We start from the raw sequence: 227,630 nt of genomic DNA, 5'->3' as shown, positions 1-227,630 counted from the left end.
GACGCGATGTTGAAGGGGACGCCGAGGAACATGTCGGCGCTGCGCTGGTAGAGCTGGCACGAGAGCTTGCCGTCGTTGACGTAGAACTGGAAGAACGCGTGGCACGGTGCGAGCGCCATGTCCGGGATCTCGGCGACGTTCCACGCCGAGACGATGAGCCGGCGGCTGTCCGGGTTCGTGCGGATCTGGTCGATGACCTGGGCGATCTGGTCGACGTGCTCGCCGGACGGGGTCGGCCACGAGCGCCACTGCACGCCGTAGACGGGGCCGAGGTCGCCGTCCTCGTCCGCCCACTCGTTCCAGATCCGGACACCGTGCTCCTGCAGCCAGGTGGCGTTGCCGTCGCCGCGTAGGAACCAGAGCAGCTCGTACGCGATCGACTTGAAGTGCACGCGCTTCGTGGACACGAGCGGGAAGCCCTTCGACAGGTCGTAGCGGAGCTGCGCGCCGAACAGGCTGCGGGTCCCGGTGCCTGTTCGGTCACCCTTCGGCGTGCCCTCGGTCAGGACCCGGCGGAGCAGGTCCTCGTACGGGGTCGGCACGGTGGGGTCGGGCTGCACGGTCTCGCTGTCGCTCACACACAGAAGCCTACGTCGGCGTGAGTAGCGTTGCCGGCATGGCAGACACGGCGGCAGAGCCCCTCTCGATCCTGATCGCCGGCGCGTCCGGCTTCATCGGCACCCCGCTCGTCCGCGCGCTGCGCGAGGCGGGCCACCACGTGACCACGCTCGTCCGGCGCGAGCCGCACACGGCCTCCGAGTTCCGCTGGGCTCCGGGTCGCCGGCCGCTCGACCCGGCCATCGTCGACGGTGCCGACGTGGTGATCAACCTGGCGGGGGCGAACATCGGCAAGCTGCCCTGGACCGCGAAGTACCGCGAGGAGATCCGGCGCTCCCGCGTCGACGCGACCGACACCCTGGTCGAGGCCATGCGACACGCCAGCACTCCCCCGGCGCTGTTCCTGTCCGGATCGGCGTCCGGCGTGTACGGCGACCGCCCGGCGGACGTCCTGCAGGACGACGCGGCCCCCGGCACCGGGTTCCTCGCCGAGGTCTGCACCGCGTGGGAATCCGCGGCGAACGCTGCCCCGGACGGCGTCCGCGTGGTGACCCTGCGCACGGGCATCGTGATCGGCGAGGGCGGCGGCGCGCTCGCACCCCTCATCCCGCTCACCCGGGCAGGGCTCGGCGGTCGCCTCGGCACCGGCGGGCAGCACTGGCCGTGGATCGCACTCGAGGACGAGGTCGGGGCGATCGTGCACCTGGCGACGAGCCCGTCGGCGTCCGGTGTCAGCGGACCGGTCAACCTCTCCGGGCCGGAAGCCGTCGTCGCCGACCGCATCACGAAGCGCGTCGCCGAGGACCTGCACCGGCCGTACCTGTTCCGGATCCCGGAGTTCGCGCTGCGCCTGGCGCTGCAGGACGCCGCCGACGAGATGCTGCTGTCGAGTCAGCGGATGGTGCCGACGAAGCTGCTCGAGTCCGGCTACGTGTTCCGGTACACGCGTGCGGTGGACGCCGTCGACGCGGTCCTCTGACCGGGTCTCAGGCGCTCGATCGCGACAGGGCCGTGCGCATCGCGGCTCGAGCGCGCTTGCGGTCGCCCGCGGCGTCGTAGACGACCCCGAGCCGGTACCAGGCGCGCCAGTCCGCCGGGTTCTGCTCGACGGCGGCCTTGTACTGCGGGAAGAGCTCGTCGGCGGCCTCGCGCGTCGGACGCCCGGACGGACGCACGGGCACGACGTCCTCCGGTGCGCCGCCCTCGGCTTCGAGCCGGGATCCGAGCCGGGTGATCCGGATGCCGAAGCGGAACTCGAGCACGAGCAGCAGCGCCCCGATCGCGGCGACGACGAACAGGGCGACGCCGATGCCGATCCCGATCGGGATGCCCGTGGCGATGAACGCCACGGCCCGCTGCCCGACGAGCACGATGTAGAGCGCCAACAGCAGGGTCATCAGCGCTGCGCCCCAGAACGGCGACCGGATCGCGCGGCCGGCCCGCGCTGCACGTCCCACCGGGTCAGCCGATGCCGAGGACGCTGCCGAGGCCCACGGTGAGCCCGCGGGCGGATCCGAGGGCGGACAACGCCGCCCGGATCCCGGCGACGTAGGCGACGTCGTCGTTGGTGTCGTGCCGGATCGTCAGGGTCTCGCCGGGACCGCTGAGCAGGACGTCCTGCACGGCCTTCACCCCGGGCAGCCGGAGCGAGTGGATCGGCACGCTCGCCACCTGCTGGCCGCGGGCGCGCTGGTCGACGTGCGGAGCCTCGACCGGGCCGACGTCGCGACGGGCCTCGGCGATGAGCTCGGCGGTGCGCACCGCGGTGCCGGACGGCGAGTCGATCTTGCCGGCGTGGTGCGTCTCGACGATCTCGACGGAGGGGAACCACGGCGCCGCGATGGTGGCGAGGTGAGTGCCGAGCACCGACCCGATCGAGAAGTTCGGCACCACGAGGACGCCCTGGTCGGGACGCTCCTGCAGGGCGGTACGGAGCTTCGCGAGACGGTCGGCGGACCACCCGGACGTGCCGACGAGGACGTTCGCCCCGCTCGACAGCGCGTTCTCGACGATCGCGGGGCTGAGCGCCGGCACCGTCACGTCCACGACGAGCGCGGCACCGCCGAACACCGACGGCGGTGCTTCGTGGGCACCGTCCTTCGACGACAGGCGGGCGACGAGCTCGAACTCCGGGAGTTCCTCGACGACGGAGGCCACGAGGCCCCCGAGACGACCGGTGGCGCCGACGACGGCGACGGGAGTGACCATGCGGTCCATCCTAGGATCGACGCATGTCAGTCGAGGTCAGGACCGTGCCGGCCGATCTGCCCGAGGTCGACGTCCTGCTCGACGCGTACCTCGACGAGCGCGAGGCGACGTTCCCCAGTGCGCAGGGCGCGTACTCGCGGAAGCGCACCCCGGCGGCGGAGTTCACGCCGCCGAACGGGGTCTTCGCGGTGGCGTACGACGGTGGGGTCGCGGTCGGCTGCGGCGGCCTGCGGCGGATCGCGGACGAGCCCGACGCGACCACCACGGACGTCCGGTTCGAGGTCAAGCACGTCTTCGTCACCCCGGCGGGACGGGGCAAGGGCGTGGCCACGGTGCTGATGGACGCACTCGAACGGGAAGGCGCCGCGCTGGGGGCGACGAGCATCGTGCTGGACACGAACGACTCCCTCGTCGCCGCGGGCGCGATGTACCGCAGCCGGGGTTACGAGCGCGTCGCGCCGTTCAACGACAACCCGAACGCGACCGCCTGGTTCCGCAAGCCGGCCTCCCGCTAGACGGGCTGGTCGACCGGCAGCCCGGTGCGGAGCTCCACCGGCAGGTGGGCCAGGTCGTTCAGGGCGACCACCTCGGCCGGCTTCGCGGAACGGATCCGGATGATCGTGAGCGCGGTGTGCGCGACGTTCGTGCCCATCCAGCGCCACTCGGGTGCCTGGAACGCCTCGCGCACGAACCAGCCGATCACGGCGTTGTGGGTGATGAGCAGGTCGTGCCGGTCCTCGCGCGCCGGGGTGAACCACTCGGAGACGGCGTCGCCCATCTGCGCCTGGCCGGCGATGATCTCCTCTTCCGTGACGCCGCCGTACCAGCCCTGGTAGGCGTGCGGCATGTCCGGGGTCGGGCCGGAGGGGACGCAGTCGAACAGCAGCGTCGAGGGTTCGGGCTGGATCGACGGCAGTCGCTGCGCCAGGAACGCGGCGGTCTCGCTGGGGGCCTCCAACGGGGAGTGGTACACGCCGTCGAACGGCAGCCCGCCGAGACGGTCGGCGACGAGCATGGCCTGGCGCTTGCCGCGTTCCGACAGCTTGCCGTCGCGGAGGCCGTGCTCGGCGTCCTGGTGTTCGCCGTGCCGGACGAGGTACAGGTAGTGCGACATGTCCGTGCTCAGCTGCCCATCCCGATCGCTGCGGCGAGCTCGTCCTGCTGCACCGCCCCGACCACCGACGTGATCGTCGGGCGGGTCAGGAGGTCGCGGGCGAGTTCGAGCACGCCGTCGGTGGTGACCCGGTCGACACGCTCCAGTGCGGTCGACAGGTCGGTGTACTCCCCGGTGCCGAGCTCGGACCGGCCGAGGCGGGTCATCCGGGCGTCGGAGTCCTCGAGCGAGAGCGTCAGGGCGCCCTCGATCTGGCCCTTGGCGCGGCGGAGCTCGTCGTCGGTGATGCCGTCGTCCACCATGCGGCGGAACTCGGCGTCGATGATCTCGATGACCCCGGGGACGTTGTCGGGCGCACAGCCCGCGTAGACGCCGAAGGCGCCGTTGTCGAGGTAGGCGGGCGCGAAGGACGACACCGCGTAGGCGAGGCCGCGTCGCTCGCGGACCTCTTGGAAGAGCCGGGAGCTCATGCCCCCGCCGAGCACGGCGTTCAGGACGCTGAGGGACGGCCGGCGGTCGTCGCGCAGGTCGAGTCCCTGCGAGCCGCGCAGCATGCTGACCTGCTCCGTCGGACGGTGGACCACCGACAGCTTGGGCTCGATGGGGTCGGCGACGGTCTGCGGCGTCCGGCGTGCGAGCGGCTCGGCGGGCGGCGCGTCTTGGAACACCGCGGCGACCGCGTCGCAGAACCGGTCGTGGTCGACGGCACCGGCGGCGGTCACGACGATGCCGTTCGGTGCGTAGTGCTCGCGGTAGTGGGCCAGGACCTCGTCCCGCTGGACCGCGCGGATGCTGTCCGGGGTCCCGCCGATCGGACGACCGAGCGCGTGTCCGCCGAAGGCCGCGGCGAAGAACGCTTCACCCGCGACGTCGGCCGGGTCGTCGGCGGCCATCGCGAGTTCTTCGAGGATGACGCCGCGCTCGACGGCGAACGCCTCGGGGTCGAGCACGGAGCCGGTCACCATGTCACCGATGACCTGCACGGCCATCGGGACGTCGGCGTCCCGCACCCGCGCGTAGTAGCAGGTGTACTCCTTGGCCGTCGCGGCGTTGTGCTCGCCGCCGACCGAGTCGAACGCGATCGCGATGTCGAGCGCCGACCGGGTCTCGGTGCCCTTGAACAGCAGGTGCTCGAGGAAGTGGGTCGATCCGAACTGGCCGTCGCGTTCGTCGCGGGAACCGACGCCGACCCAGAACCCGATGCTCGTCGAAGCGGCACCGGGCACGGCTTCGGTCAGCACGCGGACACCCGACGGCAGCACGGTGCGGCGGACGAAGGCCCCTCCGGACGTCAGGAAGGACGTGTCCGGGGCCCCGAGCGGCAATGGCACTGGCTGGTTCATCGCAGACGAGCCTACTGATGCTCCGGAGCCCACCGCCCAGTTTCCACAGGCCCACGGACTGTCACTCGAAGAGGGGTACAGAAATTGCGGACAGACCGACTCGTCTGTCTGTCCTCCTTGTGGTACAGTCGTTCACGCCGGATCGAAAGCCCCCCTAAGTTCCGATCCGGCGGCTCGGGACATCAGTCCTCGCGGCCACGAGTCCCCCCACTCGGTCGCGGAGCCGATGAACCAAGGAGCCACGCTGTGACGGTCGATTCCCCCCAACCGGCCGTCCAGCGTCTCCCTGGTCCGAGCACGAACCTCGCGTCGCCGGACGGGTCGAGCGTCCCCCCGACTCCCCGCTCCGGCGGCGCGAAGGTCCGCATCCTCGAGACGGCCACGCGACTCTTCTACGAAGAGGGCATCCACAGCGTCGGCGTCGACCGTCTCATCTCCGAGGCGAGCGTCACGAAGGCGACGTTCTACAAGCACTACGGGTCGAAGGACAACCTGATCCTCGCCTACATCCGCACGCAGCACGAGCGGGTGCAGGAACGCCTGGAACAGCTCGTCACCGACGCCGGCTCCTCCGCCGCAGCGGTCCGCGCGTGGGTCGCGGCCCTGGCGGACGAGGTCAACGACCCCGACTTCCGCGGGTGCGCGTTCCTCAACGCCGCCGCCGAGTACCACGACCCCCGCGACCCCGTGCGCGAGGTGGTCGCCACCCACCGCGACTGGTACACCGACCGGCTCGCCACCCTGCTGCAGGAGTCCGGCCACCAGCTGCCGGGCGACGGCGCCGACGAGCTCATGCTCGCGCGCGACGGTGCGATGGCCGGCGCCTACGCCGGTGACGCCATCGCGGCGACGGCAGCGCTCGGTCGCGTCGTCGACCGCGTCCTCGCCGCCTGACGCCCGGCTGCCGTCGGGGCCCCGCTCGGCTGCGGCCCATCTGCCGCCCGCCTGCCGCGAAAGCGACAGTCTGCCGCGAACCGTTCGCGGCACACTGTCGCCCTCGCGGCACGGACCCGCCGACGTGACATCCGTCGCTTTCGCGACCACGAGCGGACGGGAGGCACGGTGCCAGCTGGCACCGTGCCTCCCGTCCGCTCTGTGGTCGCGCTCACCGCGACCAGTTGCGTCGCTCGGATCAGGCCGGTCCGGTGGCGCTCCCGGGGTTGCCGCTCGAGACGATGGAGCCGTTGACGCCATCCGGGAAGAACCCGCCCTTGTCGATCTGGTTCGGGTTCAGGAACACCACGTTCAGGACACGCTCCGCGGTGCGGCCGTAGGCGAGCGAGTTCGAGTCCGTCGGCACGAGGTTCACCGCTCCCGACCGGGTCGTCACCCCCTGGTCGTCGTCGGTCGGACCGTCGAGCGAGTCACGGGCGTCGGAGATCTTGTTCGCCGGCACCTGCAGCCCCTTGTCCGAGAGCTTCGACCGGATGATCCCGGCGTGGTAGGCCTCGACGGCGAGGATGCCCGCCGCGGCACTGAGGTACGTCTTGCTGGTGATGAGCGGCGCGGCTCCCTTGTAGGCGGTGACCCCGACGTCCTCGAAGATGTACGCCCCGAGCAGGAAGTTCTCCTCGCTGGCGAACGGGTCGAAGGTGCCGGTCGGGCCGACCACACCCGCAGCGCGCGCCGCCGCGGTGAAGCTCGACACGAGGTCGATCTTCGGACGTGAGACCGTCGCACCGCCGAGGGCGGATCGGAGGAACGCCACGTGCGCGCGCTCGTCGTTCGCGATCTCGGTGGCGATGCCGCGGATGGCCGCGGTCTTGAACGGTACCTTCTTGCCACCGATCACCGGCCCCTGCGGGTCGATGCCGGTGATCATGCTGTCGGCGAGGCCCGCGCCGAACACGGCACGCAGGTAGAACTCGGCCTCGAGGTACTCGAGGTTCAGGGCGAAGTTGAGGATGGCGGCGTCGGAGACGGCACCGTCCTCTTCCGGGGTGGCGGCGGCGCGGTCGGTGGTGAGCACCGACGAGCCGAGCGCGGCGATGCCGGCTGAGGCGCCGGCGACGCCGGCGGCTGCGAAGAACCGTCGTCGGTCGAGCGCGTTCTCGGCGCTGCGATCGATGGCGTGGTGGATGAAACGCTTGTCGAACATCGTTGTCCTCATGTCGTGCTGGCAGCACGGGACCCCACCGACGCTGCAGGGAAACGGGTCGGTCGAGCCGCGATCGGCGGGATGGTCGATCGTGCGGCGAAGATACCCCCGAACAGGGGGCGCTTCCAGCGTTCCCGGTCATTCGGCGGAGTTCGGACAGGGCGACCGAACGGGCGGCCGCACCGGGCGGCCGCGTCGGGCGGCCGCGTCGGGCGGCCGCCGAGGCTGCGGGTGTTGGCTGGGCACATGGCCAACGACCCCAACTGGAACCTCCCCGAGGTCCCCTCGTTCACCCTGACCAGCCCCGACTTCACCGACGGCGGCGAGCTGCCGACCTCGGCGCGCGGCACCGACGCGGGAGGCGAGGACCGCTCTCCCGCACTCGAGTGGTCCGGCGCTCCCGAGGGCACGAAGAGCTTCGTGCTCACCGTGTACGACCCCGACGCCCCGACCGGTTCGGGCTTCTGGCACTGGAGCCTGACCGACGTCCCGGGCTCGGCGACCTCGCTGCCCGCCGGCGCCGGCACCGACGACGCCCTGCTGCCGGCCGAGGCACTCCGCCGCCGCAACGAGTTCGGCACCGACACCTTCCTCGGCGCCGCTCCGCCCGCGGGCCACGGCGTGCACCGCTACTTCTTCACGCTGAGCGCCCTCGACGTGCCGCTGCTCGAGGCGCCGGCCGACGCGACCCCCGCGGTCGTCGGGTTCGTGCTGCGCGAGCACCTGCTCGGTCGCGCGCAGCTCGTCGGCACGCAGGAGACCCCCGCCGCGTAGGACGACCCCGCAACGACGAACGGCCGCCGCCCCGGAAGGGACGACGGCCGTTCGGGCGCCAGGGGTAGATCAGACGGTGGCGTCCGTCGACTCCTCGCGGGCACCGCTGGAGTCGGTGTCCGACTCCTCGGCGACGACCGGCGCGAGCGACAGCTTGCCGCGGTCGTCCACCTTGGTGACCTCGACCAGGACCTTCTGGCCGACGCCCAGAACGTCCTCGACGTTCTCCACACGCTTGCCACCGGCGAGCTTGCGCACCTCGGAGACGTGGAGCAGGCCGTCACGGCCCGGGAGCAGCGACACGAAGGCGCCGAACGTGGCGATCTTCACGACGGTGCCGAGGAACTGGTCCCCGATCTCCGGGTTGGTCGGGTTCGCGATCGCGTTGACCGACGCACGAGCGGCCTCGGCCGACGGTCCGTCGACGGCACCGATGTAGACGGTGCCGTTGTCCTCGATCGAGATGTCGGCACCGGTCTCGTCCTGGATGCCGTTGATCGTCTTGCCCTTCGGGCCGATCAGCTCGCCGATCTTGTCGACGGGGATCTGCACCGAGATGACGCGAGGAGCGGTGTCCGCCATCTCGTCGGGGGCGTCGATCGCCTCGTTCAGCACACCGAGGATGGCCGAGCGGGCCTCCTTGGCCTGCTTCAGCGCTGCGTCGAGCACCGTCGACGGGATGCCGTCGAGCTTGGTGTCGAGCTGGATCGCGGTGACGAACTCCGAGGTACCGGCGACCTTGAAGTCCATGTCGCCGAGGGCGTCCTCCGCACCGAGGATGTCGGTCAGCGCCGCGTAGCGGGTCTGACCGTCGACGGTGTCGGAAACCAGGCCCATCGCGATGCCGGCGACCGGGGCCTTGAGGGGCACACCGGCGTTGAGCAGCGAGAGGGTCGAGGCGCAGACGGAACCCATCGAGGTCGAGCCGTTGGAGCTGAGCGCCTCGGAGACCTGACGGATGGCGTACGGGAACTCTTCACGCGTCGGCAGCACCGGCACGAGGGCGCGCTCGGCGAGGAAGCCGTGCCCGATCTCGCGACGCTTCGGCGAACCCACACGGCCGGTCTCACCGGTCGAGTAGGGCGGGAAGTTGTAGTGGTGCAGGTAGCGCTTCTTCGTGACGGGCGACAGCGAGTCGATCTGCTGCTCCATCTTGAGCATGTTCAGCGTGGTGACGCCGAGGATCTGCGTCTCGCCGCGCTGGAAGATCGCCGAACCGTGGACGCGCGGGATCACGGCGACCTCGGCGTCGAGCGGACGGATGTCGGCCAGGCCTCGGCCGTCCATGCGGACCTGCTCGGTCAGGATGCGGCCGCGGACGACCTTCTTCGTGACCGACTTGTACGCGGCGCTGACCTGCGAGTTGGCGACGTCGGGCAGTTCGCCCGCCGACACCTTCGACGCGATGGCCTCCTTGACGCGCGACTTGAGTGCGTCGTCGGCGTCCTGGCGCTCGGTCTTGGCGGCGATCTTGTAGACGTCACCGAGCTCGGAGAGCGCGATGGCCTCGACGGCCGAGTAGACCTCGGGCGCGTACGGCGGGAAGACCGGGTAGTCCTGGATCTCCTTGGCGGACTGCGCGGCGAGCTTCGCCTGGGCGTCGACGAGGGACTTGAGGAACGGCTTGGCCGCCTCGAGACCCTGCGCGACGACGGCCTCGTCGGGCTTGGTGGCGCCGCCCTGGATGAGGTCCCAGGCGTGCTCGGTCGCCTCAGCCTCGACCATCATGATGGCGACGTCCTCGTTGCCCGCCTCGTCGGTGACGACACGGCCGGCGACGGTGAGGTCGAACACGGCCTCGGCGAGCTGCGATGCCTTCGGGAACGCGACCCACTGTTCGCCGATCAGCGCGAGGCGCACACCGGCGATCGGGCCGGAGAACGGCAGACCGGAGATCTGCGTCGACGCGGACGCGGCGTTGATGGCCAGCGCGTCGTAGAACTCGTCCGGAGCGATGCTCAGGACGGTGATGACGATCTGGACCTCGTTGCGCAGGCCGTCGACGAACGACGGGCGCAGCGGCCGGTCGATGAGTCGGCAGACCAGGATGGCCTCGGTCGACGGGCGGCCTTCGCGGCGGAAGAACGAACCGGGGATCTTGCCGGCGGCGTAGGAGCGCTCCTCGACGTCGACGGTCAGCGGGAAGAAGTCGAATCCTTCACGCGGGTGCTTGCCGGCGCTGGTGGCCGAGAGGAGCATCGTTTCCTCGTCGAGGTACGCGGCGACCGCGCCCTGCGCCTGCTGTGCGAGCCGACCGGTCTCGAACCGGACGGTGCGCTTGCCGTACTTGCCGTTGTCGATGACGGCTTCGGCGAACTTGATCTCGGGACCCTCCAAAAGGGTGCCTCCTTGATGTGTGTTCGGCAGGCCGTGGCGACGGCACTCGATGGTGCGTGCGCGCCGATCGTTCCGGACGCATGTCTGGCCAGCAGTAGAAGCACTCGGGAAACCGTTCCGGCCCGCGAGCCACCACCGATGACCAGCTCCGTGCCCGGCCTGCGCAGTGTTGTGTCGAACATCCGGGGAAACGGTCCTCGGACACGATGGACTTTACCAGTCCACAGGGAATCGGCGGCGCGGCTCGCTGACGGCCGGGCGAGCCTCGGTAACCTGCTGCCATGCGTCTCACCCCCTCGCGGGGCGTGCTCGTCGCGGCCGCCGTGGTCGTCGGCGCGCTCGTCGCCCCGGTCCTCACCGCTGTCCCGGCGTCCGCGACGGAGTACCCGACCTGGCAGGACGTGCAGCAGGCCAAGGGGAACGAGACCGCCAAGCGCGCCGAGGTCACCAAGGTGCAGGCCGCGCTGCAGTCGGCGCAGGACGAGGCGGCGGCGAAGTCGCAGGCCGCGCTGACGGCCTCGTCGAAGGCGGACGCGGCCGAGGCGGAGCTGGCGGAGGCCACCCAGGCCGCCACGAGCCTCCAGGCCCAGGCGCAGCACGCGACGGAGACGGCGGACCGGGCCCAGCAGCGTGCCGGCCAACTGGCGGCGAACCTGTACCGCGACGGCAGCACGAACCAGATGACCACCCGGATCGCGACCGCGGGGAACCCCGACCAGTTGCTCTACCAACTGGGCGCCCTCGACCAGCTGTCGTCCACGTGGTCCGGCGTGATGGACGAGGCGTCCGTCGCGGCCGGCACGGCATCGTCACTGCACGAACAGGCCGAACGCGCCGAGACCGAACGCGCGACGCGTGCGCAGGCGGCCGAGGAACGGTCCGCGGCGGCGAAGTCCGCCGAGGCCGTGGCGAACGCCGCGGTCGAGTCGACCGAGCAGCACAGCGACGAGCTGTACGCGCAGCTCGCGTCGCTCCGGGACACCACCGCCAAGCAGGCCGCCGGGTACGAGCTCGGGCAGAAGGTCGCGGCGCAGAAGGCCGAACAGCAGCGCAAGCGTGCGGCGGCCGCCGCGGCACAGGCGGCGGCAGCAGCCTCGGCGAGCGCCGACACCGGTAGCGGCGGGAGCACCAGCGCCGGTGGCGGCGGGGGCACGAGCTACCCGAGCACCGGCGGTGTCGTGGTGGACCCCGCGGCCGCACAGGCGTACGCGCGGAGCGCCCTGAGCTCGTACGGATGGGGCGACGACCAGTTCTCCTGCCTGGTGTCGCTGTGGACGCAGGAGTCCGGCTGGCGGGCGAACGCGCTGAACGCCTCGAGCGGCGCCTACGGCATCCCGCAGTCCCTGCCCGCTGACAAGATGTCGGCGGCCGGGGCGGACTGGCGGACGAACGCGAACACGCAGATCAACTGGGGACTCGCCTACATCAAGAGCGCGTACGGGTCGCCGTGCGGTGCGTGGGGCCACGAGATGAGCGTCAACCCGCACTGGTACTGAGCACGACCGCTCACTGTTCCACCAGCCGCAACGCCTGCAGCGGGCACATCGCCACCGCGTCCGCAGCGGCGGCGCGTTCGTCCGGCCGCACCGGCACGTCGCGGGTGCCGCCGCCGTCCCGCGCGATCGGGTAGCCCCACTCGTCGCGCGCCAGCCGCTCGGCGAAGAGTTCGGTGCACAGGCCGCGTCCCCGGCAGCGGGTCCAGTCGATGTGCAGGGCGACGGGGCCTGCGGCGGCGGTCATCGGAGTCCACCGACCGAGCCGGACCCCGCCGAGCCGGACCCGGCCGCACCGGGCCCGACCAGGCACGCGCCCCGCAGGTGCGCCTGGACGTCGTCGTGGAACACGTCGAGGGCGCTCCGCACCATCCGCGCGACGCCGTCCGGGTGGTGGCAGGCCCCGCGTCCGTCGACCAGGGCAGCGATCCGCCGGACCTCGCCGGCCAGGTCGCCCGCCCGACGCCCGGAGGCCAGGTCGGCGACCACGTCGGCGATCCGCGGCAACCCGTTCACGCACGGCCCGCAGCGGCCGGCGGACGCCCCGGCGAGCGCAGCGGCGAGGCCTGCGGTGACCCCGACCGGACAGGTCCGGTCGTCGAGCACGGCCAGCACGCCCGACCCGGGCGCCGCACCCCACGGTGCGAGCCCGTCGACGTCGAGGGGCGCGTCGAGCGCTGCGGCCGGCACCCAGGTGCCGCCCCACCCGCCGACCAGGACGGCTCGCGTCCGTCGCGGGTCGGCCGCCGGCAGTCGGGAGGCCCCCAGCAGCTGCCCGAGCGGCGCACCCCCGGCGGTCTCCAGCACCACGGCACCACCCGGGTCGGTCACGTCGCTGACCGTCACGAGACGGGTGCCGGGAGCACTCGCGCTGCCGACGCTCCGCGCCCACGCCGCCCCGTACCGTGCGACGAGTGCCGCCTGGGCCAGGGTCTCGACGTTCGACACGAGGGTCGGGCGACCGGTCGGTCCCCGGTCGGCGAGCCGCACGACGCGGTCCTCCGGAAGGCCGCGTCCTCCGGCGACGGCCGAGGAGAGTGCCGTGGCCTGCCCGGCGACGAAGCTGGTGTGGGGCAGGGCCCGGACCTCGATGGCGACCGGGTCGGTGCCGGTGCCGCGCCGGCCGTCGGTGCGTTCGGCGAGTGCCTGCCGGACCCGGTCGGCGAGCCGCGCGCTCGTGGCGACCACGGCCTCGGTCGCACCGATCGCGAGCGCCGCGACGACGATGCCGTCGAGCACCAGGTGCGGCGCGCGTTCGAGCAGGACGGCGTCCTTGCGGCTGGCGGGCTCCCCCTCGGCGCCGTTGGCGATGACGATCGGGGCACCGCGGCTCCCGCGCCGGGTCCGGCCCGCCACGGCGTCGAGCTTGCGGGCGAGCGGGAACCCGGCTCCGCCGCGGCCGTCGACCCCGGCGAGACCGATCTCGTCGATGATCCCGGGTCCCACGTGCGGCAGCGGCCCGTGCGTGCGGTGGTGGGCGTCGAGTCCAGGGCCGGGGGCGGCGAGGAGTCGCTGCGTGCCGGTCGGTCGTGGCACGGTGAGCGGGTGGGTCAGGGTCATCGGAGGGCCTCCTTCGGGGTCGGACGGAACGCGGTGACGCCGGCCGTGCAGCGCCAGACCACGGCGCCGAGGACGGCGGCGGCGCAGACCCCGGCGACCACCAGGAACCAGGCGGACGTGCCGTCGGTCCCGGTGCCGATCGCGTGCGCCATCGCGATCGGCCACATGGCGTAGGCGGCCCAGTGCACGGCGCGGAACACCCGCGGACCGATCACCCGGCGGAGCATCCCCGTGACGACGAGCACCACGAGCAGGTCGACCGCCAGGGTGCCGAGCCCGAGCCAGAACCAGCGGTACGCGCCGACGAACGGCACGACGGCGTCCAACAGGCGCAGTTCGGCCTCGGTGTCGAGCAGCAGCGTCACCACGTGCACGGCCACGAACACGGTGGACGCGAGGGCGACGTCCCGGTGCACGAGCTGCACGCCGAACCGCGGCAGGCCGGGGAGCGGTCGGCCGCCGCGGCTCACGATGCCGAGCAGGACCGTCAGGGTCAGGAGCACGACGGCGGCGACGCCCGTGCCGCGGCCGACCACCCAGAGCGCAGTGTCCATCAGGCGGCGTCCGCCCCGTCCAAGGTGTCAGTGACGGCACCGTCGGCAGCCTGGTCCTCCGGCCAGCCGCCGAGCCGCAGCACCGAGCCGTCGGCCGCGACGAGCCGGGCCGCACGGCCGCTCTGCCGGAGCCACTCCACGGCGCCGTGCCCCCGGACGACGGCGGCGGTGGTCATCGTGTTGGCGGTGGTGCACGAGGGGGCGACGACCGTCACCGACCGCCAGACCGGGTCGGCGGGCAGGCCCCACCGGGGATCGAGGATGTGGTGCCGCGCGGTCCCGTCCTGCTCCCAGCGGCGCTTCTGCGTGCTCGAGGTCGCGACGGACCACCCGGAGGCGATGCGGACGTGGTCGACGGGGTCGTCCGCCACGTCCTGCACGCGCACCTGCCAGCCGCCGGAGGGGTCCGGGCCGGCCGTGGCGACGTCCCCGCCGAGCGAGACGAGGGCACCGACGCCGAGCCGCGCGGTGATGCTCGCGGCCGCCATGTCCGCGGCGGCGGCCTTCGCCGTGGCACCGAGGTCGAGCGTGACGCCCTCGGGGACCCGCAGGAACGTGCCGGACAGCAGGATCCGCTGCCACGCCGGGCGGTCGTCGAGCGATCGGGCCACGGCGTCGGGTGACGGGACCGGTGGCGCGTCGGCGAACGCGGCGTCGTACCCGAGGGACACCATCCGTCGGCCGAGCGTCGGGTCGACGTCCCCGTCCGACAGCCGTGCGGCGTCGACGGCCTGGTGCACGAGCGTCGCCAGCAACGGCGAGACCTCGGTGCCGCGCACCAGGTCGTCGGCGCGGGACAGGAGCTCGGAATCGTCGCGGAACCGGCTGCACGCGGCGTCGACGGCGGCCGTGACCTCGCGGACGCAGGACTCGGCGGCAGCGAGGTGGCGGCGGTCGCGGTGGTCGAGGACGACCCGGGCGGTGGTGGTCCAGAGGTCCCACTCGGCGGCGGCGCGCACGGTCACGATCCCGTCGTCGTCGTGTCGGACGACCCACCGGTGGTGCCCTGCGAGACGCCGGTGTCGCTGCTGCTCGTGCCGCTGTCGGTCGACGTGTCGTTCGACGAGTCGTTCGACGTGTCGTTCGACGACGAGGAGGACGAGGACCCGGAGTCGGTGGTGGCGTCGCTCGACGTCCCGGTACCCGAACCGGAGTCCGTCGTGGTGCTCGTGCTCGTGGACGTGTCGGTCGTCGGCGTGCTGGCCTGCTCGTGCCCGAACCACAGCCCCGCACCCGTGACCGTCGCGACCGCGAGTCCGCCCAGGCTCGCGAGCGCACTCGTGATCCGTGCGGATCGCTTGCCGTTGCCTCTGGTGTCCATCGGTCCTCCTCGTCGTCATGACGAGGTTCCCGAGCGCACCGATGAGCGAGCCGCCAGCCGGCCGCACTCCGACCCCACGAACCCTGTGGTCCGCCTAAGAGCGGGCCGCGGGGTCAGCGGTCCGGGTCAGTGCCCGAGGCCACCGAGCAGGCTCGCGAAGTCCGCGGTCGCGGGGAGCGCGTCGGCTTCCTGCGGGGCCCGCCGGGAGGCCCGGATCGCCCAGGCCAGGTCCGCTCCGGCCCGGCGGATGCGTCCGTCCAGGGCCGCGGCGTCGCCGTCGCTCCCCCAGTCGTCGGTCGCGGCGAACACGCCGGTCGGCACCACCGCTGCACGGAGGTACGCGAAGACCGGACGCAGGGCGTGGTCGATGGCGAGCGAGTGCCGCGAGGTCCCGCCCGTGGCGCCGAGCAGGACGGGCAGGTCGGCGAGCGCGTCCTTGTCGAGGACGTCGAGGAACGACTTCGCGAGGCCGCTGACGCCGGCCGTGAAGATCGGCGTGACGAACACGACGGCGTCGGCCTCGACCACTGCAGCCATGGCGGCGGACAGCGCGGGCGCCGCGAAGCCGGTGAGCATCGCGTCGGTGATCTCGTGCGCGAGCGGACGGAGCTCGACGTGCAGGACGTGCGCGGGCGTGCCCTCGGCGACGAGCGCGGCGACGGCGGCCTCGCCCAGGCGGTCGGCGAGCAGGCGGGTGGAGCTGGGCTCGGAGAGTCCGGCGGAGACGACGGCGATGGTGGTCATGGTGGTTCCCGACTTTCGATGCGTTTGCATGAACATCGTACCGAACCGTGCGCCGCGCGCAACCATTCCCGGGAACGGAGAACGCCCCGGTCCTCGCGAGGAGGACCGGGGCGTTCAGTCAAGCCGTGAGGCGTCGACTAGCGGCGCAGGCCGAGGCGCTCGATGAGCGCACGGTAGCGGGCGATGTCGACGTCGGAGAGGTAACCGAGGAGACGGCGACGCTGACCGACCATGAGCAGCAGACCACGACGCGAGTGGTGGTCGTGCTTGTGCTCCTTGAGGTGCTCGTTCAGGTCGTTGATACGACGCGTCAGAACGGCGACCTGGACCTCGGGGGAACCGGTGTCGCCCGGGTGGGTCGCGTACTCTTCGATGATCTCCTGCTTGACCTTCGCGTCAAGTGCCATGCGTAGATCCCCTTTCAGTCCGTTGCGCGGTGCCCGTGCCTGATGCACGAGCGCTCTTTGTCCGCGGCCGTTCGACGGCAACCGCGCAAGACTACCAGAGTCCTAGGCGGTCCTGGCGCGCAGGCGACGACGACGGGGCGCCGGCAGCAGACTGCGGACGAGTCCGACGAGCGTCGCGCCGAGCAGTCCACCGAGGCCGTTCGACAGCACGTCGCGGGGGTCGGCGACGCGGTAGGGCAGGTAGGTGGCCTGCGCGAACTCGATGCCGGTCGACAGGGCGACCGCGACCAGGGCCCCGAGGATCCACCAGCGCCGCGGCAGCCAGAGTGCGGCGAGCATGCCGACCGGCACGAACATCGCGATGTTGGCCAGGAACTCGGTGCGCTCGTACGTGAACCAGGTGCCGTGCGGCAGCTGCTGCACCCAGGCGATCGCGTGCAGCACGAACGAGTTCTGCGCCGAGGTGAAGACCTGCGGGGTCAGCGTCATCCGCCAGATCACCCAGGCGTACGCCGCGGTCACGGCGAGGAGGAGGAGTCGACGGAACATCCCGGTATTCTGCAACACCGTCCTGCGGGGTCGCTGGAGCGCTCCTGGCAGAAGCCGTCGGCCGACCTGAACGAACACCCCGGTGTCCTGGTCAGGACTCCCCCGCACCTGTCAGCATGGGTGCGAACAGGGAGGACCGCCGGATGCCGGAGCACCAGGGGAAGCGTGCGTCCGCGCGACGTCAGTGGCTGTGGATCGCGGCCGCGGTCGTCGGTGTCGCGGCGGTCGTGACGACGCTCGTGGTCGTCGTGCCGCACGGCGGCGGCCCGGATGCCGACCCGCCGAGGAGCGGACGGGACGTCGTGACGCGGAAGACCGTGGAGCAGACGTTCCCCGGCGGCCTCGCGCACCAGCCGTCGGACGTGAACCAGCCGGGCATCCGCGAGCGCCAGGCCCGCGCCGCCGGACACGACGACACCGCGGCGCAGATCGCCCGCATCGCCGACCAGCCGATCGCGACCTGGCTCACGAACACCTCGCGGTCCGAGACGCGCACGACGATCCGCACCGTCGTCCGGAACGCCGAGCAGCAGCAGGCCACCCCGGTGTTCGTGCTGTACACCGTGCCGGACCGCGACTGCGGCAGCTACTCGAAGGGCGGCACCACCGACGACGCGTACCTGCCGTGGGTCCGGTCCGCCGTCCGCGCGATGGCCGGTTCGAAGGCCGTCGTGCTCGTCGAACCGGACGCGATCGCACAGATCCAGAACTGCGAGCGCCTCCGCGACTCCCGACTCCCCCTGCTCCGCAAGGCCGTGGACGCGCTGACCGGGCACGGACTGACGGTGTACCTCGACGGCGGCAACGAGAACCGCGTGCCGACCGCGACGATGGCCGACTGGCTGCGTCAGGCGGGTGTGGACGAGGTGCAGGGCTTCTTCACGAACGTCTCGAACTTCTACCGCGTCGACCAGGAACGCGCCTACGCCGACGAACTCGCCGACGCGATCGGTGGTGATCCGCACTTCGTCATCGACGTCTCCCGGAACGGTCAGGGCTGGCGGGGGACGTGGTGCAACCCCGAGGGTGCGGGTCTCGGCCAGGCACCGCACGTCACCGGCGGATCGAGCCGGCTAGACGCCCTGCTCTGGGTCAAGACCCCTGGGCTCAGCGACGGCACGTGCAACGGTGGACCGGCCGCCGGGCAGTGGTGGGAGTCCTACGCGCTCGGCCTGGTCGAGAACCGCAAGCGCGACTGAGCCGGTGCCGGGGTGTCGGTGCCCGGTGGTTGCATGAGCGCATGACCCCGACCGACAGCCGGCGCTCCGTCGTCCCGCCCTACCTGCTCCACGCCGTGGCCCAGGCGGCCGAGTTCCCCCGGGCGGCGTCTGCCGCGCGCACCGCACTGGCGTCGCTCGAGCTCGTGCAGAGCCCGAAGCACCAGCACCTGGTCGCCCCGCGCCGTGTCAGCGGCACGGTCGACCGGTCGCCCCAGCGCACGATCGCCGACGCCCGCGGCACGACGACCCTGCCCGGCACGGTGGTCCGGAGCGAGGGCGCCCCCGACACCGGCGACGCGGCCGTCGACGAGGCGTACGCGGGCCTCGGTGCGACCCACGCCTTCTGGCTCGACGTCTTCGGCCGGGTGTCGATCGACGGTGCCGGACTCCCCCTCGACGCCACGGTCCACTTCGGGCAGGACTACGACAACGCCTACTGGGACGGCAGCCGGATGGTGTTCGGCGACGGCGACGACGAGGTCTTCCGGCGCTTCACCATCGCGCTCGACGTCATCGGGCACGAACTGGCGCACGGCGTCACGCAGTACACCGCCGACCTGACCTACCAGGGGCAGTCCGGGGCGCTCAACGAGTCGATCAGCGACGTGTTCGGCTCCCTCGTCGCCCAGTACGCGGCCGGGCAGACCGCCGAGCAGGCGAGCTGGCTCATCGGCCAGGGGCTCTTCACCGATGCCGTGCACGGCGATGCCCTGCGCTCGATGCGGGCCCCGGGTACCGCCTACGACGACCCGGTGCTCGGCAAGGACCCGCAGCCCGCGACGATGGCCGACTTCGTCGTGACGACCGACGACGCCGGTGGGGTGCACACGAACTCCGGCATCCCGAACCACGCGTTCTTCCTGGCGGCGACCGCGATCGGCGGGTACGCTTGGCAGGGCGCCGGTGCCGTGTGGTGGGACGCCCTGACCTCGGACGCCGTCACCGCCTCGATCGACTTCGCCGGGTTCGCCGCCGTGACGATCGACGCAGCTGGGTCCCGGTTCGGCGCCGGTTCCGCGGAGCACACCGCGGTGCAGGATGCCTGGCGGACGGTCGGCGTCCTCGACTGAGACGATCGAGCGCCACGCACCGGCGTAGGGTCGGGAGCATGCGCATCGAGGTCCGTCGTTCCGGGGGCTTCGCCGGTACCACGCGGCACTGGCGGGTCGACACCGACACGAGCGCCGACCCCGCGGCGTGGTCCGATGTCGTCGACGCGCTCCCCCGGACCCCCGCGACGGCGACGGCCGGGCCGCCGGTCCCCGACGACTTCACGTGGACGATCACCGTCGAGCGCACGACCGTGACGATCCCGGGCCGCCGTCTCGACGGCGCGTGGGCCGACCTCGTCGCGCGCGTCCGCTCTGCAGGCGACCCGTCCTGAGACGGCAGGCCCGTGCCGGAGCCGCCACGGGCCTCCCGTCCGCCCCGCGCCGGCCGGACCGCCGCGGATCGTGAGCAGGAATGGTCGCCTCCGCGCGGCGAACTCGACCATTTCTGCTCACGAAGTGGCCGCGCGCGATGCGCGGAGCGTCCCCTCAGTCGACGTCGATGACCGTCAGGCGCCGCGTCGGACGCGTCATCGCGACGTAGACCGCGGCCGCCGGGCGCGCAGCGTCGCCACCGACACGGTCGGGGTCGACGAGCAGCACGCCGTCGAACTCGAGGCCCTTGGCGTCCGCCCCGGTCAACACCGTGAGCGACCCGGCGTGCGGCGAGGCGAGCCCGCGCACGTCGGCCTCGGTGCGCGTGAGCCGCTGGCGGACGGCGTCGACCTCGGACTCCGGGACGATCACGCCGATGGTGCCGGCACCGATCCGCGACCGTTCGGCGTCGGCGACCGACACGACCGTGTCGAGCAGGTCGGCGCGGGCGACGCGGACGCGCTCGACGGGGTCGCCGTCGCGCACGGCCTCGTTGCGGGTGACGGTCAGGCCGGCACCGTCGGCGAAGACGCCGGCGGCCTCGACGATCGACCGCGGGGTGCGGTAGTTCACGGTGAGCTGCTCGATGCGGTGGTCGAGCGGCACGAGCGGTGCCCGGCCACGGCGTCGGCGGGCGAGCGCGCCGAGCACGTCGTCCCAGGTGCGCGCGGCCCCGGGCGAGGAGCCCTGCGCCATGTCGCCGACGATCGTGAAGGAGCGCAGCGGGTTGCGGCGTGCGAGCACGCGCCACTGCATCGGCGAGAGCTCCTGCGCCTCGTCGACCACGATGTGCCCGTAGGTCCACTCGCGGTCGTCGGCGGCGCGCTCCGCGGTCGAGCGGGGGTCGCCGCCCTCGGCGAACGAGCCGGCGACCTGTTCGGCGGTGACGATGCCCTCGACGCCCATGTTCTCGATCGCCTGCCGCGCGTTCTCGATGTCACGGTTCCGGCTGGCCTTCGCCGCGCGCTTGGCGGCGCCGCCGGTCGGGTCGAACGGGCCGAGCAGTTCGGCGGCCTCGTCGAGCAGGGGGACGTCCTCGACCGTCCAAGCAGCACCGCGTGCGCGCTGCAGCAGGGCACGGCGTTCCGGGGTCCAGTCCGGGGTCAGCGAGGCGAGCCACTTCGGACGGGCGTACAGGTCCTCGAGGAACTTCTCCGGGGGCAGCGGCAGCCACGCGGTGTTGAGCAGCACCCGGGCGTCGTAGGAGCTCCGGATGTCCTCGCGCAGGACCTTCTCGTCGGCCTCGTCCACCGTCGTGCCGCGCTCGCGCAGCTGTTCGGCGAGCAGCCGGGTCATCGCGTCGAGCGCGAGCTTGTTGAACGTCACGCGCGCGGCGTTGTGGGGCTTGCCGCGGTCCTGGGCGCGCTTCATCGCGTCGGCCACGAGCTGCGGCGTCACGACGAGCCGCTCGCCCTCGACGTCGAGCGTCACCGACTCGGTCGGCACCACCTGGCGGGACCGCACGGCGCGGCGCAGGAGTGCGGCCGTCTGCGCGGAGCCCTTCACGGCGGCGACGTCGCGGGCGTCGTGCGTCGTCGCGTGCACCCCCGGGTAGAGGGAACCGAGCGAGGCCATCACGACACCGGTCTCACCGAGCGACGGCAGGACCTGTTCGATGTACGTCAGGAACGCCGGCGACGGGCCGACCATCAGGACGCCGGAGCCCCGCAGCCGCTCGCGGTACGAGTACAGCAGGTACGCGGCACGGTGCAGCGCCACGGCGGTCTTGCCGGTGCCGGGGCCGCCCTGCACGATGAGCACGCCCTCGAGCGGGGAGCGGATGATGCGGTCCTGCTCGCCCTGGATGGTGGCGACGATGTCGGTCATCCGGCCGGTGCGTTCGGCGGTCACCGCGGCCAGCAGCGCCCCCTCGCCCTGCAGGTGGGTGCGCTCGTCGTCGTAGAGAGAGGCGTCGAACACCTCGTCCTCGACACCGACGACCCGGCGGCCCTCGAGCGACAGGTGGCGACGCGAGCGCATGCCCATCGGGTGCGCCGCGGTGGCCTGGTAGAAGGCGCTGGCACCGGGCACACGCCAGTCGAGCAGCAGTGGGCGGTGGTCGGCGTCACGCAGGCCCACGCGGCCGATGTAGCGGAAGGCGTCCTCGGAGCTGTCGGGCTCGGAGACCTCGAGCCGGCCGAAGACCAGACGGTCCCCCACGCGCTCCAGGGTCGCCACGGTGTCTTCGTAGAGTCGCGCGTACGCATCGCGCTCGCTGCGGCTCTGGTGGTTCCCGCCGACCGCCTGACGACGGGTCTCGGCGAGACGCTGCTCGGCCTCGGCGGTCAGCTCGTCGAGACGGCGGAAGAGGCCGTCCACGTAGCCGCGCTCGCGGTCGATCTCGGTCGGTTCGGACACACGCAACCCTTCGGGAAGAGGGGAATCCAGTGTACTGCCCGCTGGAGGCCCGCAGTTCCCGAAGGGTCGTGCCGATCAGGACCGGCTGGTCACATCTCTTCGTGCGTGTCCGGGTCCGCGTCCCACAGCCGGCCGCGCTCGAGGCCGGAGATGGCCTGCACCTCGGCGTCGGTCAGCTCGAAGCCGAACACGTCGAGGTTCTCGCGCTGCCGGGTGGCGTCGGCCGACTTCGGCACCGGCACGGCACCGAGCTGGACGTGCCACCGCAGCACGACCTGGCCGGGGGTCACGCCGTGGGCCGCTGCGGCGTCGGTGATCGGCTGCTCGGTGAGGAGCTCCGACCGCACGGCGAGCGGGCTCCAACTCTCGGTCACGATGCCGAGCTCCTGGTGCACCTTCCGCAGTTCTGCCTGCGGGAAGTACGGGTGCAGCTCGACCTGGTTCACGGCCGGGGCGACACCGGTCGCGTCGATGATGCGGCGCAGGTGCTCCGGAGTGAAGTTCGAGACACCGATCGAGCGGACCTTGCCGCTGTCGCGCAGGTCGACGAACGCCTTCCAGGTGTCGACGAACTTGTCCACCGACGGGTTCGGCCAGTGGATCAGGTACAGGTCGACGTGGTCGAGCCCGAGGTTGCCCAGGGTCTCGTCGATCGAGCGGTGCGCCTCGTCGTAGCCGTGGTGGCGGCCGGGGAGCTTCGACGTGACGACGAGGTCCTCGCGTGCCACCTCGGACTCGCGGACGGCACGGCCGACGGCGTCCTCGTTGCCGTAGTTCAGTGCGGTGTCGAGCAGCCGGTAGCCGCTGGCGATCGCGGTGCCGACCGCGGCCGCACCCTCGTCGCCGTTCAGGCCGTAGGTGCCGAGGCCGAGCTCCGGGAACCGGTGGCCGTCGTTCAGCTCGATGGTCGGGGCACCGACCTGCATCAGCGCACCCCGAGCAGGTCGATCACGAAGATCAGGGTCTTGCCGGACAGGAAGTGGCCGCCACCGGCGGGACCGTAGGCGAGCTCCGGCGGGACGACGAGCTTGCGGCGACCGCCGACCTTCATGCCGGGGATGCCCTCCTGCCAGCCGCGCACGAGCGCTGCGAGCGGGAAGTCGATGGGCTCACCGCGGTTCCACGAGCTGTCGAACTCCTCGCCGGTCTCGTACTCGACGCCGGCGTAGTGCACCTTGACGGTCGAGCCGGCGGACGCTTCCTCGCCGGAGCCCTCGACGATGTCGGTGATGACGAGATCGGTGGGGGCCGGGCCCTCGGGCGCGTCGAACTCGGGCTTGCTGTTGAGGTCAGTCATGCGATCCAGTCAACCAGAGCGCGGCAACGGCAGACGCAACGGCCACCCAGGCCGCAGAATGGTTCCACCGTGACACGACCCACTCCCGCACCGCCGCGCCGCCGCCTGCTCGCCGACCTCACCCCGCTCCGCCGATCCCCCGCCTTCGCCCGGCTCTGGGCGGGCACCGCGATCGCCGGCATCGGCACGCAGATGACCACGGTGGCGGTCGGGCTCGAGGTGTACGAGATCACGCACTCCACCTTCGCCGTGGCGCTCGTGGGGGTCATCGCCCTGCTGCCGATGGTGGTCGCCGGCCTGTACGGCGGCATGCTCGCCGACGCCTTCGACCGGCGCACCGTCGCACTCGTGTCGTCGATCATCGCCTGGGTCGCGGTCGCCCTCATCGCCACCCACTCGTGGCTCGGGCTGCACAGCGTCCCACTGCTCTACGTCCTGGCGACCGTGAACGCCGTCGCCGCGACCGTGAGCAATGCCTCGCGTTCGGCGATCGTCCCGCGACTCGTCGGCACCGACCTGCTGCCCGCGGCGAGCGCCCTGGGCGGGATCGCCTCGGGGTTCCAGGTCACCGTCGGACCGGCCGTCGCCGGCGTCCTGATCGCGAGCGTCGGGTTCGCGCCGACCTACACGATCGACGTCGTCCTGTTCACCTTCGCGTTCCTCGGAGTGTTCACGCTGCCGCGGATGGCGGCCGACCACGGTGCCCTCCGCCCGGGCCTGAGCTCCCTGGTCGAGGGCGCGCGGTTCCTGCGGAGGTCGCGCAACATCACCATGACGTTCGTGCTCGACATCGTCGCGATGACGTTCGGCCAGCCCCGCGTCCTGTTCCCCGCGATCGGGGCGCTCGTGATCGGCGGCGGATCGATCACCGTCGGCACCCTCACGGCCGCCTACGCGATCGGCGCACTGCTGTCGAGCGTCTTCTCCGGGCCGCTCGGGCACGTGCGCCGCCAGGGCGAGGCGGTCGGCTGGGCCATCACCGCGTACGGCGGCGCGATCGCGGCGTTCGGCGTCGTCATCGCGCTCGCGCACGTGCTCGGCGGACGCTCGGGCGAGTCGTTCTCCGTCGGGATCCTGCCCGCGCTCGGGTTGGCGGCGCTGTTCCTGGCGGCGGCCGGCGGTGCGGACAACGTCAGCTCGGTGTTCCGGAACACGATCCTGCAGGCGGCGTCGCCGGACGGCATGCGCGGCCGGCTGCAGGGCATCTTCATCGTCGTGGTCACCGGCGGTCCGCGGCTCGGTGACCTGTACGCCGGCCTGGTCGTCGCGGCCGGCATCGCGTACCCGCCGATCATCGGCGGCGTGCTCATCGTGGCGCTCGTCGCGCTGCTCCTCCGCCTCGTCCCTTCCTTCCGCCGCTACGACGCCCTGCACCCCCACGCCAACTGACGGGCGAGCGGCCGCAGGCCCTCCCGCGAAAGCGACAGATCTCCGCGAACCTTCCGCGGGCGTCTGTCGCTCTCGCGAGACGGACGGCAGACCGTGGCGGGATCGTGTCGCTCTGACGGGGTCGACGCGACCACGGGCGGACGGGAGGCGCGGGGCGGGCCCGCCACGGGCCTCCCGTCCGCACCGCGGCGCGACCACGGCACGGCGTGACGTCACGTGTCGGGTACCGTACAACGCATGCCGGACAGCGCATCGCGCGATCTCCAGCGGACGGGAGTCCGCGCCGTCGTCCGGCGCACCTACCACTCGGTCATCCGGCACCGCGTCGTCGACGCGGCAGCGTCGCTGACGTTCTTCGCGCTGCTGACCGTGTTCCCCACCGCGCTGACCGTGGTCTCCGCACTGTCGATCGTCGACCGCAAGGGCGACAGCCTGGCCGACATCATCGGTGTGCTCGGGTTCATCCTGCGCCCGGAGACGGCGCAGCACCTCGAGACCCCGCTGCGCCAGCTGCTGACCCTCGACAACCCGTGGCTCGGCTTCGCGACCGGCGTCGTGCTGACGCTGTGGTCGCTGTCCGGGTACGCGACGGCGTTCGGGCGGGCGATGAACACCTCGTACGAGGTCGAGGAGGGTCGGCGGATCTGGAAGTTCCGCAGCATGATGCTCCTCGTGACCCTGCTCGTGATGGCGGGCGGGGCGATCGCGATCGTGATCCTGCTCGGCACCCCGACGATCTCGGCGGCGATCGTCGCGTCGTTCGGCTGGGCGCCGTGGATCGACGACGTGTGGAACGTCGTGAAGTGGCCCGTGCTCGCAGCCGACCTGGTCGTGATGGTCGCGGTCCTGTACTACGCGACCCCGAACGTGAAGACGCCGCAGCTGCGCTGGGTGTCCGCCGGTGCCGCGTTCGCCATCGTCACCTGGGCGCTCGCGACCCTCGGCTTCGCCGTCTACGTCGAGACGATCGGCGGCGGCAACCGTGCGTACGGGTGGCTCGGCGGCGGGATCCTGCTGCTCGTCTACCTGTACATCTCGAACTTCGTGCTCGTGGTCGGCGGTGAGCTCGACTCCGAGGTGATCCGGATGCGGCAGCTCCTGGCCGGCATCGAGGCCGACGAGTCGATCCGGTTGCCGCTGCGCGACGTCACGCGCAACTTCACCCTCGCCCGCTGGCGCGACGCCGACATCGCCGCGGCGCGGAACGTCCGGACCACCGCGGCCCAGGTCGCCGCCGACGAGGACGCCGAGCCGACCCCGGCGCAGGAACACCTGCGCGACGTGGCCCAGCAGGTACGCGTCGGCGAGGCGCCGATGCCCTGAGGTGGTCGCGCTGGTCGCGCTGGTTGCGCTGGTTGCGCTGGTTGCGCGTCAGCGCTCGCGCGCCGCTTGGTCCAGCATCTCCTCGGTGACCACCGGGATCGCACCGGTCGCGAGCTCGATGCCGGACAGCCGCGCCGGGCTCAGCACGCGCTGCACCTGGTCCTCGTCCATCAGGCCGGCGGCCACGACGAGCGTCGAGATCGGCGTCGAGGTCGTCAGCGCCGTGTGCGCGATCGACGCCGCAGCCGCGTAACCGATGTACGGCGTCAGGGCCGTGACCACCCCGACGTTCGTGTCGACCTGCGCCGCGAGCTTCGCCTCGTTCGCCTCGATGCCCGTCACGCAGTGCTCGCGCAACGTCGCACAGCCCCGTGACATCCACTGCAGCGACTGCAGGATCGAGTGCGCGATGATCGGCTCGAACGCGTTGAGCTGGAGCTGACCGCCCTCGGCCGCCATCGTCACGGTGGTGTCAGCGCCGACCACGGCGAACGCGATCTGGTTCACGACCTCGGGGATCACCGGGTTCACCTTGCCCGGCATGATCGACGAGCCTGCCTGGCGCGCCGGCAGGGTGATCTCGCCGAGTCCCGCCTGCGGCCCCGACGCGAGCAGCCGCAGGTCGTTGCAGATCTTCGAGAGCTTCGCGGCACTGCGCTTCACCGTGCCGGACAGCGTCATGAAGGCGCCGGCGTCACTCGTCGCCTCGATCAGGTCCGGTGCCGTCACGACGTCGATGCCGCTGGCGTCCTGCAGCTGCCGGCGGACCTCGTCGCGGTAGAGCGGGTCCGCGGTGATCCCGGTGCCGATCGCCGTCGCACCGAGGTTCATCTCGGCCAGCAGCGGCAGGACCTTGCGGAGCAGGTCGGCGTCCTCCTGGATCGTGTGCGAGAAGCCGGTGAACTCCTGCCCGAGGGTCATCGGCACGGCGTCCTGCAGCTGCGTGCGGCCGACCTTGAGCACGTCGGCGAAGGCGTTCCCCCGCTCGGCGAACGCCGCGGAGAGCTGCTCGAGCTGCTCGATGAGCCGCCGGGCGGAGAAGATCATCGCGATCTTGATGCTCGTCGGGTACGTGTCGTTCGTCGACTGGCTGCGGTTCACGTGGTCGATCGGGTGCAGGTACCCGTAGTCGCCCCGCTCGTGGCCGAGGAGCTCGAGGGCCCGGTTCGCCAGGACCTCGTTCGTGTTCATGTTCGTGCTCGTACCGGCACCGCCCTGCACGATGTCGACGACGAACTGCTCACGCAGGGCGCCGTCCCGCACCTCCTGCGCAGCACGGTCGATGGCGTCGGCACGCTCGTCGTCGAGGACACCGATCGCCCGGTTCGCCCGCGCTGCCGCCTGCTTGACGGTGGCGAGCGCCTCGATGAGGTCCGGGTACACCGAGATCGGCACCGACGTGATCGGGAAGTTCTCCAGGGCCCGCAGGGTGTTGATGCCCCAGTACGCGTCGATCGGGACCTCGCGCGACCCCAGCGAGTCGCTCTCGGTACGGGTCTGCGCCCCGGTGGGGGCCTGTGCTGCTTCGTTGCCGGTCACACGTCGAGGCTAGCCCAGTCCGTCCGGCCGGTCCGGGAGCGAGCTCGGGGTGTGCCGGGCGGGGGCGCGCACATGGTGAGCAGGAATGGTCGGGTCGCCGGAACGCACCCGACCATTTCTGCTCACGAAGCGCGCGTCGCGTCAGCGCCGCCCACACCCAGCCGGACGGGAGGCGCGGTGCGAGGCCGCCACGGGCCTCCCGTCCGGTGGACGCGAGCGATCCCGTGCCCGTGGATCGTGAGCAGGAATGGTCGGGTCGCCGGAACACACTCGACCATTCCTGCTCACGAAACGCGCGTCGCGCGCGCCCCGCGTCAGTGGAACTGGGGGACGATGAGGTAGATGCCGTACAGCACGACGGCGCCGCAGACCGCGTAGCAGAGGATCGCGAGCGCACGGAAGGCACGCACCGCGGTCGTCGCTCCGGCGGGGTTCGGGAACCCGGCGGTCGCCGGGCCGATCGTGCCGTCGTCCTTCACGGTGAACTTGCCCGCGCGGGTGTCCGCGGCGCTCCAGAACCGGAGACCGACGGAGTACACGGCGACGACGAAGCACGACGAGACCACGGCGACCAGCGCCACGGTGACGAACGCGAACCAGTCGATACCCATCAGCGATCTCCCACCGTGAGGAATGCGAAACGGCGTCCGTCAAGCGCGATACCCATCAGCGACGGCCTCCCTTGCGTGCGGCCATGCGGCGGAGTGTGCGCTCGCGGCTCAGCGCTGCGCGGCGGTCGGCAACGGCGTCCGCGCGCTTCTTGCGCTGCAGGTCGCGCAGTTCCTTGCGGGTGTACACGGCGTTCGCGGCGACGTCGACCTCGATGGCCGAGGCACCCTCGTGCGGCTTCCGGAGCGACCACAGGTACAGGCCGAGGATCACGGCGGCGCCGACGATGGCGTCGATCACGAGGCCGATGACGCCCAGACGTGCGATGCCCGAAGCCACCGCGCCCACGGCTGCGGCGGCGGGCAGCGTGATGAACCAGGCGATGACGATCTTGCCGGCGGTGGACCACTGGATCTTCGAGCCGCGGCGGCCGAGCCCGGCGCCGATGATCGAGCCGGAGGACACCTGCGTGGTCGAGAGCGCGAAGCCGAGGTGGCTGGACGCCAGGATCGTCGCGGCGGTCGAGGCCTCGGCGGCGAAGCCCTGGGTGGCCCGGATCTCGGTGATACCGGACCCGAGCGTGCGGATGATGCGCCACCCGCCCGTGTAGGTGCCGAGCGCGATCGCCAGGGCACAGGCGACGACGACCCAGAACTGCACGCCCTGGTTCGACGACTGCGCCCCCGAGGCGATCAGCGTCAGCGTGATGACACCCATCGTCTTCTGGGCGTCGTTCGTGCCGTGGGCGAGCGACACCATCGACGAGGTGAAGATCTGCCCGACACGGAAGCCGCCGCGCTCGTTCGGGAAGACCGGGCGCTTCGTGATCCGGTACGCGATGCGCGTCGACAGGAACGACACGAGCGACGCGATCACCGGGGACGCGAAGGCCGGGATGATGACGACCGTCAGCAGCGCGACGTAGTTGACGGACTGGAACCCGGCGCCGACGATCGCGGCTCCGATCAGTCCGCCGAACAGCGCGTGCGACGACGACGAGGGCAGCCCGCGGAGCCACGTGATCATGTTCCACACGACCGCTCCGATGAGCCCCGCGAAGATCATCTCCGGTGAGATCGCGACGCCGCCCGGGCCCTCGTTGATGAGGCCGTGCGAGATCGAGGTCGCCACCGCGGTGCTGAGGAACGCACCGACGAGGTTGAGCACCGCGGCGACCGTGACCGCGACCTTGGGCTTCATGGCCCCGGTCGCGATCGGAGTCGCCATCGCGTTGGCGGTGTCGTGAAAACCGTTTGTGAAGTCGAAGAAGAGGGCCAACGCGATGACCAGGACGACTATGAGTGTGATGTCCACCGCGGGCCAGTGTTCCCCATCGACGGCCTCCGGAGCAAACCTGATCGGCAACCTGCTGTTCACCGGAGCTTCAGACTCGTTCAGATTCGGAACCATGCCGATGCGAGAATGAGTCCCATGGACACCGTCGAGCTCCTCATCCTGTTGGTCGGATCGCTCGCGGTGACCGGGTTCGCACGGGCGAAGGGACTCCCCGCTCCCCTGCTCGTGACGGCGGTCGCGCTCGCAGCGTCGTTCCTGCCGGGACTCCCCGCGATGGAGATCGACTCCGAGGTGATCCTGACGGTGATCCTGCCGCCGCTGCTCTACTCGGCGGCGCTCGACGTGTCGTGGCAGAGCTTCCGGACGTCGATCAAGCAGATCCGGCGTCTCGGCATCTTCCTGGTCATCGTGACGGCACTCGTGGTCGGCGCGGTGGCGTACTTCCTGATCCCGGACATGACCCTGCCCGCGGCGATCCTGCTCGGTGCGATCGTCGCCCCGCCGGACGCGGTGTCCGCCGCCGCGATCGGTCGCAAGCTCGGGCTCCCCCGCCGGGTGATGACGGTGCTGTCCGGCGAGAGCCTGATCAACGACGCCGCGTCCCTGACCCTGGTGCGCGTGTTCACCCTGATCATCGCGGGGACGTCGCTCACCATCTGGCAGGACCTCGGCATCTTCGGCCTGGCGATCGGCGTCGGCCTGGCCGTCGGCATCGTGCTCGGCGTCGTCGTGCACTGGATCCGGATGCGGCTCAACGACCCCGTGGTCGAGACGATCATGAGCATCCTGCTGCCCTTCGTCGCGTACATCCTGGCCGAGGACCTCTCCGGCTCCGGCGTCATCGCGGTCGTCACGGCCGGCCTGTACATCGGCTACAACTCGCCGAAGGAGGGCTACGCCACCCGCCTGCAGGAGCGCCCGCTGTGGACCAGCATCGACGTCATCCTCGAGGGCTTCGTCTTCGCCCTGATCGGCCTGCAGCTCAACACCGTGGTGCAGGACCTGGTCGAGAGCGAACGGAGTCTCGGCCAGACACTCACCGCCGCGGCCGTGGTGCTCGGCGTCGTGATCCTGGTGCGGCCCCTCTTCATCTTCGAGTCGTACGTGCGCAACCGCTTCAACGGGCGATGGCTCCGTCCGCTGCGCATCAAGCTCTCCCGGGGCCACCCGTCACTGCGGTGGATGCGCGGGACGGCCGAGCCGAAGCTCAACTGGCGCGAGCTCACCGTCATCTCGTGGACCGGCATGCGCGGCGTGGTGACCCTCGCCGCCGCGGTGTCCGTGGTCGCGAGCCCGACGCAGATCCCCGCACAGGACACGATCTTCATCATCGCGTTCTTCGTGACCGTCGGCACCCTGCTGCTGCAGGGCCTGACCCTGCCCTTCGTCATCCGTGCACTCAAGGTGCAGGACCCGGCCGAGGGCGAAGAGGACGTCCGGAGCGAGATGCGGCTGAACCAGCGCACGACCGAGGCCGCCATCGAGCTGCTCGAGAAGCGACGGCCGGACTGGTCGAAGCAGTACGGCGCCGTCGCCGTCGACTCCGTGGTGAACCGGCTGAAGGCACGGCTCGAGCGGCAGGTCGAGACGTTCCGGCAGGACGCCCTGGAAGAAGAGGTCGAGGAGCGCAACGCCCCGATGCGCCTGCGTGGCTCGCAGATCCAGGACATCCGGCGCGAGCTGCTCGACCGACGACGCGAGATCGTGCTCGAGGAGCGCGAGAAGGGCAACCTCGACGAAGAGGTCATGCGCCGCGTGCTCGTGACCCTCGACGCCGAAGAACTCGCGATGGACTCGGCGCAGGCGTCACGCAGCCGCTCCTGAGGGCCTCGGCGTATCCTGGCGCTCCGTCCGAGAACAGGAGCACAGCGCCGAGTGAGCACGCCGCGGAACGACGTCAACAGGAACGACGACACCCCGGACCGTCCCGGAGGGTCCCGGCCGACGTCGGCGCCGAAGCCCCGCAGCACCCGGCCCTCGGCCCGCGGGACCAAGCCCCGTCGCGGCGCGAAGGTCGCCGGTTCCACCCGACCGGCTCCGCGCCGACAGGCACCCGTGCCGGCACCGCAGCAGCACGGTGCGTACCGCCGCTGGTACTCGACGTTGCACCCCTCGCTCCAGCTCATCGGCCTGCAGCTCTGGATGCCGCTGTTCTTCATCGTCGGCTTCTGCCTCTGCTACGTCTTCGCGTTCCACGCACCGCACCCGCACGACGTCCCGATCGCGCTGGTCGGCAGCGACCCGACACTCGTCGCTGCGGTGCAGAAGGCCTTGCCGGGCGAGTTCGTGTTCCACACCTACGACTCCCTGGCCGCGGCGAAGCGTGACGTCATCGCCGGCTCGATGGCGGTCGCGTACGACCCCGCGACGAACGAGTTCTTCAAGGCGAGCGCCCACCAGTTCCAGGTCGCGAGCCTCGTACCGGCGACGCTGACCGCGGTCCTGACCGGGATCGGGGTCGCGACCCCGAAGATCACCGAGCTCGCTCCCCTGCCCGCGTGGGACGAGTACGGCACCGTCCCGATGTACGTCATGCTCGCCTGGTGCATCGGCGGCTACATGGTCGCGATGTTCATCGGGATCATGGGCGGCCCGCTCCGGCATCGCACCCGCATGACCGTCATCGTCGTCGGCGGCCTCGTCATCTCCCTCATCACGAACACCCTCGCCGGTCCGGTCGTCGGCGCCATCCACGGCCACTGGATACAGCTCGTGCTCATCGCGTGGGGGTGGATCGTCGCGATCGGTCTCGCCGTCAACGGGCTGAGCTACTTCGTCGGCCGGTTCATCGCCGCCCCCGCCATGATCTGCTTCGTCTTCCTGTCGATGCCGTCGTCCGGTGGGGCGTACCCGAAGTGGTTCATGCCGGAGCCGTTCGCCTGGCTCAACAACGTCGTCGTCGGGTCGAGCATGGTCGACATGATCAAGCACCAGATCTACGGCGTCGGCCCCGGCCCGGCCCGTGGCCTGATCACGATGGGCTGCTACGCCGCGGTCGGCCTCGTGCTCATGTACTTCGGCAAGAAGTGGTGGGAGCGCCGACGCATCCGCGCCATCGTCACGGGGCGGACGACGATGTTCCAGGACGCCAACACCGCGAACCGTGAGTTCCTCGGCAAGGAACGCGACGCCGAGCTCGAGCGCCACGGCCTCGAGTCCACCGAGACGGGCACCCTCAGCGTCCTGAGCGACGACGACTGGGAGGACGCCCGCGTCGGCGGTGACGTCTTCACCGGCGGACGCGACGGCCTCGAGACCGAGACCACCCCCACCGGCCGCATCCCCGTGCAGCGGCCGGGAGGCGCGGGGACCGGACCGCGCACGCGTCCCGTCCCGCGCACCGAGGGCTCCAGGGCGCCGGCTCGGTCCGACACGTCGGCCCGAGTCGACGCCGGGGACGAGCCCCCGCACGGCCGGCACGCGGACCGGTAGCTCGTTCCTGACGATCGCGCCGCTCGCGCAGACCGACTGCGTGCGCATGTTCCGACGATGCACCAGTCGATCGACGCGTGCTCTGTCGCATGATGCACATGCATCGACTGCGTGCGCATGTTCCGACGATGCACCAGTCGATCGACGCGTGCTCTGTCGCATGATGCACGTGCATCGTCCGTGCCGGCACGCGGACCGGTGAGGCGTCGGCGGCGCGTATCCTGGGAGGCATGAACCCCCGCATCACCTGGCACCGCGTCCTCGTCACCGTCGTCGTCGTGCTCCTCGTGCTGACGGTCGGCTTCTACGTCGCGAGCATCGTGCTCGCACCCGCCGACGGCCGGAACACCGCCGGGCTCTTCGTCGGCTGGGCGATGTTCGCCATGGTCGGCGCGATCGTGTTCGGGATCATCGACTTCTTCGTCCGGCCCCTCGGCGGTCGCAGCGGGGACGCCGAGGTCATCGCCGCCGCCGAGGAAGCACGCACCGGCAGCACCCGCACCCAGCAGACCCGCTGACCCGCTGACCCGCTGACCCGCTCTACGCGGGGGTCTCGACACCCGTCCCGGTGAAGCCCGCGACCGTCGCGTCGTCGTCGGCGAACGTGAAGCGTGCGCGCACCGACCCCCCGCGGAGCACCCCCGGCAGCCAGTACTTCGCGTCGTCCCACATCGCCTCGTAGGGGACGTCGGCGACCGGGATCCACCGCGGCTCGAGCTCGTCGGAGCCCGACGGGCTGCCCTGCCAGCGGCGGCACACGAAGACGTCCGAGACCTGGGACCAGGACGGCCGGTACGGGAACCGGTAGTCCAACGTGCCACGGGCCTCCAGGTCGACCGTCTCGAGACGCAGGCCGACCTCTTCGCGCACCTCGCGCACGGCGGTCTCGACCGCCGTCTCACCGGGCTCCCGCTTGCCGCCCGGGCCGACCAGCCGGCCGGTGCCGAGGCCGCGGCGCTTCTCCCCGAGCAGGACCTCGGGCCCGCTCGCGCCGTCGCGCAGCAGGTAGACGACGACCACTCGGGGGTGTTGGGACTTGCTCTCGTCGCGCGGGGTCACCCGTCCAGTCTGGCCGAAGATGTGTCGTACGCTCTTCCCATGGCAGGCGTGCTGCGGGGGCACCATGGCTGAGCCCCGCAGGACCGGGCGCAGCCTCGAAGTGCTGCGCGCCGAGGCTGCCGAGGAGATCTCGATGCTCGTCGAGCACCGGAGCCGCCAGGGCGAGGACCCGTGGGAGTTCATGCCGACGCTCCCCACGGTGGACGAGCAGGTCGTGCTCATCCTCCGGGCCGACGCGGTCGACCTCGACGCCGCGATCGGCAAGCGGCACGCCCAGTGGTCGATGCACCCCGCGTCCGGTCAGGGCACCGTCCTCGGCGAGGAGTACCACCGGTTGCGCCGGATCGCACTGCAGCACCCCGAGCTCACCCAGGCGGTGTGGAAACTCATGGGCGCCCTGCCCGACGCGAGCTGACGCCCACGCCCGAAGCGCGCCCACGCACAACGTGCGCGGACGCGCGTGCGGTTGGATGGGCGCATGACCGAAACCGTGCTCGCGATCCTCAACCAGCCCTCCCGCGACGCCGCGCCGCACGACCCCGCAGCGGATGCCTTCACCTGGGCGAAGCCGCTCGAGGAGCACCTGCAGGTGCAGGACCTCGGCGTCACCCGGGGCGACGGCGTGTTCGAGACGATCACGGTGGTCGACGGTCGTCCGCAGGCCCTCGAGGCGCACCTCGACCGGTTCGGCCGCTCCGCCGCGATGCTCGACCTGCCCGCGCCGGACCCCGACGCCTGGCGGCAGGCGATCGAAGCCGTCTGTGCCCGGCTCGACCCGGTCCGCGAGGCCTTCGCGAAGACCGTCCTGACCCGTGGCGTCGAGGGCACCGACCGACCCACCGGCTGGGTCTACGCCGCACCGTCCGTCGACTCGACCGCCGCGCGCACCGAGGGCATCTCCGTCGTCGTGCTGGACCGCGGCTACCGACACGACGTGGAGCGCACCTCGCCGTGGCTGCTGCAGGGCGCGAAGACCCTGTCGTACGCGGTCAACATGGCCGCCCTGCGCGAGGCCGCCCGGCGCGGTGCCGACGACGCCCTGTTCGTGTCGAGCGACGGCTACGTGCTCGAGGGCACCCGCGCGAACCTGATCCTGAAGGTCGGCGACCGGCTCGTCACGCCGCGCACCGACATCGGGATCCTGGCCGGCACCACGCAGGCCGACGTCTTCCGCTTCGCCGAGCAGGAGGGCATCGAGACCGCCTACGAACTCGTCACGCTCGCCGACCTGCAGGCCGCCGACGCACTCTGGCTCGTGTCGAGCGTCCGCCAGGCGGCGCCGATCCGCTCCGTGAACGGCGACGCCCGTGCGGTCGACGCGGACCTGACGGACCGCATCAACGAGTTCCTGCTGGCGCGCGAGGTCTGAGCCGGCCGGGTCCGCCGGCCGTCACCACCCAGCACCCCCGGCGCCACGGACGGGAGGCCCGGATCGCGACGTGCGGGCACGTCGCGATCCGGGCCTCCCGGCTCTCCCCCGCTACCAGCGCGGGGTGGTGACGCCCGCGCCGTCCGCCCACTCGAAGACCTGGCGGCCGTCGATCCAGACGCGCGTCGCGCGACTGGTCGCGTCGAGCGGGTCGCCGTCCCAGAGCACGAGGTCGGCGTCGTAGCCCGCGGCCAGCCGACCGACACGGTCACCGAAGCCCAGGAACTCGGCCGGGTTGACGGTGAGCGCCTCGAGCGCGGTCTGCGCGGGCAGGCCCTCCTTCACCGCGGCGGTGGCCTGGTCGACGAGCATGCCGATCGGCACGACGGGGGCGTCGGTGGTGATCGCGACCCGGACGCCGGCGGCGGCGATGGTGGCGAGGTTCGGGATGCCGCGGTCACGGAGCTCCACCTTCGAGCGGCTCGTGAACAGCGGGCCGTAGATGACCGGGATGTCCTTCTCGGCGAGCAGGCTGGCGATCTTGTGCGCCTCGGTGCCGTGGTTCACGACGAGTCGGTAGCCGAACTCCTCGGACAGCCGGATGGCGGTCGCGATGTCGTCGTGGCGGTGGGTGTGCTGGTCCCAGACGAGTTCGCCGTCGAGGACCCGGACGAGTGCCTCCTTCGTCAGGTCACGCGCGAACGGCTCACCCTTAGCGGCGGCGGCGTCACGGGCGGCACGGTAGTTCTGGGCCTCGACGAAGGCGTCACGGATGATCTTCGCGACGCCCAGGCGCGTCGACGGCGTCTGGCCCTTGCCGCCGTACACCCGCTTCGGGTTCTCGCCGAGCGCGCTCTTGATGCTCACCGAGTCCGAGATCAGCTGTTCGTCGACGGTGCGCCCGCCCCAGGTCTTGATGGCGACGGTCTGGCCGCCGATCGGGTTGCCGGACCCCGGCTTCACGACGATGCTCGTGATGCCCCCGCCGAGCGCGTCGCGGAAGCCCTCGTCGTCGATGTCGATCGCGTCGATCGCGCGGACCCCGGCCATGTTCGGGCCGGTCATCTCGTTCGTGTCGTTGCCGGCCTCGCCGTTCGCCTCCTCGTGGATGCCGACGTGGCCGTGCGACTCGACGAACCCGGGGACGAGCCACGCACCGGCGGCATCCACGACGGGGATCCCCGGAGGCGGTGTGACGTCCGGGCCGATCGCGGTGATGCGGCCGTCCTCGACGACGACCGCGCCGCCGTCGAAGGCGGGGGCGGAGACGGGGACGACGTGGGCACCGGTGATCGCGAAGGAGTTGCTCATGGCACCAACGCTACGCGGGCCGGCGAAATACGAATTCCTGGCGTCGGGCGTCCGGGGGTCCCTACGCTCCCGGCATGGTGCATCGGAACGAGACCCCGGACGTCCACGACGGCTCGACCGTGCTCGGGGGCCAGACCGCGCACAGCGGCGTGCTCGTGCACCGCGGATGGCCCGTGCACGGCAGCGCGGAGCGTCCGTGGCGCAGCGCCCGCCGGGGTTCCCGCGCCGACCGGATGACCACGTCCGTCCGGGTGTCGCTGCCGCCGAGGATCGCTCGTGCTCGGTGGGTGCCCGATGCCCGGACCGAGGCACTGCTCGATCGCGCAGCCGCGGCGCTCCGGTCGCTCGACGTCCACCACGGTTCCCGGCTCGCGCCGCTCGGGTCGGTGATCGGTCGGACCGAGGCCGTCGCCTCGTCCCGGATCGAGGACGAGTCCGCGTCGCTCGACGACTGCGCCCGAGCACTCGTGGGCATCCGCGCGAACCCGAGTGCGACCGTCGTCGTCCGCGCCGCCGGAGCGATCGAGGGGTTGGTCGCGGCAGCGGCCACGGGCGTGATCACCGAGGCCGCGCTGCTCGAGGCGCACCGGCTGCTCATGCGCGACGACCCGGTCGACGGGCGGTACGCCGGGCGCTACCGCAGCGTCCAGAACTGGATCGGTGGCGGTGACACCCCGCGGCTGGCGACGTACGTCCCGCCGCCGCCGGAGCTCGTCGCGCCCCTCATGGCCGACCTGTTCGCGTTCCTGCACCGGACGGACCTGCACCCGATCGCCCAGGCTGCGATCGGGCACGCCCAGTTCGAGTCGATCCACCCGTTCACCGACGGCAACGGCCGGATCGGACGTGCGCTGATCAGCGCCGTGCTGCGACGCCGGGGCGTCACGACGACGGTGACCGCGCCGATCGCCACCGCGCTCGCCGCGGATCGGGGCCGGTACTTCCGGCACCTCGAGCGGTACCGCGACGGGATCGTGGACGCCCTCGTGGCAGACGTCGCGATCGCCATCGGCACCGTGTGCGACGAGGCGACCGTGACCGCCCTGCTGCTCGACGAGCACGCGGCCGACCGGATGGCGGGTCCGTGCGCCACGAGAGCCCACGCCGTCGTCGGGCGGGCGCTCTCCGACGACCCGGTCCTGACCGAGGCCCGACTGCAGGACCTCCTCGCCGGTGTCGACGACGGACCGGTCGACGACGACCTGGCCGCCTCCGTGGCCGCAGACCTCGTGCGCGCCGGAGTGCTGCGTCCGGTCACCGAGCGGCGGCGTGACCGTGCCTGGGTCGCACCGGCCGTCGTGGACGAGCTCGAGGCCTTCGAGCAGCGGGTCCGCGCGGGGGTGGCGGGGCGGGCGCGGTCCGACCGGTTCCGGGCGGGGCGGTCGGCGGACGCGGTGCGACCGGTTCCGGACGGGGCGGCCGGCGGACGCGGCGCGACCGGTTCCGGGCGGCGTGACGCCCGGCTCGCCACGGGGCCGTGCGCATAGGGTGGGACGGTGAGCACCGAGCACTCCCAGGCCACCCCGCCCACCGCCGCCAAGCGGCCCGTGACGCGGACCCACCACGGCATCGACTTCGTCGACGACTACGAGTGGCTGCGTGACAAGGAGTCGCCGGACACCCTCGCCTACCTCGAGGCCGAGAACGCCTACACCGACGCCGCCACCGACCACCTCGCCCCGCTGCGCGACCGCGTCTTCGCCGAGGTCAAGAACCGTGTCCAGGAGACCGACCTCTCGGTGCCGGTGCGCATGGGCGGCTGGTGGTACTTCACCCGCACGGCCGAGGGCAGCCAGTACGGCGTGCACTGCCGTGCGCCGATCGCCGGTCCGGACGACTGGACCCCGCCGGCCGTCGTCGAGGGCGAGTCGACCCTCCCCGGCGAGCAGGTCGTCCTCGACGGCAACGCCCTGGCCGACGGCCACGAGTTCTTCTCCCTCGGCACCTACGACATCAGCGACGACGGCACCCGCCTGGTCTACGGCATCGACGTCGAGGGCGACGAGCGGTACACCCTGCACGTGCGCGACCTGGCCTCCGGCACCGACCTCGGCGACGCCATCCCGAACACCGGGGCAGGCGCGACCTTCGACCCGGCCGGCCGCTACGTCTTCTACCCGACGGTCGACGAGTCGTGGCGTCCGGACAAGATCTGGCGGCACGCCGTCGGCACTACAGCGTCCGACGACGTCCTGGTCTTCGAGGAGCCGGACGACCGCTACTGGGTCGGCGTCGGCGTCACCCGGTCGTCGCAGTACATCGTCATCGAGCTCGGGTCGAAGATCACGTCCGAGGCCCTGGTGCTCGACGCCGCCGACCCGACCGGCGAGTTCCAGGTCGTGTGGCCGCGACGCGACGGCGTCGAGTACGAGATCGAGCACGCCATCGTCGGCGGCAGCGACCGGTTCCTGGTGCTGCACAACGACGGTGCCGAGAACTTCGAGCTCGTCGACGTCCCCGCGGACGACCCCACGTCCGAGCGCGACCGCCGGGTCGTCGTGGCGCACCACACCGAGCGCCGCATCGAGTCCGTCGACGCCTTCGCCGGGCACCTCGCGCTCGAGTACCGCTCCGAGGCGCTCCCCCGCATCGCGATCATCCCCATCGAGGGCGACGGGTACGGCGACGCGCACGAGGTCCCCTTCGACGAAGCACTGTTCTCGGCCGGGCTCGGCGGCAACCCCGAGTGGGACCAGCCGACGCTCCGCATCGGGTTCACCTCGTTCGTCACCCCGTCCGAGGTCAGCGACCTGGACCTGGCGACCGGCCAGGTGACGGTCCTGAAGCGCCAGCCGGTGCTCGGCGGCTACGACCCCGCCGACTACGGGCAGGAGCGTGACTGGGCCACCGCGTCGGACGGCACCCGCGTGCCGATCTCGCTCGTCTGGCGCCGCGACGCCGTCGACGCGGACACCCCATCGCCGCTCCACCTGTACGGCTACGGCTCGTACGAGCACTCGATCGACCCGGGCTTCAGCGTCATGCGCCTGTCGATGCTCGACCGCGGCGTCGTCTTCGCGGTCGCTCACGTGCGCGGTGGCGGCGAGATGGGTCGCCACTGGTACGAGAACGGCAAGACCCTGACGAAGAAGAACACGTTCACCGACTTCGTCGCGGTCGCCGACCACCTGATCGAGTCCGGCCGCACCACCGCGGACCGGCTCGTGGCCGAGGGCGGCAGCGCCGGCGGGCTCCTGATGGGTGCGGTGGCGAACATCGCACCGGACCGGTTCGCCGGGATCGTCGCCGCGGTGCCGTTCGTCGACGCGCTCACGAGCATCCTCGACCCCGACCTGCCGCTGACCGTCATCGAGTGGGACGAGTGGGGCGACCCGCTGCACGACGCCGGGGTCTACCGCTACATGAGCGAGTACACCCCGTACGAGAACGTCCGCGACGACGTGCAGTACCCGCGGATCCTCGCCGTGACGTCGATCAACGACACCCGTGTGCTCTACGTCGAGCCAGCGAAGTGGACCGCGAAGCTGCGCGAGGTCGGGGCGCCGGTGCTGCTGAAGACCGAGATGTCCGCGGGCCACGGTGGCGTGAGCGGTCGGTACGCCTCGTGGAAGGAGCGAGCGTTCGAGCTCGCTTGGCTGCTCGACGTGCTCGGGCTGGCCGACGAGGCGCCCGCCGCCTGATGACTTGGTGAGCAGAAATGGTCGGGTTGCCCGCGGGCACCCGACCATTTCTGCTCACGAAGCGAACGCCCGCGGCCCGCGACCCGCGACTCACACGCGGTTGAGCGCGTGCACCGCCTCGTCGTAGGACTCCTCGGCCAGGCGCACCCGGTCCCCCGCGAGCACGCCGTAGCCGAACGTCCCCTCGCCGCCGCGTTCGGCGATCGCCGCGTTGGTCCGCAGCGCGTCGAGGGCGTGCAGCGATCGGACCCGCTCGGTCAGCACGTCGGCCGCGCTGCCGATCCGCTTCCAGAGCGCGTGCGGGAACGCGTCGTCGCCGAGGACGTCCATCGCCATCCGCGCCCGCATCGTGCCCTGCCAGGCGGCTTCGGTGGTCGCACGGTCGGCGGCCTCGCGCTCGGCGGCGGTGTCCGAGGTGTCGTCGGCGACCGCGGCCCGGACGAGCTCGCGGATGTGCGGCTTCACGACGGCGCCGACGTCCTGCGCGACCTTCTTCGGCGATCGGAGCGACCACTCGGTCGGGGTCGGCCGTTCGACGGCGTCGTCAAGCGCGTCGAGCAGCTCGAGGAACGGCTCACCGTGCACGAACGCGACGACGTCCCGCACCGACTGGTCGCGGCGTTCACGGGTCGAGGCCAGGATGCGTTCGCGGGTCATGGAGTCGACCAGGTCGTCCTGCGCCGGGGTCGACGCGCGCGGCAACCGGTCGATGAGGTACTCGTTGAGTGCTGCGCGCGCGGTCACGGCAGCCAGGCCGTCGGCCGCCTCGGCGGCGCGGTCGACGGTGTCGCCGGCGGCGAACGCCGGACGGTAGGCGCCGAGGATCGACGCGATCTCGAGGGCGGTCTCAGCCGTCTGCCGGAGGTCGGCCGCGTCGCCGGAGCGGAGCCGCGATTCCTGGCCGAGCAGCGCAGCGCGCAGCTTCCGCAGTCGCTTCGCGAGGACGCGTGCGGTCGTGCCCTTGTCCGGCTTCTCCTCGGTCTGGAGGCGCGGTGCCGGTGCTCCTGCCAGCCCGCGTGCCAGCTTGGACGCGACGGCGGCGGGGCCGGCGCCGACGGCCGCGAAGCGCGCGTCGAGGACCGCGAAGAGCTCGTGCGCGACCTGCGGGTCGACGTCGGCGACGGCCTCGACCTCGACCTCGCGCCAGGTGCGCGGCGTTTCGGGAGCGTCGTCGTCGAGGCGCTGCGCGGTCACCTGGTCGTCGGCGAGCTCGGCGACCTGGTCGCCGTCCTCGTCGAGCAGGCGGGTCACGGTGCGGGTGGTCGAGATGCGGACCACGGGGCGCAGGCCACGGCCGCGGCGCTCGGTGAAGAGCGCCGCGAGGACCTCGGTCGGCACCGTGTCGGCGTCGTCGGTCAGCGGGAAGTGCTGCTCGTGGCGGACCGTGTCCGACTCGGAGCGCTTGATGTGCCACCCGGCGTCGGGGCCACCGGTCCGCCGGCGGACCGTGACCCGCGCCGCCACCAGGTCGTACCGCTCGGTGTCCCAGTACGTCGCATCGAGCTCGAACGGCTCCTGGTGCTCGGTGCGGAGGATGCCACCGGCACCGACGAGGTCGGGCAGGGCACCGCCCTCTGGCAGGTCGTAGGTGCGCTCGATCTCGAGGTGGGTGTCACTCACACGGTCTTGTCTACCAGGGCTTCACCGTGCGCCTCGACCACCGCGGGCGCATCGGTGGAGAACCGTGACGCCACCACGGCTCCGACGACGGCGACCAGGAACGGGACGAGCTGCCCGATCCACGACACCAGCGCCATCGCGGAGTACGGGATCCCCGAGCCGTTCGCTGCTTCTGCGAGCGGGAACACCAGTACGGCAGCGACGACGGGCAGGACGAGGAGCGAGTACGTCCACACCGGTCGGCGGAGCACCACGAGCCAGACCGCGAGCAGCCCAGCCGCGATGACGCCGACCTGGACCGGGACGTACACGGGGACGTTGAGCGAACCGCTCGTGATCGCCCACCACACTGCGGCGATGGCGAACACGGCAACGGCACCGAGGACCCGGCGGCGGCGTGCGACGTCCGACACCAGCAGGACGCTCGTTGCGAGAGCGGCGCCCGGCACCACCGCGAGCCCGATCCCGACCATGTCGAAGACGAGGCGCGCCTCCGGCAGGCCGTTGTACCGCTGCAGGAGCGCGAGGACGCCCACCGAGACGACGTAGGACAGCACCGCGAGCGCGATGAGGACCGGGATCGTGCGGATGGTGTGCGGTGCAAAACGGACGGGTGTCGGCAGTGCGGTCATGGTGTCCCCCCAGGTGGAACGGTGGCCGGCGCGTCGGTGGAACAGCGCTGTGGTGAACGCGCCGAACGCGAGTGCAGTCGGCGAGAGGTCGAGTTCGTGGGCATCGCGCACGTCGGCGAGCCACTGCTCGCGGCGGGCGGCGCGGTGTGCTGCGGGTGAGACGGCGACGGCGACCCCCACGAGCACCCGGTCGAGCGCGCTCACGAGGTCACCGGCCGGTGGGCCGAGCGAGCCGGACGAGCGGGCGTCGCGGCGGAGGGACGCGCGGCGACGAGGTCGCGTGCGGCGTCGACCCCGTCGGGCGTGAACTCGTAGAGCCGACGACGCGGCCCCGGTCGGTCGGTCTCGTCGTCCCACGACGACGTGATCCACCCCTGCCGCTCGAGTCGCTCGAGGATCGGGTAGACGGTGCCGGCCTGGCGCCCGGTGGCCTTGATGACGAGCAACCCCCATGCCGGGCCGTCGACGGTCAGCAGTGCGTCGAGCACGTCGAGCGTCGGAGCGGTGATGCGTTGGATCGGATCCATGCGGCTTAACCTAGCTATATCGGATAAGCGCGTCAAGGCCGTCCAGAAAGCGGGGTTAGCCTGGCGCCATGAGCGACACGATCACCCGCGAGCAGTTCACCCCCGAAGCCGGCGGCGTCACGATGTTCACGACCACGTGGTGCGGCTACTGCGCCCGGTTGAAGAACCAGATGACGAAGGCCGGCGTGCCCTTCACCGAGGTCGACATCGAGCAGACCCCGGGCACGGCGGAACTCGTCGCCGAGGTCAACGGCGGCAACCAGACCGTTCCGACGCTCGTGTTCCCCGACGGCAGCACGGCGACGAACCCATCGCTGGCCGAGGTGCAGTCCCGCATCTGAGCGGCGACGTACCGCACACACGCATCTGAGCGGCGGAGCCCCGCACAACCGAAGTCCGTCCGAACCGCGTGATCACGTGGTTCGGACGGACTTTGGTCGTGCTGAACTGATGCGCGCCGCGCGACGCGGTCCCTAGCCCCCGAGCGCCTCGGTCAGCAGCGCGGCCATGGCGTCGAGCTGGATGTCGCCGGAGTCGACGAGTTCCTCGTCCGAACCGTCGAGCGCGCGGGCGGCCAGGGACGCCTTCGAGTCGATGAGCTCGGCGATCTTGGTGTCGATCGTCTGCGCGGCGATGATGCGCCACGCGGTGACGGGCTCTTCCTGCCCGATGCGGTGCACGCGGTCGATCGCCTGGGTCTGCTCGGCGCTCGTCCACGACAGCTCGGCGAGCACGACGTTGGACGCCACCTGCAGGTTCAGGCCCACGCCGGCCGCGGTGAGCGAGCAGACGATCACGGCGACGTCGGGGTCGTTCACGAACGAGTCGATCTGCGCCGTGCGCTGCGTGGCCGTCTGATCGCCGCGGATCGTGGCGGTGCGCAGGCCACGTCGAGCGAAGACCTCTTCTGCCTGGTCCATCACGTCGAGGTGCTTCGCGAAGAACACGACCTTGCCGACGTTCGACGCGAGTTGCGCGGCGTAGTCCGCTGCGAGCTGGGCCTTGGCGCGACCGATGCGTCGGACCATCGAGAACACGTTCTCGCCGGTCGACGAGGCGTCCTGGTCCTCGAGCTCCCAGCGGGCGACCTGCCGGACGAGCTTGTGGTCGATGCCGACGACCGGGTCCTGCCCGGTGCGGGCGTCGAGCGCCTGGTGGTACCGGCGGACGAGCTTCGCGGTGAGCTCGCGCTCGGCGTCGCGGATGGAGCGGCCCTCGTCGCCGTCGAGCTCGACGGGGATGTCAGCGATCCGGCGGGCCGGGATGTCCGCGGCGACGTCGACCTTGCGGCGTCGGACGATGCCCTGGTCGATGACGGCACGACGGGCCTCGACGAAGAAGCCCTGGTCGGCGGGGGTCAGACCGATCTCCTCGAGCTCGTTCATGAGCTTCGCGCGGGGCTTCTTGTCGTCGATCCAGCCGAGGTACTCCCAGATGGTGCGGAAGTCCTCGACCGAGTTGATGAGCGGGGTGCCCGTCAGCGCCATGAGCAGCGGTGCTGCGGTGCGCTGCCGGATGCGGTCGGCGATCTGCAGCACGAACCGTGCCCGCTGCGAGTCCTTGTTCTTGATGAAGTGCGCCTCGTCGACGACCATGCCCTTGAAGCCGAAGCCCCCGAGCCAGCCGGCGTGCCGGTCGAGGATCTCGTAGTTCACGATGATGATGTCGGCGAACCCGTCGAGGTCGTTGCCGTCCCCGTGGATGACGGTGGCGCGGTGGTTCGGCACCCAGCGCTCGGCTTCGCGCGCCCAGTTCGTCTTGACGACGTTCGGCACGACGACGAGCAGCGGGAACGCGTTCGCGGCGTCGGCGGCGAGCAGCGACTGCGCCGTCTTGCCGAGGCCCGGCTCGTCGGCGAGCAGGAACGTGCGGTGCCCCTGCGACGCGGCAGCGACCAGTTCGGCCTGGTGCTTCATCAGCGTGGTGCCGGACCGGGAGTGCAGCGAGGTCGGCTCGGGCAGCGGCATCGTCGCCGCTCCCCCGCCTGCGCCGTACTCGAACGACTTGAACAGCGGACCGAAGAGCTCCCAGTTCGCCAGTCGACGCGGGTGCGCGACGGGCTGGTCGGCGAGCGCGAAGTCCGGCGGCAGGAACGGGTTCGCGAGCTGACGCTGCACGACCGCCTGCGGGGTGACCGCGCGCACCGGGGTCTCGGCGACCGGGGTGGGCTCGGCCGCGATGACGAGGTCCTCCGGCTGCAGCTCCATGCCGCCGGCGATCATCATGTCGCGCTTGACGGCGCGGGTCGCCTCGGAGACCTGCACCTCTTCCGCGAGCAGCTGGATGACGCTGGTGTCTCGGGCCGCGGTCTTCGCGAGGATCGTCGCGACGCCGTCGAGCCGCTTGAGCTGCTCGGCGCGCTGCGAGTCGGTGAGGTCGGTGTCGCCCTTCACCCGTGCGCGCTCTTCGCGCATGAGCAGTGCGACGGCTTGGAACTTCGTCCGGTTCGTCGCCTTGAGCGGTCCGCGCTGCGCCGCCGCCTCGACCTCGCGCACCGCGCGGGCGAGGACGGGGATCACGCCGTCGTTGTCCAGCGGCCTCGTCCGACGTGACGCGGTCCGCGTCCCGCCGGCAGCTCGCCGGGTGCCTGATCGAGCCAACGCTCCTCCTGTTCCGCCCACGCATCGGGGCGAGCCGCCCGTGGGGCGGAAGTCCTGCACCGGGGCCTGACACGGCTCCGGTTCGGCTGCGGGCCACCGTGGCCCACCGCATCGCCGGTCCCCGCTTCGGGACGTCCGGTGGAGTCCCGCGGACCGTTCCACCGCGAGCGCCTGCTCGGCGCCGGGTGCGACGGTCCGCGCCGGGATCCGGCGTCGTCACACGCACGTGACGCCCCCGCGGGGCGGTCACGGCCCGGTTCCCGCGTCGATCAAGTGATCGACGGCTGCGTCCGGAATCGACGCGGCACGCGGGAACGCGGTGCGTGCGCGCTCAGTTTACTCCCCGACCCCCGACAGAGGCGACTCCTCGTCGCCCGCGCGCGTCGCGCCTCCTGGAATGCCCCGTGTGCCGGCCGGGAGGCACGGTGCGGGCCCGCCACGCGCCTCCCGTCCGACGCCGGTCGCGTCCACCCCGCCGACGCGACAGATCCCGGGTCCCCACGCCGACCACCCCGCGTAAGCGACAGATCCCGGATCCCCACGCCGACCACCCCGCCGAAGCGACAGATTGCCGCCGACGTTCCGCGCAGATCTGTCGTTTTCGCGACGGGAACTGGGAGCCGTCAGACGCGGGGCGCGGACCGCGGGCGGACCAGGCCGGCCGCCGGCAGGACCGGAGCAGCCTCGGCCAACGCGGCCCGCGTCGCCGCGAGGAGCTGCTCGGCGGTCTGGATGCCGTTCGCGGAGCCGGTGGTCGCCTGGCCGCCGGCGTGGGCGAGCAGCTGGGCACCGATGGCGGGCCCGATGCGGTCGGCCTCGCGCGGGTTGCGGGCGACCCAGTCGCGGGCGATCGCGTCGGCGAGGCGCTCGGCCGCGGCTCCGCGGTCGGCGTCGCCGCGCGATCGGTGCCAGAGGCCGGTGACGACCAGGTGCGCGACGACCGCCCCGATGTCACGGACCGGGAAGCCCCACCCCGCGGTGTCGATGTCCAGCAGGCCGGAGATGCGCCAGGGCTCGTCCTCGTCGACGAAGACCTGCTCGAGGTGCAGGTCGCCGTGCACGACCTGCTTCGTCGCGCTCGTCCAGCCGATCGACCGGCGGCCGATGGCGTCGTACAGGCGGTCGATCTCGTCGGCGTCCTGCGGCAACGCGGCGATGAGCGTGCGGCGGTGCCAGTCGGCGTGGTCCATCGCGTCGGCACGGGCCTGCTGGGTCATCGGGACGGTCGCGACCCGACCGCTCAGGGCGGCCAGCGACGCGACGAACCGCGGGTCGTCGGCGATGTCGAGGATGCGGCTGCCGGCCGGCACGCCGCGGATCCGCTCGAGTACGAGGAGCCCGTCGCCGCGGCTGGACAGCACGCGGGGCACGGGCAGGCCCGCCGCCACGAACTGCTCGTGCGACTTCACGATCGGCGCGACCCGGTGCGGACGGACGATCTTCAGGAACAGGGTGCGCTCGGGGGCGTCCACCCGCACCACCGCACGCTTGCCCGGTCGGTACGCGGCCACCGTGAGCACCGGGTCGGTGACCGGCATGCCGAGCGTCGTCAGGAGCTCGGCGACCGCGTCGCGGTAGGTCACCTGCGGCAGCACCGGCAGACCCGGGTCGTTCGGGTACGCCCACACCGAGACGGGTTCGCCGGTCGCGGGGTCGGTGACGATCGCACTGTTCTGGTCGTGCGCGCCGCCGGTGTCGACGTACGTCAGGACGGTGGCGCGCTGGCCGTTCCGGTCGACGGTGTCGACCTCGTAGCCGTACAGGTAGCCGTTGCCCGAGGGCTCGACGGAGTGCGCCCTTGCGGCCACGACGGAGGTCCCGGAGCCGGCGAAGGCCTGCGGGATGACGCGCTCATGGTTGGGCCACACGACATCAGTCAACCGTGTCCGGACGTTTTCGTCGCGTTCGTGCACGGCTCGGCGTGCGGGCGGTGGCTAGCGTGGTCGAGGTGAACCCGGTCGCGCGTCTCCGCAGCTCCAGTCGCACGCCGTTCCTGCAGGTCGTGAAGACCGCGGTCGCGGTCGTCGCGGCGGTGCTGCTGTGCCGGCTGCTGATCCAGGGACCGTTCCCGACCTTCGCCGCGATCGCCGCGCTGCTCGTCGTGCAGCCGAGCATCAACCAGTCGTTCGTCAAGGGCCTCGAGCGGAGCGCCGGTGTCGTGCTCGGCGTGCTGCTCGCCACCGGGTTCCACCTGCTGCTCGGCGACTCGGTGTGGGTCGTCCTGCTCGTGGTCGTGCTCGCCATCCTCATCGCCTGGGTGCTCCGGCTGACCCCGACCTCGGCCACCCAGGTCAGCATCAGCGGGATGCTCGTGCTCACCGCGGGGGTCGTCACGCCGAACTACTCGGCCGACCGGATCCTCGAGACGGTGATCGGTGCGGTCGTCGCCCTCGTCGTGAACGCCCTGATCATCCCGCCGGTCCTGCTCGAGCCGGCGCACCTCGCCGTCGCCCGACTCGCCCGCGACACCGCCGTGGCCTTCGAACGCGTCGCGATCGGCCTGACCGAGGGGTGGGACCGCGACCGGTGGCAGGACGCCCTGGTGCGGGCCCGCGCGCTCCGGCAGCAGCACGCGAAGACCGAGGCATCACTGAACGCGGCCCGCGAGTCCCTGACGATGAACCCGCGTGGCGGCCGGCACCGCACGATCCTCGACCGCGACGTCGCCATCACCGAGCACCTGCGCGTCCTGGTCACGCGCGTCACCGGCATGACCCGGGCGATCCACGACAACACCGCACCAGACCTGCGCGCCGATCCGGTGGTCGGCGGCATCGCGACCGAGGTGGCCCGGATCGGCTCGGACGTCCGCGCGCTGAGCGCCCGGGTCGAGTCGACACGGCTGGACCCGTCGTTCGCCGCGGGCGCCGGTCGGGACGATGCCGGGGTGGCGACCGCGGAACCCGCGCTGACCGCGCCGATGGAGATCGTGCGACCGAACTCACGGCACTGGGTGCTCATCGGTGCCCTGCTCGAGGACGTCCGACGCGTGCGCGAGGAGCTGCTCGGCGAGGACGACTGACGCCGCTCGGGCGCTGCGTGCCGGTGCCGGTCGGGCGCGGCCTGCCAGTGCTGGTCAGCGCGTGGCGCGTGCGGCTTCGGCCGCCGTCTGCACGACGTCGTCCCAGATCACCGCGGCCGGCACGGCGGGATCGGTGCCGGGCACGCCGACGTCGGCGAACCGGCTGATCTCCGCGACGACGGCCTCGGTGCCGACTTCGCGCGCCGCGCGGCTCGCCACGTCGGGGACGGCCGTCCGCAGTTCGGCGACCACGCGGTCGCGGCGGACGCCCTCCATCTGGCCGAGTGCGCCGATGCCCTTCCACGCGGCGTCGAGCTCCGCGCGGAGACGGACGATGGCCGGGTGGTCGACGGACGGGTGGTCGACGGACGCGTGGTCGATCGGGTCGTTCATGGTGCCCCCTGGTGCAACGGACCGCCCTTCGGGTAAGCGCTGTCCGCCAGGTGATCCTACCAATGAAGCAAGAAGTCCTCATGTCCCTAGAACGCGGGACAGACCGTTCTGCCCGGTGGCCTGGCAGCCACGGTACCCGCTCCTGTGACGAGATTCAGTGAGTTCGGCCCGGGCATCGGCCCTCCGCGCCCGTTCGATGCCACGATGGGTCCGAGGAGGTCCACTATGCGGCTGTTGGTGGTCGAGGACGACGACGAGATGCGTGCCCTGATGGAGCGCGGTCTCGCTGCCGAGGGGTACCGCGTGACGGCGGTGGAGAACGGGGTCGAGGCGCTCATCGCCCTCGGCGAGCAGGCGTTCGACCTGGCCGTCGTGGACGTGATGATGCCCGGCATGTCCGGGTTCGAGCTCGCACGACGCATCCGCGAGCGCGAGGACCCCGTGCGGATCCTGCTCGTCACCGCGCGCGACGCCGTGGACGACCGCGTGTTCGGCCTCGACGCCGGCGCGGACGACTACCTCACCAAGCCGTTCGCGTTCGCCGAGCTCACCGCCCGGCTCCGCGCCCTCGGTCGCCGCGAGTCCGCCGGGGCACCCCGCACGATCGAGGTCGGCGACGTCTCGATCGACTCCGAGGCCCGTCGCATCTCGATCAAGGGCCAGCGCGTCGCCGTCAGCCCGACCGAGTTCGCGCTGCTCCGCCTGCTGGCTCGCTCCGCTGGCAGCGTGGTCGACCGGCCGAAGATCCTCGAAGAGGTCTGGGACGGCTCGCAGCACGTCGACCCGAACGTCGTCGAGCAGTACATCTCGTACCTCCGCAAGAAGCTCGTTGCCCACGAGGCCACCGTCGCGATCGCCACCGTGCGCGGCCGCGGGTACCGCCTGGATCTGCTCGGGGCGTGAGCGGGGCCTCCGCTCGCCCGGGGCCGGACCGCCCACAACGCGGTCTGGTCCGCCCCCTGCGCCTGCTGTCCCTGCGGGCACGGATCACGATCGGCTCGACGGCGATCGCCGCGGTCGTGATCGTGCTGCTCGTGCTGGTGATGCGGTTCCAGGTGGTCAGCGTCGTCGCGAGTGCGACCCGCACCCTGTTGGACGCCGACGCCGACCCGTACGTCGCCACGCTCGAGGTGGACAGCGATCCCGACCTGTCCCCGCCGGGCAACGCGCAGCTCGTCGCCGTGGTCTCACCGTCCGGCGACATCGTGCTCTCGACGATGCCCACCCGGGTGGAGAGCGCTCTCGGCAGCCTGACCTCCACTCCGGCCGGCACCTCGATCATCCGGGTGTCCGGGTCCGAGTACCGCGTGGTCGTCGAACACCCCGTGAACCAGGCCGGCCGGTGGACGGTCGTCGCCGCCCGGAACTCGCAGGCCGAGGCGATCGTGGTCGACGACCTCACCTCGACCCTGTCGCTCACCGGCGTCGCGATCCTGCTCGCCTTCGGCGTCGCTTCGTGGATCCTGGCGACCGCGGCACTCCGTCCCGTCAACCGCATGCGCCGAGAGGCCGAGCGGCTGTCCGTCGCGCCCGAACGGGCCGAGCTGCCCGTCGGCCCCGCGCAGGACGAACTCGCGTCCCTGGCCACGACCCTCAACGCCTTCCTCGCCCGCACGCGCCAGGCCACCGAGCGGGAACGGCAGATGGTGTCCGACGCCAGCCACGAGCTCCGCACACCGCTCGCCATCCTGACCACCCAGCTCGACCTGGCGTCGCTCGACGGTGACGACGCCGCCGCCCTGGCTGCCCACATCGAGCGCGCCAAGCACAGCGTCGCCCGGCTCTCCCGGTTGGCGAACGACCTGCTCGCGTTGTCGCGGATCGAGGAGTCCGAACGGCGGGAACAGGACGGCGACCAGCGCCCGGAGACCGCCTGGTCCGACCTCGGCGACGAGGTCATGGCGGCCGTCGACCGGGTCCGGCTCATCGCGTCGGCCAAGGACGTCACCGTCGACTTCGACCTCGAGGCCCCGGTGGCCGTCGGTGGCTCCGGGCCCGGCATCGGCGGTGGGACCCACGAGCCCCGCTACCGGCTCGACACCGGCGGCATGGCGCAGCTCGTCACGAACATCGCGGACAACGCGGTGTCGGCGCTCCCCCGCGGTGGCGGCATCTTCGTGTCCTGGCGCAGCACCGGCGGCGAGGGCGTCCTGCAGGTCACCGACGACGGCCCCGGTGTCCCCGAGTCGTTCATCCCGGTGGCGTTCGACCGGTTCACCCGACCGGACGAGGCCCGGAAGTCGCGCCCGAACCCCGACCCGGCCACCGGTGCGATCGCCCTGCCGGGTGGATCCGGGCTGGGGCTCGCGATCGTCCGTGCGGTGGCCGAACGCGCCGGCGGGACGGCGTCGCTGCGGAACGTGCGCTCCGGCGGACTCGAGGTCACGGTGCGACTGCCCGAGGTCGAGTAACCGCGCGCCTCCTCCGCGCCCGCCGCGCGCGGACCGCTGCCCGCGACCACTCACTGGAAGTCCCGCGACCGCGTGCGCACGGACAGCGACAGGTGCTCGATCCGGTCCGCCACCAGGTTGACCACGCCGTCGGGCGACCGCTCGAGGATGCCGCGGACGATCACCGCCGGGGATTCCCGGGCGACCCGGCGGTAGCGTCCCCACACCCCGACGCTGCAGATGACGTTGACCAGCCCGGTCTCGTCCTCGACGTTCATGAACGTGATCCCCGATGCCGTCGCCGGACGCTGCCGGTGCGTGACGATCCCGCCGATCTCGACCCGCCGCCCGGTCTCGGCCGTCGCGGTGTCCTGCACGCTGAGCACCCGGCGGGCGGCGAGCCGGTCGCGCACGTGCCGGACGGGGTGGTCGTCGGTCGTCATGCCCGTCGACCACATGTCGGCGATCAGGACGTCGCCGCTCGTCATCTGCCCGAACAGCGGCGGTTGGACGACGACCTGCGTGTCGGGCAGCTGATCGGCGCGCTCCGCAGCGGCCTGGGCCGCCGACCACATCGCACCGCGGCGGTCGATGTCGAACGGGGCGAAGGCGTCGGCAGCGGCGAGCGCCTCGAGCTGCGCCGTCGTCAGCCCCACCCGGCGGGCCAGGTCGGACATGTCGACGAAGGGGCCGTTCGCGTCACGCTCGGCGACGATCTTCTCGGCGCTCCTCCGGCTGAGCGAGGCGACCTCGGCGAGTCCGAGCCGGACCGCGAACGCGCCGTCGCGGCGGTGCCGTGCGGTGTCGTCGGGCAGTGCCTTGTCGAAGGGCAGCACCGGCGGCTGCTCGGTGTGCAGGCAGGCGTCGTCACCGCACGGGGGCACCACCTGGTCGTCGCCGAGCGGTTCGAGCGTCGCGTCGACACCCGAGCGCAGGATGTCCGGTCGGAGCACCTGGACGCCGTGCCGACGGGCGTCGGCGACCAGGGTCTGCGGTGAGTAGAACCCCATCGGCTGCGCGCGGAGCAGCGCGGCCAGGAACGCCCCCGGGTAGTGCAGGCGCATCCAGGCGCTCGCGTAGACGATCAGGGCGAAGCTGATCGAGTGGCTCTCCGCGAAGCCGAAGTTCGCGAACGCCTGGATCTTCGCGTAGATCGCGTCGGCGTCCTCGCCGTGGATGCCGTTGTCCGACATGCCCGCGTAGAGCTTGTCGCGCAGCCGGTCGATCTTCTCGTGGCCGCGCTTCGACCCCATCGCGCGCCGCAGCAGGTCGGCGTCGTCGCCCGAGCAGTTGCCAACCGCGATCGCCATCTGCATGAGCTGCTCCTGGAACAGCGGCACCCCGAGGGTGCGTTCGAGCACCGGTTCGAGCGACGGGTGGATGTACGTGATCGGTTCCTCGCCGGTCCGACGCCGGATGTAGGGGTGCACGGCACCGCCCTGGATCGGGCCGGGGCGGACGAGGGCGACCTCGATCACCAGGTCGTAGAACCGCCGTGGGAGCAGCCGGGGCAGGGTGCCCATCTGCGCGCGGGACTCCACCTGGAACACCCCGATGGTGTCGGCTCGGCAGAGCTGGTCGTAGACGCCCTGTTCCTCCTTCGGCATGGAGTGCATCTCCCAGCGCTCACCGCAGTGCTCCGCCGCCAGGTCGAACGAGTACTGCAGCGCCGCGAGCATGCCGAGGCCGAGCATGTCGAACTTCACGAGCCCCATGAAGGCGCAGTCGTCCTTGTCCCACTGCAGCACGGTGCGGCCGTCCATCCGCGCGTGCTCGATCGGCACGACCTCGCCCGCCGGCCGGTCGGTGAGCACCATGCCGCCCGAGTGGATGCCGAGGTGGCGCGGGAAGCCCAGGACGTCGCTCGCCAGCCCGACGACCGCCGGCGGGATGTCGTGGTCTTGGCTCTCGGTCACCGAGCCCCACCGTTCGACCTGCTTCGACCAGGCGTCCTGCTGCCCCGGGCTGTGGCCGAGGGCCTTCGCCATGTCGCGGACGGCACCCTTCGGGCGGTACGTGATGACGTTCGCGACCTGGGCGGCGTTGTACCGGCCGTACTTCTCGTAGACGTACTGGATCACCTCTTCGCGGCGGTCCGAGTCGAAGTCGACGTCGATGTCGGGTTCTTCGTCGCGCATCGCCGACAGGAACCGCTCGAACGGCAGGCCGTAGCGGATCGAGTCCACCGCGGTGATCTCGAGCAGGTAGCAGACCGCGGAGTTCGCGGCGGAGCCCCGCCCCTGGCAGAGGATCCCCCGGCCGCGGGCGTACTGCACCATGTCGCGCACGATCAGGAAGTAGCCGGGGAAGTTCTTGTCCTCGATCACGGCGAGCTCGCGTTCGATGCGCTCGCGCTTCTGCGGGTCCACGCCGTCGGCGCTGCCGGGGTAGAGCCGACGTGCACCCGTCCAGGTGAGCTCCCGCAACCAGGACATCGCGGTGTGGCCGTCCGGTACGTCGAGGTCGGGCAGCCCGGGCTTGACCGTGCGCAGGCGGAACCCGAGTTCGTCGGCCAGCGCGACGGTGTTCCCGATCGCCCCCGGGTACCGCCCGAACCGCCGGGTCATCTCGGCGCCGGAGCGCAGGTGCGCGGTGTCGGCGGCCGGCAGCCACCCGTCGATCTCGTCGAGGCTGCGCCGGGCCCGGACCGCGGCCAGCGCCGTCGCCACCGGGAACCGGTCCGGGGTGGCGTAGTGGACGTTGCCGGTCGCGACCAGGGGCAGCGTGTACCGCTCGGCGAGGGTCGCGAGCACGTCGTTCCGCGCACTGTCGAGCGGGTCGCCGTGGTCGAGGAGCTCCACCACGACGTTGCTGCGCCCGAAACGGTCGAGCAGCACGCGCAGCGCGGTCTCCGCCGCGGACTCCCCGCCCTGCTCGAGCGCCTGCCGGACGGTGCCCTTCCGGCACCCGGTGAGCACCCGCCAGTGTCCGTCGGCCCGTCCCGCGAGCTCGTCGAGGTCGTAGCGCGGGCTGCCCTTCTCGGACCCGGCCGCGAGGTGCGCACTCGTCACCGCGCCCGCGAGCCGGTGGTAGCCGTCCTGCCCGTCGGCGAGCAGGAGCAGGTGGGAGCCCTCGGGATCGGGGACGCCGTTCTGCGGTTCGGTCAGGCCCAGCGAGAGCTCGGTGCCGTAGACGGTGCCGACCTGCGGGTACGCCTCGGCGACCTCGGCCATCCGGGCGGCACCGTAGAAGCCGTCGTGGTCGGTGAGGGCGAGGGCGTGCAGGCGCAGCCGTGCGGCTTCCTCGAACAGCTGCTCGGGCTGGCTGGCACCGTCGAGGAAGCTGAAGGCCGAGTGCGCGTGCAGCTCGGCGTACGGCACGACCGGAGGGCCGTCGTCCGCAGCCGCCGGCTGGTCCGTGGGCACGTACGGCTCGCGCTTCCGCGACCACGCCGGGCTGTCCCCGCCGTCGCCGGCCTTCGCCGTCCCCGGACTGCGCTTGTCCGACAGGGCGCGTTCGAACTGCGACCACGGCACGGGTGGGTTGCTGTAGCCCATCAGGTCCTGCTCCTGGATCGGTTCACGTGGCGATCGCCTCCGCCCACCAGCGGTGGTCGGCCAGCACCAGGTACCAGGCACGGCCCTCGGCGTCGACGAGCTGCAGCCGGTGCAGTCGTCGGCCGCCGGACTCCCACCACCGCACGACGAGCGGCCAGGGGCCCGCCCAGGCCGTGACGGGTGCGAACCCGCCGCCCCGGTCCCCCTCGGCGCGGAAGCGTTCGGGTGCGCCGGACAGCACGCCGCGGTCGTCGACGTCGACGCTCGCGCCGTCGCCGGAGACCACGTCGACCGGCCGGGGACGCTCGAGGACGGTGGCGGGCGGCGGCCCGGGCAGCTTGCCGGGCCAGGGGCGGTCGCGCACGGTGGCAAGGGCCCGCTCGCCGCCGGGTGGGGCGTCACCCCACGGCACGAGCACCACCCGCTCGGACAGGGTCCGGCCACCACCGACCCGCGGGCTCACCACCCCGTCGTGCCCGACCATGCCCTGGATCCGGGCCAGCCCGTGGTGCACGCGCTCGTCCGGTCCGGAGCCCCAGAGTCCGCGTTCGTGGTTCGCCATGTCGTCGACGGCGACCGGCTCGAGCACGACCGAGGTGACGGGGGCCTCGAGCCCGGTCGGGTCGACCCCGCCGGCGAGCTGCCACCGCACCCGGTCGACGACGTCGGCGGCGTCGAACCACCGGGGGTGCGCCCACGTGCGTTCGAGCAGGATGTCCCGCTCGTCGACGATCCCCACCCGGATGGTCGTCGCGACGAGCCCCGCGGCGCGGAGGCGTGCGGCGAAGTCGTCGGCGGAGCGCCGGAACGCGAACGCGATCTGGTCGGCACGGTCGAGCGGGGGTTCGAAGGCGGCCTCGATCCGGAGCTCGGGAGGGATCGCGCGCGCCGAGATCTCCCGTGGGTCGCGTCCGCCGGCCAGCCGGTGCAGGAACGCCCCGGCGACCCCGAACCGGTCGCGGACCTGCTCGTCACTGAGTGACGCGAAATCGCCCAGCGTGGTGATGCCGAGCCGGTCGAGCACCGTCGCGAGCTCGGGGTCGCCGAGCACACCGAGGGGCAGGGCCGCCAGGAAGTCCGACGAGCCGGAGACCGGCACGATCCGTACCCGTTCGCCGGGACGCACCGGCCGGGCCCGTGCCGCCTGCTCCGCTGCGAACGGGGTGTCCGCCACACCGGCCCGCACCGCCGGGGCACCGTGGTCGGCCGCGATCCCCGCCAGGGTCGCCGCGGCCGCCCGCTCGCCGCCGTAGTACCGCGCCGGTCCCCGGGCACGCAGGGCGAGGGTGCCGGGCCGCAGTACCTCGACCCCGGGGACGGCGGCCTCGACCGCGCGGATGACGGGTTCGAACGCGCGGTGGTCGAGGGCGTCGTCGTAGGGGTGCACGACGAGCTCCGGACAGCGCGCCTGTGCCTCGCGCACCCGGAGGCCCCGGACGACGCCGTGCTGCCGTGCGGACGCGGAGCTCGCGAACACCAGGCCCGTCGCGACCACGGCGAAGGGCTGCTCCGGCGGTGCCCCGGCCGCGCGGGCCGCCGCGATCACCGGCCAGTCCGGGCACCAGAGCACGATGGTGCGGGTCGGCGGTGGCTCGGGCAGCGCCCCGCCGCGGGCGATCGCGTCGGCACGGACACGCCCCGGCGCGATCACGACGCCACCGCCACTCCCAGCAGCACCCCGGCGATCACGACGCCACCGCCACGGGCCGCAGCACCCCGGCGATCACGACGCCACCGCCACGGGCCGCAGCACCCGGGTGTCGCCGGACCCCACCGACGGCACGGGGGTCGCCGTCCGGACCGTGCCGTCGGCCGCAGGCAGGAGCAGTTCGGCGCTCGTGGGGCGCACCGCACCCGCACGACCGGTCGCCGTCACGGTGGCGCGACGCTCGGTCAGGTGCCCGTGGCCCTGCCCGATGCCGCTCCACACCGACGACGTGATCCGCAGCGTGACGTCCGCGCCCGGCCAGGACCCGAGCGCGACGAGGGCCCCGCCGCGTTGCCGGAGCCGGGCCGACAGGCGGGCGACGTCGCCCGGCACCACCCGGCCGAGCGGTCGGGTGAGGACGATCTGGGCGACATCGGCCATCGCCGCGGTCACCGCGAGCCACTGGTCGCCCGGATCGGGGACGAGCACGAGCCGCTCGAGGTCGATCCCCGCGGCGGCCGCGGCCTCGATCCCGAAGGACGGCACCCCGACGACCGCGCACCACGCACCGGACGCCGAGGCCGCCTGCAGCATGGTGATCGCGAGCAGCACCGACTCGGGGACGGCGTAGGTGCCGCCGACCCGGATCGCGCCGCCGGGCAGCAGGGGTTCGAGAGCGGAGGCGGTCGGGAGCCCAGCGGTGTCGACACGGGTGGACTCCATGTCGGTGACCCGGGACCGCAGGGACGTGATGCGGTCGAGCGCCGCCCGGGCGTCACCGAGGTGGTCCGCGCGCGCAGCACCCGAACCCCCACGCGCAGCACCGCTCCGCCCGACCCGATCCGGGCCGGGCGACCGGAGTGCCGCCGCCGTCTGCATGCCCTCATATTCGAACATGTGTTCGATGATGTCAATCGCGTCCGACATCCGTGGACAATCGAGTCGAACGCGTGTTCGGTCAGCTCACCAGCTCGTCAGCTCACCACGTCGCCACCGCTCCGACCGCGCCGAGCACGGACCGCGTCTTCGTCACGACCTCGTCCGCCTCGTCCGCCGCCACCGACGACCACGTCACCGCTCCCCCGGCCCCGAGCGTCCGCGACCGGACCTCGACCGGACCCACCCCGCCGCCCGAGGCGTCCACCACCGTCACCAGTGTCCGGATGACCACCGACAGGTCGACCGCCCCGCTCGCCGAGAAGTACCCGATCGTCCCCGAGTACACCCCGCGCGGCGCGCCCTCGAGCCGGTCGGCGATCGCCATCGCGCTGATCTTCGGCGCGCCGGTCATCGACCCCGGTGGGAACGCCGCCCGCACCACGTCCGCCGGCGACGTCCCCGACGGCAGCACGGCACCGATCGTCGACACCATCTGGTGCACGCTCGCGTAGGTCTCGACCGCGCACAGCCGTTCGACGTGCACCGACCCGGGGATCGCCGTCCGCAGCAGGTCGTTCCGCAGCAGGTCCACGATCATCACGTTCTCGGCACGGTCCTTGGCGCTCACCGCGAGTTCGTCCCGCACGGCCGCGTCGGCAGCAGCGTCGGCGAGTCGTCGCCGCGTGCCCTTGATCGGTTCCGCCAGCACGGTGCGGTCCGCGGCGATCCGCAGGAACCGCTCCGGCGACCGGCTCGCCACGCGCAGCGGGCCGAGCCGCAGGTACGCACCGAACGGGACGGGGTCCGACGCCCGCATCCGGAGGTACTCGGACAGGTGCGGGTCCGTGCCGGGGCCGACCCGGGCCTCCCGGCCCCTGCCCGGCACGGAGAAGGAGGTGGTGAGACAGACCTGGAACGCGTTGCCCTCGCGGATCTCGGCGCGGCACGCGTCGACGGCGCGTTCGTGGTCGGCTCGCGACGTGCGTCCGACCGCTGACGACACCCCGGCCGGGAGGCCCGTGGCCGCGTCCGCCACGTCGGCCGTCGACGGCGACCTGGTCACCGTCTCGAGCCACGCCCGGTTCTGCGCGCTGGCCGCCGGTTCCGCGTCGGCGACGAGCGTCAGCGCCCAGGCGCCACCGGTGTGGTCGACGACCACGGCGCGGTCCACGAACCGCAGGTCGGCGTCGGCGTGGCCGTCAGCGGTGCGGTCCGGGCCGCCGGACTCGCGACCGAGCTCGTACCCGAGGAACCCGACCCAGCCGAGTGCGAAGCCGCAGCCGGCGATCGGCTCGGGCAGCTGCGGCGTCCGAGCGAGGAGGTCGGCCAGCACGGTGAAGGCCGGACGGTCGTCGGAGGACGACGAGCCGAACCAGCCGGCAGCGGGCGCGGCGACCTCGACGGACGCCTGCCGGTCCTGGTGGCGGAACCGGGCACGGAACGGCCCGTCCGCCCACGTCAGCACCGACCATCGAGCCCGTGGTCGAGCGGCGTCGGGTGCGCCGTCCGGCAGCGCGGAGTCGAGCCACACCAAGTCGCCCTCGACCGCGGCGGCCAGCGCGCCGAGGTCGGGGACCGGATCGAGCCGGCGGACCTCGATGCGGGCGCCGGCCGACGGACCGGTCAGATCGCGGAGATCGTCCATGCGGCGGCGTGGGACGCACCGGGGGCGAGCACCACGAGACCGCGGTCGACACCGTCGTTGAAGGCGTCCGGGGCGCACGTCATCGGCTCGACCGCCAGGCCGGCGCGGTGGTACTCGGGGACGACGTGGTCGGCCGTGTGCACCTGCACCCACGGGCACTCCTGGCCGAAGGTCGCGCGGACACCCCGGCCGTCCGCCGTGGTCAGGGCGATGGTCGCGACCCCGTCGGCGTCGCGGTCGAAGCCGGTGAAGGCGTGGTCGATGAACCGGTCGCCGATGCGTGTGGCGGTGCGCAGGTCGAACTCGTCGTGCACGGGGACCAGGTCGGTCGGGATCAGCCGGTCCGGCGTGACCTCGAGCACCTCGGCCGCGGGCAGGGTGAGGGTCCAGTCATCGACCGTGCCGGCGCCGGCGACCAGGTACGGGTGCGGGCCGGTCCCCCACGGGGCGTCGTCCGCGCCGGAGTTCGTGCCGGTGATCGTGGTGTGCAGCCCGGCGACGTCCAGCTGGTACTCGACCAGGACCTCGACGCGGTACGGGTAGCCCGCCTGGGCCTGCACGGTGGTGGCGAGCACCACGCGGTCGGACTCCTGCGCCACGACCCGGAAGTCGGTCCAGGCGACCAGTCCGTGCAGGGCGTGGTGCCGTGCCGGTTCGGTGAGCGCGAGCTCGTGGTCGACACCGCCGAACGAGTACTCGCCGTCGACGACGCGGTTCGGCCACGGAGCGAGGACGGCACCGCGGAACGCCGGTCGGACCTCGTCGGCGGCGAACGGCACGATCAGGTCGCGACCCTCGTGCCGCAGGGTCCGCAGCGTCGCACCGACCGTGGCGATGTCGGCCGTGTACCCGGCGGCGGAGATCGTCAGCGGGGTTCCGGACAGCGGCGCATCGTTGCTCATGCGCTCAGCGTATCGGGCACGTGCGGCCACCCGCACCACGAGAAAACCCCCGCCGTTCCGGGGAACGACGGGGATTGTTGGTGGATCTGAGGGGACTCGAACCCCTGACCCCCTGCATGCCATGCAGGTGCGCTACCAGCTGCGCCACAGACCCAGATTGTGTTGCTTCCGTGCCGACCGGTTCCCCGGAGGCACCATAGAAGCGTACACCATGCGAACGCCGGGCAACGAAATCGAAGCCGTCACCCGGGCGCGTCGCTGATCAGGCGGTGTGGTCCACCGGGAGCTCGAGCGGGATGGTCGGGCAGTCTGCCCAGAGCCGCTCGAGCGAGTAGTACTGACGGTCCTCGTCGTGGAAGACGTGCACCACGATGTCGCCGACGTCGATGAGGACCCAGCGGCCCTCGCTCCGGCCTTCGCGGCGGAGGGTCTTGGCGCCGAGCTCGAGGAGGCGCTCCTCGACCGCATCGGCGATGGACTGCACGTTGCGCTCGTTCCGACCGGTTGCGAGCAGGAACACGTCCGTGAGCTGCAACGGCCCGGTCACATCGAGCGCGACGAGGTCCTCGGCCTGCTTGGCGTCGGCCGCGAGAGCGGCGGCCTGCACGAGTTCCAGTGCGCGAGTGGAGGCGGTCACGGATTCCTTCCGGTCGTCGACCCGGCAGGGAGCCGGATCGCTTGGTGGGTCACGATCATAAGCCACCCCGCCGACGCACGGCCAGGCCGCGGCCGACGCAGGTGTCGGGATCGGTGGTTCGGGTCGGGGGGTCAGCCGCCGAAGGTGTGGGTCGTGACGAGCGCGACGATGATGACCGCGGCTGCGGCGACACCGACGGCGCCGACCGTGACGCCGAGGATGAGCGGCGTGCGCGACTCCTTCGGCTTCGCGGCGGCGAGGACGACCTGGCGGGTCGAGGTGTGGCTGGACACCGCGCGGCTGGCGCGCACCGGGCTGGCGTCGGTCTCCGGCTGCTCGTCGTGCTGCTCGAGCAGGCGGTCGACCTCGGCACCGTCGATCGGTCGGTGCGACCCCGTCGAGGACAGCGACGCGGGCAGGTCGATGGACCCGGTGAGGATCACCTCGCCCGTCGCGTTCAGTGCTCCGGTCGGGTCGGCCAGGGCCGAGTTCGGCAGGATGATCGCGTTGGTGTCGGTGACCGCGATCCGGCGGGTGCCGGTCGAGTCGTCGTGCACCTCGGCGTCGTTCGAGCCGTGCGCCTGCTGCGACCAGTGCCCGACGGGTGGCTCGAAGGCCGTCGTCATCGGCTTCGGCTCGGCCGGCCGCTGGAAGGACGCGGGGACCTTCGGGGGCTCGGTCCGTGCGGGCTCCGGGATCGGGACCTCGTTGGTGTCGTCGTCCTCGGGGTCGAGGGACAGCGGGAACACCGCCGGGGTCGACGGAGCACCGTCCGGGATCCCCGGGAGCGGCGTGGCCGAGGGGTGCTCGGGCGCGGCGTCGTCGACCGATGCGTCCGCGTCGGTCTGCGTCTCGTCGGTGCCCGTCTCGTCGGTGCCCGTCTCGTCGGTGCCCGTCTCGTCGGTGCCCGTCTGGTCGCTGGACGTCCCTGCGGGGGCCTCGTCCGCGGCCCCGGCTTCGGGCTGTGCTTCGGAAGCGTCGTCGGCGGGCGGCGACCAGGTCGACCGGTGGCGCCGGGGCTCCTCGGCGTGCGCAGCGGCTTCGTCGAGCGGCTCGAGGGCGTCGGGCGACCCGTCGGCCTCGGTGGCCTGGGCGACCGCCGCCTCATCGAGCACCGTGGGGGTCTCGGAACCGGACGGCTCGTCCGCGGCGCGCGGCGCCGAGGTCGGCTCGATCGTGTCGACCGAGCCGAGGACGTCCTCGACGGTGCGGTCGGAGGACTGCGGCGTGGGGTTCTGCAGCGGGACCGGCAGGACCGCCTGGTTCTCGGCGGCGCGCTGCTGGCGGATCTGGCGGCGGGTCAGACCACCGCTGCCGGGCACGATCTCGGTCGCCGAGGCGGGCGGGAACGGCGACACCCCGGCTGCAGGGACGGAGGTCACCGGCACGGAGGGCGCCGAGGCCGGCGTGCCCGTCGGTGCCGACGTGCCCGTCGCGGCGGACGCCGGAGCGGAGGACTGGGCCGGACCGCCGGGAGCGGGTGCCACGTGCGAACCGGGTCGAGGACGGGGTTCCGTCGACTCGGCGGGTGCGGCGACGGTCGGCGGCGGCGTCGCGGGCTGCGAACCGGCTGCTGCGGCACGCTCCCGCTCGCGCGCCTGGCGCCGCGACAGGGGCGGCTGCGCGTCGGACGAACTCATGCAACGCTCCGATACAGGTGGTGCTTGGAGATGTACTGGACGACCCCGTCGGGGACCAGGTACCAGACGGGGGAACCACGTCTCACCCGGTCGCGGCAGTCGGTCGACGAGATGGCCAGTGCGGGGACTTCGAGCAAGCTTACGTCTCGCTCGGGGAGTCCGCTGATGCTCAGGTCGTGTCCCGGACGCGTCACGGCGACGAAGTGCGCGAGGTCCCAGAGACCATCATGGTCTTTCCAGTCGACAATCTGCTGAACGGCGTCTGCGCCCGAGATGAAGACGAGCTGCGCGTCGGGCCGCTGTTCGTGCAGGTCGCGGAGCGTGTCGACCGTGTACGTCGGGCCGGGGCGGTCGATGTCGACGCGGCTCACCGTGAACATCGGGTTCGACGCGGTCGCGATGACCGTCATCAGGTAGCGGTGCTCGGCATCCGTGACGCCGGACTTCATGTACGGCTGACCGGTGGGGACGAACACGACCTCGTCCAGGTCGAACGCCCGAGCGACCTCGGACGCCGCGACGAGGTGACCGTGGTGGATGGGGTCGAACGTGCCGCCCATCACCCCGATGCGCGGTCGTCCGGTGCTCTCGAGCATCGGGTGCAGATCAGCTCTTGGTGTGACCGAACTCGTCGACACCCGTCTCGTGGTGGCGGGTGGCCTCGAACTTCTGCGAGTGGCGGTAGGCCACGTCGCGGAAGCTCCAGGTGACGAAGCCCAGGAAGATGAAGAACAGCGCGCCGACGAGCGGGAACACGAACGCCGGGGCCCCGGAGGCGTGCTCCGCAGCTTCTGCGAGGAAGGTCATCGTTCGGTGCTCCGTTCGGTCGGGGAAAGACGCCGTTCAGTCTAGCCGCGGATCTGGCCGTTCCCGCGCACGATCCACTTGGTGCTCGTGAGCTCCGGCAGCCCCATCGGGCCACGCGCGTGCAGCTTCTGCGTCGAGATGCCCACCTCGGCGCCGAAGCCGAACTCCCCGCCGTCGGTGAAGCGCGTCGACGCGTTCACCATCACGACCGCCGAGTCGACCGTCGCCAGGAACCGCTCGGCCGTGTCGACGTCGTTCGTGACGATCGACTCGGTGTGGTGGGTGGACCAGCGCGCGATGTGCGCCATCGCGGCGTCGACGTCCGGCACGACGCGGATCGACAAGTCGAGGTCCATCGACTCGGTCGCCCAGTCCTCGTCGGTGGCGCGCAGCACGCCCGGCACGATCGCCCGCGTGGCGTCGTCGCCGCGCAGCGTGACACCGGAGGCACGGAGCCGGTCCGCGAGCACGGGCAGCAGCCGCTCGGCCGCCTGCTCGTGCACCAGGAGGGTCTCGAGGGCGTTGCAGACGCTCGGCCGCTGCACCTTGCTGTTCAGGACGATGTCGACGGCGCGCTGCTCGGGGGCCGACGCGTCGAGGAACACGTGCACCACGCCGGCACCGGTCTCGATCACGGGGACCTGCGACTCGGTGACGACGGTCTGGATGAGCGAGGCGCTGCCGCGTGGGATGAGCACGTCGACCAGGCCGCGGGCGCGCATGAGCTCGGTGGCTCCGGCACGGCCGAACTCGTCGATGGTCTGCACGAGCTCGCGCGGCAGGCCGACCGACTCGACGGCGTCCTGGATGCGCGCCACGAGCACGGCGTTCGTCCGCTGGGCCGCCGAACCCCCGCGGAGCACGACCGCGTTGCCGGACTTCAGCGCGAGCGAGGCGATGTCGACCGTGACGTTCGGTCGTGCCTCGTAGATGGCGCCGACGACCCCGAACGGCACCCGCACCTGGGTGAGCTGCAGGCCGTTCGGCAGCGACGAGCCCCGCAGGTGCTCCCCCACCGGGTCTTGCAGGCCGACGACGTCCTCGACCGCGGTGGCCAGCGCCTCGACGCGTGCGGGGTCGAGTCGGAGGCGGTCGACGAGGCCGGAGGACAGGCCGCTCTCCTCGCCCGCGACCAGGTCACCGTGGTTCGCGGCGACGATCTCGTCGGTGGCGGCGCGGACCCCGGCGGCGATCGCCACCAGGGCGGCGTCCTTGACCGCCGTCGTCGCGGTCGCCAGCGCCGACGAGGCGGTGCGGGCAGCCACGAGCGTGTCGGTCAGGGTCGGGGCGGGCGCGATCGACGACATGGACCGATTCTAGGTCCGCTCGTCGGCCCGTGACGGGCCTGACGGCGTCTCGCCGGCCGACCGGTCACGACACGTTGCACCACGACCGCCGAGCGGTCGCGCCGCGTCGCTCCGCGCCGCCCCCGTCGACCGGTCCCGACCGTTCGACGCGGTCCGTCGGTGCGTCGTGACCGCCTGGAGGCCCGGCACCGGTCCCCGGGACCCGTGCCGGGCCTCCAGGCGGTCGCGTTCACCACGCCGACCGGTCACGACACGTCGTCCGGCGCCACGCGAGCGGGTCGCCGACCGTCGCTCCGCGACCCCGTGTCAGGGACGCGGCGCGGCGTGGAACCAGGTGCCGACGTGCTCGCCCGACAGGGCGCGGTCGACGAGGGCCGTGGCGGTCACCAGGACCGACGTGCCCGACTCGGCCGCGAGCCGCGCAGCCGCGACCTTGGTGCCTGCTCCCCCGGTCCCCACGCCGGACTTGCCGACGGAGCCGAAGGTGACGCCGGCGAGCTCGTCGCCGAACGGTACCTCGTCGATGCGCTCGGCGCCGGGCTGCTCCGGCGGCTTCGTGTACAGGGCCTCGACGTCCGACAGCAGCACCAGGGCGTCAGCACCGAGCAGCCGAGCCACCAGGGCGGCGAGCCGGTCGTTGTCACCGAAGCGGATCTCGTGCGTGGCGACCGTGTCGTTCTCGTTCACGATCGGCAGCACCCGCAGGGCGAGCAGCCGGTCGATGGCGCGCTGCGCGTTGACCCGGTGCGTGGGGTTCTGCAGGTCGCCGGCGGTCAGCAGGATCTGCGCCGCGACGACCCGGTGCCGGTCGAGTTCCTTCTGGTACCGGAACATCAGGACGTTCTGGCCGGTGGCCGCGGCGGCCTGCTGCGTGGCGAGGTCGTCGGGACGGCCCTCGAGCCCGAGGAACGGGAACCCGGTCGCGATCGCACCGGACGACACGAGCACGACCTCGGTGCCACGGCCGTAGGCGCTGGCCAGGGCGTCCACCAGCGGACCGATCTGGCCGGCGGCGTCACCGCTGACCGAGGACGAGCCGACCTTGACCACGATCCGCCGCGCACGCGGGATGTCCTCTCGCCGGGTGACGGGTCCGAGGTCGGTGCGGGCGGTCGTGTCGGTCATGCCGCGGTCAGTCCTTCTGGTCGCTGGTCTCGAAGTCGCCGGTCTCGACGCCGGTCTCGGGGTCGCCGGTCTCGGGGTCGTCGCTGGTGACGACCTCGTCGTTCACCCAGAGACCGGAGACACGCTCCTGCTCGAGCTCGGCACGGGCGGCCGCCTTGGCGTCCATCCGCTCGAAGTACTCCTCGCGACGCTCGTTGCGGGTCGGACGCGAGGTCGCACCGATGCGGGCGTCGGTCCCGCGCGCGCTCGTGATGAGCTCCGCGGTGGACGTGAGCGTCGGCTCCCAGTCGAAGACCATGCCGCCGTCGCCACCGATCACGACGGTCGAGCCGGCCACCGCGCCGGCCTTGAACAGGCCGTCCTCGACGCCGAGCTTCGCGAGCCGATCGGCCAGGAAGCCGATCGCCTCCTCGTTGGTGAAGTCGGTCTGCTGGATCCAGCGCTCCGGCTTCGCGCCGCGGACGCGGAAGAAGCGGTGCTCCTCGCCGCCCTCGGCACGGACCGTGAAGCCCTGGTCGTTGACCGCACGGGGGCGGATGACGATGCGCTCGACGACGGGCTCGGCCGCGCGCTTGGCACGACCCTGCTCGACGACCTCGGCCAACGCGAAGGTCAGCTCACGCAGACCCTTGTGCGACGCCGTGGAGATCGGGAACACGCGGTAGCCACGGCCCTCGAGCTCGGCGGTGACGAACTCGGCGAGCTCGGCGGCGTCCGGCACGTCGATCTTGTTGAGCGCGATGAGCTGCGGACGCTCGAGCAGCGGCACCTGGCCCTCCGGAACCGGGTAACGCTCGAGCTCGCCGAGGATGACGTCGAGGTCGCTGATCGGGTCGCGGCCCGGGTCCATCGTCGCGCAGTCGATGACGTGCAGCAGGGCTTCGCAGCGCTCGACGTGCCGCAGGAACTCGAGGCCGAGGCCCTTGCCCTCCGACGCGCCCTCGATCAGCCCGGGGACGTCCGCGACCGTGAAGCGGCTCTCGCCCGACTCGACGACGCCGAGGTTCGGGGTGAGCGTGGTGAAGGGGTAGTCGGCGATCTTCGGCTTCGCGGCCGAGATCGCGGCGATGAGCGAGGACTTGCCGGCGCTCGGGAACCCGACGAGGGCGACGTCGGCGATGGTCTTCAGCTCGAGGCTGATGTCACCCGCCCAGCCCTCGGTGCCGAGGAGCGCGAAGCCGGGGGCCTTGCGCTTGGTGGTGGAGAGCGCCGCGTTGCCGAGGCCGCCCTGGCCACCGGGGGCCACGACGACGCGCGTGCCGGGCTCGGTCAGGTCGGCGATGACCTCGCCGGCCTCGTCGTACACGACGGTGCCGATCGGGAGCGGGAGCTCCTGGACCTCGCCGCTGACGCCGCTGCGGTGGTCGCCCATGCCCGGCTGACCGTTCTTGGACGAACGGTGCGGAGAGCGGTGGTAGCCGAGCAACGTGGTGACCTGCGGGTCGGCCACGAGCACGATGTCGCCGCCGTCACCGCCGTTGCCACCGTCGGGCCCGGCGAGGGGCTTGAACTTCTCACGGCGGACCGAGACGCAACCGTTGCCGCCCTTCCCCGCGCTGAGGTGCAGGGTCACGCGGTCGACGAAGGTCGCCATGGTTCCACTCCTGGAAGATCGTTGCGCCGACGGGGTCCGTCAGCGCGTTGTGCCGACGAGATCCGTCAGCGCGTTGTGCCGACGAGATCCGTCGGCGGGAAAAGCGAAGGAGGGGCGGGCACTCGGCCCGCCCCTCCCGCTGAAGCTGATCGTCGCGACTACGCGTTGACGATGTTGATGACCTTGCGGCCACCCTTGGTGCCGAACTCGACCGAACCGGCCGAGAGGGCGAACAGCGTGTCGTCGCCACCGCGGCCGACGTTGGCGCCCGGGTGGAAGTGGGTGCCACGCTGGCGGATGATGATCTCGCCGGCGTTGACGACCTCGCCACCGAAGCGCTTCACGCCGAGGCGCTGTGCGTTCGAGTCACGACCGTTGCGAGTGGAACTCGCACCCTTCTTGTGTGCCATGAGCTGACTCCCTTACGCGATCTTGGTGATCTTGACGCGGGTCAGTTCAGCGCGGAAACCCTGGCGCTTCTTGTACCCGGTCTTGTTCTTGAACTTCTGGATGATGACCTTCGGACCGCGCAGGTCGTCGAGCACCTCGGCGGTGACGGTCACGTTGACGAGCTCGGAAGCCGCCGACGTGATCTTGTCACCGTCCACGAGGAGCACGGGGGCGAGGTCGATGTTGCCCTTGTCGTCCGCCTTGACACGGTCGACGGTCAGGATGGTGCCGACCTCGACCTTTTCCTGACGGCCGCCGGCGCGCACTACTGCGTAAACCACGTGGAAATCCTTACGTAACTCTGCTTGAGGGAAGTCTCGGGTGCCCACTTCTGCACGAGCGGCTCCCGGAAGGCCGGGCCCGATCGGCGACGCAGGCAGAACGGCCCGCTGACACCAGGGATCGAGAATACTCGATCCCCATGGGTCCGGTCAAACGGCGACACACGTACGATTGCACGGTGACCGTGTTGATCGACCCACCGACGTGGCCCGCTCACGACACTCTGTGGTCGCACCTCGTCAGTGATGAATCCTACGCGGAACTCCACGCGTTCGCTGCACGCGCCGGTGTGCCGCGTCGTGCGTTCGACCACGACCACTACGACGTGCCGCTCGCGAAGTACGACGAGCTGGTCGCCGCGGGGGCCTCTGCGGTGTCCGGCCGGGAGCTCGTGCTGCGGCTCATCCGCAGCGGCCTGCGTGTGGCGCAGCGCGACAAGCGCGCCCACTGACGCGCCGCGCGGGTGCGCCAGGCACGCACGGTGCGAGGTTCTGGACTCGGTGCGGCGCACGCCGGCTCCCACGGCGTCCGGAACCTCGCACGGTGCGGACGGGAGGCCCGGCGCACCCCCGCCACGTCCGTCCTGTCGCATGGTGCGCGGCCGCGTCTCGGGCACGTGCGCACCGTGCGAGGTTGCCCACAGCGTGCGAGGTCGGCAGCACGGTGCGTCGCCAGAGGCTCGCACCGTGCCGCGGCCGCTGCACCGCCCGGTGAACCCCGCACGGTGCGGCGACAGGCGGACGCCGCACCGCGCATGACCTCGCCGGGCCGCCGTCGCGCCTCGGGCACGTGCGCACCGTGCGAGGTTGCCCACATGGTGCGAGGTACGAAGGCCGCACCATGTGGTCAACCTCGCACCGTGCAGCGCCCACACGACCGCCCACACGACCGCACGAGCGACGAAGCGAGGTCAGCGGGGCGCTGGACCGCCCCAGGGGGCTGCCGGCGGCTGCTGCTGGTCCGGACGGGGCTGTGCGCCGTACTGGCCGCCGTACTGCCCGTGGGGGTCCGGCTGGACCAGACCCTGTCCGTACGGGCCCTGCTGCGGCTGCTGCGGCCCCGGCTGCACGGTCGCGGGCGGGACGGCGTCGGCGGGCCGTACCGTCCCCGGCAGGCCGGACGTCGGCGCGGGGCCACGGTTCCGTCGCGGGCGCCCGAGCCACAGCCACGCCGCGGTCGCACTCGCCAGGAGCATCACCGTGAACGGCACGCCGTTGCGGAGCGGGTTCGTGACGACGTCGATCACGAGTCGGGAACCTCCCGAGGTGATCGCCCCGAACGCGCCCGTGAAGACACCGACGAGCGCGAGGGCGATCGTCCCGGCAGCCCCGGCGAGCACGGCGCGGAGCAGCACGGTCGGCAGCGGGCTGCGGCGGGCGATCGGGGTCAGGAACGCCAGCGCCAGGAACGCCCCCGCGTAGAACGGGAACGGCGCCAGGAACACCGAGGCGATGAAGCTGCCGACCAGGCTGGCACCCGCGCCGTAGTGCGCGAACGGGCTGACGACGAGGGACGTCCCGATGAGCCCGACGATGCCGGACACGAACTCGACCAGCACGAGGGACACCACGGCGATGAGCGCCCCGGCGGTGTTGTTCACCGAGGCGCCGGGCGCGAAGGCCCGACGCGGATCGGCCGGCGCACGGGGCGGTCGCGGCGGGGCGTAGGGCACCCCGGCAGTGGGCTGGACGCCGTGCGGCGGCTGCCCAACAGGCTGCCCGCCAGGTTGCCCACCGTACGGCGGCTGCCCACCAGGCTGCCCACCGTACGGCGGCGCGGAACCGCCGGCTCCCCCGGGTCCGGGCGGTGCGGGCTGCTGCCAGCCCGCACCGTAGTACCCACGATCCTGCTGCGGGTCACCGGGGTTCGTCACGCTCAGTTCCCCAGGATGACGGAGCCGTCGGTGTCCTCGCCGGACGCACCCTCGGTCGTGGCCGGCGCACTGATGCTCGGCGACGACACCCGGCGGGACCGCGAACGGCCCTGACCCGGCTGCTTCGGCTCGGGCAGCGCCTGGAGCACGGAGTCCAACAGCGACTCGGCGTCCGGGGCGACCTGACGCGGCTCGCGCTTCGGGGCGGCGTTGAGCGGGATGTCCAGGATCGCGACCGTGTTGTCGGTCGGAGTCACCGTCGCGCTGGAGCTGACCCGACGGCGGGCCGGGGCCTTGGCCTTCGGCTCGACGGCAGGAGCAGCAGCCTCGGCGACCGCCTGCTTCGGCGCAGCCTGCTTCGGCTGGTCGCGCTTCGGCTCGGCCTGCTTCGTCTCGACAGCGGCCTCCGCCTCGACTGCGACGGGCGCCGACTCAGCGACCTCGGTGGCCTCGGTCGCGGCAGCGTTCGACTGCTCACCGCTCCGTCCACCACGGCCGCCACGGCGCCGACGCTTCGACCCGGTGGGCTGTTCGCCCGCTCCGGAGTCCTCGGACGCGGACGTCGCTGCGGGGACGTCGGCCGAGGTCGGTGCCTCCGCCGAGGTCGGCGATGCCGGCGAGTCCTCGTGCGGGATCGTCGAGGCGGCGATCCGCGACAGCGCGCTCTTCACGTCGTCGGTGATCTGGTGCGCCTGGCTCGACTGCCCGTTCGACGAACCGGAACCCGAGCCACCGCCGGAGTTGCCCCCGCCGTTGCCGTGCCCGTTGCCACCGTTGCCGTTGCTGCCGCTGCCGTTGCCGCCGGCACCGCTGCGTCCCTTGCGACGCCCCTTGCTCGGGCCCGGGTCGGCGTTGTTGTCGTTGACCTTCGCGTTGACCTCGTCGAGCGACTCGCGCAGGCCGACGCCGATCTTCTTGCGGGTCATCTGCACGAGGCCGAGCGAGGTGACCTCGGCGACCTGGTGCTTCGTGCGGTCGCGGCTCAGGCACTCGATCAGGCGGCGGAGCACGAGGTCGCGGTTCTCCTCGAGCACCATGTCGATGAAGTCGACGACGATGATGCCGCCGATGTCGCGCAGGCGGAGCTGGCGGACGAGTTCCTCGGCGGCCTCGAGGTTGTTCTTCGTGACCGTCTCCTCGAGGTTGCCCCCGGAGCCGACGAACTTGCCCGTGTTGACGTCGACGACCGTCATGGCCTCGGTACGGTCGATGACGAGCGAACCACCGGAGGGCAGCCAGACCTTGCGGTCGAGCGCCTTGTCGATCTGCTCGTTCAGGCGGTACTCCTCGAAGGAGTCCGGGCCCTCGTAGCGGACGACGCGGTCCTTCAGGTCGGGCGCGACGGCCGACAGGTACTCGTCGATGGTGCCGCCGGCGGCCTCGCCGTCGATGATGAGCTTCGTGAAGTCCTCGTTGAAGACGTCACGCACGATCTTGACGAGCAGGTCCGGCTCCGAGTGCAGCATCACCGGGGCCTGGCCACCGGCGACCTTCTTCTGGATGGCCTCCCACTGGCTGGTCAGGCGCTGCACGTCGCGGGTGAGCTGCTCTTCCGTCGCACCTTCGGCAGCGGTGCGCACGATGACGCCCGCGTGCTCCGGCAGGACCTCCTTGAGGATCTTCTTCAGGCGCGCACGCTCGGTGTCGGGCAGCTTGCGCGAGATCCCGTTCATCGAGCCGTTCGGCACGTAGACCAGGTAGCGACCGGGCAGCGAGACCTGGCTGGTCAGGCGGGCGCCCTTGTGGCCGACGGGGTCCTTCGTGACCTGGACCAGGACCTTGTCGCCCGGCTTGAGCGCGGCCTCGATGCGACGGCCGTGGCTGGTGTCGACCGAGTTCCAGTCGACCTCGCCGGCGTACAGCACGGCGTTGCGGCCGCGGCCGATGTCGACGAAGGCGGCCTCCATCGAGGGCAGGACGTTCTGCACCTTGCCGAGGTAGACGTTGCCGATCAGCGACACGTTCTCGGACTTGGTGATGTAGTGCTCGGCGAGGATGCCGTCCTCGAGCACGCCGATCTCGATGGTCGACGAGCTGGAGCGCACGATCATCTGGCGGTCGACGCTCTCGCGGCGGGCGAGGAACTCGTCCTCGCTCACGACCTGGCGGCGGCGTCCGGCGTCACGGCCGTCGCGGCGACGCTGCTTCTTCGCCTCGAGCCGGGTCGAGCCCTTGATGCGCTGCGGCTCGGTGATGAGCTCGGGCTCGCGGCGGCGGGGCTCCTGGTGGTCGCGCGGCTCGCGGGGCGCACGGGCCTCGCGGTCGGCGCTGCTCCCCCGACGACGCGAGCGCCGGCGGGATCCGCCCTGCTCCTCACGCTCGTCGGTGTCGTACCGGTCATCGCGGTCGAACCGGTCCTCGCGCTCGGATCGCTCGGAGCGGTCGGAGCGCTCGTAGCGGTCGTCTCGGTCGTCCTCGTCGCGCTCGTACCGCGCGGCACGGCGCGGCAGCTCCGGCAGGACGGGGGCGTGGAAGATCAGGCTGAGCGTGCTCGTCGCCTTCGGGACGAACGGCTCGGCTGGGGCGGCGGGTTCGCTCGCCTCGGCCGTCGGCTCGGTCTCGGTCGGACGGGAGGCACCACTCGGCTCCGCCACGTCGGCTGCGGGCTCGGTCGGCTCGGCCGTGACCACCGGCAGGTCGCCGGTCAGCGTGCTCACGTCGTCCGGCTCGGCGCTCTGCGCGGAGACGGCCTCGACCGCGACGGACACGGCTTCTGCCGGTGCCCCGTCTGCCGGTGCCCCGTCCGTCAGCGCGAGGGGCTCGTCGACGGCCGGCACCTGCACGGCGTCGGCCGCGACCTGCTGGCCGGACGACCGGGCGCGGCGTCCGCCGAACAGGCGGGTCCGACGCTTCGGGGCGTTCTCGTCGTTGGTCGTGTTGTCGTTGTTCTGCTCCACCATGGACTGGCGCACTCCTCGGCCCCACTCGCACCCTTGTCAGGCGGCGGGAATTCTTTGGTTGTGGCGGTGGCGTCGACGCCCCGCGCTCGCTGTCTTCGTGATCGGTCTGCGTCAACTTCTCGTTGCGTCCGCTGCCGTTCCGGTCCGGGCACCCGGCCCGGGTCGGCTCGGCGTCGGAGTGACGCTGTCCCGACCATGGTGCGCTCTCACCGCACCTGATCGTCCGGACACTGCCCCGTGGGGCACTGCCCGGAAAGCTCTCTTCGGTCTGCGGTTGCCCGCACGACCTCCGGCCAGTATCGCACGCCGCTCCCGGAAAGGACCGGAAGCCACATGCGATGATGACGGCGTGAGCACGTCAGCGCCTGCCCCCCGTCGTCCGATCGCGATGGCCGTCTTCCTCTTGATCACCGGGTTCGTCGGCCTGTACGGGTCCTTCTCCCTGGTGCTCGACGAGTTCAAGAAGTACGCCGACCCCGACACGGTGCTCTCGTGCGACGTGAACCCGTTCATCAGCTGCTCGGACGTGATGGCGAGCTGGCAGGGCCACCTGTTCGGGTTCCCGAACCCACTGCTCGGCGTGATGGGCTTCGTGGCGCCGATCGCCGTCGCGGTGATGATGCTCGCGGGCTTCCGCAACGGTTCGCGGTGGTTCTGGATCGCGTTCAACGCCGGCGTGTTCCTGGCGTGGGTCTTCGTGACGTGGCTCTTCACCCAGACCGTCTGGTTCATCGGCGCGCTGTGCCCGTGGTGCATGCTCGTGTGGTCGATGACGATCCCGATGTTCTGGGTGTTCACGATCTGGAACGCCGCGCAGGGCCGCTTCGGTGCCCGCACCCAGCGGGTCGGCCGGGCACTGCTCCCGTTCTGCTGGGCGTTCCCGCTGGCGAACTACCTGTTCATCGTCGTGACGATCATCATCAAGTTCCCGACCATCCTGACGGTCTTCTGATCCGATGCTGGGCGTCCCCGATGCGGCGCCCATGACGCTTCGATGACGCGTCACCGAATTCCTGGGGGCTTCCCAGGCAGGACGCCCGATCGACCTCCGGGCAGCACCTACGCTCGATCTCGATGAGCGAGAACGAGAGCAAGAAGGTCCGTCGCGACGCCGCCCGAGAGCGCGCTCGCGAAGCCCGGGTGCAGGAGCAGGCGCGACGTCGCCGCAACAAGACGCTCGGGATCAGCGGCATCATCGTCGGCAGCCTGGCGGTCGTCGCCGTGATCGTCCTGGTGATCGCGAACTCGGTGCAACCCGCGGGGCCCGGACCGCGCAACATGGCGAGCGACGGCATCCTGTTCACCGGCCAGAGCGGCGAGATCGTGCCCGTCGAGACGAAGGCGACACCCGACGGTGGGACCCCGACGGCGACGGACCAGGACGACTCGGTGGCGAACATCACCGTGTACTCGGACTACATGTGCCCGTACTGCAATCAGTTCGAGACAGCGCAGATGGACCAGATCGAGCAGTGGGTGAAGGCCGGCTCCGCGACGCTCGAACTGCACCCGTTCAACCTGCTCGACCGGGTGTCGCTCGGGTCGAAGTACTCCACCCGCTCCGCCGCCGCGGCCGCCTGTGTGGCGAACTACGACCCGGACGCGTTCCTGGCGTACAACACGTCGCTCTACGAGAACCAGCCGTCCGAGAGCACCAAGGGCCTGACGAACGACGAGCTGGCGTCCCTGGCGAAGGACGCCGGCGCGACGAACAGCAAGGTCACCTCGTGCATCACCGGGCAGCACTTCGCCGGGTGGGTCGCCGACGCCACGAACCGGGTGATGAACGACCCGATCCCGAACTCGTCACTCGACAAGGTGACGAGCACCCCGACGATCATCGTGAACGGCAAGCAGTTCACCGGCTCCCTGACCGACACCGACGCCTTCGCGTCGTTCGTCGAGCAGAACGGCGGCGCCGCGTAGGCACGAGGCAGCGCGACGACAAAGGCCCCCGCTTCCGGATGGAAGCGGGGGCCTTCGCTCGTGCGGGTGGTGCTACTTCGCCGCGGCGTCGATCGCGGTGATGACCGTGCTGAGGTCGTCGAGACGCTTGCCGTTGACGACCACGGTCGGCGTGCCGAAGCCCTGCGTGCCCTGCAGCGCCTCGTCCGCGGTGACGAGCTTCGTGGACTTGGTCACCCAGCCCTTGAACTGCTCGGTCGACAGGCACTCGGAGACGTTCGACCCGGTCGCGCCGCCCGCCTTCACGAGCTTCGCGATCTCGGCGTTCGTCAGGCCCGAGGTGCCCTCGGTGGGCTGGTTGTCGAAGAACTGCGTCTGGACGTCCAGGAACTTGTCCGGCGCGTAGTTCGCGACGCACATCGCGGCGTTCGCGGCCCGGCTGGCGTAGCGCGAGCTCTGGTAGCTGCGGTCGAGGATCGACACCGGCTGGATGGCCAGCGTCGCGTCGCCCGACTCCACCTTGTCCAGGATCTGGTCGGCGTAGGCGGCCTCGAACTGCTTGCAGACCGGGCAGGCCCAGTCGACGTACTCGGTGACCGCGACCGCACCGTCGGTGTTCGACGTCGGGACTGCCGACGGGGTTCCCTTCGCGGTGACGGCCTTCGTGGTCACCGGGGTGACCTCGCCGCCCTCGCCGGTGAACTGGATCGCGCCGGTGGCCATGTTCTTCGGCCCGGCAGCGGACACGGCGGGCGCGTTGTTCACGTTCACCACGACGAGCGTGATGATCGCGGCGATCGCGATGATGCCCAGGCCGATACCGCCCTGCAGGAACCACTTGTTGCGGCGCTTGCGACGCTTCTCGGCGTCGGCGCGCTGGCGCGAGACCTCACGCGCGTGCTGGCGACGCTCGTTCTTGGTGGGTCGGTCGTTGTTCGTCACGAGTCGTTCCCCCGGCGTCTCAGGCGAACCAGAGCGCGAGCTCGCGCGCCGACGACTCGGTGCTGTCCGACCCGTGCACCAGGTTCTGCTGCACCTTGAGGCCCCAGTCGCGACCGAGGTCGCCACGGATGGTGCCCGGCGCGGCGCTGGTGGGGTCGGTGGTGCCGGCGAGCGACCGGAAGCCGGCGATCACGCCGTTGCCGGCGACGCGCACGGCGACGACCGGACCGGACTGCATGAACTCGACGAGCGGCTCGAAGAACGGCTTGCCCTGGTGCTCCTCGTAGTGTGCGTCCAACAGGTCGCGCGGCGCGGTGAGCATCTTCAGGTCGACGATCTCGTAGCCCTTCGACTCGATGCGGCGGAGGATCTCACCGGTGAGCTGGCGGGCGACGCCGTCGGGCTTGACGAGGACGAGGGTCTCTTCGAGGTCGGACACGCAGTACTCCTAGTGTGTTCGCGGGATCGGAGGGGTGGTCAGTCCTCGCCCGTGGCGGCCCGGCGCGCGGCGTTCTGGCGGTCGAGCTGACCGCCCTTGACGAAGCAGAAGACCCACAGCGCCAGGAACACCACGGCGACCGCGAACATGAACGGTTCGATGAACCCGGTGGCGAGGATGGCCGCCTGCAGCAGCCACCCGAACCCTACACCGGCGGGGTTGCCGGTCAGACGTGAGGCCAGCGCCAGCACGACCATCGCACCGATGCCGCCGCCGAACGCCAGGGCCGGCGGCAGGGTCCCCTTGCCGAACACGACGAGCATCGGGAAGAAGAACATGATCGCCTCGAGCACGAGCGCGATCGACAGCAGGCTCTCCTGCGCCCCGCGGTCGCGTCGCGGCTTCCGGGTGCGCGGTGCGCGCCCCGGCCGGGAGGCACGTGGTGCGTTCGTCACTTCGTCTCGCCTTCCCGGTGGACCAGGTCCATGACCGCACCCACCATCACGATGGAGCCCGCGACGAGCACGAGGGCGTCCTCGGCGTCCGCCTCGTCCGCCAGGTCGCGTGCCTGCTGCAGCGCGGCGGCGAGCGACGGTTCGACGACGACACGGTCCGCGCCGACCTCGTCCACGACGACCTTCGCGAAGGCGTCCGCGTCGAGGGCACGCTCCCCCGGGGGCTGCGTGACGACGAAGGTCTCGACGGTGCCCTTCAGCGCGCGGACGAACCCGCGGGCGTCCTTGTCGCCGAGGATCCCGACGACGCCGACGACGTGCTCGGACGGGAAGGCCACCGGCAGGGCCTCGGCCAGGGCCTTGGCACCGTGCGGGTTGTGCGCCGCGTCGACCACGACGGTCGGGTCGGTGGCGATCGGCTGGAGGCGACCGGGGCTGGTGGCACCGGCGAGGCCCTCGGACAGGACGTCCTCGTCGAGCGCCTGGGTGCCCCGACCGAGGAACGACTCGACCGCGGCGATCGCGACGGCGGCGTTGTGGGCCTGGTGCCGCCCGAACAGCGGCAGGAACAGGTCGTCGTAGCGGCCGGCGATCCCCTGCACGGTGATGAGCTGACCGCCCACCGCCGGCGTCACGTCCAGGACACTGAACCCGGCGCCCTCGACCGCGAGGGTCGACTCGGTGAGCTCGGCGGCACGCTCGAGTTCGACGAGTGCCTCGGGGACCTGCTCGCTCGACACCACGGCGGACGACGGCTTGATGATCCCGGACTTGGTCCGCGCGATCTCCGCCACCGTGCTGCCGAGCTGCTTCGCGTGGTCGATGGCGATCGGCGTGAACACCGCGACCTGGCTCTGCACGACGTTGGTGGAGTCCCACTCGCCGCCCATGCCGACCTCGATCACGGCGACGTCAACGGGCGCCTCGGCGAAGCACGCCAGGGCCAGGACGGTCAGTGCCTCGAAGAAGGTGAGCGGGAGCTCGCCCTTGGCGGTGAGCTCCTGGTCGGTCAGTTCGAGGACCGGGGCGATGTCGTCCCAGTTCTCGACGAGCCGGCTCGGCTCGATCGGCTGCCCGTCGATGACGATGCGCTCCCGGATCGACACCAGGTGCGGGCTCGTCATCAGGCCGGTGCGCAGACCGTGGGCACGGACGATGCTCTCGGTCGTGCGTGCGGTGGACGTCTTGCCGTTCGTGCCGGTGATGTGGATCACCGGGTACGCCAGGTGCGGGTCGCCGAGCAGCTCGACGGCGCGACGGGTCGCGGTCAGGCGGTGCTCGGGCGACTGCTCACCGATCCGGGCGTACAGGGCGGCCTCGACGCGCTTGACTTCGTCGTCGTCACCGCCGTACGGCACAGCCTCGACCGGAGCGTCTCCGGACGGGCCCACCGGGATCCGGATGCCGTCCTCGTCGTGCTGGTCGTGCTCGTCGTACTGGTCGTCGTCGCTCATGCGCGTGACACCTCCACGGTCACCTTCGCGCCGTCACCGACATCGGTGGTGGCGCCTGCCCCGAGGGGCACGATCTCGACGCTCGTCGCCAGGGTCTCCCCCGCGATGAGCTGCTGATGGGTGCGCACCGACGCGTCGGCGGCCTCGTCGACCCCGAGGGTCAGGACGATGCGGTCGCTGACGTCCAGGTCGGCGTCGCGCCGGGCCTGCTGGACGGCACGGACGACGTCGCGGGCGAGCCCCTCGGCCTCGAGCTCGGGCGTGGTCACGGTGTCGAGCACCACGAAGCCGCCCTCGTCGAGGAACGCCACGGCGACCGACGGGTCGGCGACGGTGAGGTCGAGCGTGTACTCGCCCTCGACCAGGTCGACACCGCCGACGGTCACGCCGGACTCGGTCGCGGTCCAGTCGCCCTTCTTCGCGGCCGGGATCACCTGCTGCACGGCCTTGCCGATGCGCGGGCCGGCGACGCGGGCGTTGACGGTCAGCTTCCGCTCGATGCCGTACTGCGCCAGTGACTCCTCGGCCTGCGCCTCGAGCACGACCCGCTTGACGTTCAGCTCGTCGCGCAGGATGTCGGCGAACGGTTCGACCGCCGCCGGGTCCGGCACCACGAGGGTGAGCGTGGCGAGCGGCAGCCGGACGCGCTTGCCGGTCGCCTTGCGGAGCGCGAGGCCCTTCGAGGCGACGTCGCGCACGCGGTCCATCGCCGCGACGAGGGCGTCGTCGGCGGGGAACTCGGCCGCGTCGGGGAAGTCCGTCAGGTGCACGCTCCGACCACCGGTCAGGCCCTTCCAGATCTCCTCGGTGACGAGCGGGGCGAGCGGGGCCGCGACGCGGGTCAGGGTCTCGAGCACCGTGTACAGGGTGTCGAAGGCCGCACGGGCGTCGTCCCCTGCCGCACCGTCGGCCCCGGTCCAGAACTTGTCGCGCGACCGGCGGACGTACCAGTTCGTCAGCACGTCGGCGAAGTCGCGGACGGCCTGGGCCGCGAGCGGGGTGTCGAGCGCGTCGAGGTGCTGCTGCACGTCGGACACGAGCACCCGGGTCTTCGCGAGCAGGTACCGGTCGAGGACGTCGGTGCTGTCCGTTCGACGGGTGGCCCGGTACCCCGACTCCCCCGATGCGTTCGCGTACAGGGTGAAGAAGTAGTACGTCGACCACAGCGGGAGCATGAACTCGCGGACGCCCTGGCGGATGCCCTCCTCGGTGACGACGAGGTTGCCACCGCGGATCACCGACGAGGACATCAGGAACCAGCGCATGGCGTCGGCGCCGTCGCGGTCGAACACCTCGGAGACGTCCGGGTAGTTCCGCAGCGACTTCGACATCTTCTGACCGTCCGAGCCGAGGACGATGCCGTGGCTGATGACGTTCTTGAAAGCAGGCCGGTCGAACAGTGCCGTGGACAGCACGTGCATGACGTAGAACCAGCCGCGGGTCTGCCCGATGTACTCGACGATGAAGTCGGCCGGGTTGTGCGACTCGAACCACTCCCGGTTCTCGAACGGGTAGTGCACCTGGGCGTACGGCATCGACCCGGAGTCGAACCAGACGTCGAACACGTCGGTGATCCGGCGCATCGTCGAGTTCCCCGTGGGGTCGTCGGGGTTCGGACGGGTCAGGTCGTCGATGAACGGGCGGTGCAGGTCGACCTCGCCGTCGGCGTTCAGCGGCAGGCGACCGAAATCGCGCTCGATGTCCTCGAGCGAGCCGTACACGTCGGTGCGCGGGTACTCGGGGTCGTCGGACTGCCACACCGGGATCGGCGTGCCGAAGTAGCGGTTGCGCGACACCGACCAGTCGATGGCGTTGCCGACCCACTTGCCGAACTGGCCGTCCTTGACGTTCTCCGGCACCCAGTTGATGTCCTGGTTGAGCTCGCCCATGCGGTCGCGGAAGTCGGTGACCCGCACGAACCACGACGACACGGCCTTGTAGATGAGGGGCTTCCGGCACCGCCAGCAGTGCGGGTAGCTGTGCTCGTAGGACGCCTGGCGGAGCAGACGACCGGCGTCGCGGACGGCCTTGGTCAGCGGCTTGTTCGCGTCGGACCAGAGCATGCCGGCGACCTCGCCGAACTGCGAGGTGAAGACACCGCCCTCGTCGAGGGAGAGCACCACGGGGATGCCGGCGGCAGCACAGACCACCTGGTCGTCGGCACCGTAGGCCGGGGCCTGGTGCACGATGCCGGTGCCCTCGCCGGTCTCGACGTAGTCGGCGACCAGGATGCGCCAGGCGTGCTCCATGCCCTCGGCTTCGGCGAGGAAGTCGAACAGGCGCTCGTACTCGACGCCGTCGAGCTCCGCACCCGTCAGGGTGCGGACGACCGCGGCAGCGGCGTCCTCGGCCGTCTCGTAGCCGAGGTCCTTCGCGTAGGGGGCCACGGTGTCCGAAGCCAACAGGTACGAGACGGAACCGGCGTCGGCGCCGTCAGCCGCGCCTCCCGGCCCCGCAGGGAGCACCACGTACGAGACCGCAGGCCCGACGGCCAACGCGGCGTTCGTGGGCAGGGTCCAGGGGGTCGTCGTCCAGGCGAGCGCACGCACGCCGGCCAGCCCGAGCGAATCGGCGCGCGCACCCTGCAGCGGGAACGACACCGTGACGGACTGGTCCTGGCGCATCTTGTAGACGTCGTCGTCCATGCGCAGCTCGTGGTTCGACAGCGGCGTCTGGTCGTTCCAGCAGTACGGCAGGACCCGGAAGCCCTCGTACGCCAGGCCCTTGTCCCAGAGCTGCTTCCACGCCCACAGCACGCTCTCCATGAACGTGGTGTCGAGCGTCTTGTAGTCGTCCTCGAAGTCGACCCAGCGCGCCTGGCGGGTGACGTACTGCTGCCACTCGTCGGTGTACTGCAGCACGGACTTCTTGGCGGCGGCGTTGAACACGTCGACGCCCATCTCGTCGATCTCGTGCTTCTCGGTGATGCCGAGCTGGCGCATCGCCTCGAGCTCGGCGGGCAGCCCGTGGGTGTCCCAGCCGAAGCGTCGGTGCACCTGCTTGCCGCGCATGGTCTGGTAGCGCGGGAAGACGTCCTTGGCGTACCCGGTCAGCAGGTGACCGTAGTGCGGCAGGCCGTTCGCGAACGGCGGGCCGTCGTAGAAGGTCCACTCGTCGCAGCCCTGGCGCTGGTCGATGGACGCCTGGAACGTGTCGTCGCCCTTCCAGAAGGCGAGGATCCCCCGCTCGACGGCGGGGAAGGACGGCGAGGGGACGACGCCATCGGCATCGGCGTTCAACGGGTACGGCACCGGGACTCCTTGTGGGTTCGCTCGATCTCCACGAGGACGGAGCACGCTCCGCGGTACCACCTCGCTTGCCATGCCGTGCTGTCCGCACGTCACGACCGCTCGTGTTCGGGTTCGGTGCGGCCCGGTCCGCCCGGTTCTACTGACGAGCCGCTCGCGCGGACCGCGTTCTTCCGGGAGCTCCCCGGTGATGGCCGGATCGACGCTCGTGTGACACGAGTTTAGCGGACGGGAGCATGCTGGAGGGATGCCCGACGACTCTGCCTCCGGCGAACGCCCGGAGTCCTCCCTCACCGTCATCATCGCCTTCGGCGCGAACCTGCTCGTCGCGATCGCGAAGACCATCGCGTCGCTCATCTCGGGTTCGGCCTCGATGGTGGCCGAGGCAGCGCACTCGTGGGCGGACACCGGCAACGAGATCTTCCTGCTGGTCGCCGAACGACGGGGCGGGCGGAAGCGCGACACCGCACACCCGCTCGGGTACGGACGCGAGACCTACATCTGGTCGATGTTCGCCGCGTTCGGGCTGTTCACCGCGGGCGCCATCGTGTCGATCTACCACGGCATCTCCGAGCTCGGCGAGACGGGTCCGGCCGAGGACGTCCTGCTCAACTACATCGTGCTCGCGCTGTCGTTCTGCCTCGAGGGCACGAGCTTCCTGCAGGCCTACCGCCAGGCGCACGGAGCGGCGACGAAGCGCAAGGTGCCGGTGCTGCGCCACGTGCTGCAGTCCTCGAACCCGACACTGCGGGCCGTGTTCGCCGAGGACGCCGCTGCGCTCATCGGCCTCGTCGTCGCGTTCCTCGGGGTGTTCCTGCACCAGATCACCGGCCTGGCGATCTTCGACGCGATCGGGTCCATCGCGATCGGCCTGCTGCTCGGGGTCGTGGCGATCATCCTCATCGACCGCAACCGCCGCTTCCTGCTCGGCGAGAGCACGTCGCCCGAGCTCGAGAACGCCGTGCTCGTCGAGCTGCTCGGCCGCTCGCAGATCGAACGTGTCACCTACCTGCACCTGGAGTTCGTCGGACCGTCGCGGGTGTACCTCGTCGCCGCCGTCGACCTGACGGGCAACGAGAACGAGGAGCACGTCGCGGTCCGGTTGCGCGACGTCGAGAAGTCGCTCGAGGACAGCCCGTACATCGAGGAAGCCGTGCTGACGCTGAGCTACCCGGGCGACGCCTCGCTGCGGCCGACGAGCGACGAGGTGCCCGAGGTGGTGCGCGACGGGACGGCCTCGGACGTGGCCGCCGGCGGCGCCGGGACGCTGCGCACCGACTGACGCGCGGGCGGCCGTCGACGGCGTCAGCGGGCGTCGAGGCCGGCGACCACCGGGGTCAGCGCCGCCGCGACGTACTCGACGAGCGGCCGGCGGGCCACCCCGTCGGCGACCCACACCCCGAACGCCGCAGCAGCCGCCCCGAGCACCGCGCCCGAGACCGTCTGCGGCCAGAGCGACCCCGGCTGCTCCCCCGTGCGCCCGGCCACGAAGGCCGCGACGGCCCCGTGCTGCGCCATCACCCGGACGGCGACCCCGGCGACGAGCTCGGAGCCGATGCCCATCACCTCGGCCTGCGCGACCGCCCACGGCACCCGCTCGGGGTCGTGGGCCTGGGCCGCGGCGAGCAGGGCCTGCTCCACCGCACGCACCGCACTGGGTTCGGTCGAGGCCGCCAGGTACCCGGGCAGCCCCGCGACCGCGGCGTCGAGCTCGAGCCACATCACGTCCGACTTCGCCGTGAAGTAGTTGAAGAACGTCGCGCGGCTGACCCCCGCACGCACAGCGATCTGGTCGACCGTGGTGCGTGCGTACCCCTGCTCGAGGAACAGCTCGGCAGCGGCGTCCGCGAGGACCTCGGCGCTCGAGCGTCGGGGCCGGCCACCGCGGCGGATCGGTTCGTCCATGGGCCCCAGTAAACCGCTAGACTCGTTCAGCCATGATCTTGGACTCAGTACAGAAAACCGTCGCCGCCGTCGCGAGCGCCACCGCCGTCGTCCTCGTCCTCGCGGGGTGCAGCGGCGCCGGGACGAGCACCACGAGCAGCAAGCCGGTGAGCGGCGGGACCCTGACGTACGCCTCCGGCGATGCCGAGCCCACCTGCCTCGACCCGCACGTCGGCGGCAACTACCCGCAGGCGCTCCTGGCGACGCAGTACATCGAGGAGCTCGTCGGGCTCGAGGACGGCGAGCCGACGCCCGAGCTCGCGACGAAGTGGACCACGAGCGACGACGGCAAGACCCTCACCTTCACGCTGCGCGACGACGTCACCTTCACCGACGGCACCCCGTTCGACGCCGCCGCCGTCGTGGCGAACATCGAGCACGTGCAGGACCCGGCCACCGCCTCGAGCACCGGGTACCTCGCGCTGCAGTCCATCACGAAGGCGACGGCCACCGACGACTACACCGTGACGCTCTCGCTGAGCCGTCCGGACAGCGCGCTGCTCGAGTCGTTCTCGCAGCCGTGGGTCGGCATGGAGTCCCCGAAGGCGCTCGAACGCAAGCAGGCGACGAACTGCGAGTCGCCCGTCGGCACCGGCCCGTTCGAGGTCACCGGGTGGAAGCACGGCGACCGCGTCACCCTGACGAAGAACAGCGACCACTGGGGCACGACGAAGCCGCGCCTGTCCGGCATCACGTGGCGGTTCCTGCCCGACTCGACGTCGCGCTACGCGGCGCTGCAGTCCGGGCAGGTCGACGTCATCGACAACGCGCAGCCCGACCAGCTCAAGGCGGCGTCGGCGAAGGGCGCCATCCGCGACCTCGACGCCCCGCGCCCTGGCGCCTCGAACCGCCTCGAGCTGAACTCCGGCCACGGCGTGTTCCGTGACGAGGCCGTGCGGCAGGCGTTCATCGCGGGTGCCGAGATCGACCCCGGCCTGCAGTCGCTGTTCCTCGGCACCGCGAAGCGCTCGTACTCCGTGCTCTCGAGTGCCGAACCGCTGGCGTACTCGGAGAAGAGCCGGTTCGACTACTCCCCGACGAAGGCGAAGCAGCTGCTCGACGACGCCGGTTGGAAGGTCGGGTCGGACGGCATCCGCGGCAAGGACGGCCAGCAGCTGACCGTGACGTTCCCGGTGTCGACGAACCAGTCGGTGCCGGCCGAGCGCAGCCTGTTCCAGCAGATCCAGGCATCCGAGAAGGCCGTCGGGTTCAAGGTCGTGCTCGACGAGCTCGACCTCTCCAGCTGGTACGCGGCCCTCGCGGCGAACGAGTACGACGTGGTCAGCGCCCCGTACACGAAGGTCGGCCCCGACGTCCTGCGGATCCTGTACGACAGCGCGAGCATCGAGCCGGCGCCGTCCGGGTACTTCGCGAACCTCGCGCAGCTCGACGACCCCGCACTCGACACCCTGCTCGAGCAGGCGGCCCGCACCTCGGACGCCGACGAGCGCGCCGACCTGTACGAGCAGTCGCAGAAGGCGATCCTGGCGAGCGACACCGTGCTGCCCCTCTACGACCAGCAGAACCACTTCCTGGTGCGCTCGGCCGTGCACGGCATCCAGACGACCTCGGTGTCCACGCCCTGGTTCGGCACGGCCTGGATCGACCGCTGACACGGATGCCCTGGGTGTGGTGGGCCGTCCGACGGCTCGCGGGCGGGATCGGCGTGCTCTGGGCCGTCGCGACGATCGTGTTCGTCGCGATCCGGCTCATCCCCGGCGACCCCGCACTCGCGATCCTCGGTGGTCCGGGCTCGCAGGCCTCCGCCGAGGCCGTCGCCCAGGTCCGGCACGAGTACGGCCTCGACCAGCCGGTGCTCGTGCAGTACGCGGTGTTCCTCGGACGCCTCGCCACCCTGCAGCTCGGTGACTCGTACGCCTTCCGCACCCCGGTCGCGACGCTGCTCGGCCAGCAGCTGCCCGTCACGCTCACCCTGGCGGTGGCCGGGCTCGTCGTCGCCTGGGTCCTGGCGATCGTCGCGGCCTGGTGGTCGACGCAGCGCGGTCGGTTCGCAGCCGGGCTGACGAGCGCGCTGAGCGTCACCGCGAGCGTGATGCCGCACTTCTGGCTCGGCAGCGTGCTCATCGTGGTGTTCGCGAGCGCCCTCGGTTGGGTGCCCGCGGTCAGCGACGGAACCGTGCGCGGCTGGGTGCTCCCGGTGCTGACGGTGGCCGTCCCGGTCGCCGGGTACCTGGCCGAGACCGTCCGCGACGGGGTCGTCGATGCGCAACGGTCCGCCTTCGCCCTCGCCGCCCGGGGCCGTGGTGAGACCCGCCTCGGGCTCTTCGCCCGGCACCTGCTCCGCCACGCGGCGCTGCCCGGGATCGCCCTGTCCGCCTGGGCGTTCGGGTCCCTCGTGTCCGGCGCCGTCGTCGTCGAGTCCGTGTTCGCGCTGCCCGGCATCGGTCGCGCCCTGGTGACCGCGGTGACGCAGCGGGACATGCCGCTCGTCGCCGGCATCGCGCTGGTGTCCGCCGCTGCCTACGTCGTGGTGCTCGCGGTCGCGGACCTCGTCGAACGTCTCGTCGACCCGCGCACCGGCGCCCCGCGCACAGGGCGCGCGCGTGCTCCGCGCGCCGCCCGACGCCGTGGAGCCGACCACGAGGCGGCCGCGCGGTGAGCGGCATCGCCGAGCCGAGCCTCCCGACCGACCGGTCCGCCGACGGACGCCCGGCAGCCGGACGCGGTCCCCGCACCCTCGGCGTCCCCGGCGCCGTCGCGGGTGCCGTGGTCCTGCTCGCCGTCGTGGCGGCCGCGTGGCCGGCGCTGCTCGGCGGCGCGGACCCGCTCGCGGTGCACCCGTCGGAGGCGCTCCTCGCGCCGAGCGGCGCGCACCCCTTCGGCACCGATGAATCCGGACGCGACGTCCTGTCCCGCGTCGTCGCCGGCACGCGGGCCTCGCTCGTGGTCGGTGTCGTCGCGACCCTGATCGGCGGCGGGACCGGCGTCGTGCTCGGCGTCGCCGCCGGCCTCGGTGCCGGCGCCGGACGCTTCGGTCGGCTGCTCGACGCCGTGATCGGCCGCGTCACCGAGGTCGCGTTCGCCCTGCCGCTGCTGCTCGTCGCCCTGGTGGTCATCGCCGTCACCGGCCCCGGCCCGGTGCCCGCCGTGCTCGCCGTCGGCTTCGCCACCGCCCCCGGCTACGCCCGCATCGTCCGTGGTCTGGTCCGTGCCGCCCGGTCGTCCCAGGTCGTCGAGACCGCCGTGCTGCTCGGCCGCTCCCCCGTCCGCATCGTGGTCCGGCACGTCCTGCCCACCGCACTCTGGCCCGTCGTCGCGGTCGCCACGCTCGGCGTCGGTCAGGCGATCGTCTGGGCCTCGGCGCTGAGCTACCTCGGCGTCGGCACACCACCCCCGGCTCCGGAGTGGGGCGCGATGCTCGCCGACGGCCGGACCTACCTGCAGACCGCACCGTGGATGAGCACCTTCCCCGGGCTCGCCATCGTGGTGCTCGCGACCGCCGTCACCGTGCTCGGTCGCGCGATCCGCCGAACAGGAGTCGTCCGATGACCACCGTCCTCGAGGTCCAGGCGCTGCACGTCGCCATCGCGGGCACGCCGATCGTGCACGACGTCGCCCTGCGGGTCGACGCCGGCGAGTGCGTCGCCCTGGTCGGCGCCTCCGGCTCCGGCAAGACCGTCACCGCCCGCGCCGCGCTCGGCCTGTCCGCACCCGGCTCCGCCGTCCGCGCCGACGCCTTCACCGTCGCCGGCCTCGACGTCCGCGCCTTCTCCGATCGTCGGTGGCGCCAGGTGCGCGGGTCTCGGGTCGGCTACGTCGGCCAGGAGGCCCTGGGCGCGTTGGACCCGCTGCGTCCCGTCGGACGCGAGGTCGCCGACAGCCTCCGCCTGCACACCGAGTTGGGTGCGGCCGAGCGCGTGGACGCCGTGCGCGATGCCCTGCGGGCGGTGGGCCTCGACCCGGACATCGCGACCGACGGCCGACTCGCCGGCACGCTGTCGGGCGGGATGCGGCAGCGGGCCCTCATCGCCGCGGCCACCATCGGGTCGCCGGCGCTCGTGGTCGCCGACGAGCCCACGACCGCACTGGACGCCGGGGTCGCGGTCACCGTGATGGAGCAGTTGCGGGTGGCGCAGCAGCGCGGGGCGGGGCTGCTCGTGATCACGCACGACCTCGGGCTCGTCGCGGGGTGGGCCGACCGGGTGGCCGTCATGCACGAAGGCCGGATCGTCGAGCAGGGCCCGGTCGCCTCGGTGTTGCAGGATCCGCAGCACGCCGCGACGCAGTCCCTGGTGCGCGCGGCCACTGGCGCTCGGTGCGAGGTAGATCACTCCGTGCGAGCTTCCGACGACGCACGGAGTGATCAACCTCGCACGGGGCACGGCGGGAGGGCTGGCGGAAGGGCTGGCGTCCTCGTCGCCACGGGGCTCGCGCGCGACTACGAGGGCGTCCGCGCCGTCGACGACGTGTCGTTCGGGCTCGACCGCGGGCGAGTGCTCGGGGTGATCGGCGCCTCGGGGTCGGGCAAGACCACCCTGGCGCGGATGCTCCTCGGGCTCGAGACGCCCGACGCCGGCACGGTCTCGCTCGACGGAGCCCCCTGGGTACCGCTCCCCGAACACGACCGACGACCCCGACGCCACCGGGTCGCGGCCGTCGTGCAGGACCCCGGCGCCACGTTCGACGAGCGGTGGTCGGTCGAGCGGGTCCTCGCCGACGCGTTCTCGCGGGGCGACGACCGCCGCGCCCGTGGTTCCCTCGCCGCCCGGGTGGACGCAGCCCTGCGACAGGTGGACCTCGACCCGGCGCTCCGGCCGCGGTCGCCGCTGACCCTGTCCGGTGGGCAACGGCAGCGACTCGCGATCGCCCGGGCACTCGCCACCGACCCCGAGGTGATCGTCCTCGACGAGCCGGTCACCGCCCTCGACGCCACCGTGCAGGACGCCGTGCTGACCCTGCTCGAGCGGCTCCGCGACGACACCGGCGTAACGATGGTCTTCGTGTCGCACGACCTGCGGGCCGTTCGACGGATGGCCGACGACGTGCTGGTCGTGCACCGGGGCGCGGTCGTCGAGCACGGCCCCGCCGCGACGGTGTTCGCGCGCCCGTCGCACCCGGTGACCGCGCACCTGCTGCAGGCCGCGGAGCGGCTCGCGACGGGCCCCGCAGCCGACTTCACGGGCTGAGCGACAGTTCGCGCGGTGCCGCGTCCGCGAACTGTCGCTGCGCGCGTGACGTCACCCACGGCCCTGAACGTGACCGGAGGCCCGGTGTGCGTCCGTGGCGGACGTGCACCGGGCCTCCAGGGCGGGTTGCCGCGGGGCGGCCCCGGGGTCAGGAGTCGGCGGACTCCTTCTTCGCAGCGTCACCCGAGATGATCGGGATCTCACTCGTCGCGAACTCCTTCGCCCAGTCGGACTGTGCGAACTCCGAGTTCGGGTCGTTGTAGTCGTCGATCACGCCGGCGACCTCGTCCTCGGAACCGACCGTCGGGCCGGAGCCCATGAGCGGCGTGGCGGCGGTCTCCTTGGTGAAGTACACCGCGACGAGCCCGATGACGGCGGCCAGCATCAGGTAGAAGGCCGGGATGTCCTCGGCCCAGCCGTAGCCGGCGTCCTTTGCGGCGTTGATGAGCGCCGAGGTCGCGAGCGGGGTCGTGCCACCGAACAGCGACACGGAGACGTTGAACGCGATCGCGAGCGCGCCGTAGCGGATGATCGTCGGGAACAGCGCGGGCAGCGTCGACGGCATGGTCGAGGTGAACGTGACGAGCACGACACCGAGGATGAGCAGGCCGGAGAACACCCCGACGCCCGTGCCGGTCTGGACGAGCTTGAGGGCCGGCCAGGACAGCAGGATGAAGCCGATGCAGCCGGCGGCGAGCACCGGGCGACGACCGAACTTGTCGGACAGCCGGCCACCGAACGTGATGACGACCATCATGAGCAGCATCACGACGACGATCAGGATGAGGCCGAACGTGGCGTTCTGGCCGAGGTTCTGCTCGAGGTAGGTCGGCATGTACGACAGCAGCATGTAGTCGGTCACGTTGAAGACCAGGACCAGGCCGATGCAGATGATGAGCGCGCGCCAGTTCTCGGCGAAGAGCTTGAGGAACGGGGTCTTCTGCCCCTCGCGCTCGGCGGCCTGCTCCTGCTGCTTCTGGAAGGCCGGGGTCTCCTCGAGCTTGAGGCGCAGGTACAGCCCGATCAGGCCGAGCGGGCCCGCGATGATGAACGGGATGCGCCAGCCCCAGCTGAGCAGGGCGTCCTCGGACAGGCCGAACTGCAGGCCGGTGACGATCGACGCGCCGAGCACGTAGCCGGCCAGGGTGCCGAACTCGAGCCACGAGCCCATGAACCCACGGCGCTTGTCGGGCGAGTACTCGGCGATGAAGGTCGCGGCGCCGCCGTACTCACCGCCGGTCGAGAAGCCCTGCACGAAGCGGGCCACGAGCAGCAGGACCGGAGCCCAGAAGCCGATCGAGTCGTACGACGGGATCAGGCCGATCATCAGCGTGCCGGCGGCCATCAGGATCATCGTCAGCGCGAGGACCTTCTGCCGGCCGATCCGGTCGCCGATCGGACCGAAGACGGCGCCACCGATCGGTCGGACGATGAACGCCGCGGCGAAGAACCCGAAGGTCGCGACGATGTTCGCGGCCGGGTCGCCCTGCGGCAGGAAGACCTGCGAGATCGTGACGGTCAGGTACGCGAAGATGCCGAAGTCGAACCACTCCATCGCGTTGCCGAGGGCGGCGGCCGCCACGGCGCGCTTGAGCAGCGACTCCTCGACGACGGTGACGTCGTCCTTCGTCAGGTTGCGCCGAGCGCGCTTCGCAGCGCCCTTCGTGCGCAGCGGTCGGTCGCCGTGCGGCAGCGGCCGATCGCCGTGCGGGTGGGGTGCGTCGTTCGGTGCCAAGTCGTTCCTCCGGTGTGCGGTGCGTCCTTCGGGCGTCCGGCGGACGGCAACGGTGCAGTTCCTGCGAACCCGCGCTCGCCGGACAAACTCCGACAGACTACCAGGTCTCCGGCGTGTCCGACAGGTCGGTGTGGTAATCGCCGCTCCGACGCGTCACCGATCGGAGCGGAGGAACACCGGGGCTGCCCGGACCCGCACCGACGCCGCACCGCGGACCACGGTCAGCCGGCTCGTCGCCCCGGTCGCCGAGACCAGCGAGGAGCCGCCCGGCATGCCGACCGACGTCGTGCGGACTCCCGACGTCGACCAGACGACGCGGACCACGTCCCCGCCCGAGCCGTACCTGACGATCCAGACCCCGCCCGTGCCGGCCCGTTCGACCGCCACGAACCGGCGATCACCGACGGTGCGCACGAGGACCGCGTAGGCCGCGGCAGCCCGCCGCGCCGTGTACCCACCACTGGCTGAGCCGTACAGGCCGTACCCGGTCGGTGTCGACGCCGCGTCGTTCAGGGTGAACGGCACGACGAGCGTGACACCGAGGTGCGCGGCGAGCGCTCCCCAGCGCACCAGCCAGGCGGACTGCACTGCGGGGGTGACGGTACCCGCCTGCCCCGGCGGACCGGCCTGCCAGCCGCCTTCGGTCCACCAGACCGGGACGGAGCGGTGTTGCGCCGTGAGGGCCGTCCGGAGCTCCCGCATCGCGGGCCCCAGAGTCGTCTCCGGCGGTCGTGTCCCGGTGTACGCGTGGACCGACACCGCGTCGACCGTCGCCGGACCACCTGCGGCGAGCCACTGCCGGAGCCACGGGTGCAGGCCGTCCGCCCCGAGCAGGCTCATGGCGGGACCCACCACCACGGAGCCCGGCGCCGCGGCGTGGACGGCCGCGGACGCCGCCCGGGTCAGTGCGACGTAGCGTGCAGCACTGCTGGCCTCCGGCGCGACGGTGTTCGGCCACTCGTTCCAGACCTCGTACCCCGCCACGTCCGGGCCGAACGTCGCGGCGACGAACCCCGCGTACCGTGCGAACGCGGCGATGCCGGCGGCTGTGGTCGGACCACCACCGCCGTCGTGGTGGGGATTGCCGTAGTCGAGGACGATGAGCGGTCGGATCCCCGCCGCGCGGAGACGGTCGACGGACTTCCGGTACGACGCGGGCATGACGAGTTCGTCCCGGGCCTTCTCGACGCCCGTCCACCACAGGTCGACCCGAGCGGTCCCCACGCCGAGCCCCGCCGCCAGGGCCACCTTCGCGCCGTCCGCCGTGGTGTCGATGCCGGAACCGATCCCGAACCGAGCCGAACCGGTCGCGGCCGCGACCGGCACCGGCGGGGACATCGGCAGGAGCAGCGCGGCCACACCGACGAAGGCGGTCGCGACTTTCTCGAAGGTATTCACGGATTGCACCCTACGAGCATTTCCGATCAATGCAAACAATTGCATTCGTGCGGCATTTGCGTATTTCCGCCGAAAGAATTCCCCATCCAGCATTCCCGCGGTCGACTCCGGGTCTCCGGTACCGGGTAACCTTGGGACACCACGCACCAGGCGTGGACACTCAGGCACCTCATCACGGACTCGGTGCCGCACACACGCACGGAAGGCGCAGCCATGACCAAGCCCATGCCCGAGAAGCCCAGCGTCGACGGACTCGAGCAGGTCTGGGGGCCGGTCTGGGAGCAGGACGGCACCTACCGCTTCGACCGTGACGCCGCCGGCCACCGCGACGCCGTCTACTCGATCGACACCCCGCCGCCGACCGCCTCCGGGTCGCTGCACATCGGGCACGTCTTCTCGTACACGCACACCGACCTCAAGGCGCGGTTCGAGCGCATGCGGGGCAAGCACGTCTTCTACCCGATGGGCTGGGACGACAACGGCCTGCCGACCGAGCGCCGCGTGCAGAACTACTACGGCGTCCGCTGCGACCCGACGCTCCCCTACGACCCCGACTTCACGCCGCCGTTCGAGGGCGGCGACGGCAAGTCGTCGAAGGCCGCCGACCAGCTGCCGATCTCGCGCCGCAACTTCATCGCGCTGTGCGACCAGCTGACCGTGCAGGACGAGCAGCAGTTCGAGGAGCTCTTCCGCACCCTCGGCCTGTCGGTGGACTGGACGCAGTCGTACCGCACCATCGACGACACCTCGCGGGCGAGCGCGCAGCGTGCCTTCCTCCGCAACCTCGCGCGCGGCGAGGCCTACCAGGCCGACGCCCCGACCCTGTGGGACGTCACGTTCCGCACCGCGGTCGCGCAGGCCGAGCTCGAGGACAAGGAGATGCCCGGCGCGTACCACGGCATCGCCTTCCACCGCACCGACGGTGGCGACGACGTCGTGATCCAGACGACCCGTCCCGAGCTGCTGCCGGCGTGCGTCGCCCTCGTCGCACACCCGGACGACGAGCGGTTCCAGGACCTGTTCGGCACCACGGTCCGCTCGCCCCTGTTCGACGTCGAGGTCCCGGTGCTCGCGCACCACCTGGCGCAGAAGGACAAGGGCGCCGGCATCGCGATGGTCTGCACCTTCGGCGACACCACCGACGTGGTCTGGTGGCGCGAGCTGCAGCTGCCGAACCGCGCGATCCTCGGCTTCGACGGCCGTGTCCGTTCCGACGAGCCCGCGTGGATCGAGTCGGCGACCGGCAAGGCGCTCTACGCCGAGATGGCCGGCAAGACCGTGTTCTCGGCGAAGAAGGTCGTCGTGGACGCCCTGACCGAGTCCGGCGAGCTCGTCGGCGACGTCAAGACGATCAACCACCCGGTGAAGTTCTTCGAGAAGGGCGACAAGCCCCTCGAGATCGTCTCGACCCGCCAGTGGTACATCGTCAACGGCGCCCGCGACGAAGCCCTGAAGACGACGCTCCGCGCCCGCGGCGAGGAGATCGCGTTCCACCCCGACTTCATGCGCGTCCGCTACGACAACTGGGTCGGTGGCCTGTCCGGCGACTGGCTCATCTCGCGCCAGCGGTTCTTCGGCGTGCCGATCCCCGTCTGGTACCCGCTCGACGCCGACGGCAACCCGGTGTTCGACCAGCCGATCGTCCCGACCGAGGCGCAGCTGCCCGTCGACCCGTCGTCCGACCCGGCACCCGGCTACTCCGAGGACCAGCGCGGCGTCGCCGGCGGGTTCCAGGGCGAGCTCGACGTCATGGACACCTGGGCCACGTCGTCGCTCACCCCGCAGCTCGCGGGCAAGTGGGAGACCGACCCGGCGCTGTACGACCTGGTGTACCCGTACGACGTCCGCCCGCAGGCACAGGACATCATCCGCACGTGGCTCTTCACGACGGTGCTCCGCAGCCAGCTCGAAGCGGACACCGCGCCGTGGAAGCACGCGAGCATCTCCGGCTTCATCGTCGACCCCGACCGCAAGAAGATGTCGAAGTCGAAGGGCAACGTCGTCACGCCGCTGTCGATCCTCGAGCAGCACGGTGCCGACGCGGTCCGCTACTGGGCGGCCTCGTCCAAGCTCGGCACCGATGCGGCCTTCGACCCGCAGAACCCGAAGCAGATCAAGGTCGGCCGTCGTCTGGCCATCAAGGTCCTGAACGCCGCCAAGTTCGTCTACGGCTTCCCGCTGCCCGAGGGCGCCACGAGCGTCACCGAGGCACTCGACGTCGACATGCTCGCCGAGCTCGGTGCGGTCGTCGAGCAGGCCACCGCCGCGTTCGACGGCTTCGACCACGCCCGCGCGCTCGAGATCACGGAGCGGTTCTTCTGGACCTTCTGCGACGACTACCTCGAGCTCGTGAAGGAGCGTGCCTACGGCACGGCGGCCGACGCGACGCACGAGACCCAGGCGAGCGCGGTCCTGGCGCTGCGCGGCGCGATCGACGTGCTGCTCCGACTGCTGGCACCGTTCCTCCCGTACGCGACGGAAGAGGTGTGGGCCTGGACCCACGAGACCAGCGTGCACCGGGCCTCCTGGCCGACCGCTGCTGACCTGCCCACCGACGCGGCCCCCACCGGGCTGCTCGCGGCCGTCGGACAGGCGCTCATCGGGATCCGCGGCGCGAAGACGTCGGCGAAGGCGTCCCAGAAGACGCCCGTCACGCGTGCCGTCGTCGCCGCGCCGGCCGAGACGCGGGCGCTCATCGAGCGCGCGGCGGTCGACCTGGCGGCCGTCGGCCGCATCGAAAACCTGTCGTTCGTCGACGGCGACGAGCTCGCCGTCACCGAGATCGAGCTGGCGGAACAGCAGGCGTAACGTCGGTCGTCCGGGCCGGGTCGCGTCGGCGACCCGGCCCGTCCACCACCGGACAGGAGGCACGGATGCAGTTGGGCACACGATGGAGCGTGGGTGGGGAGCCGCCTGCGCGACTGCCCGAAGCGATGGTCGTCGCCGTGCGCGGGGTCGAGGACGAACTGGCGGCCGAGTCGGTCGACACGGGGACGTGGGGCTGGACCCTGACGTTCCTCGAGGGCAAGCCGATCGTCGAGCTCGACGACGGCACCTCGATCCACCTCGACGATGCCGGGCACGCCCAGGTCACGAACCCCGACGACGCCGCGGAAGAGGACTGACGCGGGGCGCGTTCGCTCGGTGAGCAGAAATGGTCGGGTCCCCGGTGGGAACCCGACCATTTCTGCTCACGATGCGAGCGCTTCGAGACGCCCGCCGCTCGCGGCTACTCGGCGAGCCAGGTGAGCAGGACCTCGTTCACCTCGGCGGTGTGCGTGGTGAGCAGGCCGTGCGGGGCACCCTCGATCTCGACGTACTTCGCGGCCGGCAGCGCCTTGGTGAAGCGGCGACCGGTGGCGTCGATCGGCAGGATGTTGTCCGCCGTGCCGTGCACGATGAGCGCCGGGACGGTGACCTTCGGGATGTCCTGACGGAAGTCGGTCGGCCAGGTCAGCGGCGCTGCGGCGGACGCGATCGCACCCGAGCCAGCGGCGATGTTCCAGGCGTTGCGGACGGCCTCTTCCGAGATGCGCGAGCCGAGGTTCTCCGACAGGTTGAAGAAGTCCTGGTAGAAGTTCGTGAAGTACGCGTACCGGTCCTTCTTCACGTCAGCCGCGATGCCCTCGAAGAACGACATCGGGCCGGCGCCGTCGGGGTTGTCGTCGGTGATGGCCAGGAAGGGCTCGAGCGAGGCGAGGAACGCGACCTTCGCGATGCGGTCCTGTCCGTGGCGGCCGATGTAGCGGGCGATCTCGCCGGTGCCCATCGAGAAGCCGACCAGGATCACGTCGCGCAGGTCGAGGGTCTCGAGGACGGTGTGCAGGTCGTCGGCGAAGGTGTCGTAGTCGTAGCCGGTGCTCGGCTGCGAGGACTGCCCGAAGCCGCGGCGGTCGTACGTGATCACGCGGTAGCCGGCCTCGAGCAGGGCCGGGGTCTGGCCCTCCCACGAGTTGCCGTCGAGGGGGAAGCCGTGGATCAGCACGATCGGCTGACCGGTTCCCTTGTCCTCGTAGTGGAGTTCGATGTCGACGCTGTTCTCGGTTCCGACGGTGATGGCACCCATGATCGTTTCCTTCCCTGAGCCTCGCGGAGAACGTCCGTTCTCCGTCGATGTGCCTTACACTAGAGAACGATCGTTCCCGGCGCAACTCGGGAACGGTGAACACGCAGCGAACGGGGTACGTCATGGCAACCGGCACCATCAGCACGGTCGACGCCGACGTCCGCGCACACATCGTGGACGTCGCCGACCAGCTGTTCTACGCGCGCGGCATCCAGTCCGTCGGCATGGACGAGATCCGCACGGGCGCAGGCGTCTCGCTGAAGAAGCTCTACGCGGCCTTCCCGGGCAAGGAGCAGCTCATCGCGGCCGTCCTGTCCGGGCGCCACGACATCTGGGAGCGCGGCGTGCACGGTGCGGTCGAGGCGGCCACGACCCCGCGCGACAAGCTGCTCGCCGTGTACGACTTCCTCGAGTCGTGGTTCGGCGACGACACGTTCCGCGGCTGCGGGTTCATCAACGCCTTCGGCGAGCTCGGCGCGATCTCGCCCGCGGTCGCCGAGATCGCCCGCGCCCACAAGGACTCGTTCCAGCGATTCGTGCAGGAGCTCACCGCCGAGGTCGTCACCGATCCGGACCGTGCCGAGGAACTCGCCGCACAGCTCGCCCTGCTCGCCGAGGGCGCGCAGACCACTGCTGCCATCGCCGGCACCACGGAGCCCGCGGCGCACGCCCGCCGTGCCGCGTCGACGCTGATCGACGCCGCGACGGGGCCGTCCCGCTGACCTGGTCGTTCCGGGCGTACCTGGTCGTTCCGGGCGTACCTGGTCGGTTCTTCCGACCAGGTACGCCCAATTCCGCTTTCCAAGCCGGTCGCGATGGGAAGGAACGCACCCACAGGGCGGACGGGAGGCGCGGGGCCAGGCCGCCACGGGCCTCCCGTCCGCCCCGTCGCGGCGCGACGTCCGTAGGGTGGTTGCCATGGCAACCCCGTTCGACGTCCCGAGCACCCTCCCCTACGTCCTGCCGCCCTTCGGCGACGTGCGACTCGAGCACTACCGACCGGCCTTCGAGGCCGGCATGGCCGAGCAGCGCGCCGAGGTCGAGGCCATCGCCACCGATCCGCACGCACCGACGGTCGAGAACACCCTCATCGCCCTCGAGCGCTCCGGGCAGCTGCTGACCCGTGTCAGCCACGTGTTCTTCACGCTGTCGTCGGCGGACTCGACGCCGGAGCTGCACGACCTCGAGGCCGAGGTCTCGCCGTTGCTCGCCGCCCACCGCGACGCGATCACGCTGGACTCCCGGCTCTACGCCCGCGTGCAGTCCGTGCTCGACGGCGCCGCAGCCGCCGGGCTCGAGGGCGAAGCGCTCCGCCTGGTCGAGCGCACCCACGCCGAGATGACCCTGGCGGGCGCCGGGCTCGACGACGCCGGCAAGGAGCGCCTGACCGCCATCAACCAGGAGCTGTCGACGCTCACGACCACCTTCGAGCGCAACCTGCTCGAGGACACCAACGACTCCGCCGTGCACGTCACCGACGAAGCCGAGCTCGAGGGGCTCGACGGGGGTGCGAAGTCCGCCGCTGCCGGGTCCGCTGCGGACCGCGGCCTCGAGGGCTGGCTCATCACCCTGCCGCTCTACACCGGCCACCCGTGGCTGCCGTCGCTCGCGAACCGCGACCTGCGCGAGCGCATCATGCACGCCTCGCTCGCTCGCGGCCGCCGCGGCAACCAGTACGACAACCGCGAGGTCCTGCTGCGCATCGTGCGGCTCCGTGCCGAGCGCGCCGAACTGCTCGGGTTCCCGAACCACGCCGCCGTCGTCACCGCCGACGAGACGGCGAAGACCCCCGAAGCTGTCGACGGCCTGCTGTCGTCGCTCGTCGGCGCTGCGGCACGGAACGCCGACGACGAGCGGGCCGTCCGGTCCCGCACGGTCGGGTTCGACATCGAGTCGTGGGACTGGGCGTACGCCACCGAGATCCTGCGCGGCGAGCAGTTCGCCGCGGACAGCTCCGCGCTCCGACCGTACTTCGAGGCCGACCGGGTTCTGCGCGACGGTGTCTTCCACGCCGCGGGTGCCCTCTACGGCCTGACCTTCACCGAGCGCCCGGACCTGCACGGCTACAACGACGAGGTCCGTGTCTTCGAGGTCACCGGCGAGGACGACGAACCGGTCGGGCTCTACCTGCTCGACCTGTACACGCGCGACGGCAAGCGCGGCGGCGCTTGGATGAACCCCGTGGTCGAGCAGTCCGAGCTGCTCGGCACGCTGCCCGTCGTGGTGAACAACCTCAACGTCGCGAAGCCGGCGCCCGGGTCGCCGACGCTGCTCATCCAGGACGAGGTCGAGACGCTCTTCCACGAGTTCGGCCACGCGCTGCACGGCCTCATCGCCCGCACCACGTACCCCCGGTTCTCGGGCACGAACGTCGAGCGCGACTTCGTCGAGTTCCCGAGCCAGGTGAACGAGATGTGGGTGTCGTGGCCGTCGGTCCTGGCGAACTACGCGAAGCACCACGAGACCGGTGCCCCGCTGCCGCCCGAGCTCGTCCTGGGCCTGAGCGAGTCCGAGGGCTTCAACGAGGGCTTCGGCACGACGGAGTACCTGGCCGCGGCGTTGCTCGACCAGGCGTGGCACCGGCTGTCCTCCGCCGACGCCGCTGCGGTCACGTCCGTCGAGGACTTCGAGCGGAACGCCCTCACCGCCGCCGGCATCGCCGTCGAGGCCGTGCCCCCGCGGTACTCGTCGACGTACTTCGCGCACACGTTCTCGGGCGGGTACGACGCCGGGTACTACGGCTACATCTGGTCCGAGGTGCTCGACGCCGACACGGTCGAGTGGTTCCGTGACAACGGCGGGCTGGACCGCGCGGCCGGTCGGCGCTTCGCGGAACGGCTGCTGGGTGTCGGCGGCACGAAGGACCCGCTCGAGGCCTACCGCGACTTCCGCGGCCGCGACGCCGAGGTCGGCCCGCTGCTGCGTCGCCGCGGCCTCGAGTAGGGCGCTGCGGGACCGGGCGCTTCCGGGCGTACCGCGTCGAATCGGGCGTACCTGATCGGAACTTCCGACCAGGTACGCCCGATCTCACCTTCCATCGCAGCCGTCATGGGAAGAACCAGACGTCGACCCGCGGGCCGCGCCGAACACCCGACGACGACGAAGCCCCGCACCGATCCGGTGCGGGGCTTCGTCGCGAGCGGGGCGCTACGCCGACTTCTCGACGCGCTTCGCCCGCGGCCGGGGCACGATGGTCGGCGCTGCGTTCTCGAGCACGGACTCGCGGGTGATCACCACGCGGGCGACGTCGTCGTCGGACGGGACGTCGAACATCACCGGGCCGAGGACCTCTTCGAGGATGGCGCGCAGGCCACGGGCACCGGTCTGGCGGAGCACGGCCAGGTCGGCGATCGCCTCGAGCGCACCCTGGTCGAACTCGAGCTCGACGCCGTCGATCTGGAACATCCGCTGGTACTGCTTGATCAGGGCGTTCTTCGGCTCGGTCAGGATCTGCATGAGCGCTGCCTGGTCGAGCTGCGACACCGTGGTGACGACGGGCAGACGACCGATGAACTCGGGGATCAGGCCGAACTTGTGCAGGTCTTCCGGCAGGACCTCGGAGTACAGGTCCTGGTGGTCGGTCGCACTGTGCAGCGGCGCCCCGAAGCCGATCCCCCGCTTGCCGACGCGCGAGGACACGATGTCCTCGAGCCCGGCGAACGCACCGGCCACGATGAACAGGACGTTCGTCGTGTCGATCTGGATGAACTCCTGGTGCGGGTGCTTGCGACCACCCTGCGGCGGGACCGACGCGACGGTGCCCTCGAGGATCTTGAGCAGCGCCTGCTGCACGCCTTCGCCGGAGACGTCGCGCGTGATCGACGGGTTCTCGGCCTTGCGGGCGATCTTGTCGACCTCGTCGATGTAGATGATGCCGGTCTCGGCGCGCTTGACGTCGTAGTCGGCGGCCTGGATCAGCTTGAGCAGGATGTTCTCGACGTCTTCACCGACGTAGCCGGCCTCGGTCAGGGCGGTGGCGTCGGCAACGGCGAACGGCACGTTGAGGCGCTTCGCCAGGGTCTGCGCCAGGTAGGTCTTGCCGCAGCCGGTCGGGCCGATGAGCAGGATGTTCGACTTCGCGATCTCGATGTCGTCGCGGTCTTCGGCAGCGGTGATCTGCCCCTGCGCACGGGTGCGCTTGTAGTGGTTGTAGACGGCCACGGCGAGGGCGCGCTTCGCCGGGTCCTGCCCGATGACGTACTCCTGCAGGAAGTCGAAGATCTCGCGCGGCTTCGGCAGTTCGAAGTCACCGCTCGAGGTGTCCTCGCCGGCTTCTGCCAGACGCTCCTCGATGATCTCGTTGCACAGCTCGACGCACTCGTCGCAGATGTAGACACCCGGACCGGCGATCAACTGCTGGACCTGCTTCTGGCTCTTGCCGCAGAAGGAGCACTTGAGGAGGTCCCCGCTCTCTCCGATGCGTGCCATTGCCGTGCCTCCCTGATTGGACGTGCCGGCCCGCGCGCTCGCACCGGCCGCTGGTGCACCGCTGCTGGTGGGCACCTCGTCGTGGACACGAGCCTAACCGCAACCGGTGACACCGACCGTGCGGCGCCGCGGGATTTCGCGCGCGCGTTCGCCCAGGGCGTTCGGGCCTGCTACCGTGATCCAGTCTTCTCTACAAGTTGTAGAAACACCGTCCCGACCATCGAAGGATCCCCATGCAGAAGCGTCTCGCCGCCGGCGGCGCCGTCACCCTCGGCGCCGTGGCCGTCATCGTCCTCGGCACGGCCGGCGCAGCCAGCGCGCACGTGTCCGCGACGGCCACCTCGACCGCCGCGAACTCGTACACCACGGCGACCTTCTCGGTCCCGCACGGCTGCGACGGCTCCCCCACCACGAAGATCGAGTTCCAGGTGCCGGAGTCCGTCATCGAGGTCACCCCCACCGTGAACCCGAACTGGAAGATCACGAAGGCGACCGAGCCGTACACGAGCCCCTCCGCCGCGGCCGACGGTGAGCACGCCGAGGACGCCGCCGAACGCGTCACGAGCATCACCTACACCGCGAAGACCCCGCTCCCCGCGGACGAGCGCGACACCTTCGCCCTCTCCTTCTCACTGCCGGACGGCAAGGCCGGCGACCTCGTCGAGTTCCCCGCGATCCAGACCTGCGAGAAGGGCTCGGTCGAGTGGAACCAGGAGCAGCAGGCCGGCGAGGCCGAGCCCGAGCACCCGGCCCCCTCGATCACGCTGACCGCGGCCGAGGCCACGGACGACGACGGTGACCCGGTCGCCACCACCCCGACCGCCGAGGCCGCAGCCGGCTCGACGGCCCCCGCGGACCCCGACCTGGTCGGCCGCTTCCTCGGCCTGGGCGGTCTGGTGCTCGGCGCCGTCGCCCTGGTCGTCGCCGTCGCCGGCACGCGTCGTCGGAGCTCCGCCAAGTGACGCGGCGCGGCTCGCGTCGGACTCGGCTGCGGTCCTCTGCCTGGAGGCTCGTGGCCGGGTCCGCCGCGGCCGTCGCGATCGCGGGCGGTGCGGTCCTCGGGCTCGCGGGTCCCGCCAGCGCGCACAACTACCTGATCGCGTCCACTCCTGAGGTCGGCGGCACGCTCACGAGCCTGCCGAAGGCGTTCGAGATCACCACGAACGACAAGCTGCTCGACATCGGCGACTCCGGTTCGGGCTTCGCCTTCCGGGTCGTGGGTCCGGACGGGAAGTACTACGAGGACGGCTGCGTCGACATCGACGGCCCCTCGATGACCACGCCCGCCGCGCTCGGCGACTCGGGGAAGTACACCGTCGAGTGGCAGATCGTCTCCGCCGACGGCCACACCGTCTCCGACGAGTACCCCTTCACGTGGAAGGCCCCGTCCGGCTTCTCCGCAGCCTCGGGGTCGACCACACCGCCGACCTGCGCCACCGCGGGAGACGACTCCACCGAGGCCGCCACCACCGGCACCGCCTCGGGTGACACCGACTCTGCCGCGACCGACGCGCTCTGGATCGGCGCCGGAGGCGTCGTCCTCGTCGCCGCGGTCGTCGCGGTCCTGCTGCTCCTGCGGCGCCGCCCCGCGCCCGAGACGGACGACACCGAAGACTGACACCGCCGCACGACGAAGGCCCCACACCGATCGGTGCGGGGCCTTCGTCGTTCCTGCTGGTGCTACTTGACGAGCGCCGGCAGGTTCTTGCGGCTGGTGAGGACCTGGTCGATCAGGCCGTACTCCACGGCTTCCTGCGCGGACATGATCTTGTCGCGCTCGATGTCGTGGTTGATCTCCGCCGGCGTCTTGTTGGAGTGCTTCGACAGCGTCTCCTCGAGCCAGGTGCGCATGCGGAGGATCTCCGCCGCCTGGATCTCGATGTCCGACGCCTGGCCGCCACCCTGCTGGACAGCGGGCTGGTGGATGAGCACGCGGGCGTTCGGCAGGGCCAGACGCTTGCCCGGCGTGCCACCGGCGAGGAGCACCGACGCGGCCGAGGCAGCCTGACCGAGGCAGACCGTCTGGATCTGCGGACGGATGTACTGCATCGTGTCGTAGATCGCCGTCATCGCGGTGAACGAGCCACCGGGCGAGTTGATGTACATGACGATGTCGCGGTCGGGGTCCATCGACTCGAGCACGAGCAGCTGGGCCATGACGTCGTCAGCCGACGCGTCGTCGACCTGGACACCGAGGAACACGATGCGGTCCTCGAAGAGCTTCGCGTACGGGTCCTGGCGCTTGTAGCCGTAGGCCGTGCGCTCCTCGAAGCTCGGCAGGATGTACCGATCGGAGGGAGCCGGGACGTTCTGCGCGCCACCGAGCATTGGGAGATGCATTCTCGTTTCCTTTTCTTCGGTGGGGGTCAGGACTGGGCGTCGGGGTCGGCAGCCGCGGTCGGCGTCGCGCCGTCACCGACGGTGCCACCACCGCCGACGACCTCGGCCGACGAGGCACGCAGGTGGTCGACGAACCCGTACTCGAGGGCTTCCTGCGCGCTGAACCAGTTGTCGCGGTCGTTGTCCTTGAGGACCTGCTCGATCGACTTGCCGGTCTGCTCGGCCGTGAGCTCCGCCATGCGCTGCTTCATGTCGAGGATGACCTTGGCCTGCGTCTGGATGTCGGCAGCGGTACCGCCGAACCCGCCGGACGGCTGGTGCAGCAGGACGCGGGCGTTCGGCGTGATGTAGCGCTTGCCCGGCGTGCCGGAGGACAGCAGGAACTGTCCCATCGACGCGGCCAGGCCGATGCCCACGGTGACGATGTCGTTCGGGACGAACTGCATCGTGTCGTAGATCGCCATACCGGCGGTGATCGAACCACCGGGCGAGTTGATGTAGAGGTAGATGTCCTTCTCAGGGTCCTCGGCGGCGAGCAGCAGCAGCTTGGCTGCGATCTCGTTCGAGTTGTCGTCGCGGACCTCGGAGCCGAGCCACACGATCCGGTCTCTCAGAAGGCGGTCAAAAACACTGGGGTTCAGTGTTGCTTCGGCCATGGAAAAGCTCCCGTTCAGTTGTCGCTTGTCGTCGAACTTATCGGTTGCAACGCACCACTTCGCGTGTGTTCGCCGACAGCAATGCGGTGGTGCGGAAAACACGAGACGGGAGGCACGGTGCCAGCTGGCACCGTGCCTCCCGTCTGTATCGCTGGTGGCGTCGAGTTCGTTACTCGGCGTCCTCAGCAGGGGCCTGCGCGACGCCCGCCGTGAAGGCGGACAGGTCGACTGCGTCGCCGTTGGTGTCCTTGACGGTCACCTTCGACAGGACGGTCGCGACCGCCTTCGAGCGGGCGACCTCGCCGACCATGCCCGGGATCTGGCCGTTCTGGTCGATGACCTTGATGAACTCGGCCGGCTCCATGCCGTACTGCGCAGCAGCCTGGATGAGGTACTGGGTCAGTTCCTCCTGGGAGACCTGGATCTCCTCCTTCTCGGCGATGGAGTCGAGGAGGATCTGCGAGCGGAAGGCCTTCTCGCTGGACTCGGAGACCTCCTTGCGGTGCTCGTCGTCCTCGAGGCGGTTCTCCTGCTCGAGGTGGCGGTGCACCTCGTCCTCGATGAGCTGCTCCGAGATCGGGATGTTGACGTCCTCGATGAGCTTCTCGACGAGCTTGTCGCGAGCCGCGGCGCCCTGACCGAAGGTCTTGGACTTCGCGATCTGCTCCTTCAGGTCCGCCTTGAGCTCGTCGATCGTGTCGAACTGGCTGGCGATCTGGGCGAACTCGTCGTCGGCCTCGGGGAGCTCGCGCTCCTTGACGGCGGTGACGGTGACGGCGATCTGGGCGGTCTCGCCCTCACGGTCGCCACCGACGAGCTTCGACTCGAAGTTCGTCGACTCGCCGGCGGTCAGGGACTCGAGCGCCTCGTCGATGCCCTCGAGCAGGTCGCCGGAGCCGATCTCGTAGGAGACGCCGGTGGCCGAGTCGACCTCGTCGTCGCCGATGCTGGCGGTCAGGTCGATCTGCGCGAAGTCGCCGGTCTTCGCCGGACGGTCGACGGTCACGAGCGTGCCGAAGCGGGTGCGCAGGTTCTGCAGCTCCTCTTCGATCTCGTCGTCCGACACCTCGACGGCGTCGACGGTGAGCTCGTACGCGGAGTAGTCCGGCAGGTCGAACTCGGGACGGACGTCGACCTCGAAGGTGAGGACGAGGTCGCCCGCGAAGTCGGCGAGGTTCGGCAGTTCGGCGACGTCGGCCTCGGCACGGCCGAGGATGCGCAGCTCCTGCTCTTCGACCGCCTGGCGGTAGAAGTTGTCGATGGCGTCACCGACGGCGTGGTTCAGGACCTCGCCACGGCCGACGCGCTGGTCGACGATCGCCGGCGGGACCTTGCCCTTGCGGAAGCCGGGGATGTTGATCTGCTCGGCGATGTGCTTGTACGCGTGATCGATGCTCGGCTTGAGATCTTCCGGCGTCACGTTCACGGTGAGCTTGACGCGGGTGTCGCTCACCTTGTCGACGGTGCTGGTGGCCACGGGATGTTCTCCTGTTGGTTGACGTTCGTGTGGTCGATGGTTCTCGAGGACCTGGTCGGGGCGACAGGAGTTGAACCTGCGACCTCCCGCTCCCAAAGCGGGCGCTCTACCAAGCTGAGCTACGCCCCGTTTGACTGGGCCAGGGTGTCCGCGCGCGCCGAAGGGCGCATGCGACGCCGATGAGTCTAGCGGTCCCCCGGTGCGCGGTTCCCGGGAGGGACGTCACTCGTCCGCTGCGGCGCGTCGCAGGCCGTTGCGCCACCGCACGCCGACCACCACCTGGACCCCGAGCGCCGCGATCGCGAGCACGATGCCGACGACGATCCGCCACACGTGCAGCAGGGCGTGCGCGGGCTGCGGCTGCGGATCGCCGAACAGCTCCGGCCGCATCGAGAACACGGTCGCGGCGAGGACCACCAGCGCGTAGGAGACCACCCGCGACCAGCGGATCGTGCGCTCGGCGCCGGCGTCCGGCTTGGGGATGACGCGCCCTGGCATGTCGTGCTCGTTCGTTCGGTACTCGTTCGTCCGCTACGATGGTCTGGCTGCGACACGTGCGCAGCGCGGGGATGTAGCTCAATGGTAGAGCCCCAGTCTTCCAAACTGGCCACGCGGGTTCGATTCCCGTCATCCCCTCTCTCGTTCCTCGCTCCCCGTCATCCGATCCGGGTGATGTTGCCGTCCCCGGGTCCGGCTCCGGGCCGATCCCCGTCCGGAGTCGGCGCTTCCGACTTATGCTCTGCGCATCACGCCGGTGCCATCAGGGGCCCGGCGGACGGCGAGGGGTCCGCCATGGACGTCGTACTGTTCATCGTCGAGTTGTTGGTCGTGCTCGGCTGCATCGTCATGGGGACCCGGTTCTCCGGCGTCGCGCTCGGGCTCTGGGGCGGTGTCGGCGTCGCGATCCTCGTGTTCGTATTCCGTCTCCCGCCGGGTTCACCGCCCGTCGACGCGCTCCTCATCGTCATCTCGGTCGTCGTCGCGTCGAGCGTGATGCAGGTGTCGGGCGGCATCGACTGGATGGTGTCCGTCGCAGCGAAGATCATCTCGAGTCACCCGAAGCAGATCACGCTCATCGCGCCGCTCGTCGCGTTCCTGTTCTCCGTCGGCGCCGGGACGTCGAACATCCTGTACCCGCTGCTCCCCGTCATCCAGGACCTGTCCTACCGGAACGGCATCCGTCCGTCGCGCCCGTTGTCGTTGTCGGTGGTCGCCACCGGCGTCGCCCTCGCCTGCAGCCCCGTGTCGGCGGCCATGGCGGCGATGGTCACCCTCACCGAGGTGCAACCGTACGGTTTCGAGCTCATCGACATCCTCAAGGTGACCATCCCGGCAGCCGTGGTCGGGATCGTGGTGTCGTCGTTCGTCGTCCGCCGCCTCGGCAAGGACATCGCACACGATCCCGCCATCCAGGCGCGGATCGCGGCGGGCACGCTCCCCGCGCCGGACGCGAGCGGATCCGTCAAGCAGGCCGAGGTCACGGTGACCGCGCGTGGACGGAACGCCGCGATCGTGTTCTTCCTCGGAGTGTTCGCCATCGTCGCGTTCGGGCTGTTCACCGGTATCCGCCCGCTCGACGCGGACGGTGTCCCGGTGGGCATGACGCCGATCATCGAGATCGTGATGTTCGTCGTGGGGACGCTCATCCTCCTGATCAGCCGTCCGAAGGTGAGCGAGGTCCCGACGACCACCGTGTTCCGGGCCGGCATGGTCTCGGCCGTCGCGCTGTTCGGGCTCGCGTGGCTGACCGACACGTTCCTCGCCCACTACACGGAACAGATCTCCGACTCGATCGGCGGACTCGTGTCGGCGGCGCCGTGGATCTTCGCGCTGGGCGTCTTCCTCGTCTGCGTGTTGACGACGAGCCAGTCGACGGCGACGCGGACCATCGTGCCGATCGGGCTCGCCGCGGGGATCCCCCTCGGGCTGCTCAGCGGGATGTGGGCGGGTGCGTTCGCCGGGATCTACCTCCTGCCGACGAACGGGTCGCAGATCGCGGCGGCGAACTTCGACGCGACGGGCAGCACGAAGCTCGGGACGAAGCTCGTCGACCACTCGTTCTTCGTGCCGACCCTCGTCCTCGCGGTCACGACAATCGCGTTCGGAGCACTGTTCGGCGTCCTCTGGGGCTGAGCCCGTGCCGGCGGACGGCAGCGCGTCCGGGTCAGCCGGCGACGGCCGCGCGGTACTCGTCCCACGCGTCGCGGCAAGCACGGGCGAGGTCGTCCACCCACGCCGGGTCCGGCTCGATCCACCCGGTACCGGGTCGGCTGAGCACTGCTGCGTTCCCCGGTCCCAGCAGGAACTCGCGGAGGAACTCTGCCTGCACCGCGTCGAGCGTCACCCCGCGCCGTGACGCCTCCGGCGCGAGCTCGCGGAACCGCTGTCCGGCCCGGATGATCTCCTGGCTGCCGAGGTAGGGCTGGTTGAGGGTGACGGCGTCGTCAGGTGCCCGGAACCCGGTCCGGTGTGCGGCGGCCAGGGCTCGGAGCCGCGACGGGCCCATCGTGACGGGCTGGTCGTCCCGGGGCTCGCCGGCTGCGTCACCGCGGTTCGACAGCGCGACGACCGCGGGCAGTCGATCCGCCGGGTCCCGGTCGACGTCGATGGCGCCGCCGAGGCGCGTCGTGTGGTTCATCGTGTCGTGGAAGGAGAGCGTCACGATCGATCGGTGCGTCGCGAACGCCGACTCCACGAACCGCTCGAGCAGGTCGTCGCGGGTCCGTTCGTAGACGCCGAGCCCGTGCTCCGCGACCGCTTCGAACGTCGCGGCCAGCTCCTCGAGGGCGGCGTCGTCCGTCGGCGGTTCGAGCAGCGGGAAGAACGAGAACGTCACCGGTCGGATCGCGTCGACGCCGCTGAGGTCGACGCGTCGCCCCGGCCCTGCCGCGCGCACCCGCTCGAACGCCGAACGCAGGTCAGCGGCGAGGTCGGCCGGACGTGCGCGGTTCGGGTCGCGGATCATCCGCGGGTGCGGGTTCTCGACCGCCACGATCCGCGGGTCGATCGCCGCCCACCGCCGGACGACCGCACTGGTCGACACGTCGGTGAAGTCGTACTGCAGTCGTCTGGTGAACTGCGGCGCGAGGAACCGGTCGAGTTCCGCCGGGATCGCTGCGCCCGCGTGCGGACAGCTGACGAGCACGTCGGCACCGGCGATCGCTTCCTCGAGCGACCGGGTCCCCTTGCCCGCGTGGAACACGATGTCGTCAGGCGTGAACACGGTGCCGACCGGCAGGAGCACCCGAGCACCTTCGTCCGTGCCGTCCACGTCCGTGCCGTCCACGTCAGTGCCGTCCACGTCCGTGCCGACCCGCGTCGAGCTCAGCGTCGAGCTCAGCGTCGAGCGCGAGGCCGGCGTTGACGAGCGCGAGGTGCGTGAACGCCTGCGGGAAGTTGCCGAGCTGCTCGCCGGTGAGACCGATCTCCTCGGAGTAGAGGCCGACGTGGTTCGCGTAGGTGAGCATCTTCTCGAACATGAGGCGCGCCTCGTCGAGCCGTCCCGCTCGAGCGAGTGACTCCACGTACCAGAAGGTGCACAGCGAGAAGGTCCCTTCAACGCCACGCAGCCCGTCGGGGGAAGCGGCCGGGTCGTACCGGTACACGAGACTGTCGGACACCAGGCCGTCCTCGATCGCGACGAGCGTCGAGGCCCAGAGGGGATCGTCGGACGCGATCATGCCGACGGCGGCCATCCGGAGCACGGCCGCGTCGACGACGTCGGTGTCGAAGTGCTGGACGAAAGCGCCGCGTTCCTCGTTCCAGCCACGACGCATCACCTGCTCGTAGATCCGGTCGCGCTCGGCCGTCCACCGTTCCACGTCGCCCGGTCGGCCGTGTGCGCGGGCGAGCCGGATCCCGCGGTCGAACGCCGCCCACGAGTTGATGCGACCGTAGGTGAAGTCCTTCCGGCCGCCGCGGGTCTCCCACACGCCTTCGTCCGGCTCGTCCCAGTGCGCTGCGAGCCAGTCGAGCACCGCGGTCAGGTCGGTCCACGTCGCGTGACCGATCTGGACGCCGTGTCGGTCCGCCGCGAAGATCGCATCGAGCGCCTCGCCGTACACGTCGAGCTGCAGCTGGTCGGATGCCCCGTTCCCGATCCGGACCGGACGCGAGGCGGCGTACCCGTCGAGGTGCGGGAGCTCCTCCTCGACGAGGTCCGACGAGCCGTCGACGCGGTACATGATCTTCAGGGGACCGGAGTCGGTTCCGACCTGTTCGCGCATGCGGTCAGCGAGCCACTCGATGTAGGAGCGCGCCTCGTCGATGAACCCCATGCCGAGGAGCGCAGCGACCGAGAACGAAGCGTCGCGGATCCACGTGAAGCGGTAGTCCCAGTTCCGCTCACCGCCGATCTGCTCCGGCAGTCCCGCGGTCGGCGCAGCGACGAGTGCGCCGGTCGGACGGTAAGTGAGGAGCTTCAACGTGATCGCCGAGCGGTTCATCTGCTCGCGCCACCGACCGCGGTAGGTGGACCGCTGCAGCCACCCTCGCCAGAAACGGATCGTCTCATCGAAGAGCGCGCTGCCCTCCTCCGGTGAGAAGCGCCGGGGTTCGGCGGCGGCGCCGTACTCGAGCATGCCGCCGCCGACGTCACCGACGCGCAGCGTTCCCCTGCCGTGCAGGGCAGGACCTCCGGCATCGCCTTCCACGGCGTCGACGCGGAGCTGGTCGGCGAGTGTGCCGGCGAGGTGCACGGTGAGCTGCTCGTCACCGGCGCGGAAGGCGGCGCCGTGCTCCGTCCGCTCGACGGTGTGCACGGCACGGCCGTAGTCGAACGCGGGACGGAGGTCGAACTGGAGCTCCATTTCACCTCGGACCACGTGCACGATCCGGACCAGTCGATGCCGCGGGGACGAGTCGACGTCGTCCGTCACCGGCATGAAGTCGATGATCTCCGCCACACCGCGCTCCGTCATGAAGCGCGTGACCAGGACGGCCGTGTCGGGGAGGTAGAGCTGCTTGCTCGTGTAGGTCTCCGTGGTGGGACGGATCCGGCAGAAGCCACCGCGGACCGGGTCGACGAGCGCGGTGAACACCGCCGGCGAGTCGAAGCGCGGCAGGCACAGCCAGTCGATGCTGCCGTCGGTCGACACGAGCGCCGCGGTCTGGAGGTCGCCGATGAGGCCGTGCTCGGAGATGAGTGGCGTGGTGTCCATGGAGTGCTCCCGTCGATCGGCCCACCGTAGGTCGACGCTCCGCTGCGGCACTTCACCCGGTCGGGGTGACGCCGGTGGTCGTTCCGTCGCCGTACCGTGCGCCAGCGACCGGACGGGATGGGTCGCCCACAGGGAGGAACCGTGATGGAGACGTCGAGGCCGTCGCTCCGTGGTCCGCGGCCCGCTGCGGCAACGGCTCCGCGCAACGGCCGGCACGCGTGGCTCGTCTGGCTCCTGGCGAGCGTCTTCGTCGTGTGGATCTTCGCCATCCAGACCGCGTACGCCGTGATCTAGCCGGAGATCCAGACGAGTGCGCACCTCACCGTGGCGCAGATCGGTCTCGCGGGGTCGACCTACACGTGGGTCTTCGCAGTCGCGCAGTTCTTCTCGGGCACGCTCCTCGACCGGTTCGGCAGCTGGCCGATCCTCACGGCAGCAGTCGCACTGGTGACGGTCGGCGCTTTCCTGTACGCCGGCACCACCGGGTTCGCGACGCTGGCGATCGCGCAGGTCGTGCTCGCCCTGGGCGCGTCGTTCGGGTTCGTCGGCGCCGGCTACATCGGCGGCTCGTGGTTCGATGCCGCGCGCTACGGGCTCATGTTCGGCTTGGTGCAGGCACTGGCGTCGCTCGGGTCGGCCGTCGGACAACCGCTCGTGCTCGTGGCGCTGCACGCGCTCACGTGGCAGCAGCTCATCGTCGGGTTCGCGGCGTTCGGTGTCCTGCTCGTGGTCCTGTTCGCCGCGTTCGTCCGGAACCGGCCGGACGGAACTCCCCCGCACGCGACGTCCGACGATCGCGTGGAGCACGAGACGATCACGGTGTCCGGCGCGCTCGCGCGGTGTTTCCGGAGCCGGCAGGTGCTGATCTCGTCGCTGATCGCCGGAGCGTCGTTCGGGACCATGCTCGCCATCGGGACACTGTGGGGTCCCCGGATGATGGAGTCCCGCGGGTTCTCCACCGCGTTCGCGACGGTGCTGACCGCCGTGGCGTGGCTCGGCCTGGCCGTCGGCGCACCGATCGTGAACGTCGTGTCGGATCGCTGGCGCAGCCGACGAGGCCCGGCGGTCGGTGCGCTCCTGCTCCAGGGGATCGCGGTCGCCCTGGTGATCGCCCTGCCGTCGCCGGGTTCCGGTGCGGCGATCGTCCTCATGTTCGCGGTCGGACTGTTCTCCGGCGTGCAGATGCTCGGGTTCACCATCGCCAGCGAGGCCGTCGACCGGCACCTCATCGGGACTGCCGCAGCCATCGTCAACGGAGTCTGCTTCGTGCTCGGCGGGGTGCTCCTCGGGTTCCCCGGGACCCTGCTCCCGGATGCGCCGTCGCTCCAGGACTACAAGGCAGCGCTCTGGCCCATGCCCGCGTTGATCGCCATCGCGGCGATCGGGGCGCTGTTCCTCCGCACCCCGCGGACCGATCGTCAGAAGGAGACGCTCGCATGAACGATCCAGCACCGACCGCTGTCCGCGGCCACGTCGTCACCGTGGTCGGGGACCCGTTCCGCCACCGTGACGACGAGGTCCTGGTCGAGTTCGAGGACGGCCTCGTCGTCGTCGAGGACGGCCGCATCGCTGCGGTCGGTTCGTTCGCCGACCTCGGCCGGACGCTCCCCGCCGACGCGGTCGTCGACCACTACCCCGGAGCGATCATCAGCGCGGGCTTCGTGGACACGCACGTGCACTACGTGCAGACCGGCATCATCGCAGCGTTCGGCGCGCAGCTGATCGACTGGCTCAACGAGTACACGTTCATCGAGGAGCAGCGCTTCTCCGACCCTGCGCACGCAGAGCACGTCGCCCGCGTGTTCTTCGACCAACTCCTGGCGAACGGCACGACCACCGCGTTGACGTTCTGCGCGGTGTACCCGGCGTCGGTCGACGCGTTCTTCGCGGAGGCCGCACGACGGAACATGCTCATGGTCGGCGGCAAGGTCCTGATGGACCGGAACGCACCGACGGGACTCCTGGACACCGCCGAGCGCGGGTACGAGGAGTCGAAGGCGCTCATCGAGCGCTGGCACGGAGTCGGTCGCAGCCAGTACGCGATCACGCCGCGCTTCGCGCCGACGAGCACCGAGGCCCAGCTCGACGCCGCCGCCACGCTGCACCGTGAGTTCCCCACCACCCTCGTGCAGACGCACATCTCCGAGAACCTCGGCGAGATCGCCTGGGTACGGTCGCTCTTCCCCGACCGGTCCGGGTACCTCGACGTGTACGACCACGCGGGACTGCTCGGCGCGGGCACGGTACTCGCGCACGGGGTGCACCTCACTGCCGCGGAGCGTCTGCGGTGTGCCGAGAGCGGCACCGCGATCTCGCACTGCCCGACGTCGAACCTGTTCCTCGGCAGCGGGCTGTTCCACATCCACCAGGCGAAGTCGGGGCCGCACCCGATGAAGGTGGGGCTCGGCACGGACATCGGCGCCGGCACCAGCTTCTCCCTGCTGAGCACGATGAACGAGGCCTACAAGGTCGCGCAGATGACCCAGTACCCGCTGGACGCCGTGAAGATGTTCTACCTCGCGACGCTCGGGGGCGCCGAGGCACTCGGCCTGGAGGACCGCATCGGGTCCGTCGAGGTCGGGAAGGACGCCGACCTCGTCGTCCTGGACACGCAGGCGACCGATCTGCTCCGCTTCCGACGCCAGACCGTCGACTCGCTGGACGAACAGCTCTTCGTGCTCTCGGTGATGGCGGACGACCGAGCCGTCGCCGCCACCTACATCGCCGGACGGCTGGCGCACCGTCGCGACGACGGCCCCACTCCGACCACACACACGAACGACGAACGATAGGGGACGGAACGATGTCATCTGGTCACACTGCCTACGCGCACGGTTCGCACCGGTGGTTCGAGGGGCACCGGACGATCGGCGGCCCCGAGGCGTGGCTCGTCTGGGTGCTCGCGACGGTCTTCGTCGTGTGGCTCTTCGCGATCCAGACCGGTTACGCCGTCGTCTCGCCGGACATCCAGCAGTCTGCGCACCTCACGATCGCCGAGATCGGCCTCGCCGCGTCGATCTACACCTGGGCGTTCGCGGTCGTGCAGTTCTTCTCCGGAGCGCTCCTGGACCGGTTCGGCAGCCGTCCGCTGATGGCGATCGCCGTTGCCCTCGTCGCCGTCGGCGCCTTCCTCTACGCCGGGACGACGAACTTCGCGACCCTCGCGATCGCGCAGACCGTGCTCGCGATCGGATCGTCGTTCGGGTTCGTCGGCGCCGGCTACCTCGGTGGCAAGTGGTTCGACGCAGCCAAGTACGGGCTGATGTTCGGTCTCGTCCAGACGTTCGCGTCGCTCGGCTCAGCCGTCGGCCAACCGCTCATCCTCGCGGTGCTCGGGCAGATGGACTGGCAGGAGCTCCTCGTCGCCTTCGGTGCCTTCGGGGTGCTCCTCGCGGTGCTGTTCGTGGTGTTCGTCCGGAACCCGGCGCCGGCGCCAGCGCCAGCGGCCAGCACGGACGACGACGTCCGGAGCTCCGTCGGCGAGCCCGGCGTGGTGCGCCAGATCTTCCGTGACCTCGGCCGGTCGTTCGCCAGTGTGCAGGTCGACCTCGCGTCCGTCCTCGCCGGCACGTCCTTCGGCGCGATGCTGGCCGTCGGGGTGCTCTGGGGGCCCCGGATCATGGAGGCGCGCGGCGCTGCAACGGACTTCGCGACGATCCTGACCGCGCTCGCGTGGCTCGGCCTGGCCGTCGGCGCCCCGATGGTGAACGTCGTGTCCGACCGGTGGCGCAGCCGGAAGTGGCCGGCGTTCACCGGGCTCCTGCTCCAAGCGGTCGCGATCGTCCTCGTGATCTACTTCCCGCAGGTGGGCAACGGTGCCGCACTCGTGCTCATGTTCGCCATCGGGTTCTTCGCCGGCGCGCACATGCTGGGGTTCACGATCGCTGCCGAGGCCGTGCCGGGGTCCCTCATCGGCAGCGCGTCCGCGATCGTCAACGGGGTCTGCTTCATCATCGGCGGTCTCCTCACCTCCATCCCGAGCGCGTTCCTGCCCGCGGAGCCCGTGCTCGCCGACTACCAGCAGGCGCTCTGGCTGCTGCCTGCCGTCGTGGTCGTCGGGGCGGTCGCGGCCCTCGGAGTGAACGAGTCAGCTGGACGGACCACGGCTCCGGTCGCAGCGGCCACACCGGCCGCGCCGACCGCGGACACTGCTGGGTCCCGATGAGTCCTCGGGGCCTCCTGGTCCTGGCACTCCCCGCGTTGGTGATCGGAGTCGTCGCAGCAGCCGTCCTCTTCGTCCTCGAGGCGGTCGGATCGGCGCTCGAGCTGTTGGCCTGGCAGGTGGTCCCCGACCTGATCGGGGTCGACGCCACCGCCGGGTGGTGGATCTTCGGCGTGCTCGCCGCCACCGGACTGCTGGTCGGCCTGGTGCTGCGGTACGTCCCCGGGCACGGCGGGCGAGACTCAGCGACGACGGAACTCATCGCGGACCCGCTCCCGGCGCGCTCCCTGCCCTCGCTCGCGCTGGCCACCGTCCTCGGCCTTGGGGGCGGCGTCAGCCTGGGTCCGGAGAACCCCGTGATCGCCGTGACCACCGGGGTCCTCGTGTCCGCGACGAACCGCGTGCGTGCGCTCGTCCCGCGGGCCCTCGTCGTCGAGCTCGCTGCGGCGGCGACGATCGGCGCGCTGTTCGGGACGCCCGTCGCGGCAGCTCTGGTCTTCACCGGACTGGCGAGCGCCGCGGTCGGACGGACGGCGCTCTGGGACCGGCTCTTCCTCCCGCTGGTCGCGGCGGGGACCGCTGCCGTGACCATGACGCTCATCGCGCATCCGCAGTTCGCGGTGCCGCTTCCCGACTACGCATCGCCCGCGCTCGCCGACCTGTGGAGCGCGGCCGGCATCACGACGGCCGGGGCCGGACTCGGTGTCAGTCTCGCCGCACTCTTCCCGCTGCTGCACCGAGCCGTCCACCACCTGCCCGGACCCGTCCTCGCGGTCACGCTCGGTGGCGTCGCGCTCGGACTGCTCGGGGTGATCGGCGGTCCGGTGACCCTGTTCAACGGTGCCGACGAAGTACGCGAACTCGTCAGTGAACACGAGCGGCTCGACGCCGCTGCGCTCGTGACGATCCTCGCGGTGAAGTGCGGTGCCCTGCTCATCGCCGCCGCGAGTGGCTTCCGCGGCGGTCGGATCTTCCCCGCCGTCTTCATCGGGACGACCCTCGGCCTGCTCGCACAGACCATCTGGCCGTCCATCCCGCTCACCGTCGCGATCGCCAGCGGTGTCGTCGGCGTCGTGCTCGCCGTCGCACGCGACGGATGGATCGCGCTCTTCATCGGCGTCGCCGTGACCGGCAACGTCCCCGTGCTCGCCGTGCTCTGCGTCGCGATCCTGCCCGCGTGGCTCGTCGTCTCGAGGGCGCCGGAGATGATCGCGGTGCCCAGCGGTGCCGGACCAGCGAGCCCGGACCGGAAGTCGGCGACCGCATGGTGACGCCCGTCGGCCGGACACCCGGGGCAGGCCGCAGCCAGTCGACGTCGGCACGCACTCGGTGGGAGCGTGCGACCGGTTTCCCGATGGCGGTGATCAGCCTCGTCTTCATCGTCGACTACTCCGTCGTCGTCCTGTCCCCGACCACGCACGGCCCACTCAGCGCTGCGATGGAGGCCTTCCTCGTCGCGACCGTGGTCGTGTTCGCTGCCGACGTCGCCGTCCGGGCGGTGCTGTCGCCGCGAGGGGAGCGGCTCGAGTTCCTCGTGCACCACCCGGCCGACGTCCTCGCGATCGCGTTGCCGTTGTTCCGCGCCCTCCGAGCCATCCGCTTGTTCGACCGGATCGCACTGCGCGATGCCGGCGACGCGGTCCGCATGCGGGTCCTGCTCTCAGCCGCCGCGTACGGAGCACTCTTCGTGTACTTCATCGCACTCGCCACGCTCCAGACGGAACGGAATGCGCCCGGTGCCACGATCACGAGCCTCGGCACGGCGCTGTGGTGGGCTGCCGTGACCATCGCGACCGTCGGGTACGGCGACACCTACCCGGTGACCGACCTCGGGCGCCTGTACGCGGTCCTCCTGATGGTCGGCGGTGTCGCGATCGTCGGGACCGCGACGGCGCTGATGATCTCCTACCTCAGCGATCGGGTCGAGCGCCTCCGGCGGGCCGGTCCGGCGACGCCACGGACTCCGGCGCCCTCGGACGACCCGCCCTCCTGACGGGATCGCCGGGGTGGTCGCAGGTCAGGGGCCGCCGAGCTCGAGCGTGATCTGCGGGGCGTCCCCCAGTACGACCCGGGCACGCTTGCGCTCGGCCGCCCGGAGCGGCACGAGGTACCCGCCGTCCTTCGGGAACAACGAGGTCGTCCAGGTCACCGGGCCGATCGTCACCCGGGCGGGGATCACACCCCACCCGTAGGTGAGCATCGGCGCGAGGTCGGCGATGACCTCGGCGGCGTCCGGCGGCACGACGGCGAAGAAGAAGGGCGCCGGGCCGCGCCACTCGATCACCTCACCGCGGAACTCGAGCTCCATGTCGCGATCGTACGGCCGCGCCGTCGAGCGCGCCGGACCGGGCTTCGATCTCGGTCCATGACGGTTCCGGTTCACGATCACCGGGATCTGCGAACCGGAACCGTCAAGCGCAAGGAGGAACTGGTGCCTCCCCGGAGCCAGCGGGACGTGGACGACGGACGCGCCCCGTGCCTCCAGGCCGGAACCGGGGAGCACGGGGCGCGAGCAGCCGTCAGGACGGAAGGGTCAGCGGTACGACGCGGCCTGCCCGTAGAGCTTCTGCGTCAGGGCGGAGACATAGGCGGACTTGTCACCTCCCGGCAGGTTGTACGTCATGAAGACGCCGTACCCGTCCGCCTTCGTGCGCTGCGCGAGCGACACCGCCGTCGACTGCGAGGTGTTCTGGATGTCCACCGCGGCAGCGGACAACCTGGACTTGTCGAGTCCCGGGATCGACGGCGCCGAGTACGTGCCGTAGTAGGGGTTCCAGGCGTAGTCGAGCTTCGAGCCGACGGTGCTGCTCGACGACGACAGCGAGGACGAGGCCGGGCCGATGTCGTAGAACGAGATGAGCTTGCCGGGCATCTGGGCACGCAGCGCGGTGATGAGCCAGCCGATCGACTGCTGGTTCGGCTGCGGGGTGCCGTTCGCGCCGTAGTCGGAGTACTCGTCGTCGAGGTCGACGCCGTCGAGTCCGTACTTCGACACGGTGGCGGCGATCTGGGACGCGAAGTCCGACGCCGCGGCCTGGGTCGGGAAGTTGGCGATGCCCGCACCCTGGTGGTTGCCGAGGACCGACAGCGACACCTTGATGCCCTTCGCCTGCAGCGGCTTGATCTGCGTGGCAGCGTTGTCGAGGGTCGCCTGCACCTTGTCGTTGTTGACCAGAACTGCCTTGGAGCCGTTCCAGTTGATGTTCGCCGCGAAGATGATCGCGACGTCGAAGGCGTTCGCACCGCCGGACAGCGTGTAGCGGCCGACGTTCGCGAGCTGGTCGTTGTTGACCTCGACGTAGGCGATGCTCGTCGGCCCCGACTTCGTCGCGGCGGCAGTGCCGGCGGCGGCTGCAGCAGCGGTCGGTGCTGCGGTCGCGGCTGACGGCACCAGTGGCGCCGCCACCATCGCGGCGATTGCCGCCACGATCCCGAACTTCATGGACTTCTTCATGACACTCCCCTTCGAGTGGTGAACCGGCCGGCGGTCGCCGACCGGGGTCTCAGACGCGCGGGAACCGGAAGGTCCGCACCTCGTACGCGTCGACGGCGAACGACGACGCATCCGTGTCGGTCAACGGCTCTTCGAGCAGGGTGACCTCGGCAGCCGGTCCGAAGGGCCCGTCGACCGCGATCCCCCCGGTCCCCCGCCGCCCCACCGGCTCGTACACCCGCACGACCAGGTCGCCGGAGCGGTCGTCGGCGAGCTTGACGCTCGACAGCACGACCCCGCCGGACACCCGCACGAGCGGCGCGAACCCGTGCGTCCCGGTGACGGTCCGCGCGCCGGCGTTCATCCGGACGCCGGCCGCGGTGGCTCCGAGCTGGTCCGTCCCGATGACGATGCCGTACCGGTGCGTCTGCACGCCCTGGTCGGTCTCGGGGTCGGGGAACCGCGGTGCGCGCAGCAGCGACAGCCGCACGGTGGTGGTGACGTGCCCGTCAACGGCGTCGCGGGTGGTGTCGAACCCGTGGATCGAGTCGTTCACGAGCGCGACGCCGAAGCCCGGTTCGGACACCAGCACGTAGCGGTGCATCGACGTCTCGAACTTCGCGGCCTCCCACGAGGTGTTCGTGTGCGTCACCCGCTTCTGCGCCCCGAACTGCGTCTCGGCGACGGTGTGCTCGGCGCGGACGTCGAGCGGGAACGCGACCTTGAGGAACTTCTCGGTCTCGTGCCAGTCGGTCGTCTGGTCGAACTCGAGCGTGCGGGAGTCCGGTGCGAGGACGATCTCCTGCCGCACGGTCGAGTCACCGAAGGACCGCGACACGACGACCCGGGCGACACCGGCGTCGTCGACCGAGGCTGTCAACCCAGTGACCGCCACGAGGTCCTCGACGCGGTTCCGGTAGTACCGGTCGACGTCCCACGCGTCCCACATGTTCGGGAAGTCCTGGTGCAGCTGCAGCAGGTTCGCGGCCTGCCCGGCGGCGATCGCCTCGCGCCCGCTGGCCAGGTCGACGGCGCTCGTGACGAGTCCCTGGTCGGTGACCGTCACGCGCACCAGCTCGTTCGCCAGCACGTACCCGCCGTCCTGCTCCGTCAGCGTGACAGCGGTCGGTTCCGCCACGTCGGTCGCCAGGACCGCGCCCTGCGCGGGTGCGCCGGCCTGGAGGAACGGGGCCGGGTTCACGACGACGGCTGCCTGCCCGGTACCGGCGAGCGCCGAGAGCACCTGGCCGATGATCGCGGTCAGCGCCGCGGCCGTCTCGGCGTACTTCGCCTCGGCTTCGCGGTGCACCCAGGCGATCGAGGTGCCCGGCAGGATGTCGTGGAACTGCTGGAGCAGCACCTGCTGCCACAGGGCGTCGAGCTCGTCGTACGGGTAGGCGAAGTCGCTGCGTGCGGCGGCGGTCGTGGCCCAGAGCTCGGCCTCGATGAGGAGCTGTTCGCACCGGCGGTTGCCCTGCTTGGTGCCGTGCTGGCTGGTCAGGGTGGCGCGGTGCAGCTCGAGGTACAGCTCCCCCACCCACACCGGCGGGTCCGGCAGTTCGGCCTTCGCGCGGTCGAAGAACGTGTCGGGGTGCTCCCAGCGGACCTTCGCGCTGCCCTCGAGGTCGGCGAGCCGTGCGGCCGTCCCGGTCATCTCGCGGGTGGTGCCACCACCGCCGTCGCCCCAGCCCACCGGGGCGATCGACCCGGTGGCGAGCCGGTTCTCACGGAACTGGCGGGAGGCCTTCGCGACCTCGCTGCCGGACAGGCGCGAGTTGTAGGTGTCCATCGACGGGAAGTGCGAGAACACCCGTGAGCCGTCGATGCCCTCCCACAGGAACGTGTGGTGCGGGAACTTGTTGACCTGGTTCCACGAGATCTTCTGCGTGAAGAACCACTCGAAGCCCGCACGGCGCATGAGCTGCGGCAGCGCCGGCGAGTACCCGAAGCTGTCCGGCAGCCAGACGCCCTTGGGCCGGATGCCGAACTCGCGCTCGAAGAACCGCTGCCCCTGCGAGAACTGGCGGACGATGCTCTCGCCGGTCGGCATCACGGTGTCGGACTCGACCCACATGCCGCCGATCGGCAGGAACCGTCCGGCCTCGACGGCGGCCTGCACCCGGGCGTAGACCTCGGGGCGGTGTTCCTTGATCCAGGCGTACTGCTGCGCGCTCGACATGCCGTACAGGAAGTCGTCGGTCTGGTCGATGAGCTCGGTCATCGTCGACGTGGTGCGGGCGACCTTGCGGATCGTCTCGCGGACCGGCCAGAGCCAGGCGGAGTCGATGTGGGCGTGGCCGATCGCCGAGATCGTGTGCGCCGAGGATTCTGCGGGGGCGGCGAGCACCTCGGCGAGCGCCGCACGGGCGTCCCCGGCGGTCTCCGGGATGTGCTGCAGGTCGAGCGCGTCGAGGGCGTCGTCGAGAGCCTGCAGGATCCGCATCCGTCGCGGTCCCTCGGGCAGCTCGGCCTGCAGTTCGAGCAGGACGTCGATGTCGAGCGCGAGCTCGTGCACCTCGGACTCGAACACGGCGAGGTCCATCCGGCGCGAGGTGTACAGCCGCTTCGACGACGAGGTCTGGATGTCGCCCTCGTGCGTGACGAGGAAGGGGTGGTAGTCGAGCAGGACCGGGTTCGACGCCGCCTCGACGAAGAGCTCGATCGTCTCCCCGCCTTCGGCCCGTTCCGTCAGCAGCACCCACTGGTTGCGCGGGTTGATCGACTTCACCGGCGTGCCGTCGGCCAGGTACACGAGGCCCTCGCACTGGAACCCCGGCATGTTCTTGTCGAAGCCGAGGTCGATCACGGCCTCGACCCGGCGACCGGCCCACTCGGCCGGCACCGTCCCGGTGAGCCGGAACCACGTCGTCCCCCAGGCCGCACCCCAGGGCGTGCCGACCTCGTACGGTTCGAAGGTGAGCTGCAGGCCCTCGGTCGGCGGGACGGGCTCACCGGGCAGCTCGTGCCACGCGGTCTCCAACGGCACGGCGGTGGCGTGCACCGCCGGCGTGATGCGCTCGTCGAGGACCCGGCGGGCCCGTCCGGTGGTGAGGGGGATGTCGTCGTGCATGGGGCCTTCCAGGGTCGAGGCGTGGGCGCGGGTCAGCGCGTGGTCGCGGGTCAGCGCGTGGTCGCGGGGTGCGCGACGCGGATGGGGGTGGAGTCGAGCTCGGCGGGCACGTCGGCGCAGCGGTCGATGCCACGGGCGGCGAGCATCCCGGTGTCGCCGAGCCGAGACCGCAGGACGACCTGCGGGCCGCGACCGTCCGGTTCCGCCGACGCGACCGCGAGCCAGGCGGCGGCGAACCGTCCGCCGGGGGCGCAGTCGGCACGCATCCCGTGTCGGTCCGAGCCGTCGGGCAGCACGTCGTCGAGCACGAGCGCCGTGGCCGGAGGCGCAGCAGCGGTGCCGGTGGCACCGGACCGTGCGACAGCGGCGAAGGCCTCGCCCGCGGGCTTGATCCGGCCGTCGTTGGTGAAGAGCCCGAGGTCGTACTCGAGCTCCGGGAAGTCGGCGAGCGACCTGGCGACGTCGTGCGAGCACCACCACGTGACACCGAGCACCTGCTGCGCCCCGAGCACGTGCCGGATGGTCTGCTCGGTGAACGAGGCAGCGTCGGCGGGATCGACGACGTTGGTGGGCGCCCCGACCTCTTGCAGCCAATTCGGCCGTGCGGGGTCGCGGTTCCACGCGGCGGCGAGCTGGAGCAGGTACTCCCCGTGCCGCACCGATCCCGGTCCGAGTGCGCCGTGCAGGGCCGCCGAGCCGTTGAACACCCACGAGTGCGTGACGGTGGCGTCACCGTGGTCCGCCGCGTGCTCCGGTCCGAACGGCTGCGCGTCGTCGTACCAGGCCGCGTCGTACTGCGCGACGGTGACCAGCGGCCGTGGACGCGACCCGCTGCCGGACGGGGCCGACGCGGACGAGTCGACCCGGGCCTCCCGGCCGGACGAACCGGCCGGACCGGCCGCGAGCCCGGACCGTGCCGCCGCGACCATCGCCGCCGCCCACGCGTGCCCCTGCTCCGCCGTGATGTCGTGCGGGGCGGGGTGCGGCGCGTGCGCGAACTGGTTCACCTCGTTGCCGATGGTGATGCCGAGCAGGTTCGGCTTGTCCGCGACCGCTGCGGCGAGCGCCCGGACGTACGCCGCGGTCGACGCGACGACGTCCGGGTCGGTGAACATGTTCCGACGGTGCCAGCTGTCCAGCCACGACGGCACGAAGTCGAAGCTCGACAGGTGCCCCTGCAGCGCGTCGACGTTGACGTCGAGTCCGAACGAGCCGGCGATGTCCACGACCGTCGCGACGTCCTGCAGTGCCGACGCCCGGATGAGGGTGCGGTTCGGCTGCACCACCGGCCAGAGCGGGAAGATCCGCACGTGGTCGGCGCCGAGCGAGGCGATCGCCTCGAGGTCCCTGGCGGTGTCCGACGGTGAGAAGTCGAGCCACGAGTGGAACCAGCCGACCGAGGGCGTGTAGTTGACCCCGAAGCGCATCAGCCCTTCACACCGCCCTCTTCGACGCCCTTGAAGAAGAAGCGCTGCAGGACGGCGAAGATCACGGCGATCGGGATGAACGCGATCATGGTGCCGGCGGCGATCATGCGCTGGTCGGTCGCGAACGTGCCCTGCAGGTACTGCAACCCGACGGTCAGGGTGAGGTTCTCCGGCGACTGCAGCACGATGAGCGGCCACAGGAAGTCGTCCCACGCCCCGATGAACGAGAAGATCGCGATGACGGCGATGGTCCCCTGCACGGCGGGCAACGAGATGTACCGCAGCCGCTGCATCGCGTTCGCACCGTCCATCACCGCGGCCTGGTCGATCTCCTCGGGGATCTGCCGGAACGCGTTGAACATGAGCAGCACGTTGAGTGCGGCGATCATGCCGGGTAGGGCGACGCCGACCAGGTTGTCGGCGAGGCCGAGGTCCTTGACGGTGACGAACTGCGAGATGATCGTCGCCTCGCCGGGCAGGACGAGGGTGGCGAGGAACAGTCCGAGCACGAGCTTGCGGTGCCGCCACTGCAGCCGCGCGAGGGCGAAGCCGGCGAGCGTCGCGAAGACGATGTTGCCGAACACGTCGATCGCGGCGACGAGCAGCGAGTTCCCGATGTAGCGCCACACCGGGATCGCGGCGGCCACCTTGAGGTAGTTCTCGATGGTCGGCTCGGTCGGGATGAACGACGGGTTCGCGGTGTAGATGTCCTCGCCGGCGCCCTTGAGCGAGGTGGACAGCTGCCACAGGAACGGGCCGATCGTGATGAAGAGCACCACGATGAGCAGGACGTAGCGCACGACCTTCTCGCGGGTGGACATGACACCCCAGACCGCGCGACGGCGCTTGCGTCCGCCTCGTCCGTCTCGTCCGTCTCGTCCGTTCGGCCGGGAGGCCCGTCCCGCGTCCGTCGCGCCGGTCACGTCCGGCGTCGGGCTGGCTGCACCGCGCGCCCCGCCCAGGGCGGGTTCGGTGGTCGTCGTGTTCGTCACTTGTCCGCCTTGCTGTTCATCCGCGCGAGGGCGAGCATCGGGATCAGCGTCACGACGAAGAGCAGGAGGCTCAGGGCGGACGCGTAGCCGAGGTTGCCGGTGAAGCCGCGGGCGTACTGCTGGATGAGCATGACGAGCGAGTTGTCCTGCCCGCCGGGTCCACCGGTGCCGTTGGTGAGGATGTAGAGCTCGCTGAACACCCGGAGCGCGGAGACGCACACCAGGATCCCGACGAGCGTCATGGTGCCCCGGACCCCCGGCATGGTGACCGACCAGAACCGGCGCACCGACCCGGCGCCGTCGAGGGCGGCCGCTTCGTGCAGGTCCTTGCCGACGTTCCCGAGAGCCGCGAGGAAGATGATCATGTAGTAGCCGAGGCCCTTCCAGACCGTCAGGCTGATCGCGCTGAGGAGCAGCAGCCACCGGTCGGTCAGGAACGGGACGCTGCCCTGCACGACGCCGAGCGCCTGCGCCATCTCGTTGATGACGCCGCGGTCGTCGAGGATCCAGGTCCAGATGAGCCCGACGACCACGGCCGACGCGATGACCGGCGTGTAGAACGCCGTGCGGAAGAACGCGATCCCCGGCAGCTTCTGCTGGACGAGCACCGCGATGAGCAGCGGCAGCACGGTCAGCAGGGGCAGGCAGATCGCCATGTAGATGACGCTGTTGAGCAGCGCCTCCCACACCTGCGGATCGGCGAGCAGGGTCTCGAAGTTCTCGAGCCCGACCCACTGGCTCACGCCCCCCAGCGGGCTCGCGTTCGTGAACGACAGCCGGACGGTGTTGATCGACGGCCAGAGGCTGAACGCGACGAGCCAGACGAGGGCCGGCAGGACGAGCAGCCAGGGCGTGAACCAGCGGTTGGCGCGCATCAGCCGTTGGCCAGCAGGCTGTTCATCTTGGTCTGAGCCGTCTGCAGCGCCTTCTCCGGCGCGACCTGGCCCTTCATGGCGAGGGCGATCTGCTGGTCGAGGAAGTCCGTCATCGCGGAGTTCGCCTCGACCGGGTTGAGGACCTTCGCGGTCTTCAGGGCCTCGTTCGCCAGGACACGGGCCTCGCCGTTGACGGTGCCGTCGTCCTTCGAGAAGTACGGGTCGGACTGCGAAGACGTGGTCGACGGGAAGATGTTGACCTTGTGCGCGAACGCCTCTTGGTTCTCCGCGTTCGTCATGAACTCCGCGAACGCCTCGGCGGTGGCGAGGTGCTTCGACTTGGCCGACACCGACAGGCCCTGCACGTACAGCGGCGGGGTGTCGAGCGCCGGGCTGACCGTCACCTTGCCCTTGAGTGACGGGTTGTTCTTCTCGAAGTCGGCGAGCGAGGTCGCGCCGCCCGTGGTCCAGGCGACCTTCTGCTGCGTGAACAGCGTCGAGTTGCCGAGGTAGTCGCTGTTCAGCACGTTCGAGGGCATGTAGCCGTCCTGGTACGCGTCCTTGTAGCGCTCGATCAGGTCGGCGGCCTTCGACGAGTCGGCGAAGGTGAACTTCGTGCCGTCCGCGTTGAGGACCTTCACGCCGGCCAGGGTGAAGTCGCCGAGGCCGGGCTTCCGGCTCATCAGGTAGTCAGCCGGGCAGTTCTCGTGCATGGTCTTCGCCTGCGTGAACAGCTCGTCGGTGGTCTTCGGCGGGTTCTTCGCGTCGAGGCCGCACTTCGCGAACATCGTCGCGTTCCAGTAGTCGACGTCGGTGTTGAGGTACCAGGGGTAGCCGAACGTGCCGTCGACGCCCTTGTACTTGTAGGAATCGAGCGCGCCGGCGACGTACGTGCTCGCGAGCTTCGTGTCGTCCTTCGCGACGTCCTGCAGGAACCCGCGCTTCGCGAGCGGCAGGGCGATGTCCGGCGGCAGGTTGATGACGTCGGGCAGCGAGTTCGACGACGCCTGGCTGAGCACCTTGTCGGCGTAGCCGTCGCCTGGCTGGTCCTGCAGCTTGACCTTCGCGTCGGGGTGGGCCTTCTCGAAGTCGGCGATCACCCCGTTCAGGTAGCCCGTGTACGTCGGCGTGAGCGCCCACGTCTGCAGCGTGATCGACCCGCTGATCTCCCCGCTGCCGGTGTCGGCCGCGTTGCCGCCGCTCGAGCAGCCGGTCAGGACGAGTGCCGTGGCGGCAGCTCCTGCGAGCAGCGCTGCGGCGCGGCTCCTCGTCGCACGTGTGGTGGTCCTCATGGCGTCTGACTCCCTCGTCATCCTGCGTGGTCATCGTGCTGAACCGGTCCAGTTCCTGTCCCTGAACCCGCTTGTGGCAGTGACTATGGAGGACTAAAACGCTATAGTCAAGTCCGTGGCCACGAACCGTCGAACGACGATCTCCGACATCGCCGCGCGTGCCGGCGTGTCCGTCAGCGCGGTCTCGTTCGCCCTCAACGACCGCCCCGGCGTGTCCGACGAGACCCGCGAACGCGTCCGCGCGATCGCTCGCGAACTCGACTGGCAACCGCACACCGCAGCGCGCGCCCTGGGCGGCGCGAAGGCCGGCTCGATCGGCTTCGTGCTGAACCGGCCGGCCCGCACGCTCGGCACCGAGTCGTTCTTCGGCGACCTGATCTCCGGCATCCAGCTCGGGCTCGCCGGCACCCACGTCGGGATGAACCTGCTCGTGGCACGCGACGCGGCCGAGGAACTCGAGACCTACCGGGCCTGGTGGCGCGGGCACCGGGTCGACGGCGTCGTCGTCATCGACCCGCGGCGCGACGACGACCGGCTCACCCTGCTCGCCGAACTCGGCATGCCCACGGTCGTCGTCGGCTCCCACCCCTCACCCGAGGGCTCCGCACCGAGCGTGTGGATCGACGACGGCGACGCGACCGACACGGTCCTGCGGTACCTGCACGCGCTCGGGCACCGGCGCATCGCGCACGTCGCCGGGCGCCCCGAGTTCGAGCACACCGCCATGCGGATCGGCCGCGTCCGGGCCTTCGCGGCGACCGAGGGGCTCACGGACGCCGTGTCGATCCCGACCGACTACTCGGCCGAGGCCGGCGCGAGTGCGACCCGGACCCTGCTGTCCCGCAGCAGTCGGCCGACGGCGATCGTGTACGACAACGACGTCCTGGCGGTCGCCGGACTCGGGGTCGCGAGCGAGATGGGCGTCGCGGTGCCGACCGACGTCTCGATCGTGTCCTTCGACGACTCGGCGATGATCCAGCTCGTCCGGCCGTCCATCACCTCGCTGACCCGCGACACCGTGGAGCTCGGACAGCGTGCGGCGACGCTCCTGCGCGCGCAGATCGACGCCACTGCACCGCTGGCGTCACGGCCCGGACCACCACTGACCTTGAGCGTGCGGGAATCGACGGCGCGCGCGCAGCCCTGACCGCTGCCCGACACGCCGAGCGGCACGTCGGCGTCCGTCCACGGCGCGCGGCGGACTTGACTCCCGTTCGAACACACGTTCGAATACCGTCGTGGGACGGCGTCGCGAGAACCGGTGGCAGCCCCCGGAGCACCCGGAGGTCGAACGTCCGCGCGCCTACTCGCTCTCAGAGGACGCCCGCGGGCCCGACGTCTGCCACGCCGTCACCCCCGTGCCGGTCTGGGCGTGGATCCAGTTCCCGACATTCCACGTCCGGGTGAAGGCCTTCGCGAAGAGCTGGACCCGCGATGCCGTCATGGTCGAGTGGGCCCAGTTCGGACAGCAGGCGGACGCGTGGGTGTGGCGGTCCGCCGTGAAGCACCGCACCCTGCGCGCCGACCAGGCGGAGCGCGCGATGCGGAGTCCGCAGAACGCAGCGCGTTGACTTCTGCTCGCACCCCGAGGATGGTTTAGCGAACACCGGTTCGGCAAGTAACTCACTGATCGAGGCATTCGTTCGAGTGTCGCTCCGGGACGAGGAGGCACCATGAAGAACACAGCGGTGCCGTCCTGGGTCGCCCACGTGCTCACCCCGCCCGAGGTCATCAGCGCCTACGTCGAGGCCCGGGTCAACGATCCGGCCCTGCTGTCGGGCGAGCACACGGAACCCACGTACGCCGACTTCCTCGGCGACGAGTAGACGGTCGTTCAGCGGCGTCGGCGGCGCGCGGACAGCGTGACGCCGACGCTCGCAGCGGTGACGCACACCAGCGCCACCGTCTCCAGCACGGACAGCCCCTCGCTGAGCACCACGAGACCGGCCAGCGCGGCGATCGCCGGGCCGAGACTCTGCAGCACGCCGAACACCCGCGTCGGCATCCGCCGCAGCGCCAGCATCTCGAGGGCGTAGGGCAGCACGCTCGACAGCACCGCGACCGCGCCGAAGACGAGCAGGAGCAGGGGTTCGCGGGCCACGCCGTCGACCGCGGACGGGAGCCCGAACGGCAGCGACACGAGCATCGCGACCACCATCGACACCACCAGGCCGTCGACACCCGGGATCGCGGCGCCGACGTGCCGGTTCATCACGATGTAGCCCGCCCAGCACGCCGCCGCGAGCACGGCCCAGACCACGCCGCCGACCTCGGTCACGGCGCTCGGACCGACCCCGAGCAGCACGACGCCGGCGAGCGCCAGGGCGGCCCAGAGCGCGTCCCGCCACCGCCGGGTGTGCACGAGGGACAGGGCGAGTGGACCGAGGAACTCGATCGTCACCGCGACCCCGATCGGGATGGTCGCGAAGGCCAGGTAGATGAAGACGTTCATCCCGCCGAGCGCCAGCCCGAGGCCGACCGCGCCGAGCCACTGCGCGCGGGTCCAGTGCCCGATGCGAGGACGGACGACCAGCGCGAGCACCACCGCGCCGATGACGAGCCGGAGCGTCGCGGCCCCGACCGCGCCGACGTCGTCGAAGTGGGTCTTCGCGATCGCGGCCCCGAGCTGGACGGACACCATCGCGGTGAGGGCGAGCAGCGGAGCCGGGATCCGGTCGGTACCGCGGGCCTGGTTCATCCGCGGGACCGGCTCATCCGAGGTAGGCGAGCACGGCGAGGACGCGGCGGTGGTCCTCGCCGGTGTCCTCGAGCGCGAGCTTGCCGAAGATGCTCGACACGTGCTTCTCGACGGCGCCGGTGCCGATGACGAGGGCGCGGGCGATGGCCGCGTTCGTGCGACCCTCGGCCATCAGGCCGAGCACGTCGCGTTCGCGCGGGGTGAGCGCGGCGAGTGGGTCGCGCCGTCGGCTCATCAGCTGCGTGACGACCTCGGGGTCGAGCACGGTGCCACCGGCCGCGATCCGACGAACGGCGTCGTCGATCTCCTCGAGCCGGGTGACGCGGTCCTTGAGCAGGTAGCCGATGCCCGTCGCACCGGCGGCGAGGACGTCTTCGGCGTAGGTGGCCTCGACGTACTGCGAGAGGAGCAGGACCCCGGTGCGCGGGGCGATCCGGCGGGTCTCGACGGCGGCGCGGACGCCTTCGTCGGTGAAGGTCGGCGGCATCCGGACGTCCATGACGACGACGTCGGGAGCGCCGTCCGGCAGCGTCGCGAGGAACGCACGGGCGTCCGCGTACTGGCCGATGACGTCGATGCCGGCTTCGTCGAGCACGCGGGCCAGGCCCTCGCGCAGCAGGACGGCGTCGTCGACGACGACGGCCCGGATGCGTGCTGCATCCGGGCCGTCTGTCATGCCGACCAGCCTAGTGGGAGCGCGGGCGCTCCCGTGGGGTCACGACCGCGGGTTCGCCGTCGTGGGGACGCCGTTCAGGGCGCCGAGCGGGATCCGCGCTGTTGCCTCGGTCGGGCCGCCCTCGGGGCTCGCGACGACCAGGTCGCCGTCGAGCGCGCGCATCCGGCCGATCAGGCCCTCGATACCGTGGCCCTGCTGGGGTCGTGCTCCGCCGCGGCCGTCGTCGGTCACGCTGACGGTCAGGTACCAGAGCCCGGAGGCGTCGACCACGAGGCCGAGGTACACCCCGGCGGTCGTGGCACCGGCGTGCTTCATGGTGTTCGTCAGGAGCTCACTCACCGTGAAGTACACGTTGCGCTGGATCTCCGTCGCGAGCTCGAGGCCCTCCGGCAGGCGGACGTCGAGGCCGACCGGGATCGGGGTGCGGGCGACGAGCGCTTCGAGGGCCGCCACGAGCCCGCGATCGAGCAGGATCGGCGGGGCGAACCCGCGGGACAGCGCACGCAGTTCGTCGAGGGCGTCCTGCGCGTGCTCGGAGGCCTCGCCGATCAGCTGCTTCGCCTTCTGCGGGTCCTTCTCGAACGCGCGTTCCGCTGCCGACAGGTCCATCCGGAGCCGCACCAGGCGCTGCTGGGGGCCGTCGTGCAGGTCGCGCTCGATCTGGCGCAGGGCCTGACCCTCGGCGGTCACGGCACCGGCACGGGAGGCTTGGAGTCCGGCGACGCGCTGCTCGAGCTGCTCGGCACGGAACCCGCCGAGCAGACCGAAGTCCACCCAGTAGTGCGCGATGACCGAGCCACGGGCCCAGAGCGGGAACAGCACGACCGAGGCGGCCATCGACAGCAACCCGAGGAACCCGAACCCGACGACGGAGGTCATGTCCCACCCGAAGTACTGCGCGCTCAGGCCGTTCGCGAACGCGACCACCGCGAGCCCGACGGGCCAGAGGAACCCGGCGAGCAGCAGGACGCCGGCACCCACGGTGAAGAGCGCGACGAGTGGGTACACGACCGCTGCGTGCAGGAGGTAGAGCCAGTAGTGCGGGTTGGCGACCGCGGAACCGGTGCGCGTCCACCAGTTCTGCTGCCAGCGGGGCGTCCAGTCCACCGGGCGGATCGGACGCCGGTCTGCCCATCCGATGCGGAGCTTCTCGAACTGTCCGAGCCACCGCGCCACGAACAGCGCGATGAAGAACATCAGCAGCACGAACGGGTTGAACAGGTCGCGGAAGCCGCCGCCGAAGATCGCCGCGGGGAACGCGAAGTAGAGCGTGCAGAGCAGCACCCCGGTCAGGGCCATGTAGCCGAAGTCGCGCGGCAGGCGCTTCCACGACTCGCGGTAAAACGCGCCGGCGGTCATGCCCGAGCCCGCACTGCCGCCCCGGCCGCCACCCGGCGCCGATCCGTTCGGCGGGGTCGCTCCCCACGACGCCGGCGGCGTCTGCTGGTCGTGCTGTCGCGGGTACTGCGGCATCGGCTTGGTGGCTCCAGGTGGGACGGAGTCGCCCAGCGGGACGGTCTGGGCCTGGTCGGGCGAGGGCGTGACGTCGTCCAGCGGGACGGTTCGCGCCTGGTCGAGGCGGTCGGTGTCGGTCATGACTCCAGCCTCGCGATCACGGGGCCGTTCCCCCATCCTGCCCCCTCCCCACCCCGGGTGGGGTTATCCCCCCCTCTCCACAGATCTCCCGAGGCCGATCGTCGCGGGACGGCCCGCAGGACATGCTCGTGGTGATGGGCGACGCACTCCGAGCACTGATCGACGCCGTCGGCCTCGAGGTCGGCCCCGGCGAGGAGATCCGATCCGACGACGACCGCTGGACGCTCGATCTCGATCCGGACGGTACGCACGCCTGGGTCGCGACCCGGCACCGGCCGGTCTGGCTCCACCGCGACGACACACTCGTGTTCATCGAGGCTGGTGGAGCCGCACTGGTCGAGCAGCACCCGACGACGTCGATCGGCTCCGACCCCGAGCGGCACGGTCCGCCTCGAACTGCTCCTTCGTACGACTTCCCGCACGAGGCCCTGTTCGCCGACACCGGCGTCGTCGTCGGATCGGCGACGCTGGGGGCACTCGCTGCCGAGGTCCTCGCGCTCCCGTCGATCGCCACCACCCAGCCCGCGGGCTTCCCGTCGGTGGACGTCGTGCTGGCGCTGCGTCACGTCGGTGACCTCAACGGCGGCCGGTGGCACGGCGTGCAGCAGGATGCGCTCGCGCGACTCGTGGTCACGACCGTGCTCCACGACAACCCACCGCCCTTGCTGCGCGACAACAGCCTGGCGAGGGTCCTCGACCGGCTCTTCGACCCGGCGGGCGGGCACTCGACTGCGGACCTGCTCGACGGCGTCGGCATGTCTCCGCGCATCCTCGAGCGTCGGTGCACCGAGACCACGGGCTGTACGCCGGCCCAGCTCGGGCGGTGGTTCCGGAGCCTCGGCGTCCGGAGTGCACTCACCCGGGGTGACCGTCCCGCCGAGGTCGCTGCACGCTTCGGCTTCAGCACCACCGCCTCCATGCGACGCGCGCTGCAGCGGGTCCGCGCACCGGAGACCGACCTCCCTCGGAGGTTCTGACGGTTCTGGTTCACGAATCCCGCGGTTCGCGAACCAGGACCGTCAGCCGCCCGGACAGAACATGCTTTCCCCGCCGCGCGGGCTGCGCGTAGTGTGCGGGCATGCAGAACATCACGGGGGTTAGGGTGGTCTCGGCCGCGGCGGTCGTCGCAGCGGTCGTGTTCGGGGCGCGCGGATTGGTCGGGACGATCTGGCTCGCGCCGTGGGACCTGCCGAACGGGCTGCTCCTCGTCGCCACGGCGCTCGCCGGGCTGGCGGGTGCGGTCGTGCTCGTCGCCGCGGTGCGCGCTCGGGACCGACGGGCGCTCGCGTTCGCGGTGTCGATCCTGGCGTTCGCGCTCCTGTGGCCGGCGCCGGGCTGGGCCACCGCGGTGCTCCTCGTCGTCGCGCAGGGTGCGCTCGTGGCGTTCGGGGTGCTGACCGTCCGGAACGAGGACGGCGCGCAGCGGGCGTTCGGGTGGACCGTCACCGTGGCGGCGTCACTGTGGTTCGTCGCGGCGCTGCTGTCGAACACGGTCCTCCTCACGGCGCTGCCGCAGGAGGCACTCGGCATCGCGTTCTCCGTCCCGGGGCTGCTGCAGACCGTGGCGTACTTGGCGACGACGGTGCTCGTCGCCGTCCCGCTCCTGCGTCCGGTGGGCCGGGGCGTGAACGCGCTCTGGGCCTCGGCCGAGGTGCGCTGACTCCGCAACGACGCTGAGGCCGCAGGGCCAGCGAGCGCCCCTCAGCCGGCCCGTGCCGCCAGGCGCTCGGATCGGCGCACTGCCTGCTCGTCCGGGTCCGGCACCGGCGCGGCCTGGATGAGTCGACGCGTGTAGGGGTCCTTCGGCGACCGGAGGATGGCGTCGCGACTCCCCTGCTCGGCGACCTTCCCGCCGTGCAGCACGACGACCCGGTCGCACAGCGTGTCGACCACGGCGAGGTCGTGGGTGACGAACAGGCACGCGAAGCCGAGGCGTTCCTGCAGCTCGCGGAAGACGTCGAGCACCCGCGCCTGCACCGAGACGTCGAGGGCGCTCGTCGGCTCGTCGGCGATGAGCAGTGCGGGGTCGAGAGCGACGGCGCGTGCGATCGCGACGCGCTGCCGTTGTCCGCCGGAGAGCTCGTGCGGGAAGCGCTCGCGGTACCCGCCGTCCAGGCCGACGTCGGCGAGCAGCCGGTCCACCCGTTCGTCGATCTGGGCCGACGGCAGGCGCAGGATCTGCCGGAGCGGCTCGGCGACGGTCTGTCCGACCGTGTAGCGCGGGTTGAGCGACCGGAGCGGGTTCTGGAAGACCACGCCGACGTGTCGCCGCATCTCCCGGCGCGCTGCTCGCCGGGCGACTGCCACGTCGGTGCCCTCGACGACGACCGAACCGGACGTGATCGGTGCGAGCCCCACGGCGGCGCGGCCGATGGTGGTCTTGCCGCTGCCGGACTCGCCCACGAGTCCGACGATCTCACCGCGACCGACCGTGAACGACACGTCGTCGACCGCGCGGAACCGCCCGCGCAGTGCACCGCCGTACTCGACCACGAGGTGCCGGACGTCGAGGACGATCGATGGAGCCTCCGTGACGGGGTCGACCCGCGCCTCCCGGCCGACCTCGGTGCCCATGCGTGGGACCGCAGCGAGCAGGTCACGGGTGTAGTCGGCGGACGGTGCGGCGAAGACCGCGGCGACGGTGCCCGTCTCGACGACGCGACCGCGGCGCATGACGACCACGCGGTCGGCGATGTCGGCGACGACGCCCATGTCGTGGGTGATGAGGAGGATCGCGGTGCCGGTGCGTCCGCGCAGCGCACGCAGGACGTCGAGCACCTCGGCCTGCACCGTGACGTCGAGTGCGGTCGTCGGCTCGTCGGCGATGAGCAGGTCGGGGTCGGCGGCGAGCGCCATCGCGATCATCACCCGCTGCGCCTGTCCGCCGGAGAGCTCGTGCGGGTACTGGCCGAGCCGGCGTTCGGGTTCCGGCACCTCGACGGCACGCAGGAGTTCGAGCGAACGGTGCCGGACGGCGGCGCGGTCGTGCGAGGCGTCGGCGCGGCGGACGGCCTCGGCCAGCTGGAACCCGACCGTGAACACCGGGTTGAGCGCGGCCGACGGGTCCTGGAAGATCATCGACACGCTGCGGCCGCGGACCCCGCGCAGGGTGCGCTCGTCGGTGCCGAGCACCTCGAGGTCGCCGAGCCGGATGCTGCCGGAGGACCGCGCGCCGTCCGGCGCGATCCCCATCGCCGTCATCGCGGTCATGCTCTTGCCGGATCCGGACTCCCCGACGACGGCGACGACCTCGCCGCGGCCGACGGTGAACGAGGCGTCGTCGACCGCGCGGACCTCGGCGCCGTCGACGTCGAAGGTCACGGACAGGTGGTCGACGGTCAGGACGTCGGTCATGGGGTCTCCGAGCGGTCGGTGCGGTCGCGGGCGGCCTTGAACGCCTCCCAGTCCTCGAGCATCTTGTGGTGGTGGCCCTGCAACCACTGCATGTAGTCGCGGCCGTTGAGCAGGCGCTCGCGGACCTCGGCGTCGACGTCGCCCGCCCCGGTGCGGCCGGCGTGCTCGACCACCGCCAGGCCGTGTCCGATGATGTCGCGCTGCCGGTCGAGGTACTTCCGTTCCCCGGCGAGCCAGGAGCCCCAGACGTCGGCCTCGGCGCGGAAGTAGTGGCTGCGCTCGCCGGCGACGATCTGCCGCTTCACGAACCCGGAGTCGACGAGCCGGCGCGTCGCCATCGAGACCGAACCCGAGCTGGCGCCGAGCGCGCGTTGGAGATCGGCGGAGGACGAGTGCGGCGCGCGGGTCATCATGAGGTAGCCGAGCACGCGGGCGTCGGTGAGCGCCATGCCAGCACCGTCGTTGAGCATGAGGGCGAACTCCTCGACGAACGCCTGACGCTCGGGTTCGAGCACGACGTCGTCGCGCCCGACACCGTCGTCGCTCACGGTGCCAGCCCTGCCGCGACCTCGGGCGACTCGGTCGGGATCGTCCACGGTTCCTCGGTCATGCCACCACCGGCGCGGATCGACCGGACGGTACGGTCGGCGTCGCGCGTGAAGGTGATGTCCTCGTCGACCGAGCCGAAGCGGTTGCCGTGCGTCATCCGGAGCGTGTCCGCGTCGACGACCTCGAGCCGGGTCGGGGTGTCGAGCGGTTCGGGTCCGGACGGGTCGACCTCGACGAGCCGGTCGCCGATGCGGGCGATGTCGCTGACGCCCCACGGGTTGGCGAAGCGTCCGGTGTACGCGGCGGTGTCGACGTCGTCGGGCACGGTGGTGCCCGGCGCGGACGTGTCCGCCGCGGCGTCGAGCATCTGCACGACGGCGGTGGCGATGAGGGTGGCGGGCCCGGCGGCGGCGCTCGTCATGACGGACACGACGAGTCCGGATGCCGGGTCGAACAGCGACTGCGTGATGTGCCCGGGGAACCCGCCCGAGTGGCCGCGGACGTCGCGCCCTCCGATGCGGTCGACGATGAACCCGGCGCCGTAGCCGCGGGCGGCCGGGTCGTCGGTGGCGCTCCAGGCCTTGCGCTGCGCGAGTCGCTTCGAGTGGTCGTCGAGCAGGCTGCCGGCCCCGATGACGTGCTGCGAGAAGTACTTGACCAGGTCGGAGGCGGTGCCGTGGAACCCGGTGGCGGCGGCCATGGCGTGGGTGTCCACGTGGTCGATGCGCTGCCGCTGCCGCGCGGTGTGGAACCCGGTGTACCCGACCACGAAGTCGTCGGCGCGCGTGGGGTCCCAGTCGGGGCCGGTGTTCCGCAGGCCCAGGGGTTCGGTGATCGACTCGCGGACGAAGTCGTTGTAGGACTGCCCGGAGACCGCGGCGATGACGAGCCCGAGCAGCGAGTAGCCGAGGTTCGAGTAGTTGAACGACGATCCGGTGGGGACCTTCTGCCCGCGGTCGAGCACGAGTGCCAGCAGCTCCTGCTCGTCGGGGAACGGGCGCAGGAGCGACCAGTAGTCGCCGTCGTGGCCGTCGCGGATGACCCCGGCGCCCATCTCCATGAGCTCACGGATCGTGGCGTCGGCGAGCGGGGAGCCGCCGTCGACCAGCGCCGGGATGTACGTGCCGACGGTGTCGTCGAGCCGGAGCGACCCGCGCTCGGCGAGCTGGAGCAGTGCCGTCGCGGTGAAGGTCTTCGAGTGCGAGGCGATGCGGAACAGGTCGGTGGTGGTCAGGCGACGCCCGGCCTCGACGTCGGCGTAGCCCCAGGCCTCGTCGAACAGCACCTCGCCGCCGAACCCGATGGCGACCTGCACGCCCGGCACCCGCAGCTGCCAGACCTTGTACGACACCCACTCGTGGATGTAGGGCAGGGTCTTCCGGTACGCGGAGAGGGTGTCGGTCACGGTGGTCCTTTCGAGAACGGTTCTGCAGCGAGTCTGGCGTGTCAGCGCCGACGCGGGTCGAGCGCGGCGCGCAGCGTGTCGCCGAGCGCGATGACGGAGAGCACCGTGACGGCGAGGAACGCCGCGGGTGCGATGAGCATGTGCGGGGCGCGGAGGAACTGCGACGTCGCGGCGGAGAGCTGCAGCCCCCACGAGATCGCCGGGCTCTCGAGCCCGATGCCGAGGTAGGTCAGCGACGACTCGGACACGATGACGCCGCCGACGGTGATGGTCGCGAGCACGAGCAGCGGCGAGATCGACGACGGCAGCACGTACCGGGTGGTGATCCGCCAGGTCGACAGCCCCATCGTGCGGGCGGCGAGCACGAACTCGGCGTTCCGCACGCTGCGGACGCTCGACCGCACGAGCCGGGCCATCGTCGGCCACCCGAACAGCGCGAGCACGAGCGACACCGTCAGCACGGACCGCTCCCCCACGCTGTTGAGCACCACGACGGCGCCGAGCAGGAACGGGAAGCCGAGGAACACGTCGGTCAGGCGGGCGAGCACGGCGTCGACCCAGCCGCCGACCATGCCGGCGATCGTCCCGACGACGACGGCGACCATGCCGGCGAGCACGGTGGTGAGCACCGCGACGGCGATCGACGACCGGGTGCCGTACACGACGTTGGCGTACACGTCGCAGCCCTGCAGGTCGAAGCCGAACGGGTGTCCGCTGGTCGGCGAGGCGCCGCTCTGCCCGAGGTCGCACACCCGGGGGTCGCCGTGGCCGAACAGTCCGGCGAACAGCTGCGGGAACGACGCGATGAGCAGCACGACGACCAGGACCGACGCGGGCACCCAGAAGCCCGGGGTACGGGCCGCGGCCAGCAGGGGTCGTCGTCGGCCGCCGACGACGGGTTCGACGGTGGCGCTGAGCGCTGAGGTGGTCATGCGGCTGCTCCGGTCCGGACGCGGGGGTCGAGGGCGGCGTGCAGCAGGTCGACGAGCACGCTCGTGACGAGGAACACCAGGATGAGCGCGGTCGAGATGCCGACGACGACGGCACCTTCGTGCGACCGGATGCCCTGGAACAGCAGGTTCCCGACGCCGGGCAGGTTGAAGATGCCCTCGATGATCACCGTGCCACCCATCAGGTACCCGAGGTCGGTCGCCAGGTAGGTGGCGGTGGGGATGAGCGAGTTCCGCATCACGTGCACGCCGACGATCCGACCGGGTGCGAGTCCCTTGGCCCGTGCGGTCCGGACGTAGTCGGCGTCGAGCGTCTCGATCATCGAGGTGCGGGTGAGCCGGGACACCGCCGCGAGCCCGAACAGCGCGATGACGAACGCCGGCAGGATGTACGCCGTCGGCCAGCCCGCTGTGACGCCGGCGACCGGGAACCAGTGCAGTCGCACCGAGAACACCAGCTGCAGGGCGACACCGAGGACGAACACGGGGATCGCACCGACGACGATGGTGCCGACCAGCACCGTCTTGTCGAGGGCGGTCCCGCGCTTCAGGGCGGAGAGCACCCCGAGCCCGATGCCCAGGACGATCTCGAGGGCCCACGCGGTGAGCGCCAGGGTGATTGTGACGGGCCACCGCGAGGCCATCTGCTCCCCGACGGACTGCCCGTTGAAGTCGGTGCCGAAGTCGCCGCGGAACAGCCCGCCGACGTACTGCACGTACTGCAGCCAGAGCGGCTGGTCCAGGTGGTACTCGGCCCGGAGCGTGCGGACGACCGCGTCGCTGAGCGGCCGGTCGCCGCCGAGCGCCCGGATCGGGTCACCGGGCAGCGCGAACGTCATCGCGTAGATGAGGAACGTCACCCCGAGGAACACGATGGCCAGGCCGCCGAGCCGGCGACCGACGGCGAGCGTCGGACGCATCACGCGCCTCCCGACACGGCCGCCGACACCGGACGGGAGGCACGGGTCGGGTCCGCCACGTGCGCCGCGCAGGCGAGGATCGCCCCGTACTGCACCCCCACCAGTTTCCGCACCGGGATCGGGTCCGCCTCGGTGGCGGCGTCGGCCTGCCAGTGCGCGTAGCGCTCCGCCAGGCGGTCGCGCAGTCGCCGGAGCGGCGCGGACGCCGTACCGGCGGTGGTCTCCGCCTCGAACGCGCGGAGCAGCATGCCGCCGTAGCGCAGCCGGAAGCAGCGGACCAGGTCCTCGCAGCCGAAGCGCTCCGCGACGGTGGCCCGCCGGTCGGCCGGCTCGCGGTCGGCCCGGCGGCGGTCGGTGTCCGCCGTGCCGGCGAGCATCGGCACGAAGGCCCGCGACGCCTCGAGGAACGGCGACGCGATCGACAGCATCGGCGACGCCTCGTCGAGCAGCTGCTGGAGTTCCTCGCCCGAGGCACCGAGCTCGGCGGAGCAGCGCCGCAGCAGGTCGGCGTACGACTCGTCGGTCGGGGTCTGGTCGTCGGCGTCCGGGTGGCTCCAGTACGGCAGTTCGGCCACCATGCACAGTGCTCCGTGCCGCATCGCCCACGCCGCGCTCGACGCACCGTGGATGTGCTCGCCCGGGTCGACCCCGAGTGCTTCGAGGTAGTCGTACGCGGTCTCGATCCCGTCCATCGCGAACACCGCGGGGGCGAGTTCGCGCAGGAACGGCGACTCGGGCTCCCCGGTGTCGAGCGGCAGCCCGAGCGCGGCGGGGACCGCGTGCAGGGTGTCGACGACGTCGGGCAGGTCCTCGGACAGGTAGTAGTAGACCCCGCCCATCTCGCCGTTGTGCAGCGACACCAACAGGTCCGGCTCGGTGTCGTCGATGAGCCGCATGAACGCGAGCGTCTCCGGCAGCACCTGGTCGAAGTACACTGACTTGTGGCTGTTCGGGAACGTCCACTCCACCTGGCTGTCCGGTGCCGGGCGGTAGAAGTGCCGCGAGTAGAACACCCGGTCGTGCGGGTCGTGGAACCACGCCTCGTTGAGCCGCATGCCGTCCGGGTCGATCGTCGGGACAATGTGCCAGGTGACGTCGAGCGCACGGGCGTCGTCGTCGGTGAGCACCGTCTCGGCGAGGTGCAGAGCCGTCCACGAACCGATCGGTTCGTTCGGGTGCACGCCGCCGACCACGACGGCGGCGTGCGACCCGGTGCCGATCCGGTAGGAGTGCAGTGGTTCGCCGAGCCGGCTGGTGCCGATCCGGGTGACCGTGACCTGGTCCGGGTGGGACGCTGCGAGCGCGTCGAACCGGGCGTGCAGGTCGTCGACGAGCGGGAAGCCGTCGTGGTCGGGGACCTCGGCCGCCAGGCGGAGGATGGTGCGCTGGTCCATGTGGTGGTGCCCTACTTCACGGCGATCTGCGCGACGACCGGGCTGCCGGCGACCGCGGGGAGCTTCGTGACCTTTTCGCTCGTGACGTACGAGTACTTGTCGAAGAAGGTCGGGACGACGGGGAAGTCCTCGAGCACGGCCTCCTGCGTCTTCGTGTAGTACTCGTTCGCCTCGTCCTGCGAGCCGGCCGAGTCGGCCTTCGCGAGCAGGGCATCGACGGTGTCGGACTGGTAGTACCCGGTGCAGGGCGAGCAGCCGCCGGCCAGGGTGAACAGGGCGCGGAGGGTGTTCTGCTGGCTGATGTACAGCGCACCCCAGTGACCGAAGTGCGGGCCGGCGACCTTCTTGTCCGTCAGCTCGGAGTAGTACGAGGCCCAGTCGGTGGTGGCCTTCGCGACGATGTCGACGCCGAGGTTCTGCCGGATCTGGTTGGCGTACGCCTCGTAGAGCGAGTCGAGGCCGCTGCCGCCGGGGTAGACGAGCGTGATCGTGCCGTCGAAGCCGCCGGACTTCGCCAGGAGCTTCTTCGCAGCGGCGGGGTCGAACTCGCACGCGTCGCCGCAGATGCCCTCTTCGGTGCCGGACATCGACGGGGGCGTGAGTGCGGTGGCGGGTTCGTACAGGCCGCCGTAGATGGCGGTGTTCACCTCGTCGCGGTCGATCGACATCGAGATCGCGCGACGGACGTCGGGGTCGGAGTACCGGTCGTCCCAGAGCGGGAAGCCGAGGTAGTCGATGCCCGGGGCGTCGAAGGAGTGCAGGCGGTCACCGAAGTCGGCCTTCGCGCTCGTCATCTTGTCGGTCGGCAGGAACAGCACATCGGCGTTGCCCGCGAGGACGTCGGTGTAGGCGGTGTTCATGTCGGAGTAGCTCCGGAACGTGACGTCCTTGGTGACCGGCTTCGTGCCCTCGTAGTCCTTCCACGCGGTGACGGTGAACTCCTTGTCCGCCTTCCACGCCGACTGCATCTCGTAGGGGCCGTTCCCGATCGGCTTCTCGTCGTACGCCTTCAGGTCGTCGTACGCGGCAGACGGCATCGGGTAGAACGCCGTCTGGGCCTGGCTGAGCTGCAGCGGGAACTGGCTGTCGGCGTGGGTGAGCGTCACCGTGAAGGTGTCCTTGCCGGTGACCTGCAGCCCCGACATCTCCTTCGTCTTCGGGGTGCCCTTCGCCGGGTTGAGGTCGGTGTACCCGACGATCGCGGCGAGCTGCCCGCTGTTCTCCCACGCGTTGGGTCCGTAGGCGACGTGGTTCCAGGCCTTCACGTAGCTCTCCGGGGTGACGGCCTCGCCGTTCTGGAACGTCCAGCCGTCCCGGAGGGTGATGGTCCATGTGGTGGCGTCGTCGCTCTCGACGCTCTTCGCGGCGACGTCGTGGAGCTCGCCCTTCGCGTCGGTCTGCGTCAGCGGCGCGAACAGGCTCTGCACCTGGTCGAACGCGACGGTCTGTCGTCCGGGCGTCAGGTGGTCGGGCTCGCCGGTGGCGTACACCAGGCTCGATCCGCCGGCGGAGTCGGCCGTGCCGCTCGCCGAACAGCCGGTCACCACGAGCGCCAGTGTGGCTGCCGTGGCCAGGGCGGCGATGGTCCTGCGTCGCATGGGGGTCTCCTCGGGTCGTCGTTGATGAGTGAAGCTAGGCCCGTTCGAGCACCCGGCACAATGCTTCTTTCAATGAACTCTGAAACTTTTACCGTTCTGAAACACTCGCGAAACGACAGGTGTCGCGCTCGACCGGGGCCGTGTGCCACGCTCGGACCATGCGGCACACACCCCACTTCCTGATGACGGACGTCGACGAGGTCAAGCGCCTCGTCGCCGGCAACCCGTGGGCCACGATCGTGTCGCACACCGACGCCGGGATCGTCGCGTCGCACTACCCGTTCCTGCTCGAGACACCCGGGCCGGACGACGACCCCGACCAGGTCGTCCTCGTCTCGCACGTCGGCCGCCCCGACGAACTCGCGCACGAACTCGGCCGCCACGAGGTCCTGGTCGTGGTGCAGGGTCCGCACGGCTACGTCTCCCCCGCCTGGTACCCGCCGGAGCAGTTCGTGCCGACCTGGAACCACGTCACCGCCCATCTGTGGGGCACGCCGGAGCTGCTGTCCGACGACGAGAACTTCCGGGTGCTCGGCGAGCTCGTCGACCACTTCGAGCGCGTCATGCCCGAGCCGGTGTCCCTCGAGATCGACGAGGAGACCGCGCGCCGGATGGCGAAGGGCACCGTCGGCATCCGCATCCGGGTCACCCGGTTCGACGCCCGTGCGAAGCTCTCCCAGAACAAGGCGCCGGAAGTCGTCGACCGCATCATCGCCGGCCTGCGCGGCGACGGCCCCTACGCGTCGCCGGCGCTCGCCGACGAGATGGAGCGAGCGCACGCTGCGCGCGCTGACGACCGGGAGGCTCGGTGATGGAGACCCTGCTCCGCACCGTCCGCAGGGTGGGCACCTCCGGGGCCCCCGCCGACGTCCGCATCACCGACGGCCTGGTCACCGAGATCGCGCCTGCCGGCACGCTCGACCCCGCCGGCCCCGACACCGAGGTCGTCGACGCCGCCGGCGCCTGGCTCGGCCCCGGCCTCCGCGACCACCACACGCACTTCGACCAGTGGGCCCTGGTGCGCCGCCGCGTCGACGTCTCCGGCTGCGACTCCGCGGAGTCGACCGCCGACCTCCTCGCCGCGGTCGCGCGGACCGGGGTGCCGGACCGCGTGCTGATCGGACACGGCTACCGCGACGGGTTGTGGCCGACCCCCGCACGACGCGAGCTGCTCGACCAGGCCGCACCGGGCCTCCCGACCGTCGTCATCAGCGGTGACCTGCACGCCGTCTGGTGCAACGCCCTCGCGCTCGCGCACTTCTCCGCACTCGTCGGCCGCTCGCTCGAGGCGGGTGACGACGGGATCCTGCGCGAGCAGGACGCCTTCGACGTGACCGGTGCGCTCTCGCAGGTGCCGGACGACCTGCTCGACGGGTACGTCGCCGACGCCGCGGAGGCCGCTGCCGCCCGCGGTGTGACGGGCATCGTCGACCTCGAGATGCGCTTCGGCCTCGACCGCTGGACGCGCCGGATCCACGCCGGCACCGACGCGCTCCGGGTGTCGTCCGGCGTCTACCCGGCGGAACTCGACGCCGTGATCGACCGCGGACTCCGCACCGGCGACGTCGTCGACCGGACCCGCGGCCTGCTCACGATGGGGCCGTTCAAGGTCGTCACCGACGGCTCGCTCGGCACCCGGACCGCGGCCATGGCCGACGGCTCCGGCGTACTGGCGTGGGAGTTCGACGACCTCGTCGCGATCACCCGCCGAGCCGTCGACGCCGGACTCGTCCCCGCGATCCACGCCATCGGCGACCGGGCGAACACCCTCGCGCTCGACGTCTTCGAAGCCGTCGGCGCTCGCGGCACCATCGAGCACGCGCAACTGCTCGTCGACACCGACGTCGACCGGTTCGCCAGGCTCGGGGTGGCCGCCTCGGTGCAGCCCGAGCACGCCATGGACGACCGCGACATCGCCGACCGGCACTGGGCGGGCCGCACCGACCGTGCCTTCGCGTTCGCGTCGCTCGCCCGAGCCGGTGCCCGGCTACTGCTCGGGTCGGACGCCCCCGTCGCGCCGCTCGACCCGTGGATCTCGATGGCGGCGGCCGTGGGACGCGACCGGGACGGCCGCGACCCGTGGCACCCCGCCGAACGACTCTCGGCGCTCGCCGCGTGGCAGGGGTCGACGGACGGTCGGGTCAGCGTCGCGGTCGGTGACGTCGCGGACCTGGTGCTCGTCGGGTCGGACCCGCTGGCAGCGTCGTCGTCCTCGTTGCGTTCGATGCGGGTGCTCGCGACCGCGATCGCCGGACGGTTCACGTACTGCGAACTCTGAAGCGCGCTACTTCTGGTCCTTCGGGCACCAGTAGAGCTTCCGGCCGGCCATGTCGGCCACCCGGATCTCGGTGCCGCACACCCGACAGGGCTCACCCTGGCGGTGGTAGACCCAGTGCCGGTCCTTGCGCGACCGCTGCGCCTTCTTGTACTCGGCGTCGGACAGGCCGTCCATCGTCATCATCAGGCCGTCGCGGACGCCGTCGTGCAGCAGCTTCGACCAGTCCGCCCACAGCGCCTTCGCCTGCTTGACGGTGATCTTCTTGCCGACCTTGTACGGGTCGATGCGCTGCCGGAACAGCAGTTCGGCCCGGTAGATGTTGCCGATGCCGCTCACCACGGACTGGTCCATGAGCAGCTGGCCGATGGCGACGTTCCGCTTCCGGACGTTGTCCACGAACGTCTTCTCGGCCTCGGGACCGTCGTCGTTCATCGGGTCGGGGCCGAGCTTGTCGAGGGCACGCTGCACCTCGGCCGGGGTCTCCACCACGCAGGCCGTCGGGCCGCGCAGGTCGGCGACGGTGTCCTCGGTCAGGATGCGGACGCGCACCTGACCGACGGGGTCCGGCGGGAACGATTCGATCGGGTCCTCGACCTTCTCCTGCTCGGCCATCCGGTACCGCGCCAGGCGGGGAGCACCGATGGACGTGAGCGATTCCTCGCCGTCGTCGTCGGCGGACAGCGCCGTGGCGGTCGACAGGTCGCCGGCGAAGTCCCACGCGCCGTAGAGCCCGAGGTGGACGCGCAGGAACAGATCACCCTCGAACTCGAGGAACATCTGCTTCGCCACCGCCCGGGCAGCGATCATCCGCTTGCCGTCGAGCTGCGCGGCCCCGGCGGCGAACCGCCCCTGCGGACTGGACACCTCGCAGCGCTTGCCGACGAAGTGCCGGGTGAACTGGTTGGCGATTCGGTGGACGGAGTGACCCTCGGGCATGGGACCTGTCTACTCGGCCGAGCCGTCGATCTGCTTGCCGGCGATGTGCCCCGTCTGCTCGTACTCGGCCAGCTGCGCGATGCGGCGTGCGTGACGCTCCTCGCCCGAGAACGGCTCGGCGATGAACAGGTCGACGAAGCGGATCGCTTCGTCCTCGGTGTGCTGGCGGGCACCGATCGAGATGACGTTGGCGTCGTTGTGCTGGCGTGCGAGGAGTGCGGTCGACTCGTTCCAGACGAGCGCTGCGCGGACACCCTCGACCTTGTTCGCGGCGATCTGCTCACCGTTGCCGGAGCCGCCGAACACGACGCCGAGCGCCTGGACGCCGGCCCGCTGGTCCTGCACCACGGCGTGCGCGGCGTTGATGCAGAACGAGGGGTAGTCGTCGAGCGCGTCGTACTCGGTCGGTCCGTGGTCCACGACCTCGTGCCCGGCTTCGGTCAGGTGCGTTGCGAGGGTCTGGTTGAACTCGAGGCCGGCGTGGTCCGTTCCGAGGTGGATGCGCATGGAACCGATCCTATTCCTGCGACTACTGCCCCCGGACCACCACGACGACGTACCGCGTGGGCCCCTCGCCCGGGTTCCGGTAGACCACGTCGGCGGGGTCACCGAGCTCGATCCGGTCCCCCGCGGCGAGCCGCGTCGGCTCGCCGCCGACGACGAGCTCGAGCACGCCGTCGACGACCCAGATGCAGTGCCGCAGGAACGCGTAGGCGGACGCCGGGTAGGCCACTTCGCGGCCGGCCGGGAGGCGCACCTCGGTGACGTCCGCGGGGAACGCCGCACTCGAGACCGGACGGCGGCGGTACCCGGTGTCGGGATCGGTCCAGGACTCCGCGGTCGCGCCGCGTTGGATGCCACGTGCGTCGTCGGGGTCGGTCGCCCTGGGCACCTCGTGCTCGAGGGCCTCGTCGAGGAGCTGCGAGATCGTCAGGCCGAAGGCGCCGGAGAGCCGGCCGAGGATCGTCGCGGTGGGGCTCGACACCCCGCGCTCGACGCGGTTGATCATCGCGCGGGAGACACCGGACTCCTCGGCGAGCTCGGTGAGGCTCCACTTGCGTTCGGTGCGCAGGCATTGGAGGCGCTCGCCGAGGGCCCGTTCCGCGAGACCCGGCTCGTCGTCTACGATGTGAGACATGACGACAGCATATGCGACGAACGGGACGGATCCGGTCGTGGTGCGCGATTGCGGACCCGGCGACCTCGACGTCGTGCACGCCCTGCACGTCGACGCCGTGCTGCACTCCACCGCCATCTGGCAGGAGACCCCGCACCCCCGCGCCTACTTCGACGGCTGGCTGGCCGAGCGGCAGGGCGACGGGTACCCCGTGCTCGTCGCCGAGGTCGACGGCACTGTGGCCGGGTACGCCACGTACTCGCAGTGGCGGCCGCACCACGGGTACCGGCTGACCGTCGAGCACAGCGTCTACGTGGTCGAGTCGTTCCGCGGTCGGGGCATCGCCTCGACCCTGATGCGATCGCTCGTCGAGCGGGCGACCGCCGAGGGCCGGCACGTCATGATGGCCGGGATCTGCAGCACGAACACCGGGTCGATCGCCCTGCACGAGAAGCTCGGGTTCAGCACGGTCGCGGTCGTGCCCGAGGTCGGACGCAAGTTCGACCGCTGGCTGGACCTGACGCTCATGCGCCTGCCGCTCGCCTGACGCGACCCGAGGGGCGGGGGCGAGCCGCGCCTCCCGTCCGCTTGCCGGAGCGTCAGGCGGTGGTGTCGAAGATCGGGCCGACGGTACGCGAGCGCTTGAGCTCGAAGAAGCCGGGGTACTTCGCCACGGCGACGACGCCGTCCCACAGGTCGAGCGCTTCCTGGCCCTTGGGTGCCGGGGAGATGACCGGGCCGAAGAACGCGGTGCCGGCGACGGCGATGACGGGCGTGCCGACGTCCTGTCCGACGCGGTCGATGCCGTCCTGGTGGCTGACGCGCACGGCGGCGTCGACCTCGTCCGTCCAGGCGTACTCGAGCAGGTCGGCGTCGAGGCCGAGCTCCGCGAGCACGGCGGGGACCACCTGGTCGGGGTCCTGCTCCTGGCGGTGGTGGATGTGCTCACCGAGGGCGTCGTAGAGCGGCTTCACGATGTCCTGGCCGAGCCGGAGCCGCGCCGCCGTGACGATGCGCGGGTAGAGCTGCCCCTTGTGGATGCGCTCGCGGTACTCGTCGGGGATGTCCTGGTCCTCGTTCAGGACGAACAGGCTCATCACCTTCCACGTGACGTCGAGGTCGCGGTGCTCGGCGACCTCGCCCACCCAGCGGCTCGTCATCCAGGCCCAGGGGCAGTTCGGGTCGAACCAGAACTCCACGGTGGTGCGTTCGGTCGGGTGTTCCGTCGTGTGTTCCGTCGTCTTGTCCACAGTCGTCTCGCTCACGCTCCGAGCGTACGCGGCGTCGCTAGGCTGGGGATGACCGTCCCGCCGGTGCACGACGCCGTGCCGGGACTCCCCCTCGCGGACCACGATCGTCCGCGTCCTCAGCGAAGATGGAGCGTTGCGTGCCCGGAGAGAACCTCACCAGAACCGAAGCCCAGGAACGTGCCGGCATCGTCAGCGTGCAGACGTACGACGTCGAGCTCGACCTGACCCGCGGCGCCGAGACGTTCGGCAGCACCACCCGCGTGCGCTTCACCGCGACCGCCGGTGCGTCCACGTTCATCGACGCGATCACGAAGACCGTGCACTCCGTCACCCTGAACGGCACCGCGCTCGACGTCGCCGCGGTGAACGACGGCGTCCGCATCCAGCTCGACGACCTGCAGGAGCAGAACGAGCTCGTGGTCGTCAGCGACGCGCTGTACACGAACACCGGCGAGGGCCTGCACCGCTTCGTCGACCCCGTGGACGACGAGGTGTACCTGTACTCCCAGTTCGAGGTCCCCGACTCGCGCCGCATGTTCGCGGTGTTCGAGCAGCCCGACCTCAAGGCCCAGTTCTCCTTCACCGTGACGGCGCCGTCACGGTGGCAGGTCGTGTCGAACTCCCCGACGCCCGAGCCCCACGTCGACGGTGAGAACGCGACCTGGGCCTTCCCGCCCACCGCGACCATCTCGAGCTACATCACCGCGCTCATCGCCGGCCCGTACGAGGTCGTCCGCGACGAACTGACGAGCAGCGACGGCCGCACCATCCCGCTCGGCGTCTTCGCGCGCAAGTCGCTGGCCGAGTACCTCGACCCCGAGTACGTGTTCGAGACCACCAAGAAGGGCTTCGCCTACTACGAGGAGAAGTTCGACGTCCCGTACCCGTTCGAGAAGTACGACCAGCTCTTCGTGCCGGAGTTCAACGCCGGCGCGATGGAGAACGCGGGCGCGGTCACGTTCACCGAGACCTACGTCTTCCGCTCGAAGGTGACCGACGCCATCAAGGAGCGCCGGGTCGTCACGATCCTGCACGAGCTCGCGCACATGTGGTTCGGCGACCTCGTCACCATGAAGTGGTGGAACGACCTGTGGCTGAACGAGTCGTTCGCCGAGTGGGCCTCCACGATCGCCACCGCCGAGGCCACCGAGTGGACCGAGGCCTGGACCACGTTCCAGGCGATGGAGAAGTCCTGGGCCTACCGCCAGGACCAGCTCCCCTCGACCCACCCGATCGTCGCGACGATCAACGACCTCGAGGACGTCCAGGTCAACTTCGACGGCATCACGTACGCCAAGGGCGGTTCCGTCCTGAAGCAGCTCGTGGCGTGGGTCGGCATCGACGCGTTCTTCGCCGGCGTCTCGTTCTACTTCAAGAAGCACCACCACTCGAACACCGAGCTGCGTGACCTGCTCGTCGAGCTCGAGGCCACCAGCGGCCGTGACCTGTCCGAGTGGTCGAAGCTCTGGCTCGAGACCGCGGGCGTCAACACGCTCCGCCCGGAGATCGAGGTCGACGCGTCCGGCGCGATCACCGCGTTCGCCGTCCTGCAGGAAGCGCCGGCCGACTACCCGACGCTCCGCCCGCACCGACTCGCCATCGGCGTCTACTCCTTCGGGACGGACGACTCCGCGCCGTTCGGTGCCGACACCGCGTCGTCCGGCGGCAAGCTCGTGCGCGTGCACCGCGTCGAGATCGACGTCGACGGCGCACGCACCGAGGTCCCCGAGCTCGTCGGCGTGCAGCGCGGCGATCTCGTGCTCCTCAACGACGACGACCTGGCCTACGCCAAGATCCGTCTCGACGAGCAGTCCCGCACGACGGCGATCGAGCACCTCGCGGCCATCGCGAACCCGCTCGCGCGCTCCATCGTGTGGGGTGCGATGTGGGATGCCACGCGCGACGCCGAATCGCCCGCCAGCGACTACGTCCGGCTCGCGCTCGGCAACATCGCGACCGAGTCCGAGTCGACGACCATCCGCACGACCCTGTCGCAGCTGCTCCTGACGACGCGCAACTACGTGGCGCCGTCGAAGGTCGACGCCACGGTCCGCACGGTGGGCGAGACGCTCTGGCAGCTCGCGGCCTCGGCCGAGGCCGGGTCGGACGCCCAGTTCCAGTTCGTGAAGTTCTTCGCACAGATCGCGTCGACGCCCGAGCACGTCGCCACCCTGCAGGGGCTGCGCGACGGTTCGGTCACACTGAACGGGCTCGAGATCGACACCGACCTGCGCTGGGAGCTGCTCGAGGGCCTCGTGCTCGCCGGTGCCGCCTCCGATGCCGAGGTCGACGCCGAACTCGCGGCCGACAAGACCGCGTCGGGTGAGCAGGCCGCGGCCCGCGCCCGTGCGACGATCCCGACCGCCGAGGGCAAGCTGGCCGCCTTCGCGTCGCTCGTCGACTCCTCCGAGCTGCCGAACGCGATCGTGCGCCAGACCACGGTCGGGTTCCAGCACGTGAACAGCCCCGTCGTGCTCGAAGGCCTCGTGCCGAAGTACTTCGAGGTACTCACCCGCATCTGGGCCGAGCGCAGCTACCACATGGCCGACACCATCGTCTCGGGCCTGTACCCGGCGCCGCTCGCGTCGGCCGAGCTCCGCGACGCCGCCCACGCGTGGCTCGAGGCGCACCCGGAGACCCCGGCGCTGCGTCGCATCGTGTCCGAGAGCGTCGCGGGCACGGAGCGTGCGCTCCGTGTGCAGGCTGCCGACGCCTGAGTCGCTCGTGAACACGGGCGGGGCCTCGGCGTTCCTCATGGAACGCCGAGGCCCCGCCCTCTAGCATCGACCGGATCATGAGCCTCGCTGCAACCACCGATGAGACCACGAAGGCCGTCTCCAACGCCTTCACCGACTTCGTCACCACCTGGCACGACGCGATCGTCATCGTGATCACGATCCTCGTCGCGATCATCCTCCGGCTGATCCTGCGCCGAGTGATCCGTCAGGTCGTCGACCGCGTCGTCTCCGGCGTCAAGAAGCGACAGGGAGCGACCGACACGCAGGCGCTCATCGCGTCGCCGGTGCAGACCGCACGCGTCGTGCAGCGCACCCGCACACTCGGGAGCGTCCTGCAGAACCTGGCCACGGTCATCGTCGTGGTGATCGCCCTGGTCGTGATCATCCCGCTCCTGGTGCCGAACGCCGCCGTCGGCATCGTCGGTGGCGCGTCGCTCGTCGCCGCGGGCCTCGCCGTCGGCGCACAGTCGATCGTGAAGGACCTGCTCTCCGGCATCTTCATGATCCTCGAGGACCAGGCCGGCGTCGGCGACGTCGTCGACACCGGGCAGGCCACGGGCGTCGTCGAGAACGTCGGGCTCCGTGTCATGCAGGTGCGCGACGTCAACGGGATCCTGTGGTTCGTGCCGAACGGGCAGATCCTGCGCGTCGGCAACCTGTCCCAGGGCTGGTCGCGGGTCCTCGTCGACATCACCGTCCCCTACGACACCGACATCGACGCCGTGCAGGACGCCCTGCTCGCGGCCGCCGTCACCATGTCGCAGGAGCCCCGCTGGCGCCAGCGCATCGTCGAGAAGCCGGAGATCTGGGGGCTGCAGTCGGTCTCCCCCGACGGCATGGTGTTCCGGCTCGTCGTGAAGACCCGCGCCTCCGAACTCGACGTCGTCGGCCGCGAACTCCGCGCCCGCCTGAAGCACGCCGTCGACGAGATCGGAGTCACCCTGCCGGCGATGGCGATGATCATGCCCGAGGGCTGGGAGAACGCGACCTCGATCAACGGGCTGCGGTCGGTGCAGACGCGTCCCACCCCGGCGCCGACCAAGCCGCGCCGCCCCAAGCGCAACGTGCTCGGGCAACCCATCCGGACCGACGACCACCACGACGGCGGGAAGGACCCCCAGTGACCGATCCCACACCTCCGAGCAGCGGTCCCGGCGGGGCTGGTCTCGGCGTGCCTGGCGTGCCGGGTGTTCCGGCGCAGCCCATCACGCTTCGCGTCGGCGAGCACGGCGTCTCGGCCACCGGCTCGCTCTTCGACCGCATTGGCGGCGCCCCGACCTTCGACCGGCTCGTCCGCCGGTTCTACGAGGGCGTGCAGCAGGACGACGTCATCTGGCCGATGTACCCGGCCGACGACCTCGAGGGCGCGATCTGGCGCCTGTCGGCCTTCCTGCAGCAGTACTGGGGCGGGCCGGGCACCTACAGCGAGGAGCGCGGACACCCCCGGCTCCGGATGCGGCACAACCCGTTCCGCATCACGTCCGAGGCCCGCGAGCGCTGGCTGCACCACATGCGTGAGGCCGTCGAGTCCCTGCAGCTCGCACCCCTCGACGAGGCCGAGCTCTGGGCGTACCTCGACCGCGCCGCGCACGCCATGACGAACACCTTCGACTGACGCCTGCCCTTCAGCCGCCCAGGTTCCGGCTGTCGTCCAGGTTCCGACTGCCGTTCAGGTTCCGAAATCTGCACATCTCGGCGCCGCCTCGTCCCGTTCGTGGAACCTCGGCGAACGGTGCGCGGCATGTTGTGGAACCTCGGCGGCGCTGACGCCGTCGTCGAGGGCCGTTCGTCGTCCTCAGCGCGCGTACGAGCCGGTGGCGAGGTCCTGGACCAAGGACGGGTGCGTCGGGTTCCAGCCGAAGGCGGAGCGGGCGTGGGCTCCGGACGCCTCCTGGTGCAGGAGCAGCGCGTCGGCGAAGGCCCCGCCGAGTCGCTCGCGCGAAGCATCGACGCTCTCGGCGACGACCGGTGCGCCGTGCGCTCCCGCTTCGGCGAGTTCGCGCACCGTCGGGTTGTCCCCGGTCGCGGCGACGATGTACCCGTCCTGCTCGGCACGCTCCAGCGCGAGGACGTAGAGCTCGCCGAGGTCGTCGACGTGCACCGTGGTCCAGCGCTGCGAGCCGTCACCGACCAGCGTGACCGGCTGGGTGCCGTCGCTGACGAACATCGCGGGGATGCCGGCACCTCGCCCGTACACGATGCCCGGGGCGACGATCGTGGTCCGCACGTCGCTCGCCCGCACGGCAGCCTCGTTCGCCGTGCGCCACGACGTCAGCTCGGGCGGATCGATCGGCGACTGCTCGGAGATGTCCGTCGAGTTGCCGAACGTGAAGATGCCGCCGGTGTGCACGAACGGCTTCGGTGTGCCGGCGGACGCGCGCAGGACTGTCGCGGTGAAGTCCGGGTCGACGTCGGGCGCGGACGCCGTGTGGACGACGCCATCGGTCTCGTGCACCAGTCGTTCGACGACCTCGGTGTCGGTGACGTCCCCGACGATGGCGTGCCCACCGGCGTCACGCACGTGCTGCGCCTTCTCGTCGGAGCGGACGATGGCGGTCACCTCGTGCCCGTGGGCGACGAGGGCGCGGAGGACGGAAGAGCCGATGTACCCGGACGCACCGGTGAGCAAGACCTGCATGCGGCCAGCCAACCACCTGGCCAGGACGTGACGTTCGCTACAGGTTCAGGGTCCAGGCGCGGCGTTTGACGAGCACGTGCCCGCGCGACGTCGTCAGACGGCTCCACGGACCGGTCTCGAACAGGCGGACCGGGTCGTGCCCGAGGAAGCCGAGGCTCTCCCCCGCGAAGCCTGCACCAGCGGGCAGGTGCTCGATGCCCGGCACCGGACGGCCCCAGACCTCGGATCGCACCTTGCGGATGATCGCCTCACCCGCGTTGGTCGGGACGGCGTCGGCGACCTCGGCGATGCCGTCACGGGTGGCGCGGCGCAGCAGCTCCGGCGAGACGTCGGGCAGCGGCACCCATCCGCCACGGGGCGGGGAGATCGCCGCCCACGTCACGGTGTGGACCTCGTGCGGGAGCTCGACCTCGATCGGGGTGGCCCGCGTCGGGTCGGCGCCGTCGGCGTGCTCGGCGTCCTGTTCCTCGGCGAGGAGCCGGAGCCGCTCGAGCAGGGACTGCAGCGGCACCACGGCGTCGATCGTCGCGGGCTCGGTGAGCGAGAACGTGCGGAGGCCGAGCACCGTCGGCAGCTCGTCGAGGAGTCCGAGGGGGTACAGGATCGCCGTGTAGACCGCGAGGACACCGGAGTCGGCGATGAACCGGACCGAACCGTCCTCGATCCGAGCGGCACGTCCGAGGTACGTGCGGAGGTCCCCGAGGGAGGCGGCGTCGGGAAGCGTGAACGAGGTGCCCATGTCGAACCGATCCTACCGGCGCACCCTGTGTTCGTAGACTGCACCACGTGAACGGCGAACCCGACTTCCTGCGGACACTCCGACTCGAGGACACCGGTGCGAGCACGGGTGAGACGATCCTCACCGGCGCGAACCACTGGTCCCCCGGCGGGCGGGTGTTCGGCGGCCAGGTGCTCGCCCAGTGCATCGTCGCTGCGCAGGCCACCATCGAGGGGCGTGACATCCACTCGATGCACGGGTACTTCCTGCGCCCCGGCGACATCGACGTGCCGATCACCTTCGGCGTCGAACGCATCCACGACGGTCGGTCCTTCGCGACACGGCGCGTGCAGGCCTACCAGCGCGGAGTTCCGATCTTCTCGATGATCGCGTCGTTCCAGGTGCCGGACACGGGGGTCGAGCACCAGGACCCGTACCCGGTGGACACGCCGTCACCGGAGTCGTTGCCGTCCGCCGCGTCCATCCTGTCCACCATCGACCACCCCGTCGCCAAGGCCTGGGCCGAGCGCTCGATCGACCTGCGGCACGTCGAGGGACCGGTGTTCGTCGACGTGCAGGGCGAGCACGTGCCGCACCAGGCGGTCTGGTTCCGTGTGCAGGGCGACCTGCCGGACGACCCGGCGCTGCACCGTGCGGTCCTCGGGTACGCCAGCGACCTGTCGATCCTCGAACCGATCATGCGGCGGCACGGCGTCGCCTGGGGTACGCCCGGCGTGAAGAGCGCCAGCCTCGACCACGCGATGTGGTGGCACCGCGACGGTCGGGCCGACGAGTGGATCCTGTACACGCAGGAGTCCCCCAGCGCGCAGGGCGGCCGGGGGCTCGCGTTCGGCCGGATGTTCTCCCGCGACGGACGCCTGCTGGCGACCGTGGCGCAGGAGGGCATGATGCGGGTCCCTACGGGCGGCTGAACTCCACCGGGGCCTCGAGGTACTGCTCGCACGCCGCACGCTCGGCCGCGGTCAGCCGCCGAGGTCGGTTCGTGGCGGCGTCCACCATGACGAGCGCGGTCGTCGCCCGGGTGTAGAGCTCCGCCGGCTGCTGCCCGACCGGCGACCAGACCTCGTACGACACGTCGACGCTCGCCCCACCGAGCCGCCCGATCCACATCTGGATGTCGAGCGGCTGGCGCAGGTACGGGATCGACGCGAGGTACTCGAGGCGCTGTCCGGCGATCACCGTCATCGTGCCGGAGCCCGGCCGACCGTCGATGATCGGCTCGGGCAGGCTGCCGTCCGCCGTCAGCTCACCCGCGTCCGGACCCCAGAACCCCACGATGCGCGCCTCTTCGAGCAGGCGCAGCATCGCGGAGTTGTTGACGTGGCCGTAGGCGTCGATGTCGCTCCACCGCATGCGGATGGGAGCGTGCAGTCTCGCCACGCGGGTCAGTCGCGGGTGAGCTTGCGGTACGTCGCGCGCCCGGGCTTCGCGGCATCGGCACCGAGGCGCTCGATCTTGTTCTCCTCGTACGCCTCGAAGTTGCCCTCGAACCAGTACCAGTTCGGCGTGCCGTCCTCGTTGAGGCCTTCCCACGCCAGGATGTGGGTCGCGATGCGGTCGAGGAACCACCGGTCGTGAGTGATGACAACGGCGCAACCGGGGTACTCGAGCAGGGCGTTCTCGAGGCTGCCGAGGGTCTCGACGTCCAGGTCGTTCGTCGGCTCGTCGAGCAGCAGCAAGTTGCCGCCCTGCTTGAGCGTCAGCGCGAGGTTCAGGCGGTTGCGCTCGCCACCGGACAGGATGCCAGCACGCTTCTGCTGGTCCGGGCCCTTGAACCCGAACTGCGAGACGTAGGCGCGGGACGGGATCTCGGTCTTGCCGACCTGGATGTAGTCGAGCCCGTCGGACACGACCTCCCACAGGTTCTTGTTCGGGTCGATGCCGCCACGGCTCTGGTCGACGTACGAGATGTCGACGGTGTCGCCGATCTTCAGCGTGCCGCCGTCGAGGGGTTCGAGCCCGACGATCGTCTTGAACAGCGTCGTCTTGCCGACACCGTTCGGGCCGATGACGCCGACGATGCCGTTGCGGGGCAGCGTGAACGACAGGTCACCGATGATGACGCGCTCACCGAACTGCTTGTGCAGCTTCTCGGCGTCGATGACCTGCGAGCCCAGACGAGGACCCACGGGGATCACGATCTCCTCGAAGTCGAGCTTGCGGGTGCGCTCGGCCTCGGTGACCATCTCTTCGTACCGGGCGAGACGGGCCTTCGACTTCGCCTGACGACCCTTGGTGTTGCTGCGGACCCAGTCGAGCTCGGAGGACAGGCGCTTCGCGAGCTTCGCGTCCTTCTTGCCCTGCACCTCGAGGCGCGCACGCTTCTTCTCGAGGTACGTCGAGTAGTTGCCCTCGTACGGGTAGAGGCGACCACGGTCGACCTCGGCGATCCACTGGGCGACGTGGTCCAGGAAGTACCGGTCGTGGGTCACGGCGAGGACGGCACCGTGGTACTGCTGCAGGTGCTGCTCGAGCCACTGCACGCTCTCGGCGTCCAGGTGGTTGGTGGGCTCGTCGAGCAGGAGCAGGTCGGGCTTCTGGAGCAGGAGCTTGCAGAGCGCGACGCGACGCTTCTCACCGCCGGACAGGTGCGTGACGAGCTCGTCCCCCGGGGGGCACTGGAGCGCGGCCATGGCCTGCTCGAGCTGCGAGTCGAGGTCCCACGCGTCGGCGGCGTCGATCTCTTCCTGCAGCGTGCCCATCTCGGCGAGGAGCGCGTCGAAGTCGGCGTCGGGCTCGGCCATCAGCGCGGAGATCTCGTTGAAGCGGGCGAGCTTCGCGTGGATCTCGCCGACGCCTTCCTGGACGTTCTCGAGGACGGTCTTCGTCTCGTCGAGCTCCGGCTCCTGCATGAGGATGCCGACGGTGAAGCCCGGCGTGAGCTTCGCCTCACCGTTCGACGGCTGGTCGAGACCGGCCATGATCTTCAGGATCGTCGACTTGCCCGCACCGTTCGGTCCCACGACGCCGATCTTGGCGCCGGGGAGGAACGACATCGTGACGTCGTCGAGGATCAGCTTGTCGCCGACCGCCTTGCGGGCGCGGACCATCTGGTAGATGTACTCAGCCATATCGGCCCCAAGTGTAGTGACCCCGTCGGTGCGTCGCGCGCCCGGAACGGGATCGCCGCTTCGCGCAACCGGCGGGACGGGGGTCTGTCGGGATCCCTGGCGACGACGTAGGTTGTCCTCGCCAACCACCTCGGGGACCGTCGCTCACCACGACGCGGACCGATCCAGGATCACGGACGGGATGACAACCATGACCAGGCACGCCACACGACTGCGCCGACTCGCGCTCCCCTTCGTCGGAGCGATCGCGCTCACCGTCGCCCTCGTCGCACCGGCCGCGCCGGCATCGGCCGCCGGTGCCGTCCCGAAGGGGAACCCGTACCTGCTCTACACGGCGAGCATCAGCGCCAACGGGTCCGGCACGGGCTACTCGTCGTACATCAACGTCCACGACGCCCACAACAACGCCTACTCCTTCGGCATCCAGTCGGACAAGGGGTCCCCCGAGAGCAAGGGCAAGCCGCGCTACATCTGGGAGCGCGTGCAGAACGGCAAGTTCACCTACGGCTACCTCGGTCCGGCGACGAACAAGCTCACGCCGATCGGGATGCGCTGGTACAAGAACGACGTCGCGACGATGATCGTGAACCACAAGACGATCGGCACCCTCAAGCTCAACCTGGACGGCCGGCTGTTCTTCAACGCCGAGGCGAACGCCCGACTCAACGGCGACGTCGTGCACTCGACCGTGCAGAACACGCGCATCACCGTCGGCGACCGGAAGGGCCAGACCGGCCTGAACGGCACGTGGAACACGAGCTTCTCGTTCCGCGGGCTGAAGGCGACGCAGACGAACAAGCCGCGGATCCAGGGTGCGACCTTCAAGATCGACGGCCGGGTCGCCGGGTTGCCGCGCGGTGGGAACTGGGACACCGAGCAGGTGTCCGGCATCGCGATGATCGCGCAGAAGTGGTGACCGTCCGGCGCGTCTGACCCGGTTCACGCGGCGGCCCGGTTCACGCCGCAGCCCGGTTCACGCCGCGACCCGGTCGAGGGGCGCGTCGTGGTCCGGCGCGTCGGGGTCGAACGCGGCGCCGTCCTGTTCGAGCATGCGCTCTGACGGCCCGACCGGGTCCGCGTGGTCGAGCCGGTGGTCGCTCCCGGACTCGTCCTCGTCCTCGTCCTCGTCTTCGCGGTCGGGCACGCCCCCGTGGTCGGAATCGTGCTCGTGCGCCTGACCGTCGAGCGCAGGAGCGGCGCCCAGCCCGCCGCCGTGCACCTCGCCGGTCCGGGGATCGACGCCCCGCACCCCGCCGTGCCCCGACGTCGTGTCGTTCACCTGCCGCGGCACCCGGACCCAGTTGCTGATGCCCCACGCCAGGTCGTGCCCGATGCCGTCGGCGTCGATCTCGACCGACGTACCGCCCCGGCCGTCGCGCTCCCAGGTGCGGATCCGGACGCGGCCGGAGACGACGATGCGGTCGCCCTTCTTCAGGGACTTGAACACGTTCGACGCGAGGGAGCGGAACGCGGTGACGGTGTACCAGTTGGTCGCACCGTTGACCCAGGCCGCGCTGGCCCGGTCCCATCGACGTGACGGTGAGGCGAGCCGGAGGCTCGTGATGGCGATGCCGGTCTCGGTGACGAGGTGACGGGGTTCCGTGGCGACGATTCCGCAGACGGTGATGATGTCGTTCATGCGTCGATCGTCATCGAGCCCGGGGCTGTCGAAGCAGCCCCGGGCTCGATCTGTGGCGAGTGGACCCGATCAGGCGACCCGTGGAGGACGAGTCCCCCGGGCCTCCTGTCCGGCCCTGGACCGCTAGTGCGCTCGGAACTCGGGCCGCGCCGCGAGCGGGCCGAGCGCAGCGTGGACCGCGCCCTTCGCCGACTCGAGCGACGGGTAGAGCCCGCCGGCGCGCCCTCGTCCGTAGAGCTCGACCTGGAAGCCGTCCGCGGCACGGTGGATGCTGCCCACCGCACCCGCCGGACCGATCGCGACCCAGGTCCCGGTGTTGTTCGTCATCGTTCGACCACCTCCTCGTGGCCCCGACGCCCGAGGATCAGGACGCCAGGATGTACTGACTGTAGGCCTTGCGGACCTTGTTCACCTTCGGCAGCGCCACTGCGAGGCAGTAGCCCTGACCGGGGTTCTTCGCGAAGAAGTCCTGGTGGTACTCCTCCGCCGCGTAGAACGTCGTGAGCGGCTCGATCGTGGTGACGATCCCGCCGTCCCAGATGTCGGATGCGCGCTGGATCGCCTGCTCGAAGAGCGCGCGCTGCGCGTCGTCCGCCGGGAACATCGCCGAGCGGTACTGCGTGCCGACGTCAGCGCCCTGCCGGTTCAGCTGCCGCGGGTCGTGCAGCGTGAAGAAGACGTCGAGGATGACCTCGGCCGGGATCACCGTCTCGTCGAAGGTAACCGCGACGGCCTCGGCGTGACCGGTCGAGCCCGTGCACACCAACTCGTACGACGGGTTCTCCACCCGACCGCCGATGTAGCCGGACTCCACGTCCTGCACGCCCTGGAGCGTGCGGTACACGGCATCGAGACACCAGAAACACCCACCTGCGAGCACGAATGTGGTCATGGCCACAACCTACCTCCCCGACATCCGTGCGGGGTTGGACAGGGGACACCCCCTCCACAGCACGCACCGCTCGTCCCGCCGTCCACGATGCGTCGACAGAGCCCCGGCGTGTCGGTCGTGGCCCGTAGCGTCGAGACCACACCGACCAGGAGGCCACGATGCAGACCACGACCGAACCCGCACTGCGGATCCGCACCGTCCCGCTCTCCCGGTCGCGCGGCGACTACCGCATCCTCGACGTCCGCGATGACCTGAGCCGCGTGACCCGAGCCAACGGCGAGATCGTCGGCTACGTCGACCGCATCGACGTCGCCGGTGACACCGCCTACCGCGCCCGTCGCTACGTCGCCACCGAGCGTCGGTTCGTCGAGCTGCCGAACGTGTGGTCCGCCGACGACGCCGTGGACTGCCTTCGTTGGTCATGATGTTCCAGATTGGAATCATCTCGGGTCGGATGCGCGGAACGCCGTTCGTCCTCCCCGGGGCCTGACCGTTTCGTGAGTATGGTGCGCGCATGGACTGGTGGAACGACCTGACCGACTGGACTTCGTCCGACGACGGGTGGCGGGTGATCTCGGGTGCCGTGATCCCCTTCGTCGCCATCGTCGTCGCCGGCGTCATCGCGGCACTCATCGGACGGGGTGCGACCAAGCGGGTCGTCGCCCTGCAGGAGCGCGAGTCGAAGAACGCCGCCGTCGCGGCGATCATCTCCGCGGCGCGCAAGGCCGCTGCCTGGGGCTCGCTCGGGCACGACGAACGCGGCTACGCGGACCACCTGGCGGAGGACGCCGACATCCGGCTCCGGTTGCTCCCCGTGCAGGGTGCGCCCCTCGCCGCCAGCTGGGCGCAGCACGAGATCGCCGACATCAAGAAGAACTCGTCGACCTTCAGCTTCCAGGCTGACCAGTCGCTCGCCGAGTTCCGCGACCGCCTGCTCGAGTGGCAGGCCCGTCCGGGCCGCGCACGCAAGCTCTTCAAGGCCGACCTCGAGCGCTGGAAGTTCGAGTCCCCTGACCCGGACGCCGATCTGATCAAGCGCCAGCAGGACTGGAACGCCGACCAGAACGGCGCCGCCCGACCGCAGACCCCGACCCAGGCTGCTCCCGCCCCGGCGGCTCCCGTCGAGCGCCCGACGCCGACGACGACTTCCCTGCGTCCGGCACAGCGTCCGGGAACCACGCCCGCCTCCGCGCCGTCGGCCCCGGCCAACGCCGGGTCGGCGCCCGCCGGTGGCACTCCCACTGCCGCAGCTGCCGCCCCCGCTGCCGCCGCTCCCGCCGCAGGACCCGGGTTCTCGGTGAACCGCGGTGGGTCGGACGCCAACGCCACCCGCTCGTACGGCGAGAACACCACCCGCGTCTACGGCGACGACGCCGCACCGCCCGTGCGCCCGGCACTCGGAACCCCCACGTCACCCGCACGCTCGACCCCGAGCCGCGGCACCGACGACACCGAGGTGGTGGACGACGACGCCGTCACCAAGGCCTTCGGCGACACCGACCGGGTGACCTCCGACCGGGTGACCCCGGCCCGCGGCACCGACCGTCCCGCACCGTCCACCGTCGCGACACCTGCGCCGACCTCGGCCGACGCCCACGTCAACCGGACGCCCGCCAACGACGTCCCGACGAACCCGGGGACACCGACCACCCCGGGTGCACCGACGACCCCGGCGTCCGCTCCGGCTCCGAAGGTCGAGACGCCGGGCACGACGAACACGACGTCGATCCCGACCCGCATCACCCAGGCCCCGGCAGAGCCCACCGACGCGAGCGAGACGTCCGAGGCGCCGTACACGCAGCCGATCAGCGCCTCCGAACTCCGTCGCCGCGCCGCGGACGACGACGAGTAACGGGCACGGACACCCAGCACCCAGCACCCCCACGAACGAGCAACGGGCCGCCATCCGATCGGATGGCGGCCCGTTCGCGTCGTGCCCCCGGCAGGAATCGAACCCGCGGCACGGTGGGTAGAAACCACCTGCTCTATCCACTGAGCTACGGAGGCGAGCGACGTCGATTCTAACCGGGACCCGCCGCTCGAGCGGTTCCGGAACGGTTCGGCCGTCGTCTGCCCACAGTTCGCCTCCGGGACACCCGTGCTTCGTACCGTGCGGGGGATGCACTCCTCTGCCACCGTCCTCGCCGTCGTCCCCGCACGCGCCGGCTCGAAGGGCATCCCGGGCAAGAACCTCCGGACGGTCGGAGGTCGATCGCTCGTCCGTCGGGCAGTGGAGTCGGCACGCAGCGCAGCACTGATCGACGCCGTGGTCGTCACGACCGACGGTGACGCCATCGCCGCCGAGGCCCGCGCCGCCGGTGCCGACGTGGTCCGACGGCCGGCCGACCTCGCGGGCGACCAGGCGTCATCGGAGTCCGCGCTGCTCCACGTGCTCGACGAACTCGAGGCCGCCGGCGATGCGCTGCCCGAGGTCCTGGTGTTCCTGCAGGCGACCTCGCCGTTCATCGACCCGGACGACCTCGACACGGCGATCCGGCGCGTCGCAGAGGGGCACGCCGACGTCGTGTTCGCCGCAGCGCCGTCGCACGCGTTCCTGTGGCGCATCGTCGACGACGGTTCCGCCGTCGCCGTGAACCACGACGCGGCCACCCGTCCGCGTCGCCAGGACCGCGCGGCCGAGTACCGCGAGACCGGCGCCTCGTACGTCATGCGGACCGACGGCTTCCGGCAGCACCGGCACCGCTTCCACGGCCGCGTCGAGCTCATCGCCGTCGACCCCGCCGGCGCGATCGACATCGACGACGAGACCGACCTGATCGCGGCCGACGCCACGGCCGAAATCGCAGCCGACGCCACAGCCGACGCCGTCGCTCCCCAGATCCCGGACCACGACCCATCCCCGACGCGGGCAGCCCCCGCACTGAACGGAGCACCATGACCGTCACCATCGGCACGTCCACGATCGGCGCGGGCCACCCCGCGTACCTCATCGGCGAGATCGGCCTCAACCACAACGGTGACGTCGACATCGCCAAGCAGCTCATCGACGTCGCCGCCGACGCCGGACTGCAGGCCGTCAAGTTCCAGAAGCGCACCCCGGCCATCTCCACGCCCGAGCACATGAAGAACACGCCCCGCAGCACCCCGTGGGGCGAGATGACCTACCTGGAGTACCGCTACCGCGTCGAGTTCGACCGCGACCAGTACATCGAGATCGGCGACCACGCGACGCTGCGCGGCCTGGACTGGTTCGCCTCGCCCTGGGACGAGCCGTCGGTGGACTTCCTCGAGGACCTCAACGTCGTCGCGTACAAGATCGCCTCGGCGTCGGTGACCGACCTCGGGATGCTCGCCGCCGTCGCCGCGACCGGCAAGCCCGTCATCCTGTCGACGGGCATGTCGACGCTCGAGCAGATCGACGCCGCCGTCGACGCCCTCGGAACCGACCGCCTCGTGCTCATGCACGCCACGTCGACGTACCCGCTCCCCGCCGAGGAGGCCAACCTGCGCATGATCGACACCCTCGCGCACCGGTACTCGGGCGTGCCCGTCGGGTACTCCGGCCACGAGCCGGGCCTGCAGATCTCGATCGCCGCCGTCGCCCTCGGCGCCACCGCGGTCGAACGGCACATCACGCTCGACCGCACGATGTGGGGCTCGGACCACGCGGCCTCGCTCGAGCCGCACGGCCTGAAGACCCTGGCGCGGGACATCCGGATCATCGAGACCGCGCTCGGTGACGGGGTGAAGCGGATCTTCCCCGGCGAGCGGGCGCCGCTCGCCAAGCTGCGCCGCGTCGGCGCGTGAGCGGCCCGGTCGACGAGACCGGCGCCCTGGACGTGCCGGCTGACGGGGGTGCGTCGACCGTCGGACGGGAGGCGCGCCTCCCGTCCGGCCCGTCACCCCGCGGCCGACGTGTGGTCGCCCTGGTCGACACCGACTCGTTCGCCAAGTGGGGCGCCCACCTGCTCGCGGCGGCACCGGCCGGCTGGGACCTCGACCTGCGGACCGTCGCGACGCCGCGTTCGGCCAGCGCGAAGCAGCTGCGCTCGGCGTTCCGCGGGCTCGACGCACGACTCGCGCACCTGCGGACGGCTCCGCCGTCGCCGAAGGACGTCGATGCCGTCGTCGAGGAGCTCCGCGTCGATCCGCCCGACGCCGTCCTCGTGTCCCTGATCGGCCCGGTCGCCGAACTCGTCATCGACGAGGTGCACCGCCGGATCCCGGACCGGCCGGTGCTGGTGTCCGGCCTGCCGGGCATCTCGTTCCCGGCGAAGTGGAAGGGCATCTTCTTCCGTGCGCGGGCCGACCTGTTCGTGCTGCACAGCCACCGCGAGGTGCGGGCGTACGAGGAGATGGCGATCGAGGGCGGTGTCGAGCCGCACTTCGCGCTCGCCACCCTGCCCTTCGTCCGGAGCGCGAGCGCCAGCGCCAGCACGGGCGCGACTGCGAGCGCCAGCACGGGCGCGCCCGCCAGCGCCAGCACCGGCGCGCCCGATGAGCCCGTCCGCGACGCCGTCGTCTTCGCTGCCCAGCCGAGCGTCCCGCTGGAGCGCGTCGACCGGGCCCTCGTCGTGGAGTGGCTCGTCGCGACCGCACGGCAGCACCCGGAGTGGCGCGTCGTGATCAAGACCCGCGCGGCCGCCGGCGAACACCAGACGCACCGCGAGGAACACCCCTACCCCGACCTCGTGCCGGCCGACGCACCGGCGAACCTGGTGGTCGAGAGCGGGCCGATGGCCGAACACCTCGACCGTGCGGTGGCCCTCGTGACGATCAGCTCGACGGCGGTACTCGAAGCGGCCGCACGTGGTGTGCCGGCGCTGACGCTGACGGACTTCGGCATCGGCCGCCACCTCATCAACGAGGTGTTCGTGTCGAGCGGCCTCGAGGGCGACTCGGTCGACCTGGTGGACGGCCGGTTCGGCACGGTCCGACCGAGCTGGATGCAGGACAACTACTTCCACCCGGCCTCGGACGACGACTGGCAGCGCCGGCTCACCGAGCTCATGGCGCGGCGGGACGCCGGGACGCTCGTCGACCGGGAACCCGCACGCCGCAGCCGAGGCGGGGTGCTGCGCCGGGCCTGGGAGCGGAAGAACGCCCTGGGCGGAGCGGATCGCTCAGCGCTGGGCTGGCTCGCGCTCCTGATCGGGGCGCCGATCCGGACGACGAAGCGGCTGGCGCGGAAGGCCAGGGCGCTGGTCGACCCGCCGGAGCCGGTCGTGGTCGCGGCGCCGACGTCGCAGCGCGTGGCGGGCGGCGCGGGCGGCGAGCGCGTGGCGGCCGCCGGCAGCGCGGCGGGCGCAGCCGGGTCAGAGGGCCTTGGCGATCGCCAGCAGGAGCTGGTCGCGGGTAGGGACCCCGGGTGAACGGAAGACCTCGGCCCCGTCCTCCCGCCGCACGATGATCGTGGGCGTGGAACGGATGCCGAGGTCCTCTGCGTCATCGGGGTACGACGCCACGTCGCGTTCGGTCATGGCGAGCCCGGGGACGAGCGCCGACGCCTCGGCCGACACCCGGCGGGCGGCGGCGCACGGCGCACAGAAGGCGGACGTCCAGAGGTCGAGCTGCATGTGACCGTGCAACGCGGCGGCGCGGGGTTCTACTCCCGGTCGAACTCGCCGCTGCGGTCGCCACGGTCGGCGAGGTCGTCCACCGGGTCGGACTCCCCCGGCTCGTAGGTGAACTCGACCGAGGTCTGGTCGAGGACCTGACGGGACTTGGTGGCGCGGTAGGTGAAGGCCGTCTGCAGGCCCTCGACGTCGGCGAACACCGTGACCTCGTCGTCCAGCGCGTCGCTCGTCGCGGTGCGGGTGTCGGTCGTGCCGTCGAAGGGTCCGCCGTGGAAGATCGCGGTGTACTCGTCGCCTTCGTGGATGGTGATGTCGCTCATGCGTCCCTTCTACCAGGCGGTGCCTGTTGCGGCCTGGTGCGGCCTGTTGCGCAATGCATAGCATCGCTATATAGTTCAGCTATGGAAACAACGCGTGCGCAGACGATCGAGACGCTCCTCGTCTCCGTCAACCGCCTGATCCGCAGCGCCGCGCAGTCGACGGGTAACACCACGTCGGCCGCGGTCTGGCGCACGCTCGGCATCCTCGAGTCCGACGAGCCGCTCCGGCTCGGTGAACTCGCTGCGGCCTCGCGCGTGGCGCAGCCCACGATGACCCGGCTCGTCACGGGCATGCTCGCCGACGGCCTGGTCACGCGGAGCGTCGACCCCGACGACTCCCGTGGCCAGCTCATCGAGATCACCGACGCGGGCCGCGCCCGGCTCACCGCCTGGCGCGCCACGCTCACCGACACGGCCGGCCCGTTGTTCGCCGACCTCACCGACGACGACTGGGACGTGCTGCACCACGCGTCCGTCCTGATCGCCCAGCGCACGACCACCAGAACGGAGACCACCGCGTGAACGCCCACGCACCTGCCGGCCAGTCCGGCTCCATCCTCAAGCAGTCCTCAGCGGTCTGGGCGATCGCCTTCGCCTGCGTCGTCGCCTTCATGGGCATCGGCCTCGTCGACCCGATCCTCCCCGCGATCGCTGGATCGCTCAAGGCGACCCCGGCGCAGACCGAGCTGCTCTTCACGAGCTACCTGGCCGTCACCGGCGTCGCGATGTTCTTCACGAGCTGGGTCTCGAGCCGCATCGGCGCGAAGCGCACCCTGCTCATCGGTCTGGCGCTCATCGTCGTGTTCTCGGTCCTCGCCGCGACGTCGAACAGCGTGTGGAGCATCATCGACTTCCGTGCCGGATGGGGCCTCGGCAACGCGCTCTTCATCTCCACCGCCCTGGCGACCATCGTCGGTGCAGCGTCGGGCGGGACCGCCTCGGCGATCATCCTGTACGAGGCAGCGCTCGGCCTCGGCATCGCCGTCGGCCCACTCGTCGGCGGCCTGCTCGGGTCGGTGAGCTGGCGCGGCCCGTTCTTCGGTGTCACCACGCTGATGGCCGTCGCGTTCATCGCGATCGTGGCGCTCCTCAAGACCGGCAGCCTCGAGAAGCCCACGCCCACGAAGCTCTCGGCGCCGTTCCGCGCCCTCGGCCGTCCCGCACTCGCCGCACTCGCCGCGACCGCGCTCTTCTACAACATCGGCTTCTTCGTCCTGCTCGCCTACACGCCGTTCCCGCTCGGCTTCGGTGCGCTCGGGATCGGCTTCACGTTCTTCGGCTGGGGGCTCGGTCTCGCGATCACCTCCGTCTGGGTCGCCCCGATGCTCACCGCCCGTCTCCGCAGGACGACGGTGCTGAAGATCGCGCTGCCCCTGCTGGCACTCGACCTCTTCGCCGCGGCCGTCGTCGTGGACTCGCAGGTCGGCCTCATCATCTGCGTCATCATCGGTGGACTCGTGCTCGGTGTGCTGAACACGGTGCTCACGGAGTGCGTCATGGAGGCCACGGACCTGCCCCGCTCGGTCGCCTCGAGCGCGTACTCGGCCGTCCGCTTCATCGGCGGCGCCATCGCCCCGCCCGTCGCGACCCTGCTCGCCGACGCGTACGCCCCCTCGGCCGCGTACGTCTTCGCCGGAGCGTCCGTCGCCGTCGCGTTCGTCGTCATCCTCTGCACCACGAAGGTCCTGCGCCGCGTGGACGACGGTGCCGAGCCGGAGCGCGTCGAGGCCGAGGCCATCGGCGCGGGCGAGATGTCCTAGCCGCACACCTTCCCGCCCCGCCCCCCTCCTGCGCGAGCGGGCGAAACACCCGGGTGCCTCCAGACGCGGCCCGGGCATTTCGCCCGCTCGCGCTGTGCGCACTGGGCGCGACCACGTCCGCTTGCCGTCGTCCGCCCAGCTGTCCGCGAGCGGGCGAAACACCCGGGTGTCTCCGGACGCGTCCCGGGTATTTCGCCCGCTCGCGCTCTGCGCACTGGGCGCGACCAGCCTGGAGGCGCGGCGCCAGTCCGACGGACCGCCACCGGGCCTCCAGGCAGTCACCACCCGGCGTGCGCCCGCCTCCGCCTCCGCCTCCGCCTCCGCGAGCGGGCGAAATGCCCGGGTGCCTCCCGCCGTGGCCGTGGCATTCCGCCCGCTCGCGGAAGCGCGGAGTGGCCGGAGCGCAGCCCCCTCCCGAGCGTCTCGCCGAGCGGGCGAAATACCCCGCCACCCCGCCGCGCAACCCCGGCATTTCGCCCGCTCGCGGTGCGCGCGCTGGACGCGACCAGCCGGGAGGCCCGACACGCGCCCGGCGGACCGGCACCGGGCCTCCAGGCCGTCATCACCACCGCCTCACGCACCTCCGGCACCGCCGCGCCCGCGAGCGGGCGAAACACCAGGGTGCCTCGCGACGCGACACGGGTATTTCGCCCGCTCGCGGGTTCGGGGACGCGACCGCGCACCAGCGCGCACCAGCCGCGGACGCGGCCGCGCACCGGCCGCGCACCACCTGCGCACGGGGCGCGCGCGGGCCGGGAATAGGATCGTGCACATGGCAACCGCGAATGACCGCCTCGTCTGGATCGACTGCGAGATGACCGGCCTCGACCTCGAGGTCGACGAACTCGTCGAGGTGGCCGTGGTCATCACCGACTTCGACCTCGAGCCCGTGCACCCCGGATTCGACATCGTGATCAAGCCGGACCAGTCCGCGCTCGACAACATGAACGAGTTCGTGACGAACATGCACGTCACGTCGGGACTCATCGAGGAGATCCCGAACGGCGTCAGCCTGGCGGACGCCGAGTACCAGGTGCTCGAGTACATCCTCGAGCACGTCCCGGCCGAGGGCACCGCTCCCCTGGCCGGCAACACCATCGGCACCGACCGCGCGTTCCTGTCCAAGTACATGCCCCGCGTCGACGGCCACCTGCACTACCGCAGCGTCGACGTGTCGAGCATCAAGGAGCTCTGCCGCCGCTGGTTCCCGCGCGTGTACTTCAACTCGCCGGAGAAGCACGGCGGGCACCGGGCCCTCGCGGACATCCTCGAGTCGATCCGCGAGCTCGAGTACTACCGCCGCGCGGGCTTCGTCGCCGAGCCGGGGCCGACCACCGACGAGGTGCGTGCCGTCCAGGCCGAGGTCGTCGAGAAGTGGGAACCGCGCCTGACCCAGCCTGCGGCCGAGTGACGACACGGGTGGTCGGCACCGCCCGCAGCATGTACTACTATTGAGTGGTCGCGCCGGTCCGCCGGTGTGTGCATGGTGGATATAGCTCAGTTGGTAGAGCGCCTGGTTGTGGTCTAGGAGGTCGCGGGTTCGAGACCCGTTATTCACCCCAGTCGAGGGAGAGTCCTGTTGCGTGTGACGCAACCGGGGCTCTCCCTCAGTGTTTGTCTGGACGCCTCCGGCGCCGTGCGGCTTCGCCGCGAGCGGTCAGGGCGGTGTGGGACGATCCCTGCGTGATGGAGATGTCCGCCGACGACTTCGAGCAGCTCGTGACCGACGAACTCGACCTGCTCCCCGACGAGATGGTCGACGGGCTCGACAACGTGGTGTTCGTCGTCGAGGACGAACCGGAGAACGGCGAAGAGCTCTTCGGTGTGTACGACGGCATCGCGGCGACCGAGCGCGGGCAGTACGGCTTCGGTGAGCTACCCGATCGGATCGTCGTCTTCCGCAAGCAGCACCTGGCCGAGTGCGACACCGTCGAGGAGCTCAAGGACGAGGTGCACACCACCCTCGTGCACGAGATCGGGCACTTCTACGGCATCGACGACGAGCGCCTGCACGAGCTCGGCTGGGCGTAGGCGCCCGACCGGCACCCGGCACCCGGCACCCGGCACCCGAGTTTCGGGCTCAGCGACACTCCTCGGGCGCACGAGCGCGAGAACTGTCGCTCCCCGCGAAAGGTCGCGACGTGCCCGCGCCGCGCGCGCGCCGCGCCCGCAGCCGCAGCAGCCCCCGCCCCCTCAGAACCGCGTCGGCCCCACCTCGTGGTACTTCTCCCACGCGTCCACCGGCCCCCGCCCGTGCAGCGCGTACTCCCCCACGAGCCGCTCCTTGTAGACCGCCGGGTTGTGCGACGCCACGACGCGGGCGTTCCGCCAGTGCCGGTCCAGCGCGCGCGTCCGGTCGGCAGCAGACGCCCCACCGACCTCGAACAGCTCGGAGCACGACCGGAGTACCCGCGGCCCGATCTCGACCTGCGCCTGGTACACGGCGTTCTCGGCGGCGTCGAGCAGTACGCGGTCGACCCCGACCCCGGGCTCGTTCGTCGCGACGACCTGGTCGAGCAGCCCCGCGGCAGCGACGACGAGCGAACGGGCGGTGAACGCCCCGGCGGACAACCGACCGAGGACCGCCAGCACCTGCGGATCCTCCCCTGGCGTCGCCGCGTTCGCGTGGATGTACGTCCGGGTCCGCGGCCGCACGAAGGCGACCGCATCGTCGGACACCGCCTGTCCGATCCCGGCCAACACGGCCAACAGGTACAGCTGGAAGAAGGCCTGGATGTGCGACAGCGGCGCGTCCTTGTACGCCGACACCACGGCGGGGTCGACGGGCACCCCCTCGAACACGGTGGTGCCGGATGCGGTCAGCCGCTGGCCGAACCCGTCCCAGTCGTCGACGCTCGTCACGCCCGGCGCGTCGACCGGCACGGCGAACGTCACGCGGTCGCCCGAGCGGTCCGCGGCCAGGTAGATCCAGTCGGCGTAGAGCGTGCCGGTCGAGTAGAACTTCGTCCCGTCCAGACGAAAGGACTCGCCAGCAGTCGTCACCGTCGTCGAGATGTCGGCCAGTGTCGTGCCGGTCCGCTCCGAGGTCGCGTTCCCCACGATCGCCCCGTCGACGATCCGCTGGAGCCACTCGTCCCGTCCGGCTGACGAGGGCCGGAGCAGCACGAGTTCGGTGTACCCGAAGTGCCCACGCCACAGGTGCGCGATGTTCGAGTCCGCCGCCGCCAGGTCCGCCACCAGGTGCACGAGTTCGACCAGGGTCACGCCGAAGCCGCCGCGGTCCTCGGGCACGCGTAGCCGGCCGAACCCGGCGTCGGCGAGTGCGCGGACCTCGGCGTGCGGCATCGGCCGGTCGCCGGGGGTGCCGGACGCGAGCTCACGCTCGACCGCGCCCTCGCGGATGGTCGCGAACACGGGTGCGAAGCGTTCGCGCAGGGTCGCCAGACGATCGGCCGGGAAGCCCGTCACCCGTCCGTCGGTCGTCGTCGCGTCCGTCATGCGGTCACCTCCACGGCACTTGCCGCGTCCGCAGGCGCCGTCACGGTCGCGCTCGCGCCGCCCGTGAACGCGCCGCGCCACTGCCGGGCGGGGTGCGAGTCCGGCAGCTGCGGGTGCCCGAAGAGCTTCTCGCGCAGGGTGCCCTCGCGGTACTCGGACTGCATCAGCCCACGCTCCTGCAGGGTGGGCGCGATGTGGTCGACGAACTCCTCGTACGAACCGGGCAAGGTCCAGTTGATGACGTTCACCCCGTCGACGCCGACGCGCTGCCAGTCCGCGAGTTCGTCGGCGATCTGGTCGGGCGTGCCGACGACCCGGGCACGGAGCTTGGCGGACAGGCGGGCGAGGTCGGCGATCGTGGGTTCGCGGTCGCCGGCGGCCTCGCGGAGCCACTGCAGGTGCGACTGCCCGGCGTGGGTGCGGACCTCGGACAGCGGGGTGTCCGGGTCGAGGGCCTCGCCGGTGTCCGGGTCGAAGCCGAGGTTCGAGTGCACCAGGAAGCCGTCGGCGGCCAGGTACTCGTCGATCTCCGCTTCCTTCGCCTTCGCCTCGGCCTCGGTGGACCCGGTGACGAAGGTCAGCCCGAGGAAGAACGCGATGTCCTCCCGCCGACGCCCCGCGGCCTGGGCGAGGTCGCGGGTCTCGCGGATGAGCTGCTCGGTGGCGTCGCGGTTCGAGGTCAGGATGAACTGGGCCTCGGCGTTCCGCGCGGCGAAGGCCCGACCGGCGGGCGAGGAGCCGGCCTGGAACAGCACGGGCGTCCGCTGCGGGCTCGGTGCGCTCAGGTGCGGCCCCTGCACGTCGTAGCGCTTCCCGTGGTGGTCGATGCGGTGCACCTTGTCGGGGTCGGCGTAGCCACGCACCGGGTCCTTCAGGACGGCGCCGTCCTCCCACGAGCCCTCCCAGAGCTTCGCGCAGACCTCGAGGTACTCCTCGGCCCAGACGTACCGCTCGTCGTGCTCCTCGAGCCGGTCGGCGCCGAAGTTCCGGGCGGCGCTGTCGAGGGCGCTCGTGACGACGTTCCAGCCGATCCGGCCCCGGGTGATGTGGTCGAGGGTGGAGACCTTGCGGGCGAAGTCGAACGGGTGGGACTGGATGACGCTCGACGTGAACGCCAGGCCGAGGTGCTCGGTCGACACGGCGAGCGCGGAGAGCAGCACCGAGGGGTCGTTCGAGGGGATCTGCAGCCCCTCGCGCAGGTTGGTCGAGTAGTCGCCGCGCCCCGGCCCGTAGGTCCCGACGACGTCGGCGAAGAACATCGCGTCGAACTTGCCGCGCTCGAGGGTCCTCGCCAGGTCGGTCCAGAGCGTGACGTCGTCGAAGTCGGCCTGGCGGGCGTCCGGGTGCCGCCAGAGGCCGTGCTGGATGTGCGACGTCGTGTTCATGACGAAGGCCGCGAAGCGCAGCGGTCGGTTCGATGCATCGCTCATGCACCCCATCGTGGTCGGCGGGCACCGCCCGACGACAGCGACGTGACCTTCCGTTACGCGCGGTGTTCCCCCCGGCCCTGGAGGCGACCATGCTCCTGAGGCATGCCGACCCCGAGCACCGTCACCGCGCCTCCCGGCCGTCCCGCCGCACCGTCGACCACCGCGACCCGTCGTCGGGTCGCCCTCGCCTCGTTCGTCGGCACGACGGTCGAGTACTACGACTTCTACCTGTACGCGACGGCGTCCGCCCTGGTGTTCGCGCCCACGTTCTTCCCGTCGGTGACGCCGGCGGTCGGCGTGATCGCGTCGTTCGCGACCTACGGGGTCGGCTTCGTCGCGCGGCCGCTCGGCGGGGTGATCGCCGGGCACCTGGGTGACCGCATCGGACGGAAGAAGCTGCTCGTCGCCTCCCTGGTGCTGATGGGCATCGCGTCGACCCTGACCGGGGTCGTGCCGTCGGCGGCGACCATCGGGGTCGGTGCGGTCGTCGCGCTGGTGTTCCTGCGGCTGCTGCAGGGCGTCGCCGCCGGCGCGGAGTGGGGCGGGTCCGCGCTGCTGTCCGTCGAGCACGCACCCGAACGGCACCGCGGGCTGTTCGGGGCGTTCACGCAGATGGGGTCGGCGGGTGGGATGCTGCTCGCGACCGGCGTGTTCACCCTGGTGCGGTCCCTGCTCGGCAACGAGGTGTTCCTGGCCTGGGGCTGGCGGCTGCCGTTCCTGTTCTCCGCGGTGATCGTGGCCGTCGGCCTGGTGATGCGGCTCGGCGTGCAGGACGCTCCGGTGTTCCAGGAGCTGCGGGCCTCCGGCGGGGTCGAACGGTTCCCGGTCTGGCAGGCGATCCGACACCACCCGCGCGCGATCCTGGTGACCGCCGGACTGCGCCTGGTGCAACCCGCGCTCTACTCGATCCTGACGACGTACTCGCTGACCTACCTCGCAGCCGCACGGGGGCCGTCGGGCTCGGACGCCGGGCTGCAGGCGGTGCTCGTCATCTCGGCGGTGTCGCTCGTGTCGACGCCGTTCTGGGGGTGGCTGTCCGACCGGGTGGGACGCCGCGTGCTCACGATCTGGTCGGCCGTCGGCATCGCCGTGCTCATCTGGCCGTTCTTCGCGTTCCTCGACGCCGGGCCGCTCGTGCTGCTGCCGCTCGTGGCCCTGATCGGGATGTGCGTCTTCCACGACAGCATCTACGGGCCGCAGGCAGCCTGGTTCGCGGAGCAGTTCCCGACCGGTCGGCGGTACTCGGGGATGTCGCTCGGGTACCAGATCGGGTCGATCTTCTCCGTCGGGCTGACGCCGCTGCTCGCTGCGGTGTTCGTGGAGCTCGGTGGGGGCTCGCCGTGGATCCTGTGCGGGTACCTCGGGGTGTACGCGGTGCTGACCATCGTGGCGGCGGTGTTCGCGGTGGACCCGGTCGCGCGGGCGCGGGGCGGCGCTGCTGCGCGGGGCCGCGTGCGGGGCCGAGTCTCGCGGTGAGCGACAGTTCTCGCGCTCGGGCGTCCGTGAACTGTCGCGCAGCCCGAGGCTCGGCGCGGCCTGCCCGAGACTCGGCGCGGCCAGCCCGAGACTCGGCGCGGCCAGCCCGAGACTCGGCGCGGCCAGCCCGAGACTCGCGGCGACCCGCTACGTCCGCAGCACCACGTCGGCCAGGGACGCCGGGTCCTCGGCGGCGATGAAGTCCTGCTCCTGCGCCGCCCACCGGTCCCACTCGCGCGCGAAGGTGTCGCCGTCGCGGCCGATCGCCCGGTCCCAGCGGACTGCGTCGTCGGCCTCGAGCCACACTGCCAACGAAGCCAGCGGCGCCGACGCCCGGGACACCGCCCCGCAGCCCTCGATCACGATCGGCAGGTCGGGGTCGACCGCGGTCCACTCCGCCGGGCCGTCGGCCACCCAGTCCCAACGGCGGTACCCGCCGGGAGGCCCGAGCACGTCGCGGGCCACGGCGTCGGCCGCCGCGCGGAGTCCGTCCCACCCCGGGTAGACGTCGTCGAGGTGCACGACCTGCGCCCCCAGCAGCTGCGCGAGCTGGTCGCCGAGGGTCGTCTTGCCGGTGCCGGAGCGGCCGTCGACGAGGACCACGAGGCGCCCGCCCGATGCCGCCGCAACACCGGCAGCGGCTGCGGCGACGCCTGCGGCGAGGCCTCCGCCGTCTGCCGGGTCCACCGGGTCCACCGGGTCCACCGGGCCCGCCGACTCACGCACGCCAGGTCCCCGCTGCCACGGCGACCGCGATCGACGCGACACCGATCCCGACGAGCACCGCCACCATCGCCCACTCCGGCCACGCGAACCGGGCGACCCGCGCCCACGTGCGTCGCCCGGGAGCCCCGAACCCGCGCGACTCCATCGCCACCGCCAACGTCGTCGCCCGTCGCAGCGCCAGGACCAGCAGCGCGAACGCCATCGACGCCCCGCGCCGCAGCCGTCCGGTGTCGGCAACACCCCGCGCACGCCGCGCCATCGCGAGCTGCCGCCAGTCGTCCACCAGCAGCGTCATCATCCGGATGGCCGCGAGGGCCCCGAGCACGAACCGCGCCGGCAACCGCAGCACCTGCGCGAGCCCGTCGGCCAGGTCGGTCGGGTCGACGCGGATGAACAACGCGACCGCGGGCAGCCCCACCGCGAGCACGCGGAGCGCCGTCGCCAACGCGAGCGTGAGCGACCCGTCGGTGACGTGGGCGAAGCCGAAGTCGAACCACTCCCGTCCGGAGGGCCGCCCGTACAGCGCGATGCTCACCGCCGTGAGCGGCACGGCCACCAGGATCGGTGACACCCGCAGCAGCAGGGTCCGCACCGGCAGCCGCAGGAGGGGCAGCAGCGCGAGCTCGACCGCGAGGGCGACGGCTGCGGACACGACGTCCAGGCTCAGCACGAGGCACACGCCGAGCGCGAGGACGCCGACGAGCGAGGCCACCGGTTGGACGGCGGCTCGGTCGGCTCGGTCGGTTCGGCCTGGAGGCGCGGCTCGGCCCGTCGACGTCGGCCCCGTCTCCGGGGTGGTCGCCGTCACACCCCCTTGGTCGCGGTCCACGCGCCGGGCGCCGTCCGCCGCGAGCACGACCTCGTCGGCGTCGAGCGCCCGGATCAGGTCGCGGTCGTGCGTGACGGCGACGACGGTGGTGCCGTCGTCGGCGAGTGCTCCGAGGTGCCGGACGACGGCGTCCCACGTGGACCGGTCTTGCCCGGAGGTCGGTTCGTCGAGCACGATGACCGGCGGCCGCGCGGCGACGACCGCGGCGATGGCGAGCCGTCGCTGCTCGCCGCCGGAGAGCGTGAACGGGTTGGCGTCGGCGAGGTGGGCGAGGCCGAACTCGCCGAGGAGCACGTCCGCCCGACCCGCAGCGTCCGGAGCGCCGATCGCGCGGGGGCCGGCCTCGACCTCCTCGCGGACGGAGCCGGCGACGAACTGGTGCTCGGGGTCCTGGAAGACGGTGCCGATGCGGGCGGCGAGTCCGCGGCTCGACCACGTGTGCGGTGCCGGCGGGAGGCCAGCGGCGAGGTCCGTCGTGGCTGCGAGCTCCCCCGCGACCGGAGGCAGGAGCCCCGCGAGCGTGAGGCCGAGCGTCGACTTGCCGATCCCGTTCGGCCCCGTGATCGCCAGGACCTGTCCGGCTCGGAGTTCGAGGTCGATCCCGCTGCCCACCCGCTGTCGCTTGCCCCGGGCAGTCCCGAGGTCCCGCGCTTCGAGCAGCGCGCCCGCTCCCTCGCCCGCCCCCTCGCCGAGCGGGTGAAATGCCTCGGTCCCCTCGGCAGCCGACCCGGGCATTTCGCCCGTTCGCGCAGCCGCAGCCGCAGCCGCAGCAGGCCGCCCGCGGGCCGCGCCACGCTCCGGCTCGGCGCCGGGCACCCACACCCCGGCCGCGGTGAGCGCGGCGCCGTGGCGGGCGAGCACCTCGGCAGGCGCGCCGTCCGCGACGACCCCGCCGCCGGGCTCGAGCAGCACGAGGCGGTCGACCAGGTCGAGCCAGGTGCCGATCCGGTGCTCCACCACGAGCAGGGTCGCCCCCGTCTCGTCGAGCAGTGCGCGGACGGCGTCGTGCACCTGGGCCACGCCGGCCGGGTCGAGGTTCGCGCAGGGTTCGTCGAGCACGAGGGCTCCCGGACGCATCGCGAGCACCCCGGCGAGCGCCAGTCGTTGCCGCTGGCCGCCGGAGAGCATCGCGGTCGAACGGTCGAGGGGCAGGTCGAGCCCGACGACCGCGAGCGCCGACCGCACCCGTGTCCAGGTCTCGTCGCGCGGGACGCCGAGGTTCTCGCACCCGAAGGCCACGTCGTCGCCGATCCGCGACATCACGGTGTGCGCCTCGGGGTCCTGCATGACGAGGCCGACACGCCCGCGGACCGCGCGGGGGTCGGCACCGTCGACCAGGACCGAACCCTGCACGGAAGCAGCGGTGTCGTCGGTAGGGTCGGGTTCGTCGGGCAGCACGGCGGCCACTGCCCGGAGCAGCGTCGACTTGCCGGAGCCGGACGGCCCGACGATCGCGACCCGCTCCCCCGGCTCGACGGTCAGGTCCACGCCACGGACGGCCCACTCGGCACGTTCGGGGTAACGCCATCCCCAGTCGCGGAACGCGATGCGCGCGGCGCGCACGCCGACGACGTCCGGGGACGTCGACGACGGAGCGGACACCGTCACACCAGTTCGCGCGGCCGACGCCGGCTGTGCTCCCGGCCGGCCGCGAACGACGAGAGCACGCCGGTGCGTGCGAGCGCCCGGACGACCAGCCATGAGCCGGCGCCCGCGATGACGGCACCCGACACGATCGCGCACACGACGTAGACGACCTTGAACGCGGCGTCGAGACCCGGGTACCACAGCACGGTGTCGTTGATGCCGAGCGCGAGACCGGCTGCGGCCCCCGCCAGGACGACGACCGGCAGCCGGTACACGCGGTACAGGAAGAGTGCGAGGACGATCTCGGCGCCGAGTCCCTGGACCAGTCCGGCCTCGAGCGTCAGCCACCCCCACTGCGTGCCGAACAGTGCCTCGACGGACGCGGCGACCATCTCGCCGTAGAGCGCGGCGCCGGGCTTGCGGACGACGATCGCGACGAGCGGCCCGGCGAGCAACCAGACTCCGCCGAACAGGGCCTTCGTGCCCGGGAGGACGAGGTCCATGACGGCGCTGATGGGTTCGTAGCCGAATTCCCACAGCCGGAAGACGACGCCGAGTGCCACCGCGAGCACGCTCGCGACGACGATGTCGACGACCCGCCAGCGCAGCGATCGCCGCGGGGCGGTGTGGACGGTTGATGACGTGCCAGAAGACATGGTGCTGGACTCCTCCCTGCGCCGGCATGATCCGGATCAGGTTCGACGGTCGGAGCGCCACTCGCTCCCTCTCAGCCCGGCGGTCCCGGACTCCCGTGTGTGTCCCAGCAGTCTAGACGTGGTCGCGACCACGTGACGGGTCGCGACCACACATCGGACGGGAGGCCCGTGGCGGGTCCGCCACGGGCCTCCCGTCCGGTGTGTCGCTACTTCTTCAGGACGCGCACCAGTTTGCGGAGCACGGTGCCGGTCACCCAGACGAGCGGGATGCTCACCGCGACGAGCGAGATGAGGTTCGGCTCGAACTCGAGGTCCTTGCCGGGGCGACGGATGTACGCGCCGACCGGGATCGACGCGCCGCCGCCACCGCCGCCGCCGTTCTCGTCGTCCCCGCCGCCCCCGAAGCCGAACCAGCCGAGGGACACCGGGATGAGGGTCTGGTCGCCGACCTCGACGGGGTCTCCGTAGTTCGTGGAGACGCCGATCGGGCGTACCTTGTCTGCGATCTGCGTGACGATGTTGGCCATGCGCGCGACGCTACTCGTCCGTTCCTCCACAGGGCGGGCCACGCGCGCACGGGTACACAGCTGGTGCTTGTCTGCGGACGCGGACGGGTGTCACCGATATGTTGGCGCGACCATCACCTGGAGGACCGTTTGCACACCTGGCCCGGCAACCCGTACCCGCTCGGGGCGACCTACGACGGAAGCGGCACGAACTTCGCGCTCTTCAGTGAGGTCGCCGAGCGCGTCGAACTCTGTCTGTTCGACACCGACGGCAACGAAGAGTGCATCCCCCTCGTCGAGGTCGACGCCTACGTCTGGCACGCGTACCTGCCGAACGTCGGCCCCGGCCAGGAGTACGGCTTCCGTGTCCACGGCCCGTACGACCCCGACAACGGTGCACGCTGCAACCCGTCGAAGCTCCTGCTCGACCCCTACGCCAAGGCGACGAGCGGCGAGATCGACTGGGACCAGTCGCTCTTCGCCTACACGTTCGGCGACCCGGACTCGACGAACGACGACGACTCCGCGGCGCACATGATGAAGGGCGTCGTGATCAACCCGTTCTTCGACTGGCAGGGCGACCGCGCACCGCGCACGCCCTACGGCGAGACGGTCATCTACGAAGCGCACGTCAAGGGCCTCACCGAGACCCACCCCGACGTGCCCGAGGAGCAGCGCGGCACCTACGCCGGCGTCTCGCACCCCGCGGTCATCGAGCACCTGAAGCGACTCGGCATCACGACGCTCGAGCTCATGCCGGTGCACCAGTTCGTGAACGACTCGACCCTGCAGGACAAGGGGCTGTCGAACTACTGGGGCTACAACACCATCGGCTTCTTCGCGCCGCACTCCTCGTACTCGTCCTCGGGCGACCAGGGGCAGCAGGTGCAGGAGTTCAAGACGATGGTGCGGGAGCTCCACCGCGCCGGCATCGAGGTCGTGCTCGACGTCGTCTACAACCACACCGCCGAGGGCAACCACCTCGGGCCGACGCTGTCGTTCCGCGGCATCGACAACGCGGCGTACTACCGCCTGGTGGACGACGACAAGAAGTTCTACATGGACTACACGGGCACCGGGAACTCGCTCAACGTCGGGCACCCGCACTCGCTGCAGCTCATCCTCGACTCGCTGCGCTACTGGGTGACCGAGATGCACGTCGACGGCTTCCGCTTCGACCTCGCCTCGGCGCTCGCCCGCGAGTTCTACGAGGTGGACCGACTGTCCGCGTTCTTCGAGCTCGTGCAGCAGGACCCGATCGTGTCGCAGGTCAAGCTCATCGCCGAGCCGTGGGACGTCGGCCCCGGCGGCTACCAGGTCGGCAACTTCCCGCCCCAGTGGTCCGAGTGGAACGGCAAGTACCGCGACACGGTGCGCGACTTCTGGCGCGGCGAGTCGTCGACCCTCGGCGAGTTCGCGTCGCGCATCTCCGGCTCGGCCGACCTGTACGAGCACGATGGCCGGACGCCCAAGGCGAGCATCAACTTCATCACCGCCCACGACGGCTTCACGCTGTACGACCTCGTGGCCTACAACGAGAAGCACAACGACGCCAACGGCGAGGACAACAACGACGGCGAGAGCCACAACCGGTCCTGGAACTCCGGCGCCGAGGGTCCGACGGACGACGAGTCCGTGAACGCCCTGCGACTCCAGCGACGCCGGAACTTCCTGGCGACGCTGCTCCTCAGCCAGGGCGTGCCGATGATCGCCCACGGTGACGAGCTCGGCCGTTCGCAGTCCGGCAACAACAACGTCTACGCACAGGACTCCGAGCTCAGCTGGATCGACTGGGACACCGCGGACGACGACCTCGTCCAGTTCACGGCCGACGTGGTCAAGCTGCGCCACGACCACCCGACGTTCCGCCGCACCCGGTACTTCAACGGGCGCCCGGTGCGCCGTGGTCAGGACGAGCCGCTGCCCGACGTGGTCTGGCTCACGCCCGAGGGCGACGCGATGTCGCCGGAGGACTGGGACTCCGGTTTCGGCAAGAGCGTCGGCATGTACCTGAACGGCGACGGCATCCGCGGGCGCGACTCCCGCGGTGAGCGCGTCACCGACGTGGCGTTCATCACGTACTTCAACGCCCACGACGACGTCGTGACGTTCACGCTGCCGCCCGAGGAGTACGCACCCGGCTGGACGGTCCGCATCGACACCGCCGAGCCCGGTGCCCGCGACGAGATCGTCGAGGCGGGCACCCCGCTCGACGTGCCCGCGCGCTCGATGATCGTCCTGCGTGCCGAGCCGAACCACGAGGTCTCGGTCACCCCGGTCGAGGTCCAGCACCACGACGGCGCCCCCGAGCCCCGGTCCCCGCAGGACGCCGTCACCCCGGCCAACCCGGCCGGTTCCACCGCACCGAGCGGCACCGCGCGATGACGACCGGCACGACGGTGGCCGGGCGTCGCGCGCCCGTCTCGACGTACCGGCTGCAGGTCTCGGCGGACTTCGACCTGGCCGCCGCACGCGACCTCGTCGACTACGTGCACGACCTCGGGGCCGACTGGCTGTACCTGTCGCCGGTCCTGCAGTCGGAACCCGGCTCGAACCACGGCTACGACGTCGTCGACCACACGCACGTCGACACCGACCGCGGCGGTGACGAGGCCCTCCGGGTCCTCGCCGAGGCCGCGCACGCGGTCGGGCTCGGCGTGCTGGTCGACGTCGTCCCGAACCACGTCGGGGTCGCCACCCCGGCGGTCAACCCGTGGTGGTGGTCCCTGCTCGAACTCGGCCAGGGCTCCCCCGTCGCCTGGGCGTTCGACGTCGACTGGGACGCCGGCGACGGCAAGGTCCGGGTGCCGGTCCTCGACGACCGGCTGCTCGACGCGGTCACGCTCGACACGTCCGACGCCGAGCACCCGGTGCTCCGGGTCGGCGACACCGCGTACCCGACCGCGCCGGGCACCGCCCACCCGGGCGACTCGGTCGAGGCCGTGCACGCGCTGCAGCACTACGCGTTCGTGCACTGGAAGCGTGCGGACCACGAGCTGAACTACCGCCGGTTCTTCGCGGTGAACACGCTCGCGGCCATCCGGGTCGAGGAACCCGAGGTGTTCGCGGCGTCGCACGGCGTCATCGGCGGCTGGTTCCGCGACGGCCTCGTCGACGGACTGCGCATCGACCACCCGGACGGACTGTACGACCCCGCCGGCTACCTGCAGGACCTCGCCGAGCTGACCGGCGGTGCGTACACCCTCGTCGAGAAGATCCTCGAACCCGGCGAGGAACTCCCGAGCTCCTGGCCGGTCGACGGCACGACCGGGTACGACGCGCTCGGCGTCCTGGACCGTGTGCTCGTCGACCCCGCGGGCGAACCCTCGCTGACCGCGGCATCGGGCGCGGAGCCCGCCGAGTGGCAGCAGCTGACGCACGACACCCGCCGCGGCATCGCCGACGGGATCCTCGGCAGCGAGGTCGAGCGACTCGCCCGACTGCTCGCGCCGGTCACCGCCGGAGCGGACGCGATCACGCACGAACGGCTCGTCGACGCCCTCGCCGAGGTCGTGGCGTCGTTCGACGTGTACCGCACCTACCTGCCCGAGGGCGCCCACCATCTCATCGCGGCGCTCGAACGCGCGGCAGAGGCCCGTCCCGACCTCGACGACGTCATCGACCGGATCGCCCCGGCGCTCGTCGACCCGGACAACGCCGCCGCGATCCGCCTGCAGCAGACGAGCGGCATGGTGATGGCCAAGGGCGTCGAGGACACCGCGTTCTACCGCACGTCCCGCTTGACGTCCTTGAGCGAGGTCGGTGGTGACCCGAGCGTGTTCGCGGTGTCCGTGGCCGACTTCCACCAGGCGCAGCGCGACCGGCTCGGCAGCTGGCCGCACACCATGACGACGCTCACCACCCACGACACGAAGCGCAGCGAGGACACCCGCGCACGCATCGCGGTCCTGGCCGAGCTCGGCAGCGAGTGGGCCGAAACGCTCGACCGGTTGCAGTCCCTCGTCCCGCTCGAGGACCGCGTGTTCGCCGACCTGCTCTGGCAGGCGATCGTCGGTGCCCGACCCGCGAGTCGTGAGCGGCTGCACGCCTACGCCGAGAAGGCATCACGCGAAGCCGGCGACAGCACCACCTGGACGGAGCCGGACACGGCGTTCGAGGAGCGCATGCACGCCCTCGTCGACGCGGCGTTCGACGAGCCCGCCGTGGTGGCCGTGCTCGATGCCCTCGACGAACGGATCGACGCGGCGGGGTGGTCGAACGGGCTCGCGCAGAAGCTCGTGCAGCTCACGGCTCCCGGCGTCCCCGACGTCTACCAGGGCACCGAGTTCTGGGACCGGTCCCTCGTCGACCCCGACAACCGCCGAGCCGTGGACTACGCCGAACGGCGCCACGTCCTCGCCGAGATCGACGGTCCGGACGACGACGGCCCCGAGGACCTCCCGGCGATCGGGATCGACGGCGCCGCGAAGCTCCTCGTGACCGCCCGTGCACTCCGTCTCCGGCGCGACCACCCGGAGCTCTTCACGCGGTACCTCGCGCTCGAGGCCACGGGCAGCGCGGCGGACCACGTCGTCGCGTTCGACCGCGGCGGTGCCGTGACGATCGCCACGCGACTGCCGATCGGGCTCGAACGGGTCGGTGGCTGGGGTGACACCCTCGTGCACGCCGTCCCCGTCGACCGGGTCGACCTGCTCACCGGCAGGACCTTCCCGGCCAGCCGGGGCATCGCCCTCGCGGATCTGCTCACCACCTACCCGGTCGCGCTGCTCGTGCCGGCCGCCACGGTCGGGGAACCCGGCCACGCCGACACGGTGACCGACGCGTCCGACGCGGGACGGGCCTCCCGGTCGACCGCCCGGACCACCCCGGCGACCGAGTCCGACGCGCAAGCGGAGATCGACATCCTGGAGGGTCACGCATGACCGCACCCGACCGTTACGCCGTCTGGGCGCCCGAGCCGGACCGCGTCCGGCTGGTCGTCGACGACGTCGAGTACCCGCTGACCCGGGGCGACGACGACTGGTGGTCGACCGACGCGATCATGCCGGTCGTCGGTGCCCGCTACGGGTTCCGCCTCGGCGACGACGACGCGGTCCGACCCGACCCCCGCAGTCGCTTCCAGCCGGACGGGGTGCACGGCACGTCCGCCGTCGTCGACCCCGCGCGCTTCGCGTGGACCGACGAGTCGTGGACCGGGCGTCCAGCCCGCGGTGCCGTCATCTACGAGATGCACGTCGGCACCTACACGCCGGAGGGGACCCTCGACGCGGCGGCGCAGAAGCTCGACCACCTGGTCGAACTCGGCGTCGAGTTCGTCGAACTGCTGCCCGTGAACGGTGTGAACGGTGAGTGGAACTGGGGCTACGACGGGGTCGCCTGGTACGCGGTGCACGCCCCGTACGGCGGCCCCGACGCCTACGACCGCTTCGTCGACACGGCGCACTCACTCGGCCTGGGCGTCATCCAGGACGTCGTCTACAACCACCTCGGGCCGAGCGGCAACTACCTGCCGCTGTTCGGGCCGTACCTGGTGCAGGGGCTCGCGAACACGTGGGGCGACTCGGTGAACGTCGAGCACCCCGAGGTGCGTCGGTACGTGCTCGACAACGTGCGCATGTGGTTCCGCGACCACCACGTCGACGGGCTCCGGCTCGACGCCGTGCACGCGATCCGCGACACCACGCGGCCGCACGTCCTGGCCGAGATGGCCGACGAGACGGACGCCCACGGTTCCTTCGTCGGTCGTCCGCTGTCCCTGATCGCCGAGTCGGACCTCAACGACCCGGTGATGTTCCGCCCGCGGGAAGCCGCCGGGTACGGGCTCGCCGGACAGTGGTCCGACGACTTCCACCACGCCGTGCACGTGGCGCTGACGGGCGAGACGAACGGTTACTACGCCGACTTCGCACCGCTGTCGGCGCTCGCGAAGGTGCTCGACCGCGGGTTCTTCCACGACGGCACGTGGTCGTCGTTCCGTGGCCGGCGCCACGGGCAACCGATCGACCGTGGGACTTCCCCGGCGACGGCCCTGGTCGTCACGAACCAGAACCACGACCAGATCGGCAACCGCGCGGCGGGCGACCGTCTGGCGGCGACGCTCGACGACGAAGGCCTCGTCATCGCCGCGGCACTGACGCTGCTGGGCCCGTTCACGCCCATGCTGTTCATGGGTGAGGAGTTCGCCGCGACGACACCGTGGCAGTTCTTCACGTCGCACCCGGAGCCCGAGCTCGGCAAGGCGACGGCCGAGGGCCGCATCCGCGAGTTCGCGGAGCACGGCTGGGACGAGTCGGCCGTGCCGGACCCGCAGGACCCGACGACGTTCACGAACTCGAAGCTCGACTGGGCCGACGTCAGTTCCGAGCGGGGTGCGGCGATCCTGCGTGCCTACCGGGTGCTCGTCGCCCTGCGCCGGACCGACCAGGCCTTCGTCGACCACCGGTACGAGGCGAACGCCGTGCGGTTCAGCGAGGACCGCCGGTGGCTGGTGCTCACGCGTGGGCTGCTCGGACCGGACGCGGCACCCGTGCACGTCGTGGTGAACTTCCTCGACGACGCAGCCGAGGTGCCGGTCCCTGGTGCCACCGGCGAAGAGCTCTACCGGTTCGGAGCGGCCGAGGTCGCGACGGACTGCGTGCGGTTCCGCGGGCGGGGCGTGGTGGTGCTGCGCTAGTCGCTGCGCTGCCGTCCGGGCGGGCCGGGCTTACCCACGGGCGGGCCCGGGCTTGCCCACGGGCGGCCGATCCGCGAAAGCGACAGTGTCCCGCGAACAGTTCGCGGGACACTGTCGCTTTCGCGGTACCGACGCCGCGGGCCGACCGCCGACCCCGAGCGCCGACCCCGACCCAGCGGGTCAGGCCGCGTGGTCGGCCACCGCGTGCGCGTTGGTGCGAACGGACGGCAGCTTCCGGTGGTCCTTGACCAGGGAACGGGTCTCGCGGATGCGGCGGTCGATGCCCCACTTCGTCACGAGGGCCAGGCTCTCGCGCACGATGTTGCCGCTCATCTTCGAGACGCCGAACTCCCGCTCGGTGAACGTGATCGGGGTCTCGACGACGCGCAGCCCGGCCTCGAGGGCACGCCAGCACAGGTCGACCTGGAAGCAGTAGCCCTTCGACGCGACGCCGGCCAGGTCGATCCGCTCGAACGCCCGCGAGGTGAAGACCCGGAACCCGCCGGTGGCGTCGCGGACGGCGATGCCGAGGGCCAGGCGCGTGTAGAGGTTGCCGCCGCGGGAGAGCAGCTCGCGGTACCAGGGCCAGTTCTCGACCTTGCCGCCCTTGATCCAGCGGGACCCGAGGACGAGGTCGTTCGTGTCCGCGAGCTCGAGCATCCACGGCAGGTACTCGGGGTGGTGCGAGCCGTCGGCGTCCATCTCGACGAGCTTGGCGTAGCCGTGCTCGAGGCCCCAGGCGAACCCGGACAGGTACGCGCCGCCGAGACCGTCCTTCACCGTGCGGTGCATGACGTGCACGCGGTCGGTCTCACGGGCGATGGCGTCGGCGATGTCACCGGTGCCGTCCGGCGAGTTGTCGTCGACGACCAGCACGTGGACGTTCTCGTCGGTGGCGGCGAGCGTGCGCTCGACGATGGGACGGACGTTCTCCGCCTCGTCGTAGGTCGGGATGATGACCAGGGTCTCGCTCATGGTGCTCCTCGTGCTCCACATCGAATGTATCGGTCGGTGTTTGGGTCAGTCCGACGAGAGGTCTGCGAACACGATCAGATTGTCCGTGTAGTGCCCGGTGGCGGTGTCGAACACGCCGTCGCAGGTGATCAGTCGGAGCTGGGGGGTCGGGGTGGTGCCGTAGACGTCGCTCGTCGGGAACGCCGACTTGGCGGCGCGTTCCGAGCGGTCGACGGTGAAGGTGCGGGTGCTGCCGTCGGACATCGCGACGTGGATCTCGTCGCCGGCGACCAGTTCGTCGAGCCGGAAGAACACGGCGGCGCTCGTCGGGCTGTCGACGTGGCCGGCGATGACTGCCGGGCCGACCTCACCGGGGACGATGCCGTCGCTGAACCATCCGGCGCTGTCCCAGTCGACAGGCGGGTCGAGTTCTCCGGCGGAGCCGCGGTGCAGGTCCTCGAGGTTCGACTGCACGCCGATCGCGGGGATCGAGACGCTGACGGGGGTCGCCTCGGATCGGGCAGTGGGTACGGCCGGGTCCTGGAACCCCTCGATGCCCGACCCTGCAGAAGCAGAAGCAGAAGCAGAAGCCGACGCCGAACTCGACGGCGCCGAACCGGCCCGCCCGTCCGACCCGTCACTGCCGACGGTCGACGCGAGCGCCACACCGGTGACGCCGCCGCCCACGACGACCGCGGCCAGCACGACCCCGATCACCACGCCACGGCGTCCGAACACCGAACCGCGCCCGGCGGACCGTCGGCCGGTCACGATGCCCCTCCGGCCGTCGTCGCGCAGCCGCCGAGCACGTCCGAGGTGAGCATGGTCGAACCGAGGGCGGCCCAGGCGTCCCCGTAGTAGGTCGGCGTGGTGGCAGCCGTCCGGTCGGCCCGCTCCAGGTCGTCGGCAGCCGCACCGGACGAACCGGCCGCGTACTCGGCGGCGGCCCGGGCGGTGTACGCCAAGGCGTTCGTGTCCCCGGTCACGGCCGTGCCGCCCAGGTCGAGCTGCGCCGCGAGCTGCGTCGTCCGACGCAGGGTCGGGGCGAGCGAGCCGGCCAGGGCGCGGTCGTCGGCGGAGCAGGCCTCGGCGTAGCGGACGGGCGTCCGCATCGCGTCGTATCCGTACAGCACGCGCTGGTCCCCACCGGTGGCGGGCATCGGGTCGACGGTGCCGTCGGCGTGCACCTGCGACCAGTCGCTCGGCAGCTGCGACTCGTCGAGCACTGCCGCGGTCGCCGCGCGGGACCCACGGTTCAGCGCGGTCCAGCGGTCGTCGCCCGTGGCCTTCGCCAGCACCGCGAAGGCTGCCGGGGACGCGTACGAGGCGTTGTACCGGTACGGCTCGGAGTCCGCCCACGGCCCGGGCAGCAGGATCGTGCCGAGTTCCGTGGTCGCGGTCTCGTGTTCCAGGATCGCCGAGGCGATGCGCTTGCCGGCTGCCGTGTAACGGTCCTCGCCCCACGCGTCTCCGGCGAGCACCAGGGCCCGCGCGGCGTCGAGGTCGGCGTCACTGGCCGGCTGCTCGTCGGCGACACCGTCGTCGGGCGTCCAACGCCAGGCGAGCAGGTCGTCGTCGGTCAGCATGTGCGTCTTCGTCCACTTCCAGATGTCGTCGAACCGGTCGCGGTCACCGTTCGCGAAGGCGATAAGCAGCCCGTAGGCCTGTCCCTCGCTGACGGTGTCGTCGCCCTGGTCGGTGCGGACGACGCGGCCGTCCTGCACGTACCGGTCGAGGAACTCCGTGCGGAGCTCCTTCGGGGAGCGTGCCGCGTCGGGCGCGCTGGTCGAGGTCGGGGTGGCGACCGAGCCGCTCGAGGCCTCGGTGTCCTGCCCCCACGGGCGAACCGCGATGAGCGCGACGCCGACGGCGACGACCACCGCCGCTGCGGCGGCGGTGACGGGTATCCAGGTCCTGCGGGTCATGCTGGCCTGCCTTTCCGTGGATGGTGACGATGGATCTGGACGGGAGGGGCGGATCACGTGAGCGTGTCGGCGCACGTGATCCGTGCCTCCCGGCCAGGGCGTCAGCGGTACAGCGAGCGGAGCGCTGCGATGGCCGTGTGGACGGCCTCCGTCATCGGTCGGTCGGCGGCTGCGCCGCCGCCACCCGTCTGCACGCCGCCGGTCGGCGTCGCGGCCGTGGCTGCGGCGTCCGTGACCGGCACGACCGTCAGGTCGCCCTTGCTGTCGTCGAGGACGAACAGGGTGGAGACCGTGTTGCCCGCGAGGTCGACACTGGCGGTGCCCTGCTGGCCGCTGCCGGAGACGTCGAGCGTCCACTTGCCGGAGTCGACGGTGGCGTACTTGGTGGCGGTGCCGAACTTCGCGCCCTCGGCGATGGCGGTGCCCTCGGAGGTGCTCACGTCGACCTGCTTCGCCGTGGTGGCGGCCTGGACCAGCCGGAGCTTCGCCTTGCCGTCGCCGGGCTGCTGCAGGTCGTCGGTGAACGCCGTCGTCTTGAGGTCGGTGTTCTTGCCGTACGCGACGACCGTGCTCGCGTCGCCCTTGTCGACCTTGACGTCGGTGGAGATCACGGGCGTGGAGTCCGGCGCGTCCGAGGCCCGCATCGACAGCACGTAGGTGCCGACCGGGAGCTCCTGGTACTTGCTGACCTGGCCGTACGTGACGTCGTCGAGCTCGAAGATCGTCTTGCCGCCGGACAGGCTGGACAGTTCGACGTCGACGCCCTTGGTGTCGGGTGAGAGGTGGCCGACGCGGAGCCAGCCCTCGTCGGCGGTCGCGGCGGAGGCGGTCTGGGGTGCTGCGAGTCCGACGGTCGCGGCGACGAGGGTCGCTGCGAGTGCGCCGACGACGACGGTGCGGCGTCGCTGGGTGTGTGCGGTCATGGTCGTGCTCCTTCGGGTCGTGGTGCTGGTCGAGTGGTCTGCGGTGGTGCTACGGGCCGCCCCGGGGCCGTGGATGCGAGCGCCCCCGCGAGCGGGCGAAATGCCGGGGTCGGCGCCCGGAGCACCCGGGTGTTTCGCCCGCTCGGCGATCCGGGCAGCGCTCTGCTCGGCGGGGCGGCGGGTCACGAGGCGCTCGTCGCGGTCGTGGTCGGGTCCGCCGGGGTGTACGTGACGGTGAGGCGTTCGCCCTCACGCTCGACCGACGCCGGCCGGAACGAATCGGGCATCGCCTCGAGGGTGGAGGCCACGCGCTCCGCCGAGGCAGCGTCGCTCGTGTGCAGGACGGCGGTGCGGAACGGCTGCCCGGTCTCGCCCGTGAGCGGGGTGAACCGGTCGACGCGGACGTCCTGGTCGGCGAGCACCTGGCCGAGCGCGATCATCGCTCGCGAGTCGACCTGACCCGCACGGAACTGGGACTTCGTGCCGTCATCGGCCCGGAGCGCCGGGTTCGACGCCAGCTCGGTGCCCATGGTCTTCCGCAGGTCGCTGGCCCGGGTGATCGCGGTCTGTGCGGCCGTCGATCCCTCGGCGTGGATGCGTCGGACCTCGACCTGCTGGTCACCGGACCCGAAGGTCGCGACGGCCGTCGAGTTCTCGATCGCCTGGCGGATGTCGGACGACGAGTTGCCGCCGGTCCGCATGGAGTCCGTCGTGATGACGTAGTCCGAGTCCTTCCACCCGTTGGGCGACTGCCGCTCCACGGCTCCGTCAGTGTCGAGCTTGTAGTACCAGACCACGTTGTTCCGGGCGAAGCCGTCCTCGACGAGGTCGACCCACATGGCGTCGTCCACCAGCAGTCGGGAGGACTTCGAGACGTTGTCCCCGACCCACTGCTCGGCCTGCTGCATCGGCAGGTCGAGGTTGCCCAGGACGAAGCCGCGCAGCTGTGTTCCCCAGAGCGGCACCGCCACGACGAGTGCGACAGCGGTCGTGACGGCCCAGGTGATGCCGAGACCACGACGGGTCCCGGCGCCGAGGCGGGTACGGGTGCGGACCCGACCGGCGATCGCCAGGACGGCACGCTCGGCCGTGTAGGCGACCAGCAGGGCGGCGAAGGGGATGAGCATGATGACGTACGGCACCGGCAGGTACCCGTTCGGGCGGAACATCATCGCGAGCAGGAAGACGAGCATCGCGGCGATCGGACGGACCCGTCGCATGAAGAGCCCGACGACCGCGGCGGCCGAGCCGAGCACGATGAACACCGGGTCGAGCGCCCACCACTGCGACGCGGCGGCGTTGGCCAGGCTGCCCGGGTCGAACAGCGAACCCGATGCCGAGCGCGAGCCGAGCTGGTAGGTGATGCCCTCGAACAGGCTGACCCGACCGCTGCTCGGCAACAGCTCGCCCTTGACCGCGGCGAGCAGCAGGTACCCGCCGCCGATGATGACGAGGACGGCCCCGGCGACGCTCAGCGTGTACCGGCGGGTGCTCTTGTCGGCGCGACGGATCGCCATCCAGATGAGGAACGGCAGGGCGAGCAGGTACGTCTCCTTGGAGAGCACCGCGATGCCGAGGCACGCAGCGGCGCCGGCGAACCCGGCGAGTTGCTGGCGACGGCTCAGCACGAGGACGAACGCGGCGAGCAACCACGGCGTCGCGACGTTGTCGATGTAGACCGTGCGGTGGTACTGCAGGGCGAGCGGCGACAGCGCGAAGACGAGTCCGGCTGCGGCAGCGGCGATCCGGCTGGCACCGAGGCGGCGGGCCAGGACGAACAGCAGGATGCTCGAGACGGCGGAGAAGAAGACCATCGCCTCGCGGCCGGCCTCGACGGCGAACGGGTAGCGCGCGAACGCTCCGGTCAGACCGGTGTAGCCGGCGATCTGGATCCAGCCGAGTGGCGGGTGGTCGTACCAGTACGTGTAGTGCGTGATCTCGCCGAGGTGCATGATCGCCCAGGCCTGCGCCGTGTACGTGCCCTCATCATCGATCCGCTGCGGGGTGCCGGACATGTTCCACGCTTGCACGATGACGGTGACGGCGACGACGGGCAGCAGCCACGTCAGGCTCGCGGCGTGCCGGCGGAACCAGGCGCCGATGCCGGTGTGGTTCCCCGCGACGGCACCGCGGATCGGGATGCCGGTGGTGTTGGTGATGCTGGCGGTCATCGGGTCCCTCCTGTGGTCGTGCCGGCGAGCTCACGCTCGGAAGACGAAGACGAAGACGAAGACGAAGAAGACGAAGACGTCGCGCCCGCGGACCCGGACCCGGTCAACTCCGACGCGAAGCCGACGACCTCGGCGGGCTGCTCGGCGTTCCGGTGCTGGCCCGTGTGCTCCGTCTTCTCCCAGCCGTTCTGCCCCTTGGCGTGGCGGACGACGGCTCGGACGGCTGCTGCGGCGAGGAAGATCTGGTACGGCACGAGACCGAGCACGAGCTTCACGTAGTCGCGGAGCCGGACCTTCTCCTTGTAGATGCGACCGAACTCGTTGAGGCCGACGACCTCGACGGCCAGCAGCATGAGCGTCGGTGCCACCGGGATGAACGACACCAGGGCGATCGCCGTCGGCACCTTGACGAACAGGATCATCAGGACGCTGAGCGGGATGAGCAGACCGGTGGCCGCCTGGATGAACGGCATCGTCAGCATGTACCGGGCGAAGAAGCGCTGACGGAACGACGGCAGCTTCTTCCACTCCCCCTTGCCGAGCACCTGGAGGAAGCCCTGGTTCCAGCGCGTCCGCTGCTTGAGCAGCGAGGCGAAGGTCGGCGGGGTCTCCTCGCGGGTGACGGCCTCGGGGCTGTACGCGACGACGACCTTCGCGCCGTCGGCGGACAGCCGGACGCCGAGCTCGCAGTCCTCGGCGAGGCAGTGCGCGTCCCAGCCGTTCGACCAGTCGAGGCGCTCCTTCGTCACGAAGACGGTGTTGCCGCCGAGCGGGATGAACTTCGAGCCGGCGTGGAAGTGCAGGCGCGAGCGGAACCAGAAGTAGTACTCCAGGACGTTCCGGAGCGACCACCAGCTGGACTTGAAGTTCATCAGCTGCACGCCGCCCTGCACGACGTCGGCGCCGGTCTCCTGGAACCGCGAGTCCACCAGGGTGAGCAGGTGCGGGTAGACCTCGTCCTCGGCGTCGAACACGCCGACGACGTCACCGGTCGCGTACTGCAGCGCCAGGTTCATCGCCTTCGGCTTGTTCTTCGGCAGGGTGTCGTCGACGACCACCCGGATCAGCTCGGGGTGGCGGGCTGCGGCGGCGCGCACGACGGCATCCGTCTCCGGGTCGTCCTCACCGACGATCGCGATGATCTCGAAGTCGGGGTGGTCCTGCTTCGCGAGCATGTCGAGCGTCTGGCCCATGACCTCCTGCTCGTGCCGCCCGGGCACCAGCAGGGTGAAGCGGTGCGCGGCCGGGCGCGGGGTCTGGCTGAAGCTCGTCGACTTCAGCGCGTCCCGCGAGCGCCAGGCGTGCAGCATCCACCAGAGCGTCGTCAGCGCGACGATCGTGAGCAGCACGGAGATCGCGATGAGCGCGGAGTAGCCGATCCACTCACCCAGCGACCACGCGGCCTGCTGGACGGCACCGGAGCCTCCGGTCGGGACGTCGGTGGTCCCTCGGTTCGGGACGCTCGACGGAGCAGTCCCCTCGTTCGGCTGGAGCAGCGGCCCTGCGGCCGTCAGCAGCGTGGCGGAGATGGTCATGCGGCGAGCCCCTTCGTGCGACGAGCATCGGTGGAACGGAAGACGAGGGCCTTGTACGCGGCGAACCGGAAGGCGGTTCCGAGCACGAGGCCGACGCCGTTGCCGGCGACGTTGTCGGCGAGGGTCGAGGTGAACCCGAGGACGTAGTGCGAGACGAACAGGCAGGCCGCGGCGATGCCGAGCCCGATCAGGTTCGTGGCAGCGAAGAGCAGCCCCTCGCGCACAGTCTCGCGGCGGCCGGTCTGGCGCTCGGCGCGGAACGTGATGAAGCGGTTGCCGATCCACGCCACGGCGGTCGCCACGACGGCCGACACGATCTTCGCGGCGATGGGACCGTCGGGCATGACGGTGGCGCGCAGCAGGTTGTAGATGCCCAGGTCGATGACGAAGCAGACGGCACCGATCGTGCCGAACGACGCGAGTTGCCTCGCGGTGGCGAGCAGGCGCGAGACCGTGCCGGGTCGCACGGTCGGCACCGTACCGGTGTCGGGTGACACCAGAACGGGGGTATCAGTTCGGGTCATGCCCCCGATTCGGGGGTAACGCGACTGCGGTTTGGGTGGGGTACGGGCTTACCCAGGTGTCTGCCAGTTCCACGACACGTGCCGTTCATCCGGGGTACGGACGGCCGGTCTGTGCAGACCGGACCGGTCTGTGCAGGCCAACAGGGCTGTGCGGCCGACCGAAAAGCGGACGGGAGGCCCGTGGCGGCGTCGCCACGGGCCTCCCGTCCGATGGTGGGTCGCGTCTCAGGCGGGACGCTGCGCCGGGGACACGGTCTTGGCCGCGTCGCGCTCCGGGAGGTCACCCAGCGCCTCGTCGATGGCGGCGAGCGCGTCGGCATCGAGCGTGACGCCCGCGGCCTTGACGTTGTCGGTGACCTGCTCCGGACGCGACGCGCCGACGATGGCGCTGGCGACGTTGTCGTTCTGCAGCGTCCACGCGATCGCGAGCTGCGCGAGCGTGAGGCCGGCCTGGTCGGCGACGGGCTGCAGGCGCTGCACGGCCTCGAGGACCTCGTCGCGCATGAACCGCTTGATCATGTCGGCGCCGCCCTTCTCGTCCGTGGCCCGTGAGCCCTCGGGCAGCGGCTGACCCGGCTTGTACTTGCCGGTCAGCACGCCCTGCGCGATGGGCGACCAGACGATCTGCGACAGGCCGAGCTGCTTCGAGGCGGGGACGACCTCGCCCTCGATGACCCGCCACAGCATCGAGTACTGCGGCTGGTTCGAGATGAGCTGGAAGCCGAGCTCCTTCGCGAGCGCGGCGCCGGCGCGGATCTGCTCGGCGTTCCACTCGCTGACGCCGATGTAGAGCGCCTTGCCCTGGCGGACGACGTCCGCGAAGGCCTGCATGGTCTCTTCGAGGGGGGTCTCGTGGTCGTAGCGGTGCGCCTGGTAGAGGTCGACGTAGTCGGTCTGCAGTCGCGTCAGCGAGCCGTTGATCGACTCGAGGATGTGCTTGCGGGAGAGTCCGACGTCGTTGTGCTGCTTGGGGCCGGTGGGCCAGTAGACCTTCGTGAAGACCTCGAGCCCCGCACGCCGCTCGCCCTTGAGTGCTTCGCCGAGGACGGTCTCGGCGGCGGTGTTGGCGTACGTGTCCGCGGTGTCGAACGTGGTGATGCCGGCGTCGAGCGCTGCCCGCACGCACTGGGAGGCGACGTCGTTCTCGACCTGCGAGCCGTGCGTCAGCCAGTTGCCGTAGGTGATCTCGGAGATCTTGAGTCCGGAGTTGCCCAGGTACCTGAATTCCATGGTCCCGACGCTACTGGAGCCCGCCGACACGTGAGGGGCCCCGCGAGTGCCTGCCGCCCGCCGCGGGGCGGGGCGGGGCGGGGGTGGGGGGGGGGGGCGTGCGGTGCGGTCGGCCGCCGCGAGCGCGGATCTCGCGAGGGTGGATCCCGTCCCGCGAGCGGGCGAAATGCCGGCGTGCCCGACGGCGACACCCTGGCAATACGCCCGTTCGCGCCGTCGACGATGTCGCGACCGCGGCAACCTCCCCCCGACGGACGGGCTGACGCCGTCGCCGCGGTCCCGACCGCTGCGCGGACCAGCCGGGCGGGCAGCGCTGCGGTCCGCGCCGGCGGGCGCCCCCGCGAGCGGGCGAAATGCCGCGGTCGCCACGCAGCCGGACCCCGGTGTTTCGCCCGCTCGACCGCGGCGCGATTCCTCCACAGGGGCGCCAGGATCGCGGGCCGTCCACACTGGAGGCACGACTCGCCACCGTCGCGCCCGCTCGGCTCCACGATGTGGAGATGACCGCCAGACGCCGACTCCCGTTGGCGCTGCGGGACGCCTCGTTCCGCGTCCGTGACGCACTGCATCGAGGGGTGTCCCGCGGCCGCCTCGAGGCACGTGACCTCGTCCGCCCGTTCCACGGCACCCGATCCGCGGTTCCACCGCGAACCGTCGACGAACGCGCCCGCGCACTGGCTCCCCGGCTGCGCCCCGACCAGGTGTTCAGCCACGTCACGGCCGCCGCGATCCTCGGCATCCCGCTCCCCCGCCGGCTCGAGGGCTCGCCGCGGCTCCACGTCACGACGATCGGGGTCGATCAGGCGCTTCGCGTCCGCGGCGCCGTCGGACACCGCGCCCACCTCGGCAGGGTCCGTGCGACCACCTGCCGAGGTGTGCGTCTGACGACGCCAGCGGACACGTTCGTCGCGCTGAGCACGATGTTGACGCTCGACGAACTGATCATCGCGGGTGACGCCCTCGTCGGGTGGCTCGGATGGGCGACCCTCGACGAGCTGCTCCTGGCAGTCGGCCGGCGGCGCGGGCTCCGGGGCGTCGTGAAGCTGCGCCACGCTCTCGCCGAGATCAGGCCGGGTTCTCGTTCCCCGGGTGAGACCAGGGCACGGCTGACCCTCGTCCGCCAGGGACTCCCGGAACCCGCCCTGAACCACGACGTGATCGTGGACGGCAGGTGGATCGCGTGCGTGGACCTCGCCTACCCCGCAGCACGGGTGGCGATCGAGTACGAGAGCGATCTCCACCGCACCGACCCGGCCACCTTCCGGAAGGACCTCACCCGCGGTGAGCACTTGAAGGACGTGGACTGGTGGTTGGTCCGGGCCACGGCGGACGACGTCGGCCGAGGTGTCGATCGATTCGTACAGCGTGTGAGACGCCTCCTGCAGGCCGGGCTCAGCGCACCGCACGACCACCGCTTCGCGACGCTTCGGTGAACAATGGTTGACGCTTCAACCAAAAGGGTGCACACTGGCGTAGTATCAGGTTGATGCAGGCGCATGGATCGCGTCGCACCACAGACTCTCGTTCGGAAGAAGGACCACCATGACGCTCACCGCCACGACCATCCCCGGCTACCAGACCGGCACCTGGAAGATCGACCCCACCCACTCCGAGGTCACCTTCTCGGTCCGCCACCTCGCCATCAGCAAGGTCAAGGGCAAGTTCGAGACGTTCGACGCCACCGTCGTCACCGCCGAGAACCCCCTCGAGTCGACCGTCGAGGCGAACATCGACGTCGCGTCGATCAACACCGGCCAGGAGCAGCGCGACCAGCACCTGAAGACGAGCGACTTCTTCCTCACCGAGGAGCACCCGCAGCTCACCTTCCGCTCGACGAGCATCGAGGCCAAGGGCGACGACCTGCACATCGCTGGCGACCTGACCCTGCGCGGCGTCACCAAGCCCGTCGTCCTCAAGGCCGAGCTCGGTGGCTTCACGACCGACGGCTACGGCCAGGTCAAGTTCGGCGCCGAGGCGACCACGAAGATCGACCGCACCGAGTTCGGCGTGAACTGGAACGCAGCGCTCGAGGCCGGTGGCTTCACCCTCGGCAACGACGTGACGATCAACCTCGACGTCCAGTTCGTGCTCCAGGCGGCCTGAGTCCCTTCGGACTCGCTGCCTGACTGAGGGCACCGAACAGCACCACCCGAACCCGAGACACGCGCCCCGGCTCCCCACGGAGCCGGGGCGTTCGTCGTCCCCGCGGCGCTTCGGGGGTGCGTCCGTGCCCGCCGCCCGCCGCCCGCCGCTCGCCGCTCGCCGCCGCTCGCCGCTCGCGAGCGGGTGCTCCATGCGAGCGCAACCGGGCGAACGGGCGAAATGCCGGCCTCATCTCGAACTCGACCCCGGCATTCCGCCCGCTCGCTCAGGGACCACGCGCTGGCACGCCCCTCCGGTGTCAGCGGGTGCAGTGCGCACCGACCCCGCGCCGGCGTGAACGGGCGGAAACGTCCGGTGGGTACGCGCACGACCGCGGCATTTCGCCCGCTCGGCCGGGCTCCTCGGCGTAGCGTTGGGCAGCGGACAGGGGCACGCCCGCACGCCCGGGAATCCGCACACCGGCCCCCGAGTTACAACGACACACGCACGACACGCACGACACGCACGACACGCACGACACGCACCACCCGCACGACACGCACCACCCGCACGAAACACCGCACGCCAGCCCGACGAACAGGAGCACCACCATGGCCACCGACTGGATCGCGATGCAGGCCCTCGCGGCAGCCGAGTTCGGCCGCCGCGTCGCCGCCGTGACGGACTGGGACGCCGCCACCCCCGACTCCGAGTGGACCACCCGCGACCTCGTGACCCACGTGGTCGACGAGCAGCGCTGGATCCCGAAGCTCCTCACCGGGTGCGACTACGCCCAGGCCGAGGCCGACCTCGAGTCCATCGGCGACGACCTCGTGTCCGAGTGGCAGCGCTTCGCGACCGCGGCGACCGATGCCTGGCGGAACGCCCCGCAGGACACCCCCGTCCACCTCAGCACCGACGTCGTTCCGGCCGGCCAGTACCTCACCGAGCAGACCAGCGACATCACCATCCACACGTGGGACCTGGCGCGGGCGACCGGTACGGACGAGTCCCTGCCGGACGAGCTCGTGCAGGCGGTGTGGGAGTACTTCGAGCCGCAGATCGAGGACCTCGCGGCCACCGGCTTGTACGCCGCCCCGGTCGACGTCGACGAGGACGCCCCACTCCAGGTCCGCCTGCTCGCCGTCACAGGCCGCGATGCCAAGGTGAGCGCATGACCAACGCAGCGCCGAGCAACGCAGCACCGAGCACCGCAGCGACAACCGACACCACCCGCCTCGGCGCCTCCGGCCTCGAGATCAGCACCGTGGTCCTCGGCATGATGTCCTACGGCGCCCCCGACCGCGGCTCGCACGCGTGGAGCGTCGGCATCGACGAGGCCCGCCCCTTCGTCCGTCGCGCGTTCGACGCCGGCATCACCACCTTCGACACGGCGAACGTGTACTCCGACGGCTCCAGCGAGGAGATCACCGGCACGCTCCTCAAGGAACTCGCTCCGCGTGAGGACGTCCAGGTCCTCACCAAGGTGTTCAACCGGATGCGCCCCGGTCGGAACGGCGCCGGGCTCTCCCGCGCCGCGATCATGCACGAGATCGACGCCTCGCTGACCCGACTCGGCACCGACTACGTCGACCTGTACCAGATCCACCGCTTCGACCCGGTGACCCCGATCGAGGAGACGATGGAGGCCCTGCACGACGTCGTCAAGGCCGGCAAGGCCCGCTACCTCGGCGCGAGCAGCATGTGGACGTGGCAGTTCGCGCAGATGCAGCACGTCGCCGACCTGCACGGTTGGACGCGCTTCGTCAGCATGCAGGACCAGTACAACCTGCTCGAACGCGAGGAAGAACGCGAGATGCACCCCTTCGCGCACGCGACCGGCGTCGGCGTGATCCCGTGGAGCCCCCTCGCCCGCGGCAAGGTCACCCGGCCGTGGGACGCCGAGGGCTCCGGTTCGCGCGCGAGCACCGACGAGTTCGGTAAGACGCTCTACCGCCAGGACGAGGACGCGAACCGCGCGATCGTCGGCGCCGTCGAGTCCATCGCGAGTGACCGCGGCGTGAGCATGGCGCAGATCGCCCTCGCCTGGGTCGCGGGCAAGCCCGCGGTGAGCGCGCCGATCGTCGGTGCGACGAAGGAGCACCACATCGACGACGCGGTCGCGGCCGCCGCGATCACGCTGACCGACGACGAGGTGACGCGACTCGAGTCCGCGTACACGCCCCGGGTGCCGTCCGGTTTCTGACGCACCCACAAGCGGACGGGAGGCCCGTGGCCAGCTGGCCACGGGCCTCCCGTCCGTCTCCGGTCACGTCCACGACACGTGACACGCGGACGTTTCAGGCGACGGCGCCGCGCTCGCGCTCGAGGCGCGCGATGCGCACGAGCGCAGCGCGCTCGGTGCCCGTCTGGTTGCCGAGCACGCCGCCGATCCCATCGAGCACGAGTCCGGTCGCCCGGCCGACGGGCAGTTCGACGGGCCCGATCGCGGGGGCCCGCAGGCCGAGCATCGAGCGGTGGCGGGGGTCGAGCGTCGAGACGGCGCCCTGGAACAGCGCCCGGTAGCCGGGCCGCAGCATCAGCGCGAGCGGCGGGTTCTTGATGAACTTGACGACGTCGCGGGTGCGGGCCGTGACGGCCAGTTCGCCGCGGTCGAGGTACCCGTCCATCTGGGCGCGGAGCTCGGCCTCGGACTCCGGGGCGTCCTCGACGCGCATGAGCCGGCCGGCGGTGGCCCACTCGCGGACGTAGGCGTCGGCACCGCCGGGGATCGGCCCGCCCCAGCGCTGCGCAGCGCGGAGGAACGCGTCGGTGAAGGCGAGGTGCACCCAGCGCGCCAGGTCGGGGTCGTTCGCCGCGTAGTCGCGTGCGATGCCGTGGCCGTCGACGTACTGGCCGCGAACGCGCTCGTGCAGGCGCAGCACCCACTCGCTCGCACCACGGGCGGTCGCGGTGTCGCCGTGCGAGACCGTGTAGATCCACCGGATGGTGCCGGCCAGTCGGCCGAACGGGTCCTCGCGGTAGCGGGAGTGGTCGGCGACGCCGGCGAGGGCTCCCGGGTGCAGGGCCTGCACGAGGAGTGCGCGGACCCCGGCGACGATCGTCTGCTTGCCGCCGTGCACCGCCCACGTCGCGGAACCGGGGCCGAAGAAGCCGGCGTCGGTGCCGTCCTCGAGTTCGTCGATCCACTCCGGCTTGCTCGTCGCCCCACCGGTGAACGTGTCGTTGAGGCGGGAGCGGAAGGCGTCGGAGACGGAGGGCATGGCGTCATCGTCCGTCCGTCCCCTGGGAGCGCGCTCGGCTTCGTGCACCCCGATGGCGCCCGATGCCGCCCGATGCCGGCCGATGCTTCCCAGCGGGCGCCGGGGTGGCCCGCTAGGTTGGGACGCGTGAGCATCGACACGCCTCGTCCCTGGCTTGCCTCGTACGCCCCGGGGGTCCCGCACGACATCGAGGAACAGCACGGTTCCCTGATCGACCTGGTCGAGGAATCGGCGCGACGGTTCCCGGGCAGGGTCGCGCTCGAGTTCTTCAAGCGGACGACCAGCTACGCCGACCTGCAGGAGCAGATCCTCCGCGCGGCGAACGGTCTCCGCAAACTCGGCGTCGGTGCCGGCGACCGGGTGGCGATCGTGCTGCCGAACTGCCCGCAGCACATCGTGGCGTTCTACGCGGTCCTGCGCCTCGGCGCGATCGTGGTCGAGCACAACCCGCTGTACACGCCGCGCGAGCTCCGCCACCAGTTCGAGGACCACGGCGCCAAGGTCGCGATCGCCTGGGACAAGTCCGTCGCGACGCTGCAGGACTTCCCTGCCGACGTGAAGCTCGACGCGATCGTGTCGGTCGACCTGACCCGCGCGATGCCCCGCAGCACCCGGCTCGCCCTGGCCCTGCCGGTGGCGAAGGCCCGCGAGTCCCGCGCGAAGCTCACCACCGCGGTGCGCGGCACGACGAAGTGGGACGACCTGGTCCACACCCGCAAGCTGTCGAAGCGGCACCCGCGCCCGTCGACGGACGACATCGCCCTGATCCAGTACACCTCGGGCACCACCGGCACGCCGAAGGGCGCGGTCCTCACGCACCGGAACCTGCTGGCCAACGCCGCACAGGCCCGCGCCTGGGTCCCGCAGATCCGACGCGGCGACAACGTCGTGTACGCGGTGCTGCCGATGTTCCACGCCTACGGCCTCACGCTGTGCCTGACCTTCGCGATGAGCATGGCCTCGCGACTCGTGCTGTTCCCGACGTTCGACCCGGCGCTCGTGCTCACGGCGATCAAGAAGCACCCGCCGACGTTCCTGCCGGCCGTCCCGCCGATCTACGCCCGACTGCAGCACGCCGCCGACTCGGCGAAGGTCTCGCTCGAGGGCATCGAGATCGGCATCTCGGGCGCCATGCCGCTGTCGCAGGACATCGTCGAGCCGTGGGAAGCCCGGACCGGCGGGTACCTGGTCGAGGGCTACGGGCTGTCCGAGTGCTCCCCCGTGCTGATGGCGAACCCGGTGTCCCCGGAGCGTCGCCTCGGCTCCATCGGGCTGCCGTTGTCCTCCACCGAGGCCCGCGTGGTCGACCCCGACGACAGCACGAAGGTGCTCGGCGTCGACGAGCCCGGTGAACTGCAGGTCCGCGGGCCGCAGGTGTTCCGCGGCTACTGGGGCAAGGCCGAGGCCACGGACGAGGTCTTCACCCCCGACGGCTGGTTCCGCACCGGCGACATCGTGGCGATCGGCGCCGACGGCTACGTCCGGATCGTCGACCGACTGAAGGAGCTCATCATCACGGGCGGCTTCAACGTGTCGCCGTCCGAGGTCGAGGACGCACTGCTCAAGCACCCGAGCGTCAAGGAGGTCGCGGTCGTCGGCATCACGCAGGGCGGCAACGAGCAGGTCGTCGCCGCCGTCGTGCCGAAGGACCCGTCCTCGTTCGACGCCGCGGCGCTGCGGGTGTGGGCGCGCGACCAGCTGGCGGCGTACAAGGTGCCGCGTCGGGTCGTCGTGGTCGAGGACCTGCCGCGCTCGATGATCGGCAAGGTGCTGCGGCGGAAGGTGCGGGACCAGATCCTCGCCGACGACTGACGACTGACGACGTCGGTGCCTGACGCGCGTCAGCGCAGGCGTCGCCCCGGCACCGCGAGCACGGCGAGCCCGGCCACCACGAGTGCGATGCCGACCCACCCCGTCGCGCCGAGGTGCTCCCCGACGACGAGCACGGCGAGCACCGCTGCGACCACGGGCTCGAGCAACGACACCAGGGTCGCGACCGAGGCACCGACGGACCGCAACCCCACGGCGTACAGCGAGTGCCCGAGCACCGTCGGCACCAGGGCCAGGTACAGGAACACCGGCCAGTTGCCGCCCTCGCCGAGGTACGGTGCGCCGGCGAGGACCACCAGCACGACGAGCGGCACGGCAGCGATGCCGAACACGGCGCCGACGAGCCCGCGGCCGTTCGGCAGCCCCGCCGCGACGGCTTCGACCCCGGGCCCGCCGGGCACCGACACCGCCCCGGCCGCCGCGTGCAGTCCCCGCGCCACCGCCCACGAGTACAGCGCGTAGGTGAGTCCGGCGAGCAGGGCACTGGCGATCCCGAGCGCGAGTGCACCACCACCGCCGTCGTGCTCTGACCGCGCCAGGGTCACGACGACCATGCCGGCCACGCTCACCAGCGTGGCGACGATCCACCTGCCGGTGACGGGCCTCCTGTCCGACACCCACTCCACGAGCCCGGCGAACACGGGTGACGACCCGATGGCGATGGTGGTGCCGAGGGCGACGCCCGCGTCGGCGAGGGCCGCGTAGAAGGCGACCGCGTAGACGACGAGCGCCCCTGCGCCGAGCAGCGCCCACCCCCGCGTGCGACGCTCGGCGACGGCGCGGAGCGTGCCACGTCCGGCGACGGCGGCGAGCACGAGTCCACCGATCCCGAAGGTGACCGCGCCGAAGACGAAGGCGGGGACGCCCGGGGCGAAGTGCGTCGCGGTGCCGGTGGTCCCCCAGACCGCGGCGGCGACGACCACCGCGGCGAGCCCACCGGCGGGCGTCGGGACCCGGCGCGCGCTGGCGGGACCCGTCACGAGACGTGGATGGACGGCCGGCGGTGGACGTCCGGCTCGGCTTCGCGCAGGACCTCGCGCGTGACGGGCGCGACGTCACCGGCACCGGTGAACACGAACCGGAGGGCGTTCCGGATCGGGCTGCCCTCGTTCCACTCGAAGTAGATGCTCGGGACGACCCCGGCGGTGTCGCGGATCGCGAGCAGGGTCGAGGCGATGGTGTTCGGCACGTTGCCGGACCGGACCCGGAGCACACGGTGTCCGTGCACGACGTGCCCCTCGACCAGCAGGTCCTCTTCGAAGTCGGACGAGTCGGCGGGCAGCACCTCGAGGAACATCGTCGGGACGCGCGCCGGGATGCCGGAGTCGCGCCGTTCCTCGCGTCCCTTCGCCCGGTACGCCTCGGCGGTGCCAGCACCCGGCTCGTTCGCGATGATGCAGACCGCGCTGAACTGGTCGGCGTCGGCCTCGACGAACTGCCGGGCCGTGGCGTCCAGCTCGATCGACGACGCGCGGAGCTCGAACGACCGGCGCACCCGCGAGACGAGCGACACCACGACGATGGCGATGATGAAGATCGCCGCGATCCGGACGCCGTCGGGCCGCTCGATGACGTTCGCGACCGTCGTGTAGACGAACACGACCGAGATGACGCCGAACGCGATGGTGCGCTTCTTCTGCTGCCGGCGACGAGCCGACAGGGTGACCGCGACCGCGGCGCTCGTGATCAGGACGAGCACACCGGTGGCGTAGGCCCCGCCCTGGGCGTCGACGTTCGCGCGGAACACGACCGTGATCAGGAAGGCGATGAGCGTGAAGATGATGACGAGCGGCCGCGTCGCCCGCGCCCACTGCGGCGCCATGCCGTAGCGCGGCAGGAACCGCGGCACCAGGTTGAGCAGGCCGGCCATCGCGCTCGCGCCGGCGAACCACAGGATCGCGACGGTCGAGAAGTCGTAGATCGATCCGAACACCCCACCGAGGTACTGGTGCGCCAGGAAGGCCAGGGCCCGCCCGTTCGCACCGCCGCCGGGCTGGAACTCGTGCTGCGGGATGAGGAACGTCGTCGCGATCGACGAGGTGATCAGGAACGAGCTCATGATCACGGCCGCGACGGTCAGGAGCCGCTTCGTGCCGCGGATCCGACCCTCGGGCCGGGCACTCGTGTCGTCCGACGCGTCACCGCGCACCTGCGGCATCACCGCGACGCCGGTCTCGAACCCGGACAGGCCGAGCGCGAGCTTCGGGAACACGACGAGCGCGATGCCGACCATGACGAGGGGGTTGCTGTGCTGCGCGGTGAGCCCCGACCACCAGTCGCTGGCGACCATCGGGTGCTCGAAGACGTGCCAGAGCGCGACCACCACGACGACGGCGTTCAGCGCGAGGAACACCGCGACGAGTCCGACCGCGATGCCGATCGCCTCCTTGAAGCCGCGGAGGAACACGACGCCGAGCAACAGCAGCAGCGCGAGGGTGAGCGGGACGGGGATCTCGGTGAACCAGTGCGGCGTGTACGGGTTCTCGGCGATGTGCGCCGTGGCGTCCGCCGCCGACAGCGTCATCGTGATCATGAAGTCGGTGACGGCGAACCCGAGCAGGACGAGCACCAGGAGCTTGCCGGCCCACCACGGCAGGAGCTTCTCGAGCATCATGATCGACCCGGCACCGCGGAAGCTGTCGCTCGCGACCCGGCGGTACACCGGCAGCGCGCCGAACAGCGTGACGAGCACGAGCACGATCGTGGCGATCGGCGACAGCAGACCGGCGGCGAGCGCCGCGATCGCCGGCTGGTACCCGAGGGTCGAGAAGTAGTCGACGCCGGTCAGGCACATGACCCGCCACCACGGGTGGGTCTTCTCGACCTCGACCTGGTGCGGACCCTGGTGGGATGCCCCTTGGTGGGCGCCCTGCAGCATCCAGCGACGCAGTCGGGTGCTGCGGTCGAGGGGTGGCTCCGTGGCGTCGCGCTGGGCGGCCCGCTCGGCGTCTGTCGCGGTCACGTGGACGATGCTAAGCCGTCCGGGTGACGCACGCGCGCACCCGGACGGCCCCTGTGGACAACCCGGTCCGGCTACCGCGCGGGCCGGGTGAACACCGCCACCAGCCCCGCCACCACCAGCAGGGCCCCGGCCGCCAGGCAGGCCGCCAGCAACAGGGTGGTCGGGTCGACCGAGAACACCGGGATCGCGCTCACGGCCATCGCGATCGCGAACACGAGCAGCACCACACCCCAGAAGATCGTGCCGAAGCGTGCACCACGGCGCGCCCGCGCAGGTTCCGGTGCCGGTGCCGGTACCGGCGCCGCAGGTGGGAACGTCTGGGTCGTCTCGTCGTCGTTCGTCATCGTCTCGTCCTTCACTCGTTGACGGTCAGCGCACGGGGCACGTCGGCGGCGCCCCCGAGGATCCACAGGTGCACGGTCGTCGTCCCGACCGCATCGGTACCGGCGGACCGTGCCGCCCGGTTCTCGACGGTGGTCGTGCCGAACAGCCCGCCGCTGCCGTCGTCGCCGGAGTCGCCGTCGGTGTCGGTGTCGACGCCGTACCCAACGCCGCTCACCTCGACCCGGACCGGCACGTCGGTCGGCAGCAGCACCTCGGCCCCGCCGGCGCCGAGCCACAGGTTCACGTCCCCGCCGGCGTCGGTCTCGTCGAGGCCGCGCAGGTCGAGGGTCGGCCCGCCGACGAGCATCGCGTAGTTCCGTTCCGACCCGGCGGCGACGCTGTCGACCCGCCAGGTGGTCCCGCCGATCAGCGAGACCTGCGTGCCGGCGGGCAGCACCCCGGTGACGACCAGGGCGACGACCCCGATCGTCGAGAACAGGCCGAGGGCACCGTCGTCGCGTCCCCGGATCCCGGCGACGATGGTCGCGATCGCCAGCACGGCGACCGCCGCGGCGATGCCGAGCACCGCCACCGGCCAGGCCTCCGCCTGCGCCCAGACCGCGACGCCGGCCCCGGCGACGAGCGCCAGCCCGAGCGACACGGCGACGTACGCCGCGCTCGACCGTCGCTCGGCGCGGGTCGCGCGCCACGCGGCCGCCCGCTCCCGTTCGGCGCGCATCCGCTCGTCGTGTCGTCGCTGTCGGTCCTGCGGGGTACCGGGGGCGTTCCACTGCCAGGAGGCCCGGCCCGCGTCCGACGCCTCCCCCGCGTCCGCCGTCCACGCGGCTCCACCGGCCGGGCGCGGGTCGTCGGGGCTCGTCCAGAAGTCGCGCCGTGTCCCCGCTGCCGCGGCGGCGTCAGCGTCGGGCGCCGGCCCGTCGGTGCGACGACGCGCGACCACCACGGCCAGCCAGACGATCCCGCCGACGAGCGCGATGCTCCACGCCGTGCGCAGGGTCGCCTCGAGCCAGCCGGGCATCCCCCACGCCGAGGGCACGCCCTGCCACCAGATCCCCTGGACCGCGGGCACGAAGGTCAGCACCACGAAGACGCCGATCCCGATGAGCGCCGGGTCGAGCACGCCGCGGATCATCCGCTCGACGTGGATCCGTCCCGTGGTGTCCGGCAGCAGCGCCCACCCGACGGCGTACGCCAGGAAGACCGGACCGCCGAGCAGGGCGACGACGATCGCGACGCCGCGGACCACGAGCGGGTCGAGTCCGGTGCGTCGGGCCACGGCACCGCAGACGCCGGCGAGCCAGCGGTCGTCGGTGCGGGCGACGTCGAGTCCGCGGATCCAGTCGAAGAACCGGGCCGTCGAGTCGGCGTTCCCGGCAGCCGGGCCGGGAGCCGTGTCGTGCTGGTGATCGGTCATGGTCTCCAGCATCCCGGCCCGCGGTGGCCGACACCATCGGGGTTCCCCCTGACCGGTCCCTGATCCCTGCCCCGATCCCTGCTGGTGCGGGCGCCCGAGTGCCAGGATTGGCCCATGGCCACCGCTCGGATGACCCGCCCGACCCCCAGGGTCCTCGGCGGTGTCTGCAGCGGGTTCGCGACGCACACCGGTCTGCCACTCGGGGCCGTCCGGGCGGCGACGGCGGTCCTGGCCGTGTGCGGCGGGGCCGGGGTCCTGCTCTACGCGTGGCTGTGGGCCACCACTCCGAGCGCGACGTCGGCCGCGACGTCACCGCTCAAGGCCGTCCTCACGGCGCCCCGTGCGAACGGCGACGGCGACGCCGACGGCGACGGCGACGCGACCGTGACCGTGAGCCGTCGAGCACCCGTCGTGGAGATCCTGCTCGGACTCGCACTGCTCGCCGCCGGGGGCGCGATCGTCGCTGTGCGCCTCGGCGCCCAGGTCCCGCTCGAGGTCGTAGTGCCCGGCGTCGTGGTCGCCACCGGTGCTGCCCTGGCCTGGCGGCAGTTCGACGCCCTGCGCACCGTCCGGGCCGCGGCGTCGTCGACCCTGGTCGTCCGGGCGCTCGGTGCACTGGTGCTCGTCGTGCTCGGCATCCTGCTGTTCTTCACCACGAGCGACCGGCCGAACGTGTGGACGGTGCTCAGCGCAGCGGTCGCGGTGCTGCTCGGCGTCGCCGTGGTCGTCGCGCCCTGGGTCGTCCGGCTCGTCCGGGACCTCGCCGACGAGCGCGCGGCACGGGTCCGCGACCTCGAGCGCGCCGAACTCGCCGCGCACCTGCACGACTCGGTGCTGCAGACGCTCGCGCTCATCCAGCAGAAGGCCGAGCCCGGCTCCGATGCCGCACGGCTCGCCCGGGCGCAGGAACGCGAACTGCGGTCGTGGTTGTTCGCCGAGCAGACCGAGCCGGCCCGTGACCTCGGCGCCGAACTGCGCGACGCCGCCGCCGACATCGAGGCCGAGTACCCGGTCCGCATCGACGTCATCGCGGTCGGCCCGTCGCGCACCGACCTGCCCGACGGTGTCGTCGCCGCTGCCCGCGAGGCGATGCTCAACGCCGCCCGGCACGCCGGCGGCACGATCAGCGTGTACGCCGAGACCGCGCAGGACGTCGTCGAGGTCAGCATCCGCGACCGTGGGCCGGGCTTCGACCCCGACGCCGTGCCCGAGGGACGGTACGGCGTGCGCGAGTCGATCACCGGGCGGCTGCACCGGCTCGGCGGCCGGGCGACCATCGCCCCGGGGCCCGGTCGCACCGGGACCGAGGTCCGGCTCCGGCTGCCGCTCGCGCCCACCGCCCCCCACCACGAGGAGGACGCATGACCGAGCCCGACCTGCTCACCGTCGCCGTCGTCGACGACCACTCCATCTTCCGAGCCGGCGTGCGCGCCGGACTGCCACCGGGCCTCCAGGTCGTGGGTGAAGCCGCCACCGTCGACGAAGCCGTGACGCTCGTGGCGACCACCGCACCCCGTGTCGTCCTGCTCGACGTCCACCTGCCCGGCGGAGCCGGCGGTGGCGGCGCCGAGGTGATCACGCAGTCCGCTGCCGAGCACCCGGGCACGCTGTTCCTCGCGCTGAGCGTGTCCGACGCGGCCGACGACGTCGTGCGGGTGATCCGGGCCGGGGCCCGCGGGTACATCACGAAGAGTTCGTCGAGCGCCGAGGTGGCCGAGGCCGTCCGACGGGTGGCGGAGGGCGACGCGGTGTTCTCGCCCCGCCTGGCCGGCTTCGTGCTCGACGCCTTCGGTGCGGTGAGCGGCGAGACCGCGCAGCACGACGCGGAACTCGACCGGTTGTCGGCGCGCGAGCAGGAGGTGATGCGCCTCATCGCGCGTGGGTACGCCTACAAGGAGGTGGCGGCGGAGCTCTTCATCTCGGTGAAGACCGTCGAGACCCACGTGTCGAGCGTGCTGCGGAAGCTGCAGCTGTCGAACCGGCACGAGCTGACGGCGTGGGCGCTGCAGCGCAAGCTGCTCTGAGCGCCCACGCGGTCACTTCGCGCTGATCCTGGCTGTGGATGGTGCAGTCTTGTTCACCGCCCCGACGGTCTCACTTCGCGCTGATGCGGGTGTACTTGTTGACCGCCCAAGGCACGAACACGACGAGCATCACGGCGATCCCGATCAGCACCGTCACGATCGGGTGCTGCATCGTCCAGATGTCCGGCACCGGCGCCGACCCGACGTTGCCGAAGAGTTCACGGGCCGCCTGCACGAGCGACGACACCGGGTTCCACTCCGCGAACACCCGCAGCACCAGGGGCAGCGTGTCGCTCGGCACGAAGGCGTTCGAGATGAACGTCAGCGGGAACAGGATCATGAACGAGGCGTTGTTGATGACCTCCGGCGTCTTGACGCTCATGCCGAGCAGCGCCATCACCCAGCTGAACGCGTAGCTGAACAGCAGCAGCAGGGCGATGCCGGCCAGGAACTCGAGCGGCGACGAGTTCACCCGCCACCCGACGGCCAACCCGGTGAGCATCATGATCGCCATCGAGATCGAGTTGAGCACGAGGTCGGAGTTGGTCCGGCCGACGAGCACCGCGGACGCCGACATCGGCAGCGTGCGGAACCGGTCGATCAGGCCTTCCTTCAGGTCCTGCGCCATCGCCGACCCCGAGAAGGTCGCCCCGAAGACGACGGTCTGCGCGAAGATCCCCGCCATCAGGAACTGCGTGTAGTCGGTGCCCTCGACCGCGATCGCGCCGCCGTAGACCTGGCTGAAGAGCAGGACGAACATGATCGGCTGGAGCACGGCGAAGACGAGCATGTCCGGCGACCGCTTGATCTTGATGAGGTTCCGCTTGGTGACGGTCCAGCCGTCCTCGAACCAGATGGCGACCGGCGAGGTGACGACGACGGGCAGCTGCCGACCCGGCGCGATGGTGGTGGCGGTCATCGGGCCGTCTCCTTCTGCTTGGTGGCGGCGGCTTCGTCGGCCTCGTCCTCCGTCGCGGCGTGGCCGGTGAGCCGCAGGAACACGTCGTCGAGCGTCGGTCGGCGCATGCCCGCGTCGTGCAGCTCGATACCGGCGTCGCCGAGGTCGGCGAGCACCCGCTGCAGCGCGGTGGGGCCGGCCTCGACCGCGATGGCGTGGGTGCGGCCGTCACCAGAGGCCTCGACGTCGCCGACACCGTAGCGCCGCAGGACGGTCGTCACGGCGTCACCGTCGGTCTCGTCCACCAGGGTCACGACCACCCGGTGGCCGCCGACCTGCGCCTTGAGGTGGTCGGCGGTGCCCTCGGCGATGACCCGGCCGTCGTCGATGACCGCGATGTCGTCGGCCAGCCGGTCGGCTTCTTCGAGGTACTGCGTGGTGAGCAGGACCGTGGCGCCCTCGGCCACCAGGTCCTCGATGATGCCCCAGAGCGCCAGCCGGCTGCGGGGGTCGAGGCCCGTGGTCGGCTCGTCGAGGAACAGCACGCGCGGGTTCATCACGAGGGCCCCGGCGAGGTCGATCCGTCGCCGCATGCCACCGGAGAAGCCCTTCACCGGGCGGTCCCCGGCCTCGGCCAGGTCGAACACGTCGATGAGCTCACGGGCACGCTCCCGCGACGTCTTCCGGCCCAGGTGGTAGAGCCGCCCGATCATCTCGAGGTTCTCGAAGCCGGTCAGGTTCTCGTCGACCGCGGCGTACTGCCCGGACACCCCGATGGACCGCCGGGTGGCCTGCGGGTCGGCGATCACGTCGATGCCGTCGATCGTAGCCGTCCCGGAGTCCGGGGTGATGAGGGTGGTGAGCACCTTCACGGTCGTGGTCTTGCCCGCGCCGTTCGGCCCGAGCAGCGCCTTCACGGTGCCCTGCGGCACGGACAGGTCGAGTCCGGCCAGTGCGTGCACCGGCCCGGACTTCGACCGGTAGGTCTTGGTCAGCCCGGAGGCTTCGATGATGGCCATGCCGCTCCCTTGTCGACCACGGAGAATATCAGTGGGTCGGTGGGAACTCGTGACCGGTCACTCAGATGCCGAAGTCACCACCGAAGTCACTGGAGCCACCGCCGAAGTCGGATCCGCTGTCACCCCAGCCCGCACTCTCGAACCCGCCGCCGTCGGACGCGCCACCGTCGGACGCACCGCCGTCACCGGAGTCGGCTCCAGTGTCCTCCGAACCACCGTCACCCGCAGCGTCAGTACCGCCATCGAACGATCCGGGGTCCGGCAGGAAGGCGCTCATGATCGCCGAACCGATGACGTAGCCGGCCACGGTGCCGAGGACCGAGGCACCGATCATGCTGCCGAACGACGGTCCGCCGCGCTGCCCACCGAAGCGGCCACCGCCGCCGACGCCACCGAGCGAGCGCTCCATGAAGCCCGGTTGGCGGATCTCGGACCGCGTCGCCGACTGCGCGAGCGAGCGGGGGTCGTCGCCGCGCGGGGCCTCGCCGGGAGGCGCCGTGCGGGTGAACTCGTCGTAGACCATGCGGCGCTGTTCGTCGGTCAGCTTCGCGAACGCCTCGGCGTGCACCTCTTCGATGCGCTCGGGCGGCGCCGTGCGGAGCAGGTAGCGGTACCGCTCCACCGCGCGCTCGTCGTCGGTCGCCGCGCCCTGCTGCTGCGCGGGTGCACCGCCCCACTGCGGCACGCCGTACTGGCCGCCCTGCTGCTGCCCGGCCGGCACCCCCGTCGGCGCGGGCTGGTGGTACGACTGCTGGCCGTACCGGTAGCCCTGCTGCTGCGGTTGCTGCGGCTGCCCCCACTGGTTCTGCTGCGCGTCGTACTGCTGCGCGTCACCGGTGCGGTCGCGGTCCGGACGTCCGAGCAGGCGGTCGAGGAATCCCATGGTCGATGCTCCTTCGGGTGCACGGGTGATCCGGTCGGACCGCCCGTGGCCTGCCACCCTATGGAGCGCGGTCGGCCGCTGACTGAGCGCCCGCTCAGAGTCAGCCGTGCGCCGCCGCGCCCGCAGGCGCACCGTGCGCACCTGCACGACCCGTGCCGGGTCGGCAGCACCGTGCGCGCCTACAGCACCGCACCCAGCGGCCGACCCCGCACCAGAACGCGGACCCCGCACCGTGCGCACCACCCACCCGACGGGAGGGCCGTACCCGACCCGCCCCGCGCCTCCAGTCCGCACCGTGCGCACCTGCACGACCCGTGCCGGGTCGGCAGCACCGTGCGCGCCTACAGCACAGCACCCAGCGGCCAACCCCGCACCAGAACGCGGACCCCGCACCGTGCGCCGGCCACACCTGCCGCGCGCACGCGCCGGCTCAGCCCGCCGCGGCGCCCACGGCGAGCGCGGCCGTCCACACCCCGTGCAGCTCGTCGGCGGCCCCGGGGTGCGCCACCAGGAACGGTTCGCCCACGGGCGGGAAGCCCTCGACCGGACCGGAGCGGGTCAGCACGATCCCGCCGGCCTCGTGCACGAGCAGCACGGCGGCCCCGTGGTCGACCGGGTTGAACGCCGACACGCACCCGCCGATCCCCCGCCCGGCCGCCACCTGCGCGATGGTCAACGTGCCGGAGCCCTGCACCCGCAGCGTGCACGACCGGTCGGCCAGGGCGTCGAGGAACGCGCCGAACCCGGGCCACGGCCGGTGTCCGTCGAGCTCGGTGCCGACGACCGCACCGGCGAGCGGTCGCGGGGTGTCGTCCAGCTGGAGCGGACGGTCGCGCAGGGTGGCACCGCGTCCGCGCCGCGCCTCGAGGACCTCGCCCCGCCACGGGTCGGCCACGACGCCGACGAGCGGGCGTCCACCGCGGGTCAGGCAGAGCGACATCGACGTCCAGGGCACGCCGTTCGCCAGGTTCGTGGTGCCGTCGACGGGGTCCAGGTACCAGCGGTGGCGGTCGCCGGGTGCGTCGCCGTACTCCTCTCCGGTGAACCCGTGCGTCGGGAACGCCATCCGGACGCGGGACCGGACGTGCTGTTCGACCAGCCGGTCCACGTCGGTGACGAGGTCTGCGGGGTTCGCCTTGGTCCGTACCTCGCTGACGGGGTGCTCGCGGGTGAAGGCGATGACCTCGTGCGCGATGCGGTGCGCCAGGGCCTGGGCGCGCGAGGCGACCTCGGTCTCGGTCGGTTCGCGGTCCCGTTCCGGCCAGCCGTCCCGCTCCGCCGACGACAGCGCGGCGCCGATCGCACCGACGTCGTTCGTGGTGATCGAGTCGACGCCGAGCCGTGCCGCCCAGAGCGCCGGTTCGGACTCGTCGACGGTCCACACGGCGACCCGCAGCCCCAGGGCGTGCGCGGCCTCGATCGTCCGCGGGGTGAGGAACGCGATGTCGAGGTTCAGGGTGGACGGCGTCAACGCCTCCAGGTCGGCCGGAGTGGGCGGGTCGAGCGACTCCCACGCGAGCCAGACGTCGGCGTCGGGCAGCACCGAGCGGACCGCGGCCATCGCCGCCGGCGCTCCGCACCACGCCACGGTGGTGGACGCGGTGGACCCCGCGACGGTGCGGGCGGCGACGAGTCCGTCGGCCGCGTCCGTCAGGTCGACCAGCAGCACCGAGTGGCAGCCGTCGAGCCGTTCGAGGGCGGCGTCGAGCCGCGGGATCCGGTCGAGGCCGTTGCCGAGCCGGGCGACGTCGCACCAGGCGACGTCGGACACCCGGCGGGCATCGCCCCACATCCGACCGAGGGTCTCGTCGTGCAGCAGCACGGCGACGTCGTCGGCCGTGCGACGGACGTCGACCTCGATGACCTCGGCGCCGAGCGCCTCGGCGACCGCGATGGCGGGCAGGGTGTTCTCGCGCCGGACGCGCGGCGCACCGCGGTGGGCGACGAGCCGTGGCGGACGCACGCCGGGCCTCCCGGTCGGGCTGGTGGCGACCACCTGGTCAGCGGGCGCCGACACCGGGGCGCTCATCGGGTGCCCTCGAGCAGCGCGCCGTCGCGGTACACGAGCACCTCGCCGAGGCGGACGCCGGTCTCGGTGCCGACCGTCGGGGGTGCTCCGGTGACGAACGCGCGGAGCTCGGCGCCGTCGGCGGCCAGCACCACCTCGGCGAAGTGCCCGCGCATCAGTACGCGGGCGACGGTCGCACGGATCGGCGAGTCGTCGGTGAGCACGACCTGCTCGGGTCGGATCAGGACCGTGTCCGCCACGGTGGGGCTGACCGACGTGCCGGCCAGGAACCGGCCGGTGACGGCGCTCGTCGACCCGATGAACGACGCGACGAACCCGGTGGCGGGGCGGGCGTACAGCTCGGTCGGCGTCGCGATCTGCTCGATGCGGCCGTCGTGCATGACGGCGATCCGGTCCGAGATGCTGAGCGCCTCGTCCTGGTCGTGCGTGACGATCACGGTCGTGATGCCGAGACGCTGCTGGATGCGCCGGATCTCGTCGCGGACGCTCACCCTGAGCTTCGCGTCGAGGTTCGACAGCGGCTCGTCGAGGAGCAGCACGTCGGGCTCCTGCACGATCGCCCGCGCCAGGGCGACCCGCTGCTGCTCACCGCCCGAGATCGCGGTCGGTTTCGACCCGGCGTGGTGGCTCAGACCGACGAGTTCGAGCGCCTCGCGCACCCGCTCCGCCACCCGCTGCTTCGGCACGCGTCGGGTCCGCAGTGGGAACGCCACGTTCTGCGTCACCGTCATGTGCGGCCACAGTGCGTAGTTCTGGAACACCATCGCGCTCGGACGACGCTCCGGACCGATCGACGTGACGTCGCGGTCCCCCATCGTCACGACGCCGCCGTCGGCGGGCAGGAACCCCGCCACCATCCGGAGCGTCGTCGTCTTGCCGCACCCGGACGGGCCGAGCAGCGAGACGAGCTCGCCCTTCGCGACGTCGAGGTCGATGCCCGCGACCACGTCGCGTCCGCCGAGCGTCTTGCGCAGTCCGCGGATGGTGAGTCCGCCGGTGCGGGACCGGTCGGTCGTGCTGCCGTCGGCCTGGAGGCCCGGTGCGCGTTCCGCGACGAGCGTTGCGTCCGTCATCTGGTCGCCTTTCGTGCTGGTGGTGGTCATCGGTGTCGGTCCGGGTGTCAGCTCGGTCGGTTGCGGCCGCGTCATCGGATCTGGAAGCCGTCCGCCAGGCGGCCGCCCATGATGTGCTTCCGGGCGAGGAGCAGCAGGACCACGGACGGGATGCTCAACGCGATCGCGAACACCGCGGAGACCTGGCGTGGGGAGTTCAGGACGAGCGAGTACATCGCCGTCGGCATCGTCATGTAGGTCGGCGCGCCGACCAAGTACGTGCCCTGCGCCTCGTCGAAGGACGCCAGGAACGACATCACCATCGCGACGAGGATCCCCGGCCACGCGATCGGGAACGTCACCCGCCAGAAGGTCCGCCAGCGGCTCGCGCCGGCGTCGCGTGCTGCTTCCTCGAGGGACCGCGGGACGGCCGAGAACGCGGCGGCGGGCAGCCACGTCATGAACACCACGCAGCCCAGGACGTGCACGATGAGGATGCCCGTGACCGTGTTCATGAGGTTCAGCGCGGTGAACATCGCCGACATCGTGACGAAGAGGCCCATCTTCGGGAACGCGTTCGTGGCGAACAGCCCGACCAGGACGAGCCGTCGCCCGGGGAACTCGATGCGGCTGATCGCCCACGCGGCCGGCAGGCAGACCACGGCGGCGATGAGCACGGTCAGCGGGGCGAGGACGAGCGAGTTCTGGACGGCGACCGCCAGGCTCCGGTCCTCGAACACGGTGCCCCACCACTGCAGCGTCCAGCCGTCGGGCAACAGGTTCGGGTACGTCCAGGTCGTGGCGAAGGCACGTGCCGCCAGCCAGAGGAGCGGACCGAGCACGAAGACGGCCAGCACGACGGCGGTGGCCCAGACGAGGGTGTTCCCGGTGAGTCGCTTGATCACGGCTGCTCCTGCTTCTGCTGCTGCTTCCGCAGCTCGCCGGCGTTCGCCCGGACCGTCGAGCGCAGGTAGAACACGCTCGCGGCCGCGGCGAAGGCGAACACGATGAACGCCATCGCCGTCGACTGCTGCGGGCGGTTGTAGGCCTGGAAGTACTTCGAGATGTCGACACCGAGCATCGTCGGGGCGTTCGGACCGGTGAAGTACGGCACCGTGAACGACCCGAGGACCCCGATGACGGTGAACGTCGTCGCGATGACGAGCGGGGTCGCCGCCATCGGCAGGAGCACCTGCCAGACCACCCGCCACGTGCTCGCGCCGGCGTCCTTCGCGGCCTCGACCAGGGCGTCCGGAGTTCCCTGCAGCGCGCCGGCGATCATCAGCACCGCGAACGGCAGGCTCGTCCAGACGCTGCCGAACACCACGGCGACGAGGGTGTAGCCCCACACCGGGACGTCGAGGCCGAACTGGGCACCGAGGCTGCGGAGGAAGCCCTGCGCATCGGTGAACGTCAGGACCGACCAGCTCGCGATGACCACCGGCACGAAGAGCGGGACCACGGCCAGGACGCTGAGGCTCTTGCCGAGGAAACCACCGCGGAGCCGGAGGATCACCGCCACCGCCACGGCGAGCGCCACGGTCAGACCGGTCGACAACGCGGTGACCCCGAGCGTCGCGACGAGGTCGCGCAGGAACGTGGCGTTGCCGAGCAGGGTGCCGTACACCGCGAACGAGAAGCCGCGCACGGTGTCGCCGCCGATGTCCGCGAGTGCCTGGTTCAGGCCGCCGGTGAACCCGAGGCTGAACAGCGCGGCGTTCACCACCGGTACGCCGACGAACAGGACCACGACGAGGACGGGCGCCGCGACGAGGGCGAGGCCCTGCCACCGCCGACGGCGGTCGAGCCGCTCCTGGACGGACAGCCGACCTGCGGGGTCCGCGGTGCCGTGGGAGGGCGACGGGACGGGCGGGAGGCCCGTGGCGGAGTCGCCACGGGCCTCCCGGTCAGTTGCCGGGCCGTCCTGGACGGTCTGGGTCACTGCGGGACCTTCGCGTCCCACGCCGCGTTCATGTCGGCGGCGAAGTCGCTCTGGAACCCGAGGCGGAGCTGCGAGGGGTTCGCGTCGGCGAACTGCTCCGCGACCGACGCCGGCAGGCTGTCGAGCGGGATGACCGGGTAGCCGGAGACGGCGCTCGCGACGAGTTGCTGCCCCTTGGAGCTCAGGACGAAGTCGGCGAGCTGTTCGGCGGCGGCCTTCTTGGCCTTCGGCTCGGTCTTCGGGATGCCGAGGAAGCTCGCGCTGCCGGTGAACGACGGGTCGGTGATCTGGATCGCCTTGACGGTCTTCGGGATCACGCCGGTCTTCTGCGAGGTGATGAACTGGTCGCTCCACACCGGCGCCATCGCGATCTGGCCGCTGCCGAGCAGCTGCACGACCTGGTCGTTGCCGTTCGGGTAGACCCCCTTCTGGTACGTCGAGGGGCCGAGGTCCTTGAGCGCTGCGAAGCCCTTGTCCCACTTCGACTCGAGCGACTTGTCGTACGTCGTCTGCATCGTCGCCTGCTCCTCCGCGGTCAGGTACTTCGCGAGCACCGTGGCGACGAACGAGCCGCCGGAGCCGCCGGACGACGGGGAGTTGTACGCGAACTGACCGGGGTTGGCCTTGATCCAGGCGAGGAGGTCGTCGAGGCTCTCCGGCGGGTCCGTCACCTTGCTCGAGTCGTAGGCGAGCAGGACGCTCGAGGCGCGGTACGGGATCGCGCTGTCGCCGCCCTGCTGCTTCGTGGCCTCGGGGACGTCCTTCAGGTTCGGGATCGTGCTGTCGCTGACCGTGCTGAGCAGTCCGGCCTTGCCCGCGGTGCTGACGAAGCCGGCGTCGACCAGGTCGTACGCGACGGACTTGCCGGCCTTGACCGCGGTGGCCAGGTTCGCCTGGGTCTGCGCGTCGTGCTCGCCGTGCAGGTCGATGCTCGTGCTGACGTGGATCTTCGGGTTCGCCTTCTCGAAGGCGGGGATGAGCGACTTGTCCCAGAGGTCCTGGACGTTCGTGTCGCCGCTGATGAACACGGTGAGGTTCGTGGTGCCGCCGCTCGTGTCCGCGGCGTTCGAGGCGTTGGCGCTCTGGACGCAGCCGGACAGTGCGACGGTCGCGGCCGCCGCGATGGCGAGGCCGGCGAGGACTCGGGTCTTCACGTCGATGATCTCCCTGTTCCGTGGGGTGGGGTCGTCCGGGGTGGGGTGGTGCGGGGTGGGGGGGGGTTGTGCGGGTCGTGCGGGGTGGTGTGGCGCGGGCCGTGTGGGAACGTTCCCGCGCCGAGGTCGAGTGTGGCGCTACCGGGTGAACGCCGGGTGCCGCGGGCGTCGCCGCCGGGTGAACTCCGGGGGCCGCGGCCGGCGCAGCGCCTGCTCTGGTGCGAGGTTGATCACCCCGTGCGCCGCAACAACCTCGCACCGAGTGGCGAACTTCGCACGGCGCGCTCAGCGTCGCATCCGAACGCCTGCCCGCCGCAGCTTCGCGCGCAACGTCGCCTCGTCCCAGAGATCAGCCCATCGCAACCGCACGACGTGCCGGACGCCGGGCAAGGACCGCAGCCGGTCCTCCCGGTACTTCTCGGCGATGACCACGTCCTCCGCCGAACGCCCGTTCCGCATCGTCGGGTCCCGGTACTTCACCTCGCCGTCGAACTCGACCACGACGCCGGCCGAGGGGAACCAGAAGTCCACCACGATGTCCGGTTGCCCGGACGACCGGAAACGGTGCTGCAGGACGGGCTCCTCCGTGCCGAACTGATCGAACCGGGTGCGCGCGATCGACTCACCCGGCGAGTCCGACGCGGAGTCGGCGAAGTCCACCGCACGGAGCGCGCGACGGCGCCCCTTGGGGCCACGTCGCGCGATCGTGTCGCGCACGGCTGCTCGGGGAAGACCCCGACGGAGCAGGTCGTCAAGCGCCACGACGGCGTCCATGAACGGGAGCGTGAGGGCCACGTCGGCAGCGATCCGAACAGGTCCGCTCAGCTGCAGGCCTTCCGGCGTGCTGATCCGGTTCGGGTCTGGTACCGGGTCGAGGTCGGCGTGGACGACGAAGGAAGCATTCGTGGTCCGCCGATCACTCCCGACCGAGGTCACGTGCACTCGATCGGGCGGCGGCGACACCGTCGGCACACCGAGTACGACCGCCGCCGAGACGTGTGAGACGACCTGGTCGGGTCCGATGCGATCGGCGGACGCACCGACGCGGACCAGGTGCTGTTCCGCTGGCCGGAGGGCTGCCCAAGCGGCAGCGTCGACGAACTTCCCTCGCCCGATGCGGACGAGCTCCTGCGCGTCCGCCCGCCTCCTGATCACCTCGGACTCGGCTGGATGGTGCGCCGAGGTCCGGAGGACGGTGACGGCGGGAAGTGGGGCGAGGGCGATCTGACGGTTCACCCCGACGATGGTGATGGTCGGGGAACGGGAGCCGTCGGGACGGCGGCGGATCTGTGGACAAGACGAGGGCGACGCCCGCCTGTGGAGAGGCCGGAGCCGTCCGGGCTGCGAGACTGTCCGGGTGAACACACGCACCTGGGGTTGGCTCGCAGCCGTCATCGACGTCGTCCTCATCGTCGTCTTCGCGCTCATCGGCCGTTCCTCCCACGGCGAGGGCAACACCGCACTGGGGATCTGGACCACCGTCTGCCCGTTCCTGGCGGGCTGGGCGATCGGGTACGTGACGAGTGGAGCCTGGGCCCGCCCGCTGCGCTTCTGGCCGACCGGCGTCGTCGTATGGATCCTCACGGTGTTCGTCGGCATGGCGATCCGCGTCGCCACGGGTCAGGGCGACGTCGACGGCAACCCGCTGCCGATCTCCTTCGTCATCGTCGCCACGATCGTGCTCGGGGTGTTCCTGCTCGGTTGGCGCGCGATCGCCCGCGGGGTGCTGCGCTTCACCGCGTCGCGGTCCCGGCAGGACGCCGCCGCGACCGAGGCGTGAACGCCAGCCGCGGGTCCCAGCCGACCATCCTCGACGTCGCCGCACGAGCAGGCGTCTCGAAGTCCGCGGTGAGCCGTGTCCTCTCCGGCACCGGACGGTTCTCCGATGAGACTCGCGAGCGGGTCGAGCGCGCCGCAGCCGAGCTCGGGTACGTCGCCAACGCCATGGCACGCGGGCTCGTCAGCGGTCGGACGCACACCATCGGCATGCTCGTCCGCGATGCGTCGTCGATGGTCTACACCGCACTGCACGCCGTGATGGAGCGCCGCGCGTCCGAGCTGGGCTACCGCGTCGTCACCACCACGGGTGTCGGCCGTGTCGAGGACGAGAAGTCCGCACTCGCCGCACTCGTGTCGATGCGGGTGGACGGCCTCGTGGTCTGCAGCGGCTTGATGCCGTCGGCCGACATCGCCGAGTTCGCCCCGCGGATCGCCACCGTGGTCGCCGGCCGGCCCGAACTCCACCCGGCACTGTCCAGCGTGTACTGCGACGAGGTGGACGGTGGCGCGACCATCGCCGACACCGTCGCCGACGCCGGCCATAGCACGGTCGCCGTACTCACCGTCCCACTCGACAACGCGATCACGCAGCACGCCCGCTCGACGGCGATGGTCGAACGGCTCCGCGCACGTGGTGTCCGGGTCATCGACATCGACGCCAGCTTCGTGCGACCACCGGACGACCTCGCCGCCGACCTGGTCGACGCGATGCACGAGTCGGACGTGACCGCGGTGATGTGCCCGACGGACCGGCTCATGCTCGACGTGTGCGAGGCGCTCGCACGCCGCGGTGTCCGGGTCCCGCACGATCTGTCGGTCACCGGGTTCGACGGCGTGTACCCCCTCGCGAGCGACTGGATCGGGTTCACGACGCTCGAGCAGCCGATCGAACGCATCGGCCGCGAGGCGATCGACCTCGTCATCGGCCGGATCGACGACCCGACGCGTGCCGTCGAGCACCGCTCACTCCGGGGCACCGTCGTGCCCGGTCGCACGCTGCTCCCCCGCTGACCGACGGACCGCGCACGGTGCGAGGTTGACCACTCGGTGCAGCGCAACAAGCGCGCACGGCGTGGTCAACCTCGCACCGGGCGAAGCCCGCGCCCGCGCGCGCCGCCACGGCTAGAACAGCCCGCTGCGCGGACCCTCGTCCGGACCGTCGAACCCGCGGAACATGTCGGACACGAGCGCCTCGATCTGCGGTTCGACCAGGCGCTCCACCGCCTCGGCGATGCGCGGCCGGTGGTCGATGAGCGCCAGGCACACCGCCGTCCCGGTCGAGCGAGCGCACTCGTCGGACAGCTCGATCTCGTGTCGGAGCGCCGCCTTCGCCTCGTCCGACAGCGGCTCGCGTGGTGTCTGCTCCCCCGCGCCCGTCCCCGCCAGCTCCCCGAGCGTGAAGAGGAACGGCGAACCCGGCGAGGGCTCGGGATCGACGTCGAGGCCCTGGAACTCGGGCGACAGCCCCTCCGCCGGCTGGTAGCCGGCGTGCCGCTTCCGCGCCGCCGCACGCTCGAGCTCGCGCTGCAGCAGCGGCAGGTTCTTGGCGGTGTAGTCGTCGACGGCGTCCTCGACGATGGTCGAGATCCGGCCGATGAGCGCGTGCTGGACGGCGTGCGGGACGTCCTGCCCGAAGCCGGCGGCACTCGCGATCGGGGATCCGGTGCACTTCCGGCAGATGCGGGTGCGCGGGCGGGCGGTGCCGATCTGCCAGCGCGGCAGCCAGCGCAGCCAGACGTCGACAGCGCTGCGCACGCGTCCGTCGATGCCGTCCATGCCCCAACGATACGGAGCGGAGGCGCGGATCACCCGCTCATTCCGCGCGCCTGCCCAGAACGGCCGGGTTCTCAGGCCTTCGGTTCCGTCACGAAGTCGATGAGCTCCTCGACACGGCCGAGCAGCTGCGGCTCGAGATCGGCGAAGGTGCGCACCTGCCCGAGGATCCGCTGCCACGCCCGCGCGATGTCGGCCTGCTCGGCGTTCGGCCACCCGAGCGCCTGGCAGATCCCCTTCTTCCACTCGATCGACCGCGGGATCGTCGGCCAGGCCTGCAGTCCGACGCGGGCGGGCTTCACGGACTGCCAGACGTCGACGAACGGGTGCCCGACGACGAGCACGTGCGCGCCCCACTTGCCGCGCATCACTGCCTCGGCGAAGCGGGACTCCTTCGACCCGGGCACCAGGTGGTCGACGAGCACGCCGACGCGTCGGTCTCGCGAGGGCTGGAACTCATCGAGCACCGAAGCGAGGTTGTCGACGCCGGAGAGCTCCTCGACGACGACGCCCTCGACGCGCAGGTCGGTTCCCCAGACCTTCTCGACGAGCTCAGCGTCGTGCTTGCCCTCGACCATGATGCGCGAGGGCAGAGCCACCCGGGCACGCTGCGACTCCACCGCGAAGGATCCGGACGCGGTGCGGAGGCGACCGCCGTCGGACGCCTGCCGCACGGCGGGCGCGGCCCCGGGCCTCCAGTCCGAGTGAACGGAACCCAGCGAACCCGGCGAGCCGGCAGCAGCTGCGGCAGACCGGCCGACCGGCGCCTGCGGGCGGCCCAGTGTGACGAGCTCGCCCTCGAGCAGGAACTGCCCGGTGAAGGGGAAGGAACGGGTGCGGCCCTTCCAGTCCTCGAGTGCGATGTTGCCCGCCTCGAGTCCGACGACGGCACCGGCCCACCCGGAGTCCGGGTCCTCGAGCACCATGTCGCGTTCGAGCGGCACCTGCCGCACCTTCTTCACCCCGCGGGAGCGCCAGTCTCCCGAGAGCACGTCCCCGCCGTACCGGTCGTCGTCCACCCGCACGAGGGTACTGTCGACGTCGGCCCGGACGACGTCGACCGCGCCGACACCCACCATCTCGACGGAAGGCCTCCCGTGCGCGCAGCGATCATCCACGCCCCGAACGACATCCGCGTCGAGGAGCGCGACCGTCCCTCGGTGCTCACCCCGAAGGACGTCGTCGTCAAGGTCGTCGCCGCGTGCGTGTGCGGCTCGGACCTGTGGCCGTGCCGCGGCGTCACGAAGACGAAGGAGCCCCGGCCGATCGGGCACGAACTCGTCGGCGAGGTCGTCGCCGTCGGCGACGCGGTCACCGACCTGCACGAGGGCGACTTCGTGATCTCCCCCTTCACCATGAACGACGGCACCTGCCAGGCCTGCCGCCACGGGATGACCAGCGGCTGCGACCACCTGTCCGGCTTCGGCGGGAAGGACGCGTACGGCGACCCGGTCGGCGGCGCGCAGGCCGAGTACGTCCGCATCCCGGACGCGTCGGCGACCCTCGTCGCGGTGCCCGGCCCCGTCGACCCGGCGCTCGTGCCGTCGCTGCTGACCCTGTCCGACGTCTTCTCCACCGGGCACCACGCCGCGGTGTCGGCGGCGGTCGGTCCGGGCAAGACCGTCGTGGTGGTCGGCGACGGCGCGGTCGGCCTGTCCGCCGTGCTCGCGTCGAAGCGACTCGGCGCCGAGCGCATCATCGCAATGAGCCGGCACGCCGATCGCCAGGCGCTGGCACGCGAGTTCGGCGCGACGGACATCGTGTCCGAGCGCGGCGAGGAGGGCGTCGCGGCGATCCGCGAGCTGCTCGGCGGCGACCTGGCTGACTGCGCGGTCGAGGCCGTCGGCACCGAGGAGAGCATGGACCAGGCGCTGCACTCGGTGCGCGCGGGCGGCAACCTCGGCTTCGTCGGGGTCCCGCACGGCGTGCCGACCATCGGGACGCGCTACCTCTTCGACACGAACATCGCCGTCGCGGGCGGGATGGCGCCGGCACGGAAGTACATCCCGGAGCTGCTGCCCGACGTGCTGTCCGGAGCGATCGACCCCGGGCGCGTGTTCGACCTCGAGCTGCCGCTCGACGAGGCCGCCGAGGCGTACCGGGCGATGGACGAGCGTCGGGCGATCAAGGTGCTGCTGCGGCCGTAGGCGCCGGTCGCTCGCGGGCACCCGGCCGGCGTCCGGCGCACCTCCGTCGGGGCGGCACGTTTCGCGCAGCAGAACGCGTGTTTCGAATCGGTAAACAAACCTTTCAGTAAAGAAAGTTGTCCGTTACAGTCCTCGACATGACCACACGAGGACGCACCCCCGGCCAGCCCGGTCTGCTGCGCGTCCTGAACGACCGGGCGGCCCTCGAGCTGCTGCTCGACGACGGCCCGCTCACCCGCAACGAGATCGCGCAGCGCACCGGGCTCAGCAAGCCCACCGCCGCTGAGATCATCCGTCGGCTCGAGTCGACTGCGCTCATCCGCCAGGCCGGCACGGACACGCATGCCGGGCGCCGCGGGCCGAGCGCCGTCGTGTACGAAGCGATCACCGACCGCGACCTCGGTGTCGCGGTGGACGTCCAGCTCGTCGACGTCCGGTCGACCGTGGTGGACGCCGCCGGTCGCACGTTCCCGGTCGCCACGCACCGGATGTCCGAGGCCGAGGTGCGCTCCCCCGGCGCCGACATCGTCGCCGCCGCGATCTCCCGCGCAGCCGCCGCGGCCGGTGTGGACCCCGAGCTCGTCACCGCCGTCGCGGTGGGTGTGCAGGCGAGTGTCGACCACGCCACCGACACCCTCATCTTCACCGACGGACTGCCCGGCTGGCCCCGCGAGCAGGTCAGCGCGACCCTCTCCGCCGAGCTCGGGGTCCACGTCGTCGTCGAGAACGACGCCAACCTCGCCGCCATCGCCGAACGCAACATGGGGGCCGGTCGAGCACCCGGGTCGTTCGCGCTCTTCTGGATGGCCGAGGGCCTCGGCATGGCCCTCGACCTGCACGGTCACCTGCACACCGGCGCCTCCGGTGCCGCGGGGGAGATCGGCTACCTCAGCGTGCCCGCCGACGCACGCTCCATCGACCCGACGGCCACGATCGTCGCGGACCTCATCTCCGAGTCCGCGATCATCGCCCTGGCCGCCGAGCACGGGATCACGGCACCGGACGGCACCGCAGCCGACTGGCGCCAGGTGCTCCCGCAACTGCCCGGCCTGCCCGAGCAGCACCCCTTCACCGTCGCCCTCGGCGAGCGCGTCGGGCACAACGTGCTCCCCGCCCTCGCCGTGGCCGATCCCGAGACGGTCGTCCTGCACGGCCCGACCGGGATCGCCGGTGGCCCCGCCCTGGCCGCCGCCGTGACCGCCTGGCTCCGGACCCGCTCGCGCTGGTCCACCGCCGTGGTCGCGCCCGGCGTCCCCGACACCCCCGTCCTGCACGGTGCGCGGCACGTCCTCATCGACGTCGTCCGCACCGCGCTCGCGGACCGGCTCGAGCGCATCAGTGACGATGCCCCGACGCCGGACCCCGTCGAGCGCCCCTGAACGTTCCACCCGCACCACTCGAGGCACCATCACCCAGCCCTGTCACAGGGCTCTTCGTCGCGCCCGGAAACGGGCGGCGCCCGGAAACGGGCGGCGCCCGGAAACGGACGGCGACGGAGCGAGACCAGAGAGCGAGTACCGCCTTGTCCCTCCCCGAACCGAACGTCCCGCGCCGCCGGGTGTTCCGCCGCATCGCCACCGCCACCGCCGTCGCCGCGGCCGGCGCCCTCGTCGTCGCCGGCTGCAGCTCCGGCAGCAGCGCCGACTCGATCGAGAAGAGCGCCCCGAAGGAGCTCAAGGGCACCGTGTCCCTGTGGCACTTCTTCACCGGCCGTGAAGCCGGCGTCGTGAAGACCGCCGTCGCGGGCTTCGAGAAGGCCAACCCCGACGTCACCGTCGACATCCACGCCGGCCAGGACGACGAGAAGCTGCAGAAGGCGATCTCGTCCGGCCAGAACATCGACGTGGGCCTGTCGTACTCGACCGCGATCGTCGGCAGCTTCTGCTCCTCGGGTGCCTTCCGCGACCTGTCGCCGTACATCAAGCGCGACAAGGTCGACCTGTCCGACATCCCGAAGGCGGTGCAGTCGTACACGCAGTACAAGGGCACGCGCTGCACCCTGCCGGCCCTCGCCGACGTCAGCGCGCTCATGTACAACAAGCCGCTGCTCGAGAAGGCGGGCATCACGACTCCGCCGAAGACGCTCGACGAGCTGAAGACCGACGCACTGAAGCTGACGACGTACAACGCCGACGGCTCCATCAAGCAGCTCGGCTTCAACCCGCTCATCGACTTCTACGAGAACTCGCCCGAGCACTGGGCGCCGATGGTCGACGGCTCGTGGCTCGACAAGGACGGCAACAGCGTGATCGGTACGTCCGACGCGTGGAAGAAGCTCATCACCTGGCAGAAGGGCTTCGTCGACGAGATCGGCTACGACAAGCTCAAGGCCTTCACGTCCGGCCTCGGGCAGGAGTTCGCGGCCGACAACGCGTTCCAGACCGGTCAGGTCGCGATGCAGATCGACGGCGAGTACCGCACGGCGTTCCTCAAGGACCAGAAGCCGGACCTCGACTACGGCACGTCCCCGACACCGGTGATGGACGGCCTCGGCAACTACGGCTCGACGTACATCGCGGGCAACGTCGCGGGCATCGCGAAGGGGTCCAAGAACCCCGAGCTGTCGTGGGCGCTCCTGAAGTACCTGTCCACCAACACCGACGCGCAGGTCACGATGGGCAACGGTCTGAAGAACATCCCGACGCTCACCTCGGCGCTGGAGTCCCCCGACCTCGAGGTCGACGAGAACTACAAGACCTTCGTCGACGTCGCGGGCAACAAGGACACGATGACCTCGCCGGGCACCGCGGACGGTGCCGCCTACATCGGCACCTTCACGAAGTTCTGGCAGGCCTACCAGCAGAACGGCGGCGACCTCGACGCGAAGCTGAAGAAGCTGGACTCCGACATCGACAACGCGAACCAGCTGGCTGGTCCGTGATGAGCCTCACCACCAAGACGACCGGCCGGGAGGCGCGGCTCGCCCGCGCCGCCCGGCCCACGGGCCCGACGGGGTCCGGTCCGGTGCCCCCGACGGCTCCGCGACGTCGGCCCCGTTCCGCAGAGTCCCGGCGCCGCCTCGTCGCCCTGACGATGCTCGCGCCGGCCCTGGCGGGCCTGGTGATCTTCTTCGCCTACCCGCTCGTCGCGTCGATCTTCTACTCGTTCACGCGCTACAACCAGCTGCAGGAGCCCGAGTTCGTCGGGTTCCTGAACTACAAGTTCCTGTTCACCCAGGACCCGCAGATCGGGCCCGCGGTGGTGAACACGCTGTGGTTCGTCGTCATCCTGGTGCCGGTCCGGATCGTGTGCGGACTCCTGGTGGCCGGGCTGCTCAGCCGGGCCAAGACGGCCACCGGGTTCTGGCGGACGCTGTTCTACCTGCCCGCCCTGGTCCCGCCGGTCGCGAGCGTCGTGGCGTTCGTGTTCCTCTTCAACCCGGGCACCGGGCCGGTGAACCAGATCCTCCGGGTCTTCGGCATCGACGGCCCGCTGTGGTTCAACGACCCGGCGTGGTCGAAGCCCTCGCTGGTGATCCTGGGCGTCTGGGTGATGGGCGACATCATGATCATCTTCCTGGCCTCACTGCTCGACGTGCCGCGCGACCTGTACGAGGCCGCGTCGCTCGACGGTGCGAACGGCGTCCAGCAGGTCCGGCACATCACCCTGCCGACGATCGCCCCGGTGATCGGGTTCGCCGCCGTGACGGGGGTGATCGCCGCGCTGCAGTACTTCACCGAGGCGGCCGTCGCCTCGGGCGTCGCGAGCGGCAAGGCGACGATCGGTGGCGGGACCGCCGCCCAGCTCGGCTATCCGGGCACCTCGCTGCTCACCTACACCGAGCTGCTCTACCAGCACGGGTTCGCGAACTTCCAGTTCGGCTACGCGTCCGCCATGGCCGTGGTCCTGTTCGTGATCACCGCGGTGGTGCTCGTCTTCACGATGCGCCGGATCAGTGTGTTCCGGCCGGAGGAGTCCTGATGACCGCCGTCTCCCAGTCCCCGCTCGCCCGGGCGCCCCGGGGTCCAGCGCCCCGCACCGGCAGGCCGCGTGGTCGCTCCCTGGTTTGGATCGCCGAGCACGCCGCTCTGGTGGCCCTCGGCGTCCTGACCATCGCCCCGATCGTGTTCGTCATCCTGACCTCGCTGATGTCGAGCAACCAGGCCCTCACGGCGTCGATCGTGCCCCGGCCGTTCGACTTCTCGAACTACGCGCGGGTGTTCACCGAGCTGCCGCTCACGCAGTGGTTCGGCAACTCGTCGATGTACGCCGTCCTCGCCACCGCGTTCATGCTCATCAGCTCGGTGCCCGCGGCCTACGCGCTCGCCCAGATCAAGTTCAGGGGCGCGAACCTGATCTTCACGGTGATCATCGTCGCGATGCTCCTGCCCCCGCAGGTCACCGCGGTGCCGGTCTACGTGATGTGGTCGCACCTGCACCTGACCGGCACCCTGTGGCCGCTCATCCTGCCGAACCTGCTCGGCGACGCGTTCAGCATCTTCCTGCTCCGCCAGTTCTTCATGACCATCCCCAAGGAGTACGGCGACGCCGCCCGCATGGACGGCTGCAGCGAGTGGGGCGTGCTCTGGCGCGTGGTCGTCCCGATGGCCCGCCCGGGCATCGCGTCGGCGGCGATCTTCATGTTCTTCCACTCGTGGAACGACTACTACGGCCCGCTCCTGTACGCGTCCGAGAACCAGGCCGCCTGGCCGGTGGCGTACGGGCTCGCCACGTTCCGCGGGCAGCACGGCACCGACTGGTCGATGACGATGGCGATGACCGTCGTCGTCATGGTCCCCGTCGTCATCATCTTCTTCTTCGCACAGAAGGCATTCGTCGAGGGCATCGCGCTCACCGGCGTGAAGGGATAGCAGCTCCAGTGAAACTCACAGTCGTCGGTGGCGGATCCACCTACACCCCCGAACTCGTGGACGGCTTCGCCCGGCTCCGCGACCAGCTCCCCATCGACGAGCTCTGGCTCGTCGACCCCGACCCGGTGCGCCGCGAACTCGTCGGCGGTGTCGCCAAGCGGATGTTCGCGCACGCCGGCCACCCCGGCACGATCCACGTCACCGACGACGTCGTCGCCGGGGTCACCGACGCCGATGCCGTCATGTTCCAGCTCCGCATCGGCGGGCAGGCCGCACGCCAGCAGGACGAGACGTGGCCGCACGAAGCGTGCTGCATCGGCCAGGAGACCACCGGTCCGGGCGGGTTCGCGAAGGCGCTCCGCACCGTGCCCGTGGTCCTGGAGTACGCCGAACTCGTCCGGAAGCACGCCAAGCCGGACGCCTGGATCGTCGACTTCACCAACCCCGTCGGCATCGTCACCCGCGCCCTGCTCGAAGCCGGACACCGCGCCGTCGGCCTGTGCAACGTCGCGATCGGGTTCCAGCGACGCTTCGCGAAGGAGTTCGGCGTCGCCCCCGACCACGTCCGGCTCGACCACGTCGGCCTGAACCACCTGACGTGGGAGCGCGGCGTGCACGTCACGGGCGCGGACGGCGTCGAGCGCGACGTCATGGCGGACCTGCTCGCCGAGTCGGACGGTGCCCTCGGCCGGACGGCGGAGAGCGTGCACATGCACCCGGACCTCCTCCGCCTGCAGCACGCGATCCCCTCGTACTACCTGCGGTACTTCTACTCGCACGACATCGTGCTGCAGGAGCAGCTGCACGAGCCCACCCGTGCCGAGGCCGTCATGGAGACCGAGCGGGCCCTGCTCGCGAAGTACGCCGACGAGTCCGTCGCGACGAAGCCCGCCGAACTCGAGCAGCGCGGCGGCGCCTACTACTCCGAGGCGGCGATCGACGTGCTGTCCTCGATCCTCGGCGACCGCGGCGACGTGCAGGTCCTCAACGTGCGGAACGACGGCACGTTCCCGTTCCTGCCGGACGACCACGTCATCGAGGTGCCGTCGCGCGTCACCCGCCAGGCGATCACGCCGTTGCCGGTCTCCCCGCTCGACCCGGACATGGTCGGTCTCGTATCGCACGTCGCCGGGTACGAGCGGCTCGCGCTCGACGCCGCGGTGCACGGTGGCCGCGACCGGGTGCTCCGTGCGATGTGGGCGCACCCGCTCGTCGGGCAGGTGGACAAGGCGGAGCAGCTCACCGACCTGCTCCTGGCCGCGAACGCGGAACACATCCCGTGGGCGCGATCGGAGCAGGTGACGTGGGCGGGCTGAGCCGGACCGGCGCGGCGGGCCCGGCCCGAGCCTCCCGTCCGCCCGCGCCGGTCCCACCGGACGCGACCGACGTCGTGCTCGCGGTCGACGGCGGCGGGAGCAAGACCGACGTCGTCGCGATCGCACTCGACGGGACCATCGTCGGGCACGCGCGCGGTCCGGGGTCGAACCCGCAGACGCGGGGCTGGGACCTCGCCGGCCCGATCCTCGACGACGTCCGCGCGCGCGTCGTCAGCGAGCTGGGCGACCGGCGCATCCGGACGACGCACGTGTACCTGGCCGGGCTCGACCTGCACGACGAGCTCGTCGCCGCGACCGCGGCCCTCGCGCACTGGGCCGAGGACGGCGGCGAACCACACGTCCTGGACAACGACCTGTTCGCCCTGCTGCGGGCCGGCACCCTGTCCCCCGACGCAGCGGCCGTGGTGTGCGGCACCGGGATCAACGCCCTCGCGGTGCGGGCCGACGGCACGACCGCACGGTTCCCGGCCATCGGGGACGTCTCCGGCGACTGGGGTGGCGGCGCGTGGCTCGGCAACCGGGCGCTCTGGCACGCGGCTCGGGCCGACGACGGTCGCGGCCCGGCGACGGCGTTGGTCGGCGCGGTGCCGGCGGCGGTGGGCCTGCGCAGCGTCCGCGAGGTCACCGAGGCCATCCACTTCGGCCGCTTGGACCAGCGCGTGTTCAACCGGCTCTGCCCGGTGCTGTTCGACGTGGCCGGAGCCGGCGACGCGGTGGCCCGGGGCGTCGTGGAGCGGCAGGCGGAGGAGATCGTCCTGCTCGCCGCGGTCGCGCTCGAGCGGTTGGGCCTCGGAGGTTCGGTGGCCGACCCGGTGCCCGTCGTGCTCGGGGGCGGGGTGCTCGCTGCTCGGCACCCGTTGCTCGTGGACGGTGTCGTCGACGGGCTCGCTGCCCGGGTCCCCGGAGCGGTGCCGACCTGGGTGACCGATCCCCCGGTGCTCGGCGCGGGGCTGGCGGCGCTGGAGTCGGTCGGTGCCGACGACGCGGCGCTCGAGCGGTACCGCGAGGCCGTGCGCTCCCGTGCCTTCGTGAGCACGACCGCGCTGATCCGCTGACGCGCGCGCGGGCGCGGGCGCGGGCGCGGCGGGCGCGGCGTCGCCCGCCCGCCCGCACGACCCCCTCGCGAAAGCGACAGTCTGCCGCCGAACATTCGCCGCAGACTGTCGCTCTTGCGGCACGAACCGCGCGCGGACCGACCGCCGGCTCCGGCGGCGGCCCCGCGGCCTACGCCCGCGCCAGCATCTCGAGCGTGTCGACCACGCGGTTCGAGAAGCCCCACTCGTTGTCGTACCAGGCGACGACCTTCACGTGCCGGCCCTCGTCGACGCGGGTGAGCAGCGAGTCGAAGATGCTCGACTCCGGCCGCCCGGTGATGTCCGTCGACACGAGCGGGTCCACCGTGAACGCCAGGACCCCGGCGAGCGGACCGGCAGCCGCGGCGCGGTAGGCCTCGTTCACCTCGTCCACGGTCACGTCCCGCGACACGACGGTGTTCAGCTCGACGATCGACCCGACGGGCACCGGCACGCGGATGGCGTCACCGGACAGCTTGCCCTCCAGGCGG

Annotated in this window: 206 protein-coding genes, 5 tRNA genes and 1 riboswitch (2 of these 212 running past the window's edge); of the genes, 86 read left to right on the top strand and 125 right to left on the bottom strand. The window is 71.3% G+C overall.

What is annotated here, in order from left to right:
* Positions 1 to 578, bottom strand: partial view of a thymidylate synthase gene (locus EDF48_RS05570; protein WP_123341035.1) — the 5' portion only. The gene continues 253 nt to the left of window position 1, outside the view; only the first 578 of its 831 coding nucleotides appear in the window; the start codon lies at positions 576 to 578; the stop codon falls past the left edge of the window.
* A 38-nt stretch (positions 579 to 616) separates the two neighbouring features.
* On the opposite strand from EDF48_RS05570, the gene EDF48_RS05565 reads away from it, so the two are divergent.
* Entirely contained in the window at positions 617 to 1,537 is a 921-nt protein-coding gene (locus tag EDF48_RS05565) for a TIGR01777 family oxidoreductase (protein WP_131878628.1), read from the top strand.
* A 7-nt stretch (positions 1,538 to 1,544) separates the two neighbouring features.
* Here the strand turns inward: EDF48_RS05565 and EDF48_RS05560 are convergent, their stop codons facing one another.
* Together EDF48_RS05560 and EDF48_RS05555 are read right to left on the bottom strand one after the other, a co-directional pair.
* On the bottom strand, positions 1,545 to 1,955 hold the full coding sequence (locus EDF48_RS05560; protein ID WP_131845484.1) for a tetratricopeptide repeat protein: 411 nt from the start codon (positions 1,953 to 1,955) through the stop codon (positions 1,545 to 1,547).
* Positions 1,956 to 2,019: 64 nt separating this feature from the next.
* Entirely contained in the window at positions 2,020 to 2,766 is a 747-nt protein-coding gene (locus EDF48_RS05555; RefSeq protein WP_228505012.1) for a dihydrodipicolinate reductase C-terminal domain-containing protein, read from the bottom strand.
* A gap of 23 nt (positions 2,767 to 2,789) precedes the next feature.
* Here EDF48_RS05555 and EDF48_RS05550 point away from each other — a divergent pair, with 23 nt between their 5' ends.
* Entirely contained in the window at positions 2,790 to 3,281 is a 492-nt protein-coding gene (locus EDF48_RS05550; RefSeq protein ID WP_131878626.1) for a GNAT family N-acetyltransferase, read from the top strand.
* Here EDF48_RS05550 and EDF48_RS05545 read toward each other — a convergent pair.
* On the bottom strand, positions 3,278 to 3,880 hold the full coding sequence (locus EDF48_RS05545; protein ID WP_111084585.1) for a histidine phosphatase family protein: 603 nt from the start codon (positions 3,878 to 3,880) through the stop codon (positions 3,278 to 3,280). The two genes, EDF48_RS05550 and EDF48_RS05545, sit on opposite strands and share 4 nt — an antisense overlap.
* Before the next feature lie 8 nt (positions 3,881 to 3,888).
* Positions 3,889 to 5,223, bottom strand: a complete 1,335-nt coding sequence (locus EDF48_RS05540) for a pitrilysin family protein (protein ID WP_131878624.1) — start codon at positions 5,221 to 5,223, stop codon at positions 3,889 to 3,891.
* Positions 5,224 to 5,469: 246 nt separating this feature from the next.
* On the opposite strand from EDF48_RS05540, the gene EDF48_RS05535 reads away from it, so the two are divergent.
* Positions 5,470 to 6,117, top strand: coding sequence for a TetR/AcrR family transcriptional regulator (locus EDF48_RS05535; RefSeq protein WP_123341038.1), 648 nt, complete (start codon positions 5,470 to 5,472; stop codon positions 6,115 to 6,117).
* A 238-nt stretch (positions 6,118 to 6,355) separates the two neighbouring features.
* Here the strand turns inward: EDF48_RS05535 and EDF48_RS05530 are convergent, their stop codons facing one another.
* Positions 6,356 to 7,321, bottom strand: coding sequence for a ferritin-like domain-containing protein (locus tag EDF48_RS05530; protein WP_131878622.1), 966 nt, complete (start codon positions 7,319 to 7,321; stop codon positions 6,356 to 6,358).
* A 246-nt stretch (positions 7,322 to 7,567) separates the two neighbouring features.
* Between EDF48_RS05530 and EDF48_RS05525 the strand changes: the two genes are divergently transcribed.
* The gene (locus EDF48_RS05525) at positions 7,568 to 8,095 is read left to right on the top strand and encodes a YbhB/YbcL family Raf kinase inhibitor-like protein (RefSeq protein ID WP_131878620.1); all 528 of its coding nucleotides are present in this window, start codon (positions 7,568 to 7,570) and stop codon (positions 8,093 to 8,095) included.
* Between the two features lie 69 nt (positions 8,096 to 8,164).
* Here the strand turns inward: EDF48_RS05525 and EDF48_RS05520 are convergent, their stop codons facing one another.
* On the bottom strand, positions 8,165 to 10,432 hold the full coding sequence (locus EDF48_RS05520; protein ID WP_131878618.1) for a polyribonucleotide nucleotidyltransferase: 2,268 nt from the start codon (positions 10,430 to 10,432) through the stop codon (positions 8,165 to 8,167).
* A 281-nt stretch (positions 10,433 to 10,713) separates the two neighbouring features.
* Between EDF48_RS05520 and EDF48_RS05515 the strand changes: the two genes are divergently transcribed.
* The gene (locus EDF48_RS05515; RefSeq protein WP_131878616.1) at positions 10,714 to 11,928 is read left to right on the top strand and encodes a lytic transglycosylase domain-containing protein; all 1,215 of its coding nucleotides are present in this window, start codon (positions 10,714 to 10,716) and stop codon (positions 11,926 to 11,928) included.
* 10 nt (positions 11,929 to 11,938) lie between these two features.
* Here EDF48_RS05515 and EDF48_RS05510 read toward each other — a convergent pair whose 3' ends face one another.
* The 8 genes from EDF48_RS05510 to EDF48_RS05480 form a co-directional block, all read right to left on the bottom strand.
* The gene (locus EDF48_RS05510; protein WP_131878614.1) at positions 11,939 to 12,172 is read right to left on the bottom strand and encodes a ferredoxin; all 234 of its coding nucleotides are present in this window, start codon (positions 12,170 to 12,172) and stop codon (positions 11,939 to 11,941) included.
* Positions 12,169 to 13,485 (bottom strand): NADH-ubiquinone oxidoreductase-F iron-sulfur binding region domain-containing protein, encoded by a 1,317-nt coding sequence (locus tag EDF48_RS05505; protein ID WP_131878612.1) that lies wholly within the window; start codon positions 13,483 to 13,485, stop codon positions 12,169 to 12,171. Before EDF48_RS05505 ends, EDF48_RS05510 begins: the two co-directional genes overlap by 4 nt.
* Positions 13,482 to 14,039: a ferric reductase-like transmembrane domain-containing protein gene (locus tag EDF48_RS05500; RefSeq protein ID WP_131878610.1), complete on the bottom strand. Its 558-nt coding sequence runs from the start codon at positions 14,037 to 14,039 to the stop codon at positions 13,482 to 13,484. Before EDF48_RS05500 ends, EDF48_RS05505 begins: the two co-directional genes overlap by 4 nt.
* Entirely contained in the window at positions 14,039 to 15,004 is a 966-nt protein-coding gene (locus EDF48_RS05495) for an FAD:protein FMN transferase (protein ID WP_165932322.1), read from the bottom strand. The genes EDF48_RS05500 and EDF48_RS05495 overlap by 1 nt, the downstream gene beginning before the upstream one ends.
* Positions 15,001 to 15,360 (bottom strand): hypothetical protein, encoded by a 360-nt coding sequence (locus EDF48_RS19010; protein WP_165932321.1) that lies wholly within the window; start codon positions 15,358 to 15,360, stop codon positions 15,001 to 15,003. The genes EDF48_RS05495 and EDF48_RS19010 overlap by 4 nt, the downstream gene beginning before the upstream one ends.
* Before the next feature lie 126 nt (positions 15,361 to 15,486).
* Positions 15,487 to 16,104: a CE1759 family FMN reductase gene (locus EDF48_RS05490; RefSeq protein ID WP_123938818.1), complete on the bottom strand. Its 618-nt coding sequence runs from the start codon at positions 16,102 to 16,104 to the stop codon at positions 15,487 to 15,489.
* 137 nt (positions 16,105 to 16,241) lie between these two features.
* Positions 16,242 to 16,511, bottom strand: a complete 270-nt coding sequence (gene rpsO / locus EDF48_RS05485) for a 30S ribosomal protein S15 (RefSeq protein ID WP_070416523.1) — start codon at positions 16,509 to 16,511, stop codon at positions 16,242 to 16,244.
* 102 nt (positions 16,512 to 16,613) lie between these two features.
* Entirely contained in the window at positions 16,614 to 17,060 is a 447-nt protein-coding gene (locus EDF48_RS05480; protein ID WP_123293926.1) for a VanZ family protein, read from the bottom strand.
* Between the two features lie 143 nt (positions 17,061 to 17,203).
* Between EDF48_RS05480 and EDF48_RS05475 the strand changes: the two genes are divergently transcribed.
* The 3 genes from EDF48_RS05475 to EDF48_RS05465 are packed head-to-tail and all read left to right on the top strand — an operon-like array spanning position 17,204 to position 19,664.
* A complete protein-coding gene (locus EDF48_RS05475; protein WP_165932320.1) occupies positions 17,204 to 18,259 on the top strand; it encodes a glycoside hydrolase family 6 protein in 1,056 nt (351 codons plus the stop codon).
* A gap of 41 nt (positions 18,260 to 18,300) precedes the next feature.
* Positions 18,301 to 19,350, top strand: coding sequence for a M4 family metallopeptidase (locus EDF48_RS05470; RefSeq protein ID WP_123293928.1), 1,050 nt, complete (start codon positions 18,301 to 18,303; stop codon positions 19,348 to 19,350).
* Positions 19,351 to 19,388: 38 nt separating this feature from the next.
* Entirely contained in the window at positions 19,389 to 19,664 is a 276-nt protein-coding gene (locus tag EDF48_RS05465; RefSeq protein ID WP_131878604.1) for a protealysin inhibitor emfourin, read from the top strand.
* A 154-nt stretch (positions 19,665 to 19,818) separates the two neighbouring features.
* Here the strand turns inward: EDF48_RS05465 and EDF48_RS05460 are convergent, their stop codons facing one another.
* The 3 genes from EDF48_RS05460 to EDF48_RS05450 all read right to left on the bottom strand — a co-directional run bounded on the left by EDF48_RS05460 (position 19,819) and on the right by EDF48_RS05450 (position 23,359).
* A complete protein-coding gene (locus EDF48_RS05460; RefSeq protein WP_243698040.1) occupies positions 19,819 to 22,062 on the bottom strand; it encodes an AAA family ATPase in 2,244 nt (747 codons plus the stop codon).
* Between the two features lie 89 nt (positions 22,063 to 22,151).
* Positions 22,152 to 22,988, bottom strand: a complete 837-nt coding sequence (locus EDF48_RS05455; protein ID WP_131878600.1) for an aldo/keto reductase — start codon at positions 22,986 to 22,988, stop codon at positions 22,152 to 22,154.
* On the bottom strand, positions 22,988 to 23,359 hold the full coding sequence (locus EDF48_RS05450) for an FKBP-type peptidyl-prolyl cis-trans isomerase (RefSeq protein WP_123293932.1): 372 nt from the start codon (positions 23,357 to 23,359) through the stop codon (positions 22,988 to 22,990). Before EDF48_RS05450 ends, EDF48_RS05455 begins: the two co-directional genes overlap by 1 nt.
* Before the next feature lie 69 nt (positions 23,360 to 23,428).
* On the opposite strand from EDF48_RS05450, the gene EDF48_RS05445 reads away from it, so the two are divergent.
* Both EDF48_RS05445 and EDF48_RS05440 read left to right on the top strand, forming a co-directional pair.
* On the top strand, positions 23,429 to 24,748 hold the full coding sequence (locus EDF48_RS05445) for an MFS transporter (protein WP_131878598.1): 1,320 nt from the start codon (positions 23,429 to 23,431) through the stop codon (positions 24,746 to 24,748).
* A 237-nt stretch (positions 24,749 to 24,985) separates the two neighbouring features.
* A complete protein-coding gene (locus EDF48_RS05440; protein WP_131878596.1) occupies positions 24,986 to 26,071 on the top strand; it encodes a YihY/virulence factor BrkB family protein in 1,086 nt (361 codons plus the stop codon).
* A gap of 48 nt (positions 26,072 to 26,119) precedes the next feature.
* Here EDF48_RS05440 and EDF48_RS05435 read toward each other — a convergent pair whose 3' ends face one another.
* The 3 genes from EDF48_RS05435 to EDF48_RS05425 all read right to left on the bottom strand — a co-directional run bounded on the left by EDF48_RS05435 (position 26,120) and on the right by EDF48_RS05425 (position 29,533).
* Positions 26,120 to 27,610, bottom strand: coding sequence for an aspartate ammonia-lyase (locus tag EDF48_RS05435; RefSeq protein ID WP_131878594.1), 1,491 nt, complete (start codon positions 27,608 to 27,610; stop codon positions 26,120 to 26,122).
* A 314-nt stretch (positions 27,611 to 27,924) separates the two neighbouring features.
* Positions 27,925 to 28,221: a hypothetical protein gene (locus EDF48_RS05430; protein WP_123293936.1), complete on the bottom strand. Its 297-nt coding sequence runs from the start codon at positions 28,219 to 28,221 to the stop codon at positions 27,925 to 27,927.
* A gap of 55 nt (positions 28,222 to 28,276) precedes the next feature.
* Positions 28,277 to 29,533 (bottom strand): inorganic phosphate transporter, encoded by a 1,257-nt coding sequence (locus EDF48_RS05425; RefSeq protein WP_123293937.1) that lies wholly within the window; start codon positions 29,531 to 29,533, stop codon positions 28,277 to 28,279.
* A 117-nt stretch (positions 29,534 to 29,650) separates the two neighbouring features.
* Between EDF48_RS05425 and EDF48_RS05420 the strand changes: the two genes are divergently transcribed.
* The 3 genes from EDF48_RS05420 (at position 29,651) to EDF48_RS05410 (ending at position 33,465) form a co-directional block, all read left to right on the top strand.
* Complete coding sequence (locus EDF48_RS05420; RefSeq protein WP_131878592.1) at positions 29,651 to 31,339, top strand: sodium:proton antiporter; 1,689 nt, start codon at positions 29,651 to 29,653, stop codon at positions 31,337 to 31,339.
* Positions 31,340 to 31,390: 51 nt separating this feature from the next.
* On the top strand, positions 31,391 to 32,947 hold the full coding sequence (locus tag EDF48_RS05415; RefSeq protein ID WP_131878589.1) for an ABC transporter permease: 1,557 nt from the start codon (positions 31,391 to 31,393) through the stop codon (positions 32,945 to 32,947).
* A gap of 230 nt (positions 32,948 to 33,177) precedes the next feature.
* Positions 33,178 to 33,465 carry a hypothetical protein gene (locus EDF48_RS05410; protein WP_111084562.1) on the top strand — a complete coding sequence of 96 codons (288 nt, stop codon included), beginning with the start codon at positions 33,178 to 33,180 and terminating at the stop codon, positions 33,463 to 33,465.
* Between the two features lie 22 nt (positions 33,466 to 33,487).
* Here EDF48_RS05410 and EDF48_RS05405 read toward each other — a convergent pair whose 3' ends face one another.
* Positions 33,488 to 34,006 carry an 8-oxo-dGTP diphosphatase gene (locus tag EDF48_RS05405; protein ID WP_165932319.1) on the bottom strand — a complete coding sequence of 173 codons (519 nt, stop codon included), beginning with the start codon at positions 34,004 to 34,006 and terminating at the stop codon, positions 33,488 to 33,490.
* 64 nt (positions 34,007 to 34,070) lie between these two features.
* Here EDF48_RS05405 and EDF48_RS05400 point away from each other — a divergent pair, with 64 nt between their 5' ends.
* Both EDF48_RS05400 and EDF48_RS05395 read left to right on the top strand, forming a co-directional pair.
* Positions 34,071 to 34,421, top strand: a complete 351-nt coding sequence (locus EDF48_RS05400) for a tryptophan synthase subunit alpha (protein WP_123294181.1) — start codon at positions 34,071 to 34,073, stop codon at positions 34,419 to 34,421.
* A 63-nt stretch (positions 34,422 to 34,484) separates the two neighbouring features.
* Entirely contained in the window at positions 34,485 to 35,375 is an 891-nt protein-coding gene (locus tag EDF48_RS05395; protein ID WP_131878585.1) for an aminodeoxychorismate lyase, read from the top strand.
* 111 nt (positions 35,376 to 35,486) lie between these two features.
* On the opposite strand, the gene EDF48_RS05390 is transcribed toward EDF48_RS05395, so the two are convergent.
* Positions 35,487 to 36,686, bottom strand: a complete 1,200-nt coding sequence (locus tag EDF48_RS05390; RefSeq protein ID WP_131878583.1) for an amidohydrolase — start codon at positions 36,684 to 36,686, stop codon at positions 35,487 to 35,489.
* A 74-nt stretch (positions 36,687 to 36,760) separates the two neighbouring features.
* Between EDF48_RS05390 and EDF48_RS05385 the strand changes: the two genes are divergently transcribed.
* Positions 36,761 to 38,173: a Fic family protein gene (locus EDF48_RS05385; protein WP_131878581.1), complete on the top strand. Its 1,413-nt coding sequence runs from the start codon at positions 36,761 to 36,763 to the stop codon at positions 38,171 to 38,173.
* A 9-nt stretch (positions 38,174 to 38,182) separates the two neighbouring features.
* A complete protein-coding gene (locus tag EDF48_RS05380) occupies positions 38,183 to 40,327 on the top strand; it encodes a S9 family peptidase (protein WP_131878579.1) in 2,145 nt (714 codons plus the stop codon).
* 90 nt (positions 40,328 to 40,417) lie between these two features.
* Here the strand turns inward: EDF48_RS05380 and EDF48_RS05375 are convergent, their stop codons facing one another.
* From EDF48_RS05375 to EDF48_RS05365, 3 genes are read right to left on the bottom strand one after another with little or no spacing between them, the layout of a single operon-like run.
* Positions 40,418 to 41,947 (bottom strand): CYTH domain-containing protein, encoded by a 1,530-nt coding sequence (locus EDF48_RS05375; RefSeq protein ID WP_131878577.1) that lies wholly within the window; start codon positions 41,945 to 41,947, stop codon positions 40,418 to 40,420.
* Positions 41,944 to 42,783, bottom strand: a complete 840-nt coding sequence (locus tag EDF48_RS05370) for a hypothetical protein (protein WP_131878576.1) — start codon at positions 42,781 to 42,783, stop codon at positions 41,944 to 41,946. Before EDF48_RS05370 ends, EDF48_RS05375 begins: the two co-directional genes overlap by 4 nt.
* A complete protein-coding gene (locus EDF48_RS05365) occupies positions 42,780 to 43,106 on the bottom strand; it encodes a helix-turn-helix transcriptional regulator (protein ID WP_111084553.1) in 327 nt (108 codons plus the stop codon). Before EDF48_RS05365 ends, EDF48_RS05370 begins: the two co-directional genes overlap by 4 nt.
* Positions 43,107 to 43,174: 68 nt before the next feature.
* Between EDF48_RS05365 and EDF48_RS05360 the strand changes: the two genes are divergently transcribed.
* Complete coding sequence (locus EDF48_RS05360) at positions 43,175 to 43,447, top strand: mycoredoxin (RefSeq protein WP_123293947.1); 273 nt, start codon at positions 43,175 to 43,177, stop codon at positions 43,445 to 43,447.
* Positions 43,448 to 43,579: 132 nt separating this feature from the next.
* On the opposite strand, the gene EDF48_RS05355 is transcribed toward EDF48_RS05360, so the two are convergent.
* Entirely contained in the window at positions 43,580 to 45,706 is a 2,127-nt protein-coding gene (locus EDF48_RS05355; protein ID WP_165901102.1) for a DEAD/DEAH box helicase, read from the bottom strand.
* A 623-nt stretch (positions 45,707 to 46,329) separates the two neighbouring features.
* The gene (locus tag EDF48_RS05350; protein ID WP_111084551.1) at positions 46,330 to 47,574 is read right to left on the bottom strand and encodes an aminoglycoside phosphotransferase family protein; all 1,245 of its coding nucleotides are present in this window, start codon (positions 47,572 to 47,574) and stop codon (positions 46,330 to 46,332) included.
* A gap of 80 nt (positions 47,575 to 47,654) precedes the next feature.
* Here EDF48_RS05350 and EDF48_RS05345 point away from each other — a divergent pair, with 80 nt between their 5' ends.
* Positions 47,655 to 48,728 carry an aromatic acid exporter family protein gene (locus EDF48_RS05345; RefSeq protein ID WP_123938833.1) on the top strand — a complete coding sequence of 358 codons (1,074 nt, stop codon included), beginning with the start codon at positions 47,655 to 47,657 and terminating at the stop codon, positions 48,726 to 48,728.
* 54 nt (positions 48,729 to 48,782) lie between these two features.
* On the opposite strand, the gene EDF48_RS05340 is transcribed toward EDF48_RS05345, so the two are convergent.
* A complete protein-coding gene (locus tag EDF48_RS05340; protein WP_111084550.1) occupies positions 48,783 to 49,121 on the bottom strand; it encodes a hypothetical protein in 339 nt (112 codons plus the stop codon).
* A 225-nt stretch (positions 49,122 to 49,346) separates the two neighbouring features.
* Here EDF48_RS05340 and EDF48_RS05335 point away from each other — a divergent pair, with 225 nt between their 5' ends.
* Both EDF48_RS05335 and EDF48_RS05330 read left to right on the top strand, forming a co-directional pair.
* Complete coding sequence (locus EDF48_RS05335; protein ID WP_111084549.1) at positions 49,347 to 50,024, top strand: response regulator transcription factor; 678 nt, start codon at positions 49,347 to 49,349, stop codon at positions 50,022 to 50,024.
* Positions 50,021 to 51,532 carry a HAMP domain-containing sensor histidine kinase gene (locus tag EDF48_RS05330; protein WP_131878574.1) on the top strand — a complete coding sequence of 504 codons (1,512 nt, stop codon included), beginning with the start codon at positions 50,021 to 50,023 and terminating at the stop codon, positions 51,530 to 51,532. Before EDF48_RS05335 ends, EDF48_RS05330 begins: the two co-directional genes overlap by 4 nt.
* 50 nt (positions 51,533 to 51,582) lie before the next feature.
* Here EDF48_RS05330 and EDF48_RS05325 read toward each other — a convergent pair whose 3' ends face one another.
* The 15 genes from EDF48_RS05325 to rplU form a co-directional block, all read right to left on the bottom strand.
* Entirely contained in the window at positions 51,583 to 55,008 is a 3,426-nt protein-coding gene (locus tag EDF48_RS05325) for an error-prone DNA polymerase (RefSeq protein ID WP_131878572.1), read from the bottom strand.
* 22 nt (positions 55,009 to 55,030) lie between these two features.
* A complete protein-coding gene (locus EDF48_RS05320; RefSeq protein ID WP_131878570.1) occupies positions 55,031 to 56,659 on the bottom strand; it encodes a DNA polymerase Y family protein in 1,629 nt (542 codons plus the stop codon).
* Positions 56,660 to 56,731: 72 nt separating this feature from the next.
* Positions 56,732 to 57,583, bottom strand: a complete 852-nt coding sequence (locus EDF48_RS05315) for a hypothetical protein (protein WP_131878568.1) — start codon at positions 57,581 to 57,583, stop codon at positions 56,732 to 56,734.
* 52 nt (positions 57,584 to 57,635) lie between these two features.
* Positions 57,636 to 59,180, bottom strand: coding sequence for an anthranilate synthase component I family protein (locus tag EDF48_RS05310; protein WP_131878566.1), 1,545 nt, complete (start codon positions 59,178 to 59,180; stop codon positions 57,636 to 57,638).
* Positions 59,159 to 60,082: an aldose 1-epimerase family protein gene (locus EDF48_RS05305; RefSeq protein WP_131878564.1), complete on the bottom strand. Its 924-nt coding sequence runs from the start codon at positions 60,080 to 60,082 to the stop codon at positions 59,159 to 59,161. The genes EDF48_RS05310 and EDF48_RS05305 overlap by 22 nt, the downstream gene beginning before the upstream one ends.
* A 78-nt stretch (positions 60,083 to 60,160) precedes the next feature.
* Positions 60,161 to 60,236, bottom strand: a tRNA-Ala gene (locus EDF48_RS05300).
* Positions 60,237 to 60,344: 108 nt separating this feature from the next.
* Entirely contained in the window at positions 60,345 to 60,719 is a 375-nt protein-coding gene (gene rsfS / locus EDF48_RS05295) for a ribosome silencing factor (protein WP_111084542.1), read from the bottom strand.
* 131 nt (positions 60,720 to 60,850) lie between these two features.
* Positions 60,851 to 62,359, bottom strand: coding sequence for a hypothetical protein (locus EDF48_RS05290; protein ID WP_131878562.1), 1,509 nt, complete (start codon positions 62,357 to 62,359; stop codon positions 60,851 to 60,853).
* Complete coding sequence (gene nadD, locus EDF48_RS05285) at positions 62,356 to 62,955, bottom strand: nicotinate-nucleotide adenylyltransferase (RefSeq protein WP_111084540.1); 600 nt, start codon at positions 62,953 to 62,955, stop codon at positions 62,356 to 62,358. The genes EDF48_RS05290 and nadD overlap by 4 nt, the downstream gene beginning before the upstream one ends.
* A 10-nt stretch (positions 62,956 to 62,965) precedes the next feature.
* The gene (locus EDF48_RS05280; protein WP_123293955.1) at positions 62,966 to 63,166 is read right to left on the bottom strand and encodes a hypothetical protein; all 201 of its coding nucleotides are present in this window, start codon (positions 63,164 to 63,166) and stop codon (positions 62,966 to 62,968) included.
* A gap of 41 nt (positions 63,167 to 63,207) precedes the next feature.
* Positions 63,208 to 64,473, bottom strand: a complete 1,266-nt coding sequence (locus EDF48_RS05275; RefSeq protein ID WP_123293956.1) for a glutamate-5-semialdehyde dehydrogenase — start codon at positions 64,471 to 64,473, stop codon at positions 63,208 to 63,210.
* Positions 64,474 to 64,779: 306 nt separating this feature from the next.
* Positions 64,780 to 65,598 (bottom strand): glutamate 5-kinase, encoded by an 819-nt coding sequence (proB, locus tag EDF48_RS05270; RefSeq protein WP_216834657.1) that lies wholly within the window; start codon positions 65,596 to 65,598, stop codon positions 64,780 to 64,782.
* Positions 65,599 to 65,605: 7 nt separating this feature from the next.
* The gene (obgE, locus tag EDF48_RS05265; protein WP_131878560.1) at positions 65,606 to 67,192 is read right to left on the bottom strand and encodes a GTPase ObgE; all 1,587 of its coding nucleotides are present in this window, start codon (positions 67,190 to 67,192) and stop codon (positions 65,606 to 65,608) included.
* A 158-nt stretch (positions 67,193 to 67,350) separates the two neighbouring features.
* Positions 67,351 to 67,602, bottom strand: coding sequence for a 50S ribosomal protein L27 (gene rpmA, locus EDF48_RS05260; RefSeq protein ID WP_071257351.1), 252 nt, complete (start codon positions 67,600 to 67,602; stop codon positions 67,351 to 67,353).
* Positions 67,603 to 67,614: 12 nt separating this feature from the next.
* Positions 67,615 to 67,923, bottom strand: coding sequence for a 50S ribosomal protein L21 (gene rplU, locus EDF48_RS05255; protein WP_111084536.1), 309 nt, complete (start codon positions 67,921 to 67,923; stop codon positions 67,615 to 67,617).
* 179 nt (positions 67,924 to 68,102) lie between these two features.
* Here rplU and EDF48_RS05250 point away from each other — a divergent pair, with 179 nt between their 5' ends.
* Positions 68,103 to 68,375: a DUF4031 domain-containing protein gene (locus tag EDF48_RS05250; protein ID WP_123313478.1), complete on the top strand. Its 273-nt coding sequence runs from the start codon at positions 68,103 to 68,105 to the stop codon at positions 68,373 to 68,375.
* Positions 68,376 to 68,834: 459 nt separating this feature from the next.
* Here the strand turns inward: EDF48_RS05250 and EDF48_RS05245 are convergent, their stop codons facing one another.
* Both EDF48_RS05245 and EDF48_RS05240 read right to left on the bottom strand, forming a co-directional pair.
* Positions 68,835 to 69,596 (bottom strand): hypothetical protein, encoded by a 762-nt coding sequence (locus EDF48_RS05245; RefSeq protein WP_131878558.1) that lies wholly within the window; start codon positions 69,594 to 69,596, stop codon positions 68,835 to 68,837.
* Positions 69,597 to 69,799: 203 nt separating this feature from the next.
* Positions 69,800 to 72,697 (bottom strand): Rne/Rng family ribonuclease, encoded by a 2,898-nt coding sequence (locus EDF48_RS05240; RefSeq protein WP_131878556.1) that lies wholly within the window; start codon positions 72,695 to 72,697, stop codon positions 69,800 to 69,802.
* Between the two features lie 349 nt (positions 72,698 to 73,046).
* Here EDF48_RS05240 and EDF48_RS05235 point away from each other — a divergent pair, with 349 nt between their 5' ends.
* Both EDF48_RS05235 and EDF48_RS05230 read left to right on the top strand, forming a co-directional pair.
* Entirely contained in the window at positions 73,047 to 73,649 is a 603-nt protein-coding gene (locus tag EDF48_RS05235) for a vitamin K epoxide reductase family protein (RefSeq protein WP_243648896.1), read from the top strand.
* A gap of 122 nt (positions 73,650 to 73,771) precedes the next feature.
* Positions 73,772 to 74,623, top strand: coding sequence for a thioredoxin domain-containing protein (locus tag EDF48_RS05230; protein ID WP_131878554.1), 852 nt, complete (start codon positions 73,772 to 73,774; stop codon positions 74,621 to 74,623).
* A 72-nt stretch (positions 74,624 to 74,695) separates the two neighbouring features.
* On the opposite strand, the gene EDF48_RS05225 is transcribed toward EDF48_RS05230, so the two are convergent.
* Genes EDF48_RS05225 through ileS form a run of 5 tightly spaced genes read right to left on the bottom strand, consistent with a single transcriptional unit; the run spans position 74,696 to position 81,143 of the window.
* A complete protein-coding gene (locus EDF48_RS05225; protein WP_131878552.1) occupies positions 74,696 to 75,544 on the bottom strand; it encodes a thioredoxin domain-containing protein in 849 nt (282 codons plus the stop codon).
* Between the two features lie 19 nt (positions 75,545 to 75,563).
* Positions 75,564 to 75,983, bottom strand: a complete 420-nt coding sequence (gene ndk, locus EDF48_RS05220; RefSeq protein WP_111084529.1) for a nucleoside-diphosphate kinase — start codon at positions 75,981 to 75,983, stop codon at positions 75,564 to 75,566.
* A gap of 38 nt (positions 75,984 to 76,021) precedes the next feature.
* A complete protein-coding gene (locus tag EDF48_RS05215) occupies positions 76,022 to 76,438 on the bottom strand; it encodes a DUF4233 domain-containing protein (RefSeq protein WP_131878550.1) in 417 nt (138 codons plus the stop codon).
* Positions 76,435 to 77,892 (bottom strand): folylpolyglutamate synthase/dihydrofolate synthase family protein, encoded by a 1,458-nt coding sequence (locus EDF48_RS05210; protein WP_207906644.1) that lies wholly within the window; start codon positions 77,890 to 77,892, stop codon positions 76,435 to 76,437. Before EDF48_RS05210 ends, EDF48_RS05215 begins: the two co-directional genes overlap by 4 nt.
* Positions 77,889 to 81,143 carry an isoleucine--tRNA ligase gene (gene ileS, locus EDF48_RS05205; RefSeq protein WP_131878548.1) on the bottom strand — a complete coding sequence of 1,085 codons (3,255 nt, stop codon included), beginning with the start codon at positions 81,141 to 81,143 and terminating at the stop codon, positions 77,889 to 77,891. Before ileS ends, EDF48_RS05210 begins: the two co-directional genes overlap by 4 nt.
* A gap of 244 nt (positions 81,144 to 81,387) precedes the next feature.
* Between ileS and EDF48_RS05200 the strand changes: the two genes are divergently transcribed.
* Positions 81,388 to 82,422: a cation diffusion facilitator family transporter gene (locus EDF48_RS05200; RefSeq protein ID WP_131878546.1), complete on the top strand. Its 1,035-nt coding sequence runs from the start codon at positions 81,388 to 81,390 to the stop codon at positions 82,420 to 82,422.
* 23 nt (positions 82,423 to 82,445) lie between these two features.
* On the opposite strand, the gene EDF48_RS05195 is transcribed toward EDF48_RS05200, so the two are convergent.
* Positions 82,446 to 83,045: a TetR/AcrR family transcriptional regulator gene (locus tag EDF48_RS05195; RefSeq protein WP_131878544.1), complete on the bottom strand. Its 600-nt coding sequence runs from the start codon at positions 83,043 to 83,045 to the stop codon at positions 82,446 to 82,448.
* Positions 83,046 to 83,077: 32 nt separating this feature from the next.
* On the opposite strand from EDF48_RS05195, the gene EDF48_RS05190 reads away from it, so the two are divergent.
* From EDF48_RS05190 to EDF48_RS05175, 4 genes are read left to right on the top strand one after another with little or no spacing between them, the layout of a single operon-like run.
* Positions 83,078 to 84,697: an ABC transporter substrate-binding protein gene (locus EDF48_RS05190; RefSeq protein WP_131878541.1), complete on the top strand. Its 1,620-nt coding sequence runs from the start codon at positions 83,078 to 83,080 to the stop codon at positions 84,695 to 84,697.
* A gap of 5 nt (positions 84,698 to 84,702) precedes the next feature.
* Positions 84,703 to 85,704: an ABC transporter permease gene (locus tag EDF48_RS05185; protein ID WP_243692388.1), complete on the top strand. Its 1,002-nt coding sequence runs from the start codon at positions 84,703 to 84,705 to the stop codon at positions 85,702 to 85,704.
* Positions 85,701 to 86,594 carry an ABC transporter permease gene (locus tag EDF48_RS05180; RefSeq protein WP_131878539.1) on the top strand — a complete coding sequence of 298 codons (894 nt, stop codon included), beginning with the start codon at positions 85,701 to 85,703 and terminating at the stop codon, positions 86,592 to 86,594. The genes EDF48_RS05185 and EDF48_RS05180 overlap by 4 nt, the downstream gene beginning before the upstream one ends.
* Positions 86,591 to 88,231 carry an ABC transporter ATP-binding protein gene (locus EDF48_RS05175; protein ID WP_131878537.1) on the top strand — a complete coding sequence of 547 codons (1,641 nt, stop codon included), beginning with the start codon at positions 86,591 to 86,593 and terminating at the stop codon, positions 88,229 to 88,231. Before EDF48_RS05180 ends, EDF48_RS05175 begins: the two co-directional genes overlap by 4 nt.
* 148 nt (positions 88,232 to 88,379) lie before the next feature.
* Here EDF48_RS05175 and proP read toward each other — a convergent pair whose 3' ends face one another.
* Both proP and EDF48_RS05165 read right to left on the bottom strand, forming a co-directional pair.
* A complete protein-coding gene (gene proP, locus EDF48_RS05170; RefSeq protein ID WP_235035912.1) occupies positions 88,380 to 89,966 on the bottom strand; it encodes a glycine betaine/L-proline transporter ProP in 1,587 nt (528 codons plus the stop codon).
* A gap of 153 nt (positions 89,967 to 90,119) precedes the next feature.
* Complete coding sequence (locus tag EDF48_RS05165; protein WP_131878536.1) at positions 90,120 to 91,364, bottom strand: glycosyl hydrolase; 1,245 nt, start codon at positions 91,362 to 91,364, stop codon at positions 90,120 to 90,122.
* A gap of 213 nt (positions 91,365 to 91,577) precedes the next feature.
* Here EDF48_RS05165 and valS point away from each other — a divergent pair, with 213 nt between their 5' ends.
* Positions 91,578 to 94,172, top strand: a complete 2,595-nt coding sequence (valS, locus tag EDF48_RS05160) for a valine--tRNA ligase (RefSeq protein ID WP_165932318.1) — start codon at positions 91,578 to 91,580, stop codon at positions 94,170 to 94,172.
* Positions 94,173 to 94,237: 65 nt separating this feature from the next.
* Positions 94,238 to 94,489 (top strand): hypothetical protein, encoded by a 252-nt coding sequence (locus EDF48_RS05155; RefSeq protein WP_123293970.1) that lies wholly within the window; start codon positions 94,238 to 94,240, stop codon positions 94,487 to 94,489.
* A gap of 104 nt (positions 94,490 to 94,593) precedes the next feature.
* Here EDF48_RS05155 and EDF48_RS05150 read toward each other — a convergent pair whose 3' ends face one another.
* Positions 94,594 to 95,430, bottom strand: a complete 837-nt coding sequence (locus EDF48_RS05150; RefSeq protein WP_123938855.1) for an alpha/beta hydrolase — start codon at positions 95,428 to 95,430, stop codon at positions 94,594 to 94,596.
* 122 nt (positions 95,431 to 95,552) lie between these two features.
* Here EDF48_RS05150 and EDF48_RS05145 point away from each other — a divergent pair, with 122 nt between their 5' ends.
* Together EDF48_RS05145 and EDF48_RS05140 are read left to right on the top strand one after the other, a co-directional pair.
* A complete protein-coding gene (locus EDF48_RS05145; protein WP_131878534.1) occupies positions 95,553 to 96,152 on the top strand; it encodes a TetR family transcriptional regulator in 600 nt (199 codons plus the stop codon).
* A 196-nt stretch (positions 96,153 to 96,348) separates the two neighbouring features.
* A complete protein-coding gene (locus EDF48_RS05140; protein WP_131878532.1) occupies positions 96,349 to 98,373 on the top strand; it encodes a M3 family metallopeptidase in 2,025 nt (674 codons plus the stop codon).
* Between the two features lie 204 nt (positions 98,374 to 98,577).
* On the opposite strand, the gene clpX is transcribed toward EDF48_RS05140, so the two are convergent.
* The gene (clpX, locus tag EDF48_RS05135) at positions 98,578 to 99,858 is read right to left on the bottom strand and encodes an ATP-dependent Clp protease ATP-binding subunit ClpX (protein ID WP_131878530.1); all 1,281 of its coding nucleotides are present in this window, start codon (positions 99,856 to 99,858) and stop codon (positions 98,578 to 98,580) included.
* A gap of 233 nt (positions 99,859 to 100,091) precedes the next feature.
* Between clpX and EDF48_RS05130 the strand changes: the two genes are divergently transcribed.
* Complete coding sequence (locus EDF48_RS05130; protein WP_131878528.1) at positions 100,092 to 100,820, top strand: YcnI family protein; 729 nt, start codon at positions 100,092 to 100,094, stop codon at positions 100,818 to 100,820.
* A 50-nt stretch (positions 100,821 to 100,870) separates the two neighbouring features.
* Positions 100,871 to 101,476 carry a copper resistance CopC family protein gene (locus EDF48_RS19530; protein WP_165932317.1) on the top strand — a complete coding sequence of 202 codons (606 nt, stop codon included), beginning with the start codon at positions 100,871 to 100,873 and terminating at the stop codon, positions 101,474 to 101,476.
* A 62-nt stretch (positions 101,477 to 101,538) separates the two neighbouring features.
* On the opposite strand, the gene EDF48_RS05120 is transcribed toward EDF48_RS19530, so the two are convergent.
* The 5 genes from EDF48_RS05120 to EDF48_RS05100 form a co-directional block, all read right to left on the bottom strand.
* Positions 101,539 to 102,198: an ATP-dependent Clp protease proteolytic subunit gene (locus EDF48_RS05120; RefSeq protein WP_111075987.1), complete on the bottom strand. Its 660-nt coding sequence runs from the start codon at positions 102,196 to 102,198 to the stop codon at positions 101,539 to 101,541.
* Positions 102,199 to 102,224: 26 nt separating this feature from the next.
* Positions 102,225 to 102,854, bottom strand: a complete 630-nt coding sequence (locus tag EDF48_RS05115; RefSeq protein WP_111084515.1) for an ATP-dependent Clp protease proteolytic subunit — start codon at positions 102,852 to 102,854, stop codon at positions 102,225 to 102,227.
* A 169-nt stretch (positions 102,855 to 103,023) separates the two neighbouring features.
* Positions 103,024 to 104,331, bottom strand: coding sequence for a trigger factor (tig, locus tag EDF48_RS05110; protein WP_159572754.1), 1,308 nt, complete (start codon positions 104,329 to 104,331; stop codon positions 103,024 to 103,026).
* A gap of 52 nt (positions 104,332 to 104,383) precedes the next feature.
* A tRNA-Pro gene (locus EDF48_RS05105) sits at positions 104,384 to 104,460 on the bottom strand.
* A 93-nt stretch (positions 104,461 to 104,553) separates the two neighbouring features.
* Positions 104,554 to 104,829, bottom strand: a complete 276-nt coding sequence (locus tag EDF48_RS05100) for a hypothetical protein (protein WP_131878524.1) — start codon at positions 104,827 to 104,829, stop codon at positions 104,554 to 104,556.
* 67 nt (positions 104,830 to 104,896) lie between these two features.
* Here EDF48_RS05100 and EDF48_RS05095 point away from each other — a divergent pair.
* Both EDF48_RS05095 and EDF48_RS05090 read left to right on the top strand, forming a co-directional pair.
* A tRNA-Gly gene (locus tag EDF48_RS05095) sits at positions 104,897 to 104,967 on the top strand.
* Positions 104,968 to 105,123: 156 nt separating this feature from the next.
* Positions 105,124 to 106,464 carry an anaerobic C4-dicarboxylate transporter family protein gene (locus EDF48_RS05090; protein WP_131878522.1) on the top strand — a complete coding sequence of 447 codons (1,341 nt, stop codon included), beginning with the start codon at positions 105,124 to 105,126 and terminating at the stop codon, positions 106,462 to 106,464.
* Positions 106,465 to 106,495: 31 nt separating this feature from the next.
* Here the strand turns inward: EDF48_RS05090 and EDF48_RS05085 are convergent, their stop codons facing one another.
* Together EDF48_RS05085 and EDF48_RS05080 are read right to left on the bottom strand one after the other, a co-directional pair.
* Positions 106,496 to 107,632, bottom strand: coding sequence for an N-formylglutamate amidohydrolase (locus tag EDF48_RS05085; protein ID WP_243698039.1), 1,137 nt, complete (start codon positions 107,630 to 107,632; stop codon positions 106,496 to 106,498).
* Positions 107,619 to 109,490: a glycoside hydrolase family 15 protein gene (locus EDF48_RS05080; RefSeq protein ID WP_131878520.1), complete on the bottom strand. Its 1,872-nt coding sequence runs from the start codon at positions 109,488 to 109,490 to the stop codon at positions 107,619 to 107,621. The genes EDF48_RS05085 and EDF48_RS05080 overlap by 14 nt, the downstream gene beginning before the upstream one ends.
* Positions 109,491 to 109,634: 144 nt before the next feature.
* Here EDF48_RS05080 and EDF48_RS19005 point away from each other — a divergent pair, with 144 nt between their 5' ends.
* The 6 genes from EDF48_RS19005 (at position 109,635) to EDF48_RS05055 (ending at position 115,645) form a co-directional block, all read left to right on the top strand.
* Positions 109,635 to 109,784, top strand: a complete 150-nt coding sequence (locus EDF48_RS19005) for a hypothetical protein (RefSeq protein WP_165932316.1) — start codon at positions 109,635 to 109,637, stop codon at positions 109,782 to 109,784.
* A gap of 6 nt (positions 109,785 to 109,790) precedes the next feature.
* On the top strand, positions 109,791 to 110,930 hold the full coding sequence (locus EDF48_RS05075; RefSeq protein WP_131878518.1) for an MFS transporter: 1,140 nt from the start codon (positions 109,791 to 109,793) through the stop codon (positions 110,928 to 110,930).
* Entirely contained in the window at positions 110,927 to 112,282 is a 1,356-nt protein-coding gene (gene guaD, locus EDF48_RS05070) for a guanine deaminase (protein WP_131878516.1), read from the top strand. The genes EDF48_RS05075 and guaD overlap by 4 nt, the downstream gene beginning before the upstream one ends.
* Before the next feature lie 11 nt (positions 112,283 to 112,293).
* A complete protein-coding gene (locus EDF48_RS05065) occupies positions 112,294 to 113,655 on the top strand; it encodes an MFS transporter (RefSeq protein WP_131878514.1) in 1,362 nt (453 codons plus the stop codon).
* Positions 113,652 to 114,923 (top strand): ion channel protein, encoded by a 1,272-nt coding sequence (locus EDF48_RS05060; RefSeq protein ID WP_131878512.1) that lies wholly within the window; start codon positions 113,652 to 113,654, stop codon positions 114,921 to 114,923. The genes EDF48_RS05065 and EDF48_RS05060 overlap by 4 nt, the downstream gene beginning before the upstream one ends.
* Before the next feature lie 83 nt (positions 114,924 to 115,006).
* On the top strand, positions 115,007 to 115,645 hold the full coding sequence (locus EDF48_RS05055; RefSeq protein WP_165918738.1) for a potassium channel family protein: 639 nt from the start codon (positions 115,007 to 115,009) through the stop codon (positions 115,643 to 115,645).
* Positions 115,646 to 115,669: 24 nt separating this feature from the next.
* On the opposite strand, the gene EDF48_RS05050 is transcribed toward EDF48_RS05055, so the two are convergent.
* From EDF48_RS05050 to EDF48_RS05020, 7 genes are all read right to left on the bottom strand, one after another.
* The gene (locus tag EDF48_RS05050; protein WP_131878508.1) at positions 115,670 to 115,960 is read right to left on the bottom strand and encodes a DUF1905 domain-containing protein; all 291 of its coding nucleotides are present in this window, start codon (positions 115,958 to 115,960) and stop codon (positions 115,670 to 115,672) included.
* Between the two features lie 225 nt (positions 115,961 to 116,185).
* Complete coding sequence (locus EDF48_RS05045; RefSeq protein ID WP_131878506.1) at positions 116,186 to 117,106, bottom strand: endo-beta-N-acetylglucosaminidase H; 921 nt, start codon at positions 117,104 to 117,106, stop codon at positions 116,186 to 116,188.
* Between the two features lie 49 nt (positions 117,107 to 117,155).
* Positions 117,156 to 120,155 (bottom strand): glycoside hydrolase family 38 C-terminal domain-containing protein, encoded by a 3,000-nt coding sequence (locus EDF48_RS05040; protein ID WP_131878504.1) that lies wholly within the window; start codon positions 120,153 to 120,155, stop codon positions 117,156 to 117,158.
* Between the two features lie 50 nt (positions 120,156 to 120,205).
* Entirely contained in the window at positions 120,206 to 121,582 is a 1,377-nt protein-coding gene (locus tag EDF48_RS05035) for a cellulase family glycosylhydrolase (RefSeq protein WP_131878502.1), read from the bottom strand.
* Positions 121,582 to 122,403 (bottom strand): carbohydrate ABC transporter permease, encoded by an 822-nt coding sequence (locus EDF48_RS05030; protein WP_123294190.1) that lies wholly within the window; start codon positions 122,401 to 122,403, stop codon positions 121,582 to 121,584. Before EDF48_RS05030 ends, EDF48_RS05035 begins: the two co-directional genes overlap by 1 nt.
* Before the next feature lie 167 nt (positions 122,404 to 122,570).
* A complete protein-coding gene (locus tag EDF48_RS05025) occupies positions 122,571 to 123,449 on the bottom strand; it encodes a sugar ABC transporter permease (RefSeq protein ID WP_131878500.1) in 879 nt (292 codons plus the stop codon).
* Positions 123,449 to 124,741, bottom strand: coding sequence for a sugar ABC transporter substrate-binding protein (locus tag EDF48_RS05020; protein ID WP_131878498.1), 1,293 nt, complete (start codon positions 124,739 to 124,741; stop codon positions 123,449 to 123,451). The genes EDF48_RS05025 and EDF48_RS05020 overlap by 1 nt, the downstream gene beginning before the upstream one ends.
* A gap of 115 nt (positions 124,742 to 124,856) precedes the next feature.
* Here EDF48_RS05020 and EDF48_RS05015 point away from each other — a divergent pair, with 115 nt between their 5' ends.
* The 3 genes from EDF48_RS05015 (at position 124,857) to EDF48_RS19000 (ending at position 126,567) form a co-directional block, all read left to right on the top strand.
* The gene (locus EDF48_RS05015; protein ID WP_123938866.1) at positions 124,857 to 125,888 is read left to right on the top strand and encodes a LacI family DNA-binding transcriptional regulator; all 1,032 of its coding nucleotides are present in this window, start codon (positions 124,857 to 124,859) and stop codon (positions 125,886 to 125,888) included.
* A gap of 91 nt (positions 125,889 to 125,979) precedes the next feature.
* Positions 125,980 to 126,312: a hypothetical protein gene (locus EDF48_RS05010; protein WP_123293983.1), complete on the top strand. Its 333-nt coding sequence runs from the start codon at positions 125,980 to 125,982 to the stop codon at positions 126,310 to 126,312.
* A 102-nt stretch (positions 126,313 to 126,414) separates the two neighbouring features.
* Complete coding sequence (locus EDF48_RS19000; protein ID WP_159572741.1) at positions 126,415 to 126,567, top strand: hypothetical protein; 153 nt, start codon at positions 126,415 to 126,417, stop codon at positions 126,565 to 126,567.
* Positions 126,568 to 126,575: 8 nt separating this feature from the next.
* Here EDF48_RS19000 and EDF48_RS05005 read toward each other — a convergent pair whose 3' ends face one another.
* From EDF48_RS05005 to EDF48_RS04995, 3 genes are read right to left on the bottom strand one after another with little or no spacing between them, the layout of a single operon-like run.
* On the bottom strand, positions 126,576 to 127,439 hold the full coding sequence (locus EDF48_RS05005) for an EamA family transporter (protein WP_131878496.1): 864 nt from the start codon (positions 127,437 to 127,439) through the stop codon (positions 126,576 to 126,578).
* A 13-nt stretch (positions 127,440 to 127,452) separates the two neighbouring features.
* Complete coding sequence (locus tag EDF48_RS05000; protein ID WP_111084503.1) at positions 127,453 to 128,115, bottom strand: response regulator transcription factor; 663 nt, start codon at positions 128,113 to 128,115, stop codon at positions 127,453 to 127,455.
* A gap of 39 nt (positions 128,116 to 128,154) precedes the next feature.
* Positions 128,155 to 129,711, bottom strand: a complete 1,557-nt coding sequence (locus EDF48_RS04995; protein ID WP_123293985.1) for a sensor histidine kinase — start codon at positions 129,709 to 129,711, stop codon at positions 128,155 to 128,157.
* A gap of 134 nt (positions 129,712 to 129,845) precedes the next feature.
* On the opposite strand from EDF48_RS04995, the gene EDF48_RS04990 reads away from it, so the two are divergent.
* Positions 129,846 to 130,688 carry a helix-turn-helix domain-containing protein gene (locus EDF48_RS04990; protein ID WP_165932315.1) on the top strand — a complete coding sequence of 281 codons (843 nt, stop codon included), beginning with the start codon at positions 129,846 to 129,848 and terminating at the stop codon, positions 130,686 to 130,688.
* A 101-nt stretch (positions 130,689 to 130,789) separates the two neighbouring features.
* Positions 130,790 to 131,371 carry a hypothetical protein gene (locus EDF48_RS04985; protein WP_131878491.1) on the top strand — a complete coding sequence of 194 codons (582 nt, stop codon included), beginning with the start codon at positions 130,790 to 130,792 and terminating at the stop codon, positions 131,369 to 131,371.
* 41 nt (positions 131,372 to 131,412) lie between these two features.
* Here EDF48_RS04985 and EDF48_RS04980 read toward each other — a convergent pair whose 3' ends face one another.
* From EDF48_RS04980 to EDF48_RS04950, 7 genes are read right to left on the bottom strand one after another with little or no spacing between them, the layout of a single operon-like run.
* Positions 131,413 to 133,065, bottom strand: coding sequence for an ABC transporter ATP-binding protein (locus tag EDF48_RS04980; RefSeq protein WP_131878489.1), 1,653 nt, complete (start codon positions 133,063 to 133,065; stop codon positions 131,413 to 131,415).
* The gene (locus EDF48_RS04975; protein ID WP_131878487.1) at positions 133,062 to 133,613 is read right to left on the bottom strand and encodes a MarR family transcriptional regulator; all 552 of its coding nucleotides are present in this window, start codon (positions 133,611 to 133,613) and stop codon (positions 133,062 to 133,064) included. Before EDF48_RS04975 ends, EDF48_RS04980 begins: the two co-directional genes overlap by 4 nt.
* On the bottom strand, positions 133,610 to 135,019 hold the full coding sequence (locus EDF48_RS04970) for a serine hydrolase (RefSeq protein WP_243698038.1): 1,410 nt from the start codon (positions 135,017 to 135,019) through the stop codon (positions 133,610 to 133,612). Before EDF48_RS04970 ends, EDF48_RS04975 begins: the two co-directional genes overlap by 4 nt.
* 41 nt (positions 135,020 to 135,060) lie before the next feature.
* Positions 135,061 to 135,951, bottom strand: a complete 891-nt coding sequence (locus tag EDF48_RS04965) for an ABC transporter permease (protein ID WP_123938873.1) — start codon at positions 135,949 to 135,951, stop codon at positions 135,061 to 135,063.
* Entirely contained in the window at positions 135,948 to 136,889 is a 942-nt protein-coding gene (locus EDF48_RS04960) for an ABC transporter permease (protein WP_123293990.1), read from the bottom strand. Before EDF48_RS04960 ends, EDF48_RS04965 begins: the two co-directional genes overlap by 4 nt.
* On the bottom strand, positions 136,889 to 138,283 hold the full coding sequence (locus tag EDF48_RS04955) for a M14 family zinc carboxypeptidase (protein WP_131878485.1): 1,395 nt from the start codon (positions 138,281 to 138,283) through the stop codon (positions 136,889 to 136,891). The genes EDF48_RS04960 and EDF48_RS04955 overlap by 1 nt, the downstream gene beginning before the upstream one ends.
* 11 nt (positions 138,284 to 138,294) lie before the next feature.
* A complete protein-coding gene (locus EDF48_RS04950) occupies positions 138,295 to 139,881 on the bottom strand; it encodes an ABC transporter substrate-binding protein (protein ID WP_243698037.1) in 1,587 nt (528 codons plus the stop codon).
* Between the two features lie 158 nt (positions 139,882 to 140,039).
* On the opposite strand from EDF48_RS04950, the gene EDF48_RS04945 reads away from it, so the two are divergent.
* A complete protein-coding gene (locus EDF48_RS04945) occupies positions 140,040 to 140,693 on the top strand; it encodes an FMN-binding negative transcriptional regulator (protein WP_131878483.1) in 654 nt (217 codons plus the stop codon).
* Positions 140,693 to 142,159 (top strand): amidohydrolase family protein, encoded by a 1,467-nt coding sequence (locus EDF48_RS04940; RefSeq protein ID WP_131878481.1) that lies wholly within the window; start codon positions 140,693 to 140,695, stop codon positions 142,157 to 142,159. The genes EDF48_RS04945 and EDF48_RS04940 overlap by 1 nt, the downstream gene beginning before the upstream one ends.
* 6 nt (positions 142,160 to 142,165) lie before the next feature.
* Here EDF48_RS04940 and EDF48_RS04935 read toward each other — a convergent pair whose 3' ends face one another.
* From EDF48_RS04935 to EDF48_RS04925, 3 genes are read right to left on the bottom strand one after another with little or no spacing between them, the layout of a single operon-like run.
* Complete coding sequence (locus tag EDF48_RS04935) at positions 142,166 to 143,095, bottom strand: DNA-formamidopyrimidine glycosylase family protein (RefSeq protein WP_123293993.1); 930 nt, start codon at positions 143,093 to 143,095, stop codon at positions 142,166 to 142,168.
* A gap of 9 nt (positions 143,096 to 143,104) precedes the next feature.
* Positions 143,105 to 143,602 carry a ribose-5-phosphate isomerase gene (locus tag EDF48_RS04930; protein WP_123293994.1) on the bottom strand — a complete coding sequence of 166 codons (498 nt, stop codon included), beginning with the start codon at positions 143,600 to 143,602 and terminating at the stop codon, positions 143,105 to 143,107.
* Positions 143,603 to 143,624: 22 nt separating this feature from the next.
* Positions 143,625 to 144,233, bottom strand: coding sequence for an XRE family transcriptional regulator (locus EDF48_RS04925; protein ID WP_131878479.1), 609 nt, complete (start codon positions 144,231 to 144,233; stop codon positions 143,625 to 143,627).
* Here EDF48_RS04925 and EDF48_RS04920 point away from each other — a divergent pair.
* On the top strand, positions 144,232 to 144,759 hold the full coding sequence (locus tag EDF48_RS04920; RefSeq protein WP_131878477.1) for a GNAT family N-acetyltransferase: 528 nt from the start codon (positions 144,232 to 144,234) through the stop codon (positions 144,757 to 144,759). The two genes, EDF48_RS04925 and EDF48_RS04920, sit on opposite strands and share 2 nt — an antisense overlap.
* 52 nt (positions 144,760 to 144,811) lie before the next feature.
* On the opposite strand, the gene EDF48_RS04915 is transcribed toward EDF48_RS04920, so the two are convergent.
* Complete coding sequence (locus EDF48_RS04915; protein ID WP_131878475.1) at positions 144,812 to 145,477, bottom strand: DsbA family protein; 666 nt, start codon at positions 145,475 to 145,477, stop codon at positions 144,812 to 144,814.
* 122 nt (positions 145,478 to 145,599) lie between these two features.
* Here EDF48_RS04915 and pepN point away from each other — a divergent pair, with 122 nt between their 5' ends.
* From pepN to EDF48_RS04900, 3 genes are all read left to right on the top strand, one after another.
* Positions 145,600 to 148,179 carry an aminopeptidase N gene (pepN, locus tag EDF48_RS04910; RefSeq protein WP_131878473.1) on the top strand — a complete coding sequence of 860 codons (2,580 nt, stop codon included), beginning with the start codon at positions 145,600 to 145,602 and terminating at the stop codon, positions 148,177 to 148,179.
* Between the two features lie 77 nt (positions 148,180 to 148,256).
* Positions 148,257 to 149,324, top strand: coding sequence for a mechanosensitive ion channel domain-containing protein (locus EDF48_RS04905; protein WP_123938881.1), 1,068 nt, complete (start codon positions 148,257 to 148,259; stop codon positions 149,322 to 149,324).
* Positions 149,321 to 149,815 (top strand): globin, encoded by a 495-nt coding sequence (locus EDF48_RS04900; protein WP_279432377.1) that lies wholly within the window; start codon positions 149,321 to 149,323, stop codon positions 149,813 to 149,815. Before EDF48_RS04905 ends, EDF48_RS04900 begins: the two co-directional genes overlap by 4 nt.
* Before the next feature lie 180 nt (positions 149,816 to 149,995).
* Here the strand turns inward: EDF48_RS04900 and EDF48_RS04895 are convergent, their stop codons facing one another.
* Both EDF48_RS04895 and EDF48_RS04890 read right to left on the bottom strand, forming a co-directional pair.
* On the bottom strand, positions 149,996 to 150,838 hold the full coding sequence (locus EDF48_RS04895) for an NAD-dependent epimerase/dehydratase family protein (protein ID WP_131878471.1): 843 nt from the start codon (positions 150,836 to 150,838) through the stop codon (positions 149,996 to 149,998).
* A 37-nt stretch (positions 150,839 to 150,875) separates the two neighbouring features.
* The gene (locus EDF48_RS04890; RefSeq protein ID WP_131878469.1) at positions 150,876 to 151,577 is read right to left on the bottom strand and encodes a hypothetical protein; all 702 of its coding nucleotides are present in this window, start codon (positions 151,575 to 151,577) and stop codon (positions 150,876 to 150,878) included.
* Between the two features lie 47 nt (positions 151,578 to 151,624).
* Between EDF48_RS04890 and EDF48_RS04885 the strand changes: the two genes are divergently transcribed.
* On the top strand, positions 151,625 to 152,488 hold the full coding sequence (locus tag EDF48_RS04885; protein ID WP_123294002.1) for an acyl-CoA thioesterase II: 864 nt from the start codon (positions 151,625 to 151,627) through the stop codon (positions 152,486 to 152,488).
* On the opposite strand, the gene EDF48_RS04880 is transcribed toward EDF48_RS04885, so the two are convergent.
* Together EDF48_RS04880 and ettA are read right to left on the bottom strand one after the other, a co-directional pair.
* Complete coding sequence (locus EDF48_RS04880) at positions 152,475 to 152,930, bottom strand: thioesterase family protein (protein WP_131878467.1); 456 nt, start codon at positions 152,928 to 152,930, stop codon at positions 152,475 to 152,477. The genes EDF48_RS04885 and EDF48_RS04880 overlap by 14 nt on opposite strands.
* A gap of 32 nt (positions 152,931 to 152,962) precedes the next feature.
* Positions 152,963 to 154,648, bottom strand: a complete 1,686-nt coding sequence (gene ettA / locus EDF48_RS04875) for an energy-dependent translational throttle protein EttA (RefSeq protein WP_111086790.1) — start codon at positions 154,646 to 154,648, stop codon at positions 152,963 to 152,965.
* Positions 154,649 to 154,838: 190 nt separating this feature from the next.
* On the opposite strand from ettA, the gene EDF48_RS04870 reads away from it, so the two are divergent.
* Entirely contained in the window at positions 154,839 to 155,564 is a 726-nt protein-coding gene (locus EDF48_RS04870; protein ID WP_123938884.1) for a hypothetical protein, read from the top strand.
* A gap of 57 nt (positions 155,565 to 155,621) precedes the next feature.
* Here EDF48_RS04870 and EDF48_RS04865 read toward each other — a convergent pair whose 3' ends face one another.
* From EDF48_RS04865 to msrA, 3 genes are all read right to left on the bottom strand, one after another.
* Positions 155,622 to 156,287, bottom strand: a complete 666-nt coding sequence (locus EDF48_RS04865; protein ID WP_131878465.1) for a single-stranded DNA-binding protein — start codon at positions 156,285 to 156,287, stop codon at positions 155,622 to 155,624.
* 123 nt (positions 156,288 to 156,410) lie between these two features.
* A complete protein-coding gene (locus EDF48_RS04860; RefSeq protein ID WP_123294006.1) occupies positions 156,411 to 156,614 on the bottom strand; it encodes a methyltransferase in 204 nt (67 codons plus the stop codon).
* A 37-nt stretch (positions 156,615 to 156,651) separates the two neighbouring features.
* Positions 156,652 to 157,179 (bottom strand): peptide-methionine (S)-S-oxide reductase MsrA, encoded by a 528-nt coding sequence (gene msrA / locus EDF48_RS04855; RefSeq protein WP_123294007.1) that lies wholly within the window; start codon positions 157,177 to 157,179, stop codon positions 156,652 to 156,654.
* 158 nt (positions 157,180 to 157,337) lie between these two features.
* Here msrA and EDF48_RS04850 point away from each other — a divergent pair, with 158 nt between their 5' ends.
* On the top strand, positions 157,338 to 157,604 hold the full coding sequence (locus EDF48_RS04850) for a hypothetical protein (protein WP_111086795.1): 267 nt from the start codon (positions 157,338 to 157,340) through the stop codon (positions 157,602 to 157,604).
* An 89-nt stretch (positions 157,605 to 157,693) separates the two neighbouring features.
* Entirely contained in the window at positions 157,694 to 159,031 is a 1,338-nt protein-coding gene (locus tag EDF48_RS04845; RefSeq protein WP_131878463.1) for a hypothetical protein, read from the top strand.
* Between the two features lie 82 nt (positions 159,032 to 159,113).
* On the opposite strand, the gene EDF48_RS04840 is transcribed toward EDF48_RS04845, so the two are convergent.
* Positions 159,114 to 159,186 (bottom strand) — tRNA-Arg (locus tag EDF48_RS04840).
* Between the two features lie 112 nt (positions 159,187 to 159,298).
* Here EDF48_RS04840 and EDF48_RS04835 point away from each other — a divergent pair.
* Genes EDF48_RS04835 through EDF48_RS04825 form a run of 3 tightly spaced genes read left to right on the top strand, consistent with a single transcriptional unit; the run spans position 159,299 to position 162,512 of the window.
* Entirely contained in the window at positions 159,299 to 160,078 is a 780-nt protein-coding gene (locus EDF48_RS04835; RefSeq protein WP_131878461.1) for an acylneuraminate cytidylyltransferase family protein, read from the top strand.
* The gene (locus EDF48_RS04830) at positions 160,075 to 160,947 is read left to right on the top strand and encodes an N-acetylneuraminate synthase family protein (protein WP_123294011.1); all 873 of its coding nucleotides are present in this window, start codon (positions 160,075 to 160,077) and stop codon (positions 160,945 to 160,947) included. Before EDF48_RS04835 ends, EDF48_RS04830 begins: the two co-directional genes overlap by 4 nt.
* The gene (locus EDF48_RS04825) at positions 160,944 to 162,512 is read left to right on the top strand and encodes a DUF6716 putative glycosyltransferase (protein WP_131878459.1); all 1,569 of its coding nucleotides are present in this window, start codon (positions 160,944 to 160,946) and stop codon (positions 162,510 to 162,512) included. The genes EDF48_RS04830 and EDF48_RS04825 overlap by 4 nt, the downstream gene beginning before the upstream one ends.
* Here EDF48_RS04825 and EDF48_RS04820 read toward each other — a convergent pair.
* Positions 162,456 to 162,716, bottom strand: a complete 261-nt coding sequence (locus tag EDF48_RS04820) for a thioredoxin family protein (RefSeq protein ID WP_131878457.1) — start codon at positions 162,714 to 162,716, stop codon at positions 162,456 to 162,458. The two genes, EDF48_RS04825 and EDF48_RS04820, sit on opposite strands and share 57 nt — an antisense overlap.
* 29 nt (positions 162,717 to 162,745) lie before the next feature.
* Positions 162,746 to 163,036 (bottom strand): oligoribonuclease, encoded by a 291-nt coding sequence (locus EDF48_RS04815; protein ID WP_111086801.1) that lies wholly within the window; start codon positions 163,034 to 163,036, stop codon positions 162,746 to 162,748.
* An 81-nt stretch (positions 163,037 to 163,117) separates the two neighbouring features.
* On the opposite strand from EDF48_RS04815, the gene EDF48_RS04810 reads away from it, so the two are divergent.
* The 5 genes from EDF48_RS04810 to EDF48_RS04790 all read left to right on the top strand — a co-directional run bounded on the left by EDF48_RS04810 (position 163,118) and on the right by EDF48_RS04790 (position 166,827).
* A complete protein-coding gene (locus EDF48_RS04810) occupies positions 163,118 to 163,558 on the top strand; it encodes a MarR family transcriptional regulator (protein ID WP_131878455.1) in 441 nt (146 codons plus the stop codon).
* Positions 163,555 to 164,796, top strand: a complete 1,242-nt coding sequence (locus EDF48_RS04805) for an MFS transporter (protein WP_131878453.1) — start codon at positions 163,555 to 163,557, stop codon at positions 164,794 to 164,796. The genes EDF48_RS04810 and EDF48_RS04805 overlap by 4 nt, the downstream gene beginning before the upstream one ends.
* A 772-nt stretch (positions 164,797 to 165,568) precedes the next feature.
* Positions 165,569 to 166,207 carry an oligoribonuclease gene (gene orn, locus EDF48_RS04800; RefSeq protein WP_123938892.1) on the top strand — a complete coding sequence of 213 codons (639 nt, stop codon included), beginning with the start codon at positions 165,569 to 165,571 and terminating at the stop codon, positions 166,205 to 166,207.
* A 75-nt stretch (positions 166,208 to 166,282) separates the two neighbouring features.
* A tRNA-His gene (locus tag EDF48_RS04795) sits at positions 166,283 to 166,358 on the top strand.
* Between the two features lie 124 nt (positions 166,359 to 166,482).
* Positions 166,483 to 166,827, top strand: coding sequence for a metallopeptidase family protein (locus tag EDF48_RS04790; protein ID WP_123341128.1), 345 nt, complete (start codon positions 166,483 to 166,485; stop codon positions 166,825 to 166,827).
* Positions 166,828 to 166,989: 162 nt separating this feature from the next.
* On the opposite strand, the gene EDF48_RS04785 is transcribed toward EDF48_RS04790, so the two are convergent.
* Entirely contained in the window at positions 166,990 to 168,255 is a 1,266-nt protein-coding gene (locus EDF48_RS04785; protein WP_131878451.1) for an acyl-CoA dehydrogenase family protein, read from the bottom strand.
* On the bottom strand, positions 168,252 to 169,685 hold the full coding sequence (locus EDF48_RS04780; protein WP_131878449.1) for an LLM class flavin-dependent oxidoreductase: 1,434 nt from the start codon (positions 169,683 to 169,685) through the stop codon (positions 168,252 to 168,254). Before EDF48_RS04780 ends, EDF48_RS04785 begins: the two co-directional genes overlap by 4 nt.
* 102 nt (positions 169,686 to 169,787) lie before the next feature.
* On the opposite strand from EDF48_RS04780, the gene EDF48_RS04775 reads away from it, so the two are divergent.
* On the top strand, positions 169,788 to 171,161 hold the full coding sequence (locus EDF48_RS04775) for an MFS transporter (protein ID WP_131878447.1): 1,374 nt from the start codon (positions 169,788 to 169,790) through the stop codon (positions 171,159 to 171,161).
* A gap of 147 nt (positions 171,162 to 171,308) precedes the next feature.
* Here EDF48_RS04775 and EDF48_RS04770 read toward each other — a convergent pair whose 3' ends face one another.
* The 4 genes from EDF48_RS04770 to EDF48_RS04755 all read right to left on the bottom strand — a co-directional run bounded on the left by EDF48_RS04770 (position 171,309) and on the right by EDF48_RS04755 (position 175,486).
* Complete coding sequence (locus EDF48_RS04770; RefSeq protein WP_243698036.1) at positions 171,309 to 171,887, bottom strand: ATP-binding protein; 579 nt, start codon at positions 171,885 to 171,887, stop codon at positions 171,309 to 171,311.
* A complete protein-coding gene (locus tag EDF48_RS04765) occupies positions 171,880 to 174,318 on the bottom strand; it encodes an ATP-binding cassette domain-containing protein (RefSeq protein WP_243698035.1) in 2,439 nt (812 codons plus the stop codon). Before EDF48_RS04765 ends, EDF48_RS04770 begins: the two co-directional genes overlap by 8 nt.
* Before the next feature lie 2 nt (positions 174,319 to 174,320).
* On the bottom strand, positions 174,321 to 174,959 hold the full coding sequence (locus EDF48_RS04760; RefSeq protein ID WP_123294023.1) for an ECF transporter S component: 639 nt from the start codon (positions 174,957 to 174,959) through the stop codon (positions 174,321 to 174,323).
* Positions 174,955 to 175,066: riboswitch (TPP riboswitch) on the bottom strand. (Overlaps the previous gene by 5 nt.)
* Positions 175,067 to 175,165: 99 nt before the next feature.
* Positions 175,166 to 175,486: a hypothetical protein gene (locus EDF48_RS04755; protein ID WP_111086838.1), complete on the bottom strand. Its 321-nt coding sequence runs from the start codon at positions 175,484 to 175,486 to the stop codon at positions 175,166 to 175,168.
* A 129-nt stretch (positions 175,487 to 175,615) separates the two neighbouring features.
* Between EDF48_RS04755 and glgX the strand changes: the two genes are divergently transcribed.
* Genes glgX through treZ form a run of 3 tightly spaced genes read left to right on the top strand, consistent with a single transcriptional unit; the run spans position 175,616 to position 182,099 of the window.
* Entirely contained in the window at positions 175,616 to 177,850 is a 2,235-nt protein-coding gene (gene glgX / locus EDF48_RS04750; RefSeq protein WP_123294024.1) for a glycogen debranching protein GlgX, read from the top strand.
* The gene (treY, locus tag EDF48_RS04745; protein WP_131878445.1) at positions 177,847 to 180,348 is read left to right on the top strand and encodes a malto-oligosyltrehalose synthase; all 2,502 of its coding nucleotides are present in this window, start codon (positions 177,847 to 177,849) and stop codon (positions 180,346 to 180,348) included. The genes glgX and treY overlap by 4 nt, the downstream gene beginning before the upstream one ends.
* Positions 180,345 to 182,099, top strand: a complete 1,755-nt coding sequence (gene treZ, locus EDF48_RS04740) for a malto-oligosyltrehalose trehalohydrolase (protein WP_131878443.1) — start codon at positions 180,345 to 180,347, stop codon at positions 182,097 to 182,099. The genes treY and treZ overlap by 4 nt, the downstream gene beginning before the upstream one ends.
* A gap of 180 nt (positions 182,100 to 182,279) precedes the next feature.
* On the opposite strand, the gene EDF48_RS04735 is transcribed toward treZ, so the two are convergent.
* The 8 genes from EDF48_RS04735 to EDF48_RS04700 form a co-directional block, all read right to left on the bottom strand.
* Positions 182,280 to 183,074 (bottom strand): polyprenol monophosphomannose synthase, encoded by a 795-nt coding sequence (locus tag EDF48_RS04735; RefSeq protein WP_123294027.1) that lies wholly within the window; start codon positions 183,072 to 183,074, stop codon positions 182,280 to 182,282.
* A gap of 45 nt (positions 183,075 to 183,119) precedes the next feature.
* Positions 183,120 to 183,824: a class F sortase gene (locus EDF48_RS04730; protein ID WP_165932313.1), complete on the bottom strand. Its 705-nt coding sequence runs from the start codon at positions 183,822 to 183,824 to the stop codon at positions 183,120 to 183,122.
* Positions 183,821 to 184,978 (bottom strand): glycosyl hydrolase family 8, encoded by a 1,158-nt coding sequence (locus EDF48_RS04725; protein ID WP_131878441.1) that lies wholly within the window; start codon positions 184,976 to 184,978, stop codon positions 183,821 to 183,823. Before EDF48_RS04725 ends, EDF48_RS04730 begins: the two co-directional genes overlap by 4 nt.
* A 101-nt stretch (positions 184,979 to 185,079) precedes the next feature.
* On the bottom strand, positions 185,080 to 185,901 hold the full coding sequence (locus tag EDF48_RS04720; protein WP_123294030.1) for a DUF4397 domain-containing protein: 822 nt from the start codon (positions 185,899 to 185,901) through the stop codon (positions 185,080 to 185,082).
* A gap of 182 nt (positions 185,902 to 186,083) precedes the next feature.
* Positions 186,084 to 188,072: a glycosyltransferase family 39 protein gene (locus EDF48_RS04715; protein ID WP_131878439.1), complete on the bottom strand. Its 1,989-nt coding sequence runs from the start codon at positions 188,070 to 188,072 to the stop codon at positions 186,084 to 186,086.
* Positions 188,069 to 189,607, bottom strand: a complete 1,539-nt coding sequence (locus tag EDF48_RS04710; RefSeq protein WP_207913219.1) for a glycosyltransferase family 2 protein — start codon at positions 189,605 to 189,607, stop codon at positions 188,069 to 188,071. Before EDF48_RS04710 ends, EDF48_RS04715 begins: the two co-directional genes overlap by 4 nt.
* Positions 189,604 to 190,074, bottom strand: coding sequence for a GtrA family protein (locus EDF48_RS04705; RefSeq protein ID WP_235036072.1), 471 nt, complete (start codon positions 190,072 to 190,074; stop codon positions 189,604 to 189,606). The genes EDF48_RS04710 and EDF48_RS04705 overlap by 4 nt, the downstream gene beginning before the upstream one ends.
* Positions 190,075 to 190,356: 282 nt before the next feature.
* Positions 190,357 to 191,361 (bottom strand): aldo/keto reductase family protein, encoded by a 1,005-nt coding sequence (locus EDF48_RS04700; RefSeq protein WP_131845390.1) that lies wholly within the window; start codon positions 191,359 to 191,361, stop codon positions 190,357 to 190,359.
* A 500-nt stretch (positions 191,362 to 191,861) separates the two neighbouring features.
* On the opposite strand from EDF48_RS04700, the gene EDF48_RS04695 reads away from it, so the two are divergent.
* From EDF48_RS04695 to EDF48_RS04675, 4 genes are all read left to right on the top strand, one after another.
* A complete protein-coding gene (locus EDF48_RS04695; protein ID WP_131878437.1) occupies positions 191,862 to 192,794 on the top strand; it encodes a hypothetical protein in 933 nt (310 codons plus the stop codon).
* A 109-nt stretch (positions 192,795 to 192,903) separates the two neighbouring features.
* A complete protein-coding gene (locus tag EDF48_RS04690; protein WP_111086826.1) occupies positions 192,904 to 193,464 on the top strand; it encodes a YceI family protein in 561 nt (186 codons plus the stop codon).
* A gap of 590 nt (positions 193,465 to 194,054) precedes the next feature.
* A complete protein-coding gene (locus EDF48_RS04680; RefSeq protein WP_111086825.1) occupies positions 194,055 to 194,621 on the top strand; it encodes a TIGR03086 family metal-binding protein in 567 nt (188 codons plus the stop codon).
* A complete protein-coding gene (locus EDF48_RS04675) occupies positions 194,618 to 195,649 on the top strand; it encodes an aldo/keto reductase (RefSeq protein ID WP_131878433.1) in 1,032 nt (343 codons plus the stop codon). Before EDF48_RS04680 ends, EDF48_RS04675 begins: the two co-directional genes overlap by 4 nt.
* Before the next feature lie 94 nt (positions 195,650 to 195,743).
* Here the strand turns inward: EDF48_RS04675 and EDF48_RS04670 are convergent, their stop codons facing one another.
* Positions 195,744 to 196,667, bottom strand: a complete 924-nt coding sequence (locus EDF48_RS04670) for an oxygenase MpaB family protein (protein WP_131878431.1) — start codon at positions 196,665 to 196,667, stop codon at positions 195,744 to 195,746.
* 126 nt (positions 196,668 to 196,793) lie between these two features.
* On the opposite strand from EDF48_RS04670, the gene EDF48_RS04665 reads away from it, so the two are divergent.
* Positions 196,794 to 198,479: a long-chain-fatty-acid--CoA ligase gene (locus EDF48_RS04665; protein WP_131878429.1), complete on the top strand. Its 1,686-nt coding sequence runs from the start codon at positions 196,794 to 196,796 to the stop codon at positions 198,477 to 198,479.
* Positions 198,480 to 198,508: 29 nt separating this feature from the next.
* Here the strand turns inward: EDF48_RS04665 and EDF48_RS04660 are convergent, their stop codons facing one another.
* The 4 genes from EDF48_RS04660 to EDF48_RS04645 form a co-directional block, all read right to left on the bottom strand.
* Positions 198,509 to 199,477, bottom strand: coding sequence for an EamA family transporter (locus tag EDF48_RS04660; RefSeq protein WP_131878427.1), 969 nt, complete (start codon positions 199,475 to 199,477; stop codon positions 198,509 to 198,511).
* Complete coding sequence (locus EDF48_RS04655; protein ID WP_243692406.1) at positions 199,474 to 201,375, bottom strand: amino acid transporter; 1,902 nt, start codon at positions 201,373 to 201,375, stop codon at positions 199,474 to 199,476. Before EDF48_RS04655 ends, EDF48_RS04660 begins: the two co-directional genes overlap by 4 nt.
* Before the next feature lie 155 nt (positions 201,376 to 201,530).
* Positions 201,531 to 201,803, bottom strand: coding sequence for a hypothetical protein (locus EDF48_RS04650; RefSeq protein ID WP_131878423.1), 273 nt, complete (start codon positions 201,801 to 201,803; stop codon positions 201,531 to 201,533).
* Between the two features lie 11 nt (positions 201,804 to 201,814).
* Complete coding sequence (locus EDF48_RS04645; protein ID WP_165932312.1) at positions 201,815 to 203,218, bottom strand: PspC domain-containing protein; 1,404 nt, start codon at positions 203,216 to 203,218, stop codon at positions 201,815 to 201,817.
* Positions 203,219 to 203,332: 114 nt separating this feature from the next.
* Between EDF48_RS04645 and EDF48_RS04640 the strand changes: the two genes are divergently transcribed.
* Together EDF48_RS04640 and EDF48_RS04635 are read left to right on the top strand one after the other, a co-directional pair.
* Positions 203,333 to 204,583 (top strand): ATP-binding protein, encoded by a 1,251-nt coding sequence (locus tag EDF48_RS04640; protein WP_131878419.1) that lies wholly within the window; start codon positions 203,333 to 203,335, stop codon positions 204,581 to 204,583.
* Positions 204,580 to 205,242: a response regulator transcription factor gene (locus tag EDF48_RS04635; RefSeq protein ID WP_131878417.1), complete on the top strand. Its 663-nt coding sequence runs from the start codon at positions 204,580 to 204,582 to the stop codon at positions 205,240 to 205,242. Before EDF48_RS04640 ends, EDF48_RS04635 begins: the two co-directional genes overlap by 4 nt.
* 70 nt (positions 205,243 to 205,312) lie before the next feature.
* On the opposite strand, the gene EDF48_RS04630 is transcribed toward EDF48_RS04635, so the two are convergent.
* The 9 genes from EDF48_RS04630 to EDF48_RS04590 form a co-directional block, all read right to left on the bottom strand.
* Entirely contained in the window at positions 205,313 to 206,161 is an 849-nt protein-coding gene (locus tag EDF48_RS04630) for an ABC transporter permease (protein ID WP_123294045.1), read from the bottom strand.
* On the bottom strand, positions 206,158 to 207,159 hold the full coding sequence (locus tag EDF48_RS04625; RefSeq protein ID WP_123294046.1) for an ATP-binding cassette domain-containing protein: 1,002 nt from the start codon (positions 207,157 to 207,159) through the stop codon (positions 206,158 to 206,160). Before EDF48_RS04625 ends, EDF48_RS04630 begins: the two co-directional genes overlap by 4 nt.
* A gap of 61 nt (positions 207,160 to 207,220) precedes the next feature.
* The gene (locus EDF48_RS04620) at positions 207,221 to 208,042 is read right to left on the bottom strand and encodes a hypothetical protein (protein WP_243648888.1); all 822 of its coding nucleotides are present in this window, start codon (positions 208,040 to 208,042) and stop codon (positions 207,221 to 207,223) included.
* Positions 208,043 to 208,472: 430 nt separating this feature from the next.
* Entirely contained in the window at positions 208,473 to 210,071 is a 1,599-nt protein-coding gene (locus EDF48_RS04615; RefSeq protein ID WP_131878415.1) for an inositol monophosphatase family protein, read from the bottom strand.
* Positions 210,068 to 211,144 carry an ABC transporter ATP-binding protein gene (locus EDF48_RS04610; protein ID WP_243698034.1) on the bottom strand — a complete coding sequence of 359 codons (1,077 nt, stop codon included), beginning with the start codon at positions 211,142 to 211,144 and terminating at the stop codon, positions 210,068 to 210,070. The genes EDF48_RS04615 and EDF48_RS04610 overlap by 4 nt, the downstream gene beginning before the upstream one ends.
* 71 nt (positions 211,145 to 211,215) lie before the next feature.
* Positions 211,216 to 212,028 (bottom strand): ABC transporter permease subunit, encoded by an 813-nt coding sequence (locus EDF48_RS04605; protein WP_123340755.1) that lies wholly within the window; start codon positions 212,026 to 212,028, stop codon positions 211,216 to 211,218.
* Positions 212,025 to 213,065 carry an ABC transporter permease subunit gene (locus EDF48_RS04600; RefSeq protein WP_123294050.1) on the bottom strand — a complete coding sequence of 347 codons (1,041 nt, stop codon included), beginning with the start codon at positions 213,063 to 213,065 and terminating at the stop codon, positions 212,025 to 212,027. Before EDF48_RS04600 ends, EDF48_RS04605 begins: the two co-directional genes overlap by 4 nt.
* Entirely contained in the window at positions 213,062 to 214,219 is a 1,158-nt protein-coding gene (locus EDF48_RS04595; protein WP_131878411.1) for an extracellular solute-binding protein, read from the bottom strand. The genes EDF48_RS04600 and EDF48_RS04595 overlap by 4 nt, the downstream gene beginning before the upstream one ends.
* Positions 214,220 to 214,504: 285 nt before the next feature.
* The gene (locus EDF48_RS04590) at positions 214,505 to 215,455 is read right to left on the bottom strand and encodes a hypothetical protein (RefSeq protein ID WP_131878409.1); all 951 of its coding nucleotides are present in this window, start codon (positions 215,453 to 215,455) and stop codon (positions 214,505 to 214,507) included.
* Between the two features lie 121 nt (positions 215,456 to 215,576).
* On the opposite strand from EDF48_RS04590, the gene EDF48_RS04585 reads away from it, so the two are divergent.
* Positions 215,577 to 215,999, top strand: coding sequence for a DUF3054 domain-containing protein (locus EDF48_RS04585; protein WP_243698033.1), 423 nt, complete (start codon positions 215,577 to 215,579; stop codon positions 215,997 to 215,999).
* Positions 215,996 to 217,009, top strand: a complete 1,014-nt coding sequence (locus EDF48_RS04580) for a LacI family DNA-binding transcriptional regulator (RefSeq protein ID WP_131878405.1) — start codon at positions 215,996 to 215,998, stop codon at positions 217,007 to 217,009. The genes EDF48_RS04585 and EDF48_RS04580 overlap by 4 nt, the downstream gene beginning before the upstream one ends.
* A 111-nt stretch (positions 217,010 to 217,120) precedes the next feature.
* On the opposite strand, the gene EDF48_RS04575 is transcribed toward EDF48_RS04580, so the two are convergent.
* Together EDF48_RS04575 and EDF48_RS04570 are read right to left on the bottom strand one after the other, a co-directional pair.
* Positions 217,121 to 217,774, bottom strand: a complete 654-nt coding sequence (locus tag EDF48_RS04575; protein ID WP_123294054.1) for a spermidine/putrescine ABC transporter substrate-binding protein — start codon at positions 217,772 to 217,774, stop codon at positions 217,121 to 217,123.
* Positions 217,775 to 217,845: 71 nt separating this feature from the next.
* Positions 217,846 to 218,790 carry a DUF3097 domain-containing protein gene (locus EDF48_RS04570; RefSeq protein ID WP_123340804.1) on the bottom strand — a complete coding sequence of 315 codons (945 nt, stop codon included), beginning with the start codon at positions 218,788 to 218,790 and terminating at the stop codon, positions 217,846 to 217,848.
* Between the two features lie 78 nt (positions 218,791 to 218,868).
* On the opposite strand from EDF48_RS04570, the gene EDF48_RS04565 reads away from it, so the two are divergent.
* The 7 genes from EDF48_RS04565 to EDF48_RS04535 all read left to right on the top strand — a co-directional run bounded on the left by EDF48_RS04565 (position 218,869) and on the right by EDF48_RS04535 (position 227,121).
* Complete coding sequence (locus tag EDF48_RS04565) at positions 218,869 to 219,918, top strand: alcohol dehydrogenase catalytic domain-containing protein (protein ID WP_131878403.1); 1,050 nt, start codon at positions 218,869 to 218,871, stop codon at positions 219,916 to 219,918.
* A 137-nt stretch (positions 219,919 to 220,055) separates the two neighbouring features.
* Positions 220,056 to 221,297 (top strand): ROK family transcriptional regulator, encoded by a 1,242-nt coding sequence (locus EDF48_RS04560; protein WP_131878402.1) that lies wholly within the window; start codon positions 220,056 to 220,058, stop codon positions 221,295 to 221,297.
* 143 nt (positions 221,298 to 221,440) lie between these two features.
* Entirely contained in the window at positions 221,441 to 222,799 is a 1,359-nt protein-coding gene (locus tag EDF48_RS04555) for an extracellular solute-binding protein (protein WP_243698032.1), read from the top strand.
* A complete protein-coding gene (locus tag EDF48_RS04550; RefSeq protein WP_207913218.1) occupies positions 222,799 to 223,839 on the top strand; it encodes a sugar ABC transporter permease in 1,041 nt (346 codons plus the stop codon). The genes EDF48_RS04555 and EDF48_RS04550 overlap by 1 nt, the downstream gene beginning before the upstream one ends.
* Positions 223,839 to 224,729, top strand: a complete 891-nt coding sequence (locus EDF48_RS04545) for a carbohydrate ABC transporter permease (protein WP_123938925.1) — start codon at positions 223,839 to 223,841, stop codon at positions 224,727 to 224,729. Before EDF48_RS04550 ends, EDF48_RS04545 begins: the two co-directional genes overlap by 1 nt.
* A gap of 8 nt (positions 224,730 to 224,737) precedes the next feature.
* Positions 224,738 to 226,045: a 6-phospho-beta-glucosidase gene (locus EDF48_RS04540; RefSeq protein WP_131878400.1), complete on the top strand. Its 1,308-nt coding sequence runs from the start codon at positions 224,738 to 224,740 to the stop codon at positions 226,043 to 226,045.
* Positions 226,033 to 227,121 (top strand): BadF/BadG/BcrA/BcrD ATPase family protein, encoded by a 1,089-nt coding sequence (locus tag EDF48_RS04535; RefSeq protein ID WP_243698031.1) that lies wholly within the window; start codon positions 226,033 to 226,035, stop codon positions 227,119 to 227,121. Before EDF48_RS04540 ends, EDF48_RS04535 begins: the two co-directional genes overlap by 13 nt.
* Positions 227,122 to 227,290: 169 nt before the next feature.
* On the opposite strand, the gene gap is transcribed toward EDF48_RS04535, so the two are convergent.
* Positions 227,291 to 227,630: the 3' portion of a type I glyceraldehyde-3-phosphate dehydrogenase gene (gene gap, locus EDF48_RS04530; protein WP_131878398.1), read on the bottom strand. It continues 665 nt past the right edge of the window; the window shows 340 of its 1,005 coding nt (coding positions 666-1,005); the start codon falls outside the window, past its right edge; its stop codon occupies positions 227,291 to 227,293.

Source organism: Curtobacterium sp. PhB191, assembly GCF_004346515.1.
In the GTDB taxonomy this organism is placed as follows: Bacteria; Actinomycetota; Actinomycetes; order Actinomycetales; family Microbacteriaceae; genus Curtobacterium.
Note: the sequence above shows the minus strand (reverse complement) of the source record. Positions and strands in the feature narration are given on the sequence as shown.

Excerpts from the sequence above, each read along its gene's own strand:
- EDF48_RS04920 (WP_131878477.1), top strand. The coding sequence starts at position 144,232 with ATGACGACAGCATATGCGACGAACGGGACGGATCCGGTCGTGGTGCGC.
- EDF48_RS05045 (WP_131878506.1), bottom strand. The coding sequence starts at position 117,106 with ATGAAGAAGTCCATGAAGTTCGGGATCGTGGCGGCAATCGCCGCGATG.
- EDF48_RS04710 (WP_207913219.1), bottom strand. The coding sequence starts at position 189,607 with ATGACCATCTCCGCCACGCTGCTGACGGCCGCAGGGCCGCTGCTCCAG.
- msrA (WP_123294007.1), bottom strand. The coding sequence starts at position 157,179 with ATGACCACATTCGTGCTCGCAGGTGGGTGTTTCTGGTGTCTCGATGCC.
- EDF48_RS04700 (WP_131845390.1), bottom strand. The coding sequence starts at position 191,361 with ATGGAATTCAGGTACCTGGGCAACTCCGGACTCAAGATCTCCGAGATC.
- EDF48_RS05335 (WP_111084549.1), top strand. The coding sequence starts at position 49,347 with ATGCGGCTGTTGGTGGTCGAGGACGACGACGAGATGCGTGCCCTGATG.
- EDF48_RS04625 (WP_123294046.1), bottom strand. The coding sequence starts at position 207,159 with ATGGCCATCATCGAAGCCTCCGGGCTGACCAAGACCTACCGGTCGAAG.
- EDF48_RS04655 (WP_243692406.1), bottom strand. The coding sequence starts at position 201,375 with ATGCTGCAGGGCGCCCACCAAGGGGCATCCCACCAGGGTCCGCACCAG.
- EDF48_RS05385 (WP_131878581.1), top strand. The coding sequence starts at position 36,761 with ATGGTGCATCGGAACGAGACCCCGGACGTCCACGACGGCTCGACCGTG.
- EDF48_RS04575 (WP_123294054.1), bottom strand. The coding sequence starts at position 217,774 with ATGGACGGCATCGACGGACGCGTGCGCAGCGCTGTCGACGTCTGGCTG.
- valS (WP_165932318.1), top strand. The coding sequence starts at position 91,578 with ATGACCAAGCCCATGCCCGAGAAGCCCAGCGTCGACGGACTCGAGCAG.
- EDF48_RS05130 (WP_131878528.1), top strand. The coding sequence starts at position 100,092 with ATGCAGAAGCGTCTCGCCGCCGGCGGCGCCGTCACCCTCGGCGCCGTG.
- EDF48_RS05400 (WP_123294181.1), top strand. The coding sequence starts at position 34,071 with ATGGCTGAGCCCCGCAGGACCGGGCGCAGCCTCGAAGTGCTGCGCGCC.
- EDF48_RS05490 (WP_123938818.1), bottom strand. The coding sequence starts at position 16,104 with ATGACCACCATCGCCGTCGTCTCCGCCGGACTCTCCGAGCCCAGCTCC.
- EDF48_RS04995 (WP_123293985.1), bottom strand. The coding sequence starts at position 129,711 with ATGACCGACACCGACCGCCTCGACCAGGCGCGAACCGTCCCGCTGGAC.
- proB (WP_216834657.1), bottom strand. The coding sequence starts at position 65,598 with ATGACCGACACGACCGCCCGCACCGACCTCGGACCCGTCACCCGGCGA.
- EDF48_RS05120 (WP_111075987.1), bottom strand. The coding sequence starts at position 102,198 with ATGCATCTCCCAATGCTCGGTGGCGCGCAGAACGTCCCGGCTCCCTCC.
- EDF48_RS05315 (WP_131878568.1), bottom strand. The coding sequence starts at position 57,583 with ATGTCGGACGCGATTGACATCATCGAACACATGTTCGAATATGAGGGC.
- EDF48_RS04930 (WP_123293994.1), bottom strand. The coding sequence starts at position 143,602 with ATGCGCATCCACCTCGGAACGGACCACGCCGGCCTCGAGTTCAACCAG.
- EDF48_RS05035 (WP_131878502.1), bottom strand. The coding sequence starts at position 121,582 with ATGCGCTTCGGGGTCAACTACACGCCCTCGGTCGGCTGGTTCCACTCG.
- EDF48_RS05050 (WP_131878508.1), bottom strand. The coding sequence starts at position 115,960 with ATGGAGCTCGAGTTCCGCGGTGAGGTGATCGAGTGGCGCGGCCCGGCG.
- EDF48_RS04650 (WP_131878423.1), bottom strand. The coding sequence starts at position 201,803 with ATGACGAACGACGACGAGACGACCCAGACGTTCCCACCTGCGGCGCCG.
- EDF48_RS04615 (WP_131878415.1), bottom strand. The coding sequence starts at position 210,071 with ATGAGCGCCCCGGTGTCGGCGCCCGCTGACCAGGTGGTCGCCACCAGC.
- EDF48_RS04835 (WP_131878461.1), top strand. The coding sequence starts at position 159,299 with ATGCACTCCTCTGCCACCGTCCTCGCCGTCGTCCCCGCACGCGCCGGC.
- EDF48_RS05365 (WP_111084553.1), bottom strand. The coding sequence starts at position 43,106 with ATGGATCCGATCCAACGCATCACCGCTCCGACGCTCGACGTGCTCGAC.
- EDF48_RS05025 (WP_131878500.1), bottom strand. The coding sequence starts at position 123,449 with ATGCGCGCCAACCGCTGGTTCACGCCCTGGCTGCTCGTCCTGCCGGCC.
- EDF48_RS05560 (WP_131845484.1), bottom strand. The coding sequence starts at position 1,955 with ATGACCCTGCTGTTGGCGCTCTACATCGTGCTCGTCGGGCAGCGGGCC.
- EDF48_RS05545 (WP_111084585.1), bottom strand. The coding sequence starts at position 3,880 with ATGTCGCACTACCTGTACCTCGTCCGGCACGGCGAACACCAGGACGCC.
- EDF48_RS05455 (WP_131878600.1), bottom strand. The coding sequence starts at position 22,988 with ATGCAGGTCGGTGCCCCGACCATCGAGCTGAACGACGGCCACCGGTTC.
- rpmA (WP_071257351.1), bottom strand. The coding sequence starts at position 67,602 with ATGGCACACAAGAAGGGTGCGAGTTCCACTCGCAACGGTCGTGACTCG.
- EDF48_RS04830 (WP_123294011.1), top strand. The coding sequence starts at position 160,075 with ATGACCGTCACCATCGGCACGTCCACGATCGGCGCGGGCCACCCCGCG.
- EDF48_RS05420 (WP_131878592.1), top strand. The coding sequence starts at position 29,651 with ATGGACACCGTCGAGCTCCTCATCCTGTTGGTCGGATCGCTCGCGGTG.
- EDF48_RS04670 (WP_131878431.1), bottom strand. The coding sequence starts at position 196,667 with ATGCCCTCCGTCTCCGACGCCTTCCGCTCCCGCCTCAACGACACGTTC.
- EDF48_RS05290 (WP_131878562.1), bottom strand. The coding sequence starts at position 62,359 with ATGAGTTCGTCCGACGCGCAGCCGCCCCTGTCGCGGCGCCAGGCGCGC.
- EDF48_RS04820 (WP_131878457.1), bottom strand. The coding sequence starts at position 162,716 with ATGCAGCTCGACCTCTGGACGTCCGCCTTCTGTGCGCCGTGCGCCGCC.
- nadD (WP_111084540.1), bottom strand. The coding sequence starts at position 62,955 with ATGCTCGAGAGCACCGGACGACCGCGCATCGGGGTGATGGGCGGCACG.
- EDF48_RS05030 (WP_123294190.1), bottom strand. The coding sequence starts at position 122,403 with ATGTCCACCCGCGAGAAGGTCGTGCGCTACGTCCTGCTCATCGTGGTG.
- EDF48_RS04870 (WP_123938884.1), top strand. The coding sequence starts at position 154,839 with ATGACCAGGCACGCCACACGACTGCGCCGACTCGCGCTCCCCTTCGTC.
- EDF48_RS04635 (WP_131878417.1), top strand. The coding sequence starts at position 204,580 with ATGACCGAGCCCGACCTGCTCACCGTCGCCGTCGTCGACGACCACTCC.
- treY (WP_131878445.1), top strand. The coding sequence starts at position 177,847 with ATGACGACCGGCACGACGGTGGCCGGGCGTCGCGCGCCCGTCTCGACG.
- EDF48_RS04785 (WP_131878451.1), bottom strand. The coding sequence starts at position 168,255 with ATGACGGACGCGACGACGACCGACGGACGGGTGACGGGCTTCCCGGCC.
- EDF48_RS04645 (WP_165932312.1), bottom strand. The coding sequence starts at position 203,218 with ATGACCGATCACCAGCACGACACGGCTCCCGGCCCGGCTGCCGGGAAC.
- clpX (WP_131878530.1), bottom strand. The coding sequence starts at position 99,858 with ATGGCACGCATCGGAGAGAGCGGGGACCTCCTCAAGTGCTCCTTCTGC.
- EDF48_RS04850 (WP_111086795.1), top strand. The coding sequence starts at position 157,338 with ATGCAGACCACGACCGAACCCGCACTGCGGATCCGCACCGTCCCGCTC.
- EDF48_RS04640 (WP_131878419.1), top strand. The coding sequence starts at position 203,333 with ATGGCCACCGCTCGGATGACCCGCCCGACCCCCAGGGTCCTCGGCGGT.
- EDF48_RS04965 (WP_123938873.1), bottom strand. The coding sequence starts at position 135,951 with ATGACCACCTCAGCGCTCAGCGCCACCGTCGAACCCGTCGTCGGCGGC.
- EDF48_RS05470 (WP_123293928.1), top strand. The coding sequence starts at position 18,301 with ATGACCCCGACCGACAGCCGGCGCTCCGTCGTCCCGCCCTACCTGCTC.
- EDF48_RS04775 (WP_131878447.1), top strand. The coding sequence starts at position 169,788 with ATGCCGACCCCGAGCACCGTCACCGCGCCTCCCGGCCGTCCCGCCGCA.
- EDF48_RS05140 (WP_131878532.1), top strand. The coding sequence starts at position 96,349 with ATGGCAACCCCGTTCGACGTCCCGAGCACCCTCCCCTACGTCCTGCCG.
- EDF48_RS05000 (WP_111084503.1), bottom strand. The coding sequence starts at position 128,115 with ATGACAGACGGCCCGGATGCAGCACGCATCCGGGCCGTCGTCGTCGAC.
- EDF48_RS05510 (WP_131878614.1), bottom strand. The coding sequence starts at position 12,172 with ATGACCGCCGCCGCAGGCCCCGTCGCCCTGCACATCGACTGGACCCGC.
- obgE (WP_131878560.1), bottom strand. The coding sequence starts at position 67,192 with ATGGCGACCTTCGTCGACCGCGTGACCCTGCACCTCAGCGCGGGGAAG.
- EDF48_RS04990 (WP_165932315.1), top strand. The coding sequence starts at position 129,846 with ATGGGCGACGCACTCCGAGCACTGATCGACGCCGTCGGCCTCGAGGTC.
- EDF48_RS05230 (WP_131878554.1), top strand. The coding sequence starts at position 73,772 with ATGAGCGAGAACGAGAGCAAGAAGGTCCGTCGCGACGCCGCCCGAGAG.
- EDF48_RS05475 (WP_165932320.1), top strand. The coding sequence starts at position 17,204 with ATGCCGGAGCACCAGGGGAAGCGTGCGTCCGCGCGACGTCAGTGGCTG.
- EDF48_RS04675 (WP_131878433.1), top strand. The coding sequence starts at position 194,618 with ATGACCAACGCAGCGCCGAGCAACGCAGCACCGAGCACCGCAGCGACA.
- EDF48_RS05040 (WP_131878504.1), bottom strand. The coding sequence starts at position 120,155 with ATGCACGACGACATCCCCCTCACCACCGGACGGGCCCGCCGGGTCCTC.
- EDF48_RS04630 (WP_123294045.1), bottom strand. The coding sequence starts at position 206,161 with ATGACCGCCACCACCATCGCGCCGGGTCGGCAGCTGCCCGTCGTCGTC.
- EDF48_RS05465 (WP_131878604.1), top strand. The coding sequence starts at position 19,389 with ATGCGCATCGAGGTCCGTCGTTCCGGGGGCTTCGCCGGTACCACGCGG.
- EDF48_RS05530 (WP_131878622.1), bottom strand. The coding sequence starts at position 7,321 with ATGTTCGACAAGCGTTTCATCCACCACGCCATCGATCGCAGCGCCGAG.
- EDF48_RS04925 (WP_131878479.1), bottom strand. The coding sequence starts at position 144,233 with ATGTCTCACATCGTAGACGACGAGCCGGGTCTCGCGGAACGGGCCCTC.
- EDF48_RS05505 (WP_131878612.1), bottom strand. The coding sequence starts at position 13,485 with ATGACCCTGACCCACCCGCTCACCGTGCCACGACCGACCGGCACGCAG.
- EDF48_RS19005 (WP_165932316.1), top strand. The coding sequence starts at position 109,635 with ATGGAGACGTCGAGGCCGTCGCTCCGTGGTCCGCGGCCCGCTGCGGCA.
- EDF48_RS04550 (WP_207913218.1), top strand. The coding sequence starts at position 222,799 with ATGAGCCTCACCACCAAGACGACCGGCCGGGAGGCGCGGCTCGCCCGC.
- EDF48_RS04880 (WP_131878467.1), bottom strand. The coding sequence starts at position 152,930 with ATGCGGTGGAGCGACATCGACGCCTACGGCCACGTCAACAACTCCGCG.
- EDF48_RS04695 (WP_131878437.1), top strand. The coding sequence starts at position 191,862 with ATGACCGCCAGACGCCGACTCCCGTTGGCGCTGCGGGACGCCTCGTTC.
- EDF48_RS05275 (WP_123293956.1), bottom strand. The coding sequence starts at position 64,473 with ATGTCGTCGATCGCGCCCGCCCCGACCCTGACCGACACGCTCGTGGCT.
- EDF48_RS04955 (WP_131878485.1), bottom strand. The coding sequence starts at position 138,283 with ATGGACCAGCGCACCATCCTCCGCCTGGCGGCCGAGGTCCCCGACCAC.
- rpsO (WP_070416523.1), bottom strand. The coding sequence starts at position 16,511 with ATGGCACTTGACGCGAAGGTCAAGCAGGAGATCATCGAAGAGTACGCG.
- EDF48_RS05480 (WP_123293926.1), bottom strand. The coding sequence starts at position 17,060 with ATGTTCCGTCGACTCCTCCTCCTCGCCGTGACCGCGGCGTACGCCTGG.
- EDF48_RS04735 (WP_123294027.1), bottom strand. The coding sequence starts at position 183,074 with ATGAGCGAGACCCTGGTCATCATCCCGACCTACGACGAGGCGGAGAAC.
- EDF48_RS05065 (WP_131878514.1), top strand. The coding sequence starts at position 112,294 with ATGTCATCTGGTCACACTGCCTACGCGCACGGTTCGCACCGGTGGTTC.
- EDF48_RS04860 (WP_123294006.1), bottom strand. The coding sequence starts at position 156,614 with ATGACGAACAACACCGGGACCTGGGTCGCGATCGGTCCGGCGGGTGCG.
- EDF48_RS05305 (WP_131878564.1), bottom strand. The coding sequence starts at position 60,082 with ATGAGCAACGATGCGCCGCTGTCCGGAACCCCGCTGACGATCTCCGCC.
- EDF48_RS05190 (WP_131878541.1), top strand. The coding sequence starts at position 83,078 with ATGATCTTGGACTCAGTACAGAAAACCGTCGCCGCCGTCGCGAGCGCC.
- EDF48_RS05325 (WP_131878572.1), bottom strand. The coding sequence starts at position 55,008 with ATGGGCTACAGCAACCCACCCGTGCCGTGGTCGCAGTTCGAACGCGCC.
- EDF48_RS04760 (WP_123294023.1), bottom strand. The coding sequence starts at position 174,959 with ATGTCTTCTGGCACGTCATCAACCGTCCACACCGCCCCGCGGCGATCG.
- EDF48_RS05145 (WP_131878534.1), top strand. The coding sequence starts at position 95,553 with ATGGCAACCGGCACCATCAGCACGGTCGACGCCGACGTCCGCGCACAC.
- EDF48_RS05525 (WP_131878620.1), top strand. The coding sequence starts at position 7,568 with ATGGCCAACGACCCCAACTGGAACCTCCCCGAGGTCCCCTCGTTCACC.
- EDF48_RS05390 (WP_131878583.1), bottom strand. The coding sequence starts at position 36,686 with ATGAGCAACTCCTTCGCGATCACCGGTGCCCACGTCGTCCCCGTCTCC.
- EDF48_RS05150 (WP_123938855.1), bottom strand. The coding sequence starts at position 95,430 with ATGGGTGCCATCACCGTCGGAACCGAGAACAGCGTCGACATCGAACTC.
- EDF48_RS04895 (WP_131878471.1), bottom strand. The coding sequence starts at position 150,838 with ATGCAGGTCTTGCTCACCGGTGCGTCCGGGTACATCGGCTCTTCCGTC.
- EDF48_RS04755 (WP_111086838.1), bottom strand. The coding sequence starts at position 175,486 with ATGGCCAACATCGTCACGCAGATCGCAGACAAGGTACGCCCGATCGGC.
- EDF48_RS05020 (WP_131878498.1), bottom strand. The coding sequence starts at position 124,741 with ATGAGGACCACCACACGTGCGACGAGGAGCCGCGCCGCAGCGCTGCTC.
- EDF48_RS05100 (WP_131878524.1), bottom strand. The coding sequence starts at position 104,829 with ATGCCAGGGCGCGTCATCCCCAAGCCGGACGCCGGCGCCGAGCGCACG.
- EDF48_RS05565 (WP_131878628.1), top strand. The coding sequence starts at position 617 with ATGGCAGACACGGCGGCAGAGCCCCTCTCGATCCTGATCGCCGGCGCG.
- EDF48_RS04690 (WP_111086826.1), top strand. The coding sequence starts at position 192,904 with ATGACGCTCACCGCCACGACCATCCCCGGCTACCAGACCGGCACCTGG.
- EDF48_RS05500 (WP_131878610.1), bottom strand. The coding sequence starts at position 14,039 with ATGGACACTGCGCTCTGGGTGGTCGGCCGCGGCACGGGCGTCGCCGCC.
- EDF48_RS04790 (WP_123341128.1), top strand. The coding sequence starts at position 166,483 with ATGGAGATGTCCGCCGACGACTTCGAGCAGCTCGTGACCGACGAACTC.
- EDF48_RS04810 (WP_131878455.1), top strand. The coding sequence starts at position 163,118 with ATGGAAACAACGCGTGCGCAGACGATCGAGACGCTCCTCGTCTCCGTC.
- EDF48_RS05115 (WP_111084515.1), bottom strand. The coding sequence starts at position 102,854 with ATGGCCGAAGCAACACTGAACCCCAGTGTTTTTGACCGCCTTCTGAGA.
- EDF48_RS04845 (WP_131878463.1), top strand. The coding sequence starts at position 157,694 with ATGGACTGGTGGAACGACCTGACCGACTGGACTTCGTCCGACGACGGG.
- EDF48_RS05340 (WP_111084550.1), bottom strand. The coding sequence starts at position 49,121 with ATGAACGACCCGATCGACCACGCGTCCGTCGACCACCCGTCCGTCGAC.
- EDF48_RS05155 (WP_123293970.1), top strand. The coding sequence starts at position 94,238 with ATGCAGTTGGGCACACGATGGAGCGTGGGTGGGGAGCCGCCTGCGCGA.
- EDF48_RS05450 (WP_123293932.1), bottom strand. The coding sequence starts at position 23,359 with ATGACTGACCTCAACAGCAAGCCCGAGTTCGACGCGCCCGAGGGCCCG.
- EDF48_RS05430 (WP_123293936.1), bottom strand. The coding sequence starts at position 28,221 with ATGGGTATCGACTGGTTCGCGTTCGTCACCGTGGCGCTGGTCGCCGTG.
- EDF48_RS04985 (WP_131878491.1), top strand. The coding sequence starts at position 130,790 with ATGCAGAACATCACGGGGGTTAGGGTGGTCTCGGCCGCGGCGGTCGTC.
- EDF48_RS04780 (WP_131878449.1), bottom strand. The coding sequence starts at position 169,685 with ATGAGCGATGCATCGAACCGACCGCTGCGCTTCGCGGCCTTCGTCATG.
- EDF48_RS05550 (WP_131878626.1), top strand. The coding sequence starts at position 2,790 with ATGTCAGTCGAGGTCAGGACCGTGCCGGCCGATCTGCCCGAGGTCGAC.
- EDF48_RS05555 (WP_228505012.1), bottom strand. The coding sequence starts at position 2,766 with ATGGTCACTCCCGTCGCCGTCGTCGGCGCCACCGGTCGTCTCGGGGGC.
- EDF48_RS19000 (WP_159572741.1), top strand. The coding sequence starts at position 126,415 with ATGAAGAACACAGCGGTGCCGTCCTGGGTCGCCCACGTGCTCACCCCG.
- treZ (WP_131878443.1), top strand. The coding sequence starts at position 180,345 with ATGACCGCACCCGACCGTTACGCCGTCTGGGCGCCCGAGCCGGACCGC.
- EDF48_RS04680 (WP_111086825.1), top strand. The coding sequence starts at position 194,055 with ATGGCCACCGACTGGATCGCGATGCAGGCCCTCGCGGCAGCCGAGTTC.
- EDF48_RS05060 (WP_131878512.1), top strand. The coding sequence starts at position 113,652 with ATGAGTCCTCGGGGCCTCCTGGTCCTGGCACTCCCCGCGTTGGTGATC.
- EDF48_RS05185 (WP_243692388.1), top strand. The coding sequence starts at position 84,703 with ATGCCCTGGGTGTGGTGGGCCGTCCGACGGCTCGCGGGCGGGATCGGC.
- EDF48_RS05055 (WP_165918738.1), top strand. The coding sequence starts at position 115,007 with ATGGCGGTGATCAGCCTCGTCTTCATCGTCGACTACTCCGTCGTCGTC.
- EDF48_RS05410 (WP_111084562.1), top strand. The coding sequence starts at position 33,178 with ATGAACCCCCGCATCACCTGGCACCGCGTCCTCGTCACCGTCGTCGTC.
- EDF48_RS04815 (WP_111086801.1), bottom strand. The coding sequence starts at position 163,036 with ATGAGCGACATCACCATCCACGAAGGCGACGAGTACACCGCGATCTTC.
- EDF48_RS05200 (WP_131878546.1), top strand. The coding sequence starts at position 81,388 with ATGCCCGACGACTCTGCCTCCGGCGAACGCCCGGAGTCCTCCCTCACC.
- EDF48_RS04905 (WP_123938881.1), top strand. The coding sequence starts at position 148,257 with ATGAGCCTCGCTGCAACCACCGATGAGACCACGAAGGCCGTCTCCAAC.
- ettA (WP_111086790.1), bottom strand. The coding sequence starts at position 154,648 with ATGGCTGAGTACATCTACCAGATGGTCCGCGCCCGCAAGGCGGTCGGC.
- EDF48_RS19010 (WP_165932321.1), bottom strand. The coding sequence starts at position 15,360 with ATGGACACCAGAGGCAACGGCAAGCGATCCGCACGGATCACGAGTGCG.
- EDF48_RS05240 (WP_131878556.1), bottom strand. The coding sequence starts at position 72,697 with ATGGTGGAGCAGAACAACGACAACACGACCAACGACGAGAACGCCCCG.
- EDF48_RS04720 (WP_123294030.1), bottom strand. The coding sequence starts at position 185,901 with ATGACCGCACACACCCAGCGACGCCGCACCGTCGTCGTCGGCGCACTC.
- EDF48_RS04935 (WP_123293993.1), bottom strand. The coding sequence starts at position 143,095 with ATGCCCGAGGGTCACTCCGTCCACCGAATCGCCAACCAGTTCACCCGG.
- EDF48_RS05195 (WP_131878544.1), bottom strand. The coding sequence starts at position 83,045 with ATGGACGAACCGATCCGCCGCGGTGGCCGGCCCCGACGCTCGAGCGCC.
- EDF48_RS05360 (WP_123293947.1), top strand. The coding sequence starts at position 43,175 with ATGAGCGACACGATCACCCGCGAGCAGTTCACCCCCGAAGCCGGCGGC.
- EDF48_RS04865 (WP_131878465.1), bottom strand. The coding sequence starts at position 156,287 with ATGAACGACATCATCACCGTCTGCGGAATCGTCGCCACGGAACCCCGT.
- EDF48_RS05310 (WP_131878566.1), bottom strand. The coding sequence starts at position 59,180 with ATGGACGATCTCCGCGATCTGACCGGTCCGTCGGCCGGCGCCCGCATC.
- EDF48_RS05090 (WP_131878522.1), top strand. The coding sequence starts at position 105,124 with ATGGACGTCGTACTGTTCATCGTCGAGTTGTTGGTCGTGCTCGGCTGC.
- EDF48_RS04620 (WP_243648888.1), bottom strand. The coding sequence starts at position 208,042 with ATGGGATTCCTCGACCGCCTGCTCGGACGTCCGGACCGCGACCGCACC.
- orn (WP_123938892.1), top strand. The coding sequence starts at position 165,569 with ATGGCAACCGCGAATGACCGCCTCGTCTGGATCGACTGCGAGATGACC.
- EDF48_RS05280 (WP_123293955.1), bottom strand. The coding sequence starts at position 63,166 with ATGACCTTCCTCGCAGAAGCTGCGGAGCACGCCTCCGGGGCCCCGGCG.
- EDF48_RS04610 (WP_243698034.1), bottom strand. The coding sequence starts at position 211,144 with ATGACGGACGCAACGCTCGTCGCGGAACGCGCACCGGGCCTCCAGGCC.
- EDF48_RS04725 (WP_131878441.1), bottom strand. The coding sequence starts at position 184,978 with ATGACCCGCAGGACCTGGATACCCGTCACCGCCGCCGCAGCGGCGGTG.
- EDF48_RS04890 (WP_131878469.1), bottom strand. The coding sequence starts at position 151,577 with ATGGGCACCTCGTTCACGCTTCCCGACGCCGCCTCCCTCGGGGACCTC.
- EDF48_RS04545 (WP_123938925.1), top strand. The coding sequence starts at position 223,839 with ATGACCGCCGTCTCCCAGTCCCCGCTCGCCCGGGCGCCCCGGGGTCCA.
- EDF48_RS04560 (WP_131878402.1), top strand. The coding sequence starts at position 220,056 with ATGACCACACGAGGACGCACCCCCGGCCAGCCCGGTCTGCTGCGCGTC.
- EDF48_RS04945 (WP_131878483.1), top strand. The coding sequence starts at position 140,040 with ATGCGGCACACACCCCACTTCCTGATGACGGACGTCGACGAGGTCAAG.
- EDF48_RS04940 (WP_131878481.1), top strand. The coding sequence starts at position 140,693 with ATGGAGACCCTGCTCCGCACCGTCCGCAGGGTGGGCACCTCCGGGGCC.
- EDF48_RS05080 (WP_131878520.1), bottom strand. The coding sequence starts at position 109,490 with ATGGACACCACGCCACTCATCTCCGAGCACGGCCTCATCGGCGACCTC.
- EDF48_RS04715 (WP_131878439.1), bottom strand. The coding sequence starts at position 188,072 with ATGACCGCCAGCATCACCAACACCACCGGCATCCCGATCCGCGGTGCC.
- guaD (WP_131878516.1), top strand. The coding sequence starts at position 110,927 with ATGAACGATCCAGCACCGACCGCTGTCCGCGGCCACGTCGTCACCGTG.
- EDF48_RS05540 (WP_131878624.1), bottom strand. The coding sequence starts at position 5,223 with ATGAACCAGCCAGTGCCATTGCCGCTCGGGGCCCCGGACACGTCCTTC.
- EDF48_RS05005 (WP_131878496.1), bottom strand. The coding sequence starts at position 127,439 with ATGAACCAGGCCCGCGGTACCGACCGGATCCCGGCTCCGCTGCTCGCC.
- EDF48_RS04980 (WP_131878489.1), bottom strand. The coding sequence starts at position 133,065 with ATGACCGACGTCCTGACCGTCGACCACCTGTCCGTGACCTTCGACGTC.
- EDF48_RS04950 (WP_243698037.1), bottom strand. The coding sequence starts at position 139,881 with ATGCGACGCAGGACCATCGCCGCCCTGGCCACGGCAGCCACACTGGCG.
- EDF48_RS05515 (WP_131878616.1), top strand. The coding sequence starts at position 10,714 with ATGCGTCTCACCCCCTCGCGGGGCGTGCTCGTCGCGGCCGCCGTGGTC.
- EDF48_RS05175 (WP_131878537.1), top strand. The coding sequence starts at position 86,591 with ATGACCACCGTCCTCGAGGTCCAGGCGCTGCACGTCGCCATCGCGGGC.
- EDF48_RS05395 (WP_131878585.1), top strand. The coding sequence starts at position 34,485 with ATGACCGAAACCGTGCTCGCGATCCTCAACCAGCCCTCCCGCGACGCC.
- EDF48_RS05440 (WP_131878596.1), top strand. The coding sequence starts at position 24,986 with ATGCCGGACAGCGCATCGCGCGATCTCCAGCGGACGGGAGTCCGCGCC.
- EDF48_RS05210 (WP_207906644.1), bottom strand. The coding sequence starts at position 77,892 with ATGAGCGACGACGACCAGTACGACGAGCACGACCAGCACGACGAGGAC.
- EDF48_RS04960 (WP_123293990.1), bottom strand. The coding sequence starts at position 136,889 with ATGCGTCCGACGCTCGCCGTCGGTCGCCGGCTCGGCGGCCTGGCCATC.